Consider the following 229,511-nt stretch of genomic DNA (forward strand, 5'->3'; position numbering starts at 1 on the left):
CGCCCCCCCGGTCTCAATGTTCGACACTGCCAACGACATCTGACTGAGCACTACGGCGCACACCCAAGGTCATGCTCACGTTCTCGGGCGTGCGCTGTGGTCCTTCCCGGTTCTGAAACCGAGCCGGGTAGGCCACCTGCACTCGAAGCAATTGCGGGCCTTGACGCACAAAACGCGCAGGCAGCAGAGCTTGTATCAAGCAGTCAGGAATGATGTCGTGCTGGCAGAGTCGGATGAAACCATTTCGGTCGAGGGCAACCAGTACTTCCCGACTGAGTCGCTAAACTCTGCGTACTTCTCCCGCGAAGAAATCTCCCGCCAATAGATCCCTCTCGCTTGCGACGCAGAAGATCCCGGTATCTTGATTCCAACGTTGCATCGACCGCGTTGTAGTTCGCATTTGGTGTTCACGTCGTAGGTGAGCACTCGGCCGTCTGCGGCTTTAATGAACTCGATGCCGCAGACTTCCGACCCGAAGCGGCGCGCGGACTTCAGGTACTTCTCAATAATCGAGTGGTCGCAGTCTTTGAGCAGGCTGAACAGTTGCTGACCGGCTACAGGTGCGATGGTGGCGCCGGGAGGCACGATCAGCTCGCACGTGATCGGGTCGATGGCGCAGGTTCAGTTCCGGGCGAGCGCTTCTACCCGGGCTTCGACGGCACTTGCGAGTCCCGTCGGGGCCCCGGAGAACGGCGACGGCACCGACTCATAGGTCTGCATCTTGCGGACCGTTTCGGCCTGAAGCTTCTGCAGATATATGGTGCCCGCCACTATCGAATGGCACATATATCCACGCTCGACAGGAAGATTACCTCGTGGCGCCGTCCTGACCTACGCCGACATCTCCGTGCCGGGTCAGCATCGCACGTAGTGGAAACACACACAGCATAAACGAGGACGAGCGGCCCGGTTATGGCTGGGCCTGCTCCCCTGCGTGGCTGGACACTTCGGCGATCCGCTTGATCGCGGCGAGGGTTTTCGGGATGCCATCGAGGGCCTGCTGGGTGCGGTCGGTGATCTGAGCGTGCGCCTCTTCGCCGAACTTCTCCTCGAACATGGCGATCCCGTCCGGCAAGAACTCCCAGGACTCGGTGAGCATCGTCCCGGTCTCCGCGGCGGCGAAGCTGAAGCCCCAGCGCACGAAGCTGCCGCCCACCACCCAGGCGAACTCGCGACCATGCTCTGCCGCCACCACCTCGGACCGGGTCTGCCAGGTCCGGTGTGGGAGCTCGTTGTGCCCGGTGAACCAGGCACCGACCCGACCGGCCTCGGCCTCGTCGTCCCACCAGCACGACGTGCAGACCGGGCTCCACTCGCCGGTACGGGTGATGTCGGAGAGCAGATCGTAGAGAAACGCGGCCGACGCCTCGACGATGATGGACTCCTGGTGACTGAGGATGCGTGTCTCACTCATGCTTTTACTCTAGCGAACGGTGTCATTTCTTCTGCCGCCGACTGCCGCCATGCCAGTCCTCCTGCTTTCCGACCGTGTCCGCGTCGACTCCGAACGCGGCCAGCTGTGGCTGCTCGCGCAGGCTGCGTTTGAGCTCGGCAAATCCCGGGAAGCGGGCCAGTCCGACCACGTGGTCCCACAACTCGACCGCTGAGTCCTCGTGGGGCAGCCGGCTGATCACCGGCCCGAAGAAGGCCACACCGGCTGGCGGCTCGAAGTGGATGATGGGCGTGCCCACGTCTTTTCCCGTCAGTGAGAGCGCCTCGTCTGTCTCCTGCTGGATCTCCAGGTCCCATGATTCGTCATCGAGAGCTTCCGCCAGCTCGAGCGGCAGGCCCGCCTCGGCGAGGATCGGCTCCACGAACTCACGCGTCCCGCGGAGCTCACGCACCTCGCCCTCGGTCCGATGGTCGTCCGGACCGGGGGCAGTGTCGAAGATGTGGGCCCCGAAGGCGGCGTACAGCGGCGCTATCGCCTCGCGGCCGTGATCCGATCGCGTCCGGGCGGCTACCCGCAGGAGCCGGAGCCCGGCGGTGTGACCGGCCTCGTACTCGGGAGGGAAGTGCGCGTCGTAGTCGACCTGGGCATTGATCAGGCGCAACGAGATGAACCGCCAGTCCACGGTGTAGTCGCGCTGCTTTTGCACCTGCCGCACCCACTTGCTGGTCATCCAGGCGAAGGGGCAGACCGGGTCGAAGTAGAAATTGATGTCAGCGTCCATGCGTCCACCCTAGGTCAGGGCCGCAAGCACGGCCGAGATCGATCTGCCGAGGGGCCTCGACGAGCGCCTCGGAGCGACGTATCGCTCAGAATCGCATTCGTTACCCTGATCGGCAGAACCTCAACCAATGTCACAGAGCGTTCCGCCCCGAACGGGGCGGCGCGGCCGGACGATTCACCACAGTAGTGTCCAAACAGCCACACAAACACACGCTGGGGAAACATAAGTGGAGCCATGACAGTCCGGTGGGTCCGCCTCTTACTCTGGGCTATCGCCCTGGGTGCATGGTCCGCGCTCATTGTCGTCGGGCTTCTCCTGTTCGGCACGGGCCTCGACAAAACATTCATATTTGAGCCAACCGGGGAGGCTCTTGAACGCGATCGTGTTGGGAAGATTCTCATCTTCCTTGGTTCGGTCGCCCTCTTCCTGGCTGCGGTCTGGGCTCGACTGATGCATACCCCCATCTGGGCATGCGCACTCGTTGCGACCCCGGCAATCCTCGTCGGCGGCCTCACCCTGTTTTTTGGAAATTCCCTGCTCCCGCACCTCAGCGCTCTGGTGGCTTTCCCAATTGCCCTCGCCGGCCTAATTTGCGGTTTTGTCCTCGCCCGGCCACTGCTGCGCCTTGGCCCAACAGGCCCTAGCGGGTCGGTTCAAGGTTAGGAAGCGGACAGAGCTGCCGCCCGCCGGCGGCGATTACCCATGACTATTCATCTCAACACGGCAGCATTGATCACAGCCAGGAGGAAAAACCCCAAGTAATACAGCGCTGCGTTCACGGACAGCGCTCCGATGGCAAATTCTCCCGGCCCCTACCCGTGCGAAGAGCCCAGTGCACCGACGACATAGTACGCAGTAGACAGCGGCAACGTCAGCACGACCATCAACAAAATCAGCGCTTCGGATGCTCCGGTCCCCGCACCCAGCCCCGAGGCATGCATCACGGACACCGTCGCCGCGAGCCCGGCGACTGCCGCCAAGTAAGCGCTCATCGATGCCACGGCCCACGAGGACAGGCGGCCGTTCCCTGTCGGTGTTACGCGACCGCTCGTCATATCCGAAAGCTACAGGCCGTGCCCCACTTCGAGCAAGGACCCATGTCGCAGGTACGGCCGCTCAAGGAACAATAAAGGTTTTTTCCGAATGACCCTCGTCATGAGGGGACGCTGTCGGCCGCAGCGACATCGTTGATCAGCATGGAACATGTGTACACCGTCGAGGGTTCGAACGACAGGGGGGCGGAACCCTCGGTGGGACGCCGGGTCAGTCGATCACTGCCGCGACGGCTTCGATTTCAACGAGCTGATCCGGGTAGCCGAGGACTGTGACTCCCAGAAGTGCGCTCGGTACGTCATGCGTGCCGAAGGCCGCACGGACGACTGCCCAAGCCTCGACGAGGTCGCTCCGGTTGGAGGATGCGACGAGAACTCGTGTGCTCAGGACGTCCTCGAGTTGAGCTCCTGCTGCTTTTAAAGCAAGAACAAGGTTCTCCATCGCCTTGCCGGCCTGCGCTGAATAGTCTCCGACTGCCGCAGTGCTGCCATCCAGGTTGAGCGGGCAGGCGCCGGCCAGGAAGATGAGGCGCGCCTCAGCAGGAGCTGTTGCCGCGTAGGCATACTGTGCCACGTCGGAAAGCTCAGCTGAGTGGATCAGGACAACGTTGTGGGACATGCCCTCACTGTATTGGAGGGTGGGGCTCGCGACTGGCTCACGAACGCCCGCCCGCCGCACCCGCTTCGAGACATTCCTGTTGACCATGAGCGGGTAGTTTTCGTGGCTGCAGCGGGGCGTTTCTGTTGCCCGCCCACGGTCAGGGCGGTTGGCTCCTCGCACCGGCGAACGAGGATGAGCGCGGACAAGCAGAACTGGGGTATCGGCTGCTGCCGGACTTCTGGCGCCAAGGATTGGCTTCCGAAGGTGCCGCCGCACTGTTCGCTTACGGATTCAAAAACCTGGGGCTGACGCAAATCTTCGCCGAAACCATGACTGTCAACGCAGGATCTCGAGCGGTCATGAGTCGCACCGGCCTGACTTGTCTAGGCACTCGCGGCGAGGGGAATAGTGGCCCTATTACCGGCTCCGACCAAGGCATGGTCGACTACGCCATCACGAACGACCGATGGGCTGCCTTCGTCGAATATCCGGCGCTCAGGTGGTGCGGCGTTCGGTAATTCGCATGACGCTCCGGAACCGTCAGCAGGTTGTCGTTTTCAACGATTTTTGTGCACCGTCCCTTGGGCGCGTGAGGCAGACTCCCCAAGGGGAGCGGCATACGCACACTCGCCATTGCGGTTGCCTTCAGCGGGGGGCGCGTTTTATCGACGCCGATTGCAATTGATCCGCGACGGGCGCGGCTTTGGATTTTCTGAGTAGCGGCACAGTTGCGGCCATCAGGAGGATGAGGGCCACTGCTGCGCCGATGATGAATCCAAGACGGGGCTCCATGGCATCCACGGCGAACCCCACCATCACGGCGGCAACGGCGGCGCCAGCGTTGACTGCCGTGTTGATCCAGCTAGATGCCTCGGTGCGCACCTCTGCAGCGGTGAGGTCGTCCGCGAGTAAGTAGCCGGTCACGAGCGACGGGGCCAGGAAGAAGCCCACCGCAGCGAGTCCGAAGCCGAGGACCACGACAAGCTCAATTGTCGTAAGAAGTGCGCACAGCGCGGTCATGACTGTGACCGAGATGAGTAGTCGTTTTACGAGCGAGCTCCTCCAGGTTCGCTGGCCGTAGAGCAGGCCTCCGACTGCGCTTCCGGCTGCGAAAGAGGCGAGAAGGATGCCGGCCAGGCCGACCGATCCCTGTCTGTCGGCGATTGCGGGTGCGACCACTTCCACGGTGCCGAGAACGACTCCCACGCCGAGTAGCGCGATCAACACTGCGACGAACCCGCTCTGTCGTAACGGCCGTGAACTCTTCCCGGGGGATGCGGTGACGGCAACGTGCTGTCGCGACAGTGAGCTGCTTGTCATGCCGAGGGTTCCGGCCAGCGCCACCGTGGCAGTAGCGAGCAGTCCGACCGTCGGCGATGCCGCACTGAGAATGGCCGCCGCGATCAATGGCCCCGTCGTGAACAGTAATTCCTCACAGACCGCATCGATGCTGTACGCCTTCGTCCGCAGCGCTCCCGGCGAGGTCAGCGAACCCCAAACCACACGCATCGAGGCGCCGAGCGGTGGCGGGAACAACCCGACAATGGCAGCCAGTGCAACGAGCGCCCCGGACGAAGGGTCGGGCTGGGCTGTCAGCGCAGCAATGCCGCCGAGACCGGCAGCGAAGGCGATGGCTAGCGAGTTGAGTGCGAACCGCTGTCCGCGCCGGTCGACGAACCGTGCGCGGTACGGGGAAGCGATCACGTTCGCGAGCCCGAAAGCCCCCGTGGCCGCGCCGGCGACCGCGAAGGAATCCGTGCTTCGCTGCACCGCGAAGAGCAGCACTAGGGTCACCATGGCGAACGAGAGTCGCCCGAGGAGCGCGGGAACAAAGACCCTCAGCGCGCCGGTCGTGCGCAGGACCTCGAGGTAGCCGCTACTCATGTTCGCGGGTGGTGTCGTGGTTCACGACCTCGAACAATGCGAGGGTGGCACTCATCCGGATGCCTTCTGGCGTGGCGGAGGGCACAGCCTCATCGTGGATAAGTTTCCCGATCTCGCGTGACATGTCGCGGATACGCTCCCATGCCTCACGGGAGACGGTGACCTCCGCCTCGGTGAACGTGAATTCGGATTCTGACTGGTAACGCGCGCTGCGGGCCATCAGCTCTGCGGCGAGGGAACTCATCAGAGCCTGATGTTCGTCGACGCGGCCCGAACCGAGCGCTTCGCCGCTCGCGGGGTCATGTCGGTAGCGCTTGGCGGTCCCGCCACGAATATTCATCTCCTCGACCAGCTGCACGAGTCCCGCCTGAGCCAACCGACGCAGGTGGTAGCTCACGTTCGCTTGGCTTTCACCCAAGACACGCGCCGCCTCCGTAGCGCTGAGAGCCTCGGCAGTCAGAAGCGAAAGCAAACGCAGACGCAAGGGGTGAGCTATGGCCCGGAGGCCATCGAGATCGAAGGGATTGGTGGCATCCGGCATGCCCAAACGATATGCCACACAACACCTAACCTCCAAATAAATCTTTTGTGGTCATCTGTCCAAAGCGAATGCCCACACAACTCACGGCACCGTCCGAGCTGAAGTGCCCGAAAACCTGACGATGACCGGGCACACGTGTGAATCGAACACGAAGCGCCGTGCCCGGATGGGACCCCCTGCGGAAGGGTGGCGCGGGCGGGATCCGTCAGCGGCTGACAGTCGCGTTCTTGGAGACGGCCCGTCTGGCGTCTTACGACCGTCGACTACCTCCCCCGCAAGAAGGCTTAGTTGTCGCTGATCGACAGCGGCCCAGGTGGTTAGATCGTTTATCGCTGGGTCGTTCCCACCGACGAAGTTTCCATCGTCGATGGTGGCAGCCCCGGGTGGATGCGTACCGACTGGATAAAGTCTGAGTTGTAGATCTGCGCGCGCGGGTCGTTTGGGGTGGCGGCTGGAATGTCCAGCAGCTACACCCCAATCCCGGACGGTGCCGGTGCTGCCGGCGGGGCGAAACCGTCAATCGTGGGCAAGGCTCAGCAGGGTATCGAGCAGCACGTTCGCGCCGTTCTCCACGTCGATCCATGCAGTGTTCTCCTCCGGACAGTGGCTGCGTCCATCGATGCTCGGGACGAAGATCATGCCCGTCGGCGCCAGCTGGGCCATGTTCTGCGAGTCATGGCCGGCCCCGGACGGCAGCGAGCTGTACAACAACCCACGCGCGGCGGCCGCGGCCGCGATGGTCGCCTGAATGCTGGCGTCGAGCCGAACCGGCGGGATCGTGACCTCAAAATCAAACTCCACTGCTACCCCGTAGCGCAGGGCAATCTCCCGGGCCACATCCAGGATGGTCGTCTGCAGGGCGTCCACCAGATCCGTCTCCGCTTCCCGAAAATCCACCGTAACCCGGGCCAGCCCAGGGATCACGTTGGCGCTTCCCGGCTCGACCGTCACAATTCCCGAGGTGACGACGGCACGCTCGCTAACGCTTGAAGCCACTTCGGGCAATGCCACGAGCAGCGCGCCGGCGGCAGTGAGGGCGTCGCGGCGCTGGTCCATCGGGGTGGTCCCGGCATGGTCGGCCCGGCCCCGAAACGACACCACGCCACCGCCGAGCGCCACGATGCCGGTGACCACGCCGATGTCGTGCCCGAGCTGCTCGAGCGTCGGTCCCTGCTCGATGTGCAGCTCCACCGTGGCGTGCAGCGTGGCGGGGTCCTGCTTTGTCGCCGTGGCCGCGTCGAGGTCTCCGCCGGCGGCTGCGAATGTGTCGGCGAACCGGTCACCGTCCCGACCGGTGAGTGACTCCAGTTCGGTGCGGGAAAATCCTCGCGCGAGTGCGCTCGACCCGAACAGGTGGGCGTAGTTGCCCTCCTCGTCTGTGAACATGACCGCCCGCACTGGTCGGTCCAGGGCTGGGCGTTCCTCTTGGATGCGGCGCAGGCATTCCAGCGCGGCGAGCACGCCGAGCGCCCCGTCGAAGGCACCCCCGTTTGGCACGGTGTCGATGTGCGACCCGGACCACACGGCGGGCTGGGCCGCAGTCCGGGCATCGTAGTCGGGCGATACGACGATGTTGCCGATGCCGTCCGCTTCCGCGCTGAGACCGGCCTCGGCGCAGCGCCCAAGCAGCCATGCGCGGGCCTCGCCGTCCGCTGCCGAGAAGGAAGTGCGATCCAGGCCACCGCCCGGCCCGCGGCCGATGCGGCCGAGGGCCTTGAGGTCAGCGACCAGCCGGGGTCCGTTCACCGAGAGTCGGGCTGTTGAGGTGTTCATGCAGCGCCGCCCGGCGTGCCGACCCGCGACAGGATGGCGGTGAGGGCTGCGGTGAGCCCGGCTGCCAAGGCCGGCTCGGAGTCGGGGGCGAAATGCGGGGAGTGGTTGCCGGCGACGGATTTGGTTGCGTCGATGGTCTGCTGGGAATAGCCGCCGAACATCCAATACACCGAGGGCACGCCGATGGCATCGGCGAGCAGTCCGAAGTCCTCACTGCCCATCACCGGCGGCACCTCAATGACGCAGTTCGTTCCGAGGGCGCCGCCGAGCTCAGCGATCAGCTGTTGGGTCGCCGCCGGGTCGTTGTAGCAGCGGGGAAATGTGGAGAGCACCTCGATCATCGGATCGGGGGCTCCGGATGCCTGTGCTTCGGCCGCGATGATGCGGCGCAGCGAGTCCAGTACGCGGGTGCGCACCTCGACGTCAAAGGTGCGCACGTTGACGGTGAACTCGGCAGTGGCGGGGATGATGTTTTCCTTGAGTCCGCCGTGGAAGGTGCCGACCGTGACCACGGCGGCCTTCATCGGGTGCACCTCACGCGACACGACGGTCTGCAGACGCACAACCATGTGAGCACCGAGCACGATCGGGTCGATCGACTGGTCGGGCTGGGAGCCGTGGGCCTGACGGCCGTGCACGGTCACCTTCCAGGAATCGGCCATGGCCATCGCCACGCCGCTGCTGATGTCGACGGTGCCGGCAAGGCCTGGCCATACGTGCTGGCCGTAGACGATCTCGGGGCGGGGGGCGCGGTCCCACAGTCCATCGGCGAGCATGGCTACCGCTCCCGCCCCGGTCTCTTCCCCTGGTTGGAAGATGAACACCACGGTGCCTGCCCAAGCGGTCGGGTGGGTGACGAGATGCTCGGCCAGTGTCAGTGCGACTGTCATGTGAGTGTCGTGGCCACATCCGTGCATCATAGGCACGTCGGTGCCGTCGGCTAGGGTTCCGCGGGCAGTGCTCGCGTAGTCGAGTCCGGTCTCTTCCTGGATCGGCAGACCGTCGGTGTCGGCGCGGTAGGCGACCGTGGGACCGGCGCCGTTGCGCAGGATACCGACGACGCCGGTCCCGCCGCAGCGGAAGGTCTCAAGCCCGAGGTCGTCAAGGCGCCGGGTGAGGAACGCACAGGTCTCGGTCTCCTGCATTGACAGTTCCGGATGCGCGTGCAGGTGCCGGTACAGCTCCTGCATCGTGCGGGTCGTGGTGTCATCAGTCGGAAGTAGGGTCACGGTCATGAGATCTCTTTCGTGGAGTCGGAACGGGGCTTGCGGCGCAGGAACCAGGCCAGCACGGCGGTGGTGACGACGGTAATTCCAGTGGCGAGGTTTGCGATGGCGGGGATGGCGGGCACGAGCACGAAGAAGACGAACCCGGCTGTGCCGATGGCGATAAGCGTCACTCGAGGTTGTTTCAAGGACACCACGAGCTGCACGATGACCCCGCCGATGATGCTGGGGAAGATGTACAGGCGCGCGACGTCGGTGACGTCTGCTGGCACGATGGTGACGAGCCAGGAGCCGAGCAGGCCGACGAACACCAGCATGAAGAACACGTGCACCATCGCGGCGCCGCAAATGGCCATCAGGGCTGAGAATTCGCCGCGCTTGGTGCCAGCCTTGGCGCCGATGGCCGCCTGGGCGACCAGTGCAGAGGGAAGCAGCTTGTTGGCGATGTTACCGATCATGAACGCTTGGTACATCGCCGCCGGACCAAGGATCGGGTAGTAGGTGATCGGTTCGACCACCCACAGCACCGAGAACACCGCGGCAACGGCCAGAAAGGCGATCCAGACCTGTGTCTGCGTGATGCCAAGGTCGGCGAACAGCACCAGGTAGAGCGGCGCGGCGAGCGACATGACCAGTGCGGCGATCATGGTGAGCCGACCCCAACGGCTCGTCGTGCGGTCGAAGGTCGCCAAATCGGCGGACGGCGTGGAGATCACTGTTGTGGAGGACATGCTGGCCTTTCTGGAGGTTGGGTCAGGCGCCCGGCATGAGGCCGGTGGTGTGGAGGCTGTATGCGACGATGAGGCCGATCACGATGGAGCAGCCAAGCCCCCATTCGCGCAGCCAGGCCACGTTGAAACGGTGGGCAACAAACAGGCACATCCCCATCACCGCGGCCGAGGTGAGAACGGTCAGGATGTGCACGGGAGTCTTGCCGAGCTCTCCGATACCGAGGCTCGCGAACGCTCCGAGGAGCGCAGCAGCGGGAATGATGGCCATCAGGGCGGGGTTCACGCTGCGCAGCCGAGAGTCGCCGCGTCTGAGCAGCGGGGTCAGCACCAGGGTGGCGATCATCCACATGGCGCCGGAGAGGCTCATCGCCATAAATGCGACGGCGAACACGCTCTGGGTGTAGCTCGCGTCGCCAAGGGCGGCTCCCATGGTGGTGGCGGCAATACTGGCCGAGGCAGTCTCGGTGGCAGCCGACCCGACCAGACCGACGCGCACCAGCACAGCCGGGGTTCCGAACAGGCTGAGCAGGGCCACGCTGACGAGCACTACCGCGAGGGAGGGGCCAATCGCGGCCACGGCGCCGGCGCGGAAAGAGGTTTTCAGTTCGGCCGAGCTGATGCCGGCCGCCGGCGCGGCGATCCGGGCCGCACGTATGTACACGACCGTTTGCAGGATGATGGCGGCGAACACGCCGACAGCCAAGATCCACAGGATTGGCAGGTTGGCGATGGCCAGGATGTCGGTTGAGCCAGGGTCACCGGGTCGGGACGTAATCATAAATGCTCCAGTGCTGGAATGCGGGTGGGGCAGTGCGTGATGATAGGTTCGGCGCTAAGGAAATCCTTGTATTTTCAAGGAACGGCAGATGAGCAAGGGCGGATTGTGCGGCTACTGGATCCCTTGGAGCGGCGGATCGCGGCCGCGCTGCAGTTCGACGGGCGTAGCTCTTGGAGCCAAATCGCCGACGTGCTCGGCGAACCGGAGCGCACTGTCGCCCGCCGGGGCAGTGAACTGATCGAAGCTCGACTGGTACAGGTGGCCGGACTCCGCCCGCAATCCACCTCGGTGATCATCCGCGTGCAGACCGCGCCGGGCACCACTCGCGCGACCGCGAACGCACTGGCGCAGCGTCGGGATTCGACCTTCTCGTACACGATGACCGGCGGCGTGGACTGTGTCGTCGAAGTGCTGACCGAGGCCGAGCTGATGCCGGCGTTGCTCACGGACGAGATCCCCGGCACGGTCGGCTTGGTGCGCGCAGTCAGCTACCCCGTGATGCGCTACTTCCGCACGATCCGCGGCTGGCAGCCTGACTTGCTGACGGAGGTCGAAGCGGATGCCCTGCGGGCCGGAGTAACGACGGACACGTGGAGTCTGCAGGAGCCGCAGCGGCTGAGCCGGGTCGACAACGAGATCGTGGACGCGCTTTGCCAAGACGGGCGGGTGTCCTGCGAACGGTTGGCCCGCCTGACTGGGGTGTCCAACGCCACGGCCCGCCGCCGCACGGAATGGCTGCTGCAGAACAACCATGTTTACATTCGGGCGGTCGTTGAACCGGCGAGTGTCGGCCTTCCCGTCGAAGCGTTTTTGTGGATCCGCAGCGCCCCGAAGAACGTCGAGGCGGTCGGCCGAGAGCTCGCGGCCTCGCCGCTGGTGAGGTACGCAGCCGCGGTCGCCGGCGACTACCAGATCGTAGCGAATGTCACCGCGAAGGACCAAGCCGCCCTCTATGCCTGCGTGACGTCCGCGCCCTGGGTTGCTCACACCAAATCGATTGACGTCAGTCTGCTGCTCGAGGCTTTCAAACGAGGCGGACGAGTGCTGCAGCCCGCGCGAATCTGAACGCCTGCGACGCATCTCAGCTACCTGTGTCCCGCAGATCGGGAGCCTGCCACGCATAACGGGTGGCCTGTTCGAAGCAGTAGCCCACCCGCAGCAGCTCGACGTCCTGCCCGTGGTCCATAACCAGCTGCAATCCGACCGGCAGACCGGACTCGCTGAAGCCCGCTGGCACGCAAAGCGCGGGAAGCCCGGTCGCAGAAACGACGCAGGCGGAGCGCATCCACTCGAGATAGTTCTCAAACGGCACGCCGTCGATCTCGGTCGGAAACCGCAGGGCGGCATCGAAGGGAAGCAACTGAGCAGCCGGGCTCGCGAAAACGTCGTAGCGGTCGAAGAAGATGCGGGTCTTCTGCGCTAACCGGGTGCGGGCCAGCGCGGCCGAGACGACGTCGGCTCCGTTCAGAGCAAGGCCGCGCTGCACATTCCAGCGCACCTCTGGTTTGATTTTGTCGCCGTGCCGGGCCACAAGATCGCCGTAGGACAAGGCAAAGTCGAACGCGCGCACTGTGCTGAACACCTCGTCGGCGTCACGCAGATCAGGAGCCGCCTGCTCCACCGTCGCGCCGAGGTCTTCGAACACCTGCAACTGCTGATGCAGCACGCGCAGCACCTCTCTCTGCACCGGAATGCCCAGACCGAAATCGTCGGACCAGCCTATGACGAGCCCTGTGAGATCGCGCTGCAGCGGCTCAAGAAACCGGCGTGCCGGCACCGGGTTGGGGTACGGTGTGACGGCGTCTGGTCCGGCCAGCACCGACATGGCCAGGGCGATGTCGGTCACCTCCCGGGCCAGCGGACCGCTGCGAGAAAGCCAGCTCCAGGCGTTGCGGCTCGGCTGCACGGGGATCACGCCGAGCGACGGCCGGAATCCCACCACATTGCAGAAAGAGGCGGGAATGCGCAGAGATCCGCCCATGTCACTGCCGTCGCTAATGGACTGGATGCGTGCGGCCAGAGCGGCGGCGGCCCCTCCGCTACTGCCGCCCGCGCTGAGAGAGGGACCATACGGGTTGGTGGTCGTTCCGAAGACCTCGTTGAAGGTGTGTGACCCGGCTGCGAACTCCGGCACGTTGGATTTACCGGTGGTGACGACACCGGCGGCCTTGAACCGTTCAATAATCAGATCGTCGTGGTCGGGCACGTGGTCGGCGAATAGGGGCGATCCGAAGGTTGTGCGCAGGCCGGCGGTCACGTGAGTGTCCTTATGCGTCATCGGCACGCCGTGCAGGGGAGGCAGATCGTCGCCGCTCAGGGTGCGTGCGTCAGCGGCCACCGCGAGGCGGCGGGCCGCTTCACGGTCTTGGGTGACGATAGCGTTGATGCGAGGGTTAACCCGGTCGATCTGGGTGAGATGCGCGTCGAGGGCTTCGTTGGCCGAGACCTCGCGTCGGCGAATGGCCAGAGCAAGCGCGGATGCTGACAGCTCGGTGATCTGGTCGCTCACGATTCATCTCCTGCTTGGGCGGTAGACCGGATGTCCCCGGTGGGTAGAAGTCTTGTGGCCGGCAGGCTCGACGGTGAGCGGAGACCCTCGAAAACGTCTGTTTGAGTGGTTGTAGCCACGATTTTGGCCGATTTCGTCATGGAGGGGTGGCCTGTGAAAAAGTAAAATGTGCGACGGCGCGGCGCGAGCGGATCGTCCAGGGCGTGGGCGTTTCTGATCCAGCCGTCTAGTTCCTGTTCTACGTAGGCCACGACGAGAGCTTCTTTGTTGGCGGGTACGCCTATGACGGCACCGGAAACCTCACTGCCACCCCCACGGCGACGTATGCGTATAACGGGTTCCAGCAGATGACCACCGCCACCACCGGCGGCATAACATCGTCGTATAACTTTCGGGGCCGACCAGAAAGCGGTCCTCACCGAAAGCACCGCACCCCATCCGCCGGAAGCCCCATCCCACCACATCAACCAAGGGAGATCCCATGTCCTCACCCCGCCGCGCCCTGATCGTCATCGACGCCCAACAGGAATATTTCGAAGGACTGCTGCCGATCCAATACCCCGCACGCGATGAGTCACTCACTCGTATTGCCGAGGCGATGGACGTTGCTGAGCAGGCCGGCATTCCGGTCGTCGTTGGGCAACATCAATCTCCCGCGGGGTTCCCGGTCTTCGCGCCGGAGTCGTCGACCTTCGAATTGCGCCCCGAGATCGCGAAGCGCGCCGACAACGCGGCCCATCGCTTCACGAAGTCATTCGCCAGTATCTTCGCGGGCACTGGCCTCGAGGAATGGTTACGCGAGCGCGGGATCGACACAATCACCATCGTGGGCTACATGACGAACAACTGCGTTATCGGTTCCGCCGCCGCTGCCGAACCCCTCGGATTCACCGTTGAGGTGCTGTCGGATGCAACCGGAGCCATCGACATTGTGAACTCCGCCGGTTCTGCGCCGGCAAAGCGAGTGCACGAGACGATCATGGCCGTCCTGAACTCCAACTGGGCTGCGGTCGCCACGACCAGCGCCTGGACCGAAGCCGTAACATCCGAGATCGCTGTCGCAGGAGACAACCTCATCGAGTCAGCTGCCCGGGGGCGGGACGCCAGGTGATTCAACGAACAGCAGGAATCGGTACGCAACGTCGTACCGGTTCCTGCGCTTTTATGCTTTTTGAAGGCATGAAAGTGAGTGATCAGTACGCAGTAGCCGAAGGGCTGGGCGGATTCAATTGGTCGTCGCAACACTCGATTTTTGTGAGGTGTTGTAGGTGTGGTCGAAGTATGAGCTGATGGAGAAACAGGCGCGGTTCTGGGTGTTGATCGTTCAAGGATCGACGCTGACTGCAGCGTGTGCTGCTGTGGGGGTGAATCGACGAACTGGACGGCGTTGGCGTCAAGCAACGGGTGGGCGGATCCCTCTTCCTGAGGCAGAGCGATCGGGGCGGTACTTGTGTGGCGTTCGAGAACCCATTCGTCGTCAGGATTGTGTGGCGAATAGACCACGTAGGTCGATGGGGCCAGCCACACGACCCCCTGCCCCGTCGTGGCGTACACGACGCGCGTGTTGATCTTCAAGAATTGACCAGGGCCGACGACGAGATCGGAAGTGGTGATGGCCGAGACGCCTGCACAGGCGATCAAAGAGTCTCCCTTCGTTTCGAAACGGAGACCTTCAGCGGACAATCGCGGTGAGGGCACAATAGACGAATGACACTTGATGAGGAGCTCGACCGGAGCTTCACTGTTCGCGATCGGAATAACATCCAGCCCACAATCGATGCGCTGCTACCAATTTTGGCGGAACACCCGGCTGACGCTCGCGTGCTGTACGAAGTGGGCGGCGCTTACGACACTGCCGGTAAGGAGCAGACCGCGCGATCGTTCTACGAGCAAGCGTTCCAGGCTGGCCTCTCGGGTGATCTGCTGCGCCGATGCTACGTCCAGTACGGATCCACGTTGCGGAATCTCGGCGAGTTCGCTCGCTCGGTGGAAGTCTTCGAGCGTGCCCGACAAGACTTCCCGGACTCACCATCGCTGGCGGTGTTCCAAGCGATCTCCTTTCATGCTTCCAGCCGTTTCGATGAGGCTGTCGCTTCATTGCTCGAAGTGGTTGTTGAGGGAGTCGAGTCGCCAGATATTGAACGGTATAAGCCATCCATCCGCGGCAACGCCGCCTACATCCGGTCCCTCGCGACCTCCGCACAGCCAGCGGAGCAGCACAACACCCGTTAGCGGGACGGCGAGCGGGAAAGCCGAGCAGGGTATCGACGACTCTCGCTCCAGTCCCGCACGCGGAACCCGTAACGGAACGCTTTCAGCGGTGGAGAAGTTCGCGCGAGAGGACGACAGTGGCGAACTCGTCGTGGAGATTGATCGCGGATACTCGGGAAAGTTCCGCCGCGCTGATCGTGCCACCTTCGAGGTCTGTCCTGTCAAATGTGTGAGTCGCATCTACAGCAAAGTAGACGGTATATCCCAGGTTTCCGCCAATGCGCGCTGTTGTTTCGCAGCAGTGATTGGTGGTGATGCCGCAGATCACAATGGTCGAGATAGCGTTTTCTCGAAGCCAGGAGTCAAGATCGGGTGTGCCGTGAAAACTCGAGTTGACCGTTTTCTGGACCAATAGATCCGGAGTGCCGGACATGTAGCTTTTCAACGCATGGCCGGGATTGCTGGGGTGCAGCGGAGAGAGCGGATTGGAGGAATTATGTTGCACGAAGACGACCGGTCGCGAAAGCCTGCGCCACTCGTTCACTAACGCTGCGATGTTTTGATCACAGTCCGCGTTGTTTCGGGGCCCCCACCATTCGACTTGGTCAAATCCTTGCTGAGCGTCAACGACGATCAGGGCGGTGCGATCATCGATCGAGGGTAGTTGGGTCACGATTCGGGGCTCCTTTCTGGCTTCAGATCAATGATCAAAATGGTTGGTCCAAGACGCCATGTGGACCGGGACCGATTCAGACACATTCAGCATCCCATGACGGCGGCACCGCGCCTGTTCGCGGAGGAGCGCAGCGCCCGAAAGATGAACCCTCAGGGCATTCGAGCCTCACCTCCATCCCGATGTGTAGAGGCGTTTTCTTGAAGGACAGCGCCATCATGGACACCGCGAAGCGAACCTCAGTCGACGCGGCTCGACAAACATGCCGAAGTTGTCAGCATGACGCGCAACTGGCGGTGCGGTGGTTCTGTCCGCTACGGTCGATATTCTTTCGGCGGCTGAGATGTGGGCAGGTCGCCGGGGGCTGCTCGACCACCGAACGTCATGGTGGCGATCGAAGACATCCCCGCACCGATTCCCTTGGCCAGGAAAGATAAAATCGAGCCCAGACTTCGCCAGACTTTGGCACGGGCGTTTGAGCTAGTCATTCGGAGCCCCTATCTCTGCGTTGTGTGTGTCGACGTCCATCGCTTGCAGATGATCCTGCTACTCGACGGCGTGCAGGTGCCACTCTACGAGGGTGCCGACATCCCATCCACTAGACGGCACTGAGATCCGCAGGCGGAGGGCTGACAGTGCGGTGCGGTCAGTCGGCCTTGCAGCCCGAGAAATCAGAGGTGCGCCCATGCCAATGATTCTTGTCACAGGTGGCCGCAGACTCTCCTGGGCAGTCCGCACGGGAACCCTCTTCAGCCGCATCGAGTCGACCCGTAAGCCGAACCTCAAACGGGATACATGTTCGGCGCGCTCGCTTCCACGTTAAACAAGTAAGCAGTTAGTTAGGTGCAGGTCGAACAAGCCCAGCGCAGCCGGTCTGGGCCGCTCTGGTTGAGATTCGGAGTGACGTGGAACTGGAGCCGGTTCCCGAGGTCGCGTCTTGCCGGAGCACGGATCCGCTCCGGCTGTTCGCGCGCGGCTACACGGTGGTGGCGTCTTCGATTTCTCCGATGAGTTCTTCGATGATGTCTTCGAGGAACAAGACTCCGGTGGCGACACCGTCCGCGTCGAAGGACGTGGCGACGTGCGCTCCGCGGCGACGCATAGCTGCCAGGGCATCCTCCAGCTCGCTGTCCCGGAAGACCGTAGCTAGACGACGGATGCGTTTGCTGGGCACGGGCCGGGTGAACGCATCTCCGTCGGTGAGGTCCATGACATCCTTGAGGTGCAGGTATCCCGTGGGATGCCCGTCCACGTCCGTGAGGATATAGCGGGAGTATCCGTGCTTGGCGACGGCCCGTTGGATGTCGGACGGAGACGCCAAGGCGGGAAGGTGAACCATGGACGAGATGGGTACCTCCACGTCGGAGACTCGTTTCGAGGTGAACTCGAACGCAGCCGAGAGGGTGCCCGAGGCATCCTGCAGAATTCCTTCGCGCGTGGACTCTTCCACGATGCCGGCGACCTCGTCGAGGGTGAACGCGCTGGTCGCCTCATTTTTCGGCTGCACCTTGAACAGGCGCAGCACCCCGTTCGCCAACCAGTTCAAGCTGCCAATAACGGGGCGGAAAATGCGGGCGACGAGCACGAGCGGCGGCGCCAGGATAAGCGCAGCGCGGTCGGGAACGGAGAACGAGATGTTCTTGGGAATCATTTCGCCGAAGACGACGTGCAGGAAGGTCACCAGCGCCAGAGCGATGCCAAAAGCGATCACGCTGATCGCCGCGCCGGAGAGTCCGGTCACGGCAAGTGGGTACTCCAAGAGACCGTGGATGGCCGGCTCGGAAACGTTCAGAATCAGCAGCGAGCACACGGTGATGCCGAGTTGGCTGGTGGCCAGCATCAGGGTCGCGTTTTCCATCGCCCACAGGGTGGTCTTCGCTGCCTTGCTACCGCGTTCGGCTAGAGGTTCGATCTGCGACCGGCGGGCCGAGATCACGGCGAACTCGGCGCCGACGAAGAATGCGTTGATGATCAACAGCACGACGAGCCAGATCAGGCCCGGCCAGTACTCACTCATGGTTCAGGTCCTTCTGAATTTGGTTGACGATGCGGTCGTGTCTGGTGGCCAGACTTGGGTCATGTTCAGGGTCAGACGGGGTGTAGCGCACGCGTTGGACCTGCACGCCATCCACCCGGTCGATCCGCAGGACCCCTCCGTCGACAGGGACCTCGTCGCCCACCTCGGGAATCCGGTCGAGCTGATCGGCGATGAACCCGGCGACGGTTTCGTAGTCGCCGTCGTCGGGAACGGTGACACCGGTGCGGTCGAGCAGTTCGTCCGGCCGCCAGCTGGCGTCGAACACCACGGACCGACCCGAGCGGATGACGCCAGCTTTCGCCCGATCATGCTCGTCTTCCAGCTCGCCCACGAGTTCCTCGACGAGGTCTTCCAGCGTGACGATGCCCGCCGTTCCGCCGTATTCATCGGCGACGACCGCGATCTGGAAGCCGTGCTTACGCAGCAGAGCGAGGAGAGTGTCCACGGCCATCGACTCAGGCACACGCAGCGCGTCCACCTTGAGTTCGTCGGCAGTGATCTGATCGCGGCGGTCGAGCTCGACCGCGAAGGCCTGCTTGACGTGGAGGACCCCGACGATGTCGTCGGAGTTCTTATCGATGACGGGAAAACGCGAAAAGCCGGTGGCCGTGGACAGCCGCACGATGCTCTGGGCTGTATCAGCGACCTGGACGGAGGCCATCCGCACCCGAGGTGTCATGACGTCGGCCGCCGTGTGATCGGCGAACCGGAGGGTGCGGTGCAGCATGGCCGCGTGATCGGTGTCGAGCACGCCCTCCAGGGCCGACCGCCGCACCAGGAAGCTGAGTTCTTCCGCGGTGCGTGCACCTGACAGTTCCTCTTTAGGTTCGATGCCCACCAGACGGATCAGCGCGTTGGCGGTGTTGTTGAACAGCAAGATGATGGGCTTGAACACCGCAGTGAACAGCGCTTGCGGGGGCACGACGATCTTGGCCGTGGCCAACGGAACGGCCAAAGCAAAGTTCTTCGGCACGAGTTCGCCGATCACCATGGAGAACAGAGTCGCCAGCGAAATCGCGATGATGGAACCAAGCACGGGGATCAGGCCGTCGGGTACACCGACACCCGCGAGCGGCTCGGTCAGCAGAGATGTGATGGCAGGCTCGAACGTGAACCCGGTCAGTAGCGTTGTCAGGGTGATGCCGAGTTGCGCACTCGACAAATGCGTCGACGTGATCTTCAGCGCCTTGATGGTCGGTCCGAGACGCTTTTCGCCACGTTCCTGACGGGCCTCAAGATCGTTACGGTTCAACGTGACGAGAGAGAACTCGGCCGCCACGAAAATACCCGTGCCCACAGTAAGGAGCAGGCCTACCCCCACCATCGCCCACTCAAACAGCATGTGGCCCCCTCAAATTCGGGGACGTTGTGCGGAGATGCGATGAAAGGGGCGAGGGTTTATCAGGGTCCATTATTTCCTCAGAATACCAAAGGCATTCGGCTTAGGCTGAGAAAGGTCCCGCAGCCATGCGCCGGGGCGCCGCTTCATCACCGCAACGGCCCCTGACACCCACCGGACCGACAAACACCCGCGAACTGAACCCGTGGCGCTCAGTCGTTGAATGGCCGCCCCGGTTCACCGTCGTCGAGCAGCCTGCGGACGGTCGGGTGCGGGGCGCAGAAAGAAGTACCTGGTCGGGGTCCACCGGCGGGGCGAAGAGACCACCGCGCAAAGCGCTGAACTCTACAGCGCAAGCCAGTGCGCCGGCGACACCACGACACCATCTACTCAATACACGCGCTAATTCACACTGCCTGCGGGTGGGGTCGGGGCGACCGGTAGACTTGCCCGGTCAAGCATCCGCTATCTCGGGGAGAATTCCACACGTGAACGCTGTTTCCAAAACTTCTTCCCACGGCGTCGCCGACACCGTTTCCAACGCCATTGCGACCCCCGAGAAGGAGCAGCCCTACGGCGCTCTCGGGCTCAAGGCCGACGAGTACGCGAAGATCCGCGACATTCTGGGCCGCCGCCCGACGAGCGGCGAGCTCGCCATGTACTCAGTCATGTGGAGCGAGCACTGCTCCTATAAGAGCTCGAAGATGTACCTGCGCCAGTTCGGCGACAAGGTCACCCCCGCCATGAAGAAAAACCTCATGGTCGGCATGGGCGAAAACGCCGGTGTGCTTGACGTCGGCGAGGGCTGGGCGGTCACGTTCAAGATCGAATCGCACAACCACCCCTCTTACATCGAACCGTTCCAAGGCGCTGCGACCGGCGTCGGCGGCATCGTGCGCGACATCATCTCGATGGGCGCCCGCCCGGTCGCCGTGATGGATGCCCTCCGCTTCGGCGACATCAGCGACCCCGATACCGCCCGCGTCGTACACGGCGTGGTCTCGGGCATCAGCTTCTACGGCAACTGCCTCGGCCTGCCCAACATTGGCGGCGAAACCGTGTTCGACCGGGTCTACCAAGGCAACCCGCTCGTCAACGCTCTCTCGGTTGGCGTGCTGCGCCACGAAGACCTGCACCTTGCCAACGCCCGCGGCGTCGGCAACCAGGTCGTGTTGTTTGGCGCCCGCACCGGCGGCGACGGCATCGGCGGAGCATCCATTCTCGCCTCGGACACGTTCAGCGCCGGCGGGCCCACCAAGCGTCCCGCGGTGCAGGTCGGCGACCCGTTCGCCGAGAAGGTGCTCATCGAGTGCTGCCTCGAACTGTTTGCGGGCAAACTCGTCGAGGGAATCCAGGACCTCGGGGCGGCGGGTATCTCGTGCGCGACCAGCGAACTCGCCTCCAACGGCGACGGTGGCATGTTCATCGAACTCGAGAAGGTGCTGCTGCGCGACCCCACGCTCACCGCCGAAGAGATTCTCATGAGCGAGAGCCAGGAGCGCATGATGGCGATCGTCACGCCCGAAAAGCTCGAGGGCTTTCTCGCCGTCACCAAGAAGTGGGACGTCGAGACCAGCGTGCTCGGCGAGGTCACCGATACCGGCCGGTTGATCATCAACTGGCACGGCGAAGAAATCGTCAACGTACTGCCACGCACCGTCGCCGTCGATGGCCCGGTCTACGAGCGCCCGCTCGCCTACCCGACCTGGATCGACGCCCTGCAGGCCGACACTGCCTCCGTGCTGCCGCGTGCACTCGACGGCGAGACCCTGCGAGAGCAGTTCCTCGACCTGCTCGGCTCGCCCAACCTCGCCGACCCGAGCTGGATCACCGACCAGTACGACCACTACGTACAGGGCAACACGGCGCTGGCTTTTCCCGACGACGGTGGAATGATCCGCGTCGACGAAGAAAGCGGCCTCGGTTTCGCCATCGCCACCGACGCGAACGGCCGCTACTGCCAGCTCGACCCGTACCGCGGCGCGCAGCTCGCCCTCGCCGAGGCCTATCGCAACGTCGCCGCGACCGGCGCGATCCCGGCCGGCGTCAGCGACTGCCTCAATTTCGGCTCCCCCGAGAACCCCGAGGTCATGTGGCAGTTCCGTGAGGCAGTAACGGCTCTCGCCGACGGATGCCTCGAGCTGGAGATCCCGGTCACCGGCGGCAACGTCTCGTTCTACAACCAGACCGGCGACCAGCCGATTCACCCCACCCCGGTCGTCGCCGTGCTCGGCGTGATCGACGACGTCGCCCGCCGCATCCCGAGCGGCTGGCAGGACGACGGGCACAACATCTATCTGCTCGGTGAGACCCGCCTCGAACTCGACGGCTCGGCCTGGGCCGGTGTCGTGCACAACCACCTCGGTGGTCGTCCGCCGGTTGTGGATCTCGGCCGGGAGAAGGCCCTCGCCGGGCTGCTGCACGCCGCATCGAAGGAAGCCCTCATCGACAGCGCCCATGACCTCAGCGAGGGTGGGCTCGCCCAGGCCCTCGCTGAAGCCGTGATGCGCTTCGGTGTGGGCGCTCGGGTCTGGCTCGGTGACATTCTGGATCGGGACGGGGTGGACGCATCCACTGCCCTGTTCTCGGAGTCGGCCGGTCGCGTCATCGTAAGCGTGCCGCGCGAAGACGACGTGAAGTTTCTCGGCTTGTGTGCCGGCCGCTACATTCCGGTGCTGCGCATCGGCGTGACCGACGCCACCCTGCACGCCCTCGAGGTTCAGGACGTCTTCGCGGCCTCACTGCCGGAGATGCACAATCGACACCGCACCACCCTCCCCGCCGCTTTCGCCTAGTTTCGCAGCTCCCGCCGGAAGGAGAGGCTAGAGGGGGAACGGGGCGCCCAACAGCCCAGCGGTTCTCCCGAAAAGGTTCTCGGCGATGGAGCGATCGCGCGAGGTTCGGGTGGCGGGTTGGGTGACCGGACGGCCGCGCAACAGCAAGCTCGGGCCGAAGTATTGGCCGCCGTGGGCCGCAGGGTCGGTGGCGGCACGTACGGTCGGCCACGCGCCACGATGCTTGCCCTGAGCGCCGACCAGTGCTTGCAGCGTGTCGATCACGCGTTTGCGGGGCGAGACGTCATTCACCGAACGGATGCCGGGGGTCAACCCCGAAATGGAATATCCCGGATGCGCGACCAGCGACGACACCCCGCCGGCCCCGCCGACGCCCGCGGCCCGCAACCGCCGGTCGAGCTCGAACCCGAACACCTGCATCGCAATCTTGGACTGCGCATAAGCCTTCCACCCGCTGTAGGTCGTCTCCAACTGCAAGTCATCGAGTGCCGAATCCATCAGCCGGGAGATCAACGAACCCAGTGACACGACCCGGCTCTTCGGCGTGCGCAGCAGCGCGGGCAAGGCAGCCGCGGTCAGCGCCACATGCCCCAGATAGTTGGTGGCGAAGACGAGCTCGTTGCCGTCGAGGCTCACCGCCCGGTCGGTCGGCGGGTGCACCATTCCGGCGTTCAGAATAAGTCCATCGAGCTGCGGCAGTGCACCGAGGGTCTCCCCGGCCCCCGCGACCGAGTTCAGGTCGGCCACATCGAGATGCAACACAGAAACGGATGCCCCGGCCACGCGGGCGCGAATGGCCGCCGCCGCGGCATTTGCTTTCGACTCGTCGCGGCAGGCGAGCACGACGTGGGCGCCCGTGCCGGCGAGCTGCTCGCTCGTGAAGTAGCCGAGCCCGGCGTTGGCGCCGGTGACGACGAAGGTCTTGCCGGCCTGGTCGGGCAGCGAGTGCGGGTGCCAGCGCACGGTCACAGACCGACGATCACGAGGCCGCGCTGGCCGCGGTCGGCGGATGCGGCGTCGGGTGCACCGCCCCGCCCGGAGCACGCACCGGGGCCACCGATTCGCCGCCGGCGATCTTCACATGGTGATGAATCACCTCGGCGATGATGAAATTCAGGAATTTCTCCGCGAAAGCCGGGTCGAGGTGGGCGTCTTCGGCGAGGCCGCGCAGACGGTCGATCTGCAGGAGTTCGCGCGCCGGGTCGGCGGCGGGAAGCCCGTGGGCCGCCTTGAGCCGACCCACCTGCTGCGTGAATTTGAACCGCTCGGCCAGCAGGTGGATGAGGGCAGCGTCGATGTTGTCGATGCTCTCGCGAATGCTGTGCAGCTGCGCAATCGCAGCCGCGTCGGCGTCGGCGGGTAATTCCTCGTATACGGCCATGCTTTCACGATAATGCATGCCCCCGACCATCACTGGTTTCCACGGATGCCGCCGCCTCCCGGCCTCCGAGCCCGAATGACCCGAGCTGCAACCGTTTCTGCGTGAGCACAATGCCGAGCAGCACCAGCAGTGCCCCGGTCGGCTCATGCCAGGAGAATGTTTCGCCGAGAACGAGCACCCCCAGCACCACGCCGACCACGGGCGTCACATAAGTCACCGTCGACGCGTTGGTCGGGCCCCAGGCGCGCAGCACGTTGATGTTCCAGATGTAGGCGACGCCGGTGCCGAGCGCGCCCAACGCCAGCAGACACAGCACGATCGGACCGGTCAGCTCCACCGGGCTCCAGGCCAGCACCGGTGTCAGCAGCAGCATGATTCCGCCGGCAATGCCGATGTTGAGAAAGGCAAACGTCGACGCGGCGATCGGCCGGGCGCTTAGAAAACGACGGGTGTAGCCGAAGGTGAAGCCGTAGCAGACCGCCGCGCCGAGGCAGGCGAGCTGGCCCCACAGGTCACCGGTGAGCGAGGAATACTTCCACGGACCGATGATGACGACGACGCCGCCTATGCCGAGCACGACGCCGACAACCTGGGCACGCACGAGCTTCTCCACCCGAAACGCCAGGGTGGCCATGAGCGCCGTCATGATTGGCGTGACCGCGTTGTAGATGCTGGCCAAGCTCGACGAAACGTACTGCTCGGCCCAGGCGAAGAGCAGGTGCGGAATCACGCATCCGCTGACGGCAATCACGAGGAAGTGCAGCCAGACCACCCCCTCCCGCGGCAGCACCGGCGCGGTGCCGATGCGCGGCCGGTTGACCAACACGATGAGTCCAAGAGTCAGGCCGCCCAGCACGAGACGCGACCACGCGATCTGACCAAAACTGACGCCGTCCAGGGCGATCTTCATGAACAGAAAACTGGAGCCCCAGATCAGCCCCATCCCGAGGAATTGCAGGGTAACGAGGCTCTTGCTGGCGGCAGGCGATGAAGGCACGCTCCGAGCCTATAGCGGGCGGTGTCGAGCACCGACCCGAGTGAGCACAACCTTCAAAAAGCTCCGAATGAAAGCGACGAAAGTTGCACGGCGCACCTACTGCGTGGTGTCGGCCTCGATGTCGCGTTCCAGATCGCTTCCGTTCACGGCCTCCGGGCTGCCGCGGTTATCGCCTCGCGGGCCGCCACCGCTGATGGTGCCGGCTGGGCCGGTCGGTCGCCGGCTCCGGTACGCCACGAACCTGCCCTCGAACGCATCGAGGCGAGCCTGCAGCCCGGCGCGCACGGTCGGCCACTCGTCGGCGAGGATGGAGTAGACGGCGCTGTCGCGCCAGGTGCCGTCGGCGCGGCGACGATCGCGGCGCAGGATGCCCTCGTACGTGGCGCCGATGCCGAGGATAGCGGCACGGGAACGCGCGTTGATGGCATCCGTTTGCAGTTCGATCCGGCCAAAGCCGTTCTCGAAGGCGTTGCCGAGCACGAGCAGTTTGGTTTCGGCATTGACGGCGGTGCCCCAGACGCGGGGGTCGTAGGCGGTCCACCCGACGTGGCCAGACTCGTTGGCGACGTCGATGTCACCGAAGGTCGTGGTGCCGACGACGTCGCCGTCGTTCGGGCCGCGGAGCAGCCGCACCACGTAGGGCAGGCCTTCCCACTGAAAGTAGTCATGCGCCCATTTGACGAAGCCGTCAACATCGCGGTGCAGGGCAGCGGGGCCGCCGCCGTAGCCGGCCGCGAACACCTCCGGGTGCGCGATGGCGCGCGCCAAGTCGGGCAGCACCGCACTTCCGAGCGGTTGCAGCTGCACAAAACGACCGGTCAGGGTCAGGGAATGGGGTCTCACGGCGTTCACTCGCCCAGTGTGACAGGTAAAAGTGAGGAATTGTTCCCGATTGCGGCGACCGGCCAAATTAGCGGCCGGCCGGCGATTCAGATCAGTCGATCAGATCGTGACGCACCACGATGGCTTCACGGTCGGGACCGACACCGATCGCCGACACTCGCGATCCGCTCATCGACTCGACGGCGAGTACGTAGTCCTGCGCCGCCTGGGGCAACTCCTCGAACGTGCGCACGCCGGTGATGTCCTCGGTCCAGCCAGGGAAGTTCTCGTAGATCGGAATGGCGTGGTGGAAGTCGCTCTGCGAGACCGGTACTTCTTCGACACGCACGCCGTCGACCGAGTAGGCCACGCAGACCGGAATCTCGGTGAGGCCGGTTAGTACGTCGAGCTTGGTCAGCACGAAGTCGGTGACGCCGTTGATGCGCGCGGTGTAGCGGGCGATCGGGGCGTCGTACCAGCCGCAGCGGCGCGGGCGGCCGGTGGTGGTGCCGAACTCGAAGCCGTTGGCGCGCAGGTATTCGCCCGATTCGTCGAACAGCTCGGTGGGGAAGGGACCGCTGCCGACCCGGGTCGTGTAGGCCTTGACCACGGCGATGACCCGGTCGATACGGTTCGGGGCGATGCCGGAACCGGTCACCGCGCCACCCGAGGTGGCGTTCGACGAGGTAACGAAGGGGTAGGTGCCGTGGTCGACGTCGAGCATGGTGGCCTGGCCGCCCTCGAACAACACGGTCTTGCCGGCGTTCAGGGCCTGGTGCAGCAGCAGGGCGGTGTCGGCAACCATCGGACGCAGGCGTTCGGCGTAGCTGAGCAGCTCGGTGACGATCTCTTCGGCCTCGATGGCGCGGCGGTTGTAGACCTTGACCAGCATGTGGTTCTTCTGGTCGAGGGCTCCCTCGACCTTCTGCCGCAAGATGTTCTCGTCGAACAGGTCTTGCACGCGGATGCCGACGCGGTTGATCTTGTCGGCGTACGCCGGGCCGATGCCCCGCCCGGTGGTGCCGATCTGGCGCTTACCCAGGAAACGTTCGGTGACCTTGTCGAGGGTGCGGTGGTAGGCGGTGATGACGTGCGCGTTGAGGCTGACCTTGAGCCGGGAGACGTCGACGCCGCGCCCGGAGAGGGCGTCGAGTTCTTCGAACAAAACCTCGACGTCGACGACGACGCCGTTGGCGATGACCGGGGTGACGCCGGGGCTCAGAATGCCCGACGGCAGCAGGTGCAGCGCATACTTCTCGTCGCCGACGACGACGGTGTGTCCGGCGTTGTTACCGCCGTTAAACTTGACGACATAGTCGACCCGGCTGCCGAGCAGGTCGGTCGCCTTCCCCTTGCCCTCGTCGCCCCACTGGGCACCGATGAGTACGATCGCGGGCATTTAGTCTTCTCCTCGAATAACAAAAGCTTCGGTGGGCGGCGCCGGGTCGAACCCCGGGCTGCCGGTGTGCAGGGTGGCGATAATAGAGATGGCGCTCGCATCGGCATCCGCGAGAAAAGCCGTGAGACGGGCAACTTCGTCGGTCTCGCCAATTTCTGCAGCGCCGCGGCGCAGTGCGAACAGGGCGCGGAGCACGCCGCGGTTGGGTTCGTGGCGCCAGGGAATGGGGCCGTGTCCGCGCCAGCCGGCCTTGCGCAGGGCGTCGAGTCCGCGGTGATAACCGACCCGGGCGTAGGCGTATGACTCGAGGATGCGGCCCTCCGCGTGGGTGGCATCGGACAGTTCGGCCCACGCCAGCGGGGATGTCGGGTGCACCTGCGCGACGGCGGAGATCTCGCTCCTCGCGGTTCGGCGCAGGGCCTCGAGCACCTCCGGTTCTGCGGGAAGAAGGGTCTCGGGCTCTGAAATCAAATTGTCGCCAGTCACACTCGATCCTACCAAGCCCGGGGCCCGTCGCTCCCGGCGCCGGGCCGAGAGCCACAAACAGGGCCGGTCAGGCCGGGGTCTGCTGCCGGGCCGCGACCCGCCAACCGCCATTGACGAACAGGTAGGTCGTCGAAATGTTCAACTCGACGACGACCTCGCCTCGCCGGGCAACCGCCCGGTAGACCACGACTCCGGCATGCCCGCCCAGGCGAATGATGGCTGGCTCATATATGCCGTAGCTCTCCCACGGTGCAGCCTGGTCGAAGTAAGCGGTGACCTGATCGCGGGTGATGACGGCGCCGGGCACGATCATCAGACCATCGTCGGTCATTTCGCGCTGGTAATACGCGCCGCCCTCACCGCCGAGAATGGCCTGCCATCCGGCGTTTTCTTCGTGGAGGAGTCGGGCCGGGAGATCGTCTGTGATCGCAGTCATAACGTCACGCTATCGCCAAACCGTCACGGCCTGCAGAAAATCTCAGAACCGGTGCTGCACCACCCAGGAATGCATGGTGACGGCCGCTGCGGCCGAAGCGTTGATCGACCGGGTCGACCCGAACTGGCTGATTTCGACGATGGAATCAGCCGCCGCGATGGCCTCCTCCGACAGCCCGGGACCTTCTTGGCCGAACAAGAGCACGCAGCGTTCGGGAAAGTTGAAGGTCTCGATGATGACGCTGCCCGGCACGTTGTCGATGGCGATAACCGGCAGCGATTCACCGGCACACCACTCGACGAAGGCGGCGACATCCACGTGGTGCAGCACGTGCTGGTAGCGGTCGGTGACCATGGCGCCGCGCTTGTTCCAGCGGCGGCGACCAATGATGTGAACGGTGTCGGCGCCGAACGCGTTGGCGCTGCGCACGATCGAACCGATGTTCATGTCGTGCTGCCAGTTCTCAATGGCCACGTGAAACGGATGACGGTGCTCGTCCAGGTCAGCGACGATCGCGGCCATGTTCCAGTAACGATAGCGGTCGATCACGTTGCGGGTGTCGCCGTGTTCCAGCAGTTCAGCGTCGTAGCGGTCCTCGCTCGGCCACTCCCCCGGCCACGGGCCGACGCCGTAGGTGGATCGCTCGGGCGTGGGATTCTCAGCCGACGCGGGCACTGGCAGGTTGACTACTCTTTCGTTCACCGCTTAACCGTATCCCGCGGCCGAGACGGTCTCACGCACTGCGAGACCGGCCGCGCCTTCCCCGATACCGCTCGTCGGCAGTCCTCACTAAGGTGATGCCATGAGCGAGACCATGATCCTGATCAAGGACTTTCGCAAGTCCTATGGTGGCTTCATCGCGGTCGACGGGATCAGCCTCGATGTGAGCCGTGGAGAGGTCTTCGGTCTGCTCGGACCTAATGGTGCCGGCAAGACCACGACGCTCGAATGTCTCGAGGGGTTGAGGCGCTCTGACGGCGGTACGTTGCGAGTCGACGATGTCGACCCCGGCCGGGTCGGGCGACGGCTCAGTCGACTGATCGGGGTACAACTCCAGGCTTCGGCCCTGCCGGACAGCATCCGCGTGGACGAAGCAATGCGCTTCTTCTGCACGTACCACAGGATTGCACCGCGCTTCGATTTGATCGAACGAGTCGGCGTCACGGAGAGGCGCCATGCCCAGTACCACGAGTTGTCCGGTGGCCAGCAGCGCCGACTGTCTCTCGCGCTCGCCGTGGCGCACCGTCCCGCGGTGGTCATCCCCGATGGAACTGACGGCCACGGGTGGCGGCCTCACCCGCATCTCGGTGCGCACCAAGGGTGACTGCCTGAGCCTGCCGGACGCCGTCTTTCCGGCCGTGCAACAAACGCAGAGTCGCGACGCGTATGTGATCTACTTCAGCACCGACGTCGGGCGGACCGTTTCAGCACTCATCTCGTTCATCACGGACCGAAAAGACGTGCTGATCGATCTGCGTGTCGAGCGGCCGAGCCTTGAAGACCGGTTTCTCGAAATCACGACGGAGCACACGAGTCCATGAGGGCCATCATCATGCACCTCGGCTTTGAGTTTCGAGTCGGCATCCGCAATAAGACGCTGATGCTGATGAACTACCTGTTTCCCCTGGGCGGCTACTTGATGTTCGGGACCCTCCTGGGGGAGATCAATCCGGGCTTCCTGACCACCATCAGGCCAGCGATGTCGCTGTTCGCGATAATGATCCTCGGCGGCCTCATGCTCCCCGCCAGCATTGGACCACCAAAATTGTTGACAGCAAGGTTTCGGTGAGCCTAAATTCTGGCTAGGATTTCGGTATGGCTAAATCGGATGTCCTGGTCTCAGATCGTCTGCTTTCGCACGCTCCCACCACGGTCGCCTCCACCCGGCTGCTCTGGCTTCTGGGGCCGGCACTCGTCGCCGGTGTCGCCTATCTCGACCCGGGCAACGTGGCCAGCAATATGACCGCCGGCGCCCGTTACGGCTATCTGCTGGTGTGGGTGGTCGTAGCCGGCAATGTCATGGCCTGGCTGATTCAGTACCTGTCGGCGAAGCTCGGCATCGTCACGGGAACCAGCCTTCCGGAAATTCTCGGTCTGCGGATGAAGCGACCCCTCGCCCGCCGCATGTACTGGCTGCAGGCCGAACTGGTGGCGATGGCCACCGACCTGGCCGAGATCATCGGCGGCGCGGTTGCACTCAACCTGCTGTTCAACCTGCCCCTGATCTGGGGCGGCATCATCACCGGGACCATATCGATGTTCGTGCTCATGGTGCAGTCCCGGCGAGGCCCGCGCATCTTCGAGCGCGTCATCATCGCTCTGATGCTCATCATCGTCGTCGGCTTCATGGCCGGCGTATTTCTGTCCCCGCCCGACGGAGGATCGGTGTTATCCGGCCTGGTGCCGCGGTTCGAGGGCTCCAACTCGGTGTTGTTGGCGGCCTCCATTCTCGGCGCAACGATCATGCCCCACGCCATCTACGCGCACTCGTCGCTCGCCCGCGATCGATTTCCGGAGTGGCAGGGAGTCGTAGCCACCCGCCGGCTACTGTGGGCCACGAAATGGGATGTCACTATCGCGATGGCTATTGCCGGAACCGTGAACCTGGCGATTCTGCTGCTCGCGGCCTCCGCACTGCAGGGCGTCGACGGCACCGACACGCTCCAGGGTGCCTACGCCGCCCTGCAGAACACGCTCGGACCGGCGATAGCGACGACGTTCGCGATTGGACTGTTAGCTTCCGGACTCGCGTCGACCTCGGTCGGAGCGTATGCCGGGGCCGAGATCATGCATGGCCTCCTGCACATTCGAGTGCCCCTGTTGCTGCGCCGCCTGGTGACGCTGATTCCGGCCCTAGTCATTCTGGGGGCCGGTTTCGACCCGACCGAAGCGCTCGTGCTCAGCCAGGTGGTGCTGTCGTTCGGCATCCCGTTTGCGCTGATTCCACTCGTCTGGCTCACCGCTCAGCGGGGTATCTTGGGCACCTTCGCCAACCGCTGGTTCACCACGACGGCCGGCATCATCTGCGCGCTGGCCCTCGTTGCGCTCAACGTGGTGCTGCTCGTACTCGTCTTCACCGGCGCCTGAATCGGTGCACATCCGGGGCGAAACGTCCAGCTACCCTGAAAGTGCTATGAATCACACCACAGGCGCAGCCGAAGACTACCTCAAGACCATCTACACCCATACCGAGTGGCAGAGCGACCTTATCATCCCGTCGGCGCTGGCCGTGCGGCTGGGGGTGGCACCGTCATCCGTGACCGAAATGGTCAAGAAGCTCGCCGCGAGCGGACTCATTACCCACGTTCCCTACGGGCCGCTCGCGCTGACCGACGCTGGCCGGCTGCGCGCGACCGCCGTCGTGCGCCGGCATCGCCTGATCGAGACCTGGCTGGTCGGCGAAATGGGCTACGACTGGGATCAGGTGCACGACGAAGCTGAGATTCTCGAGCACGCCATCTCGGACCGGCTGCTCGAGGCGATCAATACCCGCCTCGGGTTTCCGGCGCACGATCCGCACGGCGATCCGATTCCGGCCGCCGATGGCACCGTGCTTCGACCGCCGGCGGTGCTGCTGGCGGAGGCCACTGTCGGGCATGCGGGAAGCGTGCTGCGCGTCAGCGACCGCGACCCGGCTGTGCTGCGCGAGCTCGCCGCCGATCTGATCGGGCCAGGCACCGAGTTCACTCTGGCGGCGGCGCTGACCATCGTGTTAGCGGATGGCCAAAGTCGGCTGGTCACGCCGGCGGCGGCCGCGTCGATCTGGGTTACCGCCTGAGCCGCGGAGATTAAGAGTGAGCGCGGCTCCACTGAGTAGACGGATGCGCGTAACCGTTGTGAAACTTCGCGCGGCTAGGCTGGGGTCGACGAGAGGGAGCGCCTGATGGCACGACGCGACGAAATCGAATGCTGGCTCACCGACATGGACGGTGTGCTCGTACACGAGAACCAGGCCCTCCCGGGGGCCGCCGAGCTGCTGCAGCAGTGGACCGACTCTGGCACGCCTTTTTTGGTGCTCACCAATAACTCGATTTTCACGCCGCGGGACCTGAGCGCCCGGCTGCGCGCGAGCGGTCTCAACGTGCCGGAGGACCGCATCTGGACCTCGGCGCTCGCGACGGCGGACTTTCTGAAGTCTCAGGTCTCCGGTGGCACGGCGTTTGTGATCGGCGAGGTCGGCATTACGACCGCGCTGCACGAGGCCGGGTTCATCATGACCGAGACCGACCCGGACTACGTTGTGGTCGGCGAGACGCGCAACTACTCGTTCGAGGCGATCACCAAGGCGATTCGGCTGATCCTCGGCGGAGCGCGGTTCATCTCGACCAACCCGGATGCGACAGGGCCGAGCAAGGACGGCCCGATGCCGGCGACCGGCGCTATTTCGGCGCTGATCACCAAGGCCACCGGCATGGAGCCCTATGTCGTCGGCAAGCCCAACCCGATGATGTTCCGCTCGGCGATGAACAAGATCGGTGCGCACTCGGAGAACACCGGCATGATCGGCGACCGCATGGACACCGACATCGTCGCCGGCATCGAGGCGGGGCTGCACACGATCCTCGTGATGACCGGTATCAGCGACGAGGTCGAAATCAATCGCTACCCGTTCCGTCCCGACGAGATCGTGGCTGGCGTGCACGAACTGCTCACAACGGAGCCGATCGAGAGCGACGAGATCGGCTTCCTCGACCAATCGTCGATCTGACGGATTTTCCCGCCCGCTGATCGAGCCTGCGGAGATCCTGCGGAGATCCTGCGGAGTAATCAGCCGCCTGCTAGGCGACGGGGCCCGATCCCACGATGCTCGCGGCGAGCGCTTCGGTCGAGGCGCGGCTCACGAAGCAGAAGTAGTCGCGCGATCCGGTGTTCCACTGCTCTTCAGTGATCGGGTAGCTGCCCTGCATCTGCAGGTTTGAGTAGGCGCCCGCCGCGGCCACGTCGAGGATGTCGGGTTTCGTACACAACAGATTGATCTGGGCGGCCAGCGCGGCCTCGCCCGGAAAGATCGTGGCCTGGTCGCCGCCGAAGGTGCCGCGGTAGACCAGCTGGGCGGTGTGGGAGGCTGCGCAATCAACGACCGTGAAATCTTCCTCCCACGGTGAGGCGTACGGTTCGAGGCACTCGCCACCGAACAGGGTGTTCCACTCGTGCACCCCGGCGGGCTGCGTCGCCGTAACCTCCGGTATTGGCGTGGGTGTCGACGTCGGAGCCGGAGCCGGCGAAACGGATGCGATCGGCGCAGCCACCGGGCTCGCAACGAGACGCTGGCCAAGAAAGAACAGCCCGACGAGCACGATGAGCGCGAGCAGCCCGACGGTCGTCCAGATCAGGGCGGCCTGGCGGGAGGCGGGAGCGCCGAGCCTGGACCGGTGGTGGCTCGGTGCCGCGGCGCTCGGTGCGGCGGTACGTACGGCGGCGGGCATGGCGGCGGGCGCCTGGGCTAGTTCGACCGGTTGGACTTCGGCCCGTTGCGGAAGCGGAGTCGTCCACCACGGAGCTGGCCCGGCAGGGGCAGCCGGGCCAGCCGAAACGGGCGGTGCGATCGATTGGGCGACGGCCGGTTCGACTTCAACCGGGTCGGCGGCACCGGCTCGACGACTGAACCCGGGCGCGGGCGCGGGGACATCCGTTTTCTCGGTAGTCGAATGAGGTGCATCAAGTTCGGCGTCGTTACCGGCAACGACCTCGGCCTTACCGGTCGTGTCTGCGTCATCGGCGCTGTGGCCGGGCTGCGACGCGAGCCAGTCGATTCCGCGCTCGTCGCCGTCTGGTGCCACTACTGCAGCCCCAGGTCCTCAAGGGAGATCGCGGCGAAGTAAGGGTAACCGGCGGCCTCGATCACTTCGCGGGCACCGGTATTGCGGTCGACCACAACGGCGACGCCGGCGATCTCGGCGCCGACCTTGAGCAGGGCATCGATGGCGGCGAGGGGGGATCCGCCGGTGGTCGAGGTGTCTTCGAGCACGATCACGCGCTTACCGGCCAGGTCAGGGCCCTCGACCTGGCGGCCACGGCCGTGGTCTTTCGGTTCCTTGCGCACGACGAACGCGTCGTAGCTGGCACCACGGGCAGCGCCCTGGTGCATGACGGCGGCGGCAATGGGGTCGGCCCCCATCGTCATGCCGCCGACAGCGACGACGTCCGGCACGTCCCCAATGAGGTCGAGCATGACCTGTCCGATCAGGGGGGCGACCCGATGATCGAGGCTCACCCGGCGCAGGTCCACGTAGTACGTGGCCTTCTTGCCGCTCGTGAGAACGAAGTCTCCGTGAAATACGGCCTCGGCCGAAATGAAGTCGATGAGTTTCTGCCGTGTATCAGTCACGCTCGCCAGTTTAGGGCATGCCTCCCACCCCGGCTCCGGCCGCCAGTGCACGGTACGGTTCAAGTCTCAATCCCGTTTAGTAAGCGTTCTCGTGTTGCGTTGTGCCTGGGGCGAAAACAGCGCAACCGGGCCAAGTTCCGGCTACCGCTGCTGGAACACTCGCCGTGACACCATGATGCTACCGAGGGACAGTGCCGCAATCGCCACGAGATAGTACCCAGGCACGAGCAGGGAACCGGTAGTGCTGATGAGGAACGTGAGAATAAACGGAGCGAAACCACCGAACACCGTCACGCCGATGTTGTAACCGAGCGACAACCCCGTAGTGCGAATCTGCACGGGGAACATTGCCGACATGATTGCCGGTAGCGGCGCAAAGTACGCCGTGGCCAGCACGCCGAGCACCAGCTCGATGCCGATCATGGTCATGAGGGTGGGTGACTGGTTGAGCAGAACGAAGAGGGGAACGCCGAGCAGCAGCGTTCCTGTGGCGGCCCAGGTCATCACTCGGGCCGGCCCCACAGCGTCGGCGAGCTTGCCGATGAACGGCGAGCCGACGCTCATCACCACGCCGAACACGAGCGTGGAGACGAACGCGCCCTCGGTGGGCATGCCCAAGTTCACGATGGCATAGGTCGGCATGAACAGGGCTATGTAGATACCTACCGACCCGAGCGCCACGACGCCCACCATCGTCCAAAGACGCCCGCCGTTGGCAACGAACGTGTCCTTCAGCGGCGACGTCGACGGCGTCATACCCAGAAATTCCGGGGTGTCCTGCATCTTCGAGCGGATGTACCAACCCACCGGCCCGATCAGCAACGCGAAGATGAACGGAATCCGCCAGCCCCAGCTTTCGAGGCTCTGCTGACTCAAATAGTTGTTCAGGAAAAATCCGAAGAGCCCGGCGAGCAGCATGGCGGCACCCTGCGTGGCCACCTGCCAGCTTCCGTAGAACGCCTTACGGTGCGGTGCGTACTCGATGAGGAACGCGGTAGCGGTGCCGAACTCCCCGCCAGCGGCGAAACCCTGCAATAACCGGGCCACGAGAATTATCACGGCCGCGGCCACGCCGATCGTCGCCGCCGTGGGAGCCAGCACGATCAAGAGAGTGCCCAGGAACATCACCGAGATGGACACGAGCATGCCCGCCTTGCGCCCGGCGCGGTCCGCGTAGCGTCCGATCAGGATGCCGCCGAGCGGCCGCATGATGAACGACACGCCGAACGACGCGAAGGCGAGCAGCAGCGACGCTGTCTCGTCGGCCGTGGGGAAGAACAACTTCGCGATGGTCACGGCGAAGGTGCCGTAGACGATCACGTCGAACCATTCCAGCCCGTTGCCGATCGACGCGGCCACGACCGCCTTGCGGGCCTGTCGCCGCCTCTCGGCCAGGGCGGGGCCATCCGTTTGGGTCGTGCCGGAAACGGCGGGGACTGCTGACGCGTTGGTCATGGGATTCTTTCTGTGCCGAAGGGGTGCGATCAGGTCAGTGCTGGTGTGCCAGGTGCCCAGCGAGTGCGCGCATGAAATCTTCACAGGCACTGATTTGCGCCAGGTCGATGTACTCGTTGGCGGTGTGACCCTGGCGGATACTGCCCGGGCCACAGACCACGGTGTCGATTCCGGCCAGCTGAAAAAGGCCACCCTCGGTGCCGTACCCGACGGTCTCTTCAGAGCTTGTTCCGGTGAGCTCGTGCGCCAGCTGCAGCGCGGCGCCGGTTCCGGCCGCGCTCAGGGCGGGAACGGCGCCGATCGGGGCGAACGACACGTCGGCGGTTGCATGTTCGGCCCGCATAGCGGGGCGCAGTTCCCCGAGCACGAAGTCTTCGATGCGGGAGAAGATCGCGGAGGTGGAGACTCCCGGGATCGCGCGAAATTCAAATTCAAAATCGCATCGTTCGGCGACCGTATTGACGGCCGCCCCGCCCGAAATCGTGCCCACGTTGATGGTTGTGTACGGTACCTCGAAGCTTGCATCGAAAGGCCCGTTCACTCGGTGCTCGTCGGCGATCGATCGGATAAACGTGATAGCCCGTGCCGCGTACTCGATGGCGTTGACGCCATTGGGTGTGTTGGAGGAGTGCGAGGCCAGCCCCGTGAAACTCACCCGGTACAGGTGGCTGCTCTTGTGCGCCGACACCGCACGCATGCTGGTCGGCTCCCCCACCACGCAGATGTCTGGGCGGATGCCTCGCGCGGCCAGGTCGGCCAGCAGGGTGATGGCACCGTGGCATCCCACCTCTTCGTCGTAGGTCCACGCGAGGTGCAGCGGTGTCGCAAGCGGCCGGGACAGAAGCTCTGGCAGCAACGCCAGGATGACACCACTGAACGCCTTCATATCGGCGGCGCCCCGGCCATACAGCCGATCGTCGCGCAGCTCTGCGGTGAACGGATCGCTGCTCCACGCCTGCCCGTCCACGGGAACCACGTCGGTGTGGCCGGCGAGCATCACGCCGCCCGTAGTCGACCCGTCGTGTGCCGGGATCGTGACCACGAGGTTGGCCTTCGTACCATCAGAGTTGGGTACGAGCACCGGCTCGAGCCCCTGTCCCCGCAACTCCGTGTCGATAACGTCGATCAACTCCCGGTTCGAATTGCGGCTGGTGGTGTCGAAAGCGATCAGGCGGGTGATCCACGCGAGGGTGGTGGGCGCGAGAACGGTGGAGTGAGTGATGAGAAAACCTTTCGAGGGAGGAGTACTGGTTAGCCGATACCAAGCTGCACGAAGCAGAACCACACGAGCACAGGCACGACGGCGATCATGACGACAGCCCAGACCAGCAGCGCGCGGAAGAACAGCCGCTCGTCCGTCGGCGGAGCGCTGGCCATGAGCAGCGCGCCGCTCGTGGACATGGGACTGACATCCACCACGGACGCGCTGATGGCGATTGCCGTGATGACGCCGATGGGGCTGAGCAGCGGGTCGAGTGCGATGGGCGTGACGAGCGGGCTGATCACGCTCAGGGTGCCGGTGGTCGACGCGAACGCCGAGACAATCGCCACGACATAGCTCGTCACGAGGGCCGCGAGCGAGCTGTTCCCGAGGCCGGCGATGCCGTTCTGCAGCTCCTCGAGCGCGCCAATGGCCTCGAGCATGCCTACGTAGGTGACGATCCCGGTGACAAGCAGGATGGCCGACCATGGCATGCTCTCCACGGCCGACTTCTGCACGCTCGAGTTCGCCACGATGAGCGCGAGGGCGATCACGAACGACGCCACCCCCACATCGATGCCGAAGACGGTCGTGAGCGCGAGCAGCACCCCGAGCCCGGCGAGGGTGAGCACCCGGATAGGCGTCGCGGCCACCTTCACTGGTGCCGTCCTCACCGGCCGCGTGAGAACGGATACGCCCGCCCGGGTTCCGGGGGCGGCCCCGATGGTGCCGGCACTCGTCACGTTCTCGCTACTCGGTTCACCCGACTGCTCGGCCGCACGGCGAAGCCGTCTGCCCATGATCTTCTGCGCGGCCGCATAGGCAACGAAGGCAAGAAGCGCGTTGAACACGAAGCAATACGTGAACAGCTTGAGTGAGTCGGCGCTGGCACCGGCATCGTCGAGCATCACGTTGGCGAGCACGCCGAACGGATTGACCGGTGAGAACGCGCCGGCATTTGCGCCCTGCACCACTACGAGTCCCATGCCCAGGGTGCTGATTCCGAAGCGGCTACCGAGGGTGAGCGCTACCGGGGCCACGATAGCGATCGCGGCCGGGGTGAAGGCGCCTGCCGTGGCGAGCACGGCCGTGAGTAAGAACATGAGTACGGGTACGAGCATCTTGCGGTGGCCCGCGAGGCATTCGGCCCAGTAGGCGAGCAGGTCGATCGTGCCGTTGATGCGCACGATGGCAAAGAGCAGCGTCGCCCCCACGAGAACGAAGAACAAGCCGGACGGGAACTCGCTAATGACGTCTGTGATGGGCAGGCCGGCCAGGAGTGTGCCGACGCCGAAGGCGGCCACGAGCGCGATCAGCCCGGCGTTGATCTTGGTGAACGAGCCTATGGCGAAGGCCGCGATCAACACGAGGAAGGCGACGAGCGGGATGGACATGTGCGCGCCCTAGGCGTCGGTGCGAATGCGAGGAACCAGAGAGGCGACAGTGCCGGCCAGCAGTCCGCCGGCGTTCGGGATCGCCGGAGTGTGGCCGAGTAGTTGGAGGATCTCCCAGGTGGTCGCGGTTGCCGCAGTGATCACGGGCAGGCCCAGCTCGTCCTCGACCGCCTGCACCGCGGGAAGGGAGGGCATCTGCACGCAGGCCGAGAGCACGATGACGTCGGCTCCCTCATGCTTCAGGTTGCGCGCGAACCCGGGCAGATTGAGCGGATCGAGACAGCCCACGGCGAGGTTGTCGTTTACGCCAAGGCTCACGGTGTCGAGCACCTCGATACCCGCTCCCTCGATGTAGTCGCTCACCATTTGGGTGAGCGGTTCCATGTACGGGGCCACCATCACCACGCGGCGAGCGCCGAGCTGCTGCAGGGTGCGTACGAGGGCGCCAGCGCTGCTCGTGACCTCGGCCGGGTGACCGTTGTCCAGGGCCGCCTGACGGATGACGTTCTCGGCTGGCTCGTGCGCGCCGGGGCCCTGGGCCATCACTGCCACAAGGCAGGCATACGCAATCACGTCCACGTCGGCGTCGGAGACGGCCGTGGCGCAGTCGGCAGCCTTTGCGGCCATGGCGAGCAGTTCCTCCGTCGTCACGTTCTTCAGTGCGGCGCGGGCTGAGTGGAAGGTGTAGGTGTGGCCGGTTGCCGCGGTCTGGCGTCGGAAGAGCTCCGGCAGCTCGGTCTCCATGGTCGTGTTCGAGCTCGGGACGATGAGGCCGATTCGCGAGGAGCCAGGCTGGCTGGCATTCATCGTGGCGTCCGTTGTGAGGTTGGACAGTGTCATTGGTGTCTCCACGTCATTGTGTGCAGGGCTGAGCAAGCCAGGAAGCGTAACCCATCAGACAGGTTATAGTCCCATCATGTGGGTTCTTTCGGGGTTCTGTCAAGACCTCGAACCGGTCGGGGTTCGCCACAGCCCTAGGCTGGGGCCGAGCGCCCACAACAGCGAGGTAGGAGCAACGATCGTGTCATCAGAGCAGGTCAACAGCCGGTCACCCACGCTGGTGCTGCACAAAATCACCGAGATTCTCAACTGTTTCCGGGTAGATGCGCCCGAACTCACCCTGCAGCAGGTCATCAAGAAGACCGGCTTGCCGTCGAGTACCTGCCAGCGCCTCGTGCAGGACATGGTGCATGAGGGACTCCTCGATCGCGATCGCGATCGGTACCGCATCGGAATCGCAGTGGTGCGTTGGGCGGCCCCCGGCACGCTCGGCCTCGACGCGGTGCAGCTCGTGAAGCCGGTGCTACAGGACCTGCGTGACGAGACCGGCGAGACGGCATGCTTCTACCTTCGCGACGGGGCCTTCCGCACCATCGTGGCGGTGGCCGAGACACGACACGTGGTGATCCGGCCGTTCATGGTCGGCATGGTCATGCCCCTGCATGCCGGTGCTCCCGGCAAGATTTTCCTCGCCTTCGATCCGGATGCCCGTGCCGCCATCGAGCAGTTAGATCTCGGGGCATTCACGGGATCCACCCCGACCAATCTGGCCACCCTCGATGCCCAGGTCGAGGTTGCCCGCGCGCAGGGGTACTACGCCGCCTTCGGAGAGCGCAACCTCGGCGTGGGGTCGATCAGCGCACCCGTCTTCACGCACATGGGCGAACTGGCCGGGGCTATCGGTCTGGGCTTTCCCACCCAGCGCGTCACGCCCGACGACGTTGACCGACTCGGCCCCCTCGTGGCCAGCGCGTCAATCGAGGCTAGCCGCCGCCTGGGCTATGACTCGGCCACGCGCGGAACGCCCTAGGCCTGGAGTTCAGCCCCGACCCACGGAACAACCTGTGATGGCCAACGGGTTCTAAGGAGAGTCTGCTCTGCGGTTTCGGGCTTGGTTGGGCGCCAGTCCTCGATGCCGGTCCTCCTGCTAGAAGATGCGAACGAGGTTGCGGCGCTCGATCTGGCGGTAGCCGTCGCGGTGCACCTCGACGACGAGGGCGGCGATGGATACGACGGAAACGAGCAGGATGGCGATGAGGATGAACACGAGGTGCCTTTCGAAGGAGATGGACTGGCCCGGCACGGAGGCGACACTGCTCGTGTATGACTCTCTGAGTTGACCACCCCCCACCGTTCAGCACAATCGCATTGTTCTGCATGCATTGTGTAGGTTGGCTACATGGACGTGCAGCGACTCGAACTTCTCCGCGAACTCGCCGACCGCGGCAGCGTGACGGCCGTCGCCCTCGCCACGCACCGCACCCCGTCGGCCGTCTCCCAGCAGCTCAAGGTGCTCGAGCGCGAGGCCGGCTTGCCACTCACCCAACGGCAGGGGCGCGGCCTCGTGCTCACCGATGCGGGTCGTTCCCTGGCCCGCAGCGCAACGGATGTCGCGGTGTCACTCGCGAAGGCGACCGCGCTCTGGGACGAATTTCGCAACAACGCGACCGGCGACGTAAGCCTCGTCACCTTTCCCACGGCCGGTCAAATGCTGTTGCCCGGTGTCATCAAGAACCTTCAGCCCGGCCTCGTGCTCAACTGTGCCGACGAAGACCCCGAATTGAGCGACTTTCCGGCGTTCACGGCCGAGTACGACATTGTGTTGGCCCACTCGATGAGCGGGCAGCTGTCGTGGGCCGGCCGGGGCCTGACGGTTGTTCCGCTCATGACCGAGCCACTCGATGTGGGGCTGCCGGTGGGGCATCCGCTTGCCGATCGCGCCTGGGTCGGCCCGAGCGACCTCATTGGGGAGACCTGGATCGGGGTGACCGACGGCTACCCATTCGAACGCATTTTGCACGCGATCGAGCAGGAAGCCGGCGCCCACTTATCGATGTCGCAGCGTTTCGCCGACCTCGCTCTGATCGAGTCGTTCGTGATTGCCGGACTCGGCATCGCCCTCGTGCCGCGCTATACCTCCGGCGGGGGCCAACCCGGCCGTCTCGTACTGAAGCCCCTGCGCGGCATCGAATCGGAGCGGCAGATCGTGGCACTCATGCGCCCCGACCGCGCCGAACGCCTCGCCGTGCGCACAGTCGTAAACCTTCTTCGTGCTGAAGCCGCCCAGGTACAGCAATCCCACTCTGCGCCCGACTAGGCCCACGAGAGCGAGGTGGCCCTACTGGTTTTGCGGGAACCCCAAATTGATGCCTCCGTGGCTGGGGTCTAGCCAGCGGCTGGTGACGGCTTTTTCTCGGGTGTAGAAGTTCACACCGGCGGGACCGTAGGCCTTCGCGTCGCCGAACAGGGAGTTCTTCCAACCGCCGAAAGAGTGGTACGCGACCGGCACCGGAATGGGCACGTTGATGCCGACCATGCCGACCTGCACCTCGTTCTGGAACCGGCGAGCGGCCCCGCCGTCGTTGGTGAAGATCGCGGTGCCGTTGCCGTACTGGCTCGCGTTGATGAGGTCGAGGCCCTCCTGATAGGTCGCCACGCGCACGATCGACAACACCGGTCCAAAAATCTCATCGAGGTAGACGGCCGAGTCGACGCTGACCTTGTCGAACAGGGTCGGGCCGAGCCAGAAACCGTTGGGGTCACCGTCAACGCTGATATCGCGACCGTCGATGACGATCTCGGCGCCGTCATTCTGGGCGATGTCGATGTAGCCGGCGACCTTGTCGCGGTGCACCTTCGTGATCAGCGGGCCCATGTCGCAGCCGCGCGTGCCGTCTCCGACGGTGAGGCCCTTGACGCGCTGGGCGATCTTCGCGATCAGCTCGTCGGCGACGGGCTCGACGGCGACGATGACACTGATGGCCATGCAGCGCTCACCGGCGGATCCGAAACCGGCGTTGACGGCGGCATCCGCTGTGAGGTCGAGGTCGGCGTCTGGCAGCACGAGCATATGGTTCTTGGCGCCACCGAGGGACTGCACGCGCTTGCCGTGCCTGGCCGCCGTCTCGTAGATGTACCGGGCGATCGGGGTGGAGCCGACGAAGGAGATCGCCTGCACGTCGGGATGCACGAGCAGCGCGTCGACGGCTTCCTTGTCACCGTGCACGACGTTGAGCACTCCCTCGGGTAGCCCGGCCTCGGTGAACAGCTCGGCGAGCCAGTTCGACGCACTAGGGTCTTTCTCGCTCGGCTTGAGCACGACGGTGTTGCCGGCCGCGATTGCGATCGGAAAATACCAGAGCGGCACCATCGCCGGAAAGTTGAACGGGCTGATGATGCCCACGACGCCGAGCGGCTGGCGCAGCGTGTAGACGTCGACGCCGGTCGAGACGTTCTCGGAATATTCGCCCTTGGACAGGTGCGGCATGCCGAGGGCGAATTCGACGACCTCGAGGCCGCGAATGATCTCGCCGAGCGCGTCGGAGATGACCTTGCCGTGTTCGGCGGTGAGAATCTCGGCGAGGTCCCCCTTGCGGGCGTTGAGCAGCTCACGAAAGTTGTACATGATGCTTTGGCGGCGGGCCTGGCTCGTGTCGCGCCAGGCCGGGTAGGCGGCCTGGGCGACGGCGACGGCCGCGTCGAGGTCGGCGGTGCTGGCCAGCAGCACGTTCTTGGCGACTGTGCCGGTGGCCGGGTTGTACACGGGCGCGGTGCGGGTGGAGGTGCCGGCTGAGGCCACCCCGTTGACGTAGTGCTGGATGGTAGGAAGGTCGGTCATGGTAAAGAGTCCTTAGCGGTTAGGAAAGAAGATCGAGGCTGAGCACCTCGTCGTAGATGGCGAGCGCCTCGGCAACCTCGGCGTCGGTGACGACACAGGGCGGTACGACGTGGATGCGGTTCTCCATCAGGAACGGCAGCAGGCCACGCCCGAGCAGTTCGGCTTTCACCCGGGCCATCACGGTAGCGCTCACCGGCTCGCGGGTCTCGAGATCGGCGACGAGTTCAACCGCCCAGAACACACCGACGCCGCGTACTTCGCCGATGATTGGGTGCCTGGCCTGCAGCGTTCTCAGCCCCGGCTCGAGGACATCGCGGCCGATGCGGGCGGCATTTTCGACGATGCCCTCGTTCTCCATCGCGTCGAGGGCACCGACGATCGACGCCATGGCGAGCGGATGCCCACTGTAGGTGAGTCCGCCGGGAAAGACCGTCTCGTCGAAGGTGGCCGCGATGGCATCGGAAATGATCACACCGCCGGTGGGCACGTAACCGGAGTTGACGCCCTTCGCAAAGGTGATCAAGTCGGGTACGACGTCGTAGGCCTGGAAGGCGAACCAGTGGCCGGTGCGACCGAAGCCGCACATGACCTCGTCGAGGATGAGCATGATGCCGTATTTGTCGCAGAGCGCGCGCACGCCGGGCAGGTAGTCGGCCGGCGGCATCATGATGCCGGCAGTGCCGGGAATGGACTCGAGCAGAATCGCCGCGACCGACCTCACGCCCTCGCCTTGGATGACGCGTTCGAGATGGTGCAGGGCGCGCGCGCATTCCTCCTCCTCGCTGCTGGCCCAGAAGTCGCTGCGGTAGAGGAACGGGCCGAAGAAGTGCACATGGCCGCGCGAATACTCGTTGGGAATGCGGCGCCAGTCGCCGGTGGCGACGATGGCCGCTCCGGTGTTGCCGTGGTACGACCTGTAGAGCGAGAGCACTTTGTCGCGGCCGGTGTAGAGGCGGGCCATGCGCATGGCGTTCTCATTCGCATCCGCTCCCCCGTTGGTGAAGAAGACCTTGTTGAACCCGGCAGGGGCGCGGTCGGTGATGCGCCTGGCCGCTTCGCCGCGGGTGAGGTTGGCCGTGGACGGCGCGATAGTCGTCAGCAGCGCGGCCTGCTCGGTGATGGCTTTCACGACAGACGGATGCTGGTGGCCGATATTCACGTTCACCAGCTGACTGGAGAAGTCGAGATAGGTTCGTCCGTCGTGATCCCAGACGCGGCAGCCCAACCCGCCTGCGATGACGAGCGGCTTCAGGGCCGCCTGCGCCGACCAGGAATGGAAGACGTGCACCCGGTCGAGTTCGCTCGTGCGCGCATTGAGGCCCGGCGCCTCGCCGGTGGCTGCGGGAGGGACGGTGTGTGTGCTGGTGTCAGTCACGTATATCGCTGGCTTTCTGGGTCGGTGGTGGTGGAGATGAAAATATTATTTCTTGGCCGTGATGGAGTCGGTCAGGGCCGGAATCACGGTTTCGCCGTAGACGCGCATCGTTTCTTCCTTGTTGTCGTGCTGCAGATAGCTGGCGAACTGGTCGACGCCGAGCTCCCGCAGCGCTTCGAGCTTCTCGATGTGGTTTTTGGCGGTGCCGAGCAGGCAGAACCGATCGACGATCTCGTCGGGCACGAACGCGGCGTGCTCATTGCCGGCCTTGCCGTGTTGGTTGTAGTCGTAGCCCGCGCGGTTCTTGATGTAGTCGGTCAGCGCCCGGGGTACGGAGGAATTGGAGCCGTACTTGGCCACAATGTCGGCCACGTGGTTGCCGACCATGCCGCCAAACCAGCGGCACTGGTTGCGCATGTGCTCCCAGTCCGTTCCGATGTACGCGGGGGCGGCGACACAGAACGTGATCGACAGCGGGTCACGGCCCGCGTCGGAGGCGGCGGTACGCACGCTCGTGATCATCCACTCGGCCACATCGAGGTCGGCCATCTGCAGGATGAAGCCGTCGCCCACCTCACCGGCGAGCTTGAGCGCGAGCGGGCCGTACGCGGCGACCCACATTTCGAGGCTCGATCCCCGGCTCCACGGAAACTGCACCGTGGCACCGTTGTAGAGGACTGGGCGGGAGTTGGCGAGTTCCCGAATGACGTGGATGGACTCGCGCAGGGTCTTCAGAGTGGCCGGGGCGCCGTTGGTGGTGCGCACGGCGGAGTCGCCGCGGCCGATGCCACAGATGGTGCGGTTGCCGTACATCTCGTTGAGCGTCGCATAGGTTGACGCCGTCACCGTCCAGTCGCGGGTGGCCGGGTTGGTGACCATGGGGCCGACGATGATTTTGCTGGTCTCGGCCAGGATGCGGCTGTAGATCACATAGGGTTCCTGCCAGAGCAGGTGGGAGTCGAAGGTCCAGACGTGGCTGTACCCGTGCGCCTCGGCGAGTTTGGCCAGTTGCACGGTGCGGGCCGACGGCGGGTTGGTCTGTAGCACTGCTCCAAAATCCATGTCATCCCCCTCAGATCAGACTGTCACTAGATTAGGTACTGGCTCAGGCCGCGCTTGATGAAGCGACCGTCACCCTTGGTACCGAGATAGGCGAAATCGTCGATGACGACCTTGCCGCGGGAGATGACGGTGTCCACGTGGCCGTCGATCTCGTAGCCCTCCCAGGCTGAATAGTCCATGTTCATATGATGTGTCTGCTCCACTCCAATCGAGGTGTGCCCCTTCGGGTCGTACACGACCACGTCGCCGTCGGCGCCGGGCGCGATCACACCCTTCTGGCCGTACATGCCGAACATGCGCGCCGGAGTGGTGGAGCACACCTCGACCCAGCGTTCGAGCGAGATCTTGCCATCGACTACGCCCTGGTACAGCAGATCCATGCGGTGTTCGACCGAGCCGATGCCGTTGGGAATCTTGGAGAAGTCGGTCAGCCCCAGGTCTTTCTGACCCTTCATGCAGAACGGGCAGTGGTCGGTGGACACCATCTGAATGTCGTTCGTTCGCAAGCTCTGCCACATGTGATGCTGGTGCCCCTCAGCTTTCGCGCGCAGCGGCGTCGAGCAGACCCACTTGGCGCCCTCAAATCCGGGAGCGCCGAGGTTGTCCTCGAGCGAGAGATAGAGGTATTGCGGACACGTCTCGCCGAACACGTTCTGACCGGTGTCTCGGGCCTGTGCAATCTGGTCCACGGCCTGCTTGGCCGACACGTGCACGATGTACAGGGGAGCGCCGGTCAGGTTGGCGAGCATGATCGCCCGATGGGTGGCCTCTTCTTCGGCCTGCCAGGGCCGAGTGAGGCCGTGATACACCGGGCTCGTGTTGCCAGCGGCGACGGCCTGCTGCACGAGCAGGTCGATGACACTGCCATTCTCGGCGTGCATCATGATCATGCTGCCGTTCGTCGCTGCGCGCTGCATAGCCTTGACGATCTGGCCGTCGTCGCTGAGGAACACGCCCTTGTAGGCCATGAACAGTTTGAAGCTCGAGACACCCTCGTCGACGAGTTCGTCCATGGCGGTGAGCGAGGTGTCTTGTATGTCGGAGAGAATCTGGTGAAAGCCGTAGTCGATGGCGCACTCGCCGGCGGCCTTCTGCTGCCATTTCTGGTACTGATCGAGTACGTTCTCGCCGGCATACTGCACAACGAAGTCGACGATGCTCGTGGTGCCGCCCCAGGCAGCCGCGCGAGTGCCGGTTTCGAAGGTGTCGCTGGCCTGGGTTCCGCCAAACGGCATCTCCATATGGGTGTGGGCGTCGATGCCCCCCGGAATGACGTACTTGCCGCGGGCGTCGATGACGCGGTCGACATTGGCCGCCACATCGAAGCCGAGCAGGTTCGCGCCCGGCGCGAGCACCGCGGCGATTTTCTCACCGTCAATGAGCACATCGGCGAGCGCTCGTCCCGTGGCGTTGACCACGGTGCCATTCCTGATCAAAGTCTTCATGTCGTCCTCTTCACTGACAGTGTGCGGGTAGCGGATGCCGCCGCCGCGTCTCGCAGGCCGGCCGGCAGCATCCGCGGTGCTGGTTCTCGAGCAGCAGGGCCGAAGCGGTCAGGGCGCGACGAGGGGTTCGTAGGAATCGGGCCGACGATCGCGGTAGAACTGCCAGGAGTTGCGCACCTCGCGGATCACGCCGAGATCGAGGTCGCGCACGACGATCTCCTCGGTATCAGTGGACGCGATCGCGCCCACGTAGTTGCCCTTGGGGTCGACGAAGTAGGAGCTGCCGTAGAACGTCACGGCCTCGGCGCCGAACTCGGCCTCCTCGTTGCCGATGCGATTGTTGGCGCCGATGTAGTACTGGTTGGCGACCGCGGCGGCCGGCTGCTCGAGCTCCCACAGGCGGTTGGAGAGACCGGGCTTGGTGGCCGAGGGGTTGAACACGATCTCGGCACCGTTCAGGCCGAGCGCTCGCCAGCCCTCGGGGAAATGACGGTCATAACAGATGTAGACGCCGATCTTGCCGTACCGGGTGTCGAAGACCGGGTAGTCGGTGTTGCCGGGGCGAAAGTAGAACTTTTCCCAGAATTGCGGCAGGTGGGGGATGTGGTGCTTGCGGTACTTGCCGAGGTAGCTTCCGTCGGCGTCGATGACCGCGGCGGTGTTGTAGAGCACACCGGGTTGTTCTTCTTCGTACATCGGCACGACGATGACCATCGCGAACTCGGCGGCGAGCTTCTGAAACCGTTCGACGATGGGGCCGGGCACGGCCTGCGCGTAGTCGTAGTACTTGGCGTCCTGCACGATGCCGAAATAGGGGCCGTGGAACAGTTCCTGAAAGCAGATCACCTGCACGCCCTGCGCGGCCGCGGTGCGCACGAAGCCCTCGTGCTTGGCGATCATGGACTCTTCGTCGCCGGTCCAGGTGGCCTGGGTGATCGCCGTTCGAACACTGTTTGCAGTGCCGTTAGTGCCAACGCTCATACTGCGCCTTCCACTTCGTTGTAGTTTCATCATCCTGTCGTCCAACGCAGCCAGGGACAAGAGCTATGCACAATCTCATCGATGAAATCGCGCTGCGCGCCCCGGCCGGGGCATCGCTGGGCGCAGTGTCTGACGGGCCTAGGCTTGAGGCTGACCACCGGTTTGCTTTGACCGGTCCCGCTGGCCTGGATTTAGGCCGAGGTCGACCATTATTCCGCCAGTTAGCACCGGTCCGTTCGGCGTTATGCTCACCGAGCCGGCCGGGTGACCGCCCGCGAAGAGTCGAAAGAGACCTCATGAATCGTCGAACCATCCGGCGCCATCCGGCTGCCCTGGCAGCCGTCGCGACTGGCGCTCTGCTGCTGAGCGGATGCGCCGCTGCGATAACGCCCGCCACCGCACCGGCCCAGACGCCCGCTGCCACCGCGAACTACCCGGTCACGGTCGACAATTGCGGCACGAGCCTGACCGTCACGGCGGCCCCCGAACGCATCGTCTCGATAAAGTCCTCGGCGACCGAGCTGCTGCTCGCGCTCGGTCTCGGCAAGCGCATCGTGGGATCCGCTTTCCTCGACGGCCCCCTGCCATCCTCGCTCGCCGCGGCCGGCGCCGACCTCAACGTGATCAGCGAATTTCTCCCCGGCCAGGAGGCCGTTCTCGGTCTAAACCCCGACTTCATCTACGGCGGCTGGGAGTCCAATTTCAGCGTCGACGGCGTGGGCGAACGCGACGCTCTCACTGCACTCGGCGTGGGCAACTACGTCTTCCCGGCCGCGTGCAAGGGCGACAGCATGCCCAACCCGCTCACCTTCCACACGGTGTTCAGCGAAATCAAGGAAGCCGGCAAGATCTTCGATGCCGAACCGGCCGCTGAGGAGCTCGTGCGCAGGTTGAACGACGACCTCGCCGGGCTGACGCCGCCGAGTGGAACCACGACCGCCCTCTGGTACTCCAGCGGTACGACCACCCCCTACGTGGGCGCCGGTATCGGTTCACCCGCCATGATCATGGAAGCCGCCGGCCTCACCAACGTCTTCAAAGATGTGCGCGACACCTGGACTTCCGTGGGCTGGGAAACGATCATCGAGGCCAACCCGAGCGTGATCGTGCTCGTCGACGCGACCTGGAACACCGCCGAAGCCAAGATGGCCCACCTCGAATCCGACCCGGCCACCCGGGCGCTCGATGCCGTGCAGAACCAGCGCTACATCATTTTGCCATTCGCCTCCACCGAGGCCGGGATGCGCAACGTCGAGGCCGCGTCATCCGTTATCTCCCAGCTAGCCGACCTGAACGAGTGAGCCGCTTCTCCGATCGGCGCGGGGCCTCGTGACCCGGGCTCGCTACCTCGGGTGGCTCGTGGTGGCCACGGTCACCCTCGCCCTGGTGTGCGGGGTGGCGGTGACCATCGGACCGGCGGCGGTGAGCCTGGCCCAGGTGGCTGGCAGCATCGGCGGGCACCTCGGCATTCCCACCGACGCTCCAGTGCCGATACTGGTCGACTCGATCGTCTGGCAGCTACGACTGCCGCGCGTGCTCACGGCCGCGCTGGTCGGTGCCGGCCTCGCGCTGAGCGGCGCGGTCATGCAGAGCGTGACACGCAACCCCCTGGCCGACCCGTACCTGCTCGGGCTCTCGAGCGGGGCATCCGTCGGCGCGGTCTGCGTGGTCATTCTCGGCATCGGGTTTGCCCTGCCCGTCGCAGCCTTTCTCGGCGCGCTGCTCGCCCTCGTCGCGACGTTGAGCATCGCCCGAGTGGGCGGCACGATCACGCCGGTGCGAGCCGTGCTCGCTGGGCTGGCCATCGCGCAGCTCGCCGGCGCCCTGACCTCGTTCATCATCTTCTGGGCGGCCAAGGGCGACTCCTATCGGGAGATCCTCAACTGGCTGCTCGGCTCTGTAGCCGGTGCCACCTGGCAGAGCGTGGCAATCGCCGCGTCGGGTGTCGCGGTCGTCGGTACCGGCATCCTTCTGTCGGCGACCCGGCTCGACGCCTTCGCCTTCGGCGACACCTCGGCGGCGAGCCTTGGTATCAACGTCAATCGCACCCGTTGGGCATTGCTCGGGTCGGTTGCCTTGCTGACCGGAGCGATGGTGGCCGTGAGCGGGTCGATCGGGTTCGTCGGGCTCATCCTGCCGCACCTCGTGCGCGGTATCAGCGGCCCGGGGCACCGCCGACTGCTGCCGCTCGTCTCGGTCTGCGGGGCGCTGTTTCTGGTCATCGCCGACACCCTGGCCCGCACGGTGTTCGACCCGCGTGAGCTGCCGGTGGGCATCATCACCGCGTTCATCGGTGTGCCGGTCTTCATCCTGCTGATCAAGAGAAAGAAGTCGCACCTGTGGGCGTAGACCTCGACGGCTTGTCGTTCGCCATCGACGGCACCCTGATTGTGCGCGATGTCTCGGCGTCGCTGCCCACCGGCAGCGTCACCGGACTGCTCGGGCCGAACGGCGCCGGCAAGTCCACCCTGCTGCGGCTGGTCGCGGGCATCGACAGGGCGGATGCCGGCACCGTCACCCTCGACGGCGTCTCGATCGGGTCGCTGGCGCGACGGGAAGCGGCCCGGCGCATCGCCCTGCTCGAACAGAATGCAGCGCCGAGCGTGGAGCTGACCGTGCTCGACGTCGTACTGCTGGGGCGCATTCCGCACCGCACCAGGCTGATGGGGTCGTTTGGCGGTGACGACGATCGCGCCGTCGCTATCGACGCCCTCCAGGCCGTCGGTGCAGCGGAGCTGGCCGATCGTTCCTGGCAGACCCTGAGCGGCGGGCAGCAGCAGCGCGTGCAGATCGCCCGGGCCATGGCGCAGCAACCGAGATTATTGCTGCTCGACGAGCCGACCAACCATCTCGACGTGAGCGCCCAGCTCGCGCTGCTCGGGCAGGTGCGTGCGCTCGGGGTGACGGCGATCATGGCGCTGCACGACCTCAACCTCGCGGCAGCGTATTGCGATCAGATCCTGTTGCTCGACGGGGGCCGGCTCGTGGCTGCCGGTACCCCCGACGAGGTGCTGACCCCGGAAATCATCGGCGCCGTCTACGGCGTTGACTGCTTCATTTTGCAACACCCGCGCGGCGGGCACCCGGTCATCGTGTACTCCTCCGCCACGTCGAAAGGTACATCGTGAAGCACGTCACCGTGTTGGCCGGCGGCGTCGGCGGTGCCCGCTTTACGCGCGGACTCCTGGCCCACCTCGCCGTCGTCGCTCCGAAGGCGACCGTGACGGTGATCGCGAACACCGGCGACGACATGTGGCTCGATGGCCTGCGCATCTGCCCCGACCTTGACACCGTCATGTATACCCTCGGCGGCGGCATCAACGAGGAGCAGGGCTGGGGCCGCCCCAACGAGACCAGACGGGCCTCGGCCGAGATTGCCGCCTACGGCCGCGGCTGGTCCTGGTTCACGCTCGGCGACCTCGACCTCGCCACCCATATCGTGCGCACCGACCTGCTGCGGAGCGGCTCGACCCTGTCGGAGGTGACCGAGTTTCTCTGCCGCCGCTGGCAGCCCGGCGCGCGCCTGCTGCCGATGAGCGACCAGCCGGTGGAAACCCACGTATGCCTCGTCGAGAATATTGATAATCATGCTGCGGGTGACTATATTCACTTTGAGGAATGGTGGGTGCGCTATCGCGCCCGGGTAGCCGTGACGGGGTTCCTGCAGCGCGGGCTGGCCGCGGCCGTCGCTGCGCCGGGCGTGCTCGCGGCCATCACTGACGCCGACCTCGTGGTGCTGCCACCATCGAACCCGGTCGTGTCGGTGGGAACGATCCTGGCCGTGCCGGGCGTTCGCGACGCCCTGCGCGGCACCGCCGCCCGGGTGGTCGGGGTGTCCCCGATCATCGGCGGCGCGGCCGTGCGCGGCATGGCCGACGCATGCCTGTCGACAATTGGGGTGGCGACATCGGCGGTGGGCGTGGGTTTGCACTACGGATCGAGACGTTCAGGCGGAGTGCTCGATGCCTGGCTGATCGATGAAACGGATGCCGCGGCACTGCCCGCCCTGGCGGCTGCCGGTATCCGTTCTGCCGCCGTGCCGCTGTGGATGACCGACCTGCCCACGACGACCGCGATGGCCGCGGCTGCGCTGCGGCTCGCCGTTGAAGGCTAAGCGCTGCGGGACCAGCGCTTCGGGATCAGCGCTTCGACAGCGCGGCCAGCCCGATCGTGTGCGGCCCGAGCCCGAGCACCCGGGCAGCGTCGAGATCGGCGGCCGTATCGACGTCGCGGCGCATCGTCGAGGTCAGCGAGACGTTGAGCGGAACGTGCCCATCGGCCTCATGCGCGGCGCGGGAGCCGCGTCCAAATCGTGGCGTCAACCTGACGCCCGCGTGGGCGAACAAAGCCGTCGTTCCTCCGCCTTCCGTGTCGGGCACCATCGAGCGCGGGTGTTCAGCGGCGAGCGCGAACGCGGCCTCGACGTCGACCGGGCGCAGGGCGGGCAGGTCCCCAGTCATCACGGCCAGATTCGAGTCGAAACAGGCGCGCCGTGCGGCAGCGACACCCTGCTCGATCGCGGCGTTCAGCCGGGCATGTCCCGTCACACCCCCGGGCTTGAAGGCTGCCTCCGGCACGATGACCGCACCGAGCGTGGCCAACAGTTCGCCGAGATGGCTATTACCGGTCACCACAAAAACGCGCTGAACCGCGGATGCCGCCACGAGCGCGGTCACCGTGTCGAGCGCAAACGCTTCGGCCAGCACCTCCCGCTTTGGCACGGCCCCGAGTCGACTCTTCGCGCCCGGAGTTCCCTTGACCGGTACCACGACCACCCAGCTCATACCCGTTTCGCCTCGATGCTCTCCACGAAACCGAGCTTATCCCCGCACTCGGGCACATCCGTCGACCCGAATACGCTCGTTTGATCGGCCCAAGAGGAGCCCCGGCAAAGCGGCCTGAGCCAGGCCCTCACGATCACGATCTAGCCCAACGCGGCCGTAGCACGCCCGGCGGCGAAGCCCGCGATGTAGCCTTCGGTGTACCCCTCGGCGTGGGCCTCCGCCGTGCCGAGGCGAAACATGTCGGTAGCGCTCGGCCGCTGCAAGGCGCGCGCGCCGGCGGCATCCAGTTCGGCAACCAGCCGGCCGAGTCCGCGCACGACCGCGACCGGGTTGCCGCTCGTCTTGCCCTTGACCAGGTCGGCAGCGCCGGCAATCTCGTCGGCGACCGCCGCGACGGTGACGTCGAGACGGCGACCGGAGACATCCGCCATGCCGCGCAAATCGTCGAGCACTGCCAGCCCGGCGGCGCCGATGGCGATGTCGGTCTGGCCCTCACGCCAGGGGCGCCCGGCGGTATCGGTCACGAGCACGCCGAGCCGCAACCCGGTGCGCTCGCGGAGAGCCGCGCAGATGGCGCGCGCCGACGCGTCCGGATCCACCGGCAGCAACAGCACCACACCCTCAGGCGCATTGCTCGTGTCGACGCCGGCCGCCGCCATGACCAGGCCCTGCCGATTTTCGACGATGCGAGTGACCCCGCCCGGGTGCGCCCTGGCGGCCACGACACGCACGGTCTCGTCGGTGATCGCCTGCTCCCGGTCGACGGCCAGCACGGTGCGGCCCTCAGCCTTGGAAACGATTTTGCTGGTCACCGCGACAATATCACCGTCAATCAGGCGCGACTGCGCGGCCTCGCAGATCAGTTCCCCGAGATCATCGCCGGCGACGATCTCACCGAAACCACCGAGAGCGAACACCTTGAGGCCGAACAGTTCCATGGCGCCAACTTCGGCAGTCGCCGCATCGGGCAGCGAATCGTGCGGCATCTACCGCACGAGCTTTGGAAGAACGGATGCGCCAAAGACGTCGATCCACTGCTTCTGATTGCGGCCCACGTTGTGCAGGTAGATGCGATCAAAGCCGAGATCGACGAACTTCTGAATGTATCTGCGGTGCTCGTCCGGGTCGGCCGAGATGATCATGCGCCCCTCGAAGTCCTCCGGGCGCACGAGCTTGGCCATCTGCTCGAATTCAAACGGCGAACGGATGTCGCCCTTGGGAAACTTCATGCCGCCGTTCGGCCACTCGTGCAGCGCGTTGATCATGGCCTCTTCGTCGGTGTCGGCCCAGCTCATGTGCAGCTGCAGCACCTTGGGCATGACCGAGGGATCCTTGCCGGCCTCGCGCGCACCGTCATCGAATTTGCCGAACAGCATCGAGATCTTCTCGAGCGGGGCGCCGACCGTGATGAGACCGTCGGCCAGCCGGCCGGCGCGCTTGGCGGTAACCGGGCCGGCGGTAGCGACCAGAATTTCGGGGGCAACGTCGGGCATGGTCCACAACCGGGTCGACTCGAGCTTGAAGAACTGCCCGGAATGCTTGACGTCTTTGCCGGCGATTGAACCGGCGAACAGCTTCGAGATGATCTCAATGGCCTCGAACATGCGGTTGATGCGCTCGGGCGCTTCGGGCCAGTAACCGCCGACGATGTGCTCATTGAGGGCCTCGCCGCTGCCGAGGCCGAGCCAGTGCCGGCCGGGATACATCGAGGCGAGGGTCGCGGAGGCCTGGGCGACCATGGCCGGATGCCAGCGAAAGGTCGGTGCGGTCACACCGGGGCCGAAGTCGCCCTTGGTGCGCTCGGCGATCGAGGCGAGCACGCTCCAGACGAAGCTCGACTGGCCTTGGGCCGGAACCCACGGCTGAAAGTGATCGGCCGCCATCACGCCGGTGAAGCCATGCTCCTCGGCGTAGGCCGAGAGCGCCACCGCCTCGGCCGGTGCGAACTGCTCCAACATGGCCGCGTAGCCAATCTGCAACTCCGTCATTGTGATCTTCCTGCCTGTCGGTGAGCTACACCTCTTCAGTGCCGTACCCATTCAATCGCAACAGAGCGGGGGCGCGCATTCGATGCCGCGAACGCGGCATCCGCCAGGCCCCTTATAGGCTGGAGGCATGCGCATTGCCACCTGGAACGTGAACTCCATTCGTGCTCGATCCGGGCGAGTCGTCGATTGGATGGAACGCGAAGACATCGACGTTCTCGCCATGCAGGAGATCAAGTGCAAGCCCGAGCAGTTTCCCTCGCAGGTGTTCGAGGACGCCGGCTACGATCTCGCCATTCACGGCCTGAGCCAGTGGAATGGTGTGGCGTTTGCCAGCCGTGAGCCCATGACGGATGTCGTCACCGCCGTTACGAACATGCCTGGCTTCCAAAAGGGTGCCGTCGGCTCCGATCAGCCGCTCGAGGCACGCGCGCTGGGCGTGACGATCAACGACCTGCGGCTCTGGAGCCTCTACGTACCGAACGGGCGCTCGCTCGACGACCCGCACTACGCCTACAAACTGGCCTGGCTGAACGCTCTCCGGGTTCACGCGTCCGAGGAACTCGCCGCCCACCCCGCGCTGGCTTTGGCCATGATGGGCGACTGGAACGTCGCGCCCCGCGACGAGGACATGGGCGACCCAAGCTTCGTACCCGGCCTGTCGACCCACATCTCGCCGGAGGAACGTGAGGCCTTCGATGCGTTCGAACAAGCCGGGCTGACCGACGTCGTGCGGCCGATCGTTCCGGAGGGTTTCACCTTCTGGGACTACAAGCAGCTGCGGTTTCCCCGCAATGAGGGCATGCGCATCGACTTCATCCTCGGCTCGCCCGCCTTCGCCGACCTCGTGACGGATGCCAGCATCCACCGCAACGAACGCAAGGGCGACGCCCCGAGCGACCACGTTCCGGTCGTCGTAGAACTCGACGGTGGCGGCGATGACGACGACCGCCCGATGATTTTCTAGGGCCACCGACCGTTCCCCGTCCGCCACGAGGGGTTGTCCCGCCCACGGACATGGTCTAGCCTGCTCCGGAAGACGCCTGACGCGCGCTCCGTCTGAGGTGAACCCGCCACCGCCCTGACTCGATTCATAACCCAGTGGGCTAGGAGCAGGCTCATGCGGGCATTCAATGCATTTGTTGCAGGCGTTGCCGGTGCAACCCTCATTGTGATTGTCTTCGCGGGTTTGGCCTCGTCATCCCGGGGGGACGAGGCTGTCGCCTCGTCGGTGCGCTTCACCGCCTCGGGCGATATTTCTTCCAGTAAGGGGGCTGCGGCGACGCTCAACCAGGTGGCCGGCATCGAGCCGGATCTCCACCTCTCGCTCGGTGACCTTTCCTATGGCCAGGCCGGTGCCGAGCAGGCCTGGTGCGACTTCGTCACCTCGAGGGTGGGAGCCGCCTTCCCGTTCGAACTCGTCTCGGGAAACCACGAAGACAACGGACAAAACGGCAACGTCAATGATTTTGCTGCCTGTCTGCCCAATCAGCTTCCAGGCCTGATCGGGACGTATGGGCGGCAGTACTACGTGGACGTTCCTCAGGTCAATCCGCTCGTGCGCTTCATCATGATCTCGCCCGCGCTCACCTACCCCGATGGAGTCTGGTCGTACGCCGCGGGTAGCCCACGCTACCGATGGACCGCCGACGCCATCGACGACGCCAGGTCGGATGGTGTTCCCTGGGTGGTGGTGGGAATGCACAAGCCGTGTCTGTCGGTCGGCCAGTACGAGTGCGACGACGGGGCCGGACTGATGAATCTACTGGTCGACAAGCGGGTGGACCTCGTTTTGAGCGGTCACGAGCACCTGTATGCCCGCAGCAAGCAGCTCGCCCTGAACGCTTCGTGCACAAAGATCGTACCGGCTAAATATTCAGCCGGGTGCGTCACCGAGGGCGGCAATGCCCTGGTCCACGGGGGCGGAACGGTGTTCGCGACCGTCGGCACCGGCGGCACTCCGCTTCGGAACGTGTTCCGTGCCGACCCGGAGTCGCCGTATTTTGCCGCCTACTCCGGACTCAATCTCGACCCCAGCTTCGGAAACCTCAGCGTTTCGGTGACACCGGGCTCGCTCACTGCCCAGTTCCTGCCAGCGACGGGCTCGTTCACGGATGACTTCACGATCGCAGCAGGGGGTCCGCCGGAAAACTAGCCCATGGTGGCCTCACCCGCCCCCAGCCGAGAGGCCGAGGACGTGTGCCGTCGCGGTGCGAGTTCGTCTAGACGGAAACCTTCTCGGGTGCGCTGTACTTCGGGTGGGCCTGCCCGGCAGCGGCGTCGAATTCGGCATCGATGTCAGCGTTGGGCTTGTAGGTCGCGAGGGAAACCACGACGGCAACGATCAGGCTGGCCGCAAAGCCGGGCACGATCTCGTACAGAATCTCGCCGAGGGCGGAGTTGCCCCAGATGAAGACGACGACGGCGCCGGTGATCATGGAAGCCAGCGCGCCCGCGGTGGACAGCTTCTTCCAGTACAGGGAAAGCAGCACCACAGGTCCGAAGGCAGCGCCGAAGCCGGCCCAGGCAAATCCGACCAGATCGAGAATGGTCGAATTCTGCTGCAGCGCGATGAGTCCGGCAACGACTGCTACGAGCAACACACCGAGGCGTCCGAACATAACCAACTGTTTCGGGGAGGCGTCCTTGCCGACGATTCGATACAGGTCCTCGACCAGTGCCGAGGAGGACACGATCAGCTGTGAAGAGATAGTGCTCATGATGGCGGCCAGCACCGCGGCCAGCACGAGGCCGGCGATGAACGGGTGGAACAGCGTCTGCGACAGCAGCAGGAAGACCGTTTCCGGGTTCGCGAGCGACAGGTCGGGGTTCTGCTGGAAGTACGCGATGCCGATAAGCGCCGTGGCGACAGCGCCGAGAGCGGTGAGAATCATCCAGCCGATGCCGATGCGGCGACCGGCCTTGGCGTCCTGCGGGGTGCGCATGGCCATGAACCGCACGATGATGTGCGGCTGGCCGACGTAGCCGAGGCCCCAGGCTGCGGCCGAGATAACGCCCAGCACGGAGCCGCCCGCCGTGAGGGAGAGCAGGTCAGGATTGACCGCACGAATGGAGTCGAGGGTTGCGGCGATTCCGCCGGTCGCGTTGAGCGCCACCAGGGGAACAGCAACCAGCGCGACGAGCATGAGCAGGCCCTGGGCGACGTCGGTGAGAGTGGCTCCAAGGAAACCGCCAAACAGCGTGTAGAGCAGGGTGACGCCAGCAACGATCAGCATGCCGGTGAGGAAGGTGGAACCGAAGGACTCCTCGAAGAACACGCCGCCAGCCACCATGCCGGACGAAACATAGAACGTGAAGAACACCAGGATGATGACACCGGAGACGACGCGCAACAGGCGCGTCGTGTCCTTGAGCCGGTTCTCGAAGAAGCTCGGAATGGTGATCGAATTGTTCGACACCTCGGTGTACGAGCGCAGCCGAGGGGCCACGAATTTCCAGTTCAGCCAGGCGCCGATCGTGAGGCCGATAGCGATCCAGGCTTCGACCAGACCCGATACGTAGATGGCCCCGGGCAGACCCAGCAACAGCCAGCCCGACATATCGGAAGCGCCGGCACTCAGCGCGGCGGTGCCGGGTGCGAGTCCACGGCCGGCGAGCATATAATCGTCAAGATCTTTGGTCTGACGAAAGGCAAAGTACCCGATGGCGACCATGCCAGCGAGGTATATGACGATCGCGATGATCTGAAAAGTTTGATCCGTCAATGGGATTCCTTTGTTGGGATGCCCGGCTTACAGGACGTCAATGCCCGGAGTACGGGCGAGCTAAAGGGGTCAGTCTCGCAGAAATCCGGGCTTTTTACCATTTCCTTCTCTCCATTTGTCCACCCAGACCGGCATGAGGGCGGACTTCACCGACCGAAAGCCGACTCATGCGCGCTGCAGCCTTGATCGACACCGACCCGACCGACGCCGCCGATTTGGTGGGCATTGATTCCCTGCTGACTGCGGCCGAGATCGCCCTGCGCAACGAGGTGCGCGCCTTCGTCAACACGACCATCAAGCCGAATATCGCCGGGTGGTACGAGAAGGCAATCTTTCCGCTCGACGTTATCCCGCAGCTGGCCAAGCTCGGCCTGCTCGGCATGCACCTGACGGGCTACGGCTGCCCCGGACGCAGCGCCGTCGAATATGGACTCGCCGCCCTCGAGTTGGAGGCCGGAGACTCCGGACTGCGCACCTTCGTGAGCGTGCAGGGTTCGCTCGCGATGAGCGCCATCCACAAGCACGGCTCACAGGAGCAGAAGAACGAGTGGCTGCCGCGCATGGCCGCCGGGGAAGTCATCGGCTGCTTCGGGCTCACCGAGCCTGATGCTGGCTCTGACCCGGCGAGCATGACCACCTTCGCGCGCCATGACGGCACCGACTGGGTGATCAACGGCACCAAGCGCTGGATCGGTCTCGCCTCGGTCGCGCAGGTCGCGATCATTTGGGCGATGACGGATGACGGGATCCGCGGCTTTGTCGTGCCCACAGATACTCCCGGCTTCGTCGCTACACCGATCGAGCAGAAGCTCTCAATGCGTGCCTCCATTCAGTGCGAGATTGAACTGACCGAGGTGCGTCTACCGGAGGCGGCGATGCTGCCCGCGGCGCACGGCCTACGCGCGCCGTTCGAGTGCCTCGGCGAGGCCCGGTACGGCATCGTCTGGGGCGTCATGGGCGCGGCCCGCGACAGCTATCTCACCGCGCTGGCCTTTTCGAAAAAGCGGATGCAGTTCGGCAAGCCGCTCGCCGGCTACCAACTCACTCAGCAGAAGCTGGTGAACATGGCCCTCGAAATCAATAAGGGCACCCTGCTTGCGTTGCAGCTCGGCCGGCTCAAGGACGCCGGCACGCTCGCCCCACACCAGATCTCGCTGGGCAAGCTCAACAACTGCCGCGAAGCCATTGCCATCTGCCGCGAGGCACGCGCGATGCTCGGTGGCAACGGCATTACCCTCGACTATTCCCCGATGCGGCACGCCAACAACCTTGAGAGTGTGCGCACCTACGAGGGTACCGATGAGGTGCACACCCTCATTCTCGGGCAGCACATCACCGGCATCGCGGCCTTCCGCTGAGTGTCCGCTGAGCGTGCGCTTGCCCAACGAGCCTCGTGGACAGGCCACGACTGCCCTCAAAGCGCTGTTGGCGAGCTGAGATTGCGCTCAGACCATGAGAAAGGCGAGGTCACCGACTCCGTCGATACCCGCGGTGACGGCGCTGCCGGGCTCGATCCGGCCGACGCCGGCAGGAGTGCCGGTGAAGATGAGGTCACCGGGCCGCAGTGTGACAAAACGCGACAGAGCGGCGATCACGTCGGGCACGGGCCAGATCTGGTCGGCGAGGTCGGCGTCCTGTTGCGTCTCGCCGCCGACGTTGAGCCAGATTCGTGCCGAAGCGGGATGACCGATCGTGCTCGCGGAAACGAGCGGCGTGCAGGGTCCGGAGAAATCGAAGCCCTTGGAGAGATCCCACGGGCGGCGCAGGGCCTTGGCGGCATCCTGCAGGTCGCGCCGGGTGAGGTCGACGCCGGCGCCGTAGCCGACGACGTGGGTGAGCGCATCCGCTGCGGCAATGTCAGCGCCACCGCCGCCGATCGCGACCACGAGTTCCATCTCGAAGTGCAGGTTGTCGGTCGCCGGTGGGTACGGAACAGTGTGGGGGGCAATGCCGTGCGTTGGAACACCCTCGTTGACCGCGAACACGGCGTCGGCCGGCTTCGCGAAGAAGAACGGCGCCTCCCGGTCGGGGTCGTTGCCCATCTCCCGGGCATGCTCGGCGTAGTTGCGGCCGACGCAGTACACCCGGTGCACGTAGAAGCGCTCAGCCGAGCCGACGATCGGCAAGCTCGTGGGCTCGGGTGCGGTGAACGGGCCAGAAGTAGACATGCGGTCCTTTCGGGACTCAGGCGAGGAGGGCCGCGATGACGAGTAAAGCGGGCATGGACAGAATTGTGGTGAGAAAAACGGTGTCCCGGGTGACGACCACGGCTCGATCGTAACGCGAGGCGAAATTGAAGATGTTCTGCGCGGTCGGCAACGCCGACACGGCGACTACGGCGAATAGCTCGGCGCCGTCGAGGTCGAATACGAAGCGTCCGAACAGGTAGGCGACGATCGGCATCAGCCCCACCTTGATCATGGTGGCGGTCACGACCTGCTTGCGCCCGGTCCCGGCTTTGAGCAGCTGTTGGCCGTGCAGCGACATGCCAAATGACAGCAGCACCAGGGGAATGGCGGCTCCACCGATCAGTTCGAACGGTGCGAGCACCGGGGCCGGCACCGTGATCCCGAAGGTCGCCACGAGCACGCCGGCGAGCGAACCGAGAATCATCGGGTTTCGAAACGGCTGCGTCACGATCGACACGAACGAAGCCCGGCCACGGGTGGCCACGTCGAGAACGGCCAGGATGGTCGGTGCCAGAATCACCAGCTGCAGCAGCAGCACGGGAGCCACATATTGGGCGCTGCCGAGCACGTAGATGGCCACAGGCAGTCCGATGTTGTTGGCGTTGACGTACGTCGCGCTCGACGCACCGAGCACCGTCTCGGCCAACGGCGCGCGAAAGAACAGCCGCGAAGCGACGATGTAGATGAGCACGCCGACCACGATGGTGCAGACGATGGCGACCAGGAACTCGGAAAACAGCACCGACACATCCGCGTGGGAGAGCACGGTGAACAACAGCGCGGGAGTTGCGACGAAGAAGGCCATGCGGTTGAGCACCCGGCCTGCACCCGCCCCGGCAATGCCGAACCGCTCGACAAAGTACCCGATCAGGATCACAAATCCGATAATCGAAAACCCGACCAGAACACCGCCCATTCAGTTGAGCCTAGGGCTTGCCCGACCGATGGCCTGCACGGCTCTTCCGGCCGCACGGCCCGCGTTGCTACGCTCAACGCATGCCCCGACTCGACGTTCCTGGCGCTTCCCTCTATTACGAGACTGAGGGGGACCCCGACTCGCCTGCCCTGCTGCTGATCCATGCTGGCATCGCGACCCTGCGCATGTGGGATCCGCAGGTCGCCGCCCTCGCCTCGCATCACTACGTCATCCGCTTCGACACTCGCGGTTTCGGCCAGACGACAACCGAGAATGTTGAATTTTCCAACCGTGCGGATGCCACGGCGCTGCTCGATCATCTCGGCGTCGCTCGCGCCACCCTCATCGGGTGCTCCCGCGGCGGTACGATCGCGATCGACCTCGCCGTGGAGAGCCCGGAGCGGGTCGCCGGACTGGTCGCGATCGGGTCCGGGCCCAGTGGATTTCCCGAGGTGGAGCTCACCGAGCGTGAAGACGCCCTGTTCGACAAACTGGATGAGGCCTTCACCGCCCGCCAGTGGCCGCGGCTGGCCCGGCTCGAGGTCACACTCTGGGCGGTCGGACCGACCCGCAAGGCGGCCGACGTCGACCCGGCATTCCTCAACCTCGCACAGGAGCTCAACCTGCGGAACGTAATTCACGCCACGGAAAACCCGATCTCGCTTCCGCTCGAGCCGCCAGCGCTCGACCGGGTCAGTGACATCGACGTTCCGGCGCTGATCACCGTGGGCGAACTCGATGTGACGTCGTCGCTGGCCCACTACGAGTTCTTGTTGGAGATGCTGCCGCAGGCGAGCGGCTGCACCTTTCGTGACACAGCCCACTTGCCGAGCGTGGAGCATCCGCTGGAGTTTCAGCGCGTGCTGATCAGCTGGCTTGCGACCAACAACCTCTGAACGAGCCGTCTCCTCCCCCCACCAGCAGTTATCCACACGCGGCAGTGCGGTGTGCCGGAAGTTTTTTCGTCCCGGTAGCCTGTGAGGAGCGTGACCGACCGCGGGGAGATCGATGTCAGAGCATGAGCCGGTTCAGACCGGGGACTTCTATCTCCGACAGGCCGGTCGCATCGTCTGGCCACGCAATGCCCAGGACCTCACCGACCGGGCGCTCTGCCCGGCCTGCCACACTCCACTGAAGTCTCCAGTGTGTTCCGAGTGCCAGCTCAACCTGCGGCATGCAGCCGCAACCGAATTGCTGGCCAGTTCAGCGGCGGCCGCGGCGGCCATGGAGAGACGGGCCGAGCTGATCGGGCGCATCCGGTACGAGACAGAACCGGGCCGAATCACCGTGCCCGAGCTCCCCGTTGTCATATCCGTTCGCGCGAATTCGACCGGTGCTGCTTCCACCGGTGCTGCTTCGACCGGTGCTGCTTCCACCGGTGCTGCTTCAACGGGTGCTGTTTCGACCAGTGCAACGCTGGCAGCACCGGCCCAGTCCGTGATGCCGCCGGTTCGGCCGGCAGTCGTACCCAGGCACGCACCATCGATATCCCGCCCGGAAGCCGATGCTGCGACTGCCCTGCTCAGCCGGCCCCAGCGTTCGAGTGTGCAGGTCGTGCTGCTCTTCGTCGGCGTGCTGTTGGTCTCGGTTGCCGCAATCTTCTTTCTCACCGTCGCCTGGATCGTCGCCGGACTGGGATTTCGGTCGGTTGTCGTCGCACTGCTGACCGTGGCGGCCCTCGTCGTCGCAGCCCGCCTGCGTCGCTCGCGGCTCACGTCTACCGCCGAGGGCATCGGGAGCTTTGCCATCGTGCTCGTACTGCTCGATGTCTGGGGCATGCGTCAAAACAACCTGTTCGGGTTGGCCGCCGGCGACGGCGCCCTGTACTGGGGCGTCGCCCTCGTGGTCTGTGCGGCACTGTTCCTCGGCTGGCACGCATGGTCGAACCTGCGGGTGGGCAGCGTCGCCGGTTTCGTCGTTGCGGTTCTCGGCCTGGGACTTCTCGCAGCCGGTGTTTTTCAGGGCCAGGACACCCTCACCCGTATTTTCGTCGGTTTTCTCGGTGTCGCTGTCGGCGCCCTGCTGCACCGCATGACGTTACCGCGGCCCGCACTGATCGTGCGCCGGTGGCCGGCCATTGACCGCCTCCCCGAGCGGATGCTGCTGCTCACACTGGGTGCGCTGTCCCTCGTCATGGCGGCCATCATCGCGATCTTCGTCGAACCCGACAGCATCGTCGCCCCGGCCTGGTGCCTCGGCGCGGTCGCGGTCGTCGCCGCGGCACACGTCGTGCTCGTGCTGCGCGCACCCCAGCCCGCACGGTTGCTGGGTGAATACCGAACTTTCGCCTATCTATCGGCGTCTCTGGCCGCGTTCGCGGCGGCCGGCATCGCGCCGGTCGTTGCGAGTCGCTACGACAGCCTGCCGTTCTCCCTCACCGTGCCCCTGCTGGTCGCTGCTGCCTTGGCCGTGGCACTCGAACTGTTCGGTCGTCAGTTCGCCGCGCCCTCAGCCGGACGCACGGCCGCTCTGGTGGCAGCTGGTTCGGCCATCACGGTCGCGGCCATTCCGTTGCTCCTCACTGCCGGGTATGCCGCCTGGCCACTCATGCAAGCCACAGCAAACGGACTACGCGGCCGTGAGGTCGTCCCGGACCTCGCCAACACCGACAACGTCTGGGCTTTGCTCGCACTGGTCGGGGTCGGCGCACTACTGGTTATCGGATGGACCCTGGGCGGTCTGCTCCGCGCCCGGCGCCAGATTGTGACCGCGCTTGCCCTGGCCGTCGTCATTCTCGCCGTGCCCTTCGCCCCGTCCATCGGGATTATCGTCGCGTTCTATCTGCTGCTGGGCGCCGGGGCACTCATCAGCCTGCTCCTCGCTCGGTCGTCGGAGCCAGTTTCGGTGCCGGCCAAAGTCAGTGAAACCGGTCGGTTCTCGCTCGGCTTTCTGGCGCCGGCCCTCTTCGCGCTTCTGGTCGCCGGGGAGACGCTGGGTTATCTCATCAGCTGGGCGCACCCCACGACCTGGTGGTTCGGCACGGTATCGCTCGTATTCGCGCTTTGGTTTGCCCGACTGTTGGTCACGCACAGGGTCGCCGGCCCCGTGCTCGCCGGCCCCGTGCTCGCCGGCGATTCCCGCGCTCACACTCGTGGAGCGCTGTTGGCCGCCGCGATCGTGATCGTGCTGGTCGGAGTTGGTCACGTTCCGCTGGCCCTCGCGCCGGAACAGCGCTGGTCTGACGCGATCAACCTGGCCAACGTCACGGCAGCGATCACCCTCGCAACGGCCCTCTTGCATATGCTCGTCGCTGCGGCAGCGCTTCGGCCGACGGCGCTCTCTCTTCTCGAACGGCGCTGGGCATTCTTCACCCTCCTCGTTCCGACCCTGTTCGCCTTCGCCCTGCCCGTGCGATATTGGTCGCTAGCCGATGAAGAATCGCTCCTACAGCCCGAACCGCTCGGCTCGATCCTGCGGGCATGCGTGCTCGTCGCCGCCTGCGCGGTGTGGGTGTTCGTGCACGCCAACCGCGGCGTCCTGCGGTGGGAACGTGCCATCGCCGCCGTCGCGCTGGCCCCGGCACTGTTTTTGCTGGTGCGCGAGGTGCTGTTCGCAACGGATGCCGTGACATCCGTTTTCACACTCGCCGCACCGGCCGTGGCCCTCGTGGTCTGCTCGCTCGGGCTGCTGTGCGGCACGCTCGGCCCCGACCTGTTTGCCCGCCGCGACCGTGCTGCGCTGGAAATCGGCGCCGCGATTGTTCTCGTGCCCGCTGTGTTCACCGCGGTGGTCACGTTGCGCTCCCTCGGCTGGCTCGTGCTCGTGTTCGCCGGTATCGTGGCGCTCATCCTGGCGATCGCTCCCGACGGGCTCTTCGGCACCCGGTCGAATCGCCGCCACTTCGGCTGGCTTGCCCTGTTGTTCAGCACAGCCGGCCTCTGGCTCGGCCTGGACCGGGCAGGTACGGTGGCGCTCGAACCGTATGTGCTGCCGGTCGCCGGCATCATGCTCACCACGGCCACACTGATTCGCCGCTACGGCACAACCGATCGCTTGAGCGAAGCAAGTCCGGTAGCCGGCCTGCTGACTTTCGCCGGGCTGCTCATTGCCCTGGTGCCGCTCGCCGTGTCAGCAGAGTCGGGGTCGCTGGTGCGCCCCATCGTGCTGGCCCTCGTGTCTGTGGCCCTCATGATCGGCGCGGCACTGGTGCGATGGGCTCCGCCGTCGTCAACCTATCTGGCTGCGGCCGGTTTGGCCGGCGCGATCGCCCTCGTCGTCACAGCCTTCGCACAGACGCAGCGTGTGCTCGGCGCGCCCGGCGCGCCCGACGGGCGACTCGAGCTCTGGCTGTTACTTCCTGCCGTGGCGGCGGTCACGACCGCGGTTTTGCTGGTTCGCCAAGCGGATGCCGAAACCACGGCGCTCCGAAACGGCGCCGGCATCCTGCTCGTGCTGGTGTGGGCATGCGTTCTGACCTGGATTGAACTTGCCGTGGTCACTTCGCCCGCCGATGGTGGGCTGTCGGTACCCCGAGCCGTCCTGCTCCTGCTCGTGCTCTCGGCGGTGCACGTGATCGCCCTCTGGCGACCGCGAGCGCCGCTCGGGGGAATCACCGCCTGGAGCGTGCTCGCACTGGCTGCCCTAGCCGCTATCACGGTGGCCAGCTCTGGCGTGGTCGACCCGTTCGAACTCGTCACCGTTCCGGTGGCCCTCGCGCTGATCGGTTCGAGTTGGCTGCGCCTGCAGGGCGATCCACGAGCGCGGAGCTGGCCCTGGTTTGGTCCCGGACTGGTGTTGCTCCTGGTGCCGTCGCTGCTCCTCGATCTCACCTACAACGACCTGTGGCGCATCGTCAGCCTCGGTGTTGTGGCGATTATTGTTATCGGGATCGGCAGCACGCGACGACTGCAAGCGCCGTTCGTCATCGGTGCTGCCGTGCTGCTCATCCACGGTGTCGCCCAGCTCTGGCCATGGATCGCCCTCGCCTACAGCGTGGTTCCGTGGTTCCTCTGGCTCGGTGGCGGCGGCATCCTGCTCATCGTTCTCGCTGCACGCTACGAACAGCGCATCGCGAACCTCAAGTCGGTTGCCCTGCGCATCAGTGCGCTGCGGTAGCCGGGCGTTGCTGCGCCGTGCGGCGCGATGCTGCACGGTGCGATGCTGCGCCGTGCGATGCGGTGCTGCACGGCGCGATGCTGCACGGTGCCGAACGGTTGCGCACAGCACGTGGTTCACGACCGGACCGGTCTTCCAAACGGGCGCGGGTTTACGGGCCCTGCACGTAGAACGGCTGCGGGTCAGGGTCCACGATATCCCAAGCCGAGGCCCACGGGTCCGGAGGGGTCGGTTCGGCCGCGGGCGAACGCCGCGGGGGTGACGTGTCGGCCTGTTGTCGCGGTGGGCTGATGCGGGTGGCGGGATCGCTGGCGTAGTGCTTGCCAGCCGGAAGGGTTCTGCGCTGACGTCGAGCACGATGCCGGTGTGCGGGTGCGGGTGCGGGTGCGGGTGCGGGTGCGGGTGCGGGTGCGGGTGCGTGAGGATGCGCAGAAAACTCGTCGCGGTTCCCGCCAACCGACGGGCGACCTCCGGGTCGATCGGTCCGTACCCTTCGAGTTCGCCCGGCTCCTCGCTCTTCCCTATCAGGGTGAGGATCGGCACAGTGATGTTGACGTTGGCCGTCAGGCCAGCGCCGAGTCCGGTGCTGGTGACCCCTTGGGCGAGCAGGTCGACGGCGACATCGGCGCGGAGTTGGCTGAGCGTGCGGGGCTCGTCGGGGCCCTGCAGGCTGATGGCGGCGTCGGTGACGCGGGTGTAGATGCCGTGGAGGACTTCACCGGCGGCGCGCAACCAGAGCGTGGCCATGCCGTCTTTGTCCGGGAAGAACATGACCTTGCGGTCGGCCAGGCACTTCGTGCGGCGGACGGTGATGCTGTCGGGGTGGAACCGTTCACGCAGTTTACGGGCCTTCCCGTCGAACTGCGCCGGAGTGAGCTTGCGGGCGTACGGCAGTAACACCGACTCCAGCTCGGCCCGGGCTGGCTGGGGCACGGAGTCGAGCTGGTCGAGCACCCGCCGCGCATGTTCGCGCTGGTTGACGGGGCACCGACGGGCCCGACCGTCGGCGGAGGCAACCGCAGGCCGACTCGCGCCGGGCAGCTACCCGCGACCGACCCAGCGGTCCATTGACCGGTAGACACCGAAAACGCGACCGGCCACGGCGTCCCAGGCCGCCAACGGCAGCACGCCCCGAAGCACCTTCGACAGGTTCACCGTCCAGGGCAACAGCAGTTGCGGTTTGCCGGCGAGCATCGCCCGCCAGACCCGGTCCACCACGTATTCCGGGGTCATCAGTGGGGTGAGCAGCGGCCCGCGGGCCCCGGCGAACATGCCGGTGTCGATGTAGCTCGGGCACACCGTGGTCACCTTGATGTGGCCGTACCCCTGCTGCACGAGTTCGAGCCGCAGCGAATCGCTCCAGCCGATCAGCGCCGCTTTCGAGGCGGCATAGACGCTCATGCGCGGGTTGCTGAGGGTACCGGCAGCCGACGCGATATTGACGATGCGTGACTCCCGGTATCCGCTCGCAATCATCGCCGGCAGAAACTCGCGGGTGATGTACATCGGGGCAAGCGCGTTGATCTGCATGGTCGGGCGGGTGTCGGCGCCGTTGTCGTGCTCCCAGAAATACTTGCCACGCACGATTCCGGCGTTGTTGATGACCACATCGGGGTCGCCGATTTCGGTACGTACCCGTTGCGCGGTCTGCGCGATGGCGCCCAGGTCGGCGATATCGACAACGTAGGGGGCAACCTGCGTGCGCCCGTGGCAACGTTCAGTCAGGATGGCGGTGGTCGCGGCGAGCGCGGCACCGTCGCGGTCCCACAGGATGACGGTTTTCGCCCCCTCGGCGACACAGCGTTCGGCATACAAGCGGCCCATTCCCCTGGCGGCTCCGGTAATCAGCACGCGGGCTCCGGCGACGGTTCGACTCATACCCCCATCATGCCGCCTGAGCGTTCTCTTGCGGGACTACGCTCGAGCTAGCCGCAGAATCGGGGAGGCGCATATGGACTTTCAGGCCCTCGCGATCATCTCCGTGATCGCTTTGCTCGGCCCCGTGCTGGCAACACCGCGTCGCTGGAATATTCCCGTCGTCATCGGACAGCTCGCCGCTGGCGTGATCGTCGGCCGCACCGGCTTCGGTCTTATCGACGCCGCTGACCCTACGCTCACCCTCTTGGCGGATGTCGGATTCGCGTTGATCATGTTCGTGGCCGGCACGCACGTGCCCGTACGTTCCGGCGCGATTCGTGCGGCGCTGTCGGCCGGCCTGGTGCGGGCAATTCTGGTGACCGTCTCGGCGATCGCCCTCGGCGTGGCGATCGCGTTGATCTTCGGCTCGAATCATGCACTCCTATATATAGTCTTACTCGCCTCCTCGTCGGCCGCGCTCGTGCTGCCCCTCATCCACCCGCTGGGGCTGCGCGGCCGATCTATGCTGGAGCTCACCGCGCAGGTCGCGATCGCCGATATCGCGGCCATCGTGGCCCTGCCGCTCGCCATCGACCCGCCGAATGCGGGCCGTGCCGCCCTCGGGGCTGCCCTGGTCGCGGTGCTGGCAGTGGCGCTCTACGGTGTGCTGGCCTGGCTGGAACGAAACGGCTTGCGCGTCCGGCTGCACAAGCTCTCGGCGGACCGCAAGTTTGCGCTCGAGCTGCGCATCCAGCTGGCCATTCTGTTCGCCCTGTCGGCGGTCGCCGTGTTCAGCCATGTGTCGGCCATGCTCGCCGGCTTTGCGTTCGGCCTCGCCGTTGCTGCGGTCGGCGAACCGCGCCGTCTCGCCCGCCAGCTGTTCGCCCTCGCCGACGGATTCTTCGGACCGCTCTTCTTCGTCTGGCTCGGTGCCTCGCTCGCGCTGCGTGACCTCGCCGAGAACCCGCAGATGATCGCGCTCGGCCTGGTGCTCGGACTGGCCACCCTGCTCACCCACGCGACTACCCGCCTGCTGGGACTCCCCCTGTCCTTCGGGCTGCTGTCGGCCGCCCAGCTCGGCATTCCAATCGCGGCCGCGACGATCGGCACCCAGCTGCACGTGCTCGTCCCCGGCGAGGCTGCGGCGCTGCTGCTCGGCGCGCTCGTGACCATCGCGGTGACCGCGGTGGCGAGCGGATGGGCGCAGCGGCGCGCGACATCCGCTTCTGGGTAGACGGCGTTAGAGAAACATCAGCACGATGCCGGCGACACCGGCCACGACTCCGATTCCGAGCAGGACCAGGCCGATCAGGCGCAACCCCTTGCCGTCCAGGTCGGGATCGTGCGTTCGGCACCGCTCGGGGTGGCGATTGCGGAACCAGACGCGCACGTCATCGCCCGGCACCAGGTGATGCGTCTCGTGCGTGTCGGCGGGGCATTCGTGCACATCGCCCAGATCATCAAACCAGCGGATGACCGTGGCCGCCCCCGACGCGGCAATCACCGCGCTCGTGCGGGTCCAACGACCGCTGATACCGCGAACCGAGAGGCCGACTATGTAGAGGGTCGTTCCAATGATGAGGCCGACGAGAGTGAGAATTTCGCTGATGATGCCGATGAAGTCGAGCGCGTTCACTGGCACCGCCGTCCGTTGTCTGTCGTCTGCTCGCGGCGCTTACCCCGATGGCTAAAGCGTATCGTTCAGGGCCGCACCGACGGGCGTCTAGGCTGAATCCATGCGATTTGGACTCTTCGTACCCCAAGGCTGGCGACACGATCTGGTCGGAATCGCACCGGCCGCGCAGTGGGCGACGATGAGCGGTCTGGCCGCGCACGCCGATGCCGGCACCTGGGAATCGATCTGGGTCTATGACCACTTCCACACCGTTCCGGTGCCGAGCGTGCAGGCCACCCACGAGGCCTGGTCGCTCATCTCCGCCTTCGCGGCGACCACGAAACGCGTGCGCCTCGGGCAGATGTGCACCTGCATGAGTTACCGCAACCCCGGGTATCTGGCGAAGGTCGCCACCACCGCCGACATCATCTCCGGTGGACGCATCGAGATGGGCATCGGCACGCCGGAGCAGATCGTCGAACGCCTGACCGCGATGAAGAAGCGTGGCCTCGGTTACGCGATCCACTACTTTCCAGAGGCCGCCTATGACCGGTCGGGCATTGAATTGTTCGAGCGCGAAGTTATGCCGGCCTTGAACTCGGCGAGCACGTTGTCCAGCCGGTCGTAACCCTCTGCCATGCCGTCCTCCATACCGTTGTCGGCCATGCCGTCGCGAGCCTTCTGGCTGGGATAGGTGGAGTGACCGATGAGGCGCATGCACCCGTCTCCGAGGTCAACGAAGCGCACGGTCTCGATACTCACGACATCCGGGTGGCCGCCATATTCAAAGGTTTGGATAATGAAGTCGTTGGGCCGGACCTCGTGGAAAACGCCGTGAAACTCAAACCTCTCGCCCTCGGGGTCGATATGAGTGAAGCGGTAACTGCCGCCGGTGCGTAGATGCCAATGGTCGATCTCTGTGGTGTAGCCCGTCGGGCCGAGCCACTGCTGCACGAGGTCGAGATCCGCGTGGGCCCGGTAGACCGCAGACACGAGGGCGTCGAAGTCCCGTGAAAATTCGATGAACGGCAAATTGGGAACAACGGTGACCTGCAGAGCGCTCATTTCGTTACCTCTTCTCGCGGATGAAAATAGGCCAGGGTGCACCTCCTGTCAAGACACCGGTCTGACACACTGGGTCAAATGATGCTCACCGACAACGACGTGCCGGCCTGGTGGCGGGGACTCGGCCTCCCCGGACTCGTCGACCTGCACACCCATTTTCTGCCCGACCGCATGCTGCGGCGCGTCTGGGCGCACTTCGACGAGATCGAGCCGCTGATTGGTCAGGAGTGGCCGATTCACTACCGCGACGACGAGCCCTCGCGGCTGGCGACGATTCGGCGGCTCGGTGTGCGCCGTTTCACCGCGCTGTCGTATGCGCATCGCCCGGGAATGGCGGCTTCTCTGACCGATTTCTCGCTCTCTCTGGCCGCAGAACACGATGACTGCGTGCCCAGCGCCACGTTTTACCCGGAAGAGGGCGTGCTGGGGCAGGTGCAGTCCGCCCTCGATCGTGGCGCGCGGGTGTTCAAGATTCACGCGCAAATCGGGGCATTCGACCTGCGTGACCCCCTGCTCGACCCTGTCTGGGGGCTGCTCGCAGACGCGGCGATCCCGGTGGTCATCCATGTCGGCAGCGGACCGGTGGCGAGCCCGGGAATCACCGGGCCGGACAAGCTTGCAGGAGTGCTGGCGCGGCATCCGCTGCTGACGGCCGTGGTCGCCCATCTCGGCGCCCCGGAATACGACGAATTTCTCGATCTCGCCGAGCGCTACCCCTGGGTGCACCTCGACACCACGATGGTGTTCACCGATTTCTTCGAGCAGCTCGCGCCGTTCAACCCCGCGCTGCTGCCTCGGCTGGCCGACCTGCCCGACCGGGTGGTATTGGGCAGCGACTTTCCCAACATTCCGTATCCGTACGCGCACCAGCTGGAGTCCCTCGAACGTCTGCGTGACCGGGAGCCGCGGCTCGACGACGACTGGCTGCGCGCGGTCTGCTGGTTCAACGGGCTGCGCCTGATCGGCGAGTAGGGCTCACCGTCGCGTCTCAGCTCGCCGTTCGCCAGAACACGGTGAATTCGAGCGTCGCGATGCTCGGAAAACGACGATTCATTGCGAAAAGTCGCAAGAAAACGCCGCGCATCGCCCGATACTCTGAAGAGGAACGCCCGTCGCAACCGCGGCACTCATTCGAATCGGAGGTTCCCATGTCGATATCTGTTGAAAAAACACACGTAGCTAACGCTCTGGTCGGAGAGCCCGAGGTTCTCGAAGACGGCGGCTCGTCTCTCTCGCAGCATCCGTCCTGGCTCAGCCTGAAGGCCGCGGCATCGGCGCTCCAGGGCGTGCAGTCGCAGGACGGGTCGATTGCTGACGCCGAGCGGCACACGGACGCGGCGGCATCCGTTTCACGCATCACCGCGGCACTCGAAGACCTCGTACCGCACTTTGCGCACGATGCCGCGTATCTGGCGGCCCTGGTCGTGGACTTCGACCGCTGGGCGTCAGATGGATTCGGCGTGCCCGACTTCTACGATTCCCTCGTGGCTTTCCAGCCGCAGCAGCACCGCGTCAACGGCCTGCGCCACCTCGTTGTTTTTCCGATGTACACGCAGAACGGCAGCGCCAATCGGCTGGTCGAAGCCGTGCTGATCGAGGTCATCTGGCCGGAATTCATCGACGAGCTCGAGGCCGAATACACGAACAAACTGTTCGTGCCGATTCGTTTTCTCGACTTCACCGCGGGCTACGACACCAACTCGGCCGTTCTATTTCCCGAGACCGTCGCGATGCGCGAGATTCCGACGTTCACCTGGGGGGCGATCTTCGCCGACCGCGAAGCTGCCCGCTTTCGCCGGGTGGTGCGCGCGGCCGCCGAGATCACGCGACTCGAACTGCCTGCCGAAGCCGCCGCGCTGCTCGATGACCAGCACCTCACCGAAGAAACCTTCGTGATGTGGGATCTCATCCACGACCGCACGCACATGCGCGGGGACCTACCGTTTGACCCCTTCATGATCAAGCAGAGAATGCCATTCTTTCTCTACTCTCTTGAGGAGCTGCGCTGCGACCTGACCGCTTTTCGTGAGTCGGTCACGATCGAGCGCAGCGGATTGGCGAGCCCGGAGGCCCGTCGGCACGCAAAATTGGTGCAGTACGCGGTCATCTTCGACCGTATCTTCCGGTTCGCGATCACCGGCAACCGGGTGCGCAACTATGACGGCCTCGGCGGTCAGCTGTTGTTCGCCTGGATGCACCAGCACGGCGTGCTGCACTGGACCGATACCCGGCTCACCTTTGATTGGGACGCCGTGCCCGAGGTGGTCATAGCGCTCGGAGCGCAGATCGACGATCTGTACTGGGCGTCGATCGACCGGCCGAAGAAGGCTCACTGGCTCGCGGCCTACGAGATGATCTCGAAGACCCTCACGCCGAACCCGGCGTCGACCTGGGCCCGCGGGCTGACGCTCGACGTGCTCGCCGGAGCCCCCAAGGGCTACACCGACCAGGTTCTCGACGACGAATTCCCGCTGTCGATGTTCTTCGAAGCGCTCGAGAAGAAGATGCGCACGGTCATCGAGTCGACGGCCGGCATCACCGGCAGCGCGGGCGAGTAATGGTTGTCAGACCGGCCGTCGCTGGTCGCACCGTGCTCATCGCCGGCGCGACCAGCGCGGCCGGTCTGGCCGTCGCGTCGTCACTAGCGGATGCCGGGGCGCGCGTCGTGGCCGTCGGCTCCAATCTTGCACGACTCCAGTCGGTGCTGACCGTGGCACCGGAGGCTGTGCTCTACGAGTGCGATCTCGCCAGCTTTGAGGCGGTGACCGCGCTGGCAGCGCAGGTTTCTTTATCGCCGGGACCGATCGACGGACTGATTCATCTGGTGGGCGGCTGGCGCGGCGGCGGGGGTCTGGCCGGCCAGACCGACGAAGACTGGGCTTTTCTGCACGCGCACGTGGTCACCACGCTGCGCAACACCACCCGAGCATTCAACGCCGACCTGCTGGCTTCTTCGGCCGGGCGGCTCGCGATTGTGTCGAGCGTGTCGGTAGACCGGCCCCTGGCGGGCGGCGCGAATTATGCGGCCGCGAAATCCGCGGCCGAAGCGTGGGTGCGCGCGGTCGGTCAAGGCTTTGCGAAGGCTGGCGACACCGCCGCAGCGGTGATTTTCGTCGTGCGGTCGTTGGGCGGGCTGGAGACCGAGCTGGCTATCCGCGTGACGCGTCTGTGGGATGAGGCGGCGGCATCCGTCAATAACAGCCGGGCTGTGCTGGCACCGGAGTCTCCCGAAACCTGATACATACTCGCCCGCCGGCACCGTCGCACCTCTTGGCTCGCCCCTCGTCGGCAGCCCCCGGCTCCCGCTGGTCCGCGCTACCGTGAGGACACGCACAACGAAAGGGCGGGCATGCTCGACATCCGGGGAGTCACCAAGAGCTACGGCACCACAAAGGTACTCACCGACGTGAGCTTCACCGTCGGCGACGGTCGCCTCACCGGCTTCGTCGGCGCGAACGGCGCCGGTAAAACCACGACGATGCGCATCATTCTCGGTGTGCTGTCGCCCGATTCCGGCACGGTGCTCATCGGCGGCATTCCGGTCACCGCAGGCGATCGACGTCGATTCGGCTACATGCCGGAGGAGCGCGGCCTGTACCCCAAAATGAAGGTCGCCGAGCAGCTCGTCTACCTGGCGCGCCTGCATGGGCTGTCGCCGGCATCCGCGCGCCGCAATACCGGCGATCTGCTCGAGCGTCTCGGTCTCGGCGCACGCGCCGGCGACACCGTCGAGTCGCTCTCACTCGGCAACCAGCAGCGCGCCCAGATCGCCGCCGCCCTCGTGCACGACCCCGAGTTCCTCGTGCTCGACGAGCCGTTCTCCGGCCTCGACCCCCTCGCCGTGGAGGTCGTGATGAGCGTGCTCGCCGGCTACGCCGCCCAGGGCGTGCCCGTGCTGTTCTCCTCGCACCAGCTCGACATCGTCGAACGGCTTTGCGACGACCTCGTCATCATCGCCGACGGCGAGATTCGTGCGAACGGCTCCCGCGACGCTCTGCGTGAGCAGCACGGCAGCCCCCGCTTCGAGATACGTACCGCGGGCGACACCGGCTGGATCCGCTCGCAGCCCGGCATCACCGTCATCGATTTCGACGGTGATCACGCCGTGTTCGAAGCCGAAACGGATGCTGCCAGCCAGGCCGTTCTGCACCGTGCGGTCGCGCTCGGCGCCGTGCACAGCTTCAGCCAGCAAAGACCCAGCCTCGCAACCATCTTCAAGGAGGTCATCGCGTGAACAACGAGACCCACACCGCGCCCACCTTCGCCCAGAGCGTCTGGTTGGTTTCCAACCGCGAGATCACGGCACGCCTGCGCAGCAAGTCTTTCCTCATCGCCACCGGAATTCTGCTCCTCATCTCGATGGCATCGGTTATCGTCGGCAGCATTGTCAGCCAGAACACGAGCCTGACCAAGGTTGCCGTAGTCGGCACGGCCCTCGGCGTCGTTGAACAGACCAAAGCCTTTGACATCGTCGAATCCGACACTGTCAAAGGCGCCGAAGCACTCGTGCGTGACGGCACCGTCGACGCGGCCGTCGTGCCCTCGGACAGTGCCGATTCCCTGCTCGGCATCACGGTGATCGCCCTGGATTCGGCGCCGCGCGATGTTCTCGGCACGCTCAGCGTCAGCCCCGATGTGAAAATTCTCGAGCCGGCCGAGCAAGACGGTTTTCTCGCCTACCTCGTTGCTATCGGCTTTGGCATCATTTTTCTCATGTCGGCGACCACCTTCGGCGCCACCATCGCCCAGAGTGTGGTCGAAGAGAAGCAGACCCGCATCGTCGAGATTCTCATGTCGACCATCTCGGTGCGGGCACTGCTGGCCGGCAAGGTGCTCGGCAACAGCCTGATGGCGTTCGGACAGATCGTATCGATCGGCCTGCTGGTATCGATCGGCCTGACGGTGACCGGGCAACGAGTGCTCCTGGCCGATGTCGGCCCGGCCATCGTCTGGTTCGCCGTGTTCTTCGCCTTCGGATTCGTGCTGCTCGCCGCGCTCTACGCGGCAACGGCGTCGATGGTGTCCCGGCAGGAAGACGTGGGCTCAGCGACCTCACCGGTGCTGTTCCTCGTCATGATCCCCTACTTCATGGTCGTTTTCTTCAACGACAATCCACTCGTGCTGGCGATCATGTCGTACGTGCCGTTCTCGGCGCCGGTCGGGATGCCGGTGCGCATTTTCCTTGGCCAGGCCGAATGGTGGGAACCCATGTTGTCCCTGGTCGTGCTGGCATTGTCGACAATGGTGGTGATTTTGATCGGGTCGCGCATCTACTCCAACGCGCTGCTGCGCATGGGCGCCCGCGTGTCGCTGCGCGAGGCCCTGAAAGGTTAGCGAGGGGCCGAGTCGTACCGGCTCGCTAGCTTCGACTCCCGAGGAACTCCGCCAGTGCGGCCAGATCATCGGTGTTGATGTGGTCAACCCCGGCCGAGTGCAGCTGGGTCCAGATCGCCTCGCGGGCTGCGCCGGGCACGTCCAGGGTTCCCCAGAAGCGCACGCGGTAACCGTCGGCGTGCGCCAGCTCCACATAGTCGCGCAGCTTGACCTTCTCGCTCTCGGGCATGGGACCCGTACCCTGCCAGGCGAAGAGCTTGTTCCAGTTCTCGCTGACCAGCGGCATAAGATCGGCCGGCAGCCCGGATGCCAGGTCGGTGGAGCGTCCATCGTAGAAGGCGAACCGCGAGTTCAGATTTTGCATGGTTTTCAGGGGCCGGTTGCCGCTGACGACGGCGATGACCGGTCCGGTTTTTGTCTTGCCGTTGCTGTACCGGGTCATGATGGAACGGTGCTCCGCCAGCTCTTTCTCGATCGCGGCGTAGCTGCTCTCACCGTCGCTCTTGATATCGATCAGCAGTTGGAAGCTGCCATCCCATCCGGGGTAGACGCTGCGGCCGTGCCCGCGCAGGAGCTCGGACAGTGGATCAAGGTAGAGGCTTTCCAGGGTGACCCCCGTTTGAACATTCTCGAGATCGTGGGCGACGAGTAGTTCACCGTCCACAAGCCAGACATCCGCTTCCACGCTGGTGAAGCCTTGTTCGAGGGCATCGAAGAGAGGGCGGTCATGCTCGTAGTCATTGTGAGCATGGGCGGCATCCTGCGGGGTGCCAAGGACGACCCGCAACGGTGCCTCCGCCACACGTGGGGAGGCACCGGTGACGGTGGTGACGGCGACAAGAGCGATGAGGGCCGAAGCCGCAACTCTGAAAAACATGGGGTCTCTTTCCAAGCGGAGGAAGCTACGCGAAGGCGTATCGCTTTACGGTTTATCGGCACTCTGTGTCCGTCCGGCAAACGAATGATGAACCGGCCATGGACCGGAGAGGTTGCTCGTACTCGAGGTGTCGATGCGCAACGAATCGCGAAAGAATGTCTGGAGCCCGAATCGCCCAGCCGGATGCGGGAGGATGGAGGGGTGACCCCACTCCATGATCTACGCGACCGCGGTTTCGCCTCCGACAACTACTCCGGAATTCATCCGGAAATTCTGGAGGCGATTGTCCAGGCCAACGGCGCTCACCAGATCGCCTACGGCGAAGACGTCTACACGGCCCGGCTGCAGGAGGTCTTCGCCCGACAGTTCGGCGAGGGCGTCGAAGCTTTTCCGGTGTTCAACGGCACCGGCGCCAACGTCACCGGCCTGCAGTCGATGCTGCCGCGCTGGGGCGCCGTGATCTGTACAGCCACCGCACACATTCACAACGACGAGGGCGGCGCCCCCGAGCACGTCGGCGGCTTCAAGCTGCTGCCGGTGGTCACCCCCGACGGCAAGCTCACCCCCGAACTCATCGACCAGGAGGCCTGGGGCTGGGGCGATGAGCACCGCGCGCAGCCGCTCGTCGTGGCCATTACCCAGACCACCGAACTCGGCACCGCCTACACGGTGGACGAGGTGCGCGCGATCGCCGATCACGCGCACTCCAAGGGAATGACGCTACACATGGACGGCGCCCGCATTTCCAACGCCGCCGCCAGCCTCGGGCTTCCGTTGCGTGCCTTCACCCGCGATGCCGGCGTCGATGTGCTCAGCTTCGGCGGCACCAAGAACGGCATGATGCTCGGTGAGTGCATCGTGGTACTCAACCCCGCAGCATCCACCGGCCTGAAATTTCTGCGCAAGTCGAACATGCAGCTCTCCAGCAAGATGCGTTTCGTCTCGGCGCAGCTCATCGCGCTGCTCGACGGGGACCTGTGGTTACGGAACGCCTCCCACTCCAATGCGATGGCTGCCCGGCTGCGCGACGCGCTCGAAAGTGCAATCGCCCAGGGCACCATCACCGGGCTGGCTTTCAGCCAGGCCACGCAGGCCAACGCCATCTTCGCCACCCTGCCCGCTGGCGTCGCCGACCGGTTGCGCGACTCCTTTCGGTTCTACGACTGGGATGCCACCAAGAACGAGGTGCGCTGGATGTGCGGCTTCGACACCACCGAGGACGACATCGATCAGTTCGTGGCAGCGATCACCCGGGAGCTGTCGTGACCTTCACGAACCGGCCGTGGCTCGCCTCGTACGCCCCCGGCGTTCCCGGCACGATCGCCGAGACCACCGAGACCCTCACCGACATGATGGAGACCTCGGCCGAACGGTTTGCGCCGGCCGTCGCACTGGACTTCTTCGGCTCCAGCACTACCTACGCCGAGCTCGGAGAACAGATCTCCCGGGCCGCGAACGGCTTGCGCAAACTCGGCGTGACCCCGGGCGACCGGGTGGCTCTCGTGCTGCCGAACTGCCCACAGCACGTGGTGGCGTTTTACGCGGTGCTGCGCCTCGGCGCCATCGTGGTCGAGCACAATCCGCTCTACACCGACCGGGAGCTGCGCCACCAGTTCGAAGACCACGGCGCCCGCGTCGCGATCGTCTGGGACAAGGTCTACGAGGCGGTCCGCGCTTTTCCCAAAGACATGGGGGTAGCGGATGTCGTCACGGTCGACCTCACCCGCGCAATGCCGTTCTCGAAACGGCTGGCGCTCAAGCTGCCGATCAAGAAGGCCAAGGACGCTCGCACCTCCCTTACCGCGGGCCCCGGACAGGGCGCGATCACCTGGGAGTCGATTGTTGGCGCCCGCAAGCTGCACCCCTCACACCAACGACCGCTGCTCAGCGACACCGCAGTGCTGCAGTACACGAGCGGCACGACCGGCACCCCCAAGGGCGCCATTTTGAGCCATTACAACCTGCGCGCCAACGCCGCGCAGGGCTCGGCCTGGGTCGCGGGTCTTCGACCCGGTGACGAAACCGTCTACGGCGTGCTGCCGATGTTCCACGCCTACGGCCTCACGCTCTGCCTCACCTTCGCGATGAGCATCGGCGCCCGTCTCGTGCTGTTTCCCAAGTTCGACGAAAAGCTCGTACTCGACGCGGCCAAGCACGCACCGCCCACCTTTTTGCCGGCGGTACCGCCGATCTACGACCGCCTGGTCTCGGCCGCAGCGAAGAAAAAGGTGAACCTCGCGGGCATCCGCTTTGCTATTTCAGGCGCCATAAACCTGCCAGTTTCCATCGTGGAACGGTGGGAGAAGGCCACCGGCGGGCTGCTGGTCGAGGGCTACGGCATGACCGAGGCGTCACCGATCGTCGCCGGCAACCCGATCGGCCCGAGCCGTCGCCCCGGAACGGTCGGTGTGCCGTTTCCAAGCACCGACATTCGTGTGGTCGACCCGGAAGACCCCACGATCGAGCGCGGCTTCGACGAGGAGGGCGAGCTACTCGTAGCCGGTCCGCAGGTCTTCTCCGGTTACTGGGACCGCCCGAGCGAGAGCGCCGAGGTACTGCTCCCCGGTGGCTGGCTGCGCACCGGCGACATCGTGCGGGTCTCGGCCGACGGCTTCATCACCATCGTCGACCGCCTGAAGGAACTCATCATCACCGGCGGTTTCAACGTGTCGCCGTCCGAGGTCGAAGAGACTCTGTTGTCGCACCCCGACATCAACGACGCGGCCACGGTCGGGCTGCCGAGCCCGAACGGCGGCGAAGACGTCGTGGCGGTCGTGGTGCTTCGGTCCGGCGCCGAACTCGACGTGGCCGCGGTGCGTGAGTACTGCCGCACCCGGCTGTCGGCCTACAAGGTGCCGCGGCGCATCGTCGAGGTGGACGACCTGCCGCGCAGCCTGCTCGGCAAGGTGCTGCGCCGCGAGGTGCGCAATCGGTTGCAGGGCCGCTAATTGTGGTTGGGACAGTAGGACCGTAGCTGCGTCTGATACAGACTCTCCCCCTCGCCGGCTGGCATCGGTGTGATCGGAACGCCGCAAAACAGCACGGTTGCGTACAATCCGTTTCCACCCGTGGTCAGCAGGCCAGAGCCGACGTCATCCCCAGCGCAGCGCAGATCGAACGCGACCTGAATCTGGCCCGTTTGAAAGCCGATGATAGTGACGCCGACCAGCGGAACGGACGGTTTGGCCGCCTCAAAGTCTGCCCGCGGATGGCCAAGGTCGGTCATCTCGGTCTGTCCGGTTCGTGCGAACTCCGACAGCAGGAAGTCGATCCAGTCGGGCGTGAAATAGTCGCGTGATCGCAAAGTGTCGCTGACCAGGCTGGAGTTGTACGGGAGCTCGGTGTCCACCGCAGACTCACTGGCGTCCGCGGTGACGGTGAGTTCCCGGTGGCCGAGCGCGGCCGGCTCCGCATCCTGCATCGGATGCCAGGTCAGTTGCGCATCCTGTTGGCTGCAGGCAACCGGTGCCGGGCTCGACACGGATGCCGTCGGGGTCACATTCTCTGGAAAGAAGGCACTGCAGCCGGTCAATACCACCAGCAGAATCGGAACGGCCATGACCAAACGGCGCCGTGCACAGCGCCCCCTGGCCGAACGCGGAATGCCCGTTGCGCGAGATTTCACAAAAATCAACTCCCCGAGGTTTCGTGCCACCCTACTCGCCCGAGAGCGCACGAAGTGCCCGTTTGCACAAGCCAAACGGGCACTATCGGCGCTCTCACGGGAGGTTTAGGGGCGCAGCAAGACCTTGATGGCTCGGCGTTCGTCCATCGCGGCGTAGGCTTCGGCTACCTCGGACAGAGGAAGCTCCAGGTCGAAGACCCGGCCGGGGTTGATCTGACCGGAGAGAACTTCGGGCAGAAGCTCGTCGACATAGTTCCGAACGGATGCGACACCGCCGTTCACGCCGACGTTGCGTGCGAACAGCGAGCGAATCGGCAGCTCAGCACCGCCGTTGGGCACGCCGACATAGCCGACCATTCCCCCGGGCCGTGTCGACCGGATGGCCTGGTCCATGGATTCCTTCGTGCCGACGCATTCGAGCACGAAGTCGGCGCCGATTCCGTCGAACAGGGCCTGCACGGCGGCAACACCCTCATCGCCACGTTCTTCAATGATGTCTGTTGCACCGAATTCGCGGGCCACAGCTTGGCGGTCCGCGTGACGGGACATGGCAACGATGCGGCTTGCGCCGAGTCGCTTGCTCGCGAGAATGGCGCAGAGCCCGACGGCTCCGTCCCCGACGACAACGACGGTACTGCCGACGGTGACGCCGGCAGAGACGGCCGCGTGGTGTCCGGTGCCCATGACATCGGAGAGGGACAAGAGTCCCGGAATCAGAGCGTCATCGGGCACCTCGGGCGTCGCTACGAGCGAACCGTCAGCGTGGGGAACACGCACTCGCTCACCTTGGGCGCCGTCGGCGAAAGCACCCATTTCGTCATTCTCACCCCACGGACCGCCATGGAGGCAGGAGAAGCTCACACCGTTGCGGCAGTTGATGCAGGTGCTGTCGCAATCGTAAAAGGGTGCGATAACGAAGTCACCCACCTTGATGGTGGACACGTCAGAGCCGATTTCTTCGACGATGCCGACGAACTCATGACCAATGCGGTGTGGCTCCGTCGTTGGCGACACACCGCGGTACGGCCATAGGTCCGACCCGCAAACGCAGGCCGCGACCACTCGCACAATGGCATCGCCACCGGTCGACAGCACAGGGTCGGGCACTTTTTCGAGGCGGACATCCCGTTCGCCGTAAATCACAGTTGCACGCATTGGTGCAGCGTAGCCCGGGAACCCTGAATCCTCCCTCCGTGTTTATATCCCTCGCTTGATGTCCTACAGCAGATCGTCCCCCGAGGGGTCGGCCACGAGCGCGGGAGCGGATGCGACGGTGAGCGAGTCTCTGTCGGCGGCGAGCGAGACGAGCACCGTGTCGCCGTCCCGGATGTCGCCGGCCAGCAGTGCCCGCGCCAGGCGGTCGTCGATCTCGCGCTGCATCAGGCGCCGCAACGGACGTGCACCGTAGATCGGGTCGTATCCGCGCTCGGCCAGCCAGCGGCGGGCATCCGGCGTCACGGCGAGCTCGAGCCGACGCTCGGTGAGACGCCTCTGCATTCGGTCGACATCGAGCTCGACGATCTCGCCGAGCTCCTCCGTGGTGAGCGAGGAAAACACGACGATATCGTCGAGCCGGTTGACGAATTCGGGTTTGAACGCTTGCCGCACGAGCTGTTGCACGGCCGACTCCTTCTGGTCGACTGACAGGGTCGGATCGACCAGAAACTGCGACCCGAGGTTTGACGTGAGCACGAGGATGGTGTTGCGAAAGTCCACCGTGCGGCCCTGGCCGTCGGTGAGCCGGCCATCGTCGAGCACCTGCAGCAGCACGTCGAATACCTCGGGGTGCGCCTTCTCCACCTCATCGAACAGAATCACCGAGTAGGGCCGACGCCGCACGGCCTCGGTCAGCTGCCCGCCCTGCTCGTAGCCGACGTAGCCCGGCGGCGCTCCCACCAAGCGTGACACCGAGAACTTCTCGCCGTACTCGCTCATGTCGATACGCACCATGGCTTTTTCGTCGTCGAACAGAAACTCGGCGAGCGCCTTGGCCAGCTCGGTCTTACCCACCCCGGTCGGGCCGAGGAACAGAAACGATCCGGTCGGCCGATCGGGGTCGGAGATGCCGGCCCGGCTGCGCCGCACGGCATCAGCGACCGCGCGCACGGCGCGCTTCTGGCCGATCAGGCGGTGGCCGAGCTCATTTTCAAGGTTCAACAATTTATCCGTTTCGCCCTGCAACAGGCGACCGACCGGAATGCCTGTCCAAGCGGCGACCACAGCGGCGATGTCCTCACTCGTCACCTGGTCGTTGACCATGCGCGGGCCGACGGATTCTTCTTTCTCGGCGTCGGCGAGCGCCCGTTCCATCACTGGAATGTCGCCGTAGAGCAGCCGCGACGCCTTCTCCAGGTTGCCCTCACGCTGTGCCCGGTCGGATTCGATCCGGGCGGTGTCGAGCCGCTCGCGCAGCTCGCCGACCCGGTTGAGCGAGGCTCGCTCGCTGTTCCAGCGCGCCTGCAACTCCTTGAGGGTGGCCTGGCGCTCCGTGAGGTCGCTGCGCAGTTTCACCAACCGTGCCTTCGAGGCGTCGTCTTTCTCCTTCTTCAACGCGAGCTCTTCGAGCTTGAGGCGGTCGACACTGCGCCGCAACTCGTCGATCTCGACCGGCGAGGAGTCGATCTCCATGCGCAGCCGGCTGGCGGCCTCGTCGATGAGGTCGATCGCTTTGTCGGGCAGCTGGCGGGCGGTGATATAACGGTTTGAGAGGGATGCTGCGGCCACGAGGGCAGAATCGGCAATCGTCACCTTGTGGTGGGCCTCGTACCGTTCCTTGAGCCCGCGCAGAATAGCGACGGTGTCTTCCACTGACGGTTCGTCGACGAGCACCGGCTGAAAGCGGCGCTCGAGCGCGGCATCCTTTTCGATGAATTCGCGGTACTCATTGAGGGTCGTGGCACCGATCAGGCGCAGTTCGCCGCGGGCGAGCATGGGCTTGAGCATGTTGCTGGCCGCAACGGAGCCTTCGCCGCCGCCCGCCCCCATCAGGGTGTGGAGCTCGTCGACGAAGGTGATGATCTGTCCATCGGCGTCGTTGATCTGCTTGAGCACGGCCTTGAGCCGCTCCTCGAACTCGCCGCGATACTTGGCGCCGGCCACGAGTGCGGCCAGGTCGAGCGAGACCAGCTGCTTGTCTTTGAGCGAGTCGGCCACGTCTCCGGCCACGATCCGCTGGGCTAAACCCTCCACCACGGCGGTCTTGCCCACCCCGGGTTCGCCGATGAGCACGGGGTTATTCTTGGTGCGTCGGGTGAGCACCTGGCTGATCCGACGAATTTCGGCATCCCGACCGATCACCGGGTCGAGCTTGCCGCTGCGGGCGATATCGGTGAGGTTCACCCCATACAGTTCGAGGGCCGTCTGAGCGTTTTGTTGCGGTGGTCGCTGACCGGCTTGCATCGCTATCTCCTCTAAACCTGAGCCTTGTGGACTCAAGTTTAGTACCCCGGCCATCTCCTCGGCGTCGAATATTCGAGGGCTGAACACCTCGTCTGCCACATGCGGCTGACACTAGTCATCCACCGTTGTCGCGGCACTCGTCAGAGGTCGGGGCACCCCTGGCTAGGAGTGCCACCGTCTCCGACACGTGCCCCCAGAGTGCCGGGATCAGAGCGGGGCCGGGCAGCCTCCCGTGAGACAATGGAGGTTGGTCCTATTTTCTTACGGAGCTCCCATACCTATGGCCCATTCCCTCAGCACTCATGAGATCGCCCGCATCGTTGGCAGCCAGTCATTCTCGCGCGGTGAACGGTACGCTCGCAACGGGCACGTCACCGAACAGTCCTGGGCCCCGTCGGGAACACATCTCACCGGTCGCGTCAGCGGCAGTAGCCCGCAGCCGTACACGGTGCTCGTCTCGTTCACACTGAATGCCGCCGGCCAAGCGGTCCGGGCCAGTGGAACCTGCACCTGCCCCATGGGCAGCAACTGCAAGCACGTCGCCGCGCTGCTGCTGGCCAGCCGGAGCACCCCGGCAGAGTTGGACGCTGCGCGCGGCACCTCCCACGTGCGCGCCATCGGCGATCGCCGCACCCCCGTGTTCGAGTCGACCTTCGTGCCGGCCGCCTACCAACCGTCCACGCCGGCGCCCGTCATCCCCATCCGCCCGCCGGTACCCGCCTGGCGCGCGGCCCTGGCCCCGATCGCCAAACCCAGCGCCGGCGAGGCGACCACCAGCACGGCGCTCGCGCTGCAGTTCGACCTGCTCGACCCCGCTTACAGCCCTAACCGACGCACGGGACCCCGCCGTCTCGGCGCCCGCCCCATGATCATGGGCAAGAAAGGCAAGTGGATCCGCGGTTCCCTCACCTGGGACAACCTGTCCTGGACCCCGGGCACCTACAATCGCGGCCACCGCAAAATTCTCAACGCCCTCTACGCCCTCTCGGCGACCGGGCAGCGCTACTACAGCTACACCGACCACTGGCTCTACCTCGACAACTTCGAGAACAAGGCCCTCTGGGACCTCCTGCACGAGGCCCAGCTGAGCGGTCTGCCGCTGGTCTGTGTAACGGATGCCCAGAATCCCGTTCTCCTCTCGCCCACGCCGGCCTCGCTCGAGGTCGACATCCGACGCGACGCCGACGGCTTGCAGCTGACCCCGCTGCTCGTGCTGAACGAGCAGCTGCACCGCGGCGCCGAATTTGGTTTCATCGGCGATCCGGCGCACGGCGCGTACACTTTCGCCCGCCCCGCCGACCCGCTCGCAACCGGCCGGCAGCTCACCCTCGCTCCGTTGAATGCACCGGTGAACTCCGAGATCCGCGCCCTGGCCGTGACCGGCGGCTTTGATATCCCGGCCGACGACGAAGCGGCATTCCTCGCTGACTTCTACCCCTTTCTGCAGCAGAAACTAGTCCTGACCAGCCACGACGCGTCGTTCGAGCTGCCGCAGACGGCCCGGCCGCAGCTGGCCCTCACGATCACCCACCAAACGGATGCGCGCATCACCCTGGCCTGGGAGTGGCAGTACGTCGCACCCGCCGACACGGACCAGGCCGAGTCCACCGCCGTGCTCGACCGTCACCCCCTGCGTTCGGCCCCGGGCGACACGCGCTTTCGCGATCCGACTCGCGAAAGCGCCACCCTGCGTACCGTCGAACACGAGGTCGCGTCGTTCGCTGGGCTCTGGCAGTCCGCCACCCCACTCAGCGAGGCCCGGCTACTGGAGCACTCCGAGCTGCAGGGCGCCGTCATGATCAACTTCCTCGGCCAGGCCCTGCCGCTGCTCGAAGCTGCCGGCATCGTCGTGCAGGTCTCGGCCGACGCCCCGAGCTACCGCGAAGCCGACGAAGCGCCCGTGATCAGTCTCGCCACCTCCGAAAGTACCGATACCCGCGACTGGTTCGACCTCGCCGTCACCGTGACGATCGAGGGCGAAGACATTCCCTTCGACGACCTCTTTCGCGCGCTGGCCACCGACCAGGACCTGATGATCCTGGACAGCGGCACCTATTTCAGCCTCGACCGGCCCGAGCTGCAGCAGCTCCGACGCCTGATCGAAGAGGCGCGCGGTCTGCAAGAGAGCAACGCCGGTACGCTCGGCCTAAGCCGTTTTCAGGCCGACCTCTGGGACGAACTTCAGCTGCTCGGTGTTGTCGCCGAACAGGCCGCCACCTGGCGCAGCGCCGTCGAGGGCCTCGCCGCCCTTCAGGGTCTGGCGGAGGCCGCTCCCCTCGCCGAACGCCCGCTCCCGCCCGCCGTGCACGCCACCCTGCGCGCCTACCAGCAGACCGGATTCGACTGGCTCAGCTTTCTCTACGACCACCAGCTCGGCGGCGTGCTCGCCGACGATATGGGCCTCGGCAAGACGCTCCAGGCGATCGCCCTGATCGCCCACGCCCGCGACAGCCAGCGCGCCGAGCCCGGTACGGCCCGCAAGCCGTTCCTCGTCGTCGCCCCGACGAGCGTCGTCTCCAACTGGGCCACGGAGTGTGCCCGGTTCGCACCGGCCCTGGCGACGGTCGCCATCACCCAGACCGCCGGCAAGCGCGGCTCCAGCCTGCCTGACGTGATGGGGGAAGCGGATGTCGTGATCACCTCATACACGCTCTTCCGCCTCGACTTCGAGGAGTACAACGCTCACGACTGGGCCGGGCTCCTGCTCGACGAGGCCCAGTTCGTGAAGAACCACCAGAGCAAGGCGCACGTCTGCGCCCGCCGCCTGCGTACCCCGTTCAAGCTCGCCATCACCGGCACCCCGATGGAAAACAACCTGATGGAACTGTGGTCACTGCTCTCCATCACGGCGCCCGGCCTGTTCCCGAGCCCCAGCCGCTTCGCGGACTACTACCGCAAACCCATTGAAACGGATGCCGACGCCGACCGGCTTGCGCAGCTGCGCCGCCGCATCCGTCCCTTCATGCTGCGGCGCACCAAGGCCGAGGTGGCCAGCGACCTGCCCGAGAAGCAGGAGCAGGTGCTCGAACTCGACCTGCACCCCCGGCACCGCAAGGTCTACGACATGCACCTCGCCCGCGAACGCCAAAAAGTTCTCGGCCTGATCGATGACATGAACGCAAACCGGTTCGAGATCTTTCGCTCACTCACCATGCTGCGCCAGCTCAGCCTGGACGCGAGCCTCTACGACAAGAAGTATGACGCCATCCCCTCGACCAAGCTCGACGCGCTGCTGGAGCTGCTCGAAGACACCGTCGCCGAGGGCCACCGCACCCTCATCTTCAGCCAGTTCACCCAGTACCTCGGCAAGGCGCGCGACCGGCTCGATGCGGCCGGAATCAGCTATTCCTACCTCGACGGCAAGACCCGCAACCGCGCCAAGGCCATCAGCGACTTCAAAGAGGGCTCGAGTTCCGTCTTTCTGATCAGCCTCAAGGCCGGCGGATTCGGCCTCAACCTCACCGAAGCTGACTACGTCATTCTGCTCGACCCCTGGTGGAACCCGGCGACCGAGGCGCAGGCCGTGGACCGCGTGCACCGGATCGGCCAAACCAAGAACGTCATGGTGTACCGTCTGGTGTCCAAGGACACGATCGAACAGAAGGTCATGGCCCTCAAAGCCACCAAGGCCCGCCTGTTCGAAAGCGTCATGACCGACGGTGCACCGCAGGGCACCGCCCTGACCGCCGCCGACATCCGAGAGCTCCTTGCTTGAGGCGACACCGACATTTCATGTAACACCCCTAGACTGCACGCACCGGCACCTCCGTGCACGCTGCAGAAACGGTCCTATGTCCACCATTCTCGATCGGGTCGATGCCCGCCTGGCGCGGGCACTCACCCCGGCTCGGCGCCTCACGCTGCAACGCCCACGCACCCTCGCGCTCGGTTTTCTCGGTCTGCACGCACTGTTCCTGTTCGCCCTGCTCCCGACCATCCTCACGGGCAGGGCGCTCGGCGACCTTCCGCTCTACCGCACCTGGGCCGAGCTCGGACTGGAGCACGGCGTCTGGCAGGGCATCGACACCGTCTGGGTCTACCCGATCGGGGCCCTGCTTCCGATCGTGCTCGCGGGCATCGCTGGCCCGCTGCTCTACCAACTGCTCTGGTTGCTCATGACGACCGCGCTGAACGCGGTTGCTGTGGGGGCACTCACCGATTGGGGACGTCGCCGCAGCGGCTACAAGTCAGCCTGGTACTGGCTGCTCGCGTCATTCCTGCTGAGCCCGGTCGGGCTGCTACGGCTGGAAGGACTCACGGCACCACTCGTCATCGTCGGGCTCGTACTGCTGGCACGCCGACCAGTCGTCGCCGCGATCGTGCTGACCCTCGCCACCTGGATCAAGGTCTGGCCGGCCGCCGTGTTCCTCGCGGTGGTCACCGCGTCGCCCCGCCGACGTACGGTGGTGCTCACCGGAGCGGTCGTCTCGGCCGGGGTGGCGGCATCCGTTTGGCTGCTGGGCGGTGTTCGCTATCTCACCGGATTCGTCACCGAACAGTCCGACCGAGCACTGCAGCTCGAGGCACCCATCACAACCCCGTGGGTGTGGTTGGCCTCGCTCGGCCATCGCGGCACGGTCATCTACGAAAACTATTCGATAGCCACTCGCGAGGTGAGCGGCCCCGGCACCGATCTGGTCGCCGCCCTGATGACGCCCGTCATGTTCGGCGCTATCGCGGTGATCTTCGTGCTCATGCTCCTGGCCCAACGTCGGCGAGCGGATGCCGGCCAGCTGCTGCTGCTCGGCGCGCTCGCCCTGGTTGGTGCATTCATCGTCTTCAACAAGGTCGGATCGCCGCAATACATGCTGTGGCTGGTGCCGGTCGTCGCGGTCGGCGTCGGCCGCAGCTGGGCAGCATGGCGCGTGCCGGCCATGCTGATGCTGGCCATCGCGGGCCTGACCACGCTGATCTTCCCCATTTTCTACCTGCCGCTCATCGACGGCGACCTGTTCTCACTCCTGCTGCTCACCGTGCGCAATGCTCTGCTCGTCGTGCTGTTCGGCTGGTCCGTCACGAACCTCGCGCGATTGGCCAGGCCTGCGCCGCGGCGAGACGCCCTGATCGTGGGCCGCCGCACACTCCCAGTCGGCCAAGGCAGAATAGACACGTGACCACGACGACAACCTTCGCCCTCATTCGCCACGGCCAAACCGATTGGAACGCCGCAGCGCGCATTCAGGGTGCCACCGACATCCCCCTCAACGACATCGGGCGCGGTCAGGCAACGGATGCCGTCGCCTCCCTCTCCCGCTACGACTGGGATTTCATCGTCTCTTCGCCGTTATCGCGGGCGGCCGAAACCGCTGACCTGATCGGCGAACGGCTTGGGCTCAACGTGGCCCGCCGCCTCCCCACACTGATCGAGCGCGACTACGGGCCAGCCGAGGGCTTGTGCGCGGGCGCTGAACTTGATGCCCTGCGTTTTCCCGGCGGATTTCACGGTGCCGAGACCGAAGAGACGGTCGCGGCGCGCGGCATCGACGCCCTGCGCGAGCTCGCCCGCGAGCACCCGGGGGCCCGTATCATTGTGGTCGCGCACGGCACGCTCATCCGATTGAGCCTCGAAAACGCCCTGGACCAGCCCATCGGCAGCATCAGTAACGCTTCGCTCAACCTCGTGCAGCACCACCACGCGCACGCCGATGGCGGGGCTGCCTGGCAGCTCGACGTGCTCAACGGCCAGCCGCTCGTGCGCGCCTGAGCCAAAGCGGTCGGCGCTAACGGCCGGTCGACACCGTGACGGTGAACTTGGTGTTGCGGCCGACCTGACGGGTCGAGCCGACGATGCGGGTGAGCATCGGGCGGTAGCCGAGGTGCGTGTTCCACACGGTCCACAGCTCGCCGCCGGGAGCGAGTACCCGCGCCGCGTCGATGAACAGCTTCTCGGCGAGGCCCGCATGCACGGACGCCCCGATGTGAAACGGTGGGTTGAGCAGAATAAGGTCGGCGGAATCATCCGCCTGTCCAGACAGGCCATCGGCGCGCACCACGATGACGCGATCGGCGAGCGCGTTCGCATCGACGGTCGCACGAGCGGATGCCACGGCCACGGCCGACTGGTCCGTCGCGAGCACCCGCAGCAGGGGACGCTGCGCGGCCAATGCCGCGGCGAGTACCCCGGTGCCGCAGCCAAGGTCGATGGCACGCTCGGCGTCGAGCTTCATGCGGTCGAGCACCTCGAGCAGCGCACGGGTGCCGATGTCGATACTGGTGCCGGCAAACACGCCGCCGTGGCCGCACACGGTCAGGTCGAAGTCCTCATGCCGCTCGCTGTGCGGCCAGTTGGTCGTCGACGCGGCCAGTGGAGACGAGGCAATGAGCACCCGGGACTTCTGGCGGGCCGGGCGCACGTTGAGGGCGCCGAAGTGACGGCGCAGCACCTCGTTCATGCTCACGGTCATGTGCTTGATCCGGCCACCGGCAAAGACGATCACGTCCGGAGCGGCGTACTTGGCGATGGCACCGGCGATCTCATCGAGCGCGTCGAGGCTTTTCGGCAACTGCAGAAGCACGACATGGGCGTCTTTCAGCAGCTCTTCGCCGAGCGGAAGGGACCGGTAAGCCTCTGTGAGGTTGACGCCGGAGGCATTACTGTCAAGCGCGTATTCGCCCGAGAGCGCGTCCTGATAGACGCGGATGCCGCGGGCGTTGTGCAGGGCGGCGGCACCGAGGGTGAGGGCGCCGTAGCGGTCCTCGAGCACGACGACCCCGCCGGCACGGTACGCGGCAAGCGCACCGGCGGCTTCATCCAGAATGAGCCGATCGCTCGCATCGACAGCGAACAGGTTCTCTGCCTCGATGTCGGGGCGACGGCGCAAGCGATCGAAATCAAATTCATTCACGTTGTCGACGGCGCTCATCGACTGCGTCTTTGCCGTAGTGCCGGCGGTGGTATTCCGCGGCGCGGACTGGTCATGCGTGCCCGATTCGGACATGGTTCTCCCTGAAAGTGGTGCTGGTGCAACCAGTTCGTGCTGTGAAAGCGAAACGTGGAGCTAACTATGGTCTGGGCTGCCGCCAGATGACAATCTGGTTGCTGCGCCTGGTGCGGGTGCCCGCCTTCATCGAAATGACATCGCCGGCCGAGCCAGCCGCGAAGATGCGGCGGCCCGGACGGTTCAGTAGTTCGTCGGCGAGCGTCGATTCCAACTCGCGCAGGCGATTTTCGAGCCCGCGCACGTGATCCTCGAGTTCGAGGATACGACGGATGCCTTCCAAACTCACACCTTCCGAGCCCAATTCCGCAATTTCACGGAGCTTTGCCACGTCGAGCATGGAGTAACGACGGCTCTTGCCGGGGGTGCGTTCCGGGCTGACGAGGCCCAGGCGATCGTATTGGCGCAGGGTTTGCGGATGCATTCCCGCAAGCTCTGCCGCCGTGGAAATCACGAAAACCCGGGTGGTCTCGTCCACGATTAGCCCTGCGCCCGCGCGATCAGTTCATCTCGCGGGTTTTCCTTGGGCAGCGCTTCGGCAAAGGCGGCGAGTTTTTCTTCCGCATCCTTTGAGAGGTGCGAGGGCACAGCGACCTGCACGACGGCGAGCAGGTCACCCGTGCCCTTGGTCGTGGTGACACCGCGACCCTTGACCCGCAGCACGCGGCCACCGGGAGTGCCGGGGGCAACGCGCAGTTTGACCGGCGCGCCGCCGAGGGTGGGCACCTCGATCGTCGCGCCGAGGCTCGCCTCGACGAAGGTGACGGGTACGGTCACCCGCAGGTTGAGGCCGTCCCGTTCGAACACCGGATGCTTGCGCACGGTGATCGTCAGCACGATATCGCCGGATTCTCCGCCATCGGGGCTCGGCTGGCCCTTGCCGCGCAGACGAATCTTCTGCCCGTCGGCGACTCCGGCGGGAATCTTGACCTTGATCGGTCGGCCGTCCTGCGTCTGCAGACTGATCTGCTCGCCCTGGGTGGCGATGATGAAGTCGATGGTCGTCGAGGCGATCACGTCGCGGCCGCGGGTGGGTGCTCCCGATCCGCGGTAGCCGCCGGTGGGGTTGCCGAAACCGCCCGCACCACCGCCACCTCTTCCGAACATACCCCCGAGGATATCGTCGAAACCGCCCTGCTCGAAGGTATAACTCTGCTGACGACTTCCGCCACCGAACATTCCCCCGAAGGCGTCCTCGAACCCACCGCTTGGGGCCCGGCCGCCGGGCGCGGCGAACCGCGCCCCGCTGCCCATGGCTCGTACGGCATCATATTCCTTGCGCTGCGCGGCATCGTTCAGTACCGAATGCGCCTCGCTCAGTTCCTTGAACTTCGCCTCAGCGGCGGGGTTCCCCGGGTTGGAGTCCGGGTGGTACTTGCGAGCAAGCTTGCGGTACGCCTTCTTCAATTCGGCCGGCGTGACATCTTTCGATACTCCGAGAACCTTGTAGAAGTCTTTGTCGAACCAGTCCTGGCTAGCCATCGCTCGGTACCTGAACGACGACCTTGGCCGCGCGCAGCAGCGTAGAGCCGAGGTAGTACCCCGTCTCCGCGACATCGCCGACGGTTTCGGTGTCGACGGCCGCACTGGGCTGTTGGAAGATCGCCTCGTGCATGGTCGGGTCGAACGGGTCGCCGACCGCGCCGAAAGAGGTGAGGCCGAGACGTTCAACGCTCGAACGCAGCTTGGCCGCGATCGTGGCGAAGGCCGAGTCCGGCACGAGGTCTCCATGCTTCTCGGCCCGGTAGATGTCGTCGAGGACCGGAATCAGTATCTTGACGATATCCCCGGTCACGCGCTCTTTCTCGATGGCGCGGTTGGCCTCTGTGCGCCGACGGTAGTTGGCGTACTCGGCCGTCACGCGCTTGAGGTCGGCGAGGTGCTCGCTCGTCGGCTCCGCAACTTCGCGCTCCGCGGCATCCAGAATGTCCTGAACGGTCAGTTCGTCTTCTTCGATCCCGTCGGCCGAGGCATCAGCGTCGGCAGCGGATGCTGCGTCGGGCGTTGCGTCATCGGGCGCGGGCGCGCCCGCGGCGGTGCCGTCATCCGGCACCCCCGCAGCGGACGCGTCGTCGTCTGGATGTTTCTTGTCAGCCATAGTTGCGGCCTACTTCTTCTTGTCGTCTTCGTCGTCGTCAACAACCTCGGCGTCGACAACGTCTTCGTCTTTGTTCTCCTCGGCGGGAGTCTTATCGGTACCGGCTTCGTCGGAGCCGGCTGCGGCATCCGCCTGGCTGGACTTGTAGATGGCTTCGCCGAGCTTGCCCTGGCTTTCGTTGAGCTTGTCGAACGCGGTCTTCACCGCGTCGTCGTCGTCGCCGGCGAGGGCGGACTTGAGGGCATCGACGTCGGCCTGCACCTCATTCTTCACGTCTTCGGGCAGCTTGTCGACGTTGTCCTTGATCAGCTTCTCGATCGAGTAGGCGAGCTGCTCTGCCGTGTTGCGGGTCTCGGCGACTTCGCGCAGCCGCTTGTCTTCAGCGGCGTGCTCTTCACCCTCGCGTACCATGCGCTCGATGTCTTCCTTCGCGAGCGAGGATCCGCCCGTTATGGTCATCGACTGCTCGGTGCCGGTGCCCTTGTCCTTGGCGGACACGTGCACGATGCCGTTGGCGTCGATGTCGAAGGTGACCTCGACCTGCGGGATGCCGCGCGGCGCCGGCGCGATGCCGGTCAGCTCGAAGGTGCCGAGGTTCTTGTTGTCGCGGGTGAACTCGCGCTCGCCCTGGAAAACCTGGATTGCCACGGACGGCTGGTTGTCGTCGGCCGTGGTGAAGGTTTCGCTGCGCTTGGTGGGGATGGCCGTGTTGCGCTCGATCAAACGCGTCATGATGCCGCCCTTGGTTTCGATGCCGAGGCTCAGCGGGGTGACGTCGATGAGCAGAACGTCCTTGCGCTCGCCCTTCAGCACGCCGGCCTGGAGGGCGGCGCCGACGGCGACGACCTCGTCCGGATTGACGCCCTTGTTCGGGTCCTTGCCGCCGGTCTCGCTCTTGACGAGCTCGTAGACGGCGGGCATGCGGGTGGAACCACCGACGAGAACGACGTGGGCGATATCGCCGACCTTGACACCGGCCTCACGGATGACGTCCTGGAAGGGCTTCTTGGTGCGGTCGAGCAGGTCTTCGGTCATCTTCTCGAACTGGGCGCGGGTGAGCGTCTCGTCGAGGTTGGCCGGGCCGTTTTCGGTCAGTGACAGATAGGGCAGCTGGATGCTCGTCGACATGCTCGACGAGAGTTCCTTCTTCGCCTGCTCAGCGGCTTCCTTGAGACGCTGCTTGGCGATCTTGTCCTTGGAGACGTCGACGCCGGTGGTCTCCTTGAAGCGCTTAATCAGGTGATCAACGATGCGCTGGTCCCAGTCGTCGCCGCCGAGGCGGTTGTCGCCGGCGGTCGAACGCACCTGGATGGTGGAGAAGTCGTCGTCCTTGCCCACCTCGAGCAGCGACACGTCGAAGGTTCCGCCGCCGAGGTCGAAGACCAGGATGAGTTCGTCTTCCTTGCCCTTGTCGAGGCCGTAGGCGAGTGCGGCAGCGGTGGGCTCGTTGATGATGCGCAGCACGTTGAGGCCGGCGATCTCACCGGCCTCCTTGGTGGCCTGACGCTCGGCGTCGTTGAAGTACGCGGGCACGGTCACGACGGCGTCGGTGACCTTCTCGCCCAGGTACTGCTCGGCATCACGCTTGAGCTTGGCGAGGATGCGCGCCGAGATCTCCTGCGGGGTGTACTTCTTGTCGTCGATGGCGACGTTCCAGCCGGTGCCCATGTGGCGCTTGACGCTGGAGATGGTGCGGTCGACGTTGGTGACGTTCTGGCGCTTGGCGGTTTCTCCCACGAGAACCTCGCCGTCCTTGGTGAACGCGACCACCGAGGGGGTGGTGCGCAAGCCTTCAGCGTTGGCGATGACGGTGGGTTCTCCACCTTCGAGCACGGCCACCACAGAGTTGGTGGTTCCAAGGTCAATACCTACTGCACGAGCCATGTGGGTTGTTCTCCTTCAATCAGGTGCGAAACGAACATCAAAGTAATCTCAAGACTTGAGCCTCGATGGCTCAAGTATTCCAGACCGGCTGAACCGGTGTCAATTTTCGCGGCTGAAAGTTGAGTGTGAGTGACTCAACTCTGTTTCGCGCGGATGCCGTGGGCCGCCGAATCCAGATGTATCTCCCGGGGCAGTAGATTGTGCACATGACCGAGACTGTCGCCGTAGACACGGGTGCCGTTCCAACGCGGGGTCGGGTGCTGGCTTGGGCGTTGTGGGACTGGGGATCGGCAGCCTTCAACGCGGTCGTCACGACCTTCGTCTTCACCGTGTACATCACCGGCTCTTCCTTCGGCGACCAAGACGTCATCTCGGCCCAGCTCGGCTGGGCGCTGGCCATCGCCGGTCTGGTGATCGCCGCATTGGCCCCGATCACCGGGCAACGCTCCGACACCTCCGGCCGCCGCAAGTTCTGGCTCGGCGTCAATACCCTCATCGTCGTGGTACTGACGGCGGCCATGTTCTTCGTGCAGGCAAGCCCGAGCTACCTGCTCCTCGGCTTGTTTCTGGTCGCGGCCGGCAACGTCTTCTTTGAATTCGCGGCGGTCAACTACAACGCCATGCTCGGGCAGGTGTCGACGCCGCACACGATTGGCACGGTAAGCGGGTTCGGCTGGGGCATGGGGTATCTCGGCGGCATTGTGCTGCTGCTCATCGTGTACTTCGGCTTTATCCAGCCCGAGGTCGGCTTGTTCGGGGTCACCGCCGACAACGGTCAAGCCGTGCGGGTCTCCATGCTGCTCGCGGCCGCCTGGTTTGGGCTGTTCGCGTTGCCCGTACTGTTGCGGGTGCCGGAGTATCGGGCACCACAGGCCGCCCGCCGCGCGAAGGTCAGCTTTTTTCGCTCCTACGTCGTGCTCGGCCACGACATCGCCCGCCTCTGGAAGACCAGCCGCCAGACGGTCTACTTTCTCATTGCGAGCGCGGTGTTCCGTGATGGCCTGGCCGGCGTCTTCACGTTCGGGGGCGTGCTCGCAGCATCCGTTTTCGGATTCTCCCCCGGCGAGGTCATCATCTTCGCGATCGCGGCCAATGTGGTCGCGGGCGTGGCCACCATGAGCGTCGGCGCGCTCGATGATCGGCTCGGCGCCAAGCCGATCATTGTGACCGCGCTGGTCGGGCTACTGGTGAGTGGCCTCCTAGTGTTCCTTCTGCACGACGGCGGGCAGATAGTGTTCTGGACGGCGGGACTGGCCCTGTGCCTGTTCGTCGGGCCGGCCCAGTCGGCCAGCCGCACCTTTCTGGCCCGCCTCATTCCCCTCGGCCGCGAGGGCGAGGTCTTCGGGCTCTACGCCACGACCGGTCGGGCCGTGAGCTTTCTCGCGCCGACCGCTTTCGCGATCATGGTCACACTCTTCGGCGAGACCTACTGGGGCATTCTCGGCATCATGCTCGTGCTGCTCCTGGGCCTGCTGCTGCTCATCCCGGTTTCGGCGAAACAGCAGCAGATCCGTTAGCGGGAGACCCAGCGCATCCGTGTGCCGGAAAGTCTCGGCGCGCCCGGTTCCGGTGGGCGCACCATCTAGAGCGGGCGCGCCCACCGGTAGCTGGCGCGCTGACCTCCACCGCCCTACTTGGCTGGGCACAAACCCGTCTTTGCCTGAGTATCCGCTGAAATAAGGCTGTCCCCTCGCTTAGAGGGACGAAGCCGGACAGACTCAAAAGCATGACACCTACCCAGCTCCAGAAAGCCGAACTCCTGCTCTCGCTGCACGTACCGGGCGAGCCTCTCATCGTGACCAACGTGTGGGATGCCATCACCGCCAAGATCGTGGCCGATGCCCCCGGCGTCAAGGCCCTCGCCACTGCGAGCCACTCCATCTCGAACGTGCGTGGTCTGCAAGACGGTGAGGGACTCTCGCTCGACGAGGCCATCATCGCTGCCACGATCATCGCCGGCGCCGTCGACCTTCCTGTCTCGGCCGACTTCGAGAAGGGCTACGCACCCGATGCCCTCGGCGTGACCCGCAACGTGCGTCGCCTGATCGAGGAATCCGGCATCGTCGGCATCAACATCGAAGACTCCATCGGCGCCGGGAAGGCCCCGCAGTTCGACATCGAGACCGCCGCCGCCCGCGTGGCAGCCGCCCGTACCGGAGCCGACCAGAGCGGCATTCCGCTGGTGATCAACGCCCGCGTAGACACCCTCGCCGGCGGCGGCGACTGGGATGAGGCCGTCGCCCGCGCCAATGCCTACCTCGGCGCCGGAGCCGACGTCATCTTCTTCCTCGGTCTCACGGACGAAGACAAGGTGTCGCGCGCGATCGAACAGGTCAACGGCAAAATCTCGGTGATCGGCGCGCCTGGACTCGTTCCGCTGGGGCGCCTCGCCGAACTTGGCATCAGCCGAGTCAGCTTCGGCCCCGGCACCCTCGCCCTGACCCTCGCTGCCCTGCAAGCCGCAGCCACGAACCTCACCGCGCTCGGCGAGTACCCCGCCGACCTCGGTTTCAAGTTCGCACTCTAAGCAGCGCTCACACCGAGGCCATCAGCATCCGTTCTTCAGCGGATGCGGGTGGCCTCGGTGCGAGCGACCAGTTGCCAAGTCGCGCCCTCATCAGCCGAGACCCAGCCCTCCCAGTTGAAGCTGTCGGGGGTGATGGCGGTGAAATTCCAGCGGATCGGGCGACCGTCGGTGCGAGTACCCTCCTGGCGCACGCCGTGCCGGTACGCGGTGGCTACGAGCTGGCAGTATTCCCCGAGGGTCGGGGCGAAATAGCTCACCCGCCAGGCGCCGGCGAACGGGTCGTAGACACGCACGGTGGTGGCGACGGTTTCAAAGCCGGACGGATGCGTCGCGCTCGCGATGACCTCCACGTCTTGCACGGCCCGGCCGTCGAGAATGAATTCGACCATCCAGACAAAGTCGCGGTCGATCCATTCGCCCGTGGTCTCGTCGAGGCGGGAGCCCTTGGCGGCCCAGGATCCGACCATCTGGCCGAAGCGGCGCATGCGCCCGGGATATTCCGGCGTCGGGCCGTGCGCGATGAGCGCCTCGTCGAATCGGGTGGGCAGGGAGGTCATACCCAGATTTTACCCGACCGGAGGTTACCTGCGGATTACCCACAGGTATCCGCTCGCGCGAAGCGGTGGCGTCAGCGGTCGATGGTGGTGCGGTGAAAGTTTTGGAACGAGCGTGAGGCCGTCGGGCCTCGCTGGCCCTGGTAGCGGGAGCCGTATGCGCTGGAGCCGTAGGGGGTCTCGGCCGGGGAGCTCAGCTGGAAGAAGCAGAGCTGGCCGATCTTCATTCCTGGCCACAGCTTGATCGGCAACGTCGCGACATTGCTGAGCTCGAGCGTGACGTGGCCGGAGAAGCCGGGATCGATGAAGCCGGCCGTGGAGTGCGTCAGCAGACCGAGGCGACCGAGCGAGCTCTTCCCCTCGAGCCGGGCAGCCACGTTGTCGGGCAGGGTGACCTGCTCGTAGGTGGCGCCGAGCACGAACTCGCCCGGGTGCAAAATGAACGGCTCGTCGGGCTTGGTCTCAATCAGGTGGGTCAGCTCCGGCTGGTCTTCGGCCGGATCAATGTAGGCGTACTTGTGATTGTCGAACAGCCGAAACAAGCGGTCCAGGCGCACATCAATGCTCGAGGGCTGGATCATGGCGGGGTCGAGCGGCTCCAAACCGATTCGTCCAGCGTCGAGTTCAACCTTGATATCGCGATCGGAGAGCAGCACCGTGCCAGCCTAGCGGCGCGAGCTTGATATGCTGGCACGGTTCCGATTGTTGTTGGCCGACAGCGGGCGCGCGGATGTAGTTCAATGGTAGAACTTCAGCTTCCCAAGCTGATAGCGCGGGTTCGATTCCCGTCATCCGCTCCACTGTTTTGTCAGAGGTCGGCTGCTGCTGTGGCGTGGTCCTGCACCAACTCGACCAGCCATTCCTGCAGCTGTTGACCATCCGTCGATGGCGCATTGAAAGGCTCGTGTTGTTGTTCATGCAAAGCGGCCGCTCGGCTGGTCTGCGGCGTGTGGCGCTGCATAAAGTCGGTCAGCGGACATACCGATAGCGGCAGCGGATGCGGTGATTCCCAACGCAGAAATTTCCAATGGTAGGCCAGTGCGCCAAGTGCGGTCGTCACCGTACCAGCGCTAAGGGGGAATTTGTATGCCGCGACCCAGTTGGGTATCGACGAGGCGGGCATCGGTCGGGCAAGGAAGTATCCCTGGCCCAATGGCACCCCGAGCATGACCGCAGCTTCAGCGAGGCGAGCATCTTCAAGGCCCTCCGCTACGACATCGACTCTGAAATCGCGTCCCATTTGTGTGAGTGTGGCGAGCATGCTGAGTGTCTCCAGCGGACGATTATTCAGGCTCGCGAATAAGCCGCGGTCCAGCTTGATCGAGTCGAAAGGCAACTCTGACAAACGCTTCAGAGTCGCGTGACCGGAACCCAGGTCGTCAAGAGCCAACCCGACTCCGAGTGTTCGCAGGTCGTTGATTGCAGCGATTTGCACTGCGGACTTCGCTGACTCCGTCTCTAGCAGCTCGAGCGAGAGGCGGCTCGGATTTATGCTGTGGCGTTCTAAGGCGCTCTTTACCCAGCCGGTACAGTTCGAGTCGTAAAGCGTTGACGGAGACAAATTGACCGAGACCCGGGTTGACAGCCCCTCCCTGTCCCAACGTGCGAGGCAGCCTAATGCCTCGTCAAGACCAAGACGAAACAGCTCATCGTGGCCAGCATCGTCGAGTGAAGGAAGGAACTGATCGGGACCGACAACGGTGCCATCGACAAGTATTAGTCGCGCCAGAGCCTCTACTCGGCTTAAATCTCCGGTGCGTAAGTCAATGACGGGCTGCATGTACATAGACAATCCGCCGTTGAAGAGGCGCCACCGATGGGCTTCGAAGCGCTGGTTCAGCAAGGTCCGTTCCGCCTGCGTTGCACGCGGCGTCGTAAAAATGGCTATCGCCTGTGTGCCAGTCTCGGAAACCGGCGGTGCCACATACCACCAGCGCTTACGATCGTGTCGGCATCTCTGAGCCGCTTTCAACGCCGCCTCGGCGTCGCGAAGACAATTTAAAATGTCATCGCTATCCAGCGGGCAGAAAGCGACTCCCATGCTGATGCTGACGCTCACGCTTTGCCCCAGCACTTGAAACGGGCGCTCAACGGCCTCGTGCAAACGACGAAGGACCACTTCGAGCTGGTCGTTAATATCTGCACTACCGCGTAGCGAACCGAGGTCGTCGATCACGACGGCGAATTCATCGCCTTTCATGCTCGCCAGAAAAACCCCTTCACCGGCCGAATTGCGAAGCCGACGACCCAGCGCACGAAGGAGCTCGTCACCTCCGCGGAGTCCAACTTGTTCGTTGATCCGACGGAATTCGTTAATATTGATGAGACCGATGGCCGTGACACCCGCGTGCAGGTCTGCCCGGTCCCGCGCTAAATGCTGCTCAAGGTAGCGGCGGTTAGGCAGGTCCGTGACAACATCGTGCAGCGCTTGAAAGCGCAAAGTGTCTTGGAACGCTCGACGCGTGTTAATGTCGCTTTGCGTACTTACGTAGTGAGTGATCTCGTCTGCCGGGCCTCGCAGCGGTGTAACCTTCAAATCGTTCCAAAACGGCGATCCGTCCTTGCGGTAATTCAGGATGTCACCCTCGAAGGCGTCCCCGGCCCGCAATGTGGCGCTGATAGTGGCGACAACTGCACGATCTGTACCCGGGCCTTGAAGCATGCGGCAGTTGCGGCCCAGCACTTCGTCGGCGCCGTATCCCGTAATCGTGGTGAAGGAATTACCCACATGCAAGATGTTCTGTTGCGCGTCCGTAATCAACGACATACGCGCCGTCGCCGCGAACGCCCGCGCCAGAAGCTCTGCGCTGGCCGCAGGTATTCCAGTGGAAAATGAGTGCATCAGTAAATTCTGACACATGGCCACAGCACCTACCGCCGCCCATCACCTCATGGTCATTCCTGCTGCTCGCCGCGAACTAATATCCAACATCTTGCAGGGCCTGGTTGGCTTCGTCGGGATCGGCGCAGGCGAGCCCCACCGACTCCAAGTGCGCAATTCGACTATGCCGAGCATGGTGTCGTCGATCCCTACGTGCACGAGGAATCTTGCTCCAGTGGCCGGACCGAATTGCCTATCATCGACGAAGCTGACCGTCTCAAAGCAACCGGCCTCGAACAGGTCCGCGACTATTTCGACCGGGACCATATGGAAGTCATCCTGATCGGAATGCCCGGCATTGAGAAACGCTTCGCCCGTTACCCGCAGCTCTACAGCCGGCGCTTTCCCAGTGGGTGCGCTCCAAGGATCATCTTTTCTGAGAACGCGGCCGCCGCTGAAATAGTGACCTCCAGACTTCACACGGTGTCAAGTATCCTGAACCGGATCATCTAGCGGGGGAAGTCACAGCTGCCACGTCATGCCAGTGATGCACGATGTCGTGCAGAAAGTACGACCCCAGCGTCACCACCGTGAACGACGGACCGTCGCTGCGGCGCGCGGTGCGCTGGCGGGCAGCCGGCGGCACGGCCGCAAAGCTATCGGCAACGCTTTTCGCGGCGGCCACGAGCTGAAGGCCCACGGTCTCCGGCATCTCCAGGTCATATCGCTCGGCGAGCGCCGTCGCGTCCTGGTCCCAGTTCGCCAGCAGCGGGTCTTCCTCGTCGAGGATGCGACGAAGTCGTTCGTCGAATAGGCGACAGACATCGCGCACATGGGCGGCGTATTCCAGCGGCGACCAGGTGTGATCGTCGGGCCGCACCGCAACATCCGCTCGTGCCAGCACCGCAGGCCAGGCGGCGGCGTTCTCGCGAATCAGGCGCGGCAGGTCGTCGACTGCTACCTCACGGGCACGAAATTTGCAGGCGGGGCAGGGGCGTTGGAGCACCCAGGTCCAGTCGGACGTGTCGGGAACAATAGGCATGACTTCATGTTATCTGCAGTGTTTCGAGGCGTTATGAGCGAGAATCAGGTTGCGCCCGATACCGTGGAACCGGACAAGGAGACAGATGACGGTACTGATTGCGGGATGCGGCGACCTGGGCACCGAGGTAGGCCTGCGATTCGCCCGGCTTGGGCACACGGTGGTCGGACTGCGTCGCAACGCGAGCGTCCTTCCCGCGGATGTCACGGGCCAGTCCATCGACCTGAGCATCGAGAAACCCGTGATTCCGTCCGACACCGAGTTCGTCGTCGTGGCCATCTCCGCCGACAGCCCCACAATCGATGCCTATCGCGCGGCCTACCTCGACGGCCTGCGCAATCTACTCGATGCCCTCGATCACGCCCGCATCACCCCGCGCCGTGTGCTGCTGGTGTCGTCAACGGCCGTCTACGACGTCAACGACGGCAGCTGGGTCGACGAGCAGACTCCCGCGCACCCAAAACCGGGCACGGATTCCATCGTGCTCGACACCGAGCGGATGCTGCACTCCCGCATACCCACCGCCACGGTTTTGCGCCTGTCCGGCATCTACGGCCCGGGTCGTGAGCGCCTCATCGACCAGGTGCGCGGCGCACGCGCAATTCTGTCGGCCGACTCGCGCCACACCAACCGCATCCACCGGGACGACGCAGCCGCCGCGATCGTGCACCTGCTGGTTCGTGACGACGAACCGGCACCCCTCTATCTCGGCGTCGATAGCGCCCCGGTCCCTGGCAATGAGGTGCTCACTTTTCTCGCCGCCGAACTCGGCCTCGCCGAGCCCACTCTGGCGCCGGTATCAGGCCCGGTCGCCAATCGCGAAAGCCAGCGCGGTGGCGACAAGCTGCTGCGCAACCAGCTCCTCAGGGACACCGGCTTCACGTTCACCTATCCGACGTACCGAGAGGGATACCGAGCTCTTCTGTCCGGTCTGGGAACCCGCCACCCCTAGGCCGATCCCTGGCGGGATGCCTACGCCGTCGGCTTCGCCGCGCTCACGTCGCTGTCTGACGTGATAGCGACCGCCATCGAGGTGAGAAGCGACCCCAGCCGCGCTTGGACGTCTGGTGTCACGTTGCGGGCGGCATGGGCGAACAGCGTCTGAAATTCGTCGTGCAGTCTCTGGGCAGTCTGTTGCGCAGCCGGCGTCAGGACCAGCAGCAGGCTTCGACGATCGCGGGGGTGCGGCACACGGGTGAGCATATTCAGTGCCACGAGGTGATTCGAGATCGCGGTCACGGCGCCCGTCGTCATCTCCAGGGACTGTGCAAGCAATTTGGGGGTGATGCTCCCTACCTCGGCTATCCGAGTTAGAGCTCGCAGCTCACTGATAGACACACCGTTCTCGGCCGCTACCCGACTGCGATTGTGATCCATTGCTCGAAGAAGAGCGAGCGCCGGTACCGACAGGCAGTCCCACGTGCGGAGCACGTTGTCTACGTCGTCCATGTGTATTCCTGACCTCTGGTCTATGTTTTTGCCAACGTTGCAGGCCCGCAGAAACACCCATCCCACCGTTTCCGTACCGCAAGTGTACCGGATAGATCAATTCGTAATCTTCTCACAGCCTAAATAGTTTCATCTTTGAGTTATTTCCCGTACATTTGGAAATCAAGAGTGTTCGCGCTATTTCAGCGTGCAAGAAATTCTTCGCTGCGTCTTGTTGACCAGTGCGCCCACGGACTCGCCACAATGAAACGGACCAGGCAATGCAGAGCTACCGGTTGACGATCAATGATGAATGGTTTTACCTGTCGAACGAGTACAACATCGCAGATCTCAAAGCGACCGTGGCCGCTGCCGTCCATAGCGGCGGTGGCTTCATAGACATCGTCAGCTCCGTGCAGACGCACGTGTCCCTGCTCATCACGGCCTGCTCGGTGGTGAAGCTTGAGACCATCACCGACCAGAACGTGCCTGACGTCGCCGAAAGCGTTCCGACCGTCGGCCGGTCCTACGTCGAGGATGACTACTGGCTCGACTGAGCGCGTGCATGACGCGGGCGCACGGCTCACCCGCCGGCGGGCATCCGCTTTTCGCGGACTGCCGCCAAATCGTCGATTTCACGCCATTGACGACAAGCAGGCACATGGGTAGGTTCACGCGAACGGCACACGCCCGTTTTGCACACGTCTACTGGAAGGCAGTCTCATGAGTTTCCTCGGATTCCTCCTGCTCGGTCTCATCGCCGGCGCTATCGCGAAGGCAATCCTGCCCGGCCGACAGGGCGGAGGCTGGTTCATCACCCTGCTGCTCGGAGTCATCGGAGCCTTCCTCGGTGGGTGGCTGGGCGGGCTCCTGTTCAACGTCAGCCTGGGCGAGTTCTTCTCCGTGACGACGTGGGTCCTCGCGATCGTCGGTTCGCTCATTGTTCTCCTTATCTATGGCGCAATCGCCAACCGCCGCCACGCCAAGTCGTAATACCACCGCAAGACCGTTTCGCCTCCTTCCCGCAGCGCGGCATCCGATCCGGGTGCCGCGCTGCGGCATGTCCGGACCCGTGGCTGCACCAATACCCAAAAGGGCAGATTGGGGGCACAATCAGTACCAATCCGAAGTGGATGGAGCTCCGAACACTAAGCAACCACGGGTCAGCCGTGAATCACATAGGAGGCACCTAAAATGCGCACATCACCCAATCGCCTGATCGCCACCGTCTTCGGCGCGGTCTACGTCCTCGTCGGATTACTCGGTTTTGCCGTCACCGGCGGCGTCGGCTTCATCGCCACCCAGGGCGAATTGCTTCTCGGAATCTTCGAGGTCAATCCATTGCACAACGTTGCGCACCTTTTGATCGGTGCCGCCCTGCTCATTGCCGGCTTCTCCAACGCTTCGGCCGCCAAGGCAACCAACAGCACCATCGGCGCCGTGTATTTGCTCCTGGGCATCGTTGGATTCTTCATCGCGAGCACCTCGCTGAACATTCTGGCGCTCAACACCGCTGACCACTTCCTGCACCTCGCCAGCGCGATCGTGCTCCTCGGGGTTGGTCTCACCGCCGACAAGACGGTTCGCAACCACGCCACGGCCTAACGACCGGCCCCCAGCACCACTCCATCCCTTCGCAGCAGAAGATTCACCAAGGAGCATCATCATGTCCACGGTCATTCGCACTTGGCTCGGCTTTGCCGCTCTCGGCGCCGCCCTGATCCACCTGGCCGTGGGCGTGACCGCTCCGTTTCTCCTGTCGGTTCTCCTGGTCGGGTTCGGCATTGCTGAACTCAGCTGGGGAATCGCCACCCTTGCCAGCGGCCGCGTGATTGCACCTCGCGTCGTCGTGGGCGCGGCTCTCATACCGGTATTCATCTGGGGGGCTATCGCTGCCCTCGGAAGTGGTCTCGGCGTCCCGAGCGCCCAGACCGGTCTGCCCTGGTACCCGATGACCATGGCATCGCTGTTCAACATATATGTGGCCGCCACTGTGGCCCTCGCAATGCGGCGCGCTTCGAGCGGAAACCCTCCATCCGTCGGTGCAGCCAGTCCCGGTGGCTGGCGTTTCCTTACCGGCCTTGTCGTCGGGGGCTTTCTCCTCTCAGCGCTCACCACCCCGGCCCTCGCCGCCACAGACGTCGGCTCCCTTGCGGTACCCCACGGTTCGCACAGAGTGGTCGAGTTGGATGTGCCAGACCCAGGCGGCCACGGGGGTCACTAGGTTTGCCGCCGCGCATGAAACGGACCCCGCCGACAGTGTCAGGCGGGTAGCCCGGTTTCCGGGTCCGTCGGTCCCGCACGTGACGAATCCAGCCCCGCCAGGTCCGCCACCGGCGGTACGACCTCGATGTTCATGAACCGCTTGACGTTCTCATCGACGATGATGTCGCTCGGGCGCAGCGGCCGGGTGAGGTACAACCCATCGAGGCTGGTCAGCCGGCTCAACGCCACATAGGTCTGGCCAGGGCTGAATACCCGTGCACCAAGGTCGACGATGGCCCGCTCGTAGGTGGCACCCTGTGATTTGTGGATGGTGACCGCCCAGGCCAACCGCAACGGAAACTGCGTGAATTCCGCCACGACATCCCGGCTCAGTTTCTTGGTCGCGGCGTTGTAGGTGTACTTGTACTTCTCCCACACGGTCGGTTCCACCTCGTGCACATCGCCGTCGATGTTGACGAAAACGGTTGAGGTGACCTTGGTCACGGTGCCGATGCTGCCATTCACCCAGCGCAGGCCACCGCCCGGCGCCGAATCGTTGCGCAGAAACATCACCTGCGCGCCTACCTTGAGCTCGAGCACCTCATCAGCGGGAAACTGCTTGCCGCCGAAATCCCCGGTGATATCGGCCTTCGCGGTGAGCGACTTGCCCGACAGTTTCTTCAAAGCGGATGCGTTGATGCGGTTCACCGCGTCATTACGCGTCGCGAGGGTGATCACGCCCTCACTCGGCGGGGTTCGCGCTCCGGCGCCATTGAGCGCACCGCCGATCTCGGCAGTGACCTGGCCGTGACGCACGGCATTGAGCATGAGCTTGAAGTCGTTATCGTGCTGGCGGTGAATCTCGGTCAACTCGAAGATGCGGAGCTCGGCATCACGCCAGACCTTGGCGTCGAAGAACCACATCGACCGGTAGTGGTCGGCGAAATAGGCGCGTTCGTCGGGGCCGCCGGGAACCGGGGCCAGCTGGTACGGGTCGCCGAACAGCACGATCTGCACCCCGCCGAACACGTCGAACGGCCGCTGGCGAGCTTGGCGCAGACTGCGGTCGATCGCGTCCATCAGGTCGGCGTTGACCATGGACACCTCGTCGATGACGAGGGTGTCGATGGTATTGAGGAGCTTGCGCACTTGGTCGTTCTGGTCGATCGGGCTGTCGGCAATGACCCCGATCGGCAGGCGAAAGAGCGAATGGATGGTCTGGCCGCCCACGTTCAGCGCCGCGACTCCGGTGGGAGCGGCGATCACGATCTGCTTGCTCGTGTTCCACGACAGGTGGTTCAGCAGGGTGGACTTGCCCGTTCCGGCCCGCCCGGTGACGAAGACGTTCTGCTTGGTGCCCTCGATCGCCGCGAAGACCAGAGCCTGTTCACGGCTGAGCGGAATCTCGGACACGGCACACTTTCTCTGGCAGGCGAATGCTGCACGGGGGACGTTCCACTGTAACCGCCCAGCAGCCCGTGCGGGCGCGGGACCGGGCACTGGCTGCCTGGCCGACCCTCCCGCCATAGAATATTGGAGTGACCATTCCGGCCGAACAGCATCGGGCGAGGGGGCGCCGCGGCAGTATGCCCCGGGCCGTTCTCGCCATTGTGGTGGTCGCTGCGCTCCTCGCCGCCGGGCTCGGAGGCACCATCAGCGCCCTCAATCGCACGGTATACAGCGCCGGCGGCTTTGTGGAGCAGTACCTCGACGCCCTCGGCCGCGGCGACACCGTCGGAGCCCTCGCGTTCGGCGGGGTCATGCCCGGCAAGGCCGACTTGGCCGCCTGGGGACTGAGCGACGACACAGCGGCGGACCTGCCGAAGACGCTGCTGCGGGCATCCGTTCTGGGCGGCCTGCGCAACATCGAACTCGCCAGCGCTACCGCAACGCCCGCCACCAACGACGACGGGACCGCCCAGACCGTCGTGTTCGACTTCGTGTTGAACGGCACCGCGTCGAGCATGGCGTTCACCGTCGAGCGCGCCGGCACCTTCGCTGGTGTATTCAACGCCTGGAAGTTCACCATCAGCCCGCTCGCGGTGCTACAGGTGTCGGTACTGCATGAACGATCATTCACGGTCAACGGTCTCACCCTCGACACTCGCGCCCACACGGCAGCGGATGCCCCGGCCACCTTCTCGACCTCCGCCGCATATCTCGCCTTCGCACCGAACCGGTACACCTTTGAACACGAGTCGGCCATGCTGACCGCGAAGAAATCCACCGTGAGCGTGACGGCGGCCGGGCCGACCGCCGTCGAGGTGAACGCTTTGCCGAACAAGGTCATGGTGACCGAGGTGCAGTCGGAACTGGACAAATTCCTCGACGCCTGCGCCACCCAGACGGTGTTGCAACCCACCAGTTGCCCATGGGGCATCACGATCGATGATCGCATCGAGAGCACTCCCGCCTGGTCGATCACGGCGTACCCGCCCGTCACACTCACCGCCGGCGAGCTGTCGTTCGAGATGGTCGCCGCACCCGGGCAGGCCCGTATCGTGGTCGACGTTCAGTCGCTGTTCGACGGCGACGTCACCACTCGCGACGAAGACGTGCCGTTCACGATGGGGCTCAGCGTCACCGTGCAGCCCAGCGGCGCCCTGGCGATCCAGCTGCACTAGGGAGCTTTCGGCGTGAGCCGACCACGCGGCTTCGCGGCCCGTGGAGGCTGCCCGCTGCCCGGCCTCAGTGGCTACGGGGCTGCTTGTCGCGCTGGGCGAGTTGGGACAGCTGCGCGTTGTACGCGATCAACTCGGCATCCTCGTTGCGGTCGGCCTTGCGATCCAGCCTTCTCGTGACCTTGGTGTCGTCGCGGCTCCACTGAATTGCAACGATGACGGCCAGCACGAAGGTCGGCAATTCGCCGATTCCCCAGGCGACACCGCCGCCCATCTGCTGATCGACGATAGCCGAGGGGCCCCAGGTGCGGCCCATCGCGCCATACCAGTCGGCCAGGAGCAGCCCGGTGCCGCTCATCAAGGCGAGGCCGAAGAACGCGTGGAACGCCATGGTCACGAGCAGCAGTAGCAGGCGGAACGCGTACGGCAACCGGTACGGTACCGGGTCGATGCCGATCAGGGACTGTACGAACAGATAGCCGGTGATCAAAAAATGCACGATCATCCACTGGTGGCCGATGTGGTCCGTCGTCGCCCAACTGAAGATCGAGGTGTAGTAGAACACCCAGAGCGAAACGCCGAACAGTACGGCGGCGACGATCGGGTTGGCGACGATGCCGGCGAAACGCGAGTGCACGGCGGTGAGAATCCACTCGCGTGCGCCACGGCTGCCATCCTGCCGCTTGGCGATCGCACGCGCTGCCAGCGTCACGGGAGCGCCCGGCACAAGCATCAGCGGCACGAGCATGGTCAGCACCATGTGCACGAGCATGTGGGTAGAGAACAGGTACTTCTCGTACACGTTCACGCCACCGTTGGTGATGTAGAACAGGGTGAGCATGCCGAGAATCCAAAGCACGCTGCGGTAAATCGGCCAGGCGTCGCCGCGGCGGTGCAGCCGCCAGGCACCGGCCAGGTAGAAGAAGATGCCGAAGGCACAGAACAGAGTCCAGGCGAGGTCAAAATTCCACTCCGTGAAGTACCGCGAAAAAGTCAGCTCGGGCGGGAGCACTTCGCCGGTGAGAACCTGCGCCGGCGTGGACTGAGGAATCTCCGTTGCGACCACCTGGGCGATAGGGGTCGCCGTGCGGGCCAGCGCGGCAGCCACACCCGATGCGAGGCCAATGAAGCCGAGCTCGGTCACGACGAGCCACCAGAACCAGCGTCCGCGCGCCAGCTCGCTCTGCTGCATCCGCTTGATGAAGAATCGACGTTGCAGAATGCCGAAACCGCCGAGGGCGACGAGGGCGATGACCTTGACCAGCACGAGGAAGCCATAGGGACTGAACAGGTTGTCCCAGCTGCCAACGCGCAGTTCAGCGTTGACATAGCCAGAAGCGGCCACCACGATGAAGGAGATCAGGGCGAGCGAGGAGTACCGCCCGATCACCTGACGGATGCGTTCGCCGTCCAGCTGGGTGCGTAGGACGATGATGGTGAGCAGGCCGCCCAGCCAGATGGCCGCGAAGACGAGGTGCAGGCCGAGGGCTGTGATCGCGGCGTTGTGGCCCGCAGCGCCTGCCGAGTGGCCCTGCTGAGCCATCGGCAGCAGCGCGGTCAGGGCCAGCACGGACACGAAGACCAGCGCCGTCTGGTTGCGCACGGCAAAGCACAACACGGTGACGCCGGCGGCGATCAACGTCGTCGCAAGCCAGGCCTGCCCCAGTTCGATCTGGCTGAAAAACTGTCCGACCGTGGCGCTGAACTGATCGCTGACGCCAAACGGCACATTGGTGACCTGCAGAAAGGTCAAAAAGCCCGTGACAGCGGATGCCACGGCGAACAGTGCCGACGACGCTGCGGCGAAGTCCAGGGCGGTGTTGAATTCGCGTTCCTTGGGGCTGAGCGCGAACAGCGTGAGCACCAGTGCACCGATGGTGCCCGCCGCCGCGATGTTGACCACGAGCTTGGCCAGGGGGAGCCCCCAGCGCACCACCGGCCCCGGGTCGGCGAGCAGCTGCGCCGCAGCGCCACCACCGTAGGCCAACGCGACAAGGGTAGACAAGACAGCGACCAGCAGCAGGGCTGCCGGTCCGAGAACGCGGACGAGACGGGGCACTCTCCTAGCTTATTCGCCCAGTCCTGAAGATCCGTCGCGTACGGTGCCCGGGAAACCAGAAAGGGACGCCGACTCGCGTCGACGCCCCGTTCTCACTAGAAGCTACTTGGCGGCAGCCTTGAGCTTGCTTCCGGCGGTCAGCTTGACGCGGTGGCCGGCTGCGATGGCGATTTCTTCGCCGGTCTGCGGGTTGCGGCCGGTGCGGGCGGCCGTAGCGGTGCGCTCGACTCCCAGCCATCCCGGGATGGTGACCTTACCGTCGTTGGCAACGGTGTCGGCCAGGGTTGCGAAGAAAGCGTTCAGAACGCCATCAACGGCGGCCTGGCTCTGTCCGGAGTCAGCGGCAACCTTGGCAACGAGCTCGGTCTTGTTCAGCGACTTGTCAGCCATTGAGTGTCCTCCTCGGACCTTCGTCTGTGTTAACAGCGATGTTTGTGATGCGGGCGCGGCAGGTTGTGCCGCTCCGTTGGTCGGTTCGACCGAGATGAAATCTAGCAGACATCCGCTAGATTCCGCGGATTTGCGACCGTTTTTGACACTTTCACCCGGCGATTCGCGTACTTTTCGCTGTGCGCGCAAACCTTTGCCTTCACCGGGCGCAACACAAATCGGGATGCCGACTGTGAGTCGACATCCCGATCGGATGAATCAAAGGCCGTTGAAGCTGAACATCATCGGCTGCCAGAAGGAGTTACCAGCTGGACTTGGTGATGCCGGGCAGCTCGCCGCGGTGCGCCATATCGCGGAAACGTACGCGCGAGATGCCGAACTTGGAGAGGTGGCCACGGGGCCGACCGTCAACGGCGTCACGGTTGCGCAGGCGCACCGGGCTCGCGTTGCGCGGCAGCTTCTGCAGGCCCTTGCGAGCGGCTTCACGCGACTCGTCGGTGCCAGCAGGGTCAACCAGGGCCTTCTTGAGCTCCAGGCGCTTGACGGCGTAACGCTCGACGATGACCTTGCGCTGGTTGTTCTTGGCAATCATGCTCTTCTTCGCCATTTTTAGCGCTCCTCACGGAAGTCAACGTGCTTGCGGATGACCGGGTCGTACTTCTTGAGCACGAGACGGTCGGGGTCGTTACGGCGGTTCTTCTTGGTTACATAGGTGTAACCGGTTCCGGCCGTGGAACGAAGCTTGATGATCGGACGTACGTCATGAGCCTTAGCCATTAGATCTTCACCCCACGAGCGAGAACGTCTTTGACAACACTCTCGATACCACGAGCATCAATGACCTTGATGCCCTTTGCGGACAAGGTCAAGGTGACCTTGCGACGAAGCGACGGCACGTAGTACGTCTTCTTCTGAACGTTCGGGTCGAAACGACGCTTGGTGCGCCGGTGCGAGTGCGAAATGTTGTGTCCGAAGCCGGGAACAGCTCCGGTCACCTGGCAAACAGATGCCATGGTTTCCTCCATTACCGAAGGGCGAATGCCCTTCCCAAGATCCCTTGTCGGCGGACTGCACCTAAATGGACAGGCCGCAATGCGCGCGCAGAGGCGCAGCAGGCTTCAACGATACGGGGTCGACGGCCCGGGCGCAAACCGGGCGACGCCGCCGGCGGATACGGCGGCGGCGGCCGGGCAGCGCCTCCATCGCCTCCATCGCCTCCATCGCCTCAGACGATCCTGGCCTCGGCCGCCGGTGTGAAATCGGCACCTGCCATGGTCGAGATCACACTGGCCAGAGGCGCTGAACCGACGAGCCGCGTTTCCAGCGTCGGTTTCGGGCGACCGAACAGGTAACCCTGAACCAGAACGCATCCACTGGCTCGAAGAATGTCGAGTTGCTCGATGGTTTCCACCCCCTCGGCAATCACTTCCACGTTGAGTTTGGCTGCGAGCGCCAGGATGCCCTGCACGAGAGAGGTGGAAACCTCGTCGGGGACATTGGTAATGAAGCTTCGATCGATCTTGATCTGGTCGACCGGGAGGGTATTGAGCCACGTGAGAGTGGAATACCCGGTGCCGAAGTCATCGAGTGAGATTCGAACTCCCAGCCGACGCAACTCGACCAGCCGCTCGACGATGCCGGGCAGATCGATGAGTGCCCTGCTCTCGACAACCTCAAGGAGGAGCCGTTCAGGACGCAGGTTGTTTCGATTGAGCGCCGCTCGTACGGTCGGCAAGAGTCGCTCGTCTTCGAGCGTGGAGGCATCGAGATTGACCGCTACGGTGAGGGGTGACTCGCCTGGTTGCGGCCACGCTGCAGCGGCCGCGCACGCTTCCCCGACCACCCACAGGTCGAGGTCGGCAATGAGGCCCATCTCCTGTGCCAGCGGCAGGAATGCCGCTGGCACCAGTATTCCGAGCCGCGGATGCTCCCAACGGACGAGTGCCTCGGCACCGACCACCCGATCTGTTGTGGGGCAGGAAATGTCAACAACAGGCTGGAAGAACAATCTCATCTGGTCCGCTTCCAGCGCGGAGGACAGCTCCGAAACAAGCGAATTTTGCCCGTCGGCACTCCTTACGCGGCCGGCAACGGCAACCTGATTGCGCCCCGTTCGCTTGGCCGAGTACATTGCGCTGTCGGCCGCGTCCAGAAGCCTCTCCCCATGACCGCCCTGGCCCTCGTGCACCGACACCCCGACGCTGGCGGATATGCGCAGGTCCCGGCCGTCCACTCGGAATGGCCGGTTCAGAGACTCGACGACTCGGTCGGCCATGTCGATGGCCTCCTGTTCGCTGGATACATCGTCGATGACGAGGGCAAATTCGTCGCCGCCCAGTCGACCGAGGGTGCCCGCGTTACCGAGTTGCGTGCGCAACCGTGCGGCAACCTGCCGCAGGAGTTCGTCGCCCGCACGGTGGCCCAATTGATCATTGACCCGCTTGAAGTCGTCCAGGTCGCAGAACACAATTGCGGTCAGGGTGTCGGCACGGCAGGCCGAGAGCGCGGCGTCAAGGTTCAGTGCGAACAAAGCCCGGTTGGGAAGGCCGGTCAAGGAGTCGTGCTGCGACTGATGTCTGACCGTGGCGAGCAACCTCGCCTTTTGCATCGCTGTGGCGCACTGGTGGCTCGCCCCGTCCAGCCGGACGGCGGCGTCCGTCATTCTTTCAGGCCCAACCGGAGCGCCCCAGCTGACCGTGGCAACTCCCAGAAATACGTCGCCGGCGAGAAGCGGTACAGCGACTGTGCTGTGCGCACCGATAGCGCGGAGCAGACTGGACAAGGCCGGGCTGGCCCCCTCCGCGGTGACCACGACGCGTTCCCGTTTGGTGAGCAGTCCCATCAGCTCCGGGGTCTGCTCCACATGGATGGTCGACTGCAGGAGGAGCTCCCGTTCAGATTCCCCCAGCCCCTCGGCCGCGATCGGGCGAAGCTCACCCCGCTCGGCGTCCCACAGCAAGACGGATGCCATCTCGGCGCTGACAATAGCGGGCAAGGCCGAGGCGACGATACCGGCGAGGACCTCGACGCTGTCGCTGGTTGCGAGCTCGTGTGCGAGGCCGAGCAGCGCAGCCGTTCGCGCCCCTTCACACCGGGACTCTTCGAGCGCTGTGAACAGGTCGAGGGCCGCCGCCGCGTGTCCCGCATAGGCCTCGAGCAGAGAGCGATCTCCGTTCATGGCTGCATGCCCCTCCGCGAATACGGCGGCCAGATACCCGTGGAGCTTGCGAGTGGAACAAATATCTACAACCAACGCGGACGTGCTCAAATCCTCTGCGCGCAGAATCCTTTCGGCCAAATCGTCGGCACGTTTGGCACTGAGTCCGCGATGGCGGACGATCGGTGCACCGCCATCGTCAGACGCCAGGATGAGGAGGTACCCGGGCGCGAGCACTGCCGAGGCGGCGCCTTCGACAATCCGCGCCAGCACCTCGTCGACGTGATCGCTGCGGACCAGGTCGGCGGCGGCCAACTGCACCTCACGCACCTTGTCGCGAAGAACCGAAAGGGAGTCCTCCACGAAGCGTTTCCTCCTGCGCCACGACCACCAGTGAAAGCGCATCGACCAGGTGACCACATATTCGCACGCGGCGTGTCCATCGGACTGACACGTCGGGTGAGCAACCCGCGCCGGTGAGAGGCCGAAAACGACCGGAACAGCCGAGAACAGCCCTTGAGCATATTGGCAGTCCAAGCGGGAGTGGGGATAACCATCGTGCAGCCGGTAGCGCACCGTGGCGCTGGTCCGGCCGACCTGCATGTCGTCGATCGTGGACGTCGTGGTGAATTTCGGCACCATTCGCGGCAGCGCGCGATAGATTGCGGCTGGGGAAGCCAGCATGCTCAGCAGCTGCACGAGCACCGGCTGGATGTCGCCCGTTACAGCGTCGGCACCCACCGCGAACATGGTGTTCGGGTCATCGAGTACGGCTGTCGCAGCCTCGAACAACCGAATTCGCGTGTCGTAGCTCACCCACGAGGAGGCATCCTCGAGCATTGCCGCACCCTGCTTCACTCCGGCGCGGTTGAGCACCTCGACGACCGCCGTCTCTCCGCCGTGCCGTCGTACATGTCGCAGGAGCAGGCTGATCGTCGTGCTCGCAGTCTCGCGCGGCTCAACCTCCATTGTTCCCCCCACCCACAATCACGCTTCACCCCCGGCAATGTACGCTGCTCGAGCGCAGAAGCTCATGTCTACAACCTAAGCGACCCTTGTGATCTAAACGGCAGTCAGGACCGAATGTTGCGCAACGTCTCTGTCACGTAAGATTTGCGGACGTCGCCGCGACGGCCGTGCAACGCTCGCACAGCCCGAAAACGTCCACGACGTGGGCCGCCTGTGTGAAGCCGTGCTCCGTGGCGACATTGTGCGCCCACGTTTCTACGGCATCCGCTTCGATTTCGACCGTGAGTCCGCAATGGCGGCAGATCAGGTGATGGTGGTGTTCGTTGGTGCTGCACGAGCGGTATAGGCTCTCGCCCTCTGGCGACTGCAGTGAATCTGCGTAACCCGTGGTCGCGAGGTCGGCGAGGGCGCGGTAGACCGTAGCGAGGCCGATGGGAGATCCGGTCGAATGCAGCGCGGAGTGCAGCGCCTGGGCGCTGACGAAGCCGTCGTTGGCGCCGAGGGCACCGCGCACGGCCTCACGCTGCCAGGTATTTCGCTTCATGCCTTTAACCGTAGCGATCTTCGCGGCGCTCGGCGTGCATCCGCTTCGCGGGGTGCCCGAACGGTAACGGCGAGCCGTTGAAGCACAAGGGCCAGCATGAACAGCCCGGTCGCCGTCAGGGCGATCGTCGGGCCGGCCGCAACGTCGAGTGAACGCGACAGCAGCACGCCGGCCAATCCCGACACCGCACCGAGCACGGGGGCGATGACAAACATCTGGGTGGTCGTGCGCGAGACGAGGCGGGCCGCCGCGGCCGGAGCTGCGATCAGGGCGATGGCCAATATGGCACCGACGGCGGGCATCGCGGTCACGACCGTGGCAGTAGTGAGGACCAGGGTCAGCAGTTCGATCGGCCATTCCCGATAACCGGCGGCGCGATAGCCGTTCACGTCGAAGGTCGAGAACATGATCTGCTTGCCCAGAAAGACGATGGCGAGCACGGCGAACGCCAGCACGATGGCCACGAGCGTCACATCGTTGGCAGTCACGGTGAGTATGGAACCAACCAGGTAGGAATCGACCTTCACCGGCAAGGAGGGGTTGAGTCCCTGCAGCAGAACGCCGAGCGCGAACCCGGCGGTCAGCAGAATGCCCGACGCCACCTGATTCCCCTGTCGATTGACGCGCCCGATCATCGTCATGATACCCACGATGAAGATGCTCGCTATCGCGGCGCCGAGGGGAATGCTCACTCCCAGTATCGCCGCCCCTACCGCTCCCGGAAAGGTCGCGTGCGTGAGGGCCTGGGCGAAGAAGGTGCGCTGGCGCAGCACGACGAGGGTACCCACGAGCCCACTGAGCGCCCCGATCAGCACAGCCGCGAGGAGGGCCTGTTCGAAGTAGCCCATCAGGGCGCCGCCGGTTCGGCCAGCTGGCTTGCCGTGCGCCGTGTTCGGTGGTGGCTGCCGATTCGGTCGAGTGCGAGTCGTAACACCAGGGCCACACCGTAGCCGGCGACGAGCACGAGCACGACGGTTGCTCCGCTCGGCAGGTCGACGCCGCCATTCACCGATGCTTCGTAGCCAAGGGCGAGCCCAACCCAGGCGGCCACAACGGCGAAGCCTGCCGCCACCGGAAAGAGCAACCACAGGCGATTGGTCACCAGGCGCGCGACGGCGCCCGGCACAATCAGTACGGCGAGCACGAGCAGGTTGCCAACGGCGCTGCTCGCGGCCACCACAACGAGTGCGATGGCGACGTTGAGCACGATGTCGAGAGCGAGCAGCCGATACCCCGCCGCCGCAGTTCCTTCACGGTCGAAGGCCCGGAAGACCTGTTCCTTGAGCGTGAATCCGACCATGACCAGCGCAATGAGGCAGACGATGACGGTCTGATTGACTTCGGCCGGGCTGACGGTCAGCAAGCGTCCGAACAGCAGGGCGTCGAGCTGGCCGACGTAATTTGTTTCCCGTGAAACCACGATGATCCCCACGCTGAACATGGCCGTGAACACGACGGCGATCGCGGCGTCCGACGTGACTGCGCGCTTGACGATCACGGTGAGCACGACGGCGGCGATGAGGGCCGCCACCATGGCTCCCACGAACAGGCCGTCGCGGCCACCCCAGACGAACCCGATGGCCACGCCGGGAAAGACGGCATGGGTGAGCCCGTCGCTGATGAACTCGAGCCCGCGCAGGTTGACGAGCACGCCCACGAGCCCGGCGACCAAGCTGAGCACGACGAGCACGAGCAGCGCCCGAGCCATGAACGGCAGGTCGAACGAGGTGATCAGCGGGGTGAAGACATCCACTCAGTGACCCCCGTGCCCGGGAACCACGATGGTGTGTTCGTCCATCTCCACACCGACCGAGCCGAAGGCCTGCTGCACGTTGGCCAGGGTCAGCACCGCGTCGCGCGGCCCGAATGCTACTTGGGCGCCATTGAGCAGCAGCACACTCTCACAGACGGCGCGAGCGAGGTCGAGGTCGTGGGTCGATACGAGCACCGCGACGCCCTGCTGCTTGAGCCGTTTCACGGTTTCGATGAGGGCGTCCCGGTTGATTTGGTCGAGACCGTTGAAGGGCTCATCGAGCAGCAACAAACGCGGGGCGGATGCCACGGCGCGCGCGAGCAGACCGCGTTGCTGCTGTCCACCCGACAGTTCACCGAAGCGTGTCCTCGCACGGGCACCGAGGTCGACGGTCTCCAGGGCTTCGGCGACGGCCCGATGGTCTGCTTTGGAAGGCAGGCGCCACCAACCGAGCGACCGGTAGCGGCCCATCATGACCACCTGTTCGAGCGAGACCGGAAAGTGCGGGTCGAGCTGGTCGGTTTGAGGCACGTAACCGATATAGCCGGCCGGCGCCGGCCACTGTCCGAGCACTTCGACCGTGCCCGACGTGCGGGTGATGAGCCCGAGTATGCCCTTGAGCAGGGTGGACTTGCCCGACCCGTTCGGGCCGATCAGGGCAACGGCCTGGCCCGGTGACACCGCGAAGTCAATCCCGGTCAGGGCGGGTTCGGCACCGTACGCAAACGACGCCTCCGCCACTCGAAGGGCGGCAGCAGCTTGTACTCGTGGTGTTTCTTGAGCAGCGTTCTCGATCACGGGGGAACTATTCCAGCTCGGCGGGCAGCGAAGAGGGTGTGACGCCCCACGAGTCAAGCATGACCGTTGCGTTGTGCAGCTGCGCCTTGATGTACGTGTCGCCCGCGCTTCCCTCAGGGCCGAGCGAGTCGACGTAGAGGGCGTCATCGCCGGAGTAGACGGTGACGCCGGCTTCAGTCGCGATCGTCTTGGCGGTTTTGGGGCTCAGGGAAGCTTCGGAAAAGACGGCTGTGACACCGGTGGCCCTGACGGCAGCGACGAGAAAGTCAATCTCGGCGGCGCTCGGCTCGGCGTTGTCGTCGAAGCTCGGTATCACCGAGCCGACATAGTCGATGTGGTACGCCGCGGTGAAGTAACCGAGGGCATCATGATTGCTCACAAGCAGGCGGTCGCTCTCGGGAACCGTATCGACGTTGGTGCGGATCCACGTGTCGAGGGCGCGCAACTGGGCCGTGTACGCGGTCGCATTGGTTTCGAAGTTGGCGGCCTTGCCGGCGTCGGCAGCGGCGAGGCCGTCGGTGATCGTCCGCACGATTGTCTCGGCATTGCGCACGTCGGTCCAGATGTGCGGGTCGCCGCCGTCGTGGGCGTGAGCATCCCCGGCCGCATCCGCAGCTTCGGTCTGATGCTCGCCGGCCCCGACCTCGGAGATGGTGATACCCGCGTCAGCATCGATCAATACGCCGTCGAAGCCGGACGCAGCAATGGCGTCGTCAAGCCACTCTTCGAGCCCGACACCGTTGATGACGAGCACGTCGGCTGCGCCGAGCGCGGTCAGATCCGCCGCAGACGGATCGTAGCTGTGGGCGCTCTGGTTCGGTTGGATGAGCTGCGTGAGATCCACGCCGCTGGCGTCTCCCACGACGTTGCGGGTGAAGTCAGCGACCTGGGTTGTCGTCGCAACGACCCTGAGGCCAGCGGTCGGGCCGTCGGCTCCGGCCGTCATTTGGGCCGAGCACCCCGAGAGGACGAGGGCGGCCGATGCGAGAAGTGCCGGAACTACGAGATGTCTCTTGGGCATCTCTCAAGAATAATCCTGTTGATAATGATTGTCAAAACCATTAGCAACGCGTGCGACCACGACTATTCCAACAGCAGTGCGGGCTCTTCAATAATGCTCGCGACGTCGGCGAGAAAACGGCTCGCGACGTCGCCATCGACGACGCGATGGTCGAAGCTTGCACCGATGGTGGTCACGAACCGCGCCCGCACCTCACCGTCGACGACCCACGGCCTCTGCTTGATCGTGCCGAGAGCCACGATGCCGGCCTCACCCGAGTTGAGAATGGGAGTGCCGGTGTCCATGCCGAACACGCCAATATTTGTGATCGTGATCGTGCCGTGGCTCATCTCGGCCGGGCTGGTCTTACCGTCGCGTGCAGTCATGGTGAGCTTCTCGAGAGCCGCAGCGAGCTCGAGCAGGCTCATGTCCTGCGCTTCCTTGATGTTCGGCACGATCAGCCCGCGCGGAGTCGCAGCGGCGATGCCGAGGTTCACGTAGTGCCGCACGATGATCTCCTCCTCGGTGAACGTGGAGTTCACTGTGGGGTTTCGCCGCACGGCCCAGATCATGGCCTTGGCCATGATCAACAGGGGCGAGACGCGGATGCCCGCGAAATCGGTGGACGCCTTGAGCCGTTTGACGAATTCCATGGTTCGGGTGGCATCCACGTCGACGAACAGGCTCACGTGCGGAGCCGTGAAAGCACTTTTCACCATCGCCTGCGCGATGGCCTTACGCACACCCTTCACTGGAATGTGTTCGTCGCGGTCGACGGGCCATTCCGGCGTCTGGATGTTGCGGAACACGCTGGCCTGGGTCGCACCACGCAGCACGTCCTCACGGGTCACATCGCCAACCGGCCCGGTCGCCTCGACGAGGGAGAGGTCGACGCCAAGGTCCTTGGCGAGCTTTCGAATCGGTGGCTTCGCCATGACCGGTCCCGCGGATGCCGCGCGCCGGGTCGGCGCCGCCGGCACGGCGCGGGTACGCGTCGGGGCCTCGGGGGCGAGGGATTCGTGGGCGACGCGCGCGCCGGTGTGTCGCCGCCGCCGGGTGGACATCGTGGCGGCGGCGCCTCGGCCGACGAGCACCGGCTCGGGGGCCTCGTCGCTGATGCTGTCGCTCGTATCCAGGGCCAGCGTGTCGGCGGCCGATGCTGCGGCATCCGCTGCCGGAGCTGCCGCCGGTCGGTCTGCGCCGGCGGTCGCATCGGAATCGATCGTGATGATCAGCGTGCCCACGTCGACGGTGGTTCCCGCGGCCACCAATATTTCACCGACCACGCCGACGAACGGCGACGGCAGCTCGACCAGCGATTTAGCTGTTTCAATCTCGACCAGCACCTGGTTGATCGTCACGGTGTCGCCCGGAGCGACCTTCCACTCGACGATTTCGGCCTCGGTCAGGCCTTCGCCGACGTCGGGGAGGGTGAACTTCGACACGCTCATACTGTGCCTTTCCTGCTGCTGGTGGAAGTAAGGATGATCAGTAGGCGAGAACGCGGTCGACGGCTTCCAGCACACGGTCGGGGCTGGGCAGGAAGTGCGTCTCGACGGCGGCCGGCGGAAACGGCGTGTCAAAGCCCGAGACCCGCAGCACGGGCGCTTCGAGCGTGTAAAACGCGCGCTCGGCGACCGTGGCGGCAATCTCGCTGCCGACGCTCACGAAGCCGGGAGCTTCCTGGGTGACGACCAAACGACCGGTTTTCTGCACCGAACCCAAAATCGGTGCGTAGTCGATCGGGGAGAGTGAGCGCAGGTCGATGACCTCCAAACTGATGCCCTCGGCCTGGGCGAGGTCGGCCGCCTGCGACAGCACGCTCACCATGGCGCCATGGCCGACGACGGTGACATCGGTGCCGGCCCGCACCACACGGCTGGCGTGCAGCGGTGTTCCGCTCTCATCAAATCGCACCTCACCCTTGGGCCAGTAGCGGCTCTTGGGCTCGAAGAAGATCACCGGGTCGTTACTCGTGATCGCTTCCTGCATCATCCAGTACGCGTCGTGCGGATTTGATGGGCTCACCACGCGCAGGCCGGGAGTGTGCGCGAAATAGGCCTCTGGGCTCTCCTGGTGGTGCTCGATCGAGCCGATGTGTCCACCGTACGGAATGCGAATGACGACGGGCATGATGAGGCCGCCCTCGTGGCGGTTACGCATGCGGGCCAGCTGGCTGGTGATCTGGTCGAAGCCGGGGAAGACGAATCCGTCGAACTGAATCTCGCAAACCGGCCGAAATCCGCGCATGGCGAGGCCGATGGCCGTGCCGATGATGCCGGACTCGGCGAGCGGCGTGTCCAGTACCCGCTTGTCGCCAAACTCAGCGATGAGGCCCTCGGTGACCCGAAAGACTCCGCCGAGCGAGCCGATGTCTTCGCCCATCAGCAGCACCGAGGGGTCGTCAAGCATTGCTCGACGCAGCCCGGCGTTCAGCGCTTTTGTCATTGGCAGCGAAGCGGATGCGACGCTCGTGTCAGTCGCAGCGGTCATCAGTTCTCACCCTCGTCGAAAGAGGCTTCGTAGCGGTCGAGCCAGGCCTTTTGCTCTGCCACGAGCGGATGCGGTTCGGCGTAGACGTTGTCGAAAATCACCGATTGCTCCGGGCCGGTGATGTCGAGCGCCCTTCGTCGGGTGTCGGCGGCGAAGTCGGCGGCTTCTTCGTCGACGGCGTCGAGGAATTCCTGCTCAATGCCGCGGCCCTGCAGGTAGTTGCGAAAGCGCACGATCGGGTCGCGCGCCACCCAGTAGGCGAGCTCGTCGGGATCTCGGTACTTGGTGGGGTCGTCGGCCGTGGTGTGTGCGCCGACGCGGTAGGTGAGCGCCTCAATCAGCGACGGACCATGGCCGGCGCGGGCGTCGTCCAGGGATTTCGCCGTGACGGCGAAGCTCGCGAGCACATCGTTGCCGTCGATCTGGGTGCCGGGCATGCCGAAACCACTGGCGCGCAGGTAGAGCGGCGTGCGGGACTGCCGTGCGACGGGGACCGAGATAGCCCAATGATTGTTCTGCAGAAAGAACACCTGAGGCGTCTGGTAGCTTGCCGCGAAGACGAGGGCCTCGCTGGCGTCGCCCTGCGACGAGGCACCGTCACCGTAGTAGACGATGACGGCCTGATCGGTCTCGGGGTTGCCGGTCGCGGTCGACCCGTCGAGCTGCATACCCATGGCGTAGCCGGTGGAGTGCAGGGTCTGCGAGGCCAGAACGAGGGTGTACAGGTGAAAGTTTCCGTGCTCTTCCGGCACCCATCCGCCCAGGGTGACGCCGCGCAGCATGCGCAGAATATCGACGACGTCGAGGCCGCGGATCATGCCGACGACATGCTCCCGGTAGGAGGGGAAAACGTGGTCCTGCGGCCGGGTCGCGTAGGCCGACCCCACCTGCGCCGCCTCCTGTCCATGGCTCGGAACCCAGAGAGCGAGCTGGCCCTGACGCTGCAGGTTGGCCGCCTCGGTGTCGAACTTGCGCACCACGACCATGTCGCGGTAGAAACGTCGGTGGTCCGCCTCGGTGAGCCGGTCGAGGTAGGGCAGGAACTGTTCGGCGGCGGCGTTCGGTTCGAACACCCCGGCCGGAGAAATCATGCGCACGCAGGTGTCGGCCCCATCGAGACCAAAGGGCGTGGGCGCTGCAGGGGTGGGCGCTGCAGAAACCAGTGCAGTCGCGTCGTTTCGGGTGGCTGACACCGTACTAACCTATCTGCCGAGCCGGGTGATCGGCGGGAAGGGCGTCGACAAGATCCGCGCTCAATAGTAGGAGTGTCGCCACAGCCTGCTCCTCACCGATTGAGATTCGAATACCCTCGGCCGCGAAGGGTCGCACCACCAGGCCGGCTGTGCCGAGTGCCTCGGCCACACTGGTCGTTTCGGCGCCCGTGGGCAGCCAGAGAAAGTTGCCCTGGGGCGCAGGGATGTTCCACCCCTGGCTGGTCATCACCTGCCAGGCCGCGTCGCGACGCGTGGCGAGGAGGCGAACCCGATCGAGCAGCTCCCTCTCGGCCTTGAGCGAGGCAATAGCGGCCGCTGCGGCCTGCGCCGTCACCGAGAGTGGGATGGCCGTTGATCGTGCGGCGTTCAGAATATCCACCGCACCGAGCGCATAACCGACCCGCAATCCCGCCAGACCGTACGCCTTGGAGAAGGTGCGTAGAACGACCAGATTGGGGTAGCGGGCGAGCAGCGGCGGGCCGTTGACGGCATCCGCTTCGGTGACGAACTCGATGTATGCCTCATCGAGAATGACCAGCAGGTCGGTCGGGACGACGGCCATGAAGGCCTCGAATTCGTCCTTCGTAACGATCGTTCCGGTCGGATTGTTCGGCGAGCAGACAATGACGACGCGGGTATTGTCACCGATGGCGGCGGCCATTTCGGGGAGGTCGTGGCCGTGATCGGCGCGATTGGCCACCCGCACGCTCGTGGCCCCGGCGACGGTCACGAGCGAGGGATAGGCCTCGAACGACCGCCAGGAGTAGAGCACTTCATCGCCGGGTCCAGCTGCGGCGAGAATGAGCTGGGCCAGCAGGGCCACCGAGCCGGAGCCGATGTGCACCTGGTCGACGTCGAGGCTGAACTTCCTGGCGAGGCGTTCGCGCAGGGCGAGCGCCGAAGCATCCGGGTAGCGATTGTAGGCCGTTTCGGCCGCGACCGCCTCGATAACGCCGGGCAGGGGGCCAAACGGGTTCTCATTGCTCGAGAGCTTGAACGCACTGGCGTCGGCCGGCTGGCCCTGCCGATAGGCCGGAAGGGCAATGATCTCCGGGCGCAGGCGAACTGAGGGTCGGTCTGAGAGGCTCACTCGGTGAGTCTACGCCCGGGCATATTCGCAATGGCGAATGAACGTGCCCTGGCTTTCGCCAGACGTGCGCCGGTGGGATAGTGGGGACATGGCCAGATTCCTGATCAAGCTGATCGTCAACGCGGTGGCCCTGTGGTTCACCACCCTGCTCGTGACCGGGGTGCACGTCATCCCCTTCGCCCCGGACGCGGGTGCCAGCGTCATCACCTATCTCCTCATCGCGCTCATCTTCGGGTTCGTGAACACCGTCATCGGTGGTGTGCTGCGCGTCGTCGCTTTTCCGCTCTATGTTTTGACGCTCGGCCTGTTTGCGCTGATCGTCAACGGCGTGCTGCTGCTGCTTGTGGGTTGGATTTCCGGATTTCTGGGCTTCGGCCTGGTCGTCGACAGCTTCTGGTGGGGGGTGCTCGGCGCCCTGGTGCTCGGCATCATCTCCTGGCTGCTCGGCCTGATTTTGCGCCCGGTCACCGCGCGCAACTGAACCGGCCGCGACCCGAAGCCCGCGTCTACTGCGACGACGGTCCTGGCGGCAAGCGGGTGCCCCGCCACAGGACAGCCTCCCCGGGATCGCTCCCGAGAACGCCCGTCACGGTGTTCCGAAATTCCTGCAGGTTTGTTTCCGGAGAGGTGTCGATGAGCAGCGCCGTCTCGCGGTAGCGGTCGAGGTGGTGAGCTGGCAGGGTCTCTCCAACCGGTGGTGCCATCGCAGCGAATACCTCGCGGCGCACGGTCACACGGTCGTCGGAGTCGACCAGGCTCGCTCCGCCGAGCGCGGTGACCACATCGTCGGTGTGTTCAACGGTGAGGGTGGCCACGCCGTGCGGCACCGGAACACGCGATTCGGGCGCCCCGAACGTCGCGACTGCCTGCACGTTGAACCGGTTGTAGGCGGCAACTTGGGTGGCGACCAGGCCACCCTGGGAATGGCCGGCAACGACAACCGGGTCGGACGGAGCAATTCCGGCCGCTTTCATGGCGTCGATGACGGCCGAGAAGGAGCCAGCGTTCTGCTTCGCGATCGCCGTCACATTGGCGGTAAGGTCCCACGGCTCAGTCGTGGCTACGGCATTCCAATCGACCGTTCCACCGATATACACCGCCCAGGATGAACGCTCAGAGGTACCGTAATTCTCGATGCGCACCTGCGGCTGCCCAGCGACGGCTTTTGGAATTCTCTCCGCTAAATCGCCGGCACCTGTCGGTGGTGTGGCGTGCACCGGCGCTCCCACCGCTGCTACGTTCACCGAGCCCTCCGTGAACAGGCCTCCGCTGCGCGCCGCAGCCAACAGACCGAGGGCAGTGCTCGAGACGCCGATCATCCCCAGGCCCTCATCGCCGAACATCACGCCGACAGACCGCGGCATCCCTGCCAGACCAGCGCCTACATCGTCCAGCGACGAGACCGCAACCCGCACGAGGGAGACCAGAGACGGGTTTGTGAGCAGGCGCGGGTCGATCGCAACCCCGTCGGCAGAACCGCCGGTCGATTTTCCGAGCAGTCCCGCCACGAACAGTCCCGGAAGCGCCGCGGCGAGCGGAGTACCGGCCCCGAAAATCAGCGCAGATCTCAGGAACTGGCCGAGATCATGGCCCAGCTGTGCGCCGTGGGTCAGGGCCATCTGCTGCGCAACGCGCTCCGCGTAGCCGTACCGCTCGGCCGCCGCCACGAGGCACTGCGCCAAATGCTGGCAACTGTGCTGGAGACGATCGAGCACCAACGCGGCGTGAAAAAGATCCGGCGAGGGATCCGGCCCGAACCACGAAAACGCGGCCGCCGGGTCCATCTGCCGAATCCGATTCGCTCGGGTATTCCAGTTCATCGCCTCGTTGTGCATGGAGAAAAGGAATTGAGATTGAACCAACAAGACTTCGGTTGCGACAATGGTCGTTCCGCCAACGGAGATGACCAGTTCACCCCGGGTTCTGTTATCGTTCAGGCTCGACACAGGGTCTCCGCGTCATAAGTTTGCAGGCGCACGCTGTGGAGCGCTTCGTTCAGATAGTGAAGAACGAGATCCACCTGTTCCACCACGTCAGTCACGCACAGGAGATACGCTCGCTGAGATTGAGAGGTCCAGGACTCGCTGGGGTCAAGATCGGCCAGCCGTCGACGCATTGCGGTGATCTCGGCGCACAGGGTGAGCAGCAGACTGCGCTGAGTACGCAGCATCGCTAGGCGTTCAGCGCGATCCTGACCGTACGGCAATACCTCCACACCGTCCATGACTCCTCCTGGTCATGGCCGATCCTCACAGAATCAGCCGCTCGCTCGGCCAGTCGGGGCGCACTCGGTGTAGAGACACTGAATACTGGGCGTGTGGAGAAGGCGAAACTGCTCCACAATGGGAGGCATGCCCTTCGCGTCACTCACCCCCGATGAGTCGACGCCGTTTCGAATCATTTTCGTCTGCACCGGAAACATCTGTCGATCGCCTATGGCCGAGGTCGTACTGCGTGACCACGTCACGAAGCTCGGACTCGGGCGTCTCATTGCCACCAGCTCGGCCGGCACCGGAGACTGGCATGTGGGTGAGCAGGCCGACGACCGTACGATCACGGCTCTGGCCAAGCGCGGCTACGACGGCAGTCACCATCGGGCCCGCCAGTTTGATCCGCTCTGGTTCGCCGAGTACGACCTCGTCGTTGTTCTCGACCGCAGTCAGCAGCGCATTTTGCGCAACTGGGCACTCGAGGATCGCGATCGCACCAAGGTGTGCCTGCTACTGAGCTTTGACGCCGAGCAGGCCGGCCTGTTCGACGTGCCCGATCCCTACTATTCAGACGATGCGTTGTTTGACGCCGTTTTAGGCATGATTGAGAGGGCAAGCCACGCACTTGTGAAACAACTTGCACCCGCAATTCGACAGGGAGTCCGATGAGTCACCTACCCGTACAGGTTCTGAGTCCGCTAGACGGCCGCTACCGAGCCGCCGTTTCTGATCTGGGCGAATACCTGTCCGAGGCCGGCCTCAACCGCGCTCGTGTGCGCGTGGAGGTGGAGTGGCTGATCACCCTCACCGACCGCAGCCTGTTCGGTTCCGCCCCCCTCACTTCCGAGCAGAAGCTCGCTCTGCGCGCCCTGGTGACGAACTTTGGCCAGGCTGAGATCGACGAACTGGCCGAGCTCGAGGCCACCACCCGCCACGACGTGAAGGCCGTTGAGTACCTCGTGCGCCGGCGCCTCAGCGCGCTCGACCTCGACCACATCAGCGAACTCACCCACTTCGCCGCGACCAGCGAAGACATCAACAACCTCTCGTATGCCCTGACCGTGCGCGACGCCGTGCAAAACGTCTGGCTGCCGAAGCTACGCCTGGTCATCGAGGCAGTGCGCAGCAGTGCGTTGGAATTTCGAGCGGATGCGATGCTCGCCCGCACCCACGGACAACCCGCGACACCGACGACCATGGGTAAAGAACTCGCCGTGTTCGCCTACCGCCTCGAGCGCATCGCGCTGCAGATCGATGCCGGCGAATACCTGGGCAAGTTCAGCGGTGCCACCGGCACGTTCGCCGCCCACGTGGCCGCCGATCCGTCCGTCGACTGGCCCACGGTCTCGCGCGAGTTCGTCGAGGGTCTCGGCCTCGGCTGGAACCCACTCACCACGCAGATCGAATCGCACGACTGGCAGGCGGAGCTGTATTCCCGCGCCTCACACGCGAACCGCATTCTGCACAATCTGGCCACCGACATCTGGACCTACATTTCTATCGGCTATTTCCGCCAGATTCCCCAGGTCGGCGCCACCGGCTCCTCCACCATGCCGCATAAAATCAACCCGATTCGCTTCGAGAACGCCGAGGCGAACCTCGAACTGTCCTGCGCCATCCTGGACTCGCTCGCTGCCACTCTCGTGACCAGTCGTCTGCAGCGCGACCTCACCGACTCCACCACCCAGCGCAACATCGGCGTCGGTTTCGGGCATTCGCTGCTCGCGCTCGACAACATGCTGCGCGGCCTCGGCGAGATCGACATCGACCGCGCCCTGCTCGCGCACGACCTCGACTCGAATTGGGAGATTCTGGGAGAGGCGATTCAGACTGTGATTCGCGCCGAAGTCTCGGCCGGGCGCTCGAGCATCGCGGATCCCTACGCGCTGCTCAAGGACCTGACCCGCGGCAAACGCATCACGAGCGCCGACCTGGCAGCTTTCGTCTCCAGACTCGACATTGGAGACGCCGCCAAGACCAGGCTCCTGGCCCTGACCCCGGCGAGCTATGTCGGCCTCGCCGACCCGCTGGTTAACTACTTGACCTAGTCCGTCGTCACAATCACTGACTACTTGACCTAGTCCGTCGCCACAATCACTGACTACTTGACCTAGTCCGTCGCCACAATCACTGACTACTTGACCTAGTCCGTCGCCACAGTCACATGGGCACCCTCGTCACGATCGACGCCGGTGCCCCTGTGACGTTCAAGCGTGAGCTAGTGGCCGTTCTGCTCGTCCAGGTCAGACTGCTCCGACGCGTTCGGCTTCATGCCGAGCACGAGCATCGCAATCACCACGAGCGCCACGATAAACGTCACCCCGAGCCCAATGACCGAGAGCATGACTTCGCGTGTCGTGAGAAGAATGGTCACTCCGACGAACAGGGCCATCGCGCCGGAGATGGCGAGCAATTCGGCCGGCTTCAACCGATCGGATCGGCTGGGCTGGTGTGCCGAGTTGGGAGTACCAGGAGTCTTTTTGGTCACAGGGAATCCGAATCATTGGGTGCGGTGTTCGCGGGTGCCGTGTTCGCAGGTGCGGTGCGGTGCGGTCGAGGTGCATCCCACTTGAGGGAGAGCCCGGCAATGGGCAGGAAAACAGCGAGAAAGACCAGGTAGGCACCGAATAATCCGACCGAGACAACCGGGTTGGGCGGAAGCAGCAGAAAGAGCAGGGCGAGGAGCGCACCGCCGATGCCAGTGAACAGCCAGTCTTTGGCCGGCAGGGGGCGTTTACGCACCCGGATGCCGGCATAGATTTCGAGAAAACCGGTGACGGCTCCCCAGACGCTCACGATGAAGAGAAAGAACCCGTGGCCACCGGTGTGGACAGCAAGGGCCAGCGCGCCAGCGATCATGCTCACGACGCCGTGTATGAGGAACAGGCTGCGGTCGGTCGCAACAGTCAGGGTGCGCGGGCCGGTCAGAATGAGCAGCAGGCCGCTCGCCAGGGCGAATGCGCCGAACACGACCAAGCCCAGCTGGGCGGAGTGCTCCCGGTTGAACGTAATGATCACGGCGGGAATGACCGCGATCAGGGCGCGCCCGACGAGCACGGTCCAGTAACGGGGTCCGACGTTTGATGGTGCCTGGGCGTTCGCCACGCACGACCTCTTTCGTTGCAAAATTTGTCAGTTCCAGTCTACGCGGCGACTCGACGGCGCAACTGCGAGCCGCCTGCACGCACCCGCTGAGCGAGTTACCCGCCGGCCACCATATCGGCGAAGCGGGAGTAGTGGCCGTGGAAGGCAACCGTGACCGTGCGAGTAGGGCCGTTACGGTGCTTGGCCACGATGAGGTCCGCCTCACCGGCCCGCGGGTTGTCTTTCTCATACGCGCTCTCGCGGTGCAGCAGGATGACCATGTCGGCGTCCTGCTCGAGCGATCCCGACTCACGAAGGTCGCTGATCGCCGGCATCTTGTCGGCGCGCTGCTCCGGGCCACGGTTGAGCTGCGAGAGCGCAATCACGGGAACCTGCAGCTCCTTGGCGAGCAGCTTGAGGGCCCGGGAGAACTCGCTGACCTCCTGCTGGCGTGACTCGACCTTTTTACCGCTGGTCATGAGCTGGAGGTAGTCGATGATGACCATTTTGAGCCCGACGCGCTGCTTGAGCCGGCGGCACTTCGCGCGAATCTCCACCAGGGTCATGTTCGGACTGTCGTCGATGTAGAGCGGGGCATCGTTGATACGGCCGCGCGTGGCGGCAATCGTCGTCCAGTCACGGGCCTCGACGGTGCCCTTGCGCATACTCTGCAAAGGAACCGATGCCTCCGCCGCGAGCAGGCGCATAGCAATTTCACTTCGCCCCATTTCGAGCGAGAAGAAGATGCTCGGCATGTTGTGATGAATGGATGCCGAACGAGCAAAGTCGAGGGCGAGCGTGGACTTACCCAGCGCCGGGCGAGCCGCAACGATGATGAGCTGGCCGCCATGGAACCCGTTGGTGAGTTCGTCGAGGTCGGCAAAGCCCGTGGGGACGCCGCTCATCTGGCCGTCCTTGAGCTTGGCGGCTTCAATCTCTTCGATGGCCGCCGTTACGGCATCGGTGAGCGGAACGTAGTCTTCGGTTTCCGTGCCACCCGTGACGGAGTAGATCTCGGCCTGGGCCGTGTTCACGAGGTCGAGCACCTCGCCTTCGCCCGCGTAGCCCATCTGGGCGATGCGCGTGCCAGCCTCGACCAGGCGACGCAGCAGAGCGCGTTCGGCCACGATGGTCGAGTAGAAACCTGCGTTGGCAGCAGTGGGCACCAGGCTGGTCAGGGTGTGCAGGTAGTCGGCACCGCCGGCCCGTGAGAGTTCACCGACCTTGATGAGCTCATCGGTGACCGTGATGACGTCTGTGGGCTCGCCCTGGGCGTAGAGCGAAAGAATCGCGTCGAAGATAATCTCGTGCTTGGGGATATAGAAGTCACCGCCGCGCACGGTCTCCACGACATCGGCGACAGCGTCTTTGCTGAGCATCATTCCACCGAGAGCGCTTTGCTCGGCCAGGAGGTCGTGCGGGAGGGCTCGCTCCGACTTCCAGGCTTCAGCGGGCCGCTCGCCACGGTTCTGATCGAGCGCGCCGCCGCGCGCCGGGGAACCATATTCGGGTGACGCTGGCTGATGGGCCAGGCCCAGGTGAGCGATCGACACTCGGCACCTCTTTCTCTGGCGTGCTACTAGGTGTATCAAGAACCACCGACACGGGACGTAACGCACCAGCCTGTGCGAGATGCGGGTACTGCATCACCCTAGGGAGCCGGTAGCACCCGCCACAAACCACCCTGTGGATAACTCTGTGGAGAAGCTGCGCGAAACGCCGTGAAGATTGTGCAGAACCTGTGCACTCGGCTGTGGATAAACATTGAATAAAAGTGAATAAAATAGTGCTGATCAGGTATTTTAGTCTCACAAACGGGTGTGAATAAGATAACTTCAATCCGCCCTTGAACCTTGTCGATACGAATGCTCACCTGTGCATAAAAGCAGAGGGTCGACGCTTCGAATTCGGCTTTTAACGCCCCATAGCGGGGGGTTCCTTTCGGAACCCCCCGCTATGGGGCGTACACACTGACCGGCCATACGATACCCGGCCGACCGCGGTGCGGTGTTACTTGGCAGCGACGACCACGAGGGTGATCGTAGCGCTGAGCTCGTCGCGAAGACGAACCGTTGCCGTGTGCTCACCGGTCAACTTGATCGCGGTGAGCTCGATCTTGCGCTTGTCGACGGTACCGAGACCAGCGGCCGCAACGGCGTTCGCCACATCCGTGGTCTTGACCGAACCGAACAGGCGTCCGCCCACGCCGGCCTTGACGACCAGGGTGACCTTGGTGTTCTCAAGCTTGACCTTGAGCGCCTCAGCCTCTTCGAAGGTGGCGTGCTCGCGCGCTGCGCGGGCCGCCTTGATCTGCTCGATCTGCTTCTCGCCACCGCGGGTCCACGCAACAGCGAAGCCCTTGGGAACGAGGTAGTTACGAGCAAACCCGTTTTTGACGTCGACGACGTCGCCGGGTGCACCGAGGCCGGAGACCTCATGCGTCAGAATCAATTTCGACATTTGGTTTCCTTACCGGCCTGAGCCTGCGTAGGGCAGCAAAGCCATTTCGCGGGCGTTCTTGACGGCACGGGCGATGAGGCGTTGTTCCTGAACGGAAACGCCTGTGATGCGGCGGGCGCGGATCTTTCCACGCTCGGAGATGAACTTGCGCAGGGTCGGGACATCTTTGTAATCGATGACACCAACCCGAATCGACTTCGCGGGAGCGGCGTTCTTGCCACCCTTAGCTCCGCGAAGCGGCTTGCGGCGGTCGCCGCTCGACTTTCCAGCCATGATTTCCTTACTTTCTTAAAAAGGTGTTAGCTACGCGCGCGGCGTGGCTTAGAAGGGGGTCTCGTCGCTGAAGTTGCCGGGGCTGTTCCAGACGTCTCCACCGGATGCTGCGGGTGACGCAGTCTTGGTGGGGGCGCTGGGAGCCCACGGCTCATCGTTGCCCTGGCCTCCGACAGCGGGAGTGCCGCTGCGGGGGCCGGACGACTGCGCGCGAGTGAGGGAAGCTGTGGCGTAGCGCAGCGAAGGACCAATCTCGTCGATCTCGAGCTCCATGCTCGTGCGCTTTTCACCTTCCTTCGTCTCATACGAACGCTGCTTGAGACGCCCGGAAGCGATGACACGCGACCCCTTGGTCAGTGAACCTGCCACGTGCTCGGCGAATTCACGCCAAACGCTCGCACGCAGGAACAGCGCGTCGCCATCTTTCCACTCGTTGGCCGCACGATCGAACGTACGCGGAGTGGAAGCGATGGTGAAGTTGGCAACCGCCAGCCCGTTCTGCGTGTAACGCAGTTCAGGATCGCTGGTGAGGTTGCCTACCACGGTGATTACGGTCTCGCCAGCCATGGGCTACTTGTCGCTTGCCTTGTCGGCAACAGCGGCCGGAGCCGGAGTGGCCTTGGCAGCAGCAGGCTTGGCGGCAGCAGGCTTGGCAGCGGCAACCTTCGCGGCGGGAGCAGCGGTGGAAGCGGCAGCAACCGGAGCGGCAGCCTCGACCTTGGCAGCAACCGGAGCGGCAGCGGCCGGAGCCTCGGCAGCGACAGGCTTGGCAGCAGCGGCAACCTTGGCAGCCGGAGCGGCAGCGGCAGCAGCAGCAGCAGCGTCAGCCTTGGCAGCAATGACCTTCGGGTTGGCAGCCTTACGGGCTGCCTTCTCTGCGGCCAGCTTGGTTGCCACGACGACCTGGGCGATACCCTCTTCGGCGCGAAGCACCTTGGTGCGCATGACAGCCTCGGACAGGCTCAGCTGGCGGTCGAGCTCGAACGTGGCTGAGGCGTTTGCGGTGAAGTCCACGACGGCATAAATGCCTTCGGTCTTCTTGTTGATCTCGTATGCGAGACGACGACGACCCCAGACATCAACCTTGTCAATGGTGCCACCATCGTTGCGAACAACGTTGAGGAACTTGTCAAGGCTGGGAGCTACGGTGCGCTCATCGATCTCGGGATCGAGGATAACCATAAGTTCGTACTGATGCATGACTAACCCACCTCCTTCGGACTAAAACGGCTACAGACTTTCTGTAACAGGAGGGTTGTGCATGTGCTGAACGCGGAGGCCGGGAATCCGGCACGCAGGCAACCTGCCCAGACTACCCGATGCCGAGTCCATATACCAGTCGATCTGCCCGGCACCCTCTCGACCGCGCAACTCGACCGAACAACTCGATCGAATACCTCGCACCGAACACGTCAAGTCAGACACCTTGAGTGTGTTCCGAGCCACGACCACTGCGCAGGAATTACGGCAATCCGTGCATGATGTCACGGACCCCGATCGATGGAGGAGCGGGATTATTCGGTCCGAGCGGCATTGGCCGCTTTCTGCGCGGCGCGCACACCGTGGTCGACCGATGTGCGACCGAGGAAGACCTCGTCGAGCAGCGGCCGCATGGCGTTCTCAGCGGCCGGCCAACCGGCACCCTGCGGCGCTGGCGCCGTACCGGCGGCCAACACGTCGTAGAACGCGCTGATGTCGACCTTTTTGGCGGCCCAATACGCCGCGTAGGCCGGTTGCGCAGCCACCACGGCCGGAGACGCCGCTCCGGAAGCTCCGACGAACTCGGATCCGGCGGTACTACCGAGCCATTCCAGCACGCGCTGGGTTTCGGCCGGATGCTCCGACGCGGCATTGCCGGCTGCGGCGATGCCATCGACACCGCTGATCGCACCGGCGGGACCGCTCGGCAGGTTCACCACGCCCCAATCGAAGTTCGCCCCGGCGCTCACATTGGCGAGGTTGTACACACCGCTCTGGAACAGGGCCATCTTGCCCTGCAAAAACTGCTCGCGGCTGAAGTCGCCGTTGGTGTTCGTATCGGCGGCCGACGGGGACACGTGCCACTTGTTCATGAGGTCGACGAGGTACTGGAACGAGGCGATACCGGCGTCGGACGCGAAGACGTATCGGTTGGACTCATCCTGAAACTGGGCGCCACCGGAGGCCAGGTAGTTCAGCACCATTGCCTGCAGGTCATAACCCGCGTTGTAGCCGTATTGGCTCAGATTGGAACCGTCGAACTCGGCGCTGTTGGCCGTGTTGCCGTTGTAGTCCTTGGTGAGTTTCTGCAATACCGGAGTGAGAGTGTCATTGTCACCGGTGGGATCCCAGGAGAGAGCGGACACATCAGCGGGGCTCAGACCGGCGTCACGCAGCAGGTCGGCGTTGTAATACACCGCGATGCCGGGATCGGCCAGCTGCGGCACGCCCCAGAGCGTGGCAGCCCGGGTGTATTGCGCCACCACGGACGGAGCCCAGCCGGCCTGCACATCCGCTGGGATGGCCGTCGTGATGTTCAGCAGCGCGCCCGCGTCGGCGTAGGCGGGATAACTGCCACCATCGACCCAAAAAACATCGGGGGCGCCGTCACCGGCCACATCGGTGCGCAGTTTTTCGAAGTAGTCGTCGTAGGGGACAAGCTCCACATCGACCTGTATGTCGGCGTTATCTCTTTCGAAGGCTTTAAAGGACTTCTCGTAGGCGGCGGCAACCTGGTCATCCCAGAGTCGCACGGTCACGGTGGTGGCATCGCTGGGCGATTTTGCGGCAGACAGGTTGAGGGCGGCAACAGCCCCGGTAATGACGAGCAGCACCGCGGCGGCGCCGGCGGCAATGATGGTGGAACGCTTGGCCATGATGTCCTTTGTTGACGGATCGAACCTTCCCCAGTGGACCAGCCTACGCAGATCCCGTGATGGCGATCGACCGCACGAAGCTGCGCTGGAACATCAGGAACAGCACGAGGAGCGGAACCAGGGCGAGCGTGGTGGCCGCCATCACGAGTGTCCAGTTGCCGTTGAACTGGCTTTGCAGGCTCGCGGTAGCCACGGTCACGACCCGCCATTGCGTACCCGTCGTGATCACGAGCGGCCACATGAAACTGTTCCAGTGGCTCACGATCGTAATGAGGGTCAGGGTGGCGATAATCGGGTGTGACAGCGGCACCACAATCTCGACCAAAACGTCGAGGGTGTTCGCGCCGTCGAGCCGGGCAGCATCGATGAGTTCCTGGGGAATTCCGCGAAAATATTCGCGCAACAGAAAGATCGCGTACGGGGATGCGAACGCGAACGGCAGCACGAGGCTCCAGAACGAGTTGCGCAACCCAACCTCGGTCATCATCAGGTACAGCGGCACAACGAGCACGACCGGCGGAATCATCAGGGTCGACAGGTACACCCAAAACAACACCTGACGGCCGGGAAAATCTACCCGAGCGAAGGCATAGGCGGCGAGAATCGAGCAGATCAGCTGCCCGACCAAAATCAGCACGGCGGCCAACACCGTGATCAAGATGGCGCGACCGAACTGCGCCGGCCCGTTCAGCAGCAGCGCAAAATTCTCCAGGGTGAACGGGTCCGGCCAACTCAGCGCCGGCTGCTGTGCGAACTGCTCGCGGGTTTTGAACGCGGTCAGAATGCTCAGCAGGAACGGGCCGAGGGTGAACAGGGCACCAAGTACCAGCACCAGGTAGACAGCAGCCGTTGAGGAGAATCTAGTCCATTTCATAGGTGACCCTCCGGCGAAAAAAGAGCTGATGGGCGAGGGTGATGAGAACCAGGATGACCAGCAGAACAACGGCCATGACGGCCGCGCGGCCGAGGTCGAAGGCGTCGAAAGCCTCGTAGTAGATGCGCGCGGCCACAACGTCCGTCGATCGTGCCGGGCCGCCCTGGGTGAGCGCATATACCTGGTCGAAGACCTGAAAGGCCGAAATGACCGTGGTGACGAGCACGAAGAACATGGTCGGACGCAACAGTGGCAGCGTGATATGCCAGAACATCTTCACCGCGCCGGCCCCGTCGATGCGGGCCGCCTCGAGAATCTGCCCGGGAATGTTGAGCAGCCCGGCCATGAAGAACAGCGTGACGTAGCCGACGTTGGTCCAGATCACCACGGCAGCCACGGCCGGTAGCGCCAGTGCGGGGTCACTGAGCCACTCGGCGCGCTGACCGAGCAGGGTGTTGAGTGCCCCATCGGTGGGCGCGAGGATCCACTTCCACACGACGCCCAGAGCAAGCGGAGCGCAAATCCACGGCAGCACGTAGACCGTACGAAACCAGGCTGACCCCGGAAGGCCACGGGTGAGCAGGGTGGCCGCGCCGAGACCGATCAGGGTTTGAATCGGCACCACGAGCAGGGCGAAGATGAGCGTGACCAGCAGGGAGTTTCCGAAGACGCCGTCACTGAGAACGGATTGGTAGTTGTCAAGACCGACGAAGGTGATCGGGCCGATCAGGTTCCAGCTCTGAAAGCTGAGCCAGAGCACGACGAGCACCGGGAGCAGGAGAAAGCAGACCACGCCGAACAAACTGGGAGCGAGCAGGGTGTAGCCGGTGATCGCACTGCGTCGACGCAGGCTGCCCTTATTGGACACGCTCCGCCCACCAGACCACTAACCGGCGGGTGGCTTCGTCCTCGCCGAGGGGTCCATCGTCCAGCCGCTGCTCGAGCAGATAGCGGTAAGCCTCGCCCACTTCGCGTCCCGGTTTCATGCCGAGAACGGCCATAATCTGCTCGCCGTCGAGGTCGGGGCGTACGGCGCCGAGTTCTTCTTGCTCGGCCAGGGCGGCAATGCGCTGTTCCAGGTCGTCGTAGGCGAAGCCGAGCCGATCGGCCTTGCGCCGGTTGCGGGTGGTGACGTCGGCGCGGGTGAGAATATGCAGCCGTTCCAGTTGGTCCCCGGCGTCGCGCACATATCGGCGCACGGCCGAGTCGGTCCAGGCGCCCTCGGTGTAGCCGAAGAATCGCAGGTGCAGTTCGATCAGGCGAGCGACGGCGTTGATCGTGTCATTGTCGAAGCGCAGGGCGCGCAGTCGTTTCTTCGCCAGCTTCGCCCCGACCACGTCGTGGTGGTAGAAGCTCACGACTCCGCCCGGTTCGAGTTTGCGGGTGGCCGGCTTGCCGATGTCGTGCAGCAGGGCGGCGAGGCGCACGATCAGGTCGGGAGCCTCGAGGTTGCCGCGTGATTTCTCATAGCCCATGGCCTGCTCCAGCACGGTGAGGGTGTGCTGGTAGACGTCCTTGTGGTGGTGGTGTTCGTCGATCTCCAACCGCAGGTCGGGAATTTCGGGGAGCACGATCTCGGCCAGGCCCGATTCCATCAGCACCTCGATACCGGCGCGCGGATCAGCGGAGAGCAGCAGTTTCGACAGTTCGTCACCGATACGTTCGGCCGACACGATCCGAATGCTGTCGCGCATTTTTTCCATGGCCAGCGCGGTGTCCTGGTCCAGCGTGAAACCGATCTGGCCGCTGAACCGTGCCGCACGCAGCATCCGCAGAGGGTCGTCTCCGAAAGAAACCTCCGGAGTGCTCGGCGTGCGTAGGCGCTGGGCCAGCAGATCGTCGATACCACCGGCCGGGTCGACCAGGGTCAGCTGGGGCAGGCGCAGGGCCATCGCGTTGACGGTGAAGTCCCGGCGCAGCAGGTCCGGTTCCAGACTGGTGCCGAACACCACGTCGGGCTTGCGGGTCGTGCCGTCGTAGCTGTCGGCGCGATACGTGGTGATCTCCACGGTCTCGCCGGCCAGGCTGGCACCGATCGTGCCGTAGGCCCGGCCGATGTCCCACTGCGCTTCGGAGAGTGGGGTGACGAGGGCGAGGATCTGCTCTGGTGTCGCATCCGTTGTGAAATCCAAATCGTGCAGCGGTCGGTCTAGGAACGCATCGCGCACCGGACCACCGACCAGGGCCAGCTCGTGGCCGGCGGCCGCAAATGCGTTCGCCAGGCGGGATACCGTGGGAGTGGCAGCCAGGTCGCCCAGTCGTGCGAGGGCTGCCGCGACGCTCTGCATATGCCCCATATTAGTTGTCATCGGGCGCGTGCAGGCGCGGTACAGACGGCTCTAGGCTGGCACGCCGTAGAATCCCCCTATGGTGGCCGAGTCAGATTCCGCGCATCGGCCCGCGCTCCCGGCCGCCGCGTGCACAACCGTGCGCCCGGCCCTGCGCACGCAACGTCATCGACGGTTGCTGCCGATTTGGGCGCTTTTGGTCGGATTCCTGACCCTCGCGTCGCTGGTTTTCGCGCCGGAACTCCCTTTCACGGCCCACGCTGAACCTGCGAGCAGCACTGCTGCGATCGCCACTACCCCCGCTGACAGCGTCGAAGTCACCGTTTCTCCGACCGTTACACCGGAACTATCGCCCGGCCAGGACTTGCCCCTGACCGTGACCATTCACAACAACACCGCCGCCGCCATACCGATCGGCCGAGTCGATGTGTATCTCGCGCAGCTCGCGCTCACCACCCGCGCGGCGCTCGATTCCTGGCTGCGGCCCGATGCAGACGCAAATTCCGGCGACCAGCTGATGAGCGTTCCAACAGCAGGACTCATTCCGGCCGGGGCCAGCACGAACATCGCGATCACGGTTCCGGCTGGTTCCGTCGGGTTGACCGACCAGAACGCGTGGGGGGCGCGCGGAATCGCCGCGATTCTCATCGCGGATGACGAGGTTCAAGCCGAAGGCCGCGGCACGTTCGTCTGGTCGCAGGGCAGCGCGATCACCCCGGTCGGGCTCGCGTCTATCTTGCCGATCACCACCCCGGAAGACGCGACCGGCCTGATCACCACCAAGGCCCTCGAGTCGTACACGAGCTCGGCCGGTCTGCTCTCCCGCCAATTAGATATAGCAATCGATGCACCCACGGCCACGATCGCCATCGATCCGCAAATCATCGCGTCCATTCGGGTGCTCGGCAGCGCCGCTCCCGCGTCGGCCGTGGCTTGGCTCGACCGCCTGGCCGGAGCGAGCAATGACATTTTCCCGCTCGGCTACGCAGATGCCGACATCGCGCTGCAAGCACAGGCCGGTGCCACGACGCTACTCGCACCCACCTCATTCGAACCGGCGATCGACCCGAGCCTGTTCGTGGTGCCTACGGCCGCGCCGAGCACGGACACCACCCTCAACCCGAGCGATGTGCCCACCATCACGCCCCCGACCAGTACCGAAACCACCCCGTCCCCGACACCGCCCCTTCCCCCCACGGTTGAGCCGGGCGAGACGGTCGTTCCCACGGCCAGCGAACTGTTGGCCTGGAACTACACGAGTAGCACGATCGGCTGGCCGGCCAGCGGGCAAGTCGCGCGCACCGATCTCGACGTGTTTGCCGCGAGCGGCCTGACCACGACCATTCTCTCCAGCGACAATGTGCAGCAGTCCGACGTCTTCACCCCGAATACCGCCGTCTCCCTTCCGAGGGGGCTGGGCTTGGTCAGTGACTCCACGCTGTCGGCGGCTATCCGTGCGGCCGCCGAGGCCACGACGGAGGATGCCTGGCGGAAGAACGTAGCCGAGGCGGCATCGCTGCTGGCGATTGTGTCTGCGGAGAACCCCAATGCGGCGCGCACCCTGTTGGTCACGTTCGATCGCGGCAGTCCAACGAGCGCGACCCGGGTCGGTCAAACCCTCGCGGCCCTCAACTCAGCCCCCTGGTCGAACGCGGCCTCACTGCAGTCGGCTCTGGATTCCACCCCGGCATCCACGGTGAGCTTTCACGAGGAGGCGATCGACAGCGACCGGGTCGCGCTCGCCCGATCGCTGCTGCAGCGCGAGGGCGCGATGGCCGAGTTCGCCACAATCCTGGCCGATCCGCTGTTGGCCACCGCCCCGGCGCGACTTGAACTGCTGGCCCTTCTGGACACCACCTGGACGGCACAGTCGTCGGCCTGGCAGGAACAAGTCCGGGCGAGCCTCGCCGCCTCCTTCGACCTGATGCACGCCGTGACCGTGACTACGCGCGGTCCGATCATCGTGGTGGGCAGCAAGGTCGACCTGCGCATCACGCTCAACAATGCCCTGGATCAGGCGGTCACCGTGCGCACCGACATCGTGCCATCCAACGGACGGCTCGTCGTCGGTGAAACCCTCGAGACCACAATTCAGCCCAATTCCGCCCAAGCCGTCTCGGTGCCGCTCAGCGCGGCCGTCGGCAACGGCGACGTCGTCTTGCGAGTCACCCTGTTCACTCTCAACGGCACGCCGCTCGGGCAGCCGGCCCCGATCGAAGTGAGTGTGCGGGCCGATTGGGAAGGTGTGGGTGCGAGCATCTTCGCGATCCTCGTCGTCGGTTTCTTCGGGTTCGGAATCTGGCGCAATATCGTGCGCCGACGCCGAGACCGTGCCAGTGGGGCTCCCGTCGCTTCCGGGCAGTTGCCGCCCCCCGCCGCGGAACCCAATGTCTGACACCGTTACCGGTAGCGGCGGCATCGGCCGGGCCAGCGCCTTCCTGGCCTCCGGCACCATGGTCTCGCGCATTCTCGGGTTCGTGAAGCTCATTGTTCTGGCCGGCATGATCGGTCAGCTCGGCGACAGCGCCGACGCGTTCGCCCTGGCCAACCAACTGCCGAACACCGTCTACGTCATTGTCGCCGGCGGTATTCTCACGGCCGTTCTGGTGCCGCAGATCGTGCGCGCCAGTGCGCACCTCGACGGCGGCACGGCCTACATCAACAAACTGCTCACCCTGGCGCTATCGATTCTCGCTGTGACGACAATTGTCGGCACCCTGTTCGCGCCGGCCATCACCGGATTCATCGGCATCAACCTGCCAGCCGACCAAAAAAATCTCGCGGTCGCGTTCGCCTACTGGTGCCTGCCCCAGATGTTCTTCTACGGCCTGTACACGCTGCTCGGCGAGGTGCTCAACGCGCGTCGCATGTTCGGACCGTTCACGTGGGTGCCGGTGCTCAACAATGTGGTCGCGATCGCCGGACTGCTCGTTTTCGGCGTCATGTTTGGGGCTGATGCCACCGGTGAACGGGCGGCGGGCGAATTCACCCCGGCCATGATCGCGCTGCTGGCCGGCACCGCGACGCTCGGCGTGATCGTTCAGGCCGTGGTGTTGTTCTATTTCTGGAAACGCATCGGCCTGCGTTTTCGCCCCGACTTTCATTTTCGCGGGGTTGGCCTCGGTGCCGCCGGAAAGATGGCCACCTGGACCTTCGGCATGCTGGTCCTGACCACCATTGCCGGGATCGTCGAGACGCAGGTGGTCTCGTACGCCACCGGTAAGGCGTCCATTGCCGTACTCGCCACCGCCTGGCTGATCTTCATGTTGCCGCACTCGGTCATCACGGTCTCCGTGGCCACCGCCTACTTCACCCGCATGAGCGAGCACGCGGCACTCGAGAAGTTTGATCTAGTGCGCACAGATGCATCCTCTGCGATACGAGGCACGACCTTGATCATCGTGATCGCGACGGCCGTGATTGCCGTCTGCGCGTATCCGTTCGCCGCCGTGTTCGTGTCACCGTTCGACCAGATTCAGGGCATCGGGAACGTGATCATCGCTTTCATTCTCGGACTCATCGCCTTCTGCATCCTGTTCGTCGTGCAACGCACCTTCTACGCCCTCGGAGACACCCGCACACCGTTCTTTTTCACCCTGTTCCAGGTTGTACTCATCGTGCTCGGTGTGCTCGGCTGCGCCCTGCTGCCGGTGGAATGGATTGCCGTCGGTATCGCCCTGGTCATCACGGTCTCCGGCGTGCTGCAGTGCGTTCTGGCGACCACGCTGCTGCGGCGCCGACTCGGTGGCATCGACGGCCGGCGCATCGTGCGCAGCCTCGTGAAATATTTCGCGGCGGCGATCATTCCGGTCGGCCTCGGCATCGCCCTGCTGTTCACCCTGGGGGGGACGGTCGAGGGCGGATTTGCCGTCGCGTCCCGCCTGAGCGCCATCACCTCGATGCTCGTCATCGGTCTCGTCATGTCCCTGTCCTACTTCGGATTACTCCTCGTCATGCGCAGCAGCGAGCTCACGGCCTTCCTGGCGCCCCTGCAGAAGCGTTTCGGTCGATAAGACGCAACCTGCCTGCAGCGCCGCTTAGACGTCGTGTCAGCACTGCGAGTGACTTCTTCGGCAGCTGAGTGCCTGCGGCAGAAGCTGGAGGGGCCGGAATATCATTTGATTAGGATGTGTTGTATCGAAACGTGAGCCGGGATCCTGCCCGTCTCGCCCATCATTGCAAGGAGCGTGCACGTGCGTCAGATCATCATCATCGGTTCCGGACCGGCCGGTTACACCGCGGCGATCTACGCCGCGAGAGCCAATCTCACACCGCTTCTGATTGCCAGTTCAGTGGAGGCCGGCGGTGAGTTGATGAACACGACCGACGTCGAAAACTTTCCCGGCTTCCCGGAGGGGGTACAGGGACCCGATCTGATGACCAAGATGCAGGAGCAGGCTGAGCGCTTCGGCACCGAGGTCATCTATGACGACGTCGATTCGGTCGACCTGACGGGCCCGTTCAAAACGGTGACCCTGGGTAACGGCGACGTGGAGCAGGCTCTCGCGGTCATCTTCGCCACCGGCTCGGCGTACCGCAAACTCGGTCTCAGCGACGAGGAACGCTTGTCCGGCCGCGGCGTCTCCTGGTGCGCCACCTGCGATGGTTTTTTCTTCAAGGGCAAGGAAATCGCCGTCATCGGCGGTGGCGACTCCGCCATGGAAGAAGCTACTTTCCTTACCCGGTTCGCCTCCAAGGTGCACGTCATTCACCGTAAGGGCGAGCTGCGCGCCTCCAAGATCATGCAGGATCGTGCCTTCGCCAACGACAAGATCCAGTTCACCTGGAACAGTGAAGTTGTCGGCATCACCGGCGCCGACGCTGTCGACGGTCTCATCCTGCGCGACACTGTCTCTGGCGCCGAGAGCAGCCTTCCCGTCGGCGGTGTGTTCGTGGCGATCGGTAACGACCCCCGAACGCACCTCGTGCACAAGCAACTCGATCTGACCCCGGAGGGCACCATCGCAGTAGCCGGCCGGTCCTCGCTCACCAGTCAGGTCGGCGTCTTCGCGGCCGGCGACGTGATCGATTCCAGCTATCGTCAGGCCATCACCGCGGCCGGCTCCGGCTGCGCTGCCGCTCTCGACGCAGAGCACTACCTCAGCACCCTCCCCCCCGCCTTTCTGGCCCAAGCCGGCGACACCGAACTCGCATCAGTTAACTAAGGAGATTCACATGACCGCACGATCCGTCACCGAAGCCAACTTCGATCAGGAAGTCATCAACAACGAGAAGACCGTACTGGTCGACTTCTGGGCCGAGTGGTGTGGCCCCTGCCGCGCCGTCAGCCCCATTCTCGACCAGATCGCGGCCGAGAACTCCGACAAGCTCGACATCGTCAAGCTCAACGTCGACGAGCACCCGGCCCTGGCCGCCAAGTACCAGATCACCTCCATCCCCGCGATGAAGGTTTTCCAGAAGGGCGAGGTCGTCAAGACCGTCATCGGCGCCAAGCCGAAGCCGCAGCTCGAGAAGGACCTGGCCGACTTCCTGGTCTAAGTCACACCCTGAATGCTGAAAACCCGTCCGGCAGCAGCTGGGCGGGTTTTTCGGTGTGCGCTGCCACCCCATACGATGAAGTGAACAGCAGAACGGATGTGACGTGACAAATCAGGGTTCCACTGAAACTGGATTCGAGCAGGCCGGCAACAACCTTGATCCGTGGTACCACCAGTACGCGGACCGAGCCGCGGGCCTGAAGGCCTCCGAGGTGCGCGCCCTGTTCGCCGTGGCCTCGCGCCCCGAGGTGGTGTCTCTCGCCGGAGGCATGCCGTACGTCGCAGCCCTGCCGCAGGACAGCATCAGGAATGCCATGGATAAAGTCATGCGCGAAAAGGGTGCGACAGCCCTGCAATATGGCTCTGGTCAGGGATTTCCCCTGCTGCGCGAGCAGATTCTCGACGTGATGGCCCTCGAAGGCATCAAGGCGAACGCCGACGATGTCGTGGTCACAACCGGCTCCCAGCACGCCCTCGAACTGGTGAGCAAGCTCTTTTTGAACCCCGGAGATGTCGTCGTCTCCGAGGGTCCAAGCTATGTCACCGCGATGGTCATCTTCAAGTCCTATCAGGCCGAGGTCGACCATGTCCCCATGGACGAGAATGGCATGATTCCCGCTGCCCTGATCGAACACATCGCCGCCCTGAAGGCCGCAGGGCGCACCATCAAGTTCCTCTATACGATCCCCAGTTTCCACAACCCGGCCGGCGTAACCCTTAGCTGGGCACGTCGCCTGGAAATTCTTCAGATTTGCCGCACCAACAACATTCTGGTCCTGGAGGACAACCCCTACGGTCTGCTGTATTTCGACAAGCCGGCACCGGATGCGATCCGCTCACTCGAGCGCGACGGCGTCGTCTACCTCGGTACCTTCTCAAAAACCCTCGCTCCCGGCTTTCGTGTTGGTTGGGCCCTTGCCCCGCACGCCATTCGCGAGAAACTCGTCCTCGCCAACGAGGCGGCCGTACTCTCCCCCAGCTCGTTCACGCAGATGGTCATCTCGGAGTACCTCTCCACCGCCGATTGGCAGGGCCAGATCAATACTTTCCGCGGCGTCTATCACGAGCGCAAGAATGCAATGCTGACCGCGCTGGACGAATACCTGCCCGACCTGACCTGGACGAACCCGACCGGTGGGTTCTACGTCTGGGTGACCCTGCCGGAGCAACTCGATTCCAAGGCCATGCTGCCCCGCGCAGTCAAAGAACTCGTCGCCTACACTCCCGGTACTGCCTTTTACGCTAACGGTGACGGCCGCCAGCATATTCGCCTCGCGTTCTGCTATCCCACCCCCGACAGCATTCGCTTGGGCATCCGTCGTCTTGCCACCGTGATTCGCGGCGAGCTCGATCTGCTCGACACCTTCGCCGGCACGGGATCCCTCGGTCCCGCCCCTGAGCGATCAGGTCCCCGGAATCAGCGCTACGCCGGCCCGCCGGCCAATATCTCCTAAATTCGCCGCCCTACCCCTAATCAGCTAGGAAAAATCCTGATCATGAGCGAATCGAATCCTCTCAACATCACCATCCTCGCGGGCGGCATCTCGCACGAGCGCGATGTTTCCCTCCGTTCCGGCCGTCGCGTAGCGGATGCCCTCACCGATTCCGGACACTCCGTCACGGTGCTCGATCCCGGCGCAAACCTGCTCACCACCCTCACCGCGCAGGCGCCCGACCTCATTTGGCCTACCCTGCACGGCGCTACCGGCGAAGACGGCGCGCTGCTCTCCCTACTTGAGACGACCGGCATTCCCTTTCTGGGCTCCCGCGGTCCCGCTGCAGCCCTGGCCTGGAATAAGGGAACCGCGAAAGAACTCGTATCGCGCGCCGCTCTGGCAACTCCCCCGGCGATCGTGCTCTCCACTGAAACCTTTCGGGACCTCGGTGCTACGGACGTACTCGAGCACTTGATCAGTGCGATCGGCCTTCCCCTCGTCGTCAAACCAGCGCAGGGTGGCTCCTCGCAGGGCGTCACTATCGTACGAACCCCCGGTGAACTGCCCCGTGCCATGGTTGATGCGTATACCTACGCCAATACCGCCCTCGTCGAGGCGTACATCGAGGGGATCGAGGTCACGGTGGCCGTAATCGATGCCGGGAACGGTCCCACAGCGCTTCCCATCGTCGAAATCGTGCCCGTCGACGGAGTTTACAGCTTCGAGGCCCGCTATAACGCCGGCGAAACCGACTTTTACACCCCTGCCCGCCTCGCTCAGGACGTCTCAGGGGCGGTGAGTGCCTCCGCTGTGGCCATTCACACCCTGCTCGGCCTGCGTCACCTGAGCCGCGTCGACCTCATCATTGACGCAGCGGGCACCCCGTGGTTTCTCGAGGCCAATGTGCTTCCCGGCCTCACCGAGACTTCGCTGGTGCCGCAGGCCATCGAGGCCGCCGGTCAGACCCTCGGCGCCACGTACTCCGCCCTCGCTGCCCACGCCCTACGCACCCAGTAGACCGGCCCACCGTTTCACGTGAAACATACGGCTCGTGCGGCCGCTTCACATGAAACGAGCCGCCGTGGCACCGCCGTGGCACCGCCGTGGCACCGCCGTGGCACCGCCGTGGCACCGCAATGTTCCAGTGTAGGAACTGAAACGTGCACCATGACGACTCGGTGTCTCCGTGAAGCCGTCGCGCTAACCCGACGTCGCCACTAACACGGTGGCCGGTCGCCGCGCGTAGTCCGCTCGTGACAAATGTGGCTCCGCGCCGGGCGAGCTCACCCGGTGGAACGGGCGCGTTTCACGTGAAACGGAACGCCACTTGACCGTCCGCTTACAGCGTGGAACCGAAGCCGGCCACGGTGCTGGCTACTGCAAAATTTTCGCGTGAATATGCCTTTGACTCGGGCGAAATCCCGACAACTTCTCGCTCAGCCTTGCGACACCCTCAGCATCCAGTGTTTCACGTGAAACATCCGAGCGAGGACAGTCGGAATGTTTCACGTGAAACGCCATCCACGGCACGGACCTAGGTGGCGCTGAAGCCGGGTTCTCCGAGGACTGTCAGGATGCGATTGAGATCACCGATTGTCGCGAAATCTACCGTGATCTGGCCTTTTCGTGCGCCGAGATGGATTTTGACCCGGGTATCGAGACGATCTCCGAAGTGTTCAGCGATCTCATCGAGGTGTCCCTGGCGCCGTCCGGGCAGCGGCTTCATGATGGATTTCTTGGGACCAGCGGTCGCCGCGGCTTCCGCCGCACGCACTGACAGGTCCTCTTCGACGATCTTGTCTGCCAGACGCAGCATGCCGTTCATGTCGCCGACGGACAGGATGGCCCGTGCGTGACCGGCCGACAGAACCCCGGCGGCAACACGCAACTGCACGGGTTCCGGCAGCTTGAGCAGCCGCAGGGTGTTGGTGATCTGCGGCCGCGATCGACCGATCCGCGTTGCCAGCTCTTCCTGGGTAATGCCAAAGTCGGCGAGTAACTGCTGATACGCAGATGCCTCTTCCAGCGGATTCAGCTGCGCGCGGTGCAGGTTCTCCAGAAGTGCGTCTCGGAGCATGTCGACGTCGGCGGTATCGCGGACGACGGCCGGAATGCTGTCGAGCCCCACCTCCCTGGTGGCGCGCAGCCGACGTTCGCCCATCACGAGCTCGTACTTGCCGGGCTCATCGGGCAGGGGGCGCACGACGATGGGCTGCAGCACACCGACTTCGCGAATGCTGTTCACGAGTTCGGCGAGGTCATCCTCATCGAAGATGGTACGCGGCTGGGCCCGGTTGGGAACGATGTCCCTGGGGTCCAGGTGCGCCAGCGTAGCGCCGGGCACGGGAACGAGCGCGGGGGAGGCGTCCGCTTCCGCGAGCGAACCCCGGGGAAAGAAGACGTCCACCGGACGCGGCGCCGAGGCGCCTTCCTGCACCGGAATGAGTGCGCCGATACCGCGACCGAGGCCGGTTCTTTTCGCCATTATCGCTGTTCTCCTAATTGTGGCTTGTCTCCTCTTGGGGGCTCCTGCGCTGCTCGCGGTGCCCCGCGATGGGCCATTTCTGCTGCTGCTTCGAGGTATGAGAGCGATCCTGCGGAGTTGAGGTCGTAGCTGACGACGCTCTGACCGTAGCTGGGCGCCTCAGAAACGCGCACAGAACGGGGAATTGCCGTATTCAAGACCTCTTTGGGGAAGTGATCGCGTACTTCCTTGGCAACCTGGGTCGCCAGATTGGTGCGGCTGTCGTACATCGTGAGCAAAATCGTCGATACGACCAGGTCGGGGTTGAGGTGCTTCTCAATAAGCTTGATGTTCTTGAGGAGCTGGCTCAGCCCTTCCAGTGCGTAATACTCGCACTGGATCGGAATGAGAACTTCACGTGCGGCGACGAAGGCATTGATGGTCAACAGTCCGAGCGAGGGCGGGCAATCGATGAAGACATAGTCGTAGGGCTCGGATGTCCCAGCCAGATACAGGTCGAGGGCCCGGCGAAGACGCTGTTCGCGAGCAACCAGCGACACCAGTTCGATCTCGGCACCGGCCAGGTGAATCGTCGCCGGCACGCAGAACAGGGCACCGAATTCGGGGCTTTTCTGCACGACTTCATCCATGGGCATGTCATTGATAATGACGTCGTAAACGCTCGGCGTCTCGGCCCGGTGCTCTACACCGAGGGCAGTAGAGGCGTTGCCCTGCGGATCGAGGTCGATGACCAATACGCGTGCTCCCTGACGAGCGAGCGCCGCAGCAAGGTTGACGGCAGTGGTGGTCTTGCCGACTCCACCTTTTTGGTTGGAGATCGTCAACACCCGGGTCTTCTCTGGCTTGGGCAGTTCGCCAGCGGCAATGACTTGCCGGCGACGCGTCAACTCAGCGATCTCCCTGGCCAGCGGGGTTGTACCGTCGAACCCCGGCGCCTTGCCTGTGCGCTGATCTTCAGCAGGATGTTTCACGTGAAACCTTTACGCTCGACGGTTGATGAGCCACCCGAAAGGGACCCCCGAACACCAAAACTGGTGACATTCGGGACTACTCCACTGTAGCTCGGATGACCCGGGTTACCTCCGGCAGCACGCCCGCGCCGAGGGTAATGACCTCGACATCGCGCAGACGGTATTTCTTGATGGGCTTCGCTGCGGCCACGACTTCACGCTGGGCGCCCTCGCCCTTCATGAGAATGAGCTCGCCACCGGTGCGCAGCAGGGGCGCCGTCAGGGGGATCAGTTTACTAAACGCACTCACGGCCCGGGCGGTGACCTGATCAAGCGGATTCGCTAATCGTGCTTCTTCGGCCCGCGCCCGTACTACGGTCACATTGGCCAGTTGCAGCGCGGCAACCTGGTCGTTTAACCACGCGACCCGTCGTTCCATCGGTTCGATCAGCACGAACTCCACATCGGGCCGCACGATGGCCAGAACCAGGCCGGGCAGACCCGCGCCGGACCCAACGTCTCCAACAAGACCGGGTCGCAGCAGGGGTGCCACAATGGCACAGTTCAGAATGTGGCGTGACCAAAGGCGGGGAAGTTCCAACGGCCCAATCAGCCCAAGAATTTCCCCCTGATCAGCCAAATTACTTGTAAAAGCACGAATGACGTCGATCTGGGGGCCGAAGAGATCGACCGCGGCGGCCGGCTCGATCTCCAGCGCCACCGGCACGGCAATGTCGAGTGCTGCCTCGGCGGACTCGGGCACGTTTGAGGCTGGTACGGCTGATTCAGGCATGACCGTCGAGGCTACGCTGCGGTGATGACGGTGTGCCGGTCGCGACCCTCGCCGGACGACTCGGATCGGTAATTACCGCTGGCTGCAACGATGTCGTGTACGAGTTTGCGTTCGTACGAGGACATGGACGGCAGATCGGCTTCGCTCGCGCCGCCTTCAATGCGTTCAATGGCCCGTGCCACCAGGGCCGCGAGTTCGGCTTCGCGCACCTCGCGGGATCCGCCAATATCCAGGATCAGACGTGAGAACGAACCCGTCTTATTCTGCACCGCGAGGCGCGTCAGCTCCTGCAGGGCATTGACCGTCTCCGGCTTGGAGAGCACCCGGAGGTTGTCGGCGTCGGACGCCTTGACGGCCAGATACGCCCGACCGTTGCGCGCGTCGATGTCGATATCGCCGTCGAGGTCGCAGATATCCAGAAACTCTTCGATGTAATCCGCGGCGATATCGCCTTCACGCTCGAGTTGGTCGGTCGTCAGTGGTGCCTCGGGGGCAACGGAGGGGGCATCCGCTGTGGAAGCGCCCGGGGAGACAACTGCGGGAAGCGGGCTGTCGCTCACCGCAGTGCTTTCCTCGCTGAGGCCGGTCTTGTCCGTCACGGTGATCTCCACTACTTTTTCGGGCCGGTCTGCTTCTTGGCGCGAGCCTTACCGACCGGCTGCTGACGCTGCACGGGCTTGGCGGGCTCCTCGACCACAATGATGTCACCGTCGGTCGCGATGAGCTTACCCTTGCGGGCCATGCGCTCTTCCCGCGCCTTAGCGGCTTCACTGCCGGGCGTTGGCATGTTTCGAATCACCAGGAACTGCTGAATCATGGTCCAGAAGTTCGAGGTGAGCCAGTAGAACATGACGCCGAGCGGGAACGCGACACCGGAGAAGGCGAAAACGAGGGGGAGCAGGTAGAGCATGATGCGCTGCTGCTTGAACATGGGGCTCGCCTTGGTCTCCGGCGACATGTTCTTGGAGACGATCTGCAACTGCGTGATGAACTGCGACGCGGTCATCAGCACGACCATGGTCGCCGCGATGATCATGACGGTTACGTTGAACGGCTGACCGGACGTCCAGAGTGACCACTGCGAGGCGAAGGTGTCGTGTAGCGGTGCTTCACCGAACAGGGTGGCGTTGCCGAAGCTGATTGCGAGGTCGCTGTTGAGCGGTCCGACGCCAGCCTTGGCGCGCTGGGCGTCGTTGAGCACAGAGAACAGGGCGAAGAAGATGGGCATCTGCAACAGCAGTGGCAGGCAGGAGCTCAGCGGGTTCGTACCCGTCTTCTTGTACATTGCCATGGTCTCGCGGGACATGGCCTCACGCGAGAATTGGTCTTTCTTACCCTTGTACTTGTCTTGGATCTTCTTCAGCTGGGGGGCGACCTCGAGCATCTTGCGCTGGCTTTTGATCTGTCGCACGAAGATGGGAATGAGGGCCGCACGCACCACCAGTACGAGGCCGACGATGGACAGCACCCAGGTGAGACCGTCGTCGTAGCCCAGACCTGCGATTCCGATCTGGGAAAAGAGCCAGTGGAAGGCGACAAGCAGTAGCTCGACCACCCATTTCAGAGGCCAGAGGATCGTACCTATGAGGTCCATACTGTGGGTTAGCCCTTTCCGTGGCTAGGTGCAACGACAAAACCGAACGACGTCACGGTGTAGCGACGTTTGCTTTTGAGAGGTACATCATCGATGCCGCCTTCAGACCACGGATGACAATGGCTCAGTCTGCGTGCAGCAAGGGCGCAGCCCCACGCTAGTCCGTGTTCCTGAACGGCCCCCAGTGCGTAGGCCGAGCAAGACGGGTAGAACCGACACACATCTCCATAGAGCGGAGAGATCACGGCGCGGTACACGCGAAGCAACAGCACACCCGCGTTACGGGGCAGCAGGATGATCGTCGTGAGCACGGAGTTCATCGGCCCGCGCTGCCCTTTCGCGCTGGTCGCGAGCGCGAGAGGGAACGTTGCACTTCATCGCGCAGCGTCTGCCACGCGGCATCTCGCGCAGTCGGCAGAGCGCGGATGACGACGTCCGTTCCCGGCGATACCGTGGACAGCAACTCGGACGTTACCGCCTTGAGGCGACGGCGAACGAGATTGCGTCTCACGGCGTCACCCACATTCTTTGCCACGATGAATCCGAAGCGAACCGGGACAACGACATCCGTGGGTACGGAGCCGGGCCGAACATAGAGGACGGTGTGTGCACCGACGATCCGTACACCACGCCGAACGACGCCCTGGTAATCGCTGCCACTCGTAATGCGATTTACGTGAGCGAGCACGAGAACCTGGCGACCATCAGAACCTACGCGGAGAGTTCGGTGCGACCCTTGCGACGGCGAGCACCGAGGATGGCGCGGCCCGCACGGGTGCGCATGCGCAGACGGAAGCCGTGCACCTTGGCGCGACGACGGTTGTTCGGCTGGAAGGTTCTCTTGCTCATAGTTCAATCTCCACGTATTTGAATCACCGCTGGCCAAGTTCCCCTCGGCCAGAACAGCAGCGCGCACAGAAGTCGGAAGCCCGCGGGATGGGGTCAACTGATTAAAACTACGGCCTGGGCCACGTCTGGTCAAACTCAGGCCCCGAATCAGGAGATTATCCACAATAATGACTCCAGCGTGGATACCGAACTGAGCAGGCGAGCCATGGGTGAATTCGCCTCGCTGAGTGGGATTGACTACCGTGAAGACAAGTTATCCACAGGTTGGTGTCTTCAACCTGAGAATTCGGTCGGTTTTATACACAAGCGGTGGATAACTTTAGCGATGACTCGAGAAAGACGCCGCGGGATGAGCCGTGACGGCAGATGAGCTGGTGTGCACCAGCGGCCCCGCATCACCGGCCTCCGCGGTCGAACAATGAAAAACCGAAACACAGAGATTGTAGGAACCATGGCAGACGTTGAAACGCCGATTGTCCAGACCTGGCGGTCCGTCCTGACCGCGTTGGAATCCGACGCCACCATCACACCCATGCTCTACGGTTTCCTCAGTCTGGTCGAGCCGAAAGGCATCGCCGCTGGCACCTTCTATCTCGAGGTGCCCAACGAGTTCACGGCGAGCATGCTCAACCAGCGAATGCGGGTTCCCCTGCTCACCGCAATGGGTCAGCTCGATGAGGCCACGGCAGTGTCCACTTTCTATGTGGTGGTGAACCCCGAACTCGAGCAGGAGTCGCTGCGACCGGTGCAACAGACGATGACTCCGCCCGACGTTGTCATCACGCCGTCCCCGTCGCAATCGGTGTTCGAGGGCGCTGCTCCGACACCGGTCCATGAAACTCGGCTCAACCCCAAATACAGTTTTGACAATTTCGTGATCGGGCAGTCCAATCGATTCGCGCACGCGGCCGCCGTGGCGGTGGCCGAAGCGCCGGCCAAGGCCTACAACCCGCTCTTCATCTATGGGTCGTCGGGCCTCGGTAAAACCCACCTATTGCACGCCATCGGTCACTACGCCATGAGCCTGTACCCGGGTATCCGTGTTCGTTACGTCAGTTCCGAAGAGTTCACCAACGACTTCATCAACTCCATCGCGAACAACCGCGGTTCCGCCTTTCAAGCGCGTTATCGCAACATCGACATTTTGATGATCGATGACATCCAGTTTCTGCAGAACAAGGCAGAAACCCAGGAAGCGTTCTTCCATACTTTCAACACCCTGCATGACCACAACAAGCAGGTGGTCATCACCAGCGATTTACCGCCCAAACACCTCACTGGCTTCGAAGACCGTATGCGAAGCCGGTTCGAGTGGGGTCTGATCACAGATGTCCAGGCTCCTGACCTGGAGACCCGCATCGCCATTCTGCGCAAGAAAGCGCAGAGCGAAAAGCTGCAGGTGCCGCACGACATTCTTGAATTCATGGCCTCGAAAGTGTCGTCGAATATTCGTGAGCTCGAAGGCACCCTGATTCGAGTCACTGCGTTCGCGAGTTTGAATCGCACGCCGGTGGATATGGACCTCGTTCAGACGGTGCTCAAAGACCTCATCACCCTCGACGAGGACAACGTGATCGCTCCGGTCGACATCATCACCAACACGGCCAACTACTTCAAGCTGTCAGTCGATGATTTGTACGGTTCCAGTCGGTCGCAAGCGATCGCCACGGCTCGTCAAATCGCTATGTACCTGTGCCGAGAACTCACGAACCTGTCGCTGCCCAAGATCGGCCAGCTCTTCGGTAACCGCGACCACACAACCGTGATGTATGCCAATAAGAAAATCAGTGAACTCATGAAGGAACGGCGCTCCATCTACAACCAGGTGACCGAGCTGACCAACCGCATCAAACAGGATCACCGCTACAAATAGCCGCACACGGCAGCACGGCCCCTCCGGAGGTTTCACGAGTTTCAGGTCGTGGAGACCAGGTTTGACCCGGAGGGGCCAAATTTTTTTTAGTTTTCACACCTGTGGATAACCCTGTGGAATTAACTCACACAACGTGGCCATTCCTGTAGAAACTTGAGGCCCGCCTGTAGAAACGTGTAATTACACCAAGTCCGAGTTGCTCAAACGAATGACAAACTTCCACAGCTCGCCCACAAGTTACAAACGTGTAGTTCCCAATGCCTGAGCGGTTTTCACAGAGTTATCCACAGTTTCCACAACGGTTAAGAAGATTAACAAGAATTCCTTAACTGGATCTAGCCGACAACCTTGACTGCCAAGCCCCTCGAAGAGGCACCGTACCGAACCGACCGGTGAAGACAGCTAGCATTGAGGCCCACCCATCCGCCGCAAACGCTAAGGAATGACATCGTGAGATTTCAGGCAAATCGGGATGTCTTCAGCGAAGCAGTTTCCTTCGCGGTCAAGCTGTTACCGCAGCGCACCACCCTGCCCATCCTCAGTGGCGTGCTTATCGAAGCGACCGCAACGGGCTTGATCCTGTCGTCATTCGACTACGAGGTATCTGCTCAAACCGAAATCGTGGCCGAGGTCGAAGAAACCGGCAAGGTTTTGGTCTCTGGCCGTCTGCTCGCCGAGATCGCCAGCCGGCTCCCCAATGCACCGGTGCGTTTTTCCACAGAGAATTCACGCATCAAGGTGAGCTGTGGCTCGGCAAGTTTCACCCTGCTGTCTATGCCGGTTGAGGAGTATCCGAGCATTCCGCAGGTGAGCACCCAGTCCGGCCTCGTGCCCGCGGAAGAATTTGCCGCTGCTGTCGCCCAAGTCGCCGTCGCCGCGTCGCGGGACGACGTCACTCCCGTCATCACCGGTGTGCAGCTGGAGGTAACGGAAAACAGTCTCAGTCTGGTCGCCACCGATCGCTACCGCGTCGCGGTTAGGGAAATCGATTGGGACCCGGGCAGCAACACCGCCGCTGGCACCATCACGGCACTTGTGCCAGCTCGAACCCTGCAGGAAGTCGGCAAGACCTTTGGCCACAGCGGAACCATCTCGGTCTCCATCACCAACAGCGACGACCGCGAATTAATCGCGTTCACGGCCAACAAGAAGACCGTTACGTCATTGTTGATCAAGGGTAATTTTCCTCCCGTTCGCCGTTTGTTTCCCACAGCAATTGACAACTATGCGGTGATGAACACGGCCGATTTGATTGAAGCCACTCGCCGCGTGCAGCTTGTGCTGGAACGTGAGGCGGCCCTGCGTTTCACGTTCGCCACCGACGGCGTCACGCTCGAAGCGGTGGGGTCCGAACAGGCACAGGCCTCGGAAACCATTGATGCCATCCTCTCGGGTATCGAGACCGTGGTCTCGCTCAAACCGCAGTTCCTGCTCGACGGGCTCAGCGCGGTGCACTCCGAATTCGTGCGGATCTCGTTCACGAAGACGGAAAACCCGAACAAGCCAGGGCCGGTGCTGATCACCAGCCAGACCTCGCGCGAGCAGGCCGGAGCGGACAGCTACAAGTACCTGCTTCAGCCCAACCTGCTGCTGCGCTAACACCGGTGCGGGTCACCCAGCTCTCGTTGACCGACTTTCGCAACTATGCGAGGGCCGAAGTCAGTTTCTTCCCAGGCCCAAACCTCATCGTCGGGCGCAACGGGCAGGGCAAGACCAACCTGGTCGAAGCGCTCGGCTTTCTCAGCACACTGGGTTCCCACCGAGTCTCCACTGACAAAGCCATGATTCGGGCCGGTCATGATTCGGGCATCATTCGGGCCAGGCTCGAATACAACGGCCGGGATATCCTCGCCGAGGTGCAGCTGAACCGTACAGGACAGAACCGGGCGCAGGTCAATCGGTCAGTCATCAAGACCCGCGATCTTCCACGCTACTTTTCGAGTGTGGTCTTTGCTCCGGAGGACCTCTCCCTCGTGCGCGGTGATCCCTCTGGTCGACGCAAATTTCTCGATCAGCTCCTGGTGTTGCGCAGCCCCCGACTCGCCGCGGTGCTCAGCGACTACGACCGGGTGCTCAAACAGCGCAATACCCTGCTGAAATCGGCTCGGGCATCCGGGATGCGCGGCAACCAGCTGTCGACACTCGATATCTGGGACGAACGTTTGGTGGAGTTCGGTTCGGAGATCATCGACGAGCGTGCAAAGCTTGTGCAGCAGCTCGGTGAACCGCTGCGAGCGGCTTATCGGGCCGTCGTGAATGAAGATCATGGTCCGGCGCTGGTCGCCAGCCTGAGCATTCTGGGTGCTGACGAAGACGCCGATCCCGGCGCGATGGCGGCCCTCAGCTCGCCGACAGCAGTGAGCTCGGTAGAGCCTTCCACCCAGGAGATCTTTCGAACGGCGCTGACCGGACTACGTAAACGCGAGCTGGACAGGGGTGTCACTCTCGCTGGTCCGCACCGGGATGATCTGGTCTTCATGCTCAACGCCCTGCCCGCCAAGGGCTACGCCAGCCATGGAGAATCGTGGTCGTTCGCGCTGTCGTTGAAACTCGCATCCGCCCAGTTGTTGCGCCAGGATTCGGCCAGTGGCGACCCGGTACTGATTCTCGATGATGTTTTTGCCGAGCTTGATCTGCACCGCCGGTCCCGGTTGGCCGCTGCGATCGGGTCATTCGAACAGGTTTTGATCACGGCCGCCGTGCTCGAAGATGTTCCGGCGGCCCTCGTGGCGCACACGATTCACATTCACGCCGGAGCGGTCATTGATGGCTGACCATGATGTTCCACGTGAAACGCAGGAGAACGACGATCCGGCGGAATCCAATACCAGTGAAGCGGCACAGGTCTACTTGCGTTTCAAGAGTATTTTCGGCGATCCGAACGCTCGGCGCTCGCGCGGCCGGAAACGCAGTGCGCCGGTCGCTGGCTCGAGCGTTCCCTTTGGAATCGGGCGCGACCCGCGCGGTCTCGGTGACACAATCAACTCGCTCACCATGCAGCTCGGGTGGAATTCACCGTTGGCTCAATCCGAACTTCTCGCGTCGTGGACGGAGTTGGCCGGCGAAGAAACCGCCAATCATTCCACCCCGGCCGGCATCGACGATGGCGTGCTCACCGTGCACTGTGAATCCACCGCCTGGGCCACCCAATTGCGGCTGATGCGCAACGTGATCATGGAACACATTGCAAATCGCTACCCGGACGCAGGCATTCAATCGATTCGTTTTCAGGGCCCCAACGCTCCGTCTTGGAAAAAGGGTCCCAGATCAATTCCAGGGCGTGGTCCGCGCGATACCTACGGGTGACCCAGCAATTATGGTCAACCCGATGAACAAAACGCGTCCAACGGCGATTATGGCCGGTTCATCTCCCCCCGTTTGGTAGACTTAGGGGTCGCCCGTGCGATGGTCAGGAGCCTAATTTCAGATGACAGTTGAACCGACGCCCGAACGCACGTCCCCAGATACGTCCCCAATCATTTCCCGGCAAGAAGTGGAGTCGGAGCGGGAGCCGGCACACGAGTACGGCGCCGACGACATCCAGGTGCTTGAAGGTCTGGAAGCCGTACGCAAGCGACCGGGGATGTACATCGGTTCTACCGGACCACGCGGATTGCATCACCTCGTCTATGAGATCGTCGACAACTCCGTCGATGAGGCTCTTGCGGGGCACTGCGACACCATTGACATTCGTATCTTGGCCGACGGTGCGATTCGCGTCGAGGACAATGGCCGCGGAATTCCGGTTGACATTCATAAAGCCGAAGGACGCTCGACCGTCGAGGTCGTTCTGACCGTGCTGCACGCCGGCGGAAAATTCGGCGGGGGTGGTTATTCCGTCTCCGGTGGACTGCACGGCGTCGGCAGTTCCGTGGTCAACGCCCTGTCGAGTCGCCTCGAGGTCGAGGTTCGTCGTCAAGGGTTCATTTGGCGTCAGAGTTTCGCGAACGGTGTTCCGAATGCTCCCCTGGAACAGGGCGAAGCGAACGATGAAACCGGCACGACCATCACGTTCTGGCCGAGTTCCGAAACCTTCGAAACGATCGATTTCGACTACGAAACCCTGCGCGCACGGTTTCAGCAGATGGGCTTCCTCAATAAGGGGCTGCGCCTCACCCTCACCGATGAGCGTGAAGCCAACCGTACCGACGACGGCAAGGCCGTCAGCAACACCTTCAAGTACGACCAGGGACTCGTCGACTACGTCCAATACCTGAACCGCGCCAAGAAGGCCGACCTGGTCAACGATGAGATCATCTCGTTCGAATGGGAAGACCACGAACGCAAGATGGCGCTCGAAGTCGCCATGCAGTGGACCACCGCATACACCGAGAGCGTGCACACCTACGCAAACACGATCAACACCCACGAGGGTGGTACCCACGAGGAGGGTTTTCGCGCCGCGCTCACCACACTCGTCAACAAGTACGCCCGCGAGAAGGGCATCCTGAAAGAAAAGGATGACAACCTCACCGGTGACGACGTGCGCGAGGGACTGACCGCGGTCGTCTCGATCAAACTCGCCGAACCGCAGTTCGAAGGCCAGACCAAGACCAAGCTCGGCAACACCGAGGCGAAGTCTTTCGTGCAAAAGGTCGCCAACGACCAGCTCACCGACTGGTTCAACCGCAACCCGATCCCGGCCCGCGAAATCATCCGCAAGTCCCTGCAGGCTTCGAACGCTCGAATGGCAGCCCGTAAGGCCCGCGAAACCGCGCGCCGCAAGGGACTGCTCGAGGGTGGTGGCATGCCGGGCAAGCTCAAGGACTGCCAGAGCAAGGACCCGTCGCTGTCCGAGATTTTCATCGTGGAGGGTGACTCGGCCGGCGGCTCTGCCGTGCAGGGTCGTAACCCCGAATTCCAGGCCATCCTGCCCCTTCGCGGCAAGATCCTCAACGTGGAGAAGGCTCGTCTCGACCGTGCCCTCGGCAACGCCGAGGTTCAGGCGATGATCACGGCCTTCGGCGCGGGCATGGGGGAAGAATTCAACCCCGACAAGGTGCGCTACCACAAGATCGTTTTGATGGCTGACGCCGATGTCGACGGCCAGCACATCACCACCCTGCTGTTGACCCTGCTGTTTCGCTACATGCGACCGCTGATCGACCTCGGCTATGTGTACCTGGCCCAACCGCCGCTGTACCGTCTCAAATGGAGCAACTCTGCGCACCAGTACGTGTACTCCGACGCCGAGCGTGATGCGCTTCTGGCCGATGGTGTCACCGCCGGCAAGCGCATCCCGAAAGATAACGGGATCCAGCGCTACAAGGGCCTCGGTGAGATGGACTACAAGGAACTGTGGGAAACCACCATGGCCCCCGAATCCCGCACCCTGCTGCAGGTCACCCTGGACGACGCGGCATCCGCCGACGAAATCTTCTCCACCCTGATGGGTGAAGACGTCGAATCACGACGCAACTTCATCCAGAAAAACGCGAAGGACGTGCGTTTCCTTGACATCTGACGACACCACGGGCAACTCCGAATCGATCACCCCCGAAGTGACGGCCGCACATGCGGCTGCTGCGGCTGCCCACCTCGTGCAGCACGGCAGGATCGATCAGGTCGATCTGCAGCTGGAAATGCAGCGCTCCTATCTCGACTATGCGATGAGCGTCATCGTCGGACGAGCGTTGCCGGACGTGCGTGACGGCATGAAGCCGGTGCACCGTCGCGTGATCTACGCCATGTTCGACGGTGGCTACCGCCCAGACAAGGCGTTCTCCAAGTGCGCCCGCGTCGTCGGCGACGTGATGGGCCAGTTCCACCCGCACGGTGACTCCTCGATCTATGACGCGCTCGTGCGTCTCGTTCAGCCCTGGAGCCTGCGGTATCCGCTCGCCCTCGGCCAGGGAAACTTTGGTTCCCCCGGCAACGACGGTGCTGCTGCCCCGCGATACACCGAAACGAAAATGGCCCCGCTGGCCCTGGAAATGGTGCGGGACATCGACGAGGACACCGTCGATTTTCAGGACAATTATGACGGTCGCACCCTCGAGCCGACCGTGCTGCCGGCCCGATTTCCAAACCTGCTGGTCAACGGCTCGGTGGGTATCGCCGTCGGTATGGCCACCAACATTCCGCCGCACAACCTGCGCGAAGTCGCCGCGGGCGCCCAGTGGTATCTGCAAAACCCCGGGGCCAGCCGCGAGGAACTACTCGAAGCGCTGATTGCGCGCATCAAGGGCCCTGACTTTCCCACCGGCGCACAGATTCTAGGCGTCAAGGGAATCCAGGACGCCTACCGCACTGGTCGCGGCTCCATCACGATGCGGGCCGTGGTCAGCATCGAAGAGATTCAGGGTCGCACCTGCCTCGTGATCACCGAGCTGCCTTACCAGGTGAATCCCGACAACCTCGCGATCAAGATCGCCGACCTGGTCAAGGACGCCAAGATCACCGGTATCGCGGACATTCGCGATGAGACCAGTGGCCGAACCGGCCAGCGCCTCGTGATCGTGCTCAAACGCGACGCCGTAGCCAAGGTCGTGCTGAACAACCTGTACAAGCACACCCAGCTGCAGGAAAACTTCGGCGCCAACATGCTCGCCATCGTCGACGGCGTGCCGCGCACGCTCGCGCTCGACGGCTTCATCTCGGCCTGGGTCGCACACCAGATCGAGGTCATTGTCAGGCGCACCCAGTTCCGTCTGAACAAGGCCGAAGCTGACGCGCACATTTTGCGTGGCTATCTCAAGGCGCTCGACGCCCTCGACGAGGTGATCGCGCTCATCCGTCGGTCGAACACGGTCGACGACGCCCGCGAGGGCCTGATGGCCCTGCTCGTCGTGGACAAACTGCAGGCCGATGCCATCCTCACCATGCAGCTGCGTCGCCTCGCCGCCCTCGAGCGTCAGAAGATCATCGACCAGGCCGCCGAACTCGAACTGCAGATCGCGGAATTCAAGTCGATTCTGGCCAGCCCCGAACGCCAGCGAACGATCATCAGCGAGGAACTCGCCGAGATCACCGGGAAGTTCGGCGACGACCGCCGTACCGAGATCATGTTCGGTTTCGACGGCGACATGTCCGTCGAAGATCTCATCCCCGAAGAGGAGATGGTGGTTACCGTCACCCGCGGCGGGTACATCAAACGCACCCGTAGCGACAACTATCGCAACCAGCACCGCGGGGGTAAGGGCGTCAAGGGGGCTCAGCTGCGGGCCGATGACGTGGTCGAACACTTCTTCGTCACCACGACGCACCACTGGCTGCTGTTCTTCACCAACACCGGCCGGGTTTACCGCGCCAAGGCCTATGAAGCGCAGGAATCCGGTCGTGACGCCAAGGGGCAGCACGTCGCCAACCTGCTCGCCCTGCAGCCGGGTGAAGAAATCGCCCAAATCCTTGACATTCGCGACTACGACGTCGCTCAGTATCTGACCCTCGCCACGCGTGACGGCCTGATCAAGAAGACCGCGCTTCGCGAATACGACACCAACCGCACCGGCGGCATCATCGCCATCAAGTTGCGCGAGGGCGATGAACTCGTCTCCGCACTTCTGGTCGAAGATGATTCCGACCTTCTGCTGGTCTCACGCAAAGGCATGTCGATTCGCTTCACCGCGACCGACGAAGCGCTGCGACCGATGGGGCGCAGCACCTCCGGTGTGATCGGAATGCACTTCCGCGGAGAGGACACTCTGCTGGACGCCTCCGTTATCAATGACGACGGATTCGTCTTCGTGGTGACCGAGGGCGGGTACGCCAAGCGCACCGCCGCCGACCAGTACCGGTTGCAGAATCGCGGCGGCCTGGGCATCAAGGTGGCCAAGCTGAACGACGGCCGTGGCGATTTGGTGGGCTCGTTGATCGTGAACTCCGAGGATGAAGTTCTGGTGGTCCTTGCCAGCGGCAAGGTGGTGCGCTCTGACGTCGCGGAGGTTCCGGCCAAGGGTCGGGACACTATGGGTGTTGTGTTCGCCAAGTTTGCTGATGAAGACAGAATCATTTCCATCGCGAAAAATATCGAACGTAATCTGGTCGCCACCGACGAAGACGGGGTTGTGGACACCGGCGCACCAGCCGGCACCATGGACACCAGTGCTGCAGACGGCGCTGCTTCCGTACGTGATCCAGGGAAAGTAGACTCACCGAATGAGTAGCGTCGCCGAAAAACTCGCCAAGAAGTCCACACGCAAGGCCCCGAGCAAGCAGGTTCGACTGAAGCTGGTCTACGTCGACTTCTGGTCGAGCGTGAAATTGTCGTTCCTGGTGGCGGTCTGCCTCGCGGTCGTCACGATCGTGGCGACCTTCCTCACTTACACGGTTCTCCTTCAGACCGAGGTATTGAGCAAGGTTGACGCGCTGTATGCCACTGTGGCGGCAGAATCGGGCGACCTGTCCGCCATCCTCTCCATCGGTAATGTCATGGGCTTCGCCGTCGTTGTGGCCGTGCTGAACGTGGTCGTCATCACCGCTCTCGGCGCGATCTACGCCGTGTTGTACAACCTGAGCGTGAAAATTACCGGCGGACTGCTCGTTGGTTTCACCAACAACTAGACCCACAACCGGCTTTTCACGCACGATCGAGGGCTGTTTCTGCCCGGAGACAGCCCTCGCAGCCCGAAATTTCGCAAACTTCTCCGTATGGAGGATCACTCGATTTCAGGATCCGGCCAGATTCCGGTAGTCTTCAATCTGCCCAAGAGGGGGATATAGCTCAGTTGGTTAGAGCGCTTCACTGATAATGAAGAGGTCCCAGGTTCAAATCCCGGTATCCCCACGCAGCACCAGATTCATTCCGATCCCAGCGTCCGCGCTGATGTCGGGCCTGAGAAATTGGGGCCATAGCTCAATTGGTAGAGCGCCTGCTTTGCAAGCAGGAGGTCCGGGGTTCGATTCCCCGTGGCTCCACAGCTGAGGTGAAAAGGCCCGTCCTCGGACGGGTCTTTTTATGTACCCGCACTCGGTCCCGGCGCAGGTGGCCCACCGCGCATTCCGTGGCTGAGCGCTTGTACAGCCCTCAACAGGCCCCTGTCGGCCGCAACGGGCGTCGACGCAGAAGGACCCGCATCCGGTGGATGCGGGTCCTTCACGAGCTGCTGACCGTTCTGGGCTAGTCTTCCTGGACTGTGGTCGGTTCAACTTCGTCGTCGGAGACCCAGAGTTCATCGTCGGCGCGGAACGTCTGCCAGACGGCATAGGCGACGCCGACAGCGGCAACCACGGCGAGGCCGAAAGCGAAATATGTTCCAGCTCCCGCACCCTTCGGTTCGACGACAACCGGCCTCTGCAAGCGGATGCGACCCAGCGCGGCACGCACACGGGCGTCGCGGGCAATATCGCCCACGGACATGACCGTGCCGATGGCGGTGCCGATGCCGGGAAGAACGTCGTGGACGACGCGGCGGCGAACACCGTCGGCGGCTTCCTGCGTGGCGTTCACGCTCGAGCGGAGATAATGGTCATAGCCCTCGCGGACACGTGGAGCCACCTCTTCGCGGGCGAGGATGCCGGCCTGGTGACCAGCCTGACGAGCGAGAACGTTCGCCCGCTCCAATACTTCTTGTTGGTGGCTCCATAATTCGTCTGCGCTTTTGCGCAGCCGAGCGAGCTCCTTGCGGCGCTTGCGTGACAGGCTCATCTGGACCCTCCATCGATGTCGTGTGGCGAATGTTTATCTATCTTGCCACTGAGTGCCTATCTTGCCACTGAATCGGCGACTTACCAGCGAATGCACTGGGAGCGAGGGTCGGCATTCAGAGTGGCTTGAGATTGCTGTGCAAGAATCGGGGTATGTCTAAGCACACCGCTGTCGCCACCCTGAACACCACCCTCGGACCGATCAAGGTCAACCTCTTCGGCAATCACGCTCCGAAAACGGTGAAAAACTTCGTCGGCCTCGCGACCGGCGAGCTCGAGTGGAAGCACCCCGCCACGGGAGTCGCGTCCACCACGCCGCTCTACGACGGCACGATCTTCCACCGCATCATCAAAGACTTCATGATTCAGGCTGGCGACCCGCTCGGCCAGGGAACCGGTGGTCCCGGCTACCAGTTCGATGACGAAATCAGCCCCGACCTCGACTTCACGCAGCCCTACGTACTCGCCATGGCGAACGCGGGCATTCAAGGCGGCCACGGCACGAACGGTTCGCAGTTCTTCATCACCGTCGTCCCGACGACCTGGCTGCAGGGCAAGCACACCATTTTCGGTGCCGTCGAAGACGAGGACAGCCGCGCGATCGTCGCCAAGCTCGCTACCGTCGCTACCGACGGGCGCGACCGTCCCCTCGAAGACGTCTCCATCCTGAGCGTTTCCGTCGAGTCCATCTAACCAGCACCCTCCCACAGAGAATGAGTAATCTGCCGACCTCGGCGGCGAATTTTTGTTTCCGCCATCCGGGGCGGCAGAGCTTCATTCTGTGTCAGCGATGTGGACGCACCATCTGCGCCGAGTGCCAGACCCAGGCCGCCGTCGGAGTCATCTGCCCCGAGTGCCTGCGTGAGCAGCGCAAAAACGCTCCCCGGACGAAGCCGGCGATTCTCACCCGGTTGACCGGCAGCGGACAGCCCACGGTCACATATTCCATTATTGGAATAACCTTGGCCGTATATCTGCTGCAATTCGTTTTCGGTGATCGAATCACCAACCTGCTGTTGTACGCAGGAGTCTTCTCGCAGCCGGACAGCTTTCAGCCCTGGCGCATGCTGACAACCGCGCTCGCGCACGGCTCTATCTTTCACGTCCTACTGAATATGTACACGCTGTGGATCTTCGGCCAGCTTCTCGAACAGTTGCTCGGTCGCGGTCGCTATCTCGCGCTCTATCTGCTGAGCGCACTGGCTGGTTCACTGGGGGTACTGTTTCTGGCGGATCCCTTCACACCCGTCGTGGGGGCATCCGGTGCCATCTTCGGTCTGATGGGCGCGTTCCTGGTGATTCAGCGTCGGCTGGGCGGTAATGCCACACAGCTTCTCGTGCTGGTCGGCATCAACCTCGTCATCGGCTTCATCCCCGGGTTGCAAATCGCCTGGCAGGCCCACATCGGCGGAATCATCGGCGGCGCCGTGCTCGGTCTGATCTTCGTGCAGACGCGACGCATCCGGCAGAAGTCCGTGCAGGTCGGTCTGATCGGCGCGTTAGCAGCCGTGCTGGTTCTTCTGAGCTTCGCGCGTTTCTTCGTCAGCTAGCGGTCGAGGCTGCCGAGGGTGGAAAGTTATCCACAGGGCTATCCACATGGGGATAATTACACCGGTGTCATTACCCGTGTTGATGCCCGCTGGTAACCGGACGGCAACGGATCGATGAGTGTCAGGCCATCAGCCGGTGCCAGCTTGGGGCCGCTGGATCAGCGCCAGCGCGTGGTCATCAGAAAGCCGATGAAGGCAATCCCGAAGCCGACCAGAATGTTCATGGCTCCCAGACCCGCGATGGGCAACTGGCTGCCACTGATGTAGAACACGATGATCCAGGCCAGCCCCAGAAGCATGAAACCGAACATGACCGGCTTGAACCAGACGGCATTGGGCGTGTCTTCGTTCGAGCGGGCAACTTCGATGCGGGCGGGCCGGGTGCGGGGATTCTTACGTGCCATCCTGTGATCCTAGCGTCTTCGCCTGTTTTAGTGGATTTGAGGCGGGGGCTGAGGTCAGTCATATCGGTACACTTGGATCATGTGTCCACCGGCAGATGACCTCACCGAGATCGTCATCAGGCGCCCGCGCCGCGCGAAGTCGGGCAAGTTCACGCTCGCTCCGGCCGCTGCCAAGGTCTTCGCAGTGCCGTATGTGCCACGTTTCGGCGCTGACTACCACCGCACCATTGCCGAGGGCACCGGCCGCGACGTCTTGAACAGCAACCAACTGGGCATTGGACACGACGCGGGGACGCAAATGCCGGGCGAGGTCGGCAACTTCGCCGTAGCCGCCCACCGCAGCGCCTTCGGCGGTGGCATGCACCTGATCAACGAACTTCAGCTCGGCGACGCCATCTACGTGCAAACCGTTGATGGCTACTACACGTACCGGTACCGCGATACCGAGTACGTGGCACCATCACAGGTGCAGGTGCTGGCCTCCCTTCCGAATAATCCCGACGCCACCCCGGTTCACCGTATTATCACCCTGACCAGCTGCAACCCGCTGTATTCCACTGCGGAACGCATCATCGCCTACGGCGTGCTTGAATCGTGGCAGCCACTCTCGGCCGGCGCTCCCGCCGAGCTGGCACCCATCATCGCAGCCCAGGCTTAGGAGGCTCCCATGTACGCAGCACTGTGGCGTATTCTTCCCGGACCAATCGGGGTGCGCATCATTCTTGTCCTGATCCTCGTGGCGGCCGTTCTCGCCGTTCTCGCCACCTGGGTGTACCCATGGATGGACGGCATTCTCAACAACCAGGAAGCGACGGTCGGCGGCGCATGACCCGTATTCTCGTTATCGACAACTACGACAGCTTTGTGTACACCCTCAACGGGTATCTGATGGAGCTGGGCGCTGACACCGACGTCGTGCGCAACGACTCGTTCGAGAAAGCGGATGCGCCCGCCCGCCTTGCCGAATACGACGGCGTGCTGGTCTCTCCGGGTCCGGGCAAACCCTCCGATGCCGGCGTCTCCATTGCCGTCGTTGAGGCGGCACTCGCCGCCGACGTGCCCCTGTTCGGCGTGTGCCTCGGCCACCAAGCCATCGCTGAGGCCTTCGGGGCTACCGTGACCAATGCTGAAGAACTCATGCATGGCAAGACATCACTGATCAGCCACGATGGCAGCGACCTCTATGACGGAGTGCCGCAACCATTCACGGCGACCCGGTATCACTCACTTGCCGTCGTCGCGTCGACCGTTCCGAGTGACCTCATCGTGACGTCGCGCACGCAGGGCGGCGTCATCATGGGACTGCGACATGCCTCAGCTCCCATTCTCGGGGTGCAGTTTCACCCGGAGTCAGTACTGACCGAGGGCGGTTACCTCATGCTCGGCAACTGGCTGACCCTGACCGGGCTCGAGGGTGCGCAGGAGACCGCGAAGACGCTGCACCCGCTTCTGCGCCTGAGCTAGCCACACCCGATCTCACGACGTGGGGCCGACGAACGTGGGGCTACGAGCCGGCGCAGTAGGTGAGAGTGATCTCGGAGCGCTGGGGAACGTCGCCGGGCGCGAGCGACTGCGCCTTGATTGGGGAACCGGACTCCTGGGCGCAGGTATAGTCTGCCTCGGAGACGGGCACAAGGCTGTCGCTGCCGACCAGGTCGATCGCGGCGACGAGGGACTGTCCGGTCAGATCCGCGAGGGTGACGACCCCGCTCGACACGGTGTAGTTGACGGTGGCACCCGCGACCTCGGCCGCTGATGCCGCCGGGTCGGTGCGCATGACCACGTCGGTGGCCACGGTCGCAGAGTTCTCTGCGGTGACTGACCCGGAAACAAAACCGAGTGCTTCGATTGCGGCCTGCGCATCCGCTATTGCCTGATTGGTGACATCGGGAACGACCGCGGTCACCGGACCGGTCGAAACGAAGACCTTGATGACGTCCGAGGGATTGACGATGGTGTCGGCCGGGGGGTCGGTTCGAATGATCTGATCGGCGGGCACCGTGGTACTCGACTCTTCGGAACGCGTGGCCGCGAGATCAAGGTCGAGGAGTGTGTTCTGGGCCTCATCGTAGGTCTGGCCGGTGAGTGACGGCACCTGGCGGGAGCTGGCGGGCAGTTCCATCGAGGGTTGCAGGTTCGCGACCCAGATCATGACCGCCACGACTATGACCACGACGCAGACGATGCCAGCCCACACCCAGATCACCGGAGGACGCCGCTGCGTGCGCACCATCGTCTGATCCTCGGAGAGCTGTTTGAGGGCGAGCGCTGAACCGGTGATGGCCGTGGGCGCAGCTCCGAACAGGCCGGCACCGACTTCTTCACCGACATGGTGGTTGGGAATCTGACCCGATCCGGCGGTCTCGACATCGTTGCGAAACTCGACGGCGCTCTGGTACCGGGCAAATCGGTCCTTGGCCAGGGCGTGCAACACGACCGAGTCCAGGGCCGGCGATACCTTTGGGTTGACCGTAGACGGCTTGACCGGCGTCTCACTGACGTGCTGGTAGGCGACGGCCACGGGGGTGTCCCCACGAAACGGTGGACGCCCGGTGAGCATCTCGAACAGCACGACACCGGCCGAATACAGGTCGGTGCGCGCATCTACGGACTCGCCCTTGGCCTGCTCAGGGGAGAAATAGGCTGCGGTGCCGAGAATCGCCGTGGTCTGAGCTACGGTCGTGGCCGAGCCGGAGATGGCGCGGGCGATGCCGAAATCCATCACCTTCACCTGGCCGGCCTTAGTGATCATGATGTTGCCGGGCTTGATGTCGCGGTGCACGACGCCAGCCCGGTGCGAATACTCGAGCGCGGTCAGAATGCCATCAATGATGCGCACAGCCTCGGCGGCCTCGATCGGGCCTTCCTGAATAATGTCTTTGAGCAGCCGACCGTCGACGTGCTCCATGATGATGAACGGAATCTGGGAGTCGTGACCGGCCGCGTCGGGAACGGTCTCCTCGCCGGCATCGAACACCCGGACGATCGTCGGGTGGGCCATGCGAGCGGCGGCCTGCGCCTCCTGGCGGAAGCGCGTACGAAACGCCGGGTCGGCGGCCAGGGTCGACTTCAGTAGCTTGATCGCTACCGTGCGGCCGAGCCGCGAATCGGTGCCGATGTGCACGTCGGACATGCCGCCACGGCCGAGCAGGGCGCCGACGCGATAGCGGCCCGCGATCAAACGGCCAGATTCAGGCACTAAAGCACTCCCCCATAATCAAACACGGTGTTCGGGTTGGACACGGTGAGCGCTACTTTACCTCACGGCGCTGGGGAGCTACTCCCCAGCGCCGGGGTCTCCAGTTACCAGAACGGTTGCCGTGGGAGAGTACTCCGAGCTGACCTGACCACAGAAATAGCGAAACTTGACTCTGAACTCTTCAGTTCCGGCGGTGATGGTGGCCGTTGTCGTTTTAGCGTCGGTCGGGTTGGCCGAGGTGATGACGGCCGCTCCACCCTCGGTGGCGATCTCATAACCGGCCAGGGTCTGGCCGGTCGGGCACGTCTGTGCATTCCAGCTCACCGTGACCGTGCCGGCCGGGGCGGCCGGTGACGGCGCTGCGGTTGGGGCCGACGTCGGCGCGCTCGGCGTGGCAACCGGCCCATAGACCGTGAGTGTCACCGTCGCGCCGGCCGGAACCGGTCCGGTGGGGTTGACCCGGTAGACCTTGTCGGCGTCAACACCGGTCGCGGCCGCATTACCGGTGACAATGTCGGAGACAAATCCCATCTCGACGAGCTTGGCGGCGGCATCCGAGCTGAGCAGGCCAACGAAGTCGGCCGGGTCGACCGAGGTATTGGCGGGGGTCGGTGATGGCGTCGGACTGGGCGTTGGTGTGGGCGACGGTGTGCGCGACGGTGTCGGTGAGGCCGCGGGCGTCGCCGACGTCTGCACCGGCGACGGAGTGTCGTTGTTCTGGCTGACCAGGGCGAAGAGCGTGCCGGCGAGCACGATCACGAGCAGCACGACGAGCGCGATGAGAGGCCAGGTCCACTTACTGGTCTTCTTCTTCTCCGCCTGGGCGGCGGCAGTGGATGCCCGCGTGACGGGGACACCGGTCGCCGGAAGGATGGTCGTGGCCTGGTCGTTGCCGGCGCCGGCGCCGGGCATGAGCATGGTGGCGCTCGTGGCCGTGAGACCACCCAGTAGTGACGGTACGGCCACGGCCGCTGCGGCCACGTCACCGCGACGCAGAGCGGATGCCGCGCGCGCCAGGTGAGCCGCCGAGGCCGGACGGTCGGCCGGGTTCTTGGCGAGGCAGGCAAAGACGAGGTTGCGCACCGGTTCGGACACGGTTACCGGCAGATCGGGCGCGATCTCATTGATCTGCGCCATGGCGATGGCCACCTGCGACTCACCCGTGAACGGACGTCGGCCGGCGAGTGACTCGTACGCGACGATGCCGATGGAGTAGATGTCGGTGGTCGGTGATGCTGGGTGTCCGCTGGCCTGCTCGGGCGAGAGGTACTGCACGGTACCCATGACCTGGCCGGTCGCGGTGAGCGGCACCTGGTCGGCGATGCGGGCGATGCCGAAGTCGGTGATCTTCACCCGGCCCTCGGGCGTGATGAGCAGGTTGCCGGGCTTGATGTCGCGATGCACGAGACCCGCGGCGTGGGCGGCGTGCAGCGCGGCCGAGGTCTGCGCGACGATGTCGAGCACCTTGTCGGCCGGCAATACGTGTTCGCGTTCAAGAATGGTGGACAGGGCTTCGCCGGGAACGAGTTCCATGACGAGGAAGGCGCTGCCGTCTTCTTCGCCGTAGTCAAAGACATTTGCAATGCCCTCGTGGTTGACGAGCGCGGCGTGGCGGGCTTCGGCGCGGAAACGCTCCAGAAAACCGGGGTCGCCGAGGTACTCGTCTTTCAAGATCTTGATCGCGACGCTTCGTCCGATGACAAGGTCGGTGGACTTCCACACCTCACCCATACCGCCAATCGCAATGCGCGACTGCAGCTCGTATCGTCCCCCGAAGGTGAGCCCTGCTGTGGGTCTCATTTGTTAAGCACCGCCTCTAGTACCTCTTTTGCGACAGGTGCGGCAAGTTTGTTGCCGAACCCGGTTTGTCCCATTCCCCCGCCGTCCTCAATGAGAACGGTAATGGCAAATTGAGGGTCATTCGCCGGCGCGAAACCGGTGAACCACAATGTGAATGGATCGGTTGATCCGTTCTGCGCTGTGCCTGTTTTTCCCGACACGTCGACCCCGTCTATTCTTGCATTGCTTGCGGCGCCATCCTGAACGCCGTTGATCATCATCGCGGTGAGTGTCGCGGCCGTTTCTTTGCTCATCACGCGGTCAAGTTCGACCGGCTCAAAGGTTTGGATGGCGCTGAGGTTGGGCGCGAGAATCTTCTGCACCACGTTGGGCGCCATCACGACACCGCCGTTGGCGATGGCACCGCTGACCATGGCCATCTGGAGCGGGGTTGCCCGAACGTCGAACTGGCCGAACGCCGACTGCGCCGTCTGTGGATCGTTGAGCCCGCGCGGGTATGTGCTCTCGGCGACCTTCATCGGAATGCTGTAGTTGCTGTTGAAACCGAATTTCTCGGCCGTCTCACGAATGGCCGTGTCGCCAAGCTCGAGGCCGAGTTCAGCGAACGGAATGTTGCAGGAGAGTCGCAGAGCGGTGGCGAGGGTGACCGTCTCGCCGGCACCACAGGTTCCTTCGCTGGAGTTTTTGATCTCACTCGTCGTGCCGGGCGCCGTGAAGACGGAAGGGTTCGGGAAGGTGCTCTCCGGGGTGTACTTGCCCGATTCGAGCGCGGCCGTAGTGACGACGAGCTTGAATACCGAGCCGGGAGGGTTGAGCGAATTAATCGCACGGTTGATCAACGGGTCTTTCTCGTCGGCCAGCAGGGCGTCGTAGCTCGAGGTGACCTCGGCGTTGTTGTGCACGGTGAGCAGGTTCGGGTTGAAGCTCGGTTTGGAGACCATGGCCAGGATGCGGCCCGTTGCCGGCTCGGTGACGACCACCGAACCGGTGTAATCACCGAGGGCATCCCAGGCGGCCTGTTGGGCTATGGGATCGATGGTGACCTCGACGGCGGCACCCTTGGGATCCTGGCCGGTGACCAGGGCGCCGATCTTGTCGAAGAACTGCGAGTTGGAGTTGCCCGTGAGTTCGGCATTGAGAGCGAATTCGAGTCCGGTCGGTTCGCCGTTGATCGGGATATACCCGGTGATCGGCGCGTAGAGCTCGGGGTTGGTATAGGTACGCAGAAACTTGAAATCATCGTCGGCCGGCATGGACTGTGCGATCGGTTCGCCAGCGACGAGGATGGCGCCACGCTCGACCTGGTAGCTATCGAACAACGTGCGGGTGTTGCGCGGGTCGGCCGATAGATTGTCGGCCTGAAAGGCCTGCACGATCGACGTAGAGCTGAGCAGGGCAACGAACATCAGCATCACGACGATGCTGACGCGTTTGAGTTCGCGGTTCACTAGACCACCAGCCTGGGTTGATTGCGCACGGTGTCGGAGAGCCGCAGCAATAGCGCCGCGATGATCCAGTTGGCCACGAGCGAGGAACCGCCGGCGGCTAGAAATGGGGTGGTCAGGCCGGTCAGGGGAATGACCCGGGTGACACCGCCGATGACGATGAAGCACTGCAGGGCCACGACGAAGGCGAGACCGACAGCGAGGAGCTTGCCGAAGTCATCCTGACCGGCGAAGCCGATGCGAAAGCCGCGCGCCACGAACAGCAGGTACAGGGCGAGGATGGCAAAGACACCAGCGAGCCCGAGTTCCTCGCCAAGGCTCGCGATAATGTAGTCGCTCTGCGGGACCGGAGTGAGTTCGGGGCGTCCCTGGCCCCAGCCGGTACCGAGCAGACCGCCTTTGGCCAGTCCGAACAGGCCCTGCACGAGCTGGAAACTACCGCCGCGCGCTTCGTAGACATCCGAATTCAGCGCATCCAGCCAGTTGTTGAAACGACCATTGACGTAGTCGAGGGTCTGGCTCGCCAGCAGGGCGCCGCCGAGGAACAGGCCCATGCCCATGATGACCCAGCTGAGACGGCCGGTGGCGAGGTAGAGCATGACCAGGAACAGGCCGAAGTAGAGCAGGGCGGTTCCGAGATCGCGCTGGAAGATGATGACCGACATCGACATGGCCCAGACCGAGAGGATCGGGCCGAGGTCGCGAAAGCGGGGAAAGCGTGCGCCGAGAAACTTCTTGCCGACCATCGAGAGACTGTCGCGGTTGCGCACGAGATAGCCGGCGAAGAACACGGCAAGGGCGATTTTGGCGATTTCACCGGGCTGGAAGGTACCGAAGCTGCCAACGCGGATCCAGACCCGGGCCCCGCTGATCTCTTGGCCGAGGCCGGGAACGAGCGGCAGAAAGAGCAGAATCACACCGACGAGGCCGGCGATGTAGGTGTACCGAAACAGCACGCGGTGGTTGCGGATGACCAGCAACACGGTGATAGCGCTGAAAATCGCCAGGGCACTCCACACGGTCTGTCGCACGGCGGCGCTGTCCCAGCCGCTCTGCTGGTCGGCGACGTCGATGCGGTAGATCATGGCGATACCGAGGCCGTTGAGCACCGTAGCGATCGGCAGAATGAACGGGTCAGCGTCGCGGGCGACGAACCGCAGTACGACGTGCAGACTGATCACCAGAACCGACAGGCCAGCGCCGAGCAGCACGAGGGATGGGTCGAGTTTGCCGAGCGCGCCCAGTTGCACGAGCACGACCGCGCTCGCGTTGATGAAGCAGGCGATCAGCAGCAGGAACAGTTCGAGGTTGCGCAGCTTCTGCGGAAGGTGCAGGCGACCCACCGGTTCACTGGCCGGCGCCTGGCCTGCCTGCTGAGCGGATGCTCTAGTCAACGATCACACCCTTCAGTCGCTTGACGATGGCCGTGGCGTCTGTGAGGGAGCCAGCGCTGATGGTCTGCTCCACCTGCTGCCGGTCGTAGACGCGCAGGTCGGAGAGGAGGAGACCGGTATCTTCATAGACGCTGGAGAGTTTGATCGGCCCGATGTCCTGCTGCACGCCCTGGTAGATGGCGACGGTGTTACCGTCGACGCCCACGAAATAACGGGTCTGAGTCCACTGGTAGCCGAGGACCGTGGTCGTGACCAGGCTGAGCACCAGCAGAATGACACCGATCAACCAGGTGGCCTTGCGGCGGCGGGCGCGGCGGGCATCCTCTTCGATGAGTTCGGAGAGGTAATCCTGCGAATCGGGCTCGAAGTGGGTTTCGCGCACCGGGTGCAGGCGCAGGGCCGGAATGCGCAAGGAGCGGTTGCGACCGGGTTCCTCACCGAACGCGAGCGGATTCGCGGCGGAGCCGACGATGACCGGGCTGTCGGTGCGGGCGACATCGTCGCCGACGTCGACGATGACCACGGTCACGTTGTCGGGAGCGCCACCGTCGAGGCTCTCTTTGACCAACAGGTCGGCGACATCCTGGGCGTTGGCACCGCTCGCGAGGGCGGAGGTCATTGCGGTGTGTGAGACGACGCCGGTGAGGCCGTCGGAGCAGAGCAGCCAGCGGTCGCCGGCGATCGTGGCCAGGATGGACGTGTCGATTTCCGGGCTCGCCTCGACGTCGCCGAGCACGCGCATGAGCACCGAGCGGCGCGGATGCACCATGGCTTCAGCCTCGGTGATGCGACCGCTATCGACCAGACGCTGCACGAAGGTGTGGTCGATGGTGATCTGGGAGAGTTCATTGTCGCGCAGCAGATAGATGCGTGAGTCGCCGATGTGGGCGATCGCGACCTCGCCTTCGAGAACGACGATGGCGCTGACGGTCGTGCCCATGCCGGTCAGTTCGGCGTGTTCGAACACCGTCTCGGCCAGCTGGGCGTTAGCGCCGATGAGGGCGGCCTGCAGGGCGAATTCGGCGTCCTGGGCGCTGGCATAGTGCTGGTCGGCCTCGATGATGCGCTTTGTGGCGATCGACGACGCCACATCGCCGCCGGCGTGACCACCCATGCCGTCGGCGACCACAAATAGGGAGCGTCCGGCGTAGCCGGAGTCCTGATTGTTGGAGCGAATCTTGCCGACGTGAGACGCGGCTGCGCTATGACTGACCGTCGCCATGACCTACCGCCGAAGCTCGAAGCTGGTGGCGCCGATCTTCACGGTGGCGTTCAGGGGAATTTTTGTCGGCACGGTGACGCGAGAACCGGCCAGGAATGTGCCATTGGTGGAGTCGAGGTCTTGCAGCATCCACTCGTCGTTCCAGAGCATGAGGCGGGCGTGGTGCGTGGAAGTGTAGTCATCGCGGATGACCAGGCTGGAGTCGCTCGATCGGCCGATGGTGATCGTCTCGGTGCCCAGCGGAAACTCGGAGCCGGCCTTCGGCCCGCTCGTGATGACCAAGCGGGTGGTGTTCTGGCTCGTAGCCATTCCAGCGTCGTCGATCGGGCTGGCGCGCGAGGCCGTGGCCGTGAAGGGTGCGGCAGTCGGAGCGACGGGCGGGGCTGGCGCGGGAGCAGCGGATGCCGGGAACGCGGCGGCGGGCGCGGCGGCGGCCTCCGAATTCATCTTGCGCACGCGCTGACCGAACAGGTCGCTGCGCAGGGCGTAGACAATGCCGAAGATGAACATCCAGAGTAGGAGCAGAAAGCCGATGCGCAGCACCAGCAGGGTTAGTTCGCTGACGTTCATGCGCCCGGCCCCCAGAATCCGCCCATGTCGTGGCGTTCGGTGGCCGGGTCGGCTGGCGGCGGGACCGCAGGGGTATCTCGCGACGCTTGGGCCAGCACGCGGAACACGATGCGGGTGCGACCGATGGTGATGGTTGAGTCGGGCTCGAGGATGGCCTGGGTGACCGGGGCGCCGTTGAGTTGGGAGCCGTTGGTCGAGCCGAGGTCGCGCACCTGCGCTCGGGCACCGTCCCAGAGGATTTCAACGTGGCGGCGGGATGTGCCGGTGTCGTCGATGGTGATGTCGGCGTCGGAGCCGCGACCGATCACGGTGCGGGCCTTGACCAGCGGGTGGCGAGTGCCGTTGATGTCAACTACCGGGGTCCAGGCGACGGTGCTCGTGACCGAGCTGGAGTCGATCTGCACCATCCCCTCACTGAGGCTGCTGTCGTCTTGCAGTGTGATGGCGATGCCGCCGGTGAATTGGTAGCGCTGTTCGGTGCCGTGTTTTTGCAGCAGGGCGGTGAGCTCGTCGATGAGCGTGACGCCGAGCGCGTTCATGCGGGCGTAGTCGGTGTGGGACATGCGCACCGTGAAGCGATTGGGCGCGAGGATGCGATCCCGCGCTACAACAGCGGCCTTGGTGTCGAGCTCACGACGCAGCGCGGAGGTTATTTCCACCGGCTGCAAGCCCGATCGAAAGGTCTTGGCAAAAGCGCCGTTGACGGCGCGTTCCAAGCCCTTTTCAAAGTTATCCAGTATGCCCACAGGTCTCCCGATCCGGTCCGTTTGGCTATGAGCATGTTACTTGTCTCGGGTGACAACCCACCTTCAGGGCGCAAACGGCACGAACCGCCATACTACCTGTGGAGCTTCCATCACTGAATTCCACGCCCATTGTGGGCATTCCTTGGGACTTTTTTACTGTGGGCATGGCCGCTCACGGGTATCCGCTGTCGGCGCGCCAGCTGTCGGTGCGCGCGCCAGTTAGAGCGGGCGCGGCCACCGGTAAGTGGCGCGCTAAGGCTGGATGCGGCCGGCGTGATCGCGCGACGCGCCGTCGAATGGCGCTGACCCCCCTCACAGTGTTAGCATGCCTAAGTTCGCGCGAGTGGCGGAATTGGCAGACGCGCTGGCTTCAGGTGCCAGTGTTCGAAAGGACGTAGGGGTTCAAGTCCCCTCTCGCGCACTGTGGGTGTTTCAGGAAATTGAGTATTCGTTTGCATGAAATCCAAGCGAACGGGCCGGTTGAGTAGAAATACTCGGCCGGCCTTCGCCTTTTAAGGGCCTTGCCCTTCACGATCACGTTCTGGCTGCCGGGGTGGGCGTGCGGAGTCTCTTGTTCCTCTTCGACCTACCGCCGGGACCCGCGCTATGGGATCCTCATCTCATAAAGAAAAGTCATCGCCCGGCAGCAACTCGGCGAAATACGTCGCGGCGTCGAGCTCCGAGGTTCGATGCAACCGAAACAGATTTCCATGTCGCGTTTCAGCGCATCCGCTCACAGGCGCGACCATGGAGAGTCGAAAGACTACGTACGCGCCGCATTGTCCTGGCCTGAGACTCACGGCCGCCGCACGGTGAATGGTCGGCGCGTGCTCGAGCTCGAGATGCGCAAGGCGGCAAGGGTCTCGGCGTGCGCAAGTTCACGAGCCACGACGAGCTCGCCGCGTACGTGGCCTCTGACGCGTACGTGGCGTCTGACGAGTTCGTGGAGCCGCACGATGGCATCACGCTGATTCAGGAATACATCCAGGCTGCGCAACTGCAACGCGGTCGTGGAGGCCGAGGCCCCTCATTCGGCTCAACGCGCCCTGGCTCGGTACCGCAACGGCCTCAGCGTCGACCCCGGTATGTGACCTACCGCGTCTATGAAGGACACACCATGGCGGGGTGGGCAAGTAGCCTTACGAAGACGCCACGGCCCCCCGGTCGGGCGAGAACGGATCGCGATGACGACGGGTGCCTCCCGGCGCAGTGCCTTCTGGCTGCGTTCTGTGCAGTTGGTATGGATTGTGCCCGCCCTGCTCGTTGCGCTGGCACTGGTTGTGCTCGCGGCGAATGGAATTCGCGGCCTTCCGCCGGTCGAATCGTTCACGCGCAGTTATCCCGGTGTCTCGACGCACCTCGCCGCCACCCCGGTGGGAATACCGGCCTGGCTGGCCTGGCAACACGGCCTCAATGCCTTCTTCATTCTGTTCGTCATTCGTACCGGCTGGCAGGTGCGCACGACCAAACGCCCGTCCATTTTCTGGACACGCAAGAACACGGGGTTGTTCCGCACGAAGAATCCCCCGATTCGAATCACTCTCAATCTCTGGCAGCACATCGTCTTTGACACCCTCTGGGTCGTCAACGGCGTCCTGTTTTACGTTCTGCTGTTCTCCACTGGACAATGGCTGCGCCTCGTACCGCTCAACTGGGACGTCTTCCCGAACGCGGTGTCGGCCGGACTGCAATATGCCTCGCTCGACTGGCCGACCGACAACGGGTGGGTGTACTACAACGCACTGCAGCTGCTCAGCTACTTCGTGGTCGTGTTCATCGCGGCACCGATCGCGCTCGGGACGGGCCTGCGCATGTCACCGGGACTGTCTGCGCGGTTTCGGCGGCTCGACCACCTCTTTCCCTTGCCGGTTGCACGCAAACTGCACTTTGCGGTGCTGATTTTCTTCGTGGCGTTCATCGTCGTGCACGTGACGCTCGTGCTCACGACCGGCGCCCGCGCCAACCTCAACCACATGTACGCGGCGCGCAATGACGACGGCTGGACCGGGGTGTGGATCCTTGTCGGTTCGATCCTGTTCACGGCCGCGATCTGGGTTGGGGCGCGCCCGAACGTGGTCCGTGCCATCGCGGCGCGCAGCGGGCGAATCATCCACCGCCAGCGCTAAACGGCCGGGGTCGTGGCGTCGAGAACGTCCCGGCTCAGGAGGACCGCGCCGGCCACCGCGGCCGGCATCACGAAGACGGCCGCGCCCGGAATCAGGAACAAAAGATAGGTGAGCACGCCGAACCCGAGGCTGCGGGCGCGTTTGGCACGCAGCATCCGTTGTCGCTGGGTGAGGGTGAAGCCGCGAGCGTCGAAGGCGAAGCCGGTGAGTTCGAGGGTGAGGATCCAGCCGCCGAATATTGCCCCGAGAACGAGCGCGGTCAGCTGGCCGAGCGCGGGAACCAGGCCAAAGAGCAGCAGCATGATCGCGCCCAGCAGGGCGAGGATCATCAGCCGCGAGGCATCAGCCAGGGAGCGCAGAATGCCGCGCAGCAGACCGCGCTGCGGTTCCGTCGGCGCGTCGCCGAGAGTGGTCTCCGTCGCCCGCCAGATGCGCTCATAAAAGGGATCGCCGACCAGCAGGGTCACGGCCACAAAGGTATAGGCCAATAGAAGGACGCCGCCGGCCACGACGGCGGCGCCGGCCACGACTCGCATTCCCGTGCGCCACGGCTCGTCCCAGCCACTCGCGAAGGGGCTGATGGCGGCTGCGATCGTCTCCAGGTTGACCAGCAGTACGACGATGCCAGCAATATAGGCACTGCCGACGATGAGGGCGGGCAGGGCACCGAGCAGCATGAGGCGCGGCGAGGTGCTCCACATTTTGAGGCCGCGACCGAGAAAACCGGCCCCGGCGAAGAACTCGCGCGCGGCGGTGGGGCGGGCTGAAGACGAGTCCGGTGGCACCCACACACCCTAGTCCGCTCACGTGCGAGCGCACGTGGGCTCCCGAGTAGTCGGGGATCCGAGTCGACTAGACCATCTGCGGAAAACCGAGATCGATCTCTGACGTGGCCGGGTCGGGCCAGCGGGTGGTGACGACCTTACCGCGGGTATAAAAGCGGATGCTGCCGCTCATGCCGCCCGAGACCGGAGCATCGACGAAGCGAAAACCGGCCGTGGCTGCGGCATCGTGTAATGCCTGGGCCGTGTCGATGTCGATCGTCGACGAGTCCACCAGCAGGGTTGCCTTGTCGGCCGCAGCCAGCACTCTCTCGTCACCGAAATACACAGCGCGGGCGTGCTCGCCCTTCGGCAACATGGTGAAGACGACGTCGGCGTCGGCGACCGCGTCGGAAATGCTTCGCGCGGCGGTGACGCCCGTTTTCACTGCTACGGCGACGGCATCCGGATTCAGATCGAAGCCGCGCACCTCGTGACCGGCGGCCACCAGGTTTGCTGACATGGGCCCACCCATGTTGCCCAATCCGATCCATGCGACTACTGACATGACGAAGCTCCTTTGTTTGTGCGCTGCCCCCACCCTCGCAGTCGGATAGAGTGCAATCAAGGCAATATTTTAAAGGAAATATGTGCGCAGATGCACATGCGCGAGAAGACGGATCCGTGAATTCACGCGCGCTCCCGAGCCCGAACGACCTGCTCGTGCTGCTCACCGTGGCTCGGCTGGGTCGGCACGCGGTCGACGCGGCCGAGGCGATCGAAGACCGGCTCGGCGCCCTCACGACGGCGATCAGACAGACCGACCCGCTGTCGGGGTTGTTGCGCATCAGCACGATCGACGGTTTCGGGGCCGAGATCGTCACGCCGGCGCTCGTGCAGCTGCAGCAGAGACATCCGCGCATCAATATCGAAATGTTCAGCGCCACCCGTAAGGTCAGTCAGAACCGGTCGGGCGTCGACCTGGAGATCGTGGCCGGACGTAACGACGTCACGAATGCGCAGGAGATGTTTCTCACCGACTATTTCTTGCGGCTCTACGCCAGCCGCGAGTATCTTCTCAGCCGCGGTACACCCCAATCGCTGGACGATATTCAGTCGCACAGTTTCGTGTCGTACGTCGAGAGCGCCCTGCTCGTCACCGATCTCGGCTACCGGTCCTCCGAGCTGCCCGAGCCCGCCACGACCTTTCAGTCGATTCGCCTGTTCGCGCAGCTGGAGGCGGTGCAGGCAGGCGCCGGTATCGGGCTTTTGCCAAATTTTCTCGTGCACGATCGGCCGGAACTCATTCCGGTACTGCCGGACGACTTTCTACGCCAGCTGCCGATCTGGGCGGTCGTCCGGGCCGAATCGCTGCGCTCTGCAGTGGTGCGCGCCGCGGTCGAGGCCATCACGCTCGAGATCGCCAGTCGGCCGGCCGCTTTCAGTGACTGACCGGACAAGCGGATACCTGGCTCACCCGCGAAGAAACGACGGTTCGATCGAGGGGATCAGGCCGTCGTTTCCGTGCGACAAGCCAACAGCGGCTGGATCCGGCGGTGACCGAAGTGACCTGGTGGCCGAGCGAGACGCCGGAGGAGCGCATGCACGCGTTGTCCAGGGGAATGAGCGCGGCACCGGTATCCTCGAGGTACAACAGTGAGGTGGATCAACGGTGGCACACGCGCATCCGCTGCACGCTGACCTCGAAGTGTCGTGCCTGTGCTGTCTGGCCGTGCAGCCGTTTCACTTCACCTCGACGAGTGATCAGGTGGTCTGCACCCTCTGCCTGCACCATATCGGGGCTGAGAAGAGTGAGCGTCGCGACCTCGAGCACGTGCGGTTGTGGGCGGCGCGCTGGGGCGCATCAGAGACCGCTCACGAAGAGTACATCGCAGAAACGGATGCCCTGCTCGTCGCCAGAGACCAGGACCTGACCATTCTGCGAGACCAGGTCGCCGAGCTCGGTGCCCTCGTCGCCGGCCGGTTCTCGGCGGGGATCGAGGGGGTGCGCGGCCTGCTGCAGAACGATCTGGTCAGGCGTGCCGAACGCAACACCGAACTCGCCCGCCGGCAGATCGACTGGGCGATGGCCGGCCTGTGGCGCATCGCCGCGCTGCACCACGACGGTCCGGCCGCGAAGTGTTCCTGCGGCCGCACCGCCGGAACCTGCGCGGAGAGCGCCGCGATCGACTCGCTCCGCCAGGGGCTTGGCGACTGGGAGAAGAAGAACGTGCTGCTGCTGCAGGAGGGTCGGCGGCACGGCCTGCCCGCCGAGCATCCTGCAGTGCTGGCACAGCGCATCCGCTGAACCAGCGCTCAACCAGCGCTGAGAAGAGTAGCGTCTGATGGCGACCGGCTCGCCGAGCGGCGGACGCCGCACGAGGAACGCGGCCGGAATCGCGAACCGTGCGATGATCGCGCCGCACAGGAACGCACCATGAATGCCCGACGCCGCCGCCGAGACCTCGTTATCCCTGTGCAGGCGAAATGGTCGGCCCGCGTCGGCGGAGTCACCAGGACTTTGGACCATCGCCGGCCCGCTCTCCTGCAGTCAGGCCAGGCGCCGCTGGAGATAGGGGGCGGTGCGGCTGGTGGGGTGGGCGGCCACCGTGGCGGGGGTGCCGGCGGCGACGATGCGGCCGCCCTGGTCGCCACCGGACGGGCCCAGGTCGATCACCCAATCGGCGGCGGCGACCACATCCATCTCGTGTTCGACCACGACGACGGTGTTACCGGCGTCGACCAGGCGCCCGAGTTGCTGCATGAGCAGCTCGACATCGGCGGGGTGCAGCCCGGTTGTCGGCTCGTCGAGCAGGTAGAGCGTGTGACCACGACGGGCGCGCTGCAACTCGGTTGCCAGCTTGATGCGCTGGGCCTCGCCGCCGGAGAGCTCGGTGGCCGGCTGCCCGAGGCGCAGGTACCCAAGCCCCACCTCCCGCAGGGTTTCGAGGCTGCGCGCGGCGACGGCGACATCGGTGAGAAAGACGAGCGCGGCATCCACTGTGAGGCCGAGCACCTCGGCAATGTTCTTGCCGCGGTAGGTGACCTCGAGTGTTTCGGGGTTGTAGCGCGCCCCCCCGCACTGCGGGCACGGCGCGTAGCTGCCCGGCAGAAAGAGCAGTCCGACCGCCACGAAACCCTCGCCGAGGCAGGTCTCGCAGCGGCCACCGGCCACGTTGAACGAAAACCGTGACGCAGTGAAGCCGCGCGCTTCGGCCTCGTCGGTGGCGGCGAAGGTGGCCCGCACGGCGTCGAACAGGCCGGTGTAGGTGGCGAGGTTGGACCGCGGGGTGCGGCCGATCGGCTTCTGATCCACCTGGACCAGGCGATCAATGGCCTCGAGCCCGGTCACCTCGGCTACCGTCAGGCGTTCCTCGAACTCCACCTCAGCATCGGGGTCGCCGAGGTCGAGCACCGGTACGTCGTCTGGTTCGGGATGCAGATGCCGCCCCACGGCTTCGGCGAGAACCTGGCTGACCAGGGTCGACTTACCCGAGCCTGAAACACCGGTCACGGCCGTCAGTACCCCAAGCGGAATCTGCGCGTCGAGGCCCTGCAGGTTGTGCCGGGTGATGCCGGTCAGGCCCACCCAGCCCAGCGGATGCCGCAGCTCGCCCCGCACCACCGGCTCACGGTCCGCAAGAAACAGGTACTGCCGCGTGATGGAGGTCTCTACCTCCGCGAGGCCGGCGGTCGGCCCGCTGTAGAGGACCTCGCCGCCACCTTCGCCCGCCCGGGGGCCCACGTCGACGACCCAATCGGCGCGACCGACGACATCCATATTGTGTTCGACCACGAAGACCGAGTTGCCCGACAATTTGAGCTGCTCGAGTACGAGCAGCAGGGGCTCGGCATCCGCTGGGTGCAGGCCGGCCGAGGGCTCATCGAGCACGTAAATGACACCGAACAGTCCAGAACGCAGCTGCGTGGCGATGCGCAGCCGTTGCATTTCACCGGGCGACAGGGTGGGGGTCGACCGGCCGAGCGCGAGATAGCCGAGTCCCAGCTCGAGCAGCACGTCGATGCGGCGCAGCAGGTCGCCGGCCAGGGTGATGGCGACCTCCGACGAACCAGGGCCGCCAGACACGATGGGCCGCAGAACCTCGGCCAGGGCCGTCATCGGCAGGGCATTGAGCACCGCGATCGAGTACCCGGACACCGTGACGGCCAGGGCGTCGGGCTTCAACCCGCTGCCGCCGCAGAGGGGGCACGGGCCGGTGTCGACGTACCGCAGCACGCGCTGCCGCACGTTCGGACTCTTGCTGTCGGCGAGGGTGTGCAGCACGAAACTCTTCGCGCTCCAGAATCGGCCCTGGTATGGCTTGGCGATGCGATCGCGTTGCGGAACGACTTCCACGACCGGCTGCTCCTCCGTGAACAGAATCCAATCCCGGTCGGCGCGGGACAGGTCCTGCCAGGGCCGGTCGATGTCATAGCCGAGCACCGCGACGATGTCGCGCAGGTTCTTGCCCTGCCAGGCACCGGGCCAGGCCGTGATGGCACCCTCTCGAATACTCAGGGTGGCATCGAGCACCATCGACGCTTCGCTGACCGTGTGCGCCATTCCCAGACCATGGCAGCGCGGGCAGGCGCCCATCGCGGTGTTCGGCGAAAAGGAGTCGGATTCGAGTCGGCCGGCCGCATCCGCCGGATATATACCAGCACGGGAATACATCATGCGCATCGAATTGGACAGGGTTGTCACCGTACCGACACTGGATCTGGAACTGGGTGTTCCCCGGCGTTGTTGCAGGGCGACCGCCGGCGGTAGCCCGGTGATCTCGTCGACATGCGGCGTATGCCCCTGCGCGATCAGGCGACGGGCGTACGGCGCGACCGACTCGAAGAAGCGGCGCTGAGCCTCGGCGAAGATGGTGCCGAAAGCGAGCGACGATTTGCCCGAACCAGATACTCCGGTGAAGGCGACGATCGCATCCCGCGGCACGTCGACGTCGACGTTGCGCAGATTGTTCTCGCGGGCTCCGCGAACCCGCACGAATCCATCCCCAGGGACGGAGGAAATGGCCGACTGATTCGTATTATCTGGAGGCATCGCGCCAGATTACCTCGTCCCCGTGCAAATCGCGCGGGAACCCGGGCTTCAACGCCTAGTGGAAGGCGCTGACCCCGGTCAGATCGCGACCGATGAGCAGCGACTGGATACTCTCGGTGCCTTCGTAGGTGTGGATGGACTCGATGTCGGCGAGATGCCTGATGACGTGGTTCTCGAGCAGGATGCCGTTACCGCCGAGCATGTCACGGGCGAGCGAGGCGAGAGTGCGAGCCGCCCGGGTGTTGTGGAACTTCGCGAGGCTGGCCTGGATGGGCCGCAGGGTGCCGGCAGCGTCCAGTTCGGCGAGCCGCATGCAGTGCAGCTGCATCGAGGTGAGTTCGGAGAGCATGAGGGTGAGGCGCTCCTGCACGATCTGAAAACCGGCGATGGGCTTGCCGAACTGCACGCGTTGCTGCGAATAGTTCAGGGCCGCCTCGAAGACCGCGGTGGCGTGCCCGAGCGCCGACCAGGCCACACCGAGCCGGGTCGCAAATAAGACGACCGCGGTGTCCTTGAAGGTGTGGGTACCCGGCAATACGGCGTCGAGCGGAATCCGCACATCGGTGAGGGTGATGCGGGCCTGATGCACCGCGCGCAAGGATCCCTTGCCGAGCATGGTCTCGCCGTGGTAGCCGGGCAGGGACTGGTCGACCAGAAAGCCGCGTACGTTGCCGTCGTCGTCGCGGGCCCAGACCACGGTCACGTCGCCGACCGAGCCGTTGCCGATCCATTTCTTCTCGCCGTTGATGACCCATTCGTCGCCGTCGCGGTGCGCGGTGGTTTCGAGGGCCACCGAGTCCGAGCCATGGTCGGGTTCGGTCAGGGCGAAGGCGCCGAGCTTGTCCGCACGAGCCAGAGGAACCAGCCAGGTAGCCTTTTGTTCGTCACTGCCGAACATGGCGATGCTGCGCAGGGCGAGGCCGCCCTGCACGGCCACGACGGTGCCCATTGAACCGTCGCCGCGGGAGATTTCCATATTCACCAGTCCGGCCGCGAGTGGTGACATGGGGGTGAGGCCCGGGCCCGTGACGCCATCGGTGAGGAGGTCGAGTTCACCCAGCCGGCGAGCCAGATGCAGCGGATACTCCGCCTTGTCCCAGGCCGCGCTCAGCTCGTCGAGCGTCTCGACCGCAAAGGAGCGCGCCCGGCTCCAGAACGCCCGATCGGCGGCTGGAACATCGGCGAAGACACCATAGTAGTCAGTGTCGAGGGGGGCGGAGACATCGTAATCGGGCATCAGAGCCTTTCGCAGTAAGCGAGTGTGACTCCAGTTCTACCTGACACTGGGTTTCAGGTCAAGTGACACATAGTGTCAAACTGTTGAGGAGCGGAGCCGGTCCTCGATCGCCCGGGCTACATCTGCGGGCAGGGTCGAGGCCGGAAACACCGCGACCAGTAACTCGCTGGCGGGCGTGGCCGCGGCTGCACGGTGCGCACCGGTCGGAGCAAACCGCTGGCGTACCGCGTGCAGCTGGGCCGCCAGGCCTGCCGAATCGAGCAGTTCGCTCGATTCGCCGGCACGGATCATGCGGCGCAGCGCAAAGTTGTGCGTGGCTGTCACGGCCGCGGCGAACTGAATTGCAAGAACCGGGTCGACCCCGGGCAGCTGAAGCCGCAGGTACGCCGCAAAGGTCTTTTCGTAGCGCGAGACCATCACCGTTTCACGGTCACGAAGAACGGATGCCCGGCGCACGACCAGATCCCGCACCCGCACGATCTCGAGGCGTTCTCGAAACCGCGCGAATACGAGTATGGCTGCTTCGCACACGGCCAGCCACGGATCATCGTGCTTGGCGGTGAAATAGTCGGTGATCTGCTCAAGCAGTTCGTCGTGGTCGGCGAAGATCACGTCGTCTTTCGACCTGAATTGACGAAAAAAGGTGCTGCGGGACACCCCAGCAGCGGCGGCCATCTGGGCGGTACTCGTGGCCTCGTAGCCCTGGGCCTGAAACAGGCGAATGGCGATGTCAGCGACGTCGACGCGGCTGCGGACGGTGAGATCGGGTCGCGGGGAGGCTACAGACGGGTCAGACATGGTCTCGCGAAATTAGCACGGAATCGCCGGAAGAAATCGATGGGTGCCCCGACTGGCGCAGGCACAAGGTTTCCCCAAGGCGCACGTCGCACTCTTACAGCATTCGCTCACCCTGAAGAGATAGGTCCGTCATGAGCAGGTTCGAAGGCAAAGGGATCGTTCGAAGCAACAGCACTTCCAGCGGAATGCGAGGTAGTCCGCCTCCCCGAGAAGGTGGAAGACCACCGCACGTCTTCGGAAAACCTATGCGCCTGCTCGCCGCAGGCATGGCCGCCGTGCTCTACGCCGGGCTGGGCTTGACAGCTGCGCTCCCGGCCCAGGCGGCCGTCGCGCCGGTCGGGCAGGGGTTCACCGTCACTCCCTCGGACCTCGCCTACATTCTCAAGCAGATCAAGATAGCGGAAACGCACGTCGCCAATACCACCTCGGCCACCGGCCCGTGCGGCGCCCTCGTTGGAACCGGACCCAATCAAATCGCCAGCCCGCTGCTCTCACTCGGGCTGCGCACGGTCGACGGCTCCTGCAACAACCTGCAGCCCGGTCAGGCTCAGTTCGGCGCGGCCGATCAGGTCTTCCCGCGCCTCGCGACACCGGTGTTCTCGAGTGCAGATGTCACACCCTCCGGATTCGGACCGCCGAACCAGACCTCCTACGCCCAGAAAAAGGGCCTGGTCTTCGACAGCGAGCCACGCACGGTTAGCAACCTGATCGTCGACCAGACGTCGACCAATCCGGCCGCCATCGCCGCAGCCGGAAACCCCGTGCGCACCCAGGGCAACGCGGGCGTCGTGGCGTGCACCACCGACCCGAGTCCGACCGTGCCGTTGGGTATTCCCGCGGGCTGTATTCCCTCCAACCAGACGTTGTTCATGCCAAACGTGACGACCGACGTCGGCCTCTCACCGCCGTACAACTCGATGTTCACCCTGTTCGGTCAGTTCTTCGACCACGGGATCGATCAGACAGTGAAGGGCGGGGGCACGGTCTTCGTGCCCCTCAAAGCGGATGACCCGCTGCGCGTTTCCGGCCCCGACGGGATCGTCGGCAACGGCGACGAGGTTCCCGCCAACCAAGCCTTCATGGTGCTGACCCGGGCGCAAAACCAGCCCGGCCCCGATGGCATCGTCGGCGACAACCCGGCCACTCCCGCCGACGAGAGCGCCGACGATGTTCAAGACGCACTCAATACGGACTCGCCCTGGGTCGACCAGAGCCAGACCTACTCCTCGCACCCTTCCCACCAGGTCTTCCTCCGGGAATACGTGACCGAGGCCGGGCGACCCGTTGCCACCGGCAAGCTGCTCGGAGGACCGACCGGACCCACCGCGGGCGGCATGGCCACCTGGGCCACCACCAAGGCGCAGGCCGCAAACGTGCTCGGGCTGCTTCTGGCCGACAAGGATGTGCTCAACATTCCGATGCTCGCCGCGGATGCCTACGGCAAGTTCATCCCCGGACCAGCGCGCGGCATGCCGCAGTACGCCACCGCGACCGGCCTGGTCGAGGGTGATACGGCCAACCCCGTGCCCGTTCCGAGCAACGTGCTCTCCTTCAACACGCCGTTCCTGACCGACATCGCGCACAACGCGGAGCCGAAGGCCGGACTCACCCCGGACCTCGACGGGACGGCATCCGCTGACTTCGCCAGCCAGCCGGCCGGAACCTACGACGATGAGATGCTCAACGCTCACTTCATCGCCGGTGACGGTCGCGTCAACGAGAACATCGGCCTGACCACCATTCACCAGGTCTTCCACTCGGAGCACGACCGCCTGATCGACACCATTGAGAACACCCTGACCAATGACACCTCAGCCAAGGGCACTGCCGCCCTGGCCGAGTGGAAGCTGGCCGGCGGAGCCGCCGGCTGGAACGGCGAACGCCTGTTCCAGGCTGCACGGTTCGTCACCGAGATGGAATACCAGCACCTCGTGTTCGAGGAATTCGCGCGCAAGGTGCAGCCCGGTATCAACCCGTTCGAACCGTTCGCCTTCACCCAGACCGAGATCAACCCGGCGGTCAAAGCGGAGTTCGCGCACGCCGTCTACCGTTTTGGGCACTCCATGCTGACCGAGACAATCTCGCGTCGCAACGAGGACAAGCCGGGAGCAGACGGACTGTTCGGCACGAGTGATGACGTTCTGGGTAGCCAGAACGACATTTCCCTGCTCGACGGGTTCCTCAACCCACCCGCGTACACCGACGGTGGACCGGATGGGCAGCTGACCTCCGAGGAGGCGGCCGGCAGCGTCATCATGGGCATGAGCGACCAGGTCGGTAACGAACTCGACGAGTTCGTCACTGACACTCTGCGCAACAACCTCCTGGGACTGCCGCTCGACCTGGCCGCGATCAACATGACTCGCGCGCGTTCGGAAGGCGTACCGCGGTTGAACCCGTTCCGTCGCGAGCTGTTCAACAAGACCAACGACGGGGCGCTCAAGCCGTACACGAACTGGATCGACTTCGGTGAGAACCTCAAGCACCCGGAATCGCTGATCAACTTCGTGGCCGCCTATGGTCAGTTCCCCACCATTACCGGCGCGACCACGCTCGACGGCAAGCGTGATGCTGCCCGACTGATCGTCAGTCCCGACGCCCTGGCCGGAGAAGCTTCTCCGGACGGTGCCATGGACTTCATGAACAGCACGGGAACGTGGGCCAACTCGGGCACGCACTCGATCACCGGTCTCGACGACGTCGACCTCTGGGTCGGCGGCCTGGCTGAGATAACGACCCCGTTCGGTGGCCTGCTCGGCACGACGTTCAACTATGTGTTCGAGAACCAGATGACCGACCTGCAAAACGGTGACCGTCTGTACTATCTCGCCCGCACGCCCGGCATGAACCTCCGCACCCAACTGGAGGGCAACTCCTTTGCCGAGCTCATGATGCGCAACACCACGGCGCACACCCTGAAGGCCGACCCCTTCGCCACGGCCGACTGCAAGTTCGAGCTGAAAAACCTGGCTGGAACCGTCGCAGGCTTCGCGGCTTCGGGCAACACCGTCGCCAACGACCCGCAATCCGAGTGTAATGAGACGGCGCTGCTGATTCGCATGCCCGACGGCACGATCAAGTACCGTGCCCGCAACGCGGTCGACCCCGCCGGCATCAACGGCCAGGCCGTCTACAACGGCACCGGCGACGTAGACCGGATCTACGGCGGAAACGACAACGACACCTTCTGGGGTGGCCTCGGCAACGACGTCATCGAAGGCGGTGGCGGCGCCGACGTGGCTCTCGGCGGTGATGGCAACGACATCATCACCGACCTCGCCGGAGACGACGTGCCCAAGGGCGGCCCAGGCAACGACGCGATCGATGCCGGTCCCGGACTCGACATCATCATGGGCGGCGAAGGCAAGGACTTCACGAACGGTGGAGCCAATGCCAACACAACATTCGGCGGCGCCGGCGACGACTTCATCGTTCTCGGTGAAAGCCTCGACGCAGCCTTCGGTGACGGTGGTGACGACTGGGAAGAGGGCGGCAACCAGCCTGACCTCATGATTGGAGACAGCAGCAACCTGTTCTTCCTGGACGACTCGCAGAAGCCGGGTAGCGACTTCATGATCGGCCAGGGCGGCGACGACGACTACGACATGGAGGGCGGCGACGACATTGGCGTCGGTGGTCCTGGCATTGAAAAGGTCGCCGGCGGTTCCGGCTACGACTGGTCGACTGGCCAGGGTGACCCCCAGGCTCAGGACTCCGATCTGGCTCTACCGATCGCCCCGCTGGACATCCTGCAGGTGGGTGTACGCGACAAGTACAACGAAGTCGAGGCACTCTCGGGCTGGAAGCTGAATGACATCCTCCGCGGCGACAACGTGGTTCCCAGCGCCGTGGGCGGCGGCGGCTTTATCGGCTGTGACGTTGTGGACCAGGCCGGAGTAGACCGCATTGCGGGCTTCGACGCGCTGATTCCAGAATTCACGACCACGCTGGCATCCGTTGTCGCACAGTCGGCACAGGGTGACTGCCCGATCCTGACCGGTCCAAACGTCTGGGGCGCCGGCAACGTGCTCCTCGGCGGCGGCGGCAGCGACCTTATCGAGGGACGAGGCGCCGACGATATCATCGACGGTGACGCGTACCTCAGCCTGCGACTGAGCGTTCGGACCAACCCGAGCGACCCGGCGACGGAGATCGGCAGCGCCAGCCTCAACGGCTCGAACCAGAGCGCGATGAGCAGCCAGTACCTGTCTGACGGTGCTGGTGCACTCACCGGACCGACGCTGCAGGAAGCTGTCTTCGCTGGCACGGTCGACCCGGGCGACATCGTGGCGGTACGCGAGATCCTGCAGGGATCTGGCGGTATCGACTCCGCCGTGTTCACCAATGCGGAAGCCGGTTACACCGTCACCACGGTGCCCGTTGGCGCGGCCGTCGGTTCGCCGGGCTCGACCACAACGGTGGTCGACAACGTCGGCACCAATGGCACCGACACCTTGCGGAACATCGAACGACTGGTGTTCTCCGACACCGTGGCTCCGAGCGTTCCCATCATCGGCACTGCAACTGCCGGTGACGCGCAGGCGACCGTGAACTGGACCCCGGCAGCTGGCGGCATCGCCACCAGCTTCTCGGTGAAGGTGCTGGATGCCGCTGGTGCGCAGGTTGGCGCTGTCCAGACGGCAGCTGCAGGCGCGACCAGCCTGGTCGTGACCGGTCTGACCAACGGAACCACGTATCAGTTTCAGGTGTCCGCCACGAACGCGGAGGGAACGAGTCTGTTCTCGGCTTCGTCCAACGCGGTCACGCCGGTAGCGCCGGTTGTGCTGGTGGTGCCGGGAGCCCCAACGATCGGCACCTCGATCGCCGGTGACGCCCAGGTCACCGTGAACTGGCTGGCGCCGGGAGCGGTCACCAACTCGCCGCCGGTCACCGGCTACGTCGTTCGTACCTTCACCGGGGCGGGCGCCACGCCGACGGGCACCACGACGGTGGCCGATGTCACCAGCGCGGTGATCGGATCGCTCACGAATGGAACCGGGTACACCTTCGATGTCGCCGCGATCAACTCGGTCGGCACCGGATTTGCCTCAGATCGTTCGGTGGCAGTCACACCGACCGCACCGGTTGTGCAGGTGGTAGCTGGAGCTCCGACGATCAGAACCTCGATCGCTGGTAACGCCTCGGTGACGGTGAACTGGACGCCCCCGGCGCCGGTGGCTAACGCCGCGCCGATCACGGGCTACCGGGTTCGCACCTTCATCGGAGCGGGCGCGACGGCAACCGGTACCACGACGGTGGCCGACGTCACCAGCGCGGTGATCGGGTCGCTGACGAACAGAACCGGGTACACCTTCGATGTCGCCGCGATCAATGCGGTCGGCATCGGCGCGGCCTCGGCCCGGTCGGTGGCGGTCACGCCGCGCACGGAGTTCGTGGTGCCGACGGTGACGGCGCGCACCCCGGCATCGGGTGCTCGTTCGGTCAGCCAGACCGGCAACCTGACGGCGACGTTCAGTGAGCCGGTCACCGGGGTCAGCGGCACGACGCTCGTGCTTCGGCTGGGTACCACGGCGGTTCCCGCAGTGGTGTCGTACAACGCCACGACGCGAGTCGCGACGCTGAACCCGAGCGCGACCCTGATCGCCGACCGCACCTACACGGCCACCCTCTCGGGCATCCGTGATGTTGCGGGCAATCTAATGGTGGCCAGTTCCTGGTCCTTCACCACCGGTCCGGCACCGACGATCACCTCGAGGACTCCCGCAGCGGGAGCGACCGGAGTGGCGCGGAATGCCAACGTGCTCGCGACCTTCAGTGAAGACATCACCGGAGTCAGCGCCACCACGGTTCAGATCACGCGGGTCTCCACCGGTGCGGTCGTCACCTCGGTGGCGGCGTACAACGCCACCACCAACGTGTTGACCATCAACCCGTCGGTGACTTTGAGTTCGAACGTTCAGTACCGGGTGACTGTCACCGGCGGCAACACGAGTGTTCGAGATCTGGTCGGTAACCCGCTGGTGACGAGCACCTGGACGTTCACGACCGGAACCCTGCTCTAAGGGATAGCTGATCGCTCCACCCGGCCGGCGACTGGTTTCCAGTCGCCGGCCGGTCCCCATTGTCAAAGTCAGTACAACGCCGTTGGACAGCATCATCCAACAGCCAAGCCTTGAGGAGAAGTCATGACATCACGCAGAGAAGTCCTGCAGCTGGGGGCCTTCGGCGCGCTTGGCGTCGTTGGGATGAGCGGAGGCGATGACGCGCCGTTCGCCTCATCCCCGCTCCTGACGAAAAGCCTGCTGTCACCTGCGAACATGCCGGTGCCCTACGCCGGCGTGTTCCGTCGTCCCCCGGAATTATTGCCGTACGACACAGGCTTCGATGACGGAGACCCGTCGCGCCCCTTTGCCCGTTACGCCCTCACCCAGAAGCTCGGTCAGGCCCAGTTCGTTCCCGGACTGTCTACGACGGTCGCCGGCTACAACGGGATTTTTCCCGGCCCGACCATCCGGCTGAGCCAAGGCACCCGGAGCGAAGTGCGCATTCGCAACGCCTTGTCAACCAACGGTCTGCTACACCCGAGTGCGTTCAACACCGTCACCCACCTGCACGGCTCGGCGTCGCTGCCGCAGTACGACGGCTACGCTAACGACTTCACCGCCGTCGGCAAGGTCAAGAACTATCACTACCCCAACTGGCAGTCGGCGCGCACGCTGTGGTATCACGACCACAACATGCACCAGACCGCGCAGAATGTGTACGCGGGGTTGGCTGGCATCTATGCCCTGCACGACCCGTTCGAACAGGCGCAGCTGCCCCAGGGCGAATTCGACGTGCCGCTCATGATCTCGGATGCCATGTTCAAAGCCGACGGCTCGCTCGGCTACAACGACAACGACCACAAGGGAGTGTGGGGTGACATCATCATGGTCAACGGTGTGCCGTGGCCCACGATGAAGGTCAAGCCCCGCATTTACCGGTTTCGAGTGCTGATCGCTTCAGTCGGACGCTCCTACCGGCCGACCCTCTCGACCGGTGAGCCGATTTACATCGTCGGCACCGACGGCGGCATGATGCCCACCGTTCAATCGGTGAGATCGTGGCGTCAGGGCACGGCAGAACGCTACGAGATTCTGATCGACTTCCGCCGGTACAAGCCGGGGCAAACGGTCGAGCTGCGCAACCTCAGCAACAAGAACAACGTGGACTTCGCCAACACCGGCAAGATCATGAAATTCGAGGTCGTAGCCGACTCCGGTTCGAACGCCGGTTCCATCTCGGCCATCCCCACCTCCCTCGACGATGGCGGCGCGATCCATTCCGCTTTGGGCGGCCTGGCCACCATGAGCCTCACCCCCGACATGGCCAAGGTGAAGCGGAGAATGGTGGTGGAGCGTGGGAATGGCCTGTGGAAAATCAACGGCACGACCTGGGCCGACGTGGAGCAGTCGAATTTCACCAAGCTGTTCGGCAATCCTCAGCCCTACGACGTGGAGCAGTGGACCATCACCAACTCCTCGGGCGGCTGGTTCCACCCGGTGCACGTCCACCTGGTGGACGGCAAGATCATCGGCCGCAATATCAACGGAGGCAAACCGTTTGCCTGGGAAAACGGTCCCAAGGACGTCTTCTATGTCGGTGAGAATGAATCCGTCACGGTGCTGATGCAGTTCGATACCGGGAAGGAGGCCGGCGGCCGCTACATGATTCACTGTCACAATCTCTCGCACGAGGACCATGACATGATGATCCAGTTTGCCGTGGGCGATTACCGGGTGAACGATCCGATCACCTCGGACGTTCCTATGGTTGACACCACAGCCATGGGTTCCTTCCCGCCGGTCTATCGCCCGGGATTCCCGGCGGGCACGTAGAGCTTCAGGTGAATCGATTCGGTACGGGGCTGTTTCGGCAGCCGAGGTGACCGAGCTGCCTGTTACCGCGTCCAAGCGGGAGCTTGTCGATCCAGAGTGGCCATGACGGAGGTGCCACCGCCCATCCAGGAACGTACCTCGAGTGAACCACCGGCGACCTGGATGGTGTCGCGCATGATGCGCAGGCCCAGGTGGGTGTCTGGTGCGTCGGCGGACAGGTCGAAGCCGCATCCGTTGTCGTGGATGAGCAGGATGGTACGGTCGTCGTCCTGCATGAGAGTCAGTTCCAGGATGCCGGCGTGGGCATGCTTCACGGTGTTGGCGAGCACCTCTCGGGCCACCCGGTAGAACATGGCAGCTCGATCGCGGTCGAGGTCACAGTTTGCCGGTATTTGGAGCTTGACTTCGATTCCGTGCTCGAGCACGCGCGCGGCAAGCTGGGCGAGTGCTTCGGGCAGGCCCAGCTCATCGAGGTCGGGCGGATACAGTTCAGAGGACATGGAGCGCAGGGTGCTCACGTTCTTTTGCAGGATTGCCTTGGCCTGCGCGAAGAGCGGGCGATTCTCGGGCGTTGAGTGCATCTCCTCGGCCTCGAGGGCATACGACAAGCCAGCGAGATCCTGGATGACCTCGTCGTGCAGGTCGCGGGCGATGCGCTGGCGTTCTAGATCGGAGGCGTCGATGGCGTGTTGCAGCAGCTTGCGGCGGATCGATTGGTGGCCCTGTATTCGACGGGCCAGCTGAATGGCCGGAATGAGCTGGGCCAGCTGCAAGGCGCCCAGCGACAACAGGAAAGTGGGGATCAAGCCGAGCAGGACGGAGCTCTGATCCGCGCGCACATCCGCGTCATCGAAATACGCCTCCACGACCAAAGCCTGACCATTGACGGCGATCGTGCGAACGTAGACCTCCACCAGATCACCGGTACCAGATTCAAATTGATTTTCAACTTCGTTTTGGGCCTCCAGGCTGGCCCGCCCCTGGCCGCCAGCCAGCAGGTCGGGAGCCCAACTTGGCAGGTCGAAACGTCGACCGACCAGCATCGGTAGGTCCGAGTAGATCACTCGCCCGGAGGCGTCCCAAACCTTGATGCGCACGAGGGCACCGTCGGCCAGACGGGGTTCCAGCCGCTCATTGAGCTGGCGGTCAGCACCGGCGACGCCGTCGAGCACCGCCTCGGTCAGTAGCGGGCCGAGCGAGAAGTCGGCCAGGCGTTGCGTCAACAACACGGCGTTATTCAAAGCGTTGGCTGCGGCCTGCGCGCGCACCCAGAGCCCCACGGGCACGGCGACGACCACCAGGGCGATGAGTCCGGTCAGGAGAAAACGCTGCACGGCTGCTCGTACCTCTGAGCGCTCGGCAGCCTGATTCTCTTCCGGCCGGGAAAGCCTCGGAGGTCGCTTAGACATGTTGGGCCGGCACCAGACCAAGTCGGGTCGCAATCACGACGGCCTCAAGCTGAGAATGCGCGCCCAGCTTGCCGAGGATAGATTTCACGTAGCCGCGGCAGGTGTTTTCGGAAATTCCCAGGGTCTTGGCGTTGGCCCGCACGTCGGAACCCTCGCCCATGAGTCGGAGCACGGCGAGCTCACGTTTGGTCAGGTCGGGAAACGGAATCTCCGCACTGTGCTGCCGACGCCGAGCACTCAGCAGGCTGACGAGGGACGGATGCACGATGAAACCGCCGATGCGCGCGTGTCGCAGGGTCTCGAGCACCGTCGCGAGGGAGCCGTCTTTGGGCAGGAACGCGCAAACACCGATCGCGGCGGCCTGCTCGAGGGCTTCCAGTGCCGGGTCGCCGGTGAGAATGACAATGCGGGTGTGTGGCGCGCGGGCGAGGATCGCGGTGGCCGCGACGAGGCCGCTGCCGTCGGGAAGGTGGTAGTCCATAACGACGACGTCAGGGGCAAGCGCAAGGCACGCGGCGATGCCGCTAGCCACGCTGTTGGCCGCGCCGACACTGCACAGGTCGGGTTCACGATTGAGGGAACCGGTGAGCAATTCGGCGAAGGTGGTGTGGTCGTCCACGATGAGAATGCGAATTTGCTCTGTGGTGGCGAATCCCGTTAGTGACGCGGTCGCGGTTGTCCCATGCACAACGGGTTCACTCGGGAACATCTGCGAGGTCATTTCCGGCGACCTCTCTGCCCGTTTTCGAGCCTCGTTGCTGGCGGAGAGCATTGCACTGTTCCGGTCGGCGACACCATTATGCGCAAAACACGAGCATCTGTCGAGTCCCGTCCCTCGATTCCCCCATGTGGTGGGGCGACGGGCGCACGGGCTGCCAGCTCAGGCGTGAGTGACAGCGCGCCGCAGAAATGACGTGACAACATCGGTGGCCTCCCGGATCGACTCCGCAACCGGCTGTGGTCGCGCAAGAATAGAGGCCGCCCTGGCGTTTGGACGGATATTCGGCCCGCCGGCCGGCGATAGGCGGAGTCGGTCGTGCAGCATGAGCAGGGCGGAGAGCACGTCCGCCAGGTCGCCGTCACCGTCTGCTGTCGCGTGCAGCAGCCGAAGCTGGGCAGCGCGCAGAATCGGCCCGGGAGCGCAGCCCAACTCGTTCCGCATGGCGTGGCGACAGCGGTCGTACGCCTGCAGGCCTTCGGTATGGCGCCCGCTCGTCTCCAGTCCGAGGATGAGAGCCGTCCAGGCTCGTTCATTGAATGGCTCTTCGGCCAGTGCCCGGTTCGCGAACTCGAGCGCCTCATCGATTCGGTGCAGAGCTGCGGCGGTTTCTGAGGCGAGAATGCGGGCGCCGGTGAGTCGGGCGGCGTGCAGGTCGCGGGCTTCCGCTGCCCAGGCCGGTACGAGTTCGTCGCCGAGAAGGGGTGCTTTGGCGAGGTTGAGAGCCCGCAGCAGCAGGGGGTAGGCAAGGCTCGGAACAGTCTTCTGGGCTCGTTGCAGCAAAACGTCAAACTGGTCGAGGTCGACGTCGACCAGGTCCCGGTCGAGCACGTAGCCGCCGGTCGTGGTCTGCAGCGGACCGAATTTACCTGCGCCGGGCTGCAGATGGCGGCGCAAGACACTCACATAACTTTCGAGGGTCGGTAGGGCTTCGACCGGGGCGTTCGCGCCCCAGAGTAATTCGATCAGGCGGTCCTTCGAGACGGGCAGTCCGAGGTGCACGAGCAAAATCTCCAGGATCTGGCGCGGCTTCGGGCCACCCAGTTGATGGGAGTGCAGTACGACCGATCCGCGACGAACGGTCAGGTTTCCGAATACGTGCACGTTCAGATGGGCTATGGCTGTCGTGGTGGGTTGTGCTCGAGTCTCGAATACGGTTGTCATGGCGACCTCCACTGTTGGAATGTGCCCATGGTGCCCGGTCGCTGTTGAGGGGGAAAGCCGCGTGTGGACTAGTCGATTACCCCTAATTTCGGGGGTCGGTTCAGGGTGTGCTGTGGTGCCCGGTACCGAGCGAAAACCGTGACCCCTGCGGCTGTCGAAAACCGCAGCGACAGCCTGATGCGGAACGTCGAAAACCAGGGTCGTGAGAATGGATATACCAGCCGCCGTCTGCTGGGTCGAGCGAACCCGGAGCGCGGTGCGGCGGTGCTAAAACTGGGTGAGTGCGTGGCGCGTCCACGCTCGACAGGCGATCCTGGATGCTTCCCACCGTTGTCAGGACGAACCAAGGGGAGCGTCGCGTCTGCGCTCAGTGTTACTCCGCCGAGATCACGCGCAGCGGTAGATAGACCGAGCTGCCCAGGCGGGTGAACTCCGCCGACTTTTCGACCATGCCGGCCTCGATCGCCTCGAGGCTGGTGAGGCCGTTCTCTTCGGCGTAGACCCGAACATCCGCTGAAATGCGCATGGAACAGAACTTGGGCCCGCACATGGAACAAAAGTGGGCGGCCTTGGCCGGGCCGGCCGGAAGCGTTTCGTCGTGGAAGCTCTGCGCGGTGTCGGGGTCGAGAGAGAGCGCGAACTGGTCGGTCCAACGAAACTCGAACCGGGCCCGGCTGAGGGCGTCATCGCGTTCCTGGGCGCGCGGATGCTGTTTGGCCAGGTCGGCGGAGTGGGCGGCGATCTTGTAGGTGATCACGCCGGTCTTCACGTCGTCGCGGTTGGGCAGCCCGAGGTGCTCTTTGGGTGTGACGTAGCACAGCATGGCGGTGCCGGCCTGGGCGATGATGGCCGCGCCGATCGCGCTCGTGATGTGGTCGTAGGCTGGCGCGATGTCGGTGGCAAGCGGGCCGAGCGTATAAAACGGGGCCTCCTCGCACAGTTCCTCCTCAAGGCGCACATTTTCGACGATCTTGTGCATCGGAACGTGACCCGGCCCCTCGATCATCACCTGCACGCCGTAGGATTTCGCGATTTTGGTCAGTTCGCCAAGGGTACGCAATTCGGCGAATTGGGCCTCGTCGTTGGCGTCGGCGATCGAGCCGGGGCGCAGACCGTCGCCGAGCGAGAAGGTCACGTCGTAGCGGCGCAGAATTTCGCACAGCTCCACGAAGTGGGTGTACAGAAAGCTCTCTTCGTGGTGCGCGAGGCACCAGGCGGCCATGATCGAGCCGCCGCGCGAGACGATGCCGGTGACGCGGTTGGCTGTGAGTGGCACGTAGCGCAGCAACACGCCAGCGTGCACGGTCATGTAGTCGACGCCCTGCTCGCACTGCTCGATCACGGTGTCGCGGTAGATCTCCCAGGTGAGCAGTGCCGGGTCGCCGTTGACCTTCTCGACGGCTTGGTAAAGCGGAACGGTGCCCACCGGAATGGGCGAGTTGCGCATGATCCACTCCCGGGTGAGGTGAATGTCTTTGCCGGTGGAGAGATCCATCAGGGTATCGGCGCCCCAGCGGGCGGCCCAGACCATCTTCTCCACCTCTTCGGCGATTGACGAGGTGACGGCCGAGTTGCCGATGTTCGCGTTGATCTTCACGGTGAAGGCCTTGCCGATGATCATCGGCTCACTCTCGGGGTGCTTGCGGTTGGCTGGAATGACCGCCCGGCCGCGCGCCACTTCGTCGCGCACGAGCCCGACCGAGACGCCTTCGCGGGCGGCGATGTAGGCCATTTCCGGTGTGACGATACCCGCCCGAGCCCAGACCAGCTGGGTGGAGGCACCGTCGATGGGCAGCGGATGCTCCCACCCGGCCCTCATCTGCGGAAGCCCCTTCTGGAGATCGATGGTAGCCGTAGCGTCGGTGTACGGGCCGGACGTGTCATACAGATCGAAGTGTTCGCCGTTGCTGAGGTGCACCCGGCGCACCGGGATGTGAAGCCCGGGCCACGTGGGAACCGGTTCGTAACGTTTGCTGCTGCCCTTGATCGGGCCGGTGGTGACGGTTTCTGACATGGCTGTTTCGTCAGGTGTGCGCATTGCGTGGAGCTCCCTACGCCGGCATTACCCGGACAGGTTCAACGGTCGACGGCCCTGGCCGTCCTCTCAGCTCGCTGGTGCGCGCTCCCGTGTTTGGTGTGTGTCTTCTGACGCTTTCACCTTAGCGGTCAGCGGGCGAGGGATGCCAGTTCGGCGCGGGTCGATGCGCCAACCTTGCGCAGCAGGTTGGCCACGTGAAACTTCACCGTGTTCTCGCTGATGGTCAATGTCTCGGCGATTGCCTTGTTGCGGGCGCCCGAGGCCACGAGTTCGAGCACACCGCGTTCGCGCGGGCTGAGCCCCCAGGCCGCGGCGGCCGTGACGGATGCTGTCGGCGCGTCCAGCGGAAGCGACACCGCCATCTCGGATCCCCACCCCGCCGTCGCCTCCACGTTGAGGGTGCCGCTGAGTGCGACGACGCGGGCGGCCAGTTGGCGCACGCTCGCCACCTCGGCGTCGAGGTCACCCGGGCCGTCGTCGCGAATGTGAATGAGCAGGTTGCTGCCGTCGCAGTCCCACTGCACACGCACCCGGGCGACACCGGTCTGCTCGACCAGAGCGAGCACGGCGCCGCGCACGATGGCCCTGGCTTCGTGGGCGACCTCGCCGGGCAGCGCACGCCCGTTCACCGGTGGCTCGACGAACTGTACGTCGAGGTCGCCGAAACGCACGAGCGGGCGCAGGTCATCGCGCAGCCGTTCGAAGGCACGCGCAACGGGTTCCTCGGTGAGGCTGCGATCGAGGTCGCTCACCGCGCGCAGCGCGACCATTGCGGCCGCGGCGAGCTCGGTCGCCCTCTGGCGGGCAGCGGTGTCACTCGTTCTGCTCGAGCGCAGCACGGCAAGCAATGATTCCAGTGTGGTCGCGTGCGCATCGGTCAAGTCGGCGATGAGTTTGGAGCGCTCGGCGGCCGCGGTGCGCGAGTTTTGCGCGGGCTGGATGGGCGGGGAAAGCGTCATGCGGTCATCCTATCCGAACCACCCTGTTAGCCAACTCGGAGCCATTCGTTTGGATAGTAAAACCGCCCATTTGGCGGGCTGCACTCCCGCTCAGCGGAATGGATGATTGTCCTATGAACGAAACGACAACCACCCAAGCGCGACTCGCAGTAGCGGATGCCATCGGCATCATTACTGCAGAGAACGGTCGCGTTGTCGACGCGCTCCGAGCGGCATCCGATTCGTCGCTGGACGATGCAGGGACCCTGCTCGCGTCGGCTCCACGGGTCTTCGTGCTCGGTGCCGGCCGTTCGGGCCTGGCTCTGAAGATGACCGCGATGCGGCTCATGCACCTCGGCCTTGATGTGCACGTGGTGGGCGAGGTGACGAGCCCGGCGATCACGGCGGGCGACGTGCTGCTCGTTGCCAGCGGTTCCGGAACGACGGGAGCCATCGTGCGCGCCGCCGAGACGGCGCACGGCGTCGGCGCGAACATTCTCGCGCTCACCACGGCGCCCGAGTCGCCGCTCGGGCGGCTCGCCGCGGTGACCGTGGTTATTCCCGCGGCCGCCAAGCAGGACCATGCCGGCCAGGTATCAGCCCAGTATTCGGGCGGCCTGTTCGAGCAGTCCGTTCTGCTCGTGGGCGACGCAATCTTTCATGCGCTGTGGCAGGCGAGCGGGGCTACGGCCGAGCAGCTCTGGCCACGCCACGCGAACCTCGAATAAGGCGCGCAACTCTACACAAACCTTCCACCCTTACTCACGAACAGAAAGTAGAACCCCCATGAAGCTTCAGGTAGCAATGGACGTACTGACCACCGACGCCGCACTCGCGCTCGCCGCCCAGGTCGCCCCGCACGTCGACATCATCGAGCTCGGCACCCCGCTGATCAAGGCTGAAGGCCTGCGCGCCGTCACCGCGATCAAGGCCGCGCACCCCGACAAGATTGTTTTCGCCGACCTCAAGACGATGGATGCCGGCGAGCTCGAAGCCGACATCGCCTTCGCCGCTGGTGCCGACCTCGTCACCGTGCTCGGCACGGCCGGGGACAGCACTATCATCGGTGCTGTCGCCGCCGCGACCAAGCACGGCAAGGGCATCGTCGTTGACCTCATCGGCGTCGCCGACAAGGTCACCCGCGCCCGCGAGGTCACCGCGCTTGGCGCCCAGTTCGTGGAGATGCACGCCGGACTCGACGAGCAGGCTGAGCCCGGCTTCTCGCTCGCGAAGCTGCTCAACCAGGGCGAGACCGCCAAGGTTCCGTTCTCCCTCGCCGGTGGTGTGAGCCTCGCGACCATCGCCGCGGTGCAGCGCGCCGGAGCAACGGTTGCCGTTGCCGGCGGAGCGATCTACGGCGCCGAGGACCCGGCCGCTGCCGCCGCCGCCCTGCGCGCCGCGATCATCTAGTCTCAACGCTTACCCTGGTGCCGTCCCGCTTACGCGGGGCGGCACTTTTGTGCGTGTGGGACGTCCGGCACGGGGCGGCCAGCGCGCGGTGCGCATCAAGAACGGATTCCAGCACTGTCGTCGAGCGCGGCTAGGCTGGGGGCGCCCAAGACCAGTCAGCGGCATCGTTGCCGCGAGAGGACGCGCCCGCCGTGAGTAACCGCCTGACCAGTACCATCTTCGATCGAGACCGGCCAGCGGCATCCGTCGTCGCCGCCTCGCTCACCGGCACGCGGCAGGGTTCTTTCTGGCTCGATGACCTCGGGCCGCGCGCGCACTATCCCCGGCTCTCGGGCGACCTCACCTGCGACCTCGCCATCGTCGGCGGCGGCTACCTCGGCCTGTGGAGCGCGGTATTGGCCAAGCAACAGAATCCCGCTGCCCGGGTGGTGCTGCTGGAGGCGCGCACGGTCGGATGGGCGGCATCCGGTCGCAATGGTGGCTTCTGTGAGGCGAGCCTGACCCACGGCGAAGAAAACGGGCGCAGTCGGTGGCCCCAGGAGATCGATCGTCTGACCGAACTCGGTCAGGAGAACCTCGATGAGATTGAGCGGGCGGTGGCCGCCCTTGGCCTCGACTGCGATTTCGAGCGCACCGGGGCCATCGACCTGGCCACCGAGGAGCATCAGATCGACTGGCTGCGGGAGGTGACGCCCGACGAGCACACCCTGTTTCTCGATGCGGCGGCCGTGCAGGCCGAGATTGCGTCACCGACCTATTTGGCGGGGGTCTGGCACCGGCGCAGCAATGCCCTTGTGCATCCGGGCAAGCTCGCCGTCGAGCTGGCGCGGGTGGCCACCGAGCTCGGCGTGGAGATCTTCGAGCGTTCGCTCGTGCAGAACCTCGACACGACCGCGCTCACCGTCGCCCAGGGCACCCGGGTCATGACCGCGGGCGGCACCGTGACGGCCCGGAGGACAGCGCTCGCCACCAATGTCTTTCCGTCCCTGCTCAAGCGCAACAGGCTCGCCACCGTGCCGGTCTACGACTACGTGCTGATGACCGAACCGCTCAGCGCGAGCCAGCTGGCCGCGATCGGCTGGCAGAACCGGCAGGGCCTCAGCGACCTCGCCAACCAGTTCCACTACTACCGGTTGAGCGCCGACAACCGCATTCTGTTCGGCGGCTACGACGCTGTGTATCACTACGGACGCAGAGTGCGCAGCGGCTACGAGAACCGTTCGGAGACCTTCGAGAAGCTCGCGAGTCACTTCTTCACGACGTTTCCGCAGCTGGCCGGAGTGCGCTTCAGCCACAAGTGGGCCGGCGCCATCGACACCTCCACGCAGTTCTGTGCCTTCTTCGGCCAGGCCCGCGCCGGGCGGATCAGCTATGCGGCCGGATTCACCGGGCTCGGCGTGGGCGCCACCCACTTCGCGGCCCAGGTCATGCTCGACCAGCTGGCCGGCCGCACCACGGAACGCACTGAACTGGCCATGGTGCGGGGCCGGCCGCTTTCGTTTCCACCGGAGCCGATGGCATCCGCTGGAATTCAGGCGACGCGCTGGGCGCTCAATCGTGCCGACCACAACCGGGGTCGCCGCAACGCACTGCTCAAAACCCTCGATGCCCTGGGGCTCGGCTTCGATTCCTAGCAACCAAGGACTTCTGGCCACCAGGATACGGGCAACCCCGCCCCTCGCGGCCAGGGACTCAACCGAGCAGTAGCTTGGCGAGCTGGTCGGTGGAGTGCACGACGGCGGTCGCCGCGGCGGCCTCGGCGGGTGAGCCGTAGCCCCACTCCACCAGAATGGCAGGAATGCCATTGGCTTGGGCGCCGACAGCGTCGTAGCTGCGGTCACCGACCATGACGGCGGCGCTCGTGTCGACCCCGGTCACAGCCAGGCGGGCCAGTGCTTCGGCGACGATGTCGGTCTTCTTGCTGCGGGTCTCGTCGGCGGAAGCACCGACGGTTGCAGTGAAGTACTTGGCGAGATCGAAGTGGGTCAGGATGGCGATCGCGCTGAGCTCTGGCTTGCTGGTGGCCAGTGCCAGGGGAATTCCGGCCGCATGGATGCGCTCGAGTAGACCGGCGATCCCGGGATAGACAGCCGTATCGAGTGAGGCGGCGCCGTGGTACTCGGCGCGGTAGACCGCGATGGCCTCCACGGCCTCGTCGGGGGTCATTCCAGCGTATTCCTGGAAGGCCTCGAGCATCGGCGGGCCGACATACGAGAGAAGCTCGGAATCGGAGGGAACGGGGCGGCCGAGCAACGTGAAGGTGCGGGCCAAAGAGCTGGTGATGGCCGGGGCGGAATCGGTGATGGTTCCGTCGAGGTCAAAAAGGATAGCGCTCCAGGTGCGCGTCAATGTTGGATTCACTCAACAAGCCTAATCGCTGAGCCGTGAAATCCCCCATTTGCCCATGTTGACCAGCCTTCCCGCGGTTGCGTCTGTGCGACCCGACGCCGTAGACCCGCGCTAGAACAGTTTCGAGGCCGTGTCGTCGAGGCCTCGCATGGCGTCGTAATCGAGCAGCAGACAGCGGATGCCGCGATCCTCGGCCAGCTTGCGGGCCTGCGGTTTGATGGTCTGGGCGGCAAAAACCCCGCTGACCGGCGCGAGGTGCGGGTCGCGGTTCATCAGCTCGAGGTAGCGCGTGAGCTGTTCGACTCCGTCGATGTCGCCGTTGCGCTTGAGTTCGACCGCGACGGACCGGCCGGCGGCATCCTGCGCGAGAATATCGACGGGCCCGATCGCCGTCATGTATTCGCGGCGTACAAAGGTGAATCCCTCACCAAGCAAGTGGATGTGCTCGGCGAGCAGTTTCTGCAGGTGAGACTCGGCGCCGTCCTTGATGAGGCCGGGGTCGATACCGAGGTCGTGCGCGGAGTCGTGCTGCACCTCGTAGACGCTGACCACGAGTTGGTCGGCGGTCTTGGCGTGGGTGACCGTCCAGAGGGCGGTGATGCCGGCATCCGTTTGATCGCTGTCCGGCTCGGAGATGGTGACCGAGCAGGGCGGGCTCATCCAGTTGAGCGGTTTGTAGGAGCCGCCGTCGGAGTGCACGAGCACGCTGCCGTCGGACTTGATCATCAGCAGCCGGGTGGCGAGCGGCAGGTGCGCGCTGAGCCTTCCGGCATAGTCAACGGAACATTTCGCAATTACAAGGCGCACTGGTCGAGCTTACGGCTTCTCGTGGTTCGTGGGTGCGAGCACCTCGCCGATCGCCGTGCTCACGTGCGAGACGAGGTTGCCCCCGCCAACGTACCGGCCATGTTCGTTGGCGGGCATTCGCGCCGGCGGGGACCTCGGCGGCCGCGGTTGCGGCCCCGCGTCGGGCGGGTCAGAAAACGCGCATGGCGATCTCCGCCGGGGCGGCCAGGAGCATTTCTATCTCGTCGTCGAGTCGCACGAGCGTGATCGAAGCCCCGGCCATGTCCAGGGACGTGCAGTACTCACCCACGTAATTGCGACCGATCGTCATGCCGAGCTCGGTGAGGCGTTTGTGGATGATCCCGTACAGGATGTACAGCTCGCTGATGGGAGTGCCGCCCAAACCGTTCACCATCACGGCGACCCGGTCTCCACTGACAAACGGCAGATCGGGAACGATCGCGCCGAGCAACTCGTCCACGATCTCGTTGGCGGGCATCCACAAAGCGCGGCGTCGTCCGGGTTCGCCGTGAATTCCGACACCGATCTCGATCTCGTCGTCGCCGAGTTCGAACAGGGGCGCCCCCCGGGCGGGCGGGGTGCACGCCGTCAGCGCCACGCCCATGGTCCGGGTGACCGAATTTATCTTCTCGCCGATGCGCACCAGTTCGTCGAGGTCGGCCCCGGTCTCCGCGGCGGCCCCGACTGCTTTCATCACGAAGAAGTTGCCAGCCACCCCGCGGCGGCCGACGGTGTACGTGGAGTCCTGCACCGAGACGTCATCATCGATGAACAGCGTGCGCACCGTGATGCCGTCGGCACTGGATGCTTCCTCCGCCATCTCGAACGCCATCCGGTCGCCGGTGTAGTTGTTGACCAAAAGCAGTACGCCCTTGTTGGAGGCGAGGAGCTTGGTCGACCCGATGATGTAGTCGATCGGCGGCGCGGCGAAGACGTCCCCGGGGCACGCGCCATCGAGCATTCCTCGGCCGACCGTCATGACGTGGGCGGGTTCATGGCCGGAGCCGGAGCCCTGGATGATGGTGACCTTGTCATGGTTGGGGGCGTCGGCGCGATGGATGAGGTGGTATTCGGGTACGTAGCGCAGCGTGTCGGGGTTCGCGAGGGCGATGCCCTCGAGCATCTCGGGGACGAACTGCTTGGGGTCGTTGATGAACTTCTTCATGCTGTCTCCACGTCGTTGTCGGGATCGGATGGCTGATGGGGTACTAGGTGCGCCAGGTACGGGCGAGGTGCTCGGCCAGCACGGCGATGGCGATCGCGCCCGCGTCGGGCGAACCGATGCTGCGTTCACCGGTGTAGCTCGCGCGACCGCGACGAGCCTGGAGGAGACTGGTGGCGTCTGCGGCTTGCCGGGCGGACGTCGCCATCTTTCCGAGCGCCGTCTTCGCGTCGTCCCCGGCTTGAAACGCATTCTCGAGTGCGTCGACAGCGGGAACGAGGGCGTCGAGGAGGGTCTTGTCGCCGACATCGGACTTGCCGCGATGTTTGATCCCCTCGATCGCCGCGCGCAGGGCGGCGATCGAGTTCGCTGGCGTGACCTCGTTTAGGCCCGTGAGTTGTGTGCCGGCGCGAAGGAACGCTGTACCCCAGAGGGGCCCGGAGGTGCCGCCGATGGTGCTGGTGATGATGATGGCGATCTTGCTCAGGAAAATGCCGGGGTCGCTTCGGTCAACGCCATCCCAGCCCGAGAGCACGACTTCGAACCCGCGCGCGAGGGAGTATCCGAAGTCCCCGTCGCCCACGACCGAGTCGAGTTCACCGAAATACTTCTCGTTGGCCAGCGCTTCCTCGGCGATGGACCGCACCACGAATTCCGTCGTGTCCTGAGAGCTGGTCATGATTCTTCCTCCGGGTCGGGGGAGCGCAGTACGGACAGGACGTCGTCCAGCGTTACAAACCCGCGCGGCACCACGCCGGCGGGGGAACGAAGCACGGACGTGGACACGCCGTGCGGCTCGCCGAGCGAGGTGACGACGAGGGCGGCACCGGCGAAGTCCTCGTCGGCCGTGTAGCTGCTCACCGTGACGACGGTGCGCAGCCTGGCCGCGCGGGCCGCGCGCAGGCCGTTGCTGCTGTCCTCGATCACGACCGCCTCGTCAGTGGTCACGCCGAGGTGCTCGAGCGCATAGGTGTAAATGTCGGGTGCTGGCTTCTTGGCGGCCACGATGTCCCCGGCGAAAACCTGGAACCGTGCGGCCAGCATCTCGCCCACGGTGTAGAGCAGCACCGCACGCACGGAGGCTTCGGCCGAGGTCGAGGCGACGGCCAGCAGCCAACCGTCAGCGGCAGCATCAGCGACGATCCGGGCGATTCCCGGGCGGGCAGGCAGGGCTCCGGAGGCGACCAGGTCGGTGTAGATCTGCGTCTTACGCCGGTGCCAGGAGGCGACCGCCTCCTGTTGGCCAGCTGGGTCGACGGGCAATCCCGCCGCCTGAACGAACTCCGGGGTGAGCAGGCTCGTGAGGCGTTCCTTGCCGCCGCCGATCAGCAGCTTCCCGGCGTAGTCCTCCTCGCTCCAGTGCACGGGCAGACCAAATTCGGCGAAGGTGGCGTTGAAGGCGGGCAGGTGTCCGTCACGTTCCGTGTCGGCGAGCACACCATCGCAGTCGAAGATGAGCGCCGGCATCACTCACCACGCCTTGCCGGCAGAACCGAATGTACGGGCCAAGCCGCGGGTCAGGTCGACGACATCGCCGCTCACGGCGCGAAAAAGCGTCGGCGGGTCCCACTTGTCGGCCTGCTCGGCGAGCCGCAGGTTGGCCAGTGTGGACTGGAGGTAGGTCATCTTGAGCGCGGTGGAGATGTTGACCTTGGAACAGCCGCGCTGGATCAAATCGTGGAATTGCGCATCCGTCATTCCGCTGCCGCCGTGCAGGGCGATGGGGAGCGGATGCGCCGCTACCAGGTCGCTGACCCGGTCGAAGTCCAGTGTTGGTTTCGACGTGTACACGCCGTGGGCGTTGCCGATCGACGGCGCGAAGACGTCGACACCGGTCGCCTCGATGAATGCGAGCGAGACGTCCAGCGTCTGCCGCGCCGCCGTCTGGTCGGAGCCGACGCCGTCCTCGACGCCGGTGATGGATTCAATCTCACCCTCGACATGGGCGCCGTAACCCCGAGCCTCCTTGACGACCTCGATGGTCTGGCGCTGGTTCTCAGCGACCGGCAGCGCAGACGCGTCGAACAGCACCGAGTTCCAGCCGATGGCGAGGCATTCGCTGATCACGTCGCGGTCGGGGCAATGGTCCAGGTGCAGGGCCACCGGCACCTCGATGTCGGCGGTCATGGACTGCCACATCGAGAACAGTACCTTCGCGCCGATCGACCGAACGGTCTTGACCGAGGTTTGCACGATGATGGGCGAGCGCACCTCGACCGCCGCATCCAGCACACCCTGCATGGTGAGGTCGTTGAACACATTGACGGCCGGTACGCCGTAGCGTGCCTGGAACGCGCGATCGACGATTTCCTTCAACGAAACGATTGGCACGACTGCCCCCTTTGGCTTTGTGTCACGATATCCCCGCACCCGGATCGTTCGCTATCGGGGAGTCCCCCCATCCGTCTGGGGGAAGTCCCTGCTCTTCGCGGTCGGCGGCATCCGCTCAGGAAGGCCGTGGATGGGCTAGCCCGGCCAGCATTGTGCGGTTGGCCGCCCCGGTCTTCCGGAGGATTGTTCCGACGTGCTTCTCGACGGTCTTCACCGAGATGCCGAGCTCGGCACCGATCTGCTTGTCTCGGAGCCCGCTCTCCACGAGGCGACGCACCTCTCGCTCGCGAGACGTCAGGCGGGCAGGACCGGCCGGTTCGCCCCATTGTTCCAGCAGGGAGCCCGAGACAACGGCGTCCCCGGCAACGGCCGAGTCAACCGCCCGGACGAGTGACGGCCCGTCGGCGGAACGGTTCAGGAACCCCCGGGCGCCGGAGCGAGCCGCCTGTCGGATCCGTTCATCGTGCGGGTCTCCGACCAGGAGCACCACGGCCGTTCCCGGACAGGTGCGGGCCAGCGACCCCAACAGGTCGGTGCCTGGCCGGTCGAGCAGATTGATGTCGGTGACGACGACGTCGGGCTGGAGGTGCCGTGCACCAGACAGTGCGCCGGCCGCGTCGCCGTACTCGGCGACCACCTCGATCCCCGTTCCCTCCTGCGCCAGCAGGTGCACCAGGCCGGCGCGGATCACCGGTTGTTCGTGCAGGACGAGCACCCGATGGGGGCGTGTCCCGCTCAGGCGCCCGGGCGGCACTCGCGCCGCGCCGGCCCGTCCAACGCCGCCCGGCCGGCCGAACCCGTGCGCCAGTGCCGCGCGCTCGGTCTTGTGCAACTCGGCCAGGCTGATGCTGACCTCAATGGCGACGGTGTGCAGCCGGAAGTCGGCGATGGCGCTGGCCGCCTGGGCGGCGAAGAGTTCGAGCATCCGGGCATCCTGGCCGGTGAAGAGACGCTCGGAGGTGTTTGCAAAGACGACGCAGGCGCCGATGACGCCCGACGGGAGCCTGATCGGTACGCCAATGACCGGCCGTTGGTAGCGGGCGTCGTCTTGGCCGAGGTGACCGCCCGGTACTTGGGAGTACTCGGTGAACACGACGGATCCGCCGGCGCGCACGACGGCGCCGGTCACGCCTTCGTCCAGCGGGAAGACCTGGCCCGCCCGGCACTCGGCGCCGAGGTCGACCTCCTTGCGGTAGACCTGAGCGGTCTCATCGATGGTGCAGATCGAGCCCATGCCGCACCCGAGCAGCTGGGCGGCGCTCAGCAGGATCCGTTCCAGCAGCGGTCCGAGCCCCGTATCGCCGGCCCGGCCTTCAGCCGGGAACAGCGCCACTTTGTCGCCGGGCCGGTCGGTCTGCGGTCGGGCATCGATCAGGATGTCGCTTGGGGCCGGTACGGCAGGCAAGGTCGGGGCCATAGTTTTCTCGTCTCTGAGTGTGAAAGCACGACCGAGTTCCGGGAACAGCACTTCACCCTATGGGCCGGGCCCCCGTGGCGCTACCGGCCGGTGCTTCGATGTGGCTGGGAACCCCCCGCTGTCACTGCGTACGGCGGCTCACGGGGCGGGCCGCCGGCGCCGCCAACCCGGCCAGCACCATCAGTATCAAAATCAGGTACAGGGCATTGAGGATTCCCCAGGCCTCGCCGAGCAGGCCGAGCACGGGGGGCCCGACCAGGAAGGCGAAGTAGCCGATGATGGCCACCGCGCTCACCCGGGCCGCAGCGTTCTCGGCATCGTCAGCCGCCGCCGACATGCCCACCGGAAACCCGAGCGAGGCACCGAGGCCCCAGAGTACGGTGGCGACGAACACGATCGGGGTGCTCGGTGCGAGAATGAACAGCACGAGTCCCACGATGCCGATTGCGGCGCAGGCGCGCAGCACCGGTACCCGGCCGAACCGGTCCAGCACCGGTCCGCCGATCACGCGGCCAACGGTCATCGCGGCCACGAACACGCCGAACACGATCGCGCCGTCGGTGTTGCTGAAGCCGTGGCCGTCAACCGAGGCGAGGGCGAGCCAGTCGTTGGCCGAGCCTTCGGCGAACGTCATGCCGAGCACGATCACGCCGATCAGTAGTAGTTTGCGGTCGCGCCAGACGACGAGACCGGCACGCAGCCGGTCGCGCCAGGCGCGCGTGGGAGCATCCGCTTTTTCAGCGTTGTCGATTGCCGGCGGAATGAACCGCACCGCCACCAGGATCGTGCCCAAAACCAGCGCCGCTACGGCCAGCAGGTGCCAGAACACTGTCACCCGCCACGCGGATGCCGCGGCGCCGCCGAGCGCCCCGACCACCGTGCCGAGGCTGAAGCAGGCGTGCATCAGGGGCATGAGCGTGCGGCCGATGGCGCGTTCGGCCGCTGCGCCCTCGACGTTCATCATGACGTCGAGCGAACCGATCCCGATTCCGAAGACGGCGAGGGCCGCGAACACGAATGGGGCTGACGGCACGAGGCTGACACCGGTGCCCATGAGTACGAGCCCGCTGGCCGACAGTGAGACGCTGACCAGCATCGCGCGGCGTGCGCCGAGACGGGCGAGCAGCGCTGCGGCGATTAGTAGGCCGATCACCGAGCCGGCCGAGAGCCCGAAGATGAGGATGCCGACTTGGATGGTGTCGAGCCCGAGGTCGTCGCGCACGGTGGGGAGCCGCGACATCCAGCTGGCCAGGCCGAGCCCGGCCACGAAGAACGCGGCGAACACGGCGTTGCGCCAGCCGATCAGCGCCGACCGCGCGGACGCAATGCCGAGGCTCGCCGGCGAACCGGCAGTGGACTCAGCGGGGGTGATCACAATGGCACGCGGTTCCTGAACGAGGGAGGTCGGCCTCGACACGGGACCGGCCGGTACGTCAACGGTACAACCATGGCCGCTCAAACCAGCCGCTGAGATGCTGCGCTGATCTCCGACCGCGGATTCCACCTGGGCGAGGCCGGGTGCTCGCCCGGCCACGTCGCCGGCGGGGATCGGTTGTGGTCGTGCCGGTGACGAGTGAGGGTGGTTCCGGCCGCACAGGATTCGCTCAACAGATGATGTTAGCGTAGCCTTACCTTAGCAACCGTTCGCCTTGTCCCTGGAGTCCCATGCGCATCCCCTTCACCATCGCCGGACTCGTCGCCGGCGCCACCGTTCTCGCCCTGGCCGGCTGCACGCAGGCTGCCCAACCCGCAACGACCGCCGAAGCTTCCAGCGACGGCGCCTTCACGCTCTACTCGGGTCGCGATGAAGCGCTCGTGCAGCCGCTCATCGACCAGTTCGAGGAGCAGAGCGGAATCACGGTCGAGGTGCGGTACGGAAACACCGCCGAGCTGGGCGCCCTGCTGCTCGAAGAGGGCGACGCCACCCCCGCTCAGGTCTTCCTCGCCCAGGACGCGGGGGCCCTCGGCGCTCTGAGCAACGCTGACCTGTTCGCGACGCTCCCCGCCGAGACGACCGATGCGGTCCCCGCCGGGTTCACGTCGACCGACGACACCTGGGTCGGCGTCACCGGCCGCGCCCGCGTGATCGCCTACGACAGTGAGGCGATGGCGGCGGCCGACGTGCCGACATCCGTCGACGCCTTCACCGACCCGGCCTGGGCCGGAAAATTCGGCATTGCGCCGACCAATGCGAGCTTTCAGGCCTTTGTCACCGCTTACCGAGTGCTCAACGGCGAAGAAGCCGCCGACGCGTGGGTGAAGGCCGTCGCCGCCAACGACCCGGTCATCTTCGACAGCAACCGCGCCATCCTCGCCGCGGTCAACGACGGGGTCATCGAGGCCGGACTCATCAACCACTACTACTGGTTTGCCATGGCCGCCGAGACCGGCGAGGCCAACATGCGCGCCCAACTCTCCTATCCGGAGGCTGGCGACGCTGGATCCATTGTGAACGTGGCCGGTGCTGGCCTGCTGGCCCAAGCGGCGGGAGATACTGACGCGCTCGAATTCATCGACTATCTCGTAGGCGCCGAGGCGCAGCAGTACTTCGTCGACAAAACGTTCGAGTATCCGCTGATTGCCGGCATCGACGCCCCCGCCGGCCTGCCAACGCTCGACTCGCTCGTCAACCCGGATCTCGACCTCGCCGATCTCGAGACCCTTGCCGACACCCAGGCCCTGCTCGGCAAGCACGGCCTGATCTAACATTGAAGTAGTGAAGGCGCGGTTGCAGGCTCAGATCGACAGCCGCGCCCTACCCTTCGTCGGTGGCCTCTCGTGACCGAACTGCTCATTCCACCGCTGGAGACGGATGCACCGCCACCAGCGCGCGTGACCGGCCGGTATCGAGCCGGCGTCCCAGCCTGGCTGCTGGTGCTCGCCGCGCTCTGCGCCGCAACGGCCGCTATTCCGCTGGTCTACCTCGTGGTGCGCACGGCCGAGGCGGGGATCACTGAGCTTCTCGACACCCTGCTGCGCCCGCGGGTGCTGCAGCTCACGGTCAACACGGTGCTGCTCGCCGCGGCCGTCACCCTGTCGTGCCTCGTGCTCGGCACGATCTGCGCCTGGATCCTCACCCGTATCCGCTTGCCATTCCAGCGCACGTTGCTGCTGGTCTCGGCGCTGCCGCTCGCGGTGCCGAGTTATCTTGCCGCCTACGGCTGGCTGGTCTGGTTTCCCAGCCTCAACGGATTCTGGGCCAGCTGGTTGGTCATGACCATGGTCTGCACGCCGTACGTGACGCTGCCGGTTGCGGCGGCGCTGCGCGGTGCATCCGCTGACCTCGAGTCGGTGGCCCGCACACTCGGTCGTGGACCGTTGCGCGCCTTCGCGGCGGCGACCTGGCCGCAGATCCGCCCGGCCGCGATCGCCGGGGCGCTGCTGGTCTGCCTCTACTCCCTCAGTGACTTCGGGCTCGTCTCGATGCTGCGTTTTCAGACGCTCACCTGGGGGATCAACGCCGCATACGGCGCGAGCTTCGACCGCAACCAGGCGGCCCTGCTCGCACTCGTGCTCGTCGTGCTCGCCCTCGTGGTCGTGGCCGGCGAACGCCGCAGCCGGCGCCAGGTCGACCGTGTGCCCGGTCGCAGTACCATGCCGGCTCGCGCGCCCGGCAAAGCAGGTCTCCTGTATGTGGGGCTGCTCATCGCCGCGCCGCTGGGCGGGGTCGTGGTTCCGGTGGTCGGGCTGCTCAGCCGCCTCCTCGAGGCGGAAACCCTGCGGGCCATCGACGTGCCCCGACTGATCGAGGCGATCGGCGCGACACTCGGCCTCGCGCTCGCCGCCGCCGTGGTCGCCGTGCTGGTTGCGCTGCCGATTGCCGCGCTCGCCGCCCGCTACCGCGGCCGGCTGGTCGCCGCGATCGAGGCCGTGGGGTTTCTCGGCCACGCCCTGCCCGGCATCGTCGTGGGACTCGCCCTCGTGTTTTTTGCGCTCGCCGCGGTGCCGATGTTCTACCAAACATCGGTTGTGCTCGTCTTCGCTTATGTCGTCTTGTTCATGCCGCGCGCCATCGGCAGCGTGCGCAGCAGCATTGCTGCGGTGCCGCAGAGCCTCGGCGATGTCTCGCGCATGCTCGGCCTGTCACCGTTTCAAACCTGGTTTCGGGTCACCGCGCGCCTGGCCTTGCCCGGGATCGCGATCGGCGCGCTGCTCGTAGCCATCTCGGCCATGAAAGAATTGCCAGCGACGCTGCTGCTGCGGCCAACGGGCGTGTCCACGCTCGCGACCGAGTTATGGAGTCGCACGGCCCTGTTCGAGTTCGGCGCTGCGGCGCCCTACGCGGCGGCGCTCGTGCTCGTGGCAATGGTGCCCGCGGTGCTGCTCTCCGGCATCCGCGGCACAGCAAGGGAGAACTAGTGGGCTGGGTAACAATCGAGGCGCTGAGCGTCTCCTATGGTGACACGCGGGTGCTCGATCACGTCAGTCTGCGCATTCCGCGCGGCTCCCTCGTGGCCGTTCTCGGCCCGAGCGGATGTGGCAAGACCACCCTCCTGCGCGCGGTCGCGGGGCTATTGCCGGTCACCGCCGGTACCATCACGGTCGGCGGACGCCTCGTCACCGGCCCCGGTGTGCAACGGGCGCCCGAAAAGCGCGGCATGGGCTGGGTCCCGCAGGACGCCTCGCTGTTTCCGCACCTCACGGTCGGCGAGAACATCGGCTTCGGGCTGCCGCGCACGAAGCAGAGCGACGATCTCTACTGCGAACCGGGCGAGGCTCCCGGGGGAGTGGCCGGCCTGCTGGAGGGTCTCACCCCGAGTGGTCGCACGGCCCGCACCCGACGCGCCCTCGTGCGATCGAATGCTCCGCTGCACGCCAGTCCCCTCGCGCCGGCGCCCATCAGCCCCGACCGGAGCCGCCAGAACAACCGTGCGGGCCGCATCGCGGAGCTCGCCGTTCTGGTTGGCCTGGCCGAACTTGTCGACCGCGCACCCTCGCAGCTCTCCGGCGGCCAGGCCCAACGTGTTTCGTTGGCCCGCGCGCTTGCTCCGCGGCCCGACCTCTTGCTGCTCGACGAACCGTTCGCCGCCCTGGATCCGCTGCTGCGTTCGGCCCTGCGTACCGAGGTCGCGGCCCTGCTGCGTGGTCAGCACAATACGAGCCTGCTCGTGACGCACGATCAGGAAGAAGCGCTCTCCCTCGCCGACTACGTCGCCGTCATGCGCGGCGGCGAGATTTTGCAATTCGGCACCCCCGCGGATGTCTACGAGCGCCCGGTGAACCCCTGGGTCGCCGGGTTCGTCGGCGACACCGTTGAGCTCGACGGCCAGTGGAAAGACGGCAGGGTGGAGTGTGCCTTCGGGGTCTTGGCGGCGGACTGGATGGGCGCCGAAATGGTCCCTCGCGACGGTACGGGCGTGCGCGTTCTGCTGCGACCCGAATGGTTGACCCTGGGCGCGCGGGGTTCGACCCATTCGCCAGTGGATGCCGTCGCCACGGCCATCGCCTACGCGGGCCACGATGCCCTGGTCAGTTTCGCCCTCGCTGACCCGGAGAAGACGTTGGTGCGCGCGCGTATCGCAGCGCCCGACCTGCCCCGGGTCGGCGACCGGGTGACGCTCGGGATTTGCCAGAACGCTCTGGCCTATCCTCTGGCCGAGGCGCGTGCTGCGCATATTCCAGAATAAGAATGTAGCTCGGCCGGCGCCCGGGCTTCCCTCTTCTCACCGGGCAGAACGAGCGATTCTGCGACGGATCAGCGCGCGCCGACGACCATCCAGGCGAGCGTGCGGGCGCGCAGGCTCAGGGTCACGGCACGGGCGCCGAGGTAGCCGAAGGCAAACGCGGCCATGAGCAGCGCGAGCCCGGTCGCGCCGGTCGGTGCCCAGAACAGCACCGCGGCAGCCAGCGGCACGAACACGGCGAGGTTGACCAGCCCGGTCAGTGCGAGATAGCGAGCGTCGCCGGCTCCGATGAGCACGCCGTCGAGTACGAACACGACCGCGCCGAGGGGAACGGATGCCCCCAGCACGATCAAAGTCAGCGGCAGTAGCTGCGTCACCGCGTCGGCATTGGTGAACGCATGCCCGAGTACTCCGCTCGTGCCGATCACGACGACCGCGAGGATGAGGCCGGCGAGCAGGCCCCATTCCAGGCAGCGGCGCAGGACGGCACGCACCCCGGCCACATCCCCGGCGCCGAGGCCGAGACCGATGAGGGCTTGGGCGGCGATCGCGAGAGCGTCGAGCGCGAACGCGAGCGTCGCGAACAGGGTCATCGCGATCTGGAAGGCGGCGAGCTCGGGGGAGCCAAGCTGGGCGGCGACGAAGACGGCGAGCAGCATGGCGGCGCGCAGGCTCAGCGTGCGCAGGAACAGCCAGCCTCCGCTGCGGGCACCGAGCAGCATTCCGGCCCGGTGCGGGCGCAGCGGGGTGCTGTGGCGCCTGGCATGCGTGGCGACGACCACGAGGTAGACCAGGGCCATTCCCCACTGCGCCACGACCGTGCCGATGGCCGATCCGGCAATGCCCCAGCCCAGCAGATAGATGAAGACATAGTTGAGCGCGATGTTCGCGCCGAAGCCGATCCCGGCGACGTAGAGCGGGGTGCGGGTGTCCTGCAGGCCGCGCAGCAGTCCGGTGGCGGCGAACACCAGCAGCATGGCGGGCAGGCCGACCATGGAGATGCCGAGGTAGGTGGCGGCATCCGCTGTCACGGCGGACCCGGCGCCGAACGCGCCGACGAGCACCGGGGTGGCGAGCAGGCCGCCGGCCGCCAGAACGAGGCCGAGGCCGAGGGCGAGCCACAGCCCGTCAACGCCCACAGACACCGCCCGTCTCGTGTCGCCGGCGCCGAGCCAGCGGGCCACGGCCGGGGTCGTGCTGTAGGCGAGAAAGACCATGAGGCCGATGATGGTCTGCAGCACGGCGCTCGCGAGGCCGAGTCCGGCAAGCGGGGTGGTGCCGAGGTGCCCGACCATTGCCGAATCGGCCAGCAGAAACAGCGGTTCGGCCACGAGGGCGCCGAGCGCGGGCACGGCGAGCCGCAGGATGTCACGGTCGATGGGCTGTGCCCGCAGAATATTGATGGTTCGACTCTACGGCGGGCCCGCGCGCCCCGTGGCGGGGCCGGCAGCCGGTCGCCGCGCCAACTGTGGGTCGCCGCGCCCGCTCTGGTGGGCGCGACCACCGGTACCTGGCGCGCCCGCGAGGCGCTGCAGACACGAGCCGGCGAATAGTCAGTCGAGCAGCGGACGCGACCCGGCCGATCGACAACCTGTCACCCTCCCCGGATAGGCTGAAGACATGACTGAGCTGGCGACTGCATCCGGAATCAACCAGAACGAACTTGACCCGGAGGTGCGCCCGCAAGACGATCTCTTTCGGCACGTGAACGGAAAGTGGATCGCGCGCAGCGAGATTCCCGCCGACAAGGCCCGCTGGGGCTCGTTCATGATGCTGGCCGAAGACGCCGAGAAGGCCGTGCGCGAGATCATCGTCGAGGCGCAGACCGCGCCTGCGGGCAGCCTGGAGCGCAAATTCGGCGACCTCTATACGAGCTTTCTCGACGAAGAACGCATCGAAGCGCTCGCCGCCACCCCGCTGCGCGACGACCTTGCCGCTGTCGACGCGGTCACCACCATCTCCGAACTCCTCTCGACCCTGGGCCGCCTCGAACGTGGCGGCGTCGCCGGTGCCTTCCACCTCTACGTCGACAACGACCCGGGCAACCCCGAGCGCTATCTTGTCTTCATCGCGCAGGGCGGCATCGGCCTGCCAGACGAGAGCTACTACCGCGAAGAAAAGTTCGCCGAGATCCGCACCAAGTATCAGGAATTCCTCGAGCGGATGTTCACCCTCGCCGGTTTCGCCGACGCCGCCGAACGCGCCGGGCGCGTGTTCAACCTCGAGACCGAACTCGCCTCGCATCACTGGGACAAAGTCTCCACCCGCGACAGCGAGAAGACCTACAACCTGCGCACCTGGGGTCAGGTCTCCGCGCTTGCTGCCGGCGCCAACGTGGACCTCTGGCTGGAAGGCCTCGACGCCCCGGCTGGTGCCTTCGAAGAGGTCGTCGTACGGGAACCCAGCTACATCTCCGGGCTCGCTACCGCCCTCTCCGACGACCGGCTCGAAACGTGGCAGGACTGGCTGCGCTGGCAGGTCATCCGCTCGAGTGCGGCGTATCTGTCGGGTGATTTCGTCGAAGCGAACTTTGACTTCTACGGCCGCACCCTGAGCGGTACCCCGCAGCTGCGCGACCGCTGGAAGCGCGGCGTTTCGCTCGTGGAGGGCGCCCTGGGCGAGGCCGTCGGCCGCATCTACGTGGAGCGCCACTTCAAGCCGAGCGCCAAGGTGAGCATGGACGTGCTCGTGGCCAACCTCGTCGCGGCCTACCAGAACAGCATCAGCACGCTCGACTGGATGACCGAGGAGACACGCACACGAGCCCTCGAAAAACTCAGCAAGTTCACGCCGAAAATTGGCTACCCGGTGAAATGGCGCGACTATTCGAGCCTCGAGATCGCCGCCGGCGACCTCATCAGCAACGTCAAGGCTGCGGGGGAGTTCGAGTTTCAGCGCGAGCTCGGCAAGATCGGTAAGCCGCTCGACCGCGACGAATGGTTCATGACCCCGCAGACCATCAACGCCTACTACAACCCGGGATTCAACGAAATCGTCTTTCCCGCCGCCATCTTGCAGTTTCCGTTCTTCGACGATGCGCGCGACCCGGCCGCCAACTACGGTGCGATCGGCGCGGTCATCGGCCACGAGATCGGTCATGGCTTCGACGACCAGGGCTCCAAGTACGATGGCGACGGCCGGCTCACCGACTGGTGGACCGCCGACGACAAGGCAGCGTTCGAGCTGCGCACGACCGCGCTCATCGCGCAATTCGAGGGTCTCGCCCCACAGGCCATCCCGGGCCACACGGTGAACGGTGCGCTGACGATCGGCGAGAACATCGGTGACCTCGGCGGGCTCTCCATCGCCTGGAAGGCCTACCTGCTCTCGCTGAACGGCGAAGAGAGCCCGGTCATCGACGGACTCACCGGTGCCGAACGGTTCTTTCTCTCCTGGGCCCAGGCGTGGCAAATGAAGCTGCGCGACGCCGAAGCGATCCGCTTGCTGGCCATCGACCCGCACTCGCCGAACGAGTTTCGCTGCAACCAGATCGTCAGCAACATTCCCGCGTTCTACGACGCCTTCGATGTGACCGAAGCGGATGCTCTCTGGCTGGCCCCCGAGAATCGCGTCACCATCTGGTGACGCGCCTGTCCCCCGTCGGGACTAGTGTGTATCAGGCGCTTCTGAGCCGGAGATGAGGCCGGCGCAGGTCGTCGCCGCAGAAAGGATCGAATCACCAGTGGTCTTTTCCAGTCGCGACGCCGACGGTGCGAGTGATCAGCTGAATGCCGCGTCCGTTTCAGCGGATGCTGGCGGCCCCGGTCGTTCCCGCCACGCCGCTCCGCCCGCCGGTAAACACCGCACAACGGATACCCCCGACGACTTCGCCCGCGGCTTTGTGGCCCTGGGTGAACTCGCCATCAACGGCGTGCAGGTCTCGGCTCGGGCGACCGACCTCTCGACCGGTCGGGTGCTGTTCTCGGTCGATGACCACGTGTCGATGCCCACGGCGAGCATCGGCAAGGTGCTGCTGCTGATCGAGGTGGCAGCGCGCCTGAACGACGCCGAATTCGGCCTGGCCACAATGTTTGAGCGCACGCCCCTGGACGCCGTGAGTGATTCGGGCGTCTGGCAGCACCTGCAGATTTCCCGGCTCGGCGTCGCCGACCTTGCCGCGCTGGTCGGCGCGTCGAGTGACAACCTCGCGACGAACGTTCTCATTCGCGCTGTCGGGCTGCACTCGGTACGCACCCGCACCGAGCAGCTGGGCCTCAGCCGTACCGCGCTGCTCGACCTGGTGCGCGACAAACGCGGTCCCGATGACGCGCCACATCTCTCGGTGGGCAGCGCCAAGGAACTCGCCTGGCTGTTCACCGCGCTCGCCCGCGGCGAGATCGTCGACGCTGAGACGAGCGCGCGGGTGATTGGCTGGCTGTCGCTCAACACCGACCTGTCCCTTGTGGCCAGTGCCTTCGGCCTGGATCCGCTCGCGCACCGGGAGAGCGACCACGGTCTGCTCATGGTCAACAAGACGGGAACGACCACCGGCGTACGCAGCGAGGTGGGTATTCTGCGCGGTCCGCGTGCCGGCGTGACCTACGCCGTCTCGATGCTGTTCGACGATACGCAGCTGATGACCCGGCTCGCGGTGCTCGACGGCATGCGCGCGGTCGGGGCTGACCTGCTCGAATACGTGCACTAGCCGCCGACAAGTTGTGCCATCGTGGTGATGACGGGCATAGACGCCCGTCATCGACGCGAAGGAGCTAGGCCATGGCGGTCATCGGATGGATTGGACTCGGCCACATGGGTGGCCCCATGACGGCAAACCTGGTGAAGGCGGGGCATAGCGTGCGTGGCTTCGACCTGAGCGTCGAAGCCCTCGACCTGGCGGTGGCCGCCGGCGTCACCCGTGCCACGAGCATTGCCGATGCCGTGGCCGGCGCCGACGTCGTCTTCACCATCCTGCCCAAGGGCGAGCACGCCCGTGCGGTGTATTTCGGCGACTCCGGCGTGCTGGCCCACGCCGACACGAGAACCCTCCTGGTGGAGTCGTCCACGATCGACATCGAATCGTCCCGGGCCCTGCACGATGCCGCAGCGGCGGCCGGCTTTCGTTTCGTCGACGCCCCGGTCTCGGGCGGCATCACCGGCGCCGAGAAGGGCACGCTCACCTTCATGATCGGCGGTGCGGCGGATGCTGTCGCCGACGCGACCGCCTATATGCAGCCAATGGCCGCGAACATCATCCCGACCGGGGGAGCGACGACCGGCCAGGCCGCGAAGATCTGCAACAACCTGATGCTGTTCATCAACCTGGCCGCAACGTCGGAGGGTGCCGTTTTGGCCGATCGGCTGGGACTGGACCCGCAGGTGTTCTGGGATATCGCATCCGTTTCATCGGGCGACAGCTGGCCGCTGCGCACCTGGTATCCAATTGCGGGCGTGGTGCCATCGGCGGCCGTGAACCGCGACTTCGCGCCGACCTTCACCGCCGAGCTTGCCAATAAGGACATTGGCCTGGCGATCGCGGCCGCTGCGGCCACCGACACACCGCTGGAGATCGGCCAGCACGTGCAGCAGCTGTTCCAGCGCCTGATCGACCAGGGCCAGGGCGGCAAGGACTGCTCGATGATCGTCAAGCTCGTCGACGGCACCCTGGCCGCCGATCGAGCGGAGTGAAGACTTATTTCTCGGCCGCAACCTCCACGTAGCGCGCGCTCTTCGGGTTCATGACGGAGTTCCGACGACCGTAGGCGAAGTAGATGACCAGGCCGATCACCAGCCAGATGGCGAACCTCAGCCACGTTTCCCAGTGCAGCTGGGTGATTAAAAAGAAGGATGCCAGTACACCGAACGCGGGAACGATCGGCATGAACGGCAGCCTGAACGTGCGTGGCACATCGGGGCGGGTGTGGCGCAGCACGATGACGGCGACGCAGACCACAACGAAGGCAGCCAGGATGCCGATGTTGGTCAGGTCGGCGATCAGACGAATCGGGAAGACCCCAGCCAGAACGGCGGAGGCGATGCCCGCAATCCAGGTGACGCGTTGCGGAGTGCCCTTTTTGTCGGTGCCCGAGAACCACTTGGGCAGCAGGCCGTCACGGCTCATTGAGAACCAGACCCGGCTGACGCCCAGCAAGAAGGTGAGCATCACGGTGAGGATGGAGACAACGGCAAAGGCCGAGATGATGGTGGCGATCACCGGCAGACCGACCGATTGGAAGGCCACGGCGAACGCGGCCGTCGGGTCGATCTCCTGCCAGTTCTGCATGCCGGTCAGTACCAGGGTAGCCAGCACATAGAGCACCATCGCAATGGTCAGGGAAAGCAGAATCGCCTTCGGCATGTGCTTCTTGCCGTCCTTGGCCTCTTCGGCCGCGGTGCTCATGGCGTCGTAACCGAACACCGCGAAGAACACCGTGGCCGCGCCCGTGAAGACGGCACCGAATCCATTGGGCAGGAACGGGACGTAATTCTGGGTCTTGATGTAGAAAAAGCCGAGCACGATGATGGCGAGAATCAGCAGCACCTTCAGGCCGACCGCGACGAGTTCGAAGCGGCCGAAAGTCTGGGTGCCGCGGCTGAGGATGAATGTGACGAGCAGACAGACGATGATCGCCGGCAGGTTGATCACCCCGCCGTCGAGGGTGTCGGCCGTCCCCTGCATCCAGGTTGGCACCTGCACGCCAATACCGGACATGAATTCGGTGAAGTAGCCGGAGATGCCGATGGCCACCACGGCCACGATGGCAATGTATTCCAACAGGAGGTCCCAGCCGATGAACCAGCCCACGATCTCGCCGAGGGCGACATAGCCGTACGTGTAGGCCGACCCGGCACGCGGGATCATTCCGGCGAACTCGGCATAGGACAGGGCGGCGGCAGCGCTGGCCAGACCGGCGATGAGGAACGAGATGACTACGGCGGGGCCGGCGCCCTTGCCGTCGGGGCCGCCGTTGGCGACAAGGCCGGCCAGGGTGAAAATGCCGATGCCGATGATGCCACCGACGCCGATCGCGGTGAGTTGCCACAGCCCGAGGCTCTTGAACAGTCCGTTCTTCTTGGATTCATCGCCGACATCATCGATGGGCTTCCGCCGCAAGACAGAGTTGGGATTCTGAATGGACATGACGCCTCCATTGGCTAAATGCTGTCTACCCTCAGTACGAGGGGCACGTAGAAACCCTATACCGTCTGATTTTCCTGATTGCAAAAACAGATCGGTCGACTTTTGGCGCGGATCGTGGCGAAGCGACCCGCCGCCGACCGCCACTCAGACGATCGCGACTCAGACGACCGCCACTCAGACGATCGCGACTCAGACGATCGCGACTCAGACGATCGCGACTCAGACGATCGCGACTCAGACGACCGCCACTCAGACGATCGCCACTCAGACGATCGCGACTCAGACGATCGCGACTCAGACGATCGCGACTCAGACGATCGCGACTCAGACGACCGCGACTCAGACGACCGCCACTCAGACGATCGCGAGCTCCGGCCCGGCGGCGCTCAGTTTGCGAGCCTGACGCGGATCGATGCCATCGTCGGTGATGATGAGATCGAATTCGTTGGCGTCGGCGACGTGGCAGAACGAGTTCTGGCCGATCTTGCTCGAGGTGAGCGCGAGCACCCGCCGCCGCCCCGACAGCATCATGGCGCGCTTCACCTCGGCCTCGTCAGGAATGGTCGTGGTGAGCCCGGCCTCGGCGGTCAGCCCGTTACCACCGACGAACGCGACATCGACATTGAGTTGGCTGATGCGTGCCCGAGTCCACTCATCGACGGCGCCCTGCGAGACGCTCCGCACCCGACCGGGCAGGGCGAGCACCGTGAGCAAGGGCTTGCGCGAGAGCAGTCGCACGGCGGGCAGATTGTTGGTCACGACGATCAGTCGCCGGTCCTCCGGAAAAACGGATGCGATCACGAGCGTGAGCGCGCCGGAATCCAGCAGGACGACCCCGTCGTCCGGCAGCTCCTGCAGCACCCTCTGGGCGATCCGATGCTTTTGGGGGGCGTTCTCGAGCCGTCTCTGGGCGAGCGCAATCTCGAACGGGGTGCTCTGCACGAGGCGGGCGCCGCCGTGCTGGCGGCGAATGAGGCCCTGGCGTTCGAGTACGACAAGATCGCGGCGAATGGTCTCCGCGGTGACCCCGAGCGCAACACTGGCCGCGGCCACCGAAATCTCCCCGGTACCCCCCTGGGCGAGCGCGATGATCGCGGCCTGTCGTTCCGCTGGGTACATGACTGCCTCCGTGCAGGTGCCCGGCACCGGTCGTTTCTCGTGGACTCAGACTAGCAAGCAGGGAGCGCGGGCGACGGGCGACGTCATCCGTTTTTGTGGGTATCGCGTCGGTACGTATGTATATTCGGGCATTTTCTCTTCGTAAAACGGCATAAAACCACAAATTTGATTGCTTTTTCCACTCAATCGGGTCAAAGTGGCTACATGCCAGTCCACAAGGACGTGTCGACGATGAAGAGGTTTGAGATGACGAAGTCTTATTCCATGAAGAAAAGGCTTGTGCTCAGCGCAGTCGCCTTCTCTTCGGTGGGTGTGCTTTTGGCCGGATGCAGCGGAGCCGGAGGCGGTGCTCAGCAGGCTGACGGCCCCGTCACCCTGACCCTCGCCACGGTGAACAACCCGCAGATGAAGGACATGGAGGAGCTCAAGGGCGCCTTCGAAGATTCCCACCCCGACATCACGGTGGACTTCGTCGCCATGGAGGAAAACGACCTGCGTGACGCCGTCACGAAGGACGTCGCCACCCAGGGCGGCCAATACGACATTGTCACCGTCGGCAGCTACGAGGTCCCGATCTGGGGCCAGAACGACTGGCTCGTCGACCTCGGCCCGCTCGCCGAAGCAGACCCCGCCTACAACGTCGACGACCTGCTGCCGCCCGTGCGCGCAGCCCTCACCGTTGACGACAGCCTCTTCGCCGTACCGTTCTACGGTGAGTCTTCTTTCCTCATGTACAACAAGGACATGTTCGCCGCCGCCGGCCTCACCATGCCGACCAACCCCACCTGGGACGAGGTCGCCGGTTTCGCCCGCACCCTCAAAACCGACGACGTGGCCGGCATCTGCCTGCGCGGCAAGCCCGGCTGGGGCGAGCTGTTCGCCCCGCTGACCACCGTCGTGCAGACCTTCGGTGGCAGCTGGTTCGATGAGGGCTGGAATGCCGAAGTCAACTCCCCGGAGTTCACCGAAGCCGTACAGTTCTACACCGACCTGGTGAAGGATGCCGGTGAGGCCGACCCCGTTTCGACCGGCTTCACCGAGTGCCTCAACCTGTTCTCCCAGGGCAACGCGGCCATGTGGTACGACGCCACGAGCGCCGCTGGCCCCCTCGAGAGTGAGACCTCCGCCGTCGCCGGCAAGGTCGGCTACGTGCACGCTCCGGTCAAGGAGACCAAGGAGTCCGGCTGGCTCTGGGCGTGGAACCTCGCTATCCCGAACACCAGCAAGAGCCAGGATGCTGCCTGGGAGTTCGTGAGCTGGGCCACCAGCACCGAGTACATCGACCTCGTCGGCACGACTCTCGGCTGGGAGCGCGTTCCCCCGGGATCGCGCACCTCGACCTACGAGAACGAGAACTACCTCGCTGCCGCTGAGGCTTTCGCGCCGATCACCAAGGACATCATGCTCGCAGTCAACCCGACGCAGCCCGGTGTGAACCCGCAGCCGTGGGTGGGCATCCAGTACGTCACCGTGCCGGAGTTCCAGGACCTGGGCAACCAGGTGTCGCAGGACATCGCCGACGTGTTTGCCGGTCGGGACACGGTCAAGAACGTTCTCGACAAGGGCCAGGAGCTTGCGCAGCAAGCCGGGGACGCCCAGAAGTAGGCAGTAGAGCGCGGGCGGCGCCGACCAGGTCGGCGCCGCCCGCGACACCCTCGTCTTTCGTTGCCGAGAAGCACCGCCGAGAAGCACCGCCGAGAAGCACCGCCGAGAAGCACTGCCGAGAGAGTGAAGCCAGACATGACCGCGCCAGACTTGATCAGGACTGTGGCTGAGCCCGGGCACGGCCCGGCACACGCCGCGCCGCCCACTTCGGTACGTCGCCCCGCGAAAACTCCCCTGACTGGAGGCCAGAAGAAGGCCCTCCGCCTGGCTCGCACCCTGGTCTGGCCGGCCATCGTCGTCGCTATCCTGGTGACGCAGATTCCCTTCCTGGTCACCATCTACTACTCGTTCCAGAACTGGAACCTGATGCGCCCCGGCTCGCGCGGCTTCGCCGGGTTCGACAACTACGTGACCGTCTTCACCGGCGGCGCGTTCATGCAGTCGCTCTCGGCGACGGTGGTCATCACCGGCTCGTCGATCGTGCTCTCCGTACTGTTCGGCCTCGGCATCGCCCTGCTGCTCAACCGCAAGTTCTTCGGCCAGGGCCTGGCCCGCACCCTCGTCATCACGCCGTTTCTGATGATGCCGGCCGCCGCAGCACTGATCTTCAAATGGTCCATGCTCGACGCGAATGTCGGCATGGTCAACTGGGGCCTCTCGACGCTCGGCGTCGACCCCGTACAGTGGAACACCGATTTTCCGGCGCTGACTGTCATTATGGTGCTCACCTGGCAGTACACCCCGTTCATGATGCTCATTCTGCTCGCCGGGCTGCAGAGCCAGAGCAAGGAGACGCTGGAGGCGGCATCCGTCGACGGGGCCGGCCCCATTCGCAGTTTTCTGCACATGACACTGCCGCACCTGCGCCAGTACATCGAGCTGGCCGTGCTGCTCGGCGGCATCATGCTGCTGCAGGTCTTCGACCCGATCGCCATCATGACCCGCGGCACCGGCGGCACCAAGACCCTGTCGTACCTGCTCTACGAACGCGCCTTCGTCGGACTCGAAATCGGCGAGGCGGCCGCCTACGGCGTGATCACCGTGCTGCTGACCATCATCGTGGCGAGCGTCGCGCTGCGCCTGCTATTCAAGATCTTCTCCAATGAAGGGGCCAAGCCATGAGTACCGCCACCCCGGTCAGCACCGCTCATCGCGCAAACGCCGCGACCCCGCCGCGCCGACATACCAAGCGCATGCGTCACCGCGCCACGAACACGGCCCTGACCATCTTCACCTGGGTCGTCACGCTCGGGTTCTTCTTTCCGGTGGCCTGGATGGTGTTCACGGCCTTCAAGACCGAAGCCGCAGCGGCGACGAGAACCCCGACCATTTTCACGACGCTCTCGTTCGACCGCTTCGCCGAGGTGCTCGACCGCGGGTTCGGCGTCTACCTGCTCAACTCCCTCACCGCGAGCGTCCTGAGTACCGTCATCGTGCTGCTGCTCGCCATCCCCGCCGCCTACGGCCTCTCGATTCGTCCGATCATCAAGTCGACCGACGCCCTGTTCTTCTTCATCTCCACCCGGTTCATGCCGATCGCTGCCGCGATCATTCCGATCTACCTGCTGCTGCAGGGCTTTGGAATGCTCGACAATATCTCGGCCCTGAGCATTCTCTACGTCGGCATGAATCTGCCGCTCGCGGTCTGGATGATGCGTTCATTCTTCAGCGAGGTACCGCTCGAGATCGTCGAGGCCGCCCAGATCGATGGCGCGAACTTCTTCACCGAACTCGTGCGGGTGGTCATGCCCATCGTCGCGCCGGGTATCGCCGCGGCCGCGCTGATCTGCTTCATCTTCGCCTGGAACGAATATTTTCTCGCGAGTCTGCTCACCTCGACCATGGCGCGCACCACACCGCCGTTCCTCGGCAGCTTCGTCGACGGGCGCGGCCAGTTTCTCGCGGTACTCTCGGCAGCATCGACCCTCGCGGTCTTGCCGGTCGTCCTGGCCGGCTGGCTGGCGCAGAAGCGTCTCGTGACCGGTCTGGCCATGGGCGCGATCAAGTAGCCGGCTGTTTCACACACGAACACCCAGGGGAGCCCAGATGAAACCGGATCCAGCGGGCACGACCCGCAGCGCCGACGACCGTCGCACCAGCATTCTGACGGCGCTCGCCGGCGCGGGCCGGGTCGAGGTGAACGAACTCGCCGACTCACTCGCCGTGTCCGAAGAGACGATTCGACGCGACCTGCGCACCCTCGAAGACGACGGATTGCTGCGTCGGGCACACGGCGGGGCGATCAGCGTGGCCGACCCGGTGACCGACCTCGACCGCGTGACGGCGCCGGAACCGGCGGCGCACCCGGTCGCGACGCTCGCGGCGACCCTGTTGCCGGCCAGCGGCATCCTCTTTATCGATGCCGGGCCGATCGCCGAGGCACTGTCGGTGTGCGTGCCAGACTCGGCCGCCCTGCAGGTCGTCACGACGTCGATTCCGGTGGCGCTCGTGGCGAGCCGCAACGCCGAACTCTCGGTCTACAACCTCGGCGGCGCCGTCGACCCCGCCGACGACTCGCAATCCGGTCAGTGGACGCGCCAGTCGCTCGAACACATCCGCCTCGACACGGCGTTCATCAGCGTGTGCGGGCTCACCCCGAGCGGCCAGCTGCTCGCCGCCAGTCCGCAGGCGGCCGTCATCAAGCGCGCCGCAATGGATGCCGCCAGCACCGTCGTGCTCATCGCCGACCATGACCAGCTGGCCGAACACGGGCTGGTGAAGTTCGCCCAGCTCCACGAAGTTGACCATCTCGTGGTCGATGCCGGTGTGAGCGACGCGGTGCTCGCCCTGGCCGCCGAGGCCGGCGTGCCCGTTTTACGCGCGGTGCCGCTGGAAGTAGGGGTCGCGCAGTGAGCAGCACGGGGCTGGAGCATCACACCGGCAGCTATCCGGTCGACGGCCTGCTGTTCGACTGCGACGGCGTGCTCGTCAACTCCGACGAGGCGGCCGCCGTCGCCTGGAATGAGTGGGCAGCGCTGTACGCGCCCGGCTTCGACTTCGACCGCGACATTATTCACGGGCGACCCGCCCGGGAGACGATCGCCGAGCTCGTGCCGGCCGCCGACGTGGACCGCGCCGACCGCGCGCTGATGCAGAAGGAGATCGAGACGGCCCCGCTTGTGCGCGCCCTGCCCGGCGCCCGCGACCTGCTCCTGGCCCTGCCGACCGGCTGCTTCACCATCGTGACCAGCGCCGTGACCCTCGTGGCCCGCGCCCGCCTGCAAGCTGCCGGGTTGCCGTGCCCGGCCGACCTGGTCACCTTCGACGACGTCGCCCGCGGCAAACCCGCCCCCGATCCGTACCGCCTCGGTGCGAAGCGGCTGGGCATCGATCCGCACCGCGCCGTGGTGTTCGAAGACGCCGACGCCGGTGTGGTCTCGGCCCAGGCCGCGCAGATCGGGCTCACCGTCGGCATCGGCCAGCGGGGGCTCGACACCCGGGCCAATCTCGTGCTGGCCGACCTGACCGGCATCCGCTTTGACGGCACCCGATTGCACCTCGGCGACGCGCTGCAGCTGCGCCCCGACCCCGACCATGAACTGACTACACAATGAATGAGGAACGCATGAGCGACACCACGACCCCCGCGCTGGTCCAACTGAGCGCGGCGACGCTCTCGTCGCTGTCGACTGCCGTGCATGTGCCGAGCTACGACCGCGCCGGTCTCACGGCCGGCATCGTGCACTTCGGTGTCGGCGGGTTTCACCGCGCCCACCAGGCCCTCATGATCGACGATCTGCTCGAGCAGGGCCTCGCCCGCGACTTCGCCATCTGCGGTGTCGGCGTCATGCCGTCCGATGCCCGCATGCGCGACGCGCTGCTCGCGCAGGACGGCCTGTACACGCTGGTGGTCAAGCACCCCGATGGCAGCCTCGACGCCCGCGTGATCGGGTCGATCATCGACTACCTGTTCGCCCCCGACGATGTGGAAGCCGCGATCGAACGGCTCGCCAGCCGCGAGGTGAAAATCGTCTCGCTCACCGTCACAGAGGGCGGCTACAACATTCACCCGGTCACCGGCAGTTTCGACCTGACGAACCCGCAGGTCGCGGCTGATCTGCACGCGGATGCCGCCCCCGCGACCGTCTTCGGCCTCGTGGTCGAAGCCCTGCGCCGCCGTCGCGACCGCGCGATCAAGCCGTTCACCATCATGTCCTGCGACAACCTGCAAGACAACGGTCGCGTCGCACGCCGCTCATTCGTGGCATTCGCCACGGCCAAGGACGCCGACCTCGGCGCCTGGATCGACGCCGAGGTTCGTTTTCCGAACTCCATGGTCGACCGCATCACCCCGGTCACGACCGACGACGACCGAGCCCAGATCGCCGAAACGTTTGGGCTCGCCGACCGCTGGCCCGTCGTCTGCGAGCCGTTTCTGCAGTGGGTGCTCGAAGACGCATTCACCGATGGGCGCCCGCCGTACGAGAAATCGGCCGCCCAGCTCGTGAGCGACGTCGAGCCGTACGAACTCATGAAGCTGCGCCTGCTCAACGCCAGCCATCAGGGCCTGGCGTATTTCGCGCACCTCTGCGGCTACCGCCTCGTGCACGACGCCGCGGCCGACCCGCTGATCGCCACGTTCTTGCGCGCCTACATGGACCGCGAGGGCTCGCCCACCCTCAAGCCGGTACCCGGAATCGACCTGGAAGAGTACAAGACGCAGCTGATCGAGCGTTTCAGCAACCCGGGAGTGCGAGACACCGTGGCCCGTCTGGCCGCCGAGTCGAGCGACCGCATTCCCAAGTGGCTACTGCCGGTGATTCGGGAACAGTCGGCTCATGGCGGCCCACTCGCACTCTCGGCCGCGATCGTGGCGAGTTGGGCGCGATACGCCGAGGGCACCGACGAGCAGGGCGAACCGATCGACGTGGTGGATCGGATCAAGGACGCCGTCATGCAAAGCGCCGCCGGCAACATGACCGACCCGCACTCGTTCCTGCGCGACCGAAACCTGTTTGGTGATCTGATCGATGACGCCGCGTTCGTGGCGGCGTATGACCGCGCGCTCGGCCTGCTGCACACGGTGGGCGCCCGTCGCACCCTCGAGCAGCTCATGGAATCGAACTAACCCGCTCGATTAGGCTGTCCCAAGAACCGGGTACAAAGGAGATGTCGTTGGTACTGAATCGTCGTGTGGTGGTGGGAGTCGACTCATCGACCCAGAGTTGCAAGGTCGTGAGTGTCGACGCCGACACCGGAGAGCTGTTGCAGTTGCGCAGCGCGCCACACCCCGACGGTACGAGCATCGACCCCCAGCGCTGGTGGGAGGCCTTCGAGGCCGCCGGTGGCGCCGAAGCCGCCTCCGGCGCCGATAACGTTCTCGCCCTTGGCGTGAGCGCCCAGCAGCACGGAATGGTCGCCCTCGACGCTGCCGGC

At 64.6% G+C, this 229,511-nt stretch carries 211 protein-coding genes, 4 tRNA genes, 3 pseudogenes and 1 riboswitch (1 of these 219 running past the window's edge); of the genes and pseudogenes, 91 read left to right on the forward strand and 127 right to left on the reverse strand.

The window, feature by feature from the left end; genetic code table 11:
* Positions 1–195: 195 nt before the first annotated feature.
* The 7 genes from E3N85_RS00640 to E3N85_RS00665 all read right to left on the reverse strand — a co-directional run bounded on the left by E3N85_RS00640 (position 196) and on the right by E3N85_RS00665 (position 3,845).
* Complete coding sequence (locus E3N85_RS00640; protein ID WP_134458385.1) at positions 196–585, reverse strand: hypothetical protein; 390 nt, start codon at positions 583–585, stop codon at positions 196–198.
* Between the two features lie 36 nt (positions 586–621).
* A complete protein-coding gene (locus tag E3N85_RS16580; protein WP_206751232.1) occupies positions 622–771 on the reverse strand; it encodes a hypothetical protein in 150 nt (49 codons plus the stop codon).
* 139 nt (positions 772–910) lie between these two features.
* Positions 911–1,414 (reverse strand): SRPBCC family protein, encoded by a 504-nt coding sequence (locus E3N85_RS00645; protein ID WP_134458387.1) that lies wholly within the window; start codon positions 1,412–1,414, stop codon positions 911–913.
* A 22-nt stretch (positions 1,415–1,436) separates the two neighbouring features.
* Complete coding sequence (locus E3N85_RS00650; RefSeq protein ID WP_134458389.1) at positions 1,437–2,174, reverse strand: hypothetical protein; 738 nt, start codon at positions 2,172–2,174, stop codon at positions 1,437–1,439.
* A 258-nt stretch (positions 2,175–2,432) separates the two neighbouring features.
* The gene (locus E3N85_RS00655) at positions 2,433–2,630 is read right to left on the reverse strand and encodes a hypothetical protein (RefSeq protein ID WP_134458391.1); all 198 of its coding nucleotides are present in this window, start codon (positions 2,628–2,630) and stop codon (positions 2,433–2,435) included.
* A gap of 356 nt (positions 2,631–2,986) precedes the next feature.
* The gene (locus E3N85_RS00660; RefSeq protein WP_134458393.1) at positions 2,987–3,229 is read right to left on the reverse strand and encodes a hypothetical protein; all 243 of its coding nucleotides are present in this window, start codon (positions 3,227–3,229) and stop codon (positions 2,987–2,989) included.
* 208 nt (positions 3,230–3,437) lie between these two features.
* A complete protein-coding gene (locus E3N85_RS00665) occupies positions 3,438–3,845 on the reverse strand; it encodes a RidA family protein (RefSeq protein ID WP_134458395.1) in 408 nt (135 codons plus the stop codon).
* Positions 3,846–3,970: 125 nt separating this feature from the next.
* Between E3N85_RS00665 and E3N85_RS00670 the strand changes: the two genes are divergently transcribed.
* The gene (locus E3N85_RS00670; RefSeq protein WP_166783815.1) at positions 3,971–4,345 is read left to right on the forward strand and encodes a GNAT family N-acetyltransferase; all 375 of its coding nucleotides are present in this window, start codon (positions 3,971–3,973) and stop codon (positions 4,343–4,345) included.
* Positions 4,346–4,472: 127 nt separating this feature from the next.
* Here the strand turns inward: E3N85_RS00670 and E3N85_RS00675 are convergent, their stop codons facing one another.
* From E3N85_RS00675 to E3N85_RS00700, 6 genes are all read right to left on the reverse strand, one after another.
* A complete protein-coding gene (locus tag E3N85_RS00675) occupies positions 4,473–5,711 on the reverse strand; it encodes an MFS transporter (RefSeq protein ID WP_134458399.1) in 1,239 nt (412 codons plus the stop codon).
* The gene (locus tag E3N85_RS00680; RefSeq protein ID WP_134458401.1) at positions 5,704–6,252 is read right to left on the reverse strand and encodes a helix-turn-helix domain-containing protein; all 549 of its coding nucleotides are present in this window, start codon (positions 6,250–6,252) and stop codon (positions 5,704–5,706) included. Before E3N85_RS00680 ends, E3N85_RS00675 begins: the two co-directional genes overlap by 8 nt.
* Before the next feature lie 516 nt (positions 6,253–6,768).
* A complete protein-coding gene (locus E3N85_RS00685; protein ID WP_134458403.1) occupies positions 6,769–8,025 on the reverse strand; it encodes a Zn-dependent hydrolase in 1,257 nt (418 codons plus the stop codon).
* Positions 8,022–9,260, reverse strand: a complete 1,239-nt coding sequence (locus tag E3N85_RS00690) for an amidohydrolase (RefSeq protein WP_134458405.1) — start codon at positions 9,258–9,260, stop codon at positions 8,022–8,024. The genes E3N85_RS00685 and E3N85_RS00690 overlap by 4 nt, the downstream gene beginning before the upstream one ends.
* Positions 9,257–9,982: a hypothetical protein gene (locus E3N85_RS00695; RefSeq protein WP_134458407.1), complete on the reverse strand. Its 726-nt coding sequence runs from the start codon at positions 9,980–9,982 to the stop codon at positions 9,257–9,259. Before E3N85_RS00695 ends, E3N85_RS00690 begins: the two co-directional genes overlap by 4 nt.
* 22 nt (positions 9,983–10,004) lie before the next feature.
* On the reverse strand, positions 10,005–10,760 hold the full coding sequence (locus E3N85_RS00700) for a DUF5058 family protein (protein ID WP_134458409.1): 756 nt from the start codon (positions 10,758–10,760) through the stop codon (positions 10,005–10,007).
* 18 nt (positions 10,761–10,778) lie between these two features.
* Here E3N85_RS00700 and E3N85_RS00705 point away from each other — a divergent pair, with 18 nt between their 5' ends.
* The gene (locus E3N85_RS00705) at positions 10,779–11,825 is read left to right on the forward strand and encodes an Lrp/AsnC family transcriptional regulator (protein ID WP_370288929.1); all 1,047 of its coding nucleotides are present in this window, start codon (positions 10,779–10,781) and stop codon (positions 11,823–11,825) included.
* Between the two features lie 16 nt (positions 11,826–11,841).
* Here the strand turns inward: E3N85_RS00705 and E3N85_RS00710 are convergent, their stop codons facing one another.
* A complete protein-coding gene (locus tag E3N85_RS00710) occupies positions 11,842–13,269 on the reverse strand; it encodes an amidase (RefSeq protein ID WP_134458413.1) in 1,428 nt (475 codons plus the stop codon).
* Positions 13,270–13,750: 481 nt separating this feature from the next.
* Between E3N85_RS00710 and E3N85_RS00715 the strand changes: the two genes are divergently transcribed.
* The 3 genes from E3N85_RS00715 (at position 13,751) to E3N85_RS00720 (ending at position 15,501) form a co-directional block, all read left to right on the forward strand.
* Positions 13,751–14,380, forward strand: a complete 630-nt coding sequence (locus E3N85_RS00715) for a cysteine hydrolase family protein (protein ID WP_134458415.1) — start codon at positions 13,751–13,753, stop codon at positions 14,378–14,380.
* A gap of 178 nt (positions 14,381–14,558) precedes the next feature.
* Positions 14,559–14,837 carry a helix-turn-helix domain-containing protein gene (locus E3N85_RS17060; RefSeq protein WP_370288964.1) on the forward strand — a complete coding sequence of 93 codons (279 nt, stop codon included), beginning with the start codon at positions 14,559–14,561 and terminating at the stop codon, positions 14,835–14,837.
* A gap of 139 nt (positions 14,838–14,976) precedes the next feature.
* Positions 14,977–15,501: a tetratricopeptide repeat protein gene (locus E3N85_RS00720; protein WP_134458417.1), complete on the forward strand. Its 525-nt coding sequence runs from the start codon at positions 14,977–14,979 to the stop codon at positions 15,499–15,501.
* An 82-nt stretch (positions 15,502–15,583) separates the two neighbouring features.
* Here the strand turns inward: E3N85_RS00720 and E3N85_RS00725 are convergent, their stop codons facing one another.
* The 3 genes from E3N85_RS00725 to E3N85_RS00735 form a co-directional block, all read right to left on the reverse strand.
* Entirely contained in the window at positions 15,584–16,153 is a 570-nt protein-coding gene (locus E3N85_RS00725; protein WP_241978233.1) for a cysteine hydrolase family protein, read from the reverse strand.
* A gap of 976 nt (positions 16,154–17,129) precedes the next feature.
* A complete protein-coding gene (locus E3N85_RS00730; protein WP_134458419.1) occupies positions 17,130–18,170 on the reverse strand; it encodes a hemolysin family protein in 1,041 nt (346 codons plus the stop codon).
* Entirely contained in the window at positions 18,163–19,530 is a 1,368-nt protein-coding gene (locus E3N85_RS00735) for a hemolysin family protein (protein WP_134458855.1), read from the reverse strand. Before E3N85_RS00735 ends, E3N85_RS00730 begins: the two co-directional genes overlap by 8 nt.
* Positions 19,531–20,018: 488 nt before the next feature.
* Between E3N85_RS00735 and purL the strand changes: the two genes are divergently transcribed.
* A complete protein-coding gene (purL, locus tag E3N85_RS00740; RefSeq protein WP_134458421.1) occupies positions 20,019–22,325 on the forward strand; it encodes a phosphoribosylformylglycinamidine synthase subunit PurL in 2,307 nt (768 codons plus the stop codon).
* 27 nt (positions 22,326–22,352) lie between these two features.
* Here purL and E3N85_RS00745 read toward each other — a convergent pair whose 3' ends face one another.
* The 8 genes from E3N85_RS00745 to E3N85_RS00780 form a co-directional block, all read right to left on the reverse strand.
* Positions 22,353–23,294 (reverse strand): SDR family NAD(P)-dependent oxidoreductase, encoded by a 942-nt coding sequence (locus E3N85_RS00745; protein WP_241978234.1) that lies wholly within the window; start codon positions 23,292–23,294, stop codon positions 22,353–22,355.
* 10 nt (positions 23,295–23,304) lie between these two features.
* A complete protein-coding gene (locus E3N85_RS00750) occupies positions 23,305–23,706 on the reverse strand; it encodes a chorismate mutase (protein WP_134458423.1) in 402 nt (133 codons plus the stop codon).
* A 4-nt stretch (positions 23,707–23,710) separates the two neighbouring features.
* Complete coding sequence (locus tag E3N85_RS00755; RefSeq protein ID WP_134458859.1) at positions 23,711–24,649, reverse strand: DMT family transporter; 939 nt, start codon at positions 24,647–24,649, stop codon at positions 23,711–23,713.
* Positions 24,650–24,799: 150 nt separating this feature from the next.
* Positions 24,800–25,555: a GNAT family N-acetyltransferase gene (locus E3N85_RS00760; RefSeq protein ID WP_134458425.1), complete on the reverse strand. Its 756-nt coding sequence runs from the start codon at positions 25,553–25,555 to the stop codon at positions 24,800–24,802.
* 82 nt (positions 25,556–25,637) lie between these two features.
* Positions 25,638–26,924, reverse strand: coding sequence for an adenylosuccinate synthase (locus tag E3N85_RS00765; protein ID WP_134458427.1), 1,287 nt, complete (start codon positions 26,922–26,924; stop codon positions 25,638–25,640).
* On the reverse strand, positions 26,925–27,410 hold the full coding sequence (locus tag E3N85_RS00770) for a DUF3151 domain-containing protein (RefSeq protein WP_134458429.1): 486 nt from the start codon (positions 27,408–27,410) through the stop codon (positions 26,925–26,927).
* 67 nt (positions 27,411–27,477) lie between these two features.
* Complete coding sequence (locus E3N85_RS00775) at positions 27,478–27,846, reverse strand: DUF4440 domain-containing protein (protein ID WP_134458431.1); 369 nt, start codon at positions 27,844–27,846, stop codon at positions 27,478–27,480.
* 42 nt (positions 27,847–27,888) lie between these two features.
* Positions 27,889–28,521, reverse strand: a complete 633-nt coding sequence (locus E3N85_RS00780; RefSeq protein WP_134458861.1) for an RNA methyltransferase — start codon at positions 28,519–28,521, stop codon at positions 27,889–27,891.
* A gap of 127 nt (positions 28,522–28,648) precedes the next feature.
* Between E3N85_RS00780 and E3N85_RS00785 the strand changes: the two genes are divergently transcribed.
* From E3N85_RS00785 to E3N85_RS00805, 6 genes are all read left to right on the forward strand, one after another.
* A complete protein-coding gene (locus tag E3N85_RS00785) occupies positions 28,649–29,170 on the forward strand; it encodes an ATP-binding cassette domain-containing protein (RefSeq protein ID WP_198412025.1) in 522 nt (173 codons plus the stop codon).
* Complete coding sequence (locus tag E3N85_RS16460) at positions 29,112–29,387, forward strand: hypothetical protein (protein ID WP_198412026.1); 276 nt, start codon at positions 29,112–29,114, stop codon at positions 29,385–29,387. The genes E3N85_RS00785 and E3N85_RS16460 overlap by 59 nt, the downstream gene beginning before the upstream one ends.
* Positions 29,384–29,635 carry a hypothetical protein gene (locus E3N85_RS00790; RefSeq protein ID WP_134458433.1) on the forward strand — a complete coding sequence of 84 codons (252 nt, stop codon included), beginning with the start codon at positions 29,384–29,386 and terminating at the stop codon, positions 29,633–29,635. Before E3N85_RS16460 ends, E3N85_RS00790 begins: the two co-directional genes overlap by 4 nt.
* A 26-nt stretch (positions 29,636–29,661) precedes the next feature.
* Entirely contained in the window at positions 29,662–30,933 is a 1,272-nt protein-coding gene (locus E3N85_RS00795; protein WP_134458435.1) for an Nramp family divalent metal transporter, read from the forward strand.
* A 46-nt stretch (positions 30,934–30,979) separates the two neighbouring features.
* Complete coding sequence (locus E3N85_RS00800) at positions 30,980–31,624, forward strand: metal-dependent transcriptional regulator (protein WP_134458437.1); 645 nt, start codon at positions 30,980–30,982, stop codon at positions 31,622–31,624.
* A 105-nt stretch (positions 31,625–31,729) separates the two neighbouring features.
* The gene (locus tag E3N85_RS00805) at positions 31,730–32,554 is read left to right on the forward strand and encodes an HAD-IIA family hydrolase (RefSeq protein ID WP_134458439.1); all 825 of its coding nucleotides are present in this window, start codon (positions 31,730–31,732) and stop codon (positions 32,552–32,554) included.
* Positions 32,555–32,624: 70 nt separating this feature from the next.
* Here the strand turns inward: E3N85_RS00805 and E3N85_RS00810 are convergent, their stop codons facing one another.
* The 6 genes from E3N85_RS00810 to E3N85_RS00835 all read right to left on the reverse strand — a co-directional run bounded on the left by E3N85_RS00810 (position 32,625) and on the right by E3N85_RS00835 (position 39,064).
* Positions 32,625–33,626: a hypothetical protein gene (locus E3N85_RS00810; protein ID WP_134458441.1), complete on the reverse strand. Its 1,002-nt coding sequence runs from the start codon at positions 33,624–33,626 to the stop codon at positions 32,625–32,627.
* Positions 33,626–34,174: an orotate phosphoribosyltransferase gene (pyrE, locus tag E3N85_RS00815; protein ID WP_134458443.1), complete on the reverse strand. Its 549-nt coding sequence runs from the start codon at positions 34,172–34,174 to the stop codon at positions 33,626–33,628. Before pyrE ends, E3N85_RS00810 begins: the two co-directional genes overlap by 1 nt.
* A gap of 141 nt (positions 34,175–34,315) precedes the next feature.
* Positions 34,316–35,629: an MFS transporter gene (locus E3N85_RS00820; protein ID WP_134458445.1), complete on the reverse strand. Its 1,314-nt coding sequence runs from the start codon at positions 35,627–35,629 to the stop codon at positions 34,316–34,318.
* A gap of 34 nt (positions 35,630–35,663) precedes the next feature.
* Positions 35,664–36,914 carry an acetylornithine deacetylase gene (gene argE, locus E3N85_RS00825; RefSeq protein WP_241978235.1) on the reverse strand — a complete coding sequence of 417 codons (1,251 nt, stop codon included), beginning with the start codon at positions 36,912–36,914 and terminating at the stop codon, positions 35,664–35,666.
* Positions 36,881–38,224 carry an SLC13 family permease gene (locus E3N85_RS00830; protein ID WP_134458447.1) on the reverse strand — a complete coding sequence of 448 codons (1,344 nt, stop codon included), beginning with the start codon at positions 38,222–38,224 and terminating at the stop codon, positions 36,881–36,883. Before E3N85_RS00830 ends, argE begins: the two co-directional genes overlap by 34 nt.
* Positions 38,225–38,233: 9 nt before the next feature.
* Complete coding sequence (locus tag E3N85_RS00835) at positions 38,234–39,064, reverse strand: aspartate/glutamate racemase family protein (protein ID WP_134458449.1); 831 nt, start codon at positions 39,062–39,064, stop codon at positions 38,234–38,236.
* A gap of 181 nt (positions 39,065–39,245) precedes the next feature.
* On the opposite strand from E3N85_RS00835, the gene E3N85_RS00840 reads away from it, so the two are divergent.
* Positions 39,246–40,034, forward strand: a complete 789-nt coding sequence (locus E3N85_RS00840; RefSeq protein ID WP_166783816.1) for an IclR family transcriptional regulator — start codon at positions 39,246–39,248, stop codon at positions 40,032–40,034.
* A 117-nt stretch (positions 40,035–40,151) separates the two neighbouring features.
* Here E3N85_RS00840 and E3N85_RS16145 read toward each other — a convergent pair whose 3' ends face one another.
* The gene (locus tag E3N85_RS16145) at positions 40,152–40,307 is read right to left on the reverse strand and encodes a hypothetical protein (RefSeq protein ID WP_166783817.1); all 156 of its coding nucleotides are present in this window, start codon (positions 40,305–40,307) and stop codon (positions 40,152–40,154) included.
* A 96-nt stretch (positions 40,308–40,403) separates the two neighbouring features.
* Here E3N85_RS16145 and E3N85_RS00845 point away from each other — a divergent pair, with 96 nt between their 5' ends.
* On the forward strand, positions 40,404–41,321 hold the full coding sequence (locus tag E3N85_RS00845; protein WP_134458453.1) for a LysR family transcriptional regulator: 918 nt from the start codon (positions 40,404–40,406) through the stop codon (positions 41,319–41,321).
* Positions 41,322–41,342: 21 nt separating this feature from the next.
* Here the strand turns inward: E3N85_RS00845 and E3N85_RS00850 are convergent, their stop codons facing one another.
* From E3N85_RS00850 to E3N85_RS00870, 5 genes are all read right to left on the reverse strand, one after another.
* The gene (locus E3N85_RS00850; protein ID WP_134458455.1) at positions 41,343–42,842 is read right to left on the reverse strand and encodes a CoA-acylating methylmalonate-semialdehyde dehydrogenase; all 1,500 of its coding nucleotides are present in this window, start codon (positions 42,840–42,842) and stop codon (positions 41,343–41,345) included.
* Positions 42,843–42,861: 19 nt separating this feature from the next.
* Positions 42,862–44,217 (reverse strand): aspartate aminotransferase family protein, encoded by a 1,356-nt coding sequence (locus tag E3N85_RS00855; RefSeq protein WP_134458457.1) that lies wholly within the window; start codon positions 44,215–44,217, stop codon positions 42,862–42,864.
* Positions 44,218–44,262: 45 nt separating this feature from the next.
* Positions 44,263–45,279 carry a TIGR03842 family LLM class F420-dependent oxidoreductase gene (locus E3N85_RS00860; RefSeq protein ID WP_134458459.1) on the reverse strand — a complete coding sequence of 339 codons (1,017 nt, stop codon included), beginning with the start codon at positions 45,277–45,279 and terminating at the stop codon, positions 44,263–44,265.
* A gap of 26 nt (positions 45,280–45,305) precedes the next feature.
* Positions 45,306–46,724, reverse strand: a complete 1,419-nt coding sequence (gene hydA / locus E3N85_RS00865) for a dihydropyrimidinase (protein ID WP_134458461.1) — start codon at positions 46,722–46,724, stop codon at positions 45,306–45,308.
* 108 nt (positions 46,725–46,832) lie between these two features.
* On the reverse strand, positions 46,833–47,705 hold the full coding sequence (locus E3N85_RS00870) for a nitrilase-related carbon-nitrogen hydrolase (RefSeq protein WP_134458463.1): 873 nt from the start codon (positions 47,703–47,705) through the stop codon (positions 46,833–46,835).
* Positions 47,706–48,001: 296 nt separating this feature from the next.
* Here E3N85_RS00870 and E3N85_RS00875 point away from each other — a divergent pair, with 296 nt between their 5' ends.
* Genes E3N85_RS00875 through cofD form a run of 4 tightly spaced genes read left to right on the forward strand, consistent with a single transcriptional unit; the run spans position 48,002 to position 51,819 of the window.
* Positions 48,002–49,006: a putative F420-0 ABC transporter substrate-binding protein gene (locus E3N85_RS00875; protein ID WP_134458465.1), complete on the forward strand. Its 1,005-nt coding sequence runs from the start codon at positions 48,002–48,004 to the stop codon at positions 49,004–49,006.
* A 28-nt stretch (positions 49,007–49,034) separates the two neighbouring features.
* The gene (locus E3N85_RS00880; RefSeq protein WP_134458467.1) at positions 49,035–50,054 is read left to right on the forward strand and encodes a putative F420-0 ABC transporter permease subunit; all 1,020 of its coding nucleotides are present in this window, start codon (positions 49,035–49,037) and stop codon (positions 50,052–50,054) included.
* A complete protein-coding gene (locus E3N85_RS00885) occupies positions 50,045–50,833 on the forward strand; it encodes an ABC transporter ATP-binding protein (RefSeq protein ID WP_134458469.1) in 789 nt (262 codons plus the stop codon). The genes E3N85_RS00880 and E3N85_RS00885 overlap by 10 nt, the downstream gene beginning before the upstream one ends.
* The gene (gene cofD, locus E3N85_RS00890) at positions 50,830–51,819 is read left to right on the forward strand and encodes a 2-phospho-L-lactate transferase (protein WP_134458471.1); all 990 of its coding nucleotides are present in this window, start codon (positions 50,830–50,832) and stop codon (positions 51,817–51,819) included. Before E3N85_RS00885 ends, cofD begins: the two co-directional genes overlap by 4 nt.
* Positions 51,820–51,844: 25 nt before the next feature.
* Here the strand turns inward: cofD and cofC are convergent, their stop codons facing one another.
* The 3 genes from cofC to E3N85_RS00905 all read right to left on the reverse strand — a co-directional run bounded on the left by cofC (position 51,845) and on the right by E3N85_RS00905 (position 54,477).
* Entirely contained in the window at positions 51,845–52,489 is a 645-nt protein-coding gene (cofC, locus tag E3N85_RS00895) for a 2-phospho-L-lactate guanylyltransferase (RefSeq protein ID WP_134458473.1), read from the reverse strand.
* A gap of 140 nt (positions 52,490–52,629) precedes the next feature.
* Positions 52,630–53,427, reverse strand: a complete 798-nt coding sequence (cofE, locus tag E3N85_RS00900; protein ID WP_134458865.1) for a coenzyme F420-0:L-glutamate ligase — start codon at positions 53,425–53,427, stop codon at positions 52,630–52,632.
* 48 nt (positions 53,428–53,475) lie between these two features.
* Positions 53,476–54,477, reverse strand: a complete 1,002-nt coding sequence (locus tag E3N85_RS00905) for a TIGR03557 family F420-dependent LLM class oxidoreductase (protein ID WP_134458475.1) — start codon at positions 54,475–54,477, stop codon at positions 53,476–53,478.
* A gap of 127 nt (positions 54,478–54,604) precedes the next feature.
* On the opposite strand from E3N85_RS00905, the gene E3N85_RS00910 reads away from it, so the two are divergent.
* Positions 54,605–55,441, forward strand: coding sequence for an exodeoxyribonuclease III (locus E3N85_RS00910; protein ID WP_134458477.1), 837 nt, complete (start codon positions 54,605–54,607; stop codon positions 55,439–55,441).
* A gap of 153 nt (positions 55,442–55,594) precedes the next feature.
* The gene (locus E3N85_RS00915) at positions 55,595–56,629 is read left to right on the forward strand and encodes a metallophosphoesterase (protein WP_134458479.1); all 1,035 of its coding nucleotides are present in this window, start codon (positions 55,595–55,597) and stop codon (positions 56,627–56,629) included.
* A gap of 67 nt (positions 56,630–56,696) precedes the next feature.
* On the opposite strand, the gene putP is transcribed toward E3N85_RS00915, so the two are convergent.
* The gene (gene putP / locus E3N85_RS00920) at positions 56,697–58,199 is read right to left on the reverse strand and encodes a sodium/proline symporter PutP (protein ID WP_134458481.1); all 1,503 of its coding nucleotides are present in this window, start codon (positions 58,197–58,199) and stop codon (positions 56,697–56,699) included.
* Between the two features lie 167 nt (positions 58,200–58,366).
* Between putP and E3N85_RS00925 the strand changes: the two genes are divergently transcribed.
* Positions 58,367–59,557, forward strand: coding sequence for an acyl-CoA dehydrogenase family protein (locus tag E3N85_RS00925; protein WP_134458483.1), 1,191 nt, complete (start codon positions 58,367–58,369; stop codon positions 59,555–59,557).
* Positions 59,558–59,644: 87 nt separating this feature from the next.
* Here the strand turns inward: E3N85_RS00925 and E3N85_RS00930 are convergent, their stop codons facing one another.
* Positions 59,645–60,367, reverse strand: coding sequence for a fumarylacetoacetate hydrolase family protein (locus E3N85_RS00930; RefSeq protein WP_134458485.1), 723 nt, complete (start codon positions 60,365–60,367; stop codon positions 59,645–59,647).
* Positions 60,368–60,383: 16 nt separating this feature from the next.
* Positions 60,384–61,304, reverse strand: a complete 921-nt coding sequence (locus E3N85_RS00935; protein WP_134458487.1) for an AEC family transporter — start codon at positions 61,302–61,304, stop codon at positions 60,384–60,386.
* Between the two features lie 80 nt (positions 61,305–61,384).
* Here E3N85_RS00935 and E3N85_RS00940 point away from each other — a divergent pair, with 80 nt between their 5' ends.
* The 3 genes from E3N85_RS00940 (at position 61,385) to E3N85_RS16620 (ending at position 67,256) form a co-directional block, all read left to right on the forward strand.
* Positions 61,385–62,200: an alpha/beta fold hydrolase gene (locus E3N85_RS00940; protein WP_134458489.1), complete on the forward strand. Its 816-nt coding sequence runs from the start codon at positions 61,385–61,387 to the stop codon at positions 62,198–62,200.
* A gap of 112 nt (positions 62,201–62,312) precedes the next feature.
* Positions 62,313–66,359: an SCO7613 C-terminal domain-containing membrane protein gene (locus tag E3N85_RS16615; protein WP_241978236.1), complete on the forward strand. Its 4,047-nt coding sequence runs from the start codon at positions 62,313–62,315 to the stop codon at positions 66,357–66,359.
* 366 nt (positions 66,360–66,725) lie between these two features.
* Positions 66,726–67,256 (forward strand): hypothetical protein, encoded by a 531-nt coding sequence (locus E3N85_RS16620; RefSeq protein WP_241978237.1) that lies wholly within the window; start codon positions 66,726–66,728, stop codon positions 67,254–67,256.
* A gap of 144 nt (positions 67,257–67,400) precedes the next feature.
* Here E3N85_RS16620 and E3N85_RS00955 read toward each other — a convergent pair whose 3' ends face one another.
* Entirely contained in the window at positions 67,401–68,237 is an 837-nt protein-coding gene (locus tag E3N85_RS00955; protein WP_134458493.1) for an SDR family NAD(P)-dependent oxidoreductase, read from the reverse strand.
* Positions 68,238–68,310: 73 nt separating this feature from the next.
* On the opposite strand from E3N85_RS00955, the gene E3N85_RS00960 reads away from it, so the two are divergent.
* Complete coding sequence (locus tag E3N85_RS00960; protein WP_134458495.1) at positions 68,311–69,450, forward strand: cation:proton antiporter; 1,140 nt, start codon at positions 68,311–68,313, stop codon at positions 69,448–69,450.
* Positions 69,451–69,456: 6 nt separating this feature from the next.
* On the opposite strand, the gene E3N85_RS00965 is transcribed toward E3N85_RS00960, so the two are convergent.
* Complete coding sequence (locus tag E3N85_RS00965) at positions 69,457–69,852, reverse strand: DUF3592 domain-containing protein (RefSeq protein WP_134458497.1); 396 nt, start codon at positions 69,850–69,852, stop codon at positions 69,457–69,459.
* A 100-nt stretch (positions 69,853–69,952) separates the two neighbouring features.
* On the opposite strand from E3N85_RS00965, the pseudogene E3N85_RS00970 reads away from it, so the two are divergent.
* A pseudogene (locus E3N85_RS00970) lies at positions 69,953–70,408 on the forward strand (LLM class flavin-dependent oxidoreductase); the annotation flags it as partial.
* On the opposite strand, the gene E3N85_RS00975 reads toward E3N85_RS00970, so the two are convergent.
* The gene (locus E3N85_RS00975; protein ID WP_134458501.1) at positions 70,375–70,896 is read right to left on the reverse strand and encodes an SRPBCC family protein; all 522 of its coding nucleotides are present in this window, start codon (positions 70,894–70,896) and stop codon (positions 70,375–70,377) included. The pseudogene E3N85_RS00970 and the gene E3N85_RS00975 overlap by 34 nt on opposite strands.
* A 78-nt stretch (positions 70,897–70,974) precedes the next feature.
* Between E3N85_RS00975 and E3N85_RS00980 the strand changes: the two genes are divergently transcribed.
* The 5 genes from E3N85_RS00980 (at position 70,975) to E3N85_RS01000 (ending at position 76,230) form a co-directional block, all read left to right on the forward strand.
* The gene (locus E3N85_RS00980) at positions 70,975–71,868 is read left to right on the forward strand and encodes an amidohydrolase family protein (protein ID WP_370288937.1); all 894 of its coding nucleotides are present in this window, start codon (positions 70,975–70,977) and stop codon (positions 71,866–71,868) included.
* 176 nt (positions 71,869–72,044) lie between these two features.
* Entirely contained in the window at positions 72,045–73,454 is a 1,410-nt protein-coding gene (locus E3N85_RS00985; RefSeq protein ID WP_134458503.1) for a DUF6421 family protein, read from the forward strand.
* The gene (locus E3N85_RS00990; RefSeq protein WP_134458505.1) at positions 73,454–74,134 is read left to right on the forward strand and encodes an SDR family oxidoreductase; all 681 of its coding nucleotides are present in this window, start codon (positions 73,454–73,456) and stop codon (positions 74,132–74,134) included. The genes E3N85_RS00985 and E3N85_RS00990 overlap by 1 nt, the downstream gene beginning before the upstream one ends.
* 111 nt (positions 74,135–74,245) lie before the next feature.
* Entirely contained in the window at positions 74,246–75,130 is an 885-nt protein-coding gene (locus tag E3N85_RS00995) for an ABC transporter ATP-binding protein (RefSeq protein ID WP_134458507.1), read from the forward strand.
* A complete protein-coding gene (locus E3N85_RS01000) occupies positions 75,127–76,230 on the forward strand; it encodes an ABC transporter permease (protein WP_134458509.1) in 1,104 nt (367 codons plus the stop codon). Before E3N85_RS00995 ends, E3N85_RS01000 begins: the two co-directional genes overlap by 4 nt.
* Before the next feature lie 25 nt (positions 76,231–76,255).
* Here E3N85_RS01000 and E3N85_RS01005 read toward each other — a convergent pair whose 3' ends face one another.
* Entirely contained in the window at positions 76,256–77,107 is an 852-nt protein-coding gene (locus E3N85_RS01005) for a phosphatidylinositol-specific phospholipase C/glycerophosphodiester phosphodiesterase family protein (RefSeq protein WP_134458511.1), read from the reverse strand.
* 201 nt (positions 77,108–77,308) lie between these two features.
* Between E3N85_RS01005 and E3N85_RS01010 the strand changes: the two genes are divergently transcribed.
* Complete coding sequence (locus tag E3N85_RS01010) at positions 77,309–78,373, forward strand: low specificity L-threonine aldolase (protein WP_241978238.1); 1,065 nt, start codon at positions 77,309–77,311, stop codon at positions 78,371–78,373.
* Positions 78,370–80,055 carry a long-chain-fatty-acid--CoA ligase gene (locus tag E3N85_RS01015; protein WP_134458515.1) on the forward strand — a complete coding sequence of 562 codons (1,686 nt, stop codon included), beginning with the start codon at positions 78,370–78,372 and terminating at the stop codon, positions 80,053–80,055. Before E3N85_RS01010 ends, E3N85_RS01015 begins: the two co-directional genes overlap by 4 nt.
* On the opposite strand, the gene E3N85_RS01020 is transcribed toward E3N85_RS01015, so the two are convergent.
* The 3 genes from E3N85_RS01020 to E3N85_RS01030 all read right to left on the reverse strand — a co-directional run bounded on the left by E3N85_RS01020 (position 80,052) and on the right by E3N85_RS01030 (position 84,131).
* On the reverse strand, positions 80,052–80,666 hold the full coding sequence (locus E3N85_RS01020; RefSeq protein WP_134458517.1) for a hypothetical protein: 615 nt from the start codon (positions 80,664–80,666) through the stop codon (positions 80,052–80,054). The two genes, E3N85_RS01015 and E3N85_RS01020, sit on opposite strands and share 4 nt — an antisense overlap.
* A gap of 171 nt (positions 80,667–80,837) precedes the next feature.
* Entirely contained in the window at positions 80,838–81,887 is a 1,050-nt protein-coding gene (locus E3N85_RS01025) for a zinc-dependent alcohol dehydrogenase family protein (RefSeq protein WP_134458519.1), read from the reverse strand.
* Positions 81,888–81,950: 63 nt separating this feature from the next.
* Positions 81,951–84,131, reverse strand: a complete 2,181-nt coding sequence (locus tag E3N85_RS01030; protein WP_134458521.1) for an ATP-dependent Clp protease ATP-binding subunit — start codon at positions 84,129–84,131, stop codon at positions 81,951–81,953.
* Positions 84,132–84,411: 280 nt separating this feature from the next.
* Between E3N85_RS01030 and E3N85_RS01035 the strand changes: the two genes are divergently transcribed.
* From E3N85_RS01035 to E3N85_RS01045, 3 genes are all read left to right on the forward strand, one after another.
* Positions 84,412–87,846, forward strand: a complete 3,435-nt coding sequence (locus E3N85_RS01035) for a DEAD/DEAH box helicase (protein ID WP_134458523.1) — start codon at positions 84,412–84,414, stop codon at positions 87,844–87,846.
* A 76-nt stretch (positions 87,847–87,922) separates the two neighbouring features.
* Positions 87,923–89,245: a glycosyltransferase 87 family protein gene (locus E3N85_RS16625; protein WP_134458524.1), complete on the forward strand. Its 1,323-nt coding sequence runs from the start codon at positions 87,923–87,925 to the stop codon at positions 89,243–89,245.
* Positions 89,242–89,835 (forward strand): histidine phosphatase family protein, encoded by a 594-nt coding sequence (locus E3N85_RS01045; RefSeq protein WP_241978239.1) that lies wholly within the window; start codon positions 89,242–89,244, stop codon positions 89,833–89,835. The genes E3N85_RS16625 and E3N85_RS01045 overlap by 4 nt, the downstream gene beginning before the upstream one ends.
* A 16-nt stretch (positions 89,836–89,851) precedes the next feature.
* On the opposite strand, the gene E3N85_RS01050 is transcribed toward E3N85_RS01045, so the two are convergent.
* The 5 genes from E3N85_RS01050 to dnaK form a co-directional block, all read right to left on the reverse strand.
* Positions 89,852–90,994, reverse strand: a complete 1,143-nt coding sequence (locus E3N85_RS01050; RefSeq protein ID WP_134458871.1) for a class I SAM-dependent methyltransferase — start codon at positions 90,992–90,994, stop codon at positions 89,852–89,854.
* A 139-nt stretch (positions 90,995–91,133) separates the two neighbouring features.
* Entirely contained in the window at positions 91,134–91,547 is a 414-nt protein-coding gene (locus E3N85_RS01055; RefSeq protein ID WP_134458527.1) for a heat shock protein transcriptional repressor HspR, read from the reverse strand.
* A gap of 2 nt (positions 91,548–91,549) precedes the next feature.
* Complete coding sequence (locus tag E3N85_RS01060; protein WP_134458529.1) at positions 91,550–92,551, reverse strand: DnaJ C-terminal domain-containing protein; 1,002 nt, start codon at positions 92,549–92,551, stop codon at positions 91,550–91,552.
* Positions 92,544–93,167 carry a nucleotide exchange factor GrpE gene (locus tag E3N85_RS01065; protein WP_134458531.1) on the reverse strand — a complete coding sequence of 208 codons (624 nt, stop codon included), beginning with the start codon at positions 93,165–93,167 and terminating at the stop codon, positions 92,544–92,546. Before E3N85_RS01065 ends, E3N85_RS01060 begins: the two co-directional genes overlap by 8 nt.
* Positions 93,168–93,176: 9 nt before the next feature.
* Positions 93,177–95,051, reverse strand: a complete 1,875-nt coding sequence (gene dnaK, locus E3N85_RS01070; protein ID WP_134458533.1) for a molecular chaperone DnaK — start codon at positions 95,049–95,051, stop codon at positions 93,177–93,179.
* Positions 95,052–95,257: 206 nt separating this feature from the next.
* Here dnaK and E3N85_RS01075 point away from each other — a divergent pair, with 206 nt between their 5' ends.
* Together E3N85_RS01075 and E3N85_RS01080 are read left to right on the forward strand one after the other, a co-directional pair.
* Positions 95,258–96,568: an MFS transporter gene (locus E3N85_RS01075; protein ID WP_134458535.1), complete on the forward strand. Its 1,311-nt coding sequence runs from the start codon at positions 95,258–95,260 to the stop codon at positions 96,566–96,568.
* 209 nt (positions 96,569–96,777) lie between these two features.
* Complete coding sequence (locus E3N85_RS01080; RefSeq protein WP_134458537.1) at positions 96,778–97,578, forward strand: isocitrate lyase/phosphoenolpyruvate mutase family protein; 801 nt, start codon at positions 96,778–96,780, stop codon at positions 97,576–97,578.
* A gap of 35 nt (positions 97,579–97,613) precedes the next feature.
* Here the strand turns inward: E3N85_RS01080 and E3N85_RS01085 are convergent, their stop codons facing one another.
* On the reverse strand, positions 97,614–98,135 hold the full coding sequence (locus E3N85_RS01085) for a hypothetical protein (RefSeq protein ID WP_134458539.1): 522 nt from the start codon (positions 98,133–98,135) through the stop codon (positions 97,614–97,616).
* Positions 98,136–98,206: 71 nt separating this feature from the next.
* Entirely contained in the window at positions 98,207–98,788 is a 582-nt protein-coding gene (gene dcd, locus E3N85_RS01090) for a dCTP deaminase (protein WP_134458541.1), read from the reverse strand.
* Positions 98,789–98,858: 70 nt separating this feature from the next.
* Here dcd and E3N85_RS01095 point away from each other — a divergent pair.
* Positions 98,859–98,932, forward strand: a tRNA-Gly gene (locus E3N85_RS01095).
* 8 nt (positions 98,933–98,940) lie between these two features.
* Here the strand turns inward: E3N85_RS01095 and E3N85_RS01100 are convergent.
* Positions 98,941–100,974 carry a GGDEF domain-containing phosphodiesterase gene (locus E3N85_RS01100; protein ID WP_166783819.1) on the reverse strand — a complete coding sequence of 678 codons (2,034 nt, stop codon included), beginning with the start codon at positions 100,972–100,974 and terminating at the stop codon, positions 98,941–98,943.
* Between the two features lie 192 nt (positions 100,975–101,166).
* Between E3N85_RS01100 and E3N85_RS17065 the strand changes: the two genes are divergently transcribed.
* Positions 101,167–101,466, forward strand: coding sequence for an AAA family ATPase (locus E3N85_RS17065; protein WP_370288943.1), 300 nt, complete (start codon positions 101,167–101,169; stop codon positions 101,464–101,466).
* Here E3N85_RS17065 and E3N85_RS01110 read toward each other — a convergent pair.
* The gene (locus tag E3N85_RS01110; protein ID WP_134458545.1) at positions 101,459–101,995 is read right to left on the reverse strand and encodes a DinB family protein; all 537 of its coding nucleotides are present in this window, start codon (positions 101,993–101,995) and stop codon (positions 101,459–101,461) included. The genes E3N85_RS17065 and E3N85_RS01110 overlap by 8 nt on opposite strands.
* A gap of 85 nt (positions 101,996–102,080) precedes the next feature.
* Here E3N85_RS01110 and E3N85_RS01115 point away from each other — a divergent pair, with 85 nt between their 5' ends.
* Positions 102,081–102,947 (forward strand): SDR family NAD(P)-dependent oxidoreductase, encoded by an 867-nt coding sequence (locus E3N85_RS01115; RefSeq protein WP_134458547.1) that lies wholly within the window; start codon positions 102,081–102,083, stop codon positions 102,945–102,947.
* A 20-nt stretch (positions 102,948–102,967) separates the two neighbouring features.
* Here E3N85_RS01115 and E3N85_RS01120 read toward each other — a convergent pair whose 3' ends face one another.
* Positions 102,968–103,444, reverse strand: coding sequence for a MarR family winged helix-turn-helix transcriptional regulator (locus E3N85_RS01120; RefSeq protein ID WP_134458549.1), 477 nt, complete (start codon positions 103,442–103,444; stop codon positions 102,968–102,970).
* Positions 103,445–103,719: 275 nt separating this feature from the next.
* Here E3N85_RS01120 and E3N85_RS01125 point away from each other — a divergent pair, with 275 nt between their 5' ends.
* From E3N85_RS01125 to E3N85_RS01140, 4 genes are all read left to right on the forward strand, one after another.
* Positions 103,720–103,980: a hypothetical protein gene (locus tag E3N85_RS01125; RefSeq protein ID WP_134458551.1), complete on the forward strand. Its 261-nt coding sequence runs from the start codon at positions 103,720–103,722 to the stop codon at positions 103,978–103,980.
* Positions 103,981–104,146: 166 nt separating this feature from the next.
* Positions 104,147–104,416: a GlsB/YeaQ/YmgE family stress response membrane protein gene (locus tag E3N85_RS01130; protein ID WP_134458553.1), complete on the forward strand. Its 270-nt coding sequence runs from the start codon at positions 104,147–104,149 to the stop codon at positions 104,414–104,416.
* Between the two features lie 201 nt (positions 104,417–104,617).
* Positions 104,618–105,028 (forward strand): DUF4383 domain-containing protein, encoded by a 411-nt coding sequence (locus E3N85_RS01135; protein WP_134458555.1) that lies wholly within the window; start codon positions 104,618–104,620, stop codon positions 105,026–105,028.
* A gap of 61 nt (positions 105,029–105,089) precedes the next feature.
* Entirely contained in the window at positions 105,090–105,647 is a 558-nt protein-coding gene (locus E3N85_RS01140; protein ID WP_134458557.1) for a hypothetical protein, read from the forward strand.
* 38 nt (positions 105,648–105,685) lie between these two features.
* Here E3N85_RS01140 and E3N85_RS01145 read toward each other — a convergent pair whose 3' ends face one another.
* Positions 105,686–107,041, reverse strand: a complete 1,356-nt coding sequence (locus tag E3N85_RS01145; RefSeq protein ID WP_134551616.1) for an ATP-dependent RecD-like DNA helicase — start codon at positions 107,039–107,041, stop codon at positions 105,686–105,688.
* 125 nt (positions 107,042–107,166) lie between these two features.
* Between E3N85_RS01145 and E3N85_RS01150 the strand changes: the two genes are divergently transcribed.
* Positions 107,167–108,252, forward strand: a complete 1,086-nt coding sequence (locus tag E3N85_RS01150) for a hypothetical protein (RefSeq protein WP_134458561.1) — start codon at positions 107,167–107,169, stop codon at positions 108,250–108,252.
* Between the two features lie 64 nt (positions 108,253–108,316).
* Here the strand turns inward: E3N85_RS01150 and E3N85_RS01155 are convergent, their stop codons facing one another.
* The 15 genes from E3N85_RS01155 to E3N85_RS01225 form a co-directional block, all read right to left on the reverse strand.
* The gene (locus tag E3N85_RS01155) at positions 108,317–110,308 is read right to left on the reverse strand and encodes a cytochrome c oxidase assembly protein (RefSeq protein WP_134458563.1); all 1,992 of its coding nucleotides are present in this window, start codon (positions 110,306–110,308) and stop codon (positions 108,317–108,319) included.
* 102 nt (positions 110,309–110,410) lie between these two features.
* Complete coding sequence (locus tag E3N85_RS01160; RefSeq protein WP_066598601.1) at positions 110,411–110,698, reverse strand: HU family DNA-binding protein; 288 nt, start codon at positions 110,696–110,698, stop codon at positions 110,411–110,413.
* A gap of 301 nt (positions 110,699–110,999) precedes the next feature.
* Positions 111,000–111,305, reverse strand: a complete 306-nt coding sequence (rpsN, locus tag E3N85_RS01165) for a 30S ribosomal protein S14 (protein ID WP_092110538.1) — start codon at positions 111,303–111,305, stop codon at positions 111,000–111,002.
* Between the two features lie 2 nt (positions 111,306–111,307).
* Entirely contained in the window at positions 111,308–111,475 is a 168-nt protein-coding gene (gene rpmG, locus E3N85_RS01170) for a 50S ribosomal protein L33 (protein ID WP_035880539.1), read from the reverse strand.
* Complete coding sequence (gene rpmB / locus E3N85_RS01175; RefSeq protein ID WP_035835252.1) at positions 111,475–111,711, reverse strand: 50S ribosomal protein L28; 237 nt, start codon at positions 111,709–111,711, stop codon at positions 111,475–111,477. The genes rpmG and rpmB overlap by 1 nt, the downstream gene beginning before the upstream one ends.
* Before the next feature lie 212 nt (positions 111,712–111,923).
* Positions 111,924–114,824 carry a bifunctional diguanylate cyclase/phosphodiesterase gene (locus E3N85_RS01180; protein WP_134458565.1) on the reverse strand — a complete coding sequence of 967 codons (2,901 nt, stop codon included), beginning with the start codon at positions 114,822–114,824 and terminating at the stop codon, positions 111,924–111,926.
* Between the two features lie 133 nt (positions 114,825–114,957).
* Positions 114,958–115,368, reverse strand: a complete 411-nt coding sequence (locus E3N85_RS01185) for a Fur family transcriptional regulator (RefSeq protein WP_134458567.1) — start codon at positions 115,366–115,368, stop codon at positions 114,958–114,960.
* Positions 115,365–116,216: a metal ABC transporter permease gene (locus E3N85_RS01190; RefSeq protein WP_134458569.1), complete on the reverse strand. Its 852-nt coding sequence runs from the start codon at positions 116,214–116,216 to the stop codon at positions 115,365–115,367. Before E3N85_RS01190 ends, E3N85_RS01185 begins: the two co-directional genes overlap by 4 nt.
* The gene (locus E3N85_RS01195; RefSeq protein WP_134458571.1) at positions 116,216–117,121 is read right to left on the reverse strand and encodes a metal ABC transporter permease; all 906 of its coding nucleotides are present in this window, start codon (positions 117,119–117,121) and stop codon (positions 116,216–116,218) included. Before E3N85_RS01195 ends, E3N85_RS01190 begins: the two co-directional genes overlap by 1 nt.
* Positions 117,122–117,919 carry a metal ABC transporter ATP-binding protein gene (locus tag E3N85_RS01200; RefSeq protein ID WP_166783814.1) on the reverse strand — a complete coding sequence of 266 codons (798 nt, stop codon included), beginning with the start codon at positions 117,917–117,919 and terminating at the stop codon, positions 117,122–117,124.
* Between the two features lie 7 nt (positions 117,920–117,926).
* A complete protein-coding gene (locus E3N85_RS16630) occupies positions 117,927–118,940 on the reverse strand; it encodes a metal ABC transporter substrate-binding protein (RefSeq protein WP_134458575.1) in 1,014 nt (337 codons plus the stop codon).
* A 62-nt stretch (positions 118,941–119,002) separates the two neighbouring features.
* Positions 119,003–120,370 (reverse strand): dihydrolipoamide acetyltransferase family protein, encoded by a 1,368-nt coding sequence (locus E3N85_RS01210; RefSeq protein ID WP_134458577.1) that lies wholly within the window; start codon positions 120,368–120,370, stop codon positions 119,003–119,005.
* Between the two features lie 37 nt (positions 120,371–120,407).
* Positions 120,408–121,412: an alpha-ketoacid dehydrogenase subunit beta gene (locus tag E3N85_RS01215; RefSeq protein WP_134458579.1), complete on the reverse strand. Its 1,005-nt coding sequence runs from the start codon at positions 121,410–121,412 to the stop codon at positions 120,408–120,410.
* Positions 121,412–122,503 carry a thiamine pyrophosphate-dependent dehydrogenase E1 component subunit alpha gene (locus E3N85_RS01220; protein WP_134458873.1) on the reverse strand — a complete coding sequence of 364 codons (1,092 nt, stop codon included), beginning with the start codon at positions 122,501–122,503 and terminating at the stop codon, positions 121,412–121,414. Before E3N85_RS01220 ends, E3N85_RS01215 begins: the two co-directional genes overlap by 1 nt.
* A 106-nt stretch (positions 122,504–122,609) precedes the next feature.
* Complete coding sequence (locus E3N85_RS01225; RefSeq protein ID WP_134458581.1) at positions 122,610–123,716, reverse strand: histidinol-phosphate transaminase; 1,107 nt, start codon at positions 123,714–123,716, stop codon at positions 122,610–122,612.
* An 88-nt stretch (positions 123,717–123,804) separates the two neighbouring features.
* Here E3N85_RS01225 and E3N85_RS01230 point away from each other — a divergent pair, with 88 nt between their 5' ends.
* A complete protein-coding gene (locus tag E3N85_RS01230; protein ID WP_134458583.1) occupies positions 123,805–124,197 on the forward strand; it encodes a phage holin family protein in 393 nt (130 codons plus the stop codon).
* A 25-nt stretch (positions 124,198–124,222) separates the two neighbouring features.
* Here E3N85_RS01230 and E3N85_RS01235 read toward each other — a convergent pair whose 3' ends face one another.
* Together E3N85_RS01235 and E3N85_RS01240 are read right to left on the reverse strand one after the other, a co-directional pair.
* Positions 124,223–125,662 (reverse strand): hypothetical protein, encoded by a 1,440-nt coding sequence (locus tag E3N85_RS01235; protein ID WP_134458585.1) that lies wholly within the window; start codon positions 125,660–125,662, stop codon positions 124,223–124,225.
* On the reverse strand, positions 125,650–125,940 hold the full coding sequence (locus tag E3N85_RS01240) for a hypothetical protein (protein WP_134458587.1): 291 nt from the start codon (positions 125,938–125,940) through the stop codon (positions 125,650–125,652). The genes E3N85_RS01235 and E3N85_RS01240 overlap by 13 nt, the downstream gene beginning before the upstream one ends.
* Positions 125,941–126,067: 127 nt before the next feature.
* Between E3N85_RS01240 and E3N85_RS01245 the strand changes: the two genes are divergently transcribed.
* Positions 126,068–126,595, forward strand: coding sequence for a low molecular weight protein-tyrosine-phosphatase (locus tag E3N85_RS01245; protein WP_134458589.1), 528 nt, complete (start codon positions 126,068–126,070; stop codon positions 126,593–126,595).
* Positions 126,592–127,974 carry an adenylosuccinate lyase gene (gene purB, locus E3N85_RS01250; RefSeq protein ID WP_134458591.1) on the forward strand — a complete coding sequence of 461 codons (1,383 nt, stop codon included), beginning with the start codon at positions 126,592–126,594 and terminating at the stop codon, positions 127,972–127,974. Before E3N85_RS01245 ends, purB begins: the two co-directional genes overlap by 4 nt.
* 170 nt (positions 127,975–128,144) lie before the next feature.
* Here purB and E3N85_RS01255 read toward each other — a convergent pair whose 3' ends face one another.
* The 11 genes and pseudogenes from E3N85_RS01255 to E3N85_RS01305 form a co-directional block, all read right to left on the reverse strand.
* Positions 128,145–128,414 (reverse strand): hypothetical protein, encoded by a 270-nt coding sequence (locus tag E3N85_RS01255; protein ID WP_134458593.1) that lies wholly within the window; start codon positions 128,412–128,414, stop codon positions 128,145–128,147.
* On the reverse strand, positions 128,411–129,031 hold the full coding sequence (locus E3N85_RS01260; protein ID WP_134458595.1) for a hypothetical protein: 621 nt from the start codon (positions 129,029–129,031) through the stop codon (positions 128,411–128,413). Before E3N85_RS01260 ends, E3N85_RS01255 begins: the two co-directional genes overlap by 4 nt.
* A 95-nt stretch (positions 129,032–129,126) precedes the next feature.
* Entirely contained in the window at positions 129,127–130,563 is a 1,437-nt protein-coding gene (dnaB, locus tag E3N85_RS01265; RefSeq protein ID WP_166783820.1) for a replicative DNA helicase, read from the reverse strand.
* A 457-nt stretch (positions 130,564–131,020) separates the two neighbouring features.
* Entirely contained in the window at positions 131,021–131,470 is a 450-nt protein-coding gene (rplI, locus tag E3N85_RS01270) for a 50S ribosomal protein L9 (protein WP_134458597.1), read from the reverse strand.
* Positions 131,471–131,479: 9 nt separating this feature from the next.
* Positions 131,480–131,743, reverse strand: a complete 264-nt coding sequence (gene rpsR / locus E3N85_RS01275) for a 30S ribosomal protein S18 (RefSeq protein WP_035835236.1) — start codon at positions 131,741–131,743, stop codon at positions 131,480–131,482.
* Positions 131,744–131,791: 48 nt separating this feature from the next.
* The gene (locus E3N85_RS01280; RefSeq protein ID WP_134458599.1) at positions 131,792–132,310 is read right to left on the reverse strand and encodes a single-stranded DNA-binding protein; all 519 of its coding nucleotides are present in this window, start codon (positions 132,308–132,310) and stop codon (positions 131,792–131,794) included.
* A 264-nt stretch (positions 132,311–132,574) separates the two neighbouring features.
* Positions 132,575–132,943: pseudogene (gene rpsF / locus E3N85_RS01285) on the reverse strand (30S ribosomal protein S6); the annotation flags it as partial.
* A 314-nt stretch (positions 132,944–133,257) separates the two neighbouring features.
* Positions 133,258–134,598, reverse strand: coding sequence for a sugar ABC transporter substrate-binding protein (locus E3N85_RS01290; RefSeq protein ID WP_134458601.1), 1,341 nt, complete (start codon positions 134,596–134,598; stop codon positions 133,258–133,260).
* A 43-nt stretch (positions 134,599–134,641) separates the two neighbouring features.
* The gene (locus E3N85_RS01295) at positions 134,642–135,472 is read right to left on the reverse strand and encodes a carbohydrate ABC transporter permease (protein WP_134458603.1); all 831 of its coding nucleotides are present in this window, start codon (positions 135,470–135,472) and stop codon (positions 134,642–134,644) included.
* Positions 135,459–136,340 carry a carbohydrate ABC transporter permease gene (locus tag E3N85_RS01300; RefSeq protein WP_134458605.1) on the reverse strand — a complete coding sequence of 294 codons (882 nt, stop codon included), beginning with the start codon at positions 136,338–136,340 and terminating at the stop codon, positions 135,459–135,461. Before E3N85_RS01300 ends, E3N85_RS01295 begins: the two co-directional genes overlap by 14 nt.
* The gene (locus E3N85_RS01305; protein WP_134458607.1) at positions 136,330–137,760 is read right to left on the reverse strand and encodes a CCA tRNA nucleotidyltransferase; all 1,431 of its coding nucleotides are present in this window, start codon (positions 137,758–137,760) and stop codon (positions 136,330–136,332) included. Before E3N85_RS01305 ends, E3N85_RS01300 begins: the two co-directional genes overlap by 11 nt.
* 79 nt (positions 137,761–137,839) lie before the next feature.
* Here E3N85_RS01305 and E3N85_RS01310 point away from each other — a divergent pair, with 79 nt between their 5' ends.
* The 6 genes from E3N85_RS01310 (at position 137,840) to E3N85_RS01335 (ending at position 145,711) form a co-directional block, all read left to right on the forward strand.
* The gene (locus tag E3N85_RS01310; protein ID WP_134458609.1) at positions 137,840–140,155 is read left to right on the forward strand and encodes a DUF6049 family protein; all 2,316 of its coding nucleotides are present in this window, start codon (positions 137,840–137,842) and stop codon (positions 140,153–140,155) included.
* The gene (gene murJ / locus E3N85_RS01315) at positions 140,148–141,773 is read left to right on the forward strand and encodes a murein biosynthesis integral membrane protein MurJ (RefSeq protein ID WP_134458611.1); all 1,626 of its coding nucleotides are present in this window, start codon (positions 140,148–140,150) and stop codon (positions 141,771–141,773) included. Before E3N85_RS01310 ends, murJ begins: the two co-directional genes overlap by 8 nt.
* A gap of 180 nt (positions 141,774–141,953) precedes the next feature.
* Positions 141,954–142,925 (forward strand): thioredoxin-disulfide reductase, encoded by a 972-nt coding sequence (gene trxB, locus E3N85_RS01320; protein WP_134458613.1) that lies wholly within the window; start codon positions 141,954–141,956, stop codon positions 142,923–142,925.
* 10 nt (positions 142,926–142,935) lie between these two features.
* The gene (gene trxA, locus E3N85_RS01325) at positions 142,936–143,259 is read left to right on the forward strand and encodes a thioredoxin (protein ID WP_134458615.1); all 324 of its coding nucleotides are present in this window, start codon (positions 142,936–142,938) and stop codon (positions 143,257–143,259) included.
* Between the two features lie 103 nt (positions 143,260–143,362).
* Positions 143,363–144,712: a PLP-dependent aminotransferase family protein gene (locus tag E3N85_RS01330; RefSeq protein ID WP_134458617.1), complete on the forward strand. Its 1,350-nt coding sequence runs from the start codon at positions 143,363–143,365 to the stop codon at positions 144,710–144,712.
* Positions 144,713–144,754: 42 nt separating this feature from the next.
* The gene (locus E3N85_RS01335; protein WP_134458619.1) at positions 144,755–145,711 is read left to right on the forward strand and encodes a D-alanine--D-alanine ligase; all 957 of its coding nucleotides are present in this window, start codon (positions 144,755–144,757) and stop codon (positions 145,709–145,711) included.
* 517 nt (positions 145,712–146,228) lie between these two features.
* On the opposite strand, the gene E3N85_RS01340 is transcribed toward E3N85_RS01335, so the two are convergent.
* The 8 genes from E3N85_RS01340 to rpmH form a co-directional block, all read right to left on the reverse strand.
* Positions 146,229–147,179: a ParB/RepB/Spo0J family partition protein gene (locus tag E3N85_RS01340; RefSeq protein WP_134458621.1), complete on the reverse strand. Its 951-nt coding sequence runs from the start codon at positions 147,177–147,179 to the stop codon at positions 146,229–146,231.
* Complete coding sequence (locus E3N85_RS01345; protein ID WP_134458623.1) at positions 147,179–148,150, reverse strand: ParA family protein; 972 nt, start codon at positions 148,148–148,150, stop codon at positions 147,179–147,181. The genes E3N85_RS01340 and E3N85_RS01345 overlap by 1 nt, the downstream gene beginning before the upstream one ends.
* Before the next feature lie 76 nt (positions 148,151–148,226).
* Positions 148,227–148,922 carry a 16S rRNA (guanine(527)-N(7))-methyltransferase RsmG gene (gene rsmG / locus E3N85_RS01350; protein WP_134458626.1) on the reverse strand — a complete coding sequence of 232 codons (696 nt, stop codon included), beginning with the start codon at positions 148,920–148,922 and terminating at the stop codon, positions 148,227–148,229.
* A gap of 11 nt (positions 148,923–148,933) precedes the next feature.
* Entirely contained in the window at positions 148,934–149,401 is a 468-nt protein-coding gene (locus E3N85_RS01355; protein ID WP_166783829.1) for a R3H domain-containing nucleic acid-binding protein, read from the reverse strand.
* Positions 149,402–149,532: 131 nt separating this feature from the next.
* A complete protein-coding gene (gene yidC, locus E3N85_RS01360) occupies positions 149,533–150,516 on the reverse strand; it encodes a membrane protein insertase YidC (RefSeq protein WP_134458628.1) in 984 nt (327 codons plus the stop codon).
* An 8-nt stretch (positions 150,517–150,524) separates the two neighbouring features.
* Positions 150,525–150,836, reverse strand: coding sequence for a membrane protein insertion efficiency factor YidD (gene yidD / locus E3N85_RS01365; RefSeq protein WP_134458630.1), 312 nt, complete (start codon positions 150,834–150,836; stop codon positions 150,525–150,527).
* Entirely contained in the window at positions 150,833–151,204 is a 372-nt protein-coding gene (rnpA, locus tag E3N85_RS01370) for a ribonuclease P protein component (protein WP_134458632.1), read from the reverse strand. Before rnpA ends, yidD begins: the two co-directional genes overlap by 4 nt.
* Before the next feature lie 23 nt (positions 151,205–151,227).
* Positions 151,228–151,365, reverse strand: coding sequence for a 50S ribosomal protein L34 (gene rpmH, locus E3N85_RS01375; RefSeq protein WP_010204566.1), 138 nt, complete (start codon positions 151,363–151,365; stop codon positions 151,228–151,230).
* Positions 151,366–151,816: 451 nt separating this feature from the next.
* Here rpmH and dnaA point away from each other — a divergent pair, with 451 nt between their 5' ends.
* From dnaA to E3N85_RS01420, 9 genes are all read left to right on the forward strand, one after another.
* Entirely contained in the window at positions 151,817–153,238 is a 1,422-nt protein-coding gene (gene dnaA, locus E3N85_RS01380) for a chromosomal replication initiator protein DnaA (protein WP_134458634.1), read from the forward strand.
* A gap of 450 nt (positions 153,239–153,688) precedes the next feature.
* Positions 153,689–154,837, forward strand: coding sequence for a DNA polymerase III subunit beta (gene dnaN / locus E3N85_RS01385; RefSeq protein WP_134458637.1), 1,149 nt, complete (start codon positions 153,689–153,691; stop codon positions 154,835–154,837).
* Positions 154,838–154,842: 5 nt separating this feature from the next.
* A complete protein-coding gene (gene recF / locus E3N85_RS01390; RefSeq protein WP_134458639.1) occupies positions 154,843–156,012 on the forward strand; it encodes a DNA replication/repair protein RecF in 1,170 nt (389 codons plus the stop codon).
* Positions 156,005–156,544: a DUF721 domain-containing protein gene (locus tag E3N85_RS01395; RefSeq protein ID WP_134458641.1), complete on the forward strand. Its 540-nt coding sequence runs from the start codon at positions 156,005–156,007 to the stop codon at positions 156,542–156,544. The genes recF and E3N85_RS01395 overlap by 8 nt, the downstream gene beginning before the upstream one ends.
* A gap of 121 nt (positions 156,545–156,665) precedes the next feature.
* Positions 156,666–158,702, forward strand: a complete 2,037-nt coding sequence (gene gyrB / locus E3N85_RS01400) for a DNA topoisomerase (ATP-hydrolyzing) subunit B (protein WP_134458643.1) — start codon at positions 156,666–156,668, stop codon at positions 158,700–158,702.
* A gap of 25 nt (positions 158,703–158,727) precedes the next feature.
* Positions 158,728–161,343 (forward strand): DNA gyrase subunit A, encoded by a 2,616-nt coding sequence (gene gyrA / locus E3N85_RS01405; protein ID WP_370288966.1) that lies wholly within the window; start codon positions 158,728–158,730, stop codon positions 161,341–161,343.
* Entirely contained in the window at positions 161,336–161,740 is a 405-nt protein-coding gene (locus E3N85_RS01410; protein ID WP_134458647.1) for a DUF3566 domain-containing protein, read from the forward strand. The genes gyrA and E3N85_RS01410 overlap by 8 nt, the downstream gene beginning before the upstream one ends.
* Before the next feature lie 149 nt (positions 161,741–161,889).
* Positions 161,890–161,963, forward strand: a tRNA-Ile gene (locus tag E3N85_RS01415).
* 58 nt (positions 161,964–162,021) lie between these two features.
* A tRNA-Ala gene (locus E3N85_RS01420) sits at positions 162,022–162,094 on the forward strand.
* A 202-nt stretch (positions 162,095–162,296) separates the two neighbouring features.
* Here E3N85_RS01420 and E3N85_RS01425 read toward each other — a convergent pair.
* Positions 162,297–162,824, reverse strand: a complete 528-nt coding sequence (locus E3N85_RS01425) for a hypothetical protein (RefSeq protein ID WP_134458649.1) — start codon at positions 162,822–162,824, stop codon at positions 162,297–162,299.
* 152 nt (positions 162,825–162,976) lie between these two features.
* Between E3N85_RS01425 and E3N85_RS01430 the strand changes: the two genes are divergently transcribed.
* Together E3N85_RS01430 and E3N85_RS01435 are read left to right on the forward strand one after the other, a co-directional pair.
* Complete coding sequence (locus E3N85_RS01430) at positions 162,977–163,516, forward strand: peptidylprolyl isomerase (RefSeq protein ID WP_134458651.1); 540 nt, start codon at positions 162,977–162,979, stop codon at positions 163,514–163,516.
* A 20-nt stretch (positions 163,517–163,536) separates the two neighbouring features.
* Positions 163,537–164,373 (forward strand): rhomboid family intramembrane serine protease, encoded by an 837-nt coding sequence (locus E3N85_RS01435; protein WP_134458653.1) that lies wholly within the window; start codon positions 163,537–163,539, stop codon positions 164,371–164,373.
* A 158-nt stretch (positions 164,374–164,531) separates the two neighbouring features.
* Here the strand turns inward: E3N85_RS01435 and E3N85_RS01440 are convergent, their stop codons facing one another.
* Positions 164,532–164,777: a cell division protein CrgA gene (locus E3N85_RS01440; protein ID WP_134458655.1), complete on the reverse strand. Its 246-nt coding sequence runs from the start codon at positions 164,775–164,777 to the stop codon at positions 164,532–164,534.
* 79 nt (positions 164,778–164,856) lie between these two features.
* Between E3N85_RS01440 and E3N85_RS01445 the strand changes: the two genes are divergently transcribed.
* Genes E3N85_RS01445 through E3N85_RS01450 form a run of 3 tightly spaced genes read left to right on the forward strand, consistent with a single transcriptional unit; the run spans position 164,857 to position 166,241 of the window.
* Complete coding sequence (locus E3N85_RS01445) at positions 164,857–165,435, forward strand: class E sortase (RefSeq protein WP_134458657.1); 579 nt, start codon at positions 164,857–164,859, stop codon at positions 165,433–165,435.
* A 9-nt stretch (positions 165,436–165,444) separates the two neighbouring features.
* Positions 165,445–165,606: a hypothetical protein gene (locus E3N85_RS16155; protein ID WP_166783821.1), complete on the forward strand. Its 162-nt coding sequence runs from the start codon at positions 165,445–165,447 to the stop codon at positions 165,604–165,606.
* Positions 165,603–166,241 (forward strand): aminodeoxychorismate/anthranilate synthase component II, encoded by a 639-nt coding sequence (locus E3N85_RS01450; RefSeq protein ID WP_134458659.1) that lies wholly within the window; start codon positions 165,603–165,605, stop codon positions 166,239–166,241. The genes E3N85_RS16155 and E3N85_RS01450 overlap by 4 nt, the downstream gene beginning before the upstream one ends.
* A gap of 40 nt (positions 166,242–166,281) precedes the next feature.
* Here E3N85_RS01450 and pknB read toward each other — a convergent pair whose 3' ends face one another.
* From pknB to E3N85_RS01485, 7 genes are all read right to left on the reverse strand, one after another.
* Positions 166,282–167,976, reverse strand: coding sequence for a Stk1 family PASTA domain-containing Ser/Thr kinase (gene pknB / locus E3N85_RS01455; RefSeq protein ID WP_134458661.1), 1,695 nt, complete (start codon positions 167,974–167,976; stop codon positions 166,282–166,284).
* 78 nt (positions 167,977–168,054) lie between these two features.
* Positions 168,055–169,776 carry a serine/threonine-protein kinase gene (locus E3N85_RS01460; protein ID WP_134458663.1) on the reverse strand — a complete coding sequence of 574 codons (1,722 nt, stop codon included), beginning with the start codon at positions 169,774–169,776 and terminating at the stop codon, positions 168,055–168,057.
* Positions 169,773–171,224, reverse strand: a complete 1,452-nt coding sequence (locus tag E3N85_RS01465; RefSeq protein ID WP_134458665.1) for a penicillin-binding protein 2 — start codon at positions 171,222–171,224, stop codon at positions 169,773–169,775. Before E3N85_RS01465 ends, E3N85_RS01460 begins: the two co-directional genes overlap by 4 nt.
* Positions 171,224–172,615, reverse strand: a complete 1,392-nt coding sequence (locus E3N85_RS01470) for an FtsW/RodA/SpoVE family cell cycle protein (RefSeq protein ID WP_134458667.1) — start codon at positions 172,613–172,615, stop codon at positions 171,224–171,226. Before E3N85_RS01470 ends, E3N85_RS01465 begins: the two co-directional genes overlap by 1 nt.
* Positions 172,608–173,837, reverse strand: a complete 1,230-nt coding sequence (locus E3N85_RS01475) for a PP2C family serine/threonine-protein phosphatase (RefSeq protein ID WP_134458669.1) — start codon at positions 173,835–173,837, stop codon at positions 172,608–172,610. The genes E3N85_RS01470 and E3N85_RS01475 overlap by 8 nt, the downstream gene beginning before the upstream one ends.
* Positions 173,838–173,840: 3 nt before the next feature.
* Positions 173,841–174,407 carry an FHA domain-containing protein gene (locus E3N85_RS01480; RefSeq protein ID WP_134458671.1) on the reverse strand — a complete coding sequence of 189 codons (567 nt, stop codon included), beginning with the start codon at positions 174,405–174,407 and terminating at the stop codon, positions 173,841–173,843.
* Positions 174,404–175,153: a DUF3662 and FHA domain-containing protein gene (locus tag E3N85_RS01485; protein ID WP_134458673.1), complete on the reverse strand. Its 750-nt coding sequence runs from the start codon at positions 175,151–175,153 to the stop codon at positions 174,404–174,406. The genes E3N85_RS01480 and E3N85_RS01485 overlap by 4 nt, the downstream gene beginning before the upstream one ends.
* A 337-nt stretch (positions 175,154–175,490) precedes the next feature.
* On the opposite strand from E3N85_RS01485, the gene E3N85_RS01490 reads away from it, so the two are divergent.
* A tRNA-Leu gene (locus E3N85_RS01490) sits at positions 175,491–175,574 on the forward strand.
* A gap of 763 nt (positions 175,575–176,337) precedes the next feature.
* A complete protein-coding gene (locus tag E3N85_RS01500; RefSeq protein ID WP_134458675.1) occupies positions 176,338–177,279 on the forward strand; it encodes a cytochrome b/b6 domain-containing protein in 942 nt (313 codons plus the stop codon).
* On the opposite strand, the gene E3N85_RS01505 is transcribed toward E3N85_RS01500, so the two are convergent.
* On the reverse strand, positions 177,276–178,064 hold the full coding sequence (locus E3N85_RS01505) for an EI24 domain-containing protein (protein WP_134458677.1): 789 nt from the start codon (positions 178,062–178,064) through the stop codon (positions 177,276–177,278). The two genes, E3N85_RS01500 and E3N85_RS01505, sit on opposite strands and share 4 nt — an antisense overlap.
* Positions 178,065–178,224: 160 nt before the next feature.
* Positions 178,225–178,608 (reverse strand): annotated as a pseudogene (locus E3N85_RS01510) (NAD(P)-dependent oxidoreductase); the annotation flags it as partial.
* Between the two features lie 116 nt (positions 178,609–178,724).
* Between E3N85_RS01510 and E3N85_RS01515 the strand changes: the two are divergent.
* Positions 178,725–179,492, forward strand: coding sequence for a LysR substrate-binding domain-containing protein (locus tag E3N85_RS01515; RefSeq protein ID WP_241978240.1), 768 nt, complete (start codon positions 178,725–178,727; stop codon positions 179,490–179,492).
* Between the two features lie 220 nt (positions 179,493–179,712).
* Positions 179,713–180,348, forward strand: coding sequence for a hypothetical protein (locus E3N85_RS01520; protein ID WP_134458683.1), 636 nt, complete (start codon positions 179,713–179,715; stop codon positions 180,346–180,348).
* A gap of 243 nt (positions 180,349–180,591) precedes the next feature.
* On the opposite strand, the gene E3N85_RS01525 is transcribed toward E3N85_RS01520, so the two are convergent.
* From E3N85_RS01525 to E3N85_RS01535, 3 genes are all read right to left on the reverse strand, one after another.
* The gene (locus tag E3N85_RS01525; RefSeq protein WP_134458685.1) at positions 180,592–183,093 is read right to left on the reverse strand and encodes an excinuclease ABC subunit UvrA; all 2,502 of its coding nucleotides are present in this window, start codon (positions 183,091–183,093) and stop codon (positions 180,592–180,594) included.
* A 55-nt stretch (positions 183,094–183,148) separates the two neighbouring features.
* On the reverse strand, positions 183,149–184,330 hold the full coding sequence (locus E3N85_RS01530) for an acyl-CoA dehydrogenase family protein (protein ID WP_134458687.1): 1,182 nt from the start codon (positions 184,328–184,330) through the stop codon (positions 183,149–183,151).
* A 75-nt stretch (positions 184,331–184,405) separates the two neighbouring features.
* Positions 184,406–185,128 carry a TetR/AcrR family transcriptional regulator gene (locus E3N85_RS01535; protein WP_134458689.1) on the reverse strand — a complete coding sequence of 241 codons (723 nt, stop codon included), beginning with the start codon at positions 185,126–185,128 and terminating at the stop codon, positions 184,406–184,408.
* A 245-nt stretch (positions 185,129–185,373) separates the two neighbouring features.
* Between E3N85_RS01535 and E3N85_RS01540 the strand changes: the two genes are divergently transcribed.
* The gene (locus E3N85_RS01540) at positions 185,374–191,151 is read left to right on the forward strand and encodes a peroxidase family protein (RefSeq protein WP_166783822.1); all 5,778 of its coding nucleotides are present in this window, start codon (positions 185,374–185,376) and stop codon (positions 191,149–191,151) included.
* Positions 191,152–191,274: 123 nt separating this feature from the next.
* Entirely contained in the window at positions 191,275–192,966 is a 1,692-nt protein-coding gene (locus tag E3N85_RS01545; protein WP_134458693.1) for a multicopper oxidase family protein, read from the forward strand.
* A gap of 62 nt (positions 192,967–193,028) precedes the next feature.
* On the opposite strand, the gene E3N85_RS01550 is transcribed toward E3N85_RS01545, so the two are convergent.
* The 5 genes from E3N85_RS01550 to E3N85_RS01570 all read right to left on the reverse strand — a co-directional run bounded on the left by E3N85_RS01550 (position 193,029) and on the right by E3N85_RS01570 (position 199,254).
* Positions 193,029–194,375 (reverse strand): sensor histidine kinase, encoded by a 1,347-nt coding sequence (locus E3N85_RS01550; protein ID WP_134458695.1) that lies wholly within the window; start codon positions 194,373–194,375, stop codon positions 193,029–193,031.
* The gene (locus E3N85_RS01555; RefSeq protein WP_134551558.1) at positions 194,368–195,096 is read right to left on the reverse strand and encodes a response regulator transcription factor; all 729 of its coding nucleotides are present in this window, start codon (positions 195,094–195,096) and stop codon (positions 194,368–194,370) included. Before E3N85_RS01555 ends, E3N85_RS01550 begins: the two co-directional genes overlap by 8 nt.
* Before the next feature lie 159 nt (positions 195,097–195,255).
* Positions 195,256–196,257, reverse strand: a complete 1,002-nt coding sequence (locus E3N85_RS01560) for a BTAD domain-containing putative transcriptional regulator (protein ID WP_134458699.1) — start codon at positions 196,255–196,257, stop codon at positions 195,256–195,258.
* A gap of 373 nt (positions 196,258–196,630) precedes the next feature.
* A complete protein-coding gene (gene thiC, locus E3N85_RS01565; protein ID WP_304990916.1) occupies positions 196,631–198,271 on the reverse strand; it encodes a phosphomethylpyrimidine synthase ThiC in 1,641 nt (546 codons plus the stop codon).
* Positions 198,272–198,288: 17 nt separating this feature from the next.
* A riboswitch (TPP riboswitch) is annotated at positions 198,289–198,396 on the reverse strand.
* A gap of 27 nt (positions 198,397–198,423) precedes the next feature.
* Entirely contained in the window at positions 198,424–199,254 is an 831-nt protein-coding gene (locus E3N85_RS01570) for a LuxR C-terminal-related transcriptional regulator (RefSeq protein ID WP_134458703.1), read from the reverse strand.
* Between the two features lie 113 nt (positions 199,255–199,367).
* On the opposite strand from E3N85_RS01570, the gene hxlB reads away from it, so the two are divergent.
* The 3 genes from hxlB to E3N85_RS01585 all read left to right on the forward strand — a co-directional run bounded on the left by hxlB (position 199,368) and on the right by E3N85_RS01585 (position 202,277).
* Positions 199,368–199,961 carry a 6-phospho-3-hexuloisomerase gene (hxlB, locus tag E3N85_RS01575; RefSeq protein ID WP_134458705.1) on the forward strand — a complete coding sequence of 198 codons (594 nt, stop codon included), beginning with the start codon at positions 199,368–199,370 and terminating at the stop codon, positions 199,959–199,961.
* A gap of 58 nt (positions 199,962–200,019) precedes the next feature.
* Positions 200,020–200,643: a 3-hexulose-6-phosphate synthase gene (hxlA, locus tag E3N85_RS01580; protein WP_134458707.1), complete on the forward strand. Its 624-nt coding sequence runs from the start codon at positions 200,020–200,022 to the stop codon at positions 200,641–200,643.
* A gap of 203 nt (positions 200,644–200,846) precedes the next feature.
* On the forward strand, positions 200,847–202,277 hold the full coding sequence (locus tag E3N85_RS01585; protein ID WP_134458879.1) for an FAD-binding oxidoreductase: 1,431 nt from the start codon (positions 200,847–200,849) through the stop codon (positions 202,275–202,277).
* 58 nt (positions 202,278–202,335) lie between these two features.
* Here E3N85_RS01585 and E3N85_RS01590 read toward each other — a convergent pair whose 3' ends face one another.
* The 8 genes from E3N85_RS01590 to E3N85_RS01625 form a co-directional block, all read right to left on the reverse strand.
* On the reverse strand, positions 202,336–203,004 hold the full coding sequence (locus E3N85_RS01590) for an HAD hydrolase-like protein (RefSeq protein WP_241978241.1): 669 nt from the start codon (positions 203,002–203,004) through the stop codon (positions 202,336–202,338).
* Between the two features lie 99 nt (positions 203,005–203,103).
* The gene (gene nucS, locus E3N85_RS01595; RefSeq protein WP_134458709.1) at positions 203,104–203,799 is read right to left on the reverse strand and encodes an endonuclease NucS; all 696 of its coding nucleotides are present in this window, start codon (positions 203,797–203,799) and stop codon (positions 203,104–203,106) included.
* Between the two features lie 169 nt (positions 203,800–203,968).
* Complete coding sequence (dhaK, locus tag E3N85_RS01600) at positions 203,969–204,964, reverse strand: dihydroxyacetone kinase subunit DhaK (RefSeq protein ID WP_134458711.1); 996 nt, start codon at positions 204,962–204,964, stop codon at positions 203,969–203,971.
* A 43-nt stretch (positions 204,965–205,007) separates the two neighbouring features.
* A complete protein-coding gene (gene dhaL, locus E3N85_RS01605; RefSeq protein WP_134458713.1) occupies positions 205,008–205,640 on the reverse strand; it encodes a dihydroxyacetone kinase subunit DhaL in 633 nt (210 codons plus the stop codon).
* Positions 205,637–206,428, reverse strand: coding sequence for an HAD-IA family hydrolase (locus tag E3N85_RS01610; RefSeq protein ID WP_134458883.1), 792 nt, complete (start codon positions 206,426–206,428; stop codon positions 205,637–205,639). Before E3N85_RS01610 ends, dhaL begins: the two co-directional genes overlap by 4 nt.
* A 3-nt stretch (positions 206,429–206,431) precedes the next feature.
* Positions 206,432–207,292, reverse strand: coding sequence for a class II fructose-bisphosphate aldolase (locus E3N85_RS01615; protein WP_134458715.1), 861 nt, complete (start codon positions 207,290–207,292; stop codon positions 206,432–206,434).
* A 115-nt stretch (positions 207,293–207,407) separates the two neighbouring features.
* Positions 207,408–208,709, reverse strand: a complete 1,302-nt coding sequence (locus tag E3N85_RS01620) for a GAF domain-containing protein (RefSeq protein ID WP_134458717.1) — start codon at positions 208,707–208,709, stop codon at positions 207,408–207,410.
* A gap of 121 nt (positions 208,710–208,830) precedes the next feature.
* Positions 208,831–210,243 carry an MFS transporter gene (locus E3N85_RS01625; protein ID WP_241978242.1) on the reverse strand — a complete coding sequence of 471 codons (1,413 nt, stop codon included), beginning with the start codon at positions 210,241–210,243 and terminating at the stop codon, positions 208,831–208,833.
* A gap of 131 nt (positions 210,244–210,374) precedes the next feature.
* Between E3N85_RS01625 and E3N85_RS01630 the strand changes: the two genes are divergently transcribed.
* The 3 genes from E3N85_RS01630 (at position 210,375) to E3N85_RS01640 (ending at position 214,336) form a co-directional block, all read left to right on the forward strand.
* A complete protein-coding gene (locus tag E3N85_RS01630) occupies positions 210,375–211,415 on the forward strand; it encodes an extracellular solute-binding protein (RefSeq protein WP_134458719.1) in 1,041 nt (346 codons plus the stop codon).
* 72 nt (positions 211,416–211,487) lie between these two features.
* Complete coding sequence (locus E3N85_RS01635; RefSeq protein ID WP_198412027.1) at positions 211,488–213,068, forward strand: iron ABC transporter permease; 1,581 nt, start codon at positions 211,488–211,490, stop codon at positions 213,066–213,068.
* Complete coding sequence (locus tag E3N85_RS01640) at positions 213,068–214,336, forward strand: ABC transporter ATP-binding protein (protein ID WP_166783823.1); 1,269 nt, start codon at positions 213,068–213,070, stop codon at positions 214,334–214,336. The genes E3N85_RS01635 and E3N85_RS01640 overlap by 1 nt, the downstream gene beginning before the upstream one ends.
* A 68-nt stretch (positions 214,337–214,404) precedes the next feature.
* Here the strand turns inward: E3N85_RS01640 and E3N85_RS01645 are convergent, their stop codons facing one another.
* A complete protein-coding gene (locus tag E3N85_RS01645) occupies positions 214,405–215,727 on the reverse strand; it encodes an MATE family efflux transporter (RefSeq protein WP_134458723.1) in 1,323 nt (440 codons plus the stop codon).
* A 226-nt stretch (positions 215,728–215,953) separates the two neighbouring features.
* On the opposite strand from E3N85_RS01645, the gene E3N85_RS01650 reads away from it, so the two are divergent.
* The 3 genes from E3N85_RS01650 (at position 215,954) to mmsB (ending at position 219,958) form a co-directional block, all read left to right on the forward strand.
* Positions 215,954–217,918, forward strand: a complete 1,965-nt coding sequence (locus E3N85_RS01650; RefSeq protein WP_134458725.1) for a M13 family metallopeptidase — start codon at positions 215,954–215,956, stop codon at positions 217,916–217,918.
* Between the two features lie 97 nt (positions 217,919–218,015).
* A complete protein-coding gene (locus tag E3N85_RS01655) occupies positions 218,016–218,978 on the forward strand; it encodes a serine hydrolase (RefSeq protein WP_241978243.1) in 963 nt (320 codons plus the stop codon).
* A gap of 71 nt (positions 218,979–219,049) precedes the next feature.
* Positions 219,050–219,958: a 3-hydroxyisobutyrate dehydrogenase gene (mmsB, locus tag E3N85_RS01660; protein WP_134458729.1), complete on the forward strand. Its 909-nt coding sequence runs from the start codon at positions 219,050–219,052 to the stop codon at positions 219,956–219,958.
* 4 nt (positions 219,959–219,962) lie between these two features.
* On the opposite strand, the gene E3N85_RS01665 is transcribed toward mmsB, so the two are convergent.
* Entirely contained in the window at positions 219,963–221,411 is a 1,449-nt protein-coding gene (locus E3N85_RS01665; RefSeq protein ID WP_134458730.1) for an amino acid permease, read from the reverse strand.
* Positions 221,412–221,765: 354 nt separating this feature from the next.
* Positions 221,766–222,530: a DeoR/GlpR family DNA-binding transcription regulator gene (locus tag E3N85_RS01675; protein ID WP_134458731.1), complete on the reverse strand. Its 765-nt coding sequence runs from the start codon at positions 222,528–222,530 to the stop codon at positions 221,766–221,768.
* A 264-nt stretch (positions 222,531–222,794) separates the two neighbouring features.
* On the opposite strand from E3N85_RS01675, the gene E3N85_RS01680 reads away from it, so the two are divergent.
* From E3N85_RS01680 to xylB, 7 genes are all read left to right on the forward strand, one after another.
* Positions 222,795–224,135: an ABC transporter substrate-binding protein gene (locus E3N85_RS01680; protein ID WP_241978244.1), complete on the forward strand. Its 1,341-nt coding sequence runs from the start codon at positions 222,795–222,797 to the stop codon at positions 224,133–224,135.
* A gap of 135 nt (positions 224,136–224,270) precedes the next feature.
* Positions 224,271–225,257 carry a carbohydrate ABC transporter permease gene (locus E3N85_RS01685; protein WP_134458733.1) on the forward strand — a complete coding sequence of 329 codons (987 nt, stop codon included), beginning with the start codon at positions 224,271–224,273 and terminating at the stop codon, positions 225,255–225,257.
* Complete coding sequence (locus tag E3N85_RS01690; RefSeq protein WP_198412028.1) at positions 225,254–226,144, forward strand: carbohydrate ABC transporter permease; 891 nt, start codon at positions 225,254–225,256, stop codon at positions 226,142–226,144. Before E3N85_RS01685 ends, E3N85_RS01690 begins: the two co-directional genes overlap by 4 nt.
* A 37-nt stretch (positions 226,145–226,181) precedes the next feature.
* Positions 226,182–226,988 carry a DeoR/GlpR family DNA-binding transcription regulator gene (locus E3N85_RS01695; RefSeq protein ID WP_134458735.1) on the forward strand — a complete coding sequence of 269 codons (807 nt, stop codon included), beginning with the start codon at positions 226,182–226,184 and terminating at the stop codon, positions 226,986–226,988.
* On the forward strand, positions 226,985–227,689 hold the full coding sequence (locus E3N85_RS01700; RefSeq protein WP_134458737.1) for an HAD-IA family hydrolase: 705 nt from the start codon (positions 226,985–226,987) through the stop codon (positions 227,687–227,689). Before E3N85_RS01695 ends, E3N85_RS01700 begins: the two co-directional genes overlap by 4 nt.
* Before the next feature lie 11 nt (positions 227,690–227,700).
* On the forward strand, positions 227,701–229,203 hold the full coding sequence (locus E3N85_RS01705; RefSeq protein WP_198412029.1) for a mannitol dehydrogenase family protein: 1,503 nt from the start codon (positions 227,701–227,703) through the stop codon (positions 229,201–229,203).
* A gap of 41 nt (positions 229,204–229,244) precedes the next feature.
* Positions 229,245–229,511: the 5' portion of a xylulokinase gene (gene xylB / locus E3N85_RS01710; protein ID WP_134458739.1), read on the forward strand. 1,149 nt of this gene lie beyond the right edge of the window; only the first 267 of its 1,416 coding nucleotides appear in the window; its start codon is at positions 229,245–229,247; its stop codon lies off the right edge, out of view.

Source organism: Cryobacterium sp. Hz9 (assembly GCF_004402825.1).
Classification (GTDB): Bacteria; Actinomycetota; Actinomycetes; order Actinomycetales; family Microbacteriaceae; genus Cryobacterium; species Cryobacterium gelidum.

What these genes read in the sequence shown, in the direction of transcription:
- E3N85_RS00700 (WP_134458409.1), bottom strand. Translation starts at nt 10,760, where the DNA reads ATGATTACGTCCCGACCCGGTGACCCTGGCTCAACCGACATCCTGGCC.
- E3N85_RS01550 (WP_134458695.1), bottom strand. Translation starts at nt 194,375, where the DNA reads ATGTCTAAGCGACCTCCGAGGCTTTCCCGGCCGGAAGAGAATCAGGCT.
- rpmB (WP_035835252.1), bottom strand. Translation starts at nt 111,711, where the DNA reads ATGGCATCTGTTTGCCAGGTGACCGGAGCTGTTCCCGGCTTCGGACAC.
- E3N85_RS01395 (WP_134458641.1), top strand. Translation starts at nt 156,005, where the DNA reads ATGGCTGACCATGATGTTCCACGTGAAACGCAGGAGAACGACGATCCG.
- E3N85_RS00790 (WP_134458433.1), top strand. Translation starts at nt 29,384, where the DNA reads ATGAGGGCCATCATCATGCACCTCGGCTTTGAGTTTCGAGTCGGCATC.
- E3N85_RS01120 (WP_134458549.1), bottom strand. Translation starts at nt 103,444, where the DNA reads ATGGACGACGTAGACAACGTGCTCCGCACGTGGGACTGCCTGTCGGTA.
- E3N85_RS00990 (WP_134458505.1), top strand. Translation starts at nt 73,454, where the DNA reads ATGGTTGTCAGACCGGCCGTCGCTGGTCGCACCGTGCTCATCGCCGGC.
- dnaK (WP_134458533.1), bottom strand. Translation starts at nt 95,051, where the DNA reads ATGGCTCGTGCAGTAGGTATTGACCTTGGAACCACCAACTCTGTGGTG.
- E3N85_RS00985 (WP_134458503.1), top strand. Translation starts at nt 72,045, where the DNA reads ATGTCGATATCTGTTGAAAAAACACACGTAGCTAACGCTCTGGTCGGA.
- E3N85_RS01180 (WP_134458565.1), bottom strand. Translation starts at nt 114,824, where the DNA reads ATGGAGGTTGAGCCGCGCGAGACTGCGAGCACGACGATCAGCCTGCTC.
- E3N85_RS01130 (WP_134458553.1), top strand. Translation starts at nt 104,147, where the DNA reads ATGAGTTTCCTCGGATTCCTCCTGCTCGGTCTCATCGCCGGCGCTATC.
- E3N85_RS00925 (WP_134458483.1), top strand. Translation starts at nt 58,367, where the DNA reads ATGCGCGCTGCAGCCTTGATCGACACCGACCCGACCGACGCCGCCGAT.
- rsmG (WP_134458626.1), bottom strand. Translation starts at nt 148,922, where the DNA reads ATGCCTGAATCAGCCGTACCAGCCTCAAACGTGCCCGAGTCCGCCGAG.
- E3N85_RS01545 (WP_134458693.1), top strand. Translation starts at nt 191,275, where the DNA reads ATGACATCACGCAGAGAAGTCCTGCAGCTGGGGGCCTTCGGCGCGCTT.
- E3N85_RS01110 (WP_134458545.1), bottom strand. Translation starts at nt 101,995, where the DNA reads ATGCCTATTGTTCCCGACACGTCCGACTGGACCTGGGTGCTCCAACGC.
- E3N85_RS01020 (WP_134458517.1), bottom strand. Translation starts at nt 80,666, where the DNA reads ATGGCCGTTCCGATTCTGCTGGTGGTATTGACCGGCTGCAGTGCCTTC.
- rplI (WP_134458597.1), bottom strand. Translation starts at nt 131,470, where the DNA reads ATGTCGAAATTGATTCTGACGCATGAGGTCTCCGGCCTCGGTGCACCC.
- E3N85_RS01280 (WP_134458599.1), bottom strand. Translation starts at nt 132,310, where the DNA reads ATGGCTGGCGAGACCGTAATCACCGTGGTAGGCAACCTCACCAGCGAT.
- E3N85_RS01500 (WP_134458675.1), top strand. Translation starts at nt 176,338, where the DNA reads ATGACGACGGGTGCCTCCCGGCGCAGTGCCTTCTGGCTGCGTTCTGTG.
- E3N85_RS01065 (WP_134458531.1), bottom strand. Translation starts at nt 93,167, where the DNA reads ATGGCTGACAAGAAACATCCAGACGACGACGCGTCCGCTGCGGGGGTG.
- E3N85_RS00690 (WP_134458405.1), bottom strand. Translation starts at nt 9,260, where the DNA reads ATGACCGTGACCCTACTTCCGACTGATGACACCACGACCCGCACGATG.
- E3N85_RS01480 (WP_134458671.1), bottom strand. Translation starts at nt 174,407, where the DNA reads ATGAACGTCAGCGAACTAACCCTGCTGGTGCTGCGCATCGGCTTTCTG.
- E3N85_RS01705 (WP_198412029.1), top strand. Translation starts at nt 227,701, where the DNA reads ATGAGCGACACCACGACCCCCGCGCTGGTCCAACTGAGCGCGGCGACG.
- E3N85_RS01540 (WP_166783822.1), top strand. Translation starts at nt 185,374, where the DNA reads ATGCGCCTGCTCGCCGCAGGCATGGCCGCCGTGCTCTACGCCGGGCTG.
- E3N85_RS01240 (WP_134458587.1), bottom strand. Translation starts at nt 125,940, where the DNA reads ATGGACGGTGTGGAGGTATTGCCGTACGGTCAGGATCGCGCTGAACGC.
- E3N85_RS00980 (WP_370288937.1), top strand. Translation starts at nt 70,975, where the DNA reads ATGATGCTCACCGACAACGACGTGCCGGCCTGGTGGCGGGGACTCGGC.
- E3N85_RS00850 (WP_134458455.1), bottom strand. Translation starts at nt 42,842, where the DNA reads ATGACCGACCTTCCTACCATCCAGCACTACGTCAACGGGGTGGCCTCA.
- E3N85_RS00645 (WP_134458387.1), bottom strand. Translation starts at nt 1,414, where the DNA reads ATGAGTGAGACACGCATCCTCAGTCACCAGGAGTCCATCATCGTCGAG.
- E3N85_RS01435 (WP_134458653.1), top strand. Translation starts at nt 163,537, where the DNA reads ATGAGTAATCTGCCGACCTCGGCGGCGAATTTTTGTTTCCGCCATCCG.
- hxlB (WP_134458705.1), top strand. Translation starts at nt 199,368, where the DNA reads ATGAACGAAACGACAACCACCCAAGCGCGACTCGCAGTAGCGGATGCC.
- E3N85_RS01075 (WP_134458535.1), top strand. Translation starts at nt 95,258, where the DNA reads ATGACCGAGACTGTCGCCGTAGACACGGGTGCCGTTCCAACGCGGGGT.
- E3N85_RS01210 (WP_134458577.1), bottom strand. Translation starts at nt 120,370, where the DNA reads ATGAGCGTGTCGAAGTTCACCCTCCCCGACGTCGGCGAAGGCCTGACC.
- E3N85_RS01620 (WP_134458717.1), bottom strand. Translation starts at nt 208,709, where the DNA reads ATGGCCCCGACCTTGCCTGCCGTACCGGCCCCAAGCGACATCCTGATC.
- E3N85_RS00680 (WP_134458401.1), bottom strand. Translation starts at nt 6,252, where the DNA reads ATGCCGGATGCCACCAATCCCTTCGATCTCGATGGCCTCCGGGCCATA.
- E3N85_RS01305 (WP_134458607.1), bottom strand. Translation starts at nt 137,760, where the DNA reads ATGCAGAGCGTCGCGGCAGCCCTCGCACGACTGGGCGACCTGGCTGCC.
- cofE (WP_134458865.1), bottom strand. Translation starts at nt 53,427, where the DNA reads ATGGAACTGTTCGGCCTCAAGGTGTTCGCTCTCGGTGGTTTCGGTGAG.
- E3N85_RS00665 (WP_134458395.1), bottom strand. Translation starts at nt 3,845, where the DNA reads ATGTCCCACAACGTTGTCCTGATCCACTCAGCTGAGCTTTCCGACGTG.
- E3N85_RS01530 (WP_134458687.1), bottom strand. Translation starts at nt 184,330, where the DNA reads ATGCCCGATTACGATGTCTCCGCCCCCCTCGACACTGACTACTATGGT.
- E3N85_RS16630 (WP_134458575.1), bottom strand. Translation starts at nt 118,940, where the DNA reads ATGCCCAAGAGACATCTCGTAGTTCCGGCACTTCTCGCATCGGCCGCC.
- E3N85_RS01445 (WP_134458657.1), top strand. Translation starts at nt 164,857, where the DNA reads ATGTGTCCACCGGCAGATGACCTCACCGAGATCGTCATCAGGCGCCCG.
- E3N85_RS17060 (WP_370288964.1), top strand. Translation starts at nt 14,559, where the DNA reads ATGGAGAAACAGGCGCGGTTCTGGGTGTTGATCGTTCAAGGATCGACG.
- E3N85_RS01610 (WP_134458883.1), bottom strand. Translation starts at nt 206,428, where the DNA reads ATGCCGGCGCTCATCTTCGACTGCGATGGTGTGCTCGCCGACACGGAA.
- E3N85_RS01085 (WP_134458539.1), bottom strand. Translation starts at nt 98,135, where the DNA reads ATGACCTCCCTGCCCACCCGATTCGACGAGGCGCTCATCGCGCACGGC.
- E3N85_RS00775 (WP_134458431.1), bottom strand. Translation starts at nt 27,846, where the DNA reads ATGACTGCGATCACAGACGATCTCCCGGCCCGACTCCTCCACGAAGAA.
- E3N85_RS00915 (WP_134458479.1), top strand. Translation starts at nt 55,595, where the DNA reads ATGCGGGCATTCAATGCATTTGTTGCAGGCGTTGCCGGTGCAACCCTC.
- E3N85_RS01185 (WP_134458567.1), bottom strand. Translation starts at nt 115,368, where the DNA reads ATGAAGCGAAATACCTGGCAGCGTGAGGCCGTGCGCGGTGCCCTCGGC.
- E3N85_RS01690 (WP_198412028.1), top strand. Translation starts at nt 225,254, where the DNA reads ATGAGTACCGCCACCCCGGTCAGCACCGCTCATCGCGCAAACGCCGCG.
- E3N85_RS01295 (WP_134458603.1), bottom strand. Translation starts at nt 135,472, where the DNA reads ATGAAATGGACTAGATTCTCCTCAACGGCTGCTGTCTACCTGGTGCTG.
- E3N85_RS00995 (WP_134458507.1), top strand. Translation starts at nt 74,246, where the DNA reads ATGCTCGACATCCGGGGAGTCACCAAGAGCTACGGCACCACAAAGGTA.
- murJ (WP_134458611.1), top strand. Translation starts at nt 140,148, where the DNA reads ATGTCTGACACCGTTACCGGTAGCGGCGGCATCGGCCGGGCCAGCGCC.
- E3N85_RS00805 (WP_134458439.1), top strand. Translation starts at nt 31,730, where the DNA reads ATGGCACGACGCGACGAAATCGAATGCTGGCTCACCGACATGGACGGT.
- E3N85_RS00660 (WP_134458393.1), bottom strand. Translation starts at nt 3,229, where the DNA reads ATGACGAGCGGTCGCGTAACACCGACAGGGAACGGCCGCCTGTCCTCG.
- E3N85_RS01410 (WP_134458647.1), top strand. Translation starts at nt 161,336, where the DNA reads ATGAGTAGCGTCGCCGAAAAACTCGCCAAGAAGTCCACACGCAAGGCC.
- yidC (WP_134458628.1), bottom strand. Translation starts at nt 150,516, where the DNA reads ATGGACCTCATAGGTACGATCCTCTGGCCTCTGAAATGGGTGGTCGAG.
- dhaK (WP_134458711.1), bottom strand. Translation starts at nt 204,964, where the DNA reads ATGAAGAAGTTCATCAACGACCCCAAGCAGTTCGTCCCCGAGATGCTC.
- E3N85_RS01675 (WP_134458731.1), bottom strand. Translation starts at nt 222,530, where the DNA reads ATGTACCCAGCGGAACGACAGGCCGCGATCATCGCGCTCGCCCAGGGG.
- E3N85_RS01555 (WP_134551558.1), bottom strand. Translation starts at nt 195,096, where the DNA reads ATGACCTCGCAGATGTTCCCGAGTGAACCCGTTGTGCATGGGACAACC.
- dnaA (WP_134458634.1), top strand. Translation starts at nt 151,817, where the DNA reads ATGGCAGACGTTGAAACGCCGATTGTCCAGACCTGGCGGTCCGTCCTG.
- rpsN (WP_092110538.1), bottom strand. Translation starts at nt 111,305, where the DNA reads ATGGCGAAGAAGAGCATGATTGCCAAGAACAACCAGCGCAAGGTCATC.
- purB (WP_134458591.1), top strand. Translation starts at nt 126,592, where the DNA reads ATGAGTCACCTACCCGTACAGGTTCTGAGTCCGCTAGACGGCCGCTAC.
- E3N85_RS01570 (WP_134458703.1), bottom strand. Translation starts at nt 199,254, where the DNA reads ATGACGCTTTCCCCGCCCATCCAGCCCGCGCAAAACTCGCGCACCGCG.
- E3N85_RS00875 (WP_134458465.1), top strand. Translation starts at nt 48,002, where the DNA reads ATGAATCGTCGAACCATCCGGCGCCATCCGGCTGCCCTGGCAGCCGTC.
- E3N85_RS16460 (WP_198412026.1), top strand. Translation starts at nt 29,112, where the DNA reads ATGGAACTGACGGCCACGGGTGGCGGCCTCACCCGCATCTCGGTGCGC.
- E3N85_RS00830 (WP_134458447.1), bottom strand. Translation starts at nt 38,224, where the DNA reads ATGTCCATCCCGCTCGTCGCCTTCCTCGTGTTGATCGCGGCCTTCGCC.
- E3N85_RS01115 (WP_134458547.1), top strand. Translation starts at nt 102,081, where the DNA reads ATGACGGTACTGATTGCGGGATGCGGCGACCTGGGCACCGAGGTAGGC.
- E3N85_RS01030 (WP_134458521.1), bottom strand. Translation starts at nt 84,131, where the DNA reads ATGCAAGCCGGTCAGCGACCACCGCAACAAAACGCTCAGACGGCCCTC.
- E3N85_RS01215 (WP_134458579.1), bottom strand. Translation starts at nt 121,412, where the DNA reads ATGACCGCTGCGACTGACACGAGCGTCGCATCCGCTTCGCTGCCAATG.
- E3N85_RS01060 (WP_134458529.1), bottom strand. Translation starts at nt 92,551, where the DNA reads ATGGCTAGCCAGGACTGGTTCGACAAAGACTTCTACAAGGTTCTCGGA.
- E3N85_RS01220 (WP_134458873.1), bottom strand. Translation starts at nt 122,503, where the DNA reads ATGATTTCTCCGGCCGGGGTGTTCGAACCGAACGCCGCCGCCGAACAG.
- E3N85_RS00860 (WP_134458459.1), bottom strand. Translation starts at nt 45,279, where the DNA reads ATGGATTTTGGAGCAGTGCTACAGACCAACCCGCCGTCGGCCCGCACC.
- E3N85_RS00955 (WP_134458493.1), bottom strand. Translation starts at nt 68,237, where the DNA reads ATGAGTCGAACCGTCGCCGGAGCCCGCGTGCTGATTACCGGAGCCGCC.
- E3N85_RS00800 (WP_134458437.1), top strand. Translation starts at nt 30,980, where the DNA reads ATGAATCACACCACAGGCGCAGCCGAAGACTACCTCAAGACCATCTAC.
- E3N85_RS01630 (WP_134458719.1), top strand. Translation starts at nt 210,375, where the DNA reads ATGCGCATCCCCTTCACCATCGCCGGACTCGTCGCCGGCGCCACCGTT.
- E3N85_RS01335 (WP_134458619.1), top strand. Translation starts at nt 144,755, where the DNA reads ATGAGCGAATCGAATCCTCTCAACATCACCATCCTCGCGGGCGGCATC.
- E3N85_RS16615 (WP_241978236.1), top strand. Translation starts at nt 62,313, where the DNA reads ATGTCAGAGCATGAGCCGGTTCAGACCGGGGACTTCTATCTCCGACAG.
- E3N85_RS01440 (WP_134458655.1), bottom strand. Translation starts at nt 164,777, where the DNA reads ATGGCACGTAAGAATCCCCGCACCCGGCCCGCCCGCATCGAAGTTGCC.
- E3N85_RS01685 (WP_134458733.1), top strand. Translation starts at nt 224,271, where the DNA reads ATGACCGCGCCAGACTTGATCAGGACTGTGGCTGAGCCCGGGCACGGC.
- E3N85_RS00935 (WP_134458487.1), bottom strand. Translation starts at nt 61,304, where the DNA reads ATGGGCGGTGTTCTGGTCGGGTTTTCGATTATCGGATTTGTGATCCTG.
- E3N85_RS01135 (WP_134458555.1), top strand. Translation starts at nt 104,618, where the DNA reads ATGCGCACATCACCCAATCGCCTGATCGCCACCGTCTTCGGCGCGGTC.
- E3N85_RS00960 (WP_134458495.1), top strand. Translation starts at nt 68,311, where the DNA reads ATGGACTTTCAGGCCCTCGCGATCATCTCCGTGATCGCTTTGCTCGGC.
- E3N85_RS01525 (WP_134458685.1), bottom strand. Translation starts at nt 183,093, where the DNA reads ATGCCTCCAGATAATACGAATCAGTCGGCCATTTCCTCCGTCCCTGGG.
- E3N85_RS00930 (WP_134458485.1), bottom strand. Translation starts at nt 60,367, where the DNA reads ATGTCTACTTCTGGCCCGTTCACCGCACCCGAGCCCACGAGCTTGCCG.
- E3N85_RS00715 (WP_134458415.1), top strand. Translation starts at nt 13,751, where the DNA reads ATGTCCTCACCCCGCCGCGCCCTGATCGTCATCGACGCCCAACAGGAA.
- E3N85_RS01340 (WP_134458621.1), bottom strand. Translation starts at nt 147,179, where the DNA reads ATGGCGAAAAGAACCGGCCTCGGTCGCGGTATCGGCGCACTCATTCCG.
- E3N85_RS00750 (WP_134458423.1), bottom strand. Translation starts at nt 23,706, where the DNA reads ATGGCCGTATACGAGGAATTACCCGCCGACGCCGACGCGGCTGCGATT.
- E3N85_RS01035 (WP_134458523.1), top strand. Translation starts at nt 84,412, where the DNA reads ATGGCCCATTCCCTCAGCACTCATGAGATCGCCCGCATCGTTGGCAGC.
- E3N85_RS01425 (WP_134458649.1), bottom strand. Translation starts at nt 162,824, where the DNA reads ATGAGCCTGTCACGCAAGCGCCGCAAGGAGCTCGCTCGGCTGCGCAAA.
- E3N85_RS01695 (WP_134458735.1), top strand. Translation starts at nt 226,182, where the DNA reads ATGAAACCGGATCCAGCGGGCACGACCCGCAGCGCCGACGACCGTCGC.
- mmsB (WP_134458729.1), top strand. Translation starts at nt 219,050, where the DNA reads ATGGCGGTCATCGGATGGATTGGACTCGGCCACATGGGTGGCCCCATG.
- E3N85_RS01230 (WP_134458583.1), top strand. Translation starts at nt 123,805, where the DNA reads ATGGCCAGATTCCTGATCAAGCTGATCGTCAACGCGGTGGCCCTGTGG.
- E3N85_RS00820 (WP_134458445.1), bottom strand. Translation starts at nt 35,629, where the DNA reads ATGACCAACGCGTCAGCAGTCCCCGCCGTTTCCGGCACGACCCAAACG.
- E3N85_RS00705 (WP_370288929.1), top strand. Translation starts at nt 10,779, where the DNA reads ATGCGGGTGGGGCAGTGCGTGATGATAGGTTCGGCGCTAAGGAAATCC.
- yidD (WP_134458630.1), bottom strand. Translation starts at nt 150,836, where the DNA reads ATGAACTCCGTGCTCACGACGATCATCCTGCTGCCCCGTAACGCGGGT.
- E3N85_RS01245 (WP_134458589.1), top strand. Translation starts at nt 126,068, where the DNA reads ATGCCCTTCGCGTCACTCACCCCCGATGAGTCGACGCCGTTTCGAATC.
- rpmH (WP_010204566.1), bottom strand. Translation starts at nt 151,365, where the DNA reads ATGAGCAAGAGAACCTTCCAGCCGAACAACCGTCGTCGCGCCAAGGTG.
- rpsR (WP_035835236.1), bottom strand. Translation starts at nt 131,743, where the DNA reads ATGGCTGGAAAGTCGAGCGGCGACCGCCGCAAGCCGCTTCGCGGAGCT.
- E3N85_RS01450 (WP_134458659.1), top strand. Translation starts at nt 165,603, where the DNA reads ATGACCCGTATTCTCGTTATCGACAACTACGACAGCTTTGTGTACACC.
- E3N85_RS00910 (WP_134458477.1), top strand. Translation starts at nt 54,605, where the DNA reads ATGCGCATTGCCACCTGGAACGTGAACTCCATTCGTGCTCGATCCGGG.
- E3N85_RS01100 (WP_166783819.1), bottom strand. Translation starts at nt 100,974, where the DNA reads ATGCACTCATTTTCCACTGGAATACCTGCGGCCAGCGCAGAGCTTCTG.
- E3N85_RS00755 (WP_134458859.1), bottom strand. Translation starts at nt 24,649, where the DNA reads ATGGGGCTGATCTGGGGCTCCAGTTTTCTGTTCATGAAGATCGCCCTG.
- trxA (WP_134458615.1), top strand. Translation starts at nt 142,936, where the DNA reads ATGACCGCACGATCCGTCACCGAAGCCAACTTCGATCAGGAAGTCATC.
- E3N85_RS00695 (WP_134458407.1), bottom strand. Translation starts at nt 9,982, where the DNA reads ATGTCCTCCACAACAGTGATCTCCACGCCGTCCGCCGATTTGGCGACC.
- E3N85_RS00765 (WP_134458427.1), bottom strand. Translation starts at nt 26,924, where the DNA reads ATGCCCGCGATCGTACTCATCGGTGCCCAGTGGGGCGACGAGGGCAAG.
- E3N85_RS00730 (WP_134458419.1), bottom strand. Translation starts at nt 18,170, where the DNA reads ATGAGTGAGTACTGGCCGGGCCTGATCTGGCTCGTCGTGCTGTTGATC.
- E3N85_RS01430 (WP_134458651.1), top strand. Translation starts at nt 162,977, where the DNA reads ATGTCTAAGCACACCGCTGTCGCCACCCTGAACACCACCCTCGGACCG.
- E3N85_RS01005 (WP_134458511.1), bottom strand. Translation starts at nt 77,107, where the DNA reads ATGTTTTTCAGAGTTGCGGCTTCGGCCCTCATCGCTCTTGTCGCCGTC.
- E3N85_RS16625 (WP_134458524.1), top strand. Translation starts at nt 87,923, where the DNA reads ATGTCCACCATTCTCGATCGGGTCGATGCCCGCCTGGCGCGGGCACTC.
- E3N85_RS00835 (WP_134458449.1), bottom strand. Translation starts at nt 39,064, where the DNA reads ATGACACTGTCCAACCTCACAACGGACGCCACGATGAATGCCAGCCAG.
- E3N85_RS01680 (WP_241978244.1), top strand. Translation starts at nt 222,795, where the DNA reads ATGAAGAAAAGGCTTGTGCTCAGCGCAGTCGCCTTCTCTTCGGTGGGT.
- E3N85_RS01665 (WP_134458730.1), bottom strand. Translation starts at nt 221,411, where the DNA reads ATGTCCATTCAGAATCCCAACTCTGTCTTGCGGCGGAAGCCCATCGAT.
- E3N85_RS00905 (WP_134458475.1), bottom strand. Translation starts at nt 54,477, where the DNA reads ATGACGGAGTTGCAGATTGGCTACGCGGCCATGTTGGAGCAGTTCGCA.
- E3N85_RS16155 (WP_166783821.1), top strand. Translation starts at nt 165,445, where the DNA reads ATGTACGCAGCACTGTGGCGTATTCTTCCCGGACCAATCGGGGTGCGC.
- cofC (WP_134458473.1), bottom strand. Translation starts at nt 52,489, where the DNA reads ATGAGCTGGGTGGTCGTGGTACCGGTCAAGGGAACTCCGGGCGCGAAG.
- E3N85_RS00785 (WP_198412025.1), top strand. Translation starts at nt 28,649, where the DNA reads ATGAGCGAGACCATGATCCTGATCAAGGACTTTCGCAAGTCCTATGGT.
- E3N85_RS01560 (WP_134458699.1), bottom strand. Translation starts at nt 196,257, where the DNA reads ATGACAACCGTATTCGAGACTCGAGCACAACCCACCACGACAGCCATA.
- gyrB (WP_134458643.1), top strand. Translation starts at nt 156,666, where the DNA reads ATGACAGTTGAACCGACGCCCGAACGCACGTCCCCAGATACGTCCCCA.
- E3N85_RS01535 (WP_134458689.1), bottom strand. Translation starts at nt 185,128, where the DNA reads ATGTCTGACCCGTCTGTAGCCTCCCCGCGACCCGATCTCACCGTCCGC.
- hxlA (WP_134458707.1), top strand. Translation starts at nt 200,020, where the DNA reads ATGAAGCTTCAGGTAGCAATGGACGTACTGACCACCGACGCCGCACTC.
- E3N85_RS00845 (WP_134458453.1), top strand. Translation starts at nt 40,404, where the DNA reads ATGGACGTGCAGCGACTCGAACTTCTCCGCGAACTCGCCGACCGCGGC.
- E3N85_RS01025 (WP_134458519.1), bottom strand. Translation starts at nt 81,887, where the DNA reads ATGCGTGCAACTGTGATTTACGGCGAACGGGATGTCCGCCTCGAAAAA.
- E3N85_RS00870 (WP_134458463.1), bottom strand. Translation starts at nt 47,705, where the DNA reads ATGAGCGTTGGCACTAACGGCACTGCAAACAGTGTTCGAACGGCGATC.
- E3N85_RS00720 (WP_134458417.1), top strand. Translation starts at nt 14,977, where the DNA reads ATGACACTTGATGAGGAGCTCGACCGGAGCTTCACTGTTCGCGATCGG.
- E3N85_RS01290 (WP_134458601.1), bottom strand. Translation starts at nt 134,598, where the DNA reads ATGGCCAAGCGTTCCACCATCATTGCCGCCGGCGCCGCCGCGGTGCTG.
- E3N85_RS01140 (WP_134458557.1), top strand. Translation starts at nt 105,090, where the DNA reads ATGTCCACGGTCATTCGCACTTGGCTCGGCTTTGCCGCTCTCGGCGCC.
- E3N85_RS01080 (WP_134458537.1), top strand. Translation starts at nt 96,778, where the DNA reads ATGACACCTACCCAGCTCCAGAAAGCCGAACTCCTGCTCTCGCTGCAC.
- E3N85_RS01160 (WP_066598601.1), bottom strand. Translation starts at nt 110,698, where the DNA reads ATGGCTGACAAGTCGCTGAACAAGACCGAGCTCGTTGCCAAGGTTGCC.
- E3N85_RS01475 (WP_134458669.1), bottom strand. Translation starts at nt 173,837, where the DNA reads ATGGCGACGGTCAGTCATAGCGCAGCCGCGTCTCACGTCGGCAAGATT.
- E3N85_RS01050 (WP_134458871.1), bottom strand. Translation starts at nt 90,994, where the DNA reads ATGAGCGCCGTCGACAACGTGAATGAATTTGATTTCGATCGCTTGCGC.
- E3N85_RS01190 (WP_134458569.1), bottom strand. Translation starts at nt 116,216, where the DNA reads ATGGGCTACTTCGAACAGGCCCTCCTCGCGGCTGTGCTGATCGGGGCG.
- E3N85_RS00975 (WP_134458501.1), bottom strand. Translation starts at nt 70,896, where the DNA reads ATGAGCGCTCTGCAGGTCACCGTTGTTCCCAATTTGCCGTTCATCGAA.
- E3N85_RS00675 (WP_134458399.1), bottom strand. Translation starts at nt 5,711, where the DNA reads ATGAGTAGCGGCTACCTCGAGGTCCTGCGCACGACCGGCGCGCTGAGG.
- E3N85_RS01310 (WP_134458609.1), top strand. Translation starts at nt 137,840, where the DNA reads ATGGTGGCCGAGTCAGATTCCGCGCATCGGCCCGCGCTCCCGGCCGCC.
- E3N85_RS01650 (WP_134458725.1), top strand. Translation starts at nt 215,954, where the DNA reads ATGACTGAGCTGGCGACTGCATCCGGAATCAACCAGAACGAACTTGAC.
- E3N85_RS00940 (WP_134458489.1), top strand. Translation starts at nt 61,385, where the DNA reads ATGCCCCGACTCGACGTTCCTGGCGCTTCCCTCTATTACGAGACTGAG.
- E3N85_RS01460 (WP_134458663.1), bottom strand. Translation starts at nt 169,776, where the DNA reads ATGAGACCCACAGCAGGGCTCACCTTCGGGGGACGATACGAGCTGCAG.
- E3N85_RS00655 (WP_134458391.1), bottom strand. Translation starts at nt 2,630, where the DNA reads ATGCATCAGTCGAGCCCAGACCGCAGCCAGGAAGAGGGCGACCGAACC.
- E3N85_RS00795 (WP_134458435.1), top strand. Translation starts at nt 29,662, where the DNA reads ATGGCTAAATCGGATGTCCTGGTCTCAGATCGTCTGCTTTCGCACGCT.
- E3N85_RS00650 (WP_134458389.1), bottom strand. Translation starts at nt 2,174, where the DNA reads ATGGACGCTGACATCAATTTCTACTTCGACCCGGTCTGCCCCTTCGCC.
- thiC (WP_304990916.1), bottom strand. Translation starts at nt 198,271, where the DNA reads ATGTCAGAAACCGTCACCACCGGCCCGATCAAGGGCAGCAGCAAACGT.
- dhaL (WP_134458713.1), bottom strand. Translation starts at nt 205,640, where the DNA reads ATGACCAGCTCTCAGGACACGACGGAATTCGTGGTGCGGTCCATCGCC.
- rpmG (WP_035880539.1), bottom strand. Translation starts at nt 111,475, where the DNA reads ATGGCTAAGGCTCATGACGTACGTCCGATCATCAAGCTTCGTTCCACG.
- E3N85_RS00685 (WP_134458403.1), bottom strand. Translation starts at nt 8,025, where the DNA reads ATGAACACCTCAACAGCCCGACTCTCGGTGAACGGACCCCGGCTGGTC.
- hydA (WP_134458461.1), bottom strand. Translation starts at nt 46,724, where the DNA reads ATGAAGACTTTGATCAGGAATGGCACCGTGGTCAACGCCACGGGACGA.